215 protein-coding genes, 2 tRNA genes and 1 pseudogene (2 of these 218 running past the window's edge) are annotated in these 227,035 nt (G+C 71.2%); 95 read left to right on the plus strand and 123 right to left on the minus strand.

What is annotated here, in order from left to right; translation table 11 throughout:
* The 3 genes from CLT68_RS01605 to CLT68_RS01615 all read right to left on the minus strand — a co-directional run.
* Positions 1–379 carry the 5' portion of an alpha/beta hydrolase family protein gene (locus tag CLT68_RS01605; protein ID WP_099848368.1) on the minus strand. It extends 239 nt beyond the left edge of the window, so the window shows 379 of its 618 coding nt (coding positions 1–379); its start codon is at positions 377–379; its stop codon lies off the left edge, out of view.
* Between the two features lie 52 nt (positions 380–431).
* Positions 432–824, minus strand: coding sequence for a WhiB family transcriptional regulator (locus tag CLT68_RS01610; protein ID WP_088951995.1), 393 nt, complete (start codon positions 822–824; stop codon positions 432–434).
* 197 nt (positions 825–1,021) lie between these two features.
* Positions 1,022–1,732: an SOS response-associated peptidase gene (locus tag CLT68_RS01615; protein ID WP_099848370.1), complete on the minus strand. Its 711-nt coding sequence runs from the start codon at positions 1,730–1,732 to the stop codon at positions 1,022–1,024.
* A 104-nt stretch (positions 1,733–1,836) separates the two neighbouring features.
* On the opposite strand from CLT68_RS01615, the gene aroA reads away from it, so the two are divergent.
* The 4 genes from aroA to CLT68_RS01635 all read left to right on the plus strand — a co-directional run bounded on the left by aroA (position 1,837) and on the right by CLT68_RS01635 (position 6,031).
* Positions 1,837–3,138 (plus strand): 3-phosphoshikimate 1-carboxyvinyltransferase, encoded by a 1,302-nt coding sequence (gene aroA / locus CLT68_RS01620; protein ID WP_099848372.1) that lies wholly within the window; start codon positions 1,837–1,839, stop codon positions 3,136–3,138.
* A gap of 121 nt (positions 3,139–3,259) precedes the next feature.
* Positions 3,260–4,270, plus strand: coding sequence for a ribosome small subunit-dependent GTPase A (gene rsgA / locus CLT68_RS01625; RefSeq protein WP_099848374.1), 1,011 nt, complete (start codon positions 3,260–3,262; stop codon positions 4,268–4,270).
* A gap of 28 nt (positions 4,271–4,298) precedes the next feature.
* Positions 4,299–5,117: a histidinol-phosphatase gene (gene hisN / locus CLT68_RS01630; protein ID WP_099848376.1), complete on the plus strand. Its 819-nt coding sequence runs from the start codon at positions 4,299–4,301 to the stop codon at positions 5,115–5,117.
* Positions 5,118–5,176: 59 nt separating this feature from the next.
* A complete protein-coding gene (locus CLT68_RS01635; RefSeq protein ID WP_374223678.1) occupies positions 5,177–6,031 on the plus strand; it encodes a hypothetical protein in 855 nt (284 codons plus the stop codon).
* Between the two features lie 25 nt (positions 6,032–6,056).
* On the opposite strand, the gene CLT68_RS01640 is transcribed toward CLT68_RS01635, so the two are convergent.
* Complete coding sequence (locus CLT68_RS01640; protein WP_099848378.1) at positions 6,057–7,256, minus strand: glycosyltransferase; 1,200 nt, start codon at positions 7,254–7,256, stop codon at positions 6,057–6,059.
* Between the two features lie 223 nt (positions 7,257–7,479).
* On the opposite strand from CLT68_RS01640, the gene CLT68_RS01645 reads away from it, so the two are divergent.
* The 3 genes from CLT68_RS01645 to CLT68_RS01655 all read left to right on the plus strand — a co-directional run bounded on the left by CLT68_RS01645 (position 7,480) and on the right by CLT68_RS01655 (position 9,940).
* Positions 7,480–8,478, plus strand: a complete 999-nt coding sequence (locus CLT68_RS01645; RefSeq protein ID WP_099848380.1) for an SDR family oxidoreductase — start codon at positions 7,480–7,482, stop codon at positions 8,476–8,478.
* Positions 8,479–8,537: 59 nt separating this feature from the next.
* Positions 8,538–9,278 (plus strand): ATP-binding protein, encoded by a 741-nt coding sequence (locus CLT68_RS01650; protein WP_486482052.1) that lies wholly within the window; start codon positions 8,538–8,540, stop codon positions 9,276–9,278.
* Positions 9,279–9,367: 89 nt separating this feature from the next.
* Positions 9,368–9,940, plus strand: coding sequence for a DUF5709 domain-containing protein (locus CLT68_RS01655; RefSeq protein WP_099848385.1), 573 nt, complete (start codon positions 9,368–9,370; stop codon positions 9,938–9,940).
* Positions 9,941–9,946: 6 nt separating this feature from the next.
* Here CLT68_RS01655 and CLT68_RS01660 read toward each other — a convergent pair whose 3' ends face one another.
* Together CLT68_RS01660 and macS are read right to left on the minus strand one after the other, a co-directional pair.
* Positions 9,947–10,600 carry a response regulator transcription factor gene (locus CLT68_RS01660; RefSeq protein WP_099856684.1) on the minus strand — a complete coding sequence of 218 codons (654 nt, stop codon included), beginning with the start codon at positions 10,598–10,600 and terminating at the stop codon, positions 9,947–9,949.
* Between the two features lie 14 nt (positions 10,601–10,614).
* Positions 10,615–11,757, minus strand: a complete 1,143-nt coding sequence (gene macS / locus CLT68_RS01665; RefSeq protein ID WP_099848387.1) for a MacS family sensor histidine kinase — start codon at positions 11,755–11,757, stop codon at positions 10,615–10,617.
* 119 nt (positions 11,758–11,876) lie between these two features.
* Between macS and CLT68_RS01670 the strand changes: the two genes are divergently transcribed.
* Entirely contained in the window at positions 11,877–12,332 is a 456-nt protein-coding gene (locus tag CLT68_RS01670; RefSeq protein WP_099848389.1) for an ATP-binding protein, read from the plus strand.
* A 94-nt stretch (positions 12,333–12,426) separates the two neighbouring features.
* On the opposite strand, the gene CLT68_RS01675 is transcribed toward CLT68_RS01670, so the two are convergent.
* Positions 12,427–13,365, minus strand: a complete 939-nt coding sequence (locus CLT68_RS01675; RefSeq protein WP_099848391.1) for a ribose-phosphate diphosphokinase — start codon at positions 13,363–13,365, stop codon at positions 12,427–12,429.
* A gap of 101 nt (positions 13,366–13,466) precedes the next feature.
* On the opposite strand from CLT68_RS01675, the gene glpK reads away from it, so the two are divergent.
* A complete protein-coding gene (gene glpK / locus CLT68_RS01680; RefSeq protein WP_099848393.1) occupies positions 13,467–14,951 on the plus strand; it encodes a glycerol kinase GlpK in 1,485 nt (494 codons plus the stop codon).
* A 15-nt stretch (positions 14,952–14,966) separates the two neighbouring features.
* Here glpK and CLT68_RS01685 read toward each other — a convergent pair whose 3' ends face one another.
* On the minus strand, positions 14,967–15,800 hold the full coding sequence (locus tag CLT68_RS01685) for a phosphoribosylaminoimidazolesuccinocarboxamide synthase (protein ID WP_099848396.1): 834 nt from the start codon (positions 15,798–15,800) through the stop codon (positions 14,967–14,969).
* Between the two features lie 138 nt (positions 15,801–15,938).
* Here CLT68_RS01685 and CLT68_RS01690 point away from each other — a divergent pair, with 138 nt between their 5' ends.
* Positions 15,939–17,270, plus strand: coding sequence for an ABC transporter substrate-binding protein (locus CLT68_RS01690; protein WP_486482053.1), 1,332 nt, complete (start codon positions 15,939–15,941; stop codon positions 17,268–17,270).
* 56 nt (positions 17,271–17,326) lie between these two features.
* Here the strand turns inward: CLT68_RS01690 and CLT68_RS01695 are convergent, their stop codons facing one another.
* The 7 genes from CLT68_RS01695 to CLT68_RS01725 all read right to left on the minus strand — a co-directional run bounded on the left by CLT68_RS01695 (position 17,327) and on the right by CLT68_RS01725 (position 23,868).
* Positions 17,327–17,575 carry a hypothetical protein gene (locus CLT68_RS01695; protein ID WP_088950039.1) on the minus strand — a complete coding sequence of 83 codons (249 nt, stop codon included), beginning with the start codon at positions 17,573–17,575 and terminating at the stop codon, positions 17,327–17,329.
* Positions 17,576–17,779: 204 nt separating this feature from the next.
* A tRNA-Met gene (locus tag CLT68_RS01700) sits at positions 17,780–17,853 on the minus strand.
* A gap of 123 nt (positions 17,854–17,976) precedes the next feature.
* Positions 17,977–18,050: transfer RNA gene (locus tag CLT68_RS01705), tRNA-Met, on the minus strand.
* 83 nt (positions 18,051–18,133) lie between these two features.
* Positions 18,134–19,081, minus strand: a complete 948-nt coding sequence (locus tag CLT68_RS01710; RefSeq protein ID WP_099848399.1) for a hypothetical protein — start codon at positions 19,079–19,081, stop codon at positions 18,134–18,136.
* The gene (locus CLT68_RS01715; RefSeq protein WP_099848402.1) at positions 19,071–19,580 is read right to left on the minus strand and encodes a SigE family RNA polymerase sigma factor; all 510 of its coding nucleotides are present in this window, start codon (positions 19,578–19,580) and stop codon (positions 19,071–19,073) included. Before CLT68_RS01715 ends, CLT68_RS01710 begins: the two co-directional genes overlap by 11 nt.
* Positions 19,581–19,767: 187 nt before the next feature.
* Positions 19,768–22,758, minus strand: a complete 2,991-nt coding sequence (locus CLT68_RS01720) for a UPF0182 family protein (RefSeq protein ID WP_099848404.1) — start codon at positions 22,756–22,758, stop codon at positions 19,768–19,770.
* A 96-nt stretch (positions 22,759–22,854) separates the two neighbouring features.
* Complete coding sequence (locus CLT68_RS01725) at positions 22,855–23,868, minus strand: YlbL family protein (protein WP_199176965.1); 1,014 nt, start codon at positions 23,866–23,868, stop codon at positions 22,855–22,857.
* Positions 23,869–23,982: 114 nt separating this feature from the next.
* Between CLT68_RS01725 and CLT68_RS01730 the strand changes: the two genes are divergently transcribed.
* Complete coding sequence (locus CLT68_RS01730; RefSeq protein WP_199176966.1) at positions 23,983–25,272, plus strand: zinc-dependent metalloprotease; 1,290 nt, start codon at positions 23,983–23,985, stop codon at positions 25,270–25,272.
* 116 nt (positions 25,273–25,388) lie between these two features.
* Here CLT68_RS01730 and CLT68_RS01735 read toward each other — a convergent pair whose 3' ends face one another.
* Together CLT68_RS01735 and CLT68_RS01740 are read right to left on the minus strand one after the other, a co-directional pair.
* The gene (locus CLT68_RS01735; protein ID WP_099848408.1) at positions 25,389–25,997 is read right to left on the minus strand and encodes a hypothetical protein; all 609 of its coding nucleotides are present in this window, start codon (positions 25,995–25,997) and stop codon (positions 25,389–25,391) included.
* Between the two features lie 302 nt (positions 25,998–26,299).
* Complete coding sequence (locus CLT68_RS01740) at positions 26,300–26,830, minus strand: M48 metallopeptidase family protein (RefSeq protein ID WP_099848410.1); 531 nt, start codon at positions 26,828–26,830, stop codon at positions 26,300–26,302.
* Between the two features lie 512 nt (positions 26,831–27,342).
* On the opposite strand from CLT68_RS01740, the gene CLT68_RS01745 reads away from it, so the two are divergent.
* The 3 genes from CLT68_RS01745 to CLT68_RS01755 all read left to right on the plus strand — a co-directional run bounded on the left by CLT68_RS01745 (position 27,343) and on the right by CLT68_RS01755 (position 30,184).
* Complete coding sequence (locus CLT68_RS01745; RefSeq protein WP_167457767.1) at positions 27,343–27,513, plus strand: DUF5679 domain-containing protein; 171 nt, start codon at positions 27,343–27,345, stop codon at positions 27,511–27,513.
* 215 nt (positions 27,514–27,728) lie between these two features.
* Entirely contained in the window at positions 27,729–28,841 is a 1,113-nt protein-coding gene (locus CLT68_RS01750) for a TOMM precursor leader peptide-binding protein (RefSeq protein ID WP_099856687.1), read from the plus strand.
* A complete protein-coding gene (locus tag CLT68_RS01755; protein WP_099848412.1) occupies positions 28,838–30,184 on the plus strand; it encodes an ABC1 kinase family protein in 1,347 nt (448 codons plus the stop codon). The genes CLT68_RS01750 and CLT68_RS01755 overlap by 4 nt, the downstream gene beginning before the upstream one ends.
* Before the next feature lie 293 nt (positions 30,185–30,477).
* Here the strand turns inward: CLT68_RS01755 and CLT68_RS01765 are convergent, their stop codons facing one another.
* The 3 genes from CLT68_RS01765 to CLT68_RS01775 all read right to left on the minus strand — a co-directional run bounded on the left by CLT68_RS01765 (position 30,478) and on the right by CLT68_RS01775 (position 33,517).
* The gene (locus CLT68_RS01765; RefSeq protein ID WP_088950048.1) at positions 30,478–30,843 is read right to left on the minus strand and encodes a WhiB family transcriptional regulator; all 366 of its coding nucleotides are present in this window, start codon (positions 30,841–30,843) and stop codon (positions 30,478–30,480) included.
* A gap of 131 nt (positions 30,844–30,974) precedes the next feature.
* Entirely contained in the window at positions 30,975–31,190 is a 216-nt protein-coding gene (locus tag CLT68_RS01770) for a hypothetical protein (protein ID WP_199177197.1), read from the minus strand.
* Positions 31,191–31,345: 155 nt separating this feature from the next.
* Positions 31,346–33,517 carry an ATP-dependent DNA helicase UvrD2 gene (locus CLT68_RS01775; RefSeq protein ID WP_099848416.1) on the minus strand — a complete coding sequence of 724 codons (2,172 nt, stop codon included), beginning with the start codon at positions 33,515–33,517 and terminating at the stop codon, positions 31,346–31,348.
* Positions 33,518–33,609: 92 nt separating this feature from the next.
* Between CLT68_RS01775 and CLT68_RS01780 the strand changes: the two genes are divergently transcribed.
* Positions 33,610–33,852 carry a mycoredoxin gene (locus tag CLT68_RS01780; protein ID WP_088952000.1) on the plus strand — a complete coding sequence of 81 codons (243 nt, stop codon included), beginning with the start codon at positions 33,610–33,612 and terminating at the stop codon, positions 33,850–33,852.
* A 68-nt stretch (positions 33,853–33,920) separates the two neighbouring features.
* On the opposite strand, the gene CLT68_RS01785 is transcribed toward CLT68_RS01780, so the two are convergent.
* Positions 33,921–35,213, minus strand: coding sequence for an MFS transporter (locus tag CLT68_RS01785; RefSeq protein WP_099848418.1), 1,293 nt, complete (start codon positions 35,211–35,213; stop codon positions 33,921–33,923).
* A 216-nt stretch (positions 35,214–35,429) separates the two neighbouring features.
* Here CLT68_RS01785 and CLT68_RS01790 point away from each other — a divergent pair, with 216 nt between their 5' ends.
* From CLT68_RS01790 to CLT68_RS01800, 3 genes are all read left to right on the plus strand, one after another.
* Entirely contained in the window at positions 35,430–36,410 is a 981-nt protein-coding gene (locus CLT68_RS01790) for a helix-turn-helix domain-containing protein (protein WP_088950052.1), read from the plus strand.
* A 78-nt stretch (positions 36,411–36,488) separates the two neighbouring features.
* Positions 36,489–36,728 carry a DUF397 domain-containing protein gene (locus CLT68_RS01795; RefSeq protein WP_088950053.1) on the plus strand — a complete coding sequence of 80 codons (240 nt, stop codon included), beginning with the start codon at positions 36,489–36,491 and terminating at the stop codon, positions 36,726–36,728.
* A 212-nt stretch (positions 36,729–36,940) separates the two neighbouring features.
* Positions 36,941–37,216, plus strand: coding sequence for a hypothetical protein (locus tag CLT68_RS01800; protein ID WP_088950054.1), 276 nt, complete (start codon positions 36,941–36,943; stop codon positions 37,214–37,216).
* A 128-nt stretch (positions 37,217–37,344) separates the two neighbouring features.
* Here CLT68_RS01800 and nudC read toward each other — a convergent pair whose 3' ends face one another.
* The 3 genes from nudC to CLT68_RS01815 all read right to left on the minus strand — a co-directional run bounded on the left by nudC (position 37,345) and on the right by CLT68_RS01815 (position 41,090).
* Positions 37,345–38,304 carry an NAD(+) diphosphatase gene (nudC, locus tag CLT68_RS01805; protein WP_099848420.1) on the minus strand — a complete coding sequence of 320 codons (960 nt, stop codon included), beginning with the start codon at positions 38,302–38,304 and terminating at the stop codon, positions 37,345–37,347.
* 76 nt (positions 38,305–38,380) lie between these two features.
* Positions 38,381–39,724 carry a M16 family metallopeptidase gene (locus CLT68_RS01810; protein WP_099848422.1) on the minus strand — a complete coding sequence of 448 codons (1,344 nt, stop codon included), beginning with the start codon at positions 39,722–39,724 and terminating at the stop codon, positions 38,381–38,383.
* A gap of 55 nt (positions 39,725–39,779) precedes the next feature.
* Positions 39,780–41,090 carry a M16 family metallopeptidase gene (locus CLT68_RS01815; protein WP_099848424.1) on the minus strand — a complete coding sequence of 437 codons (1,311 nt, stop codon included), beginning with the start codon at positions 41,088–41,090 and terminating at the stop codon, positions 39,780–39,782.
* A 152-nt stretch (positions 41,091–41,242) separates the two neighbouring features.
* Between CLT68_RS01815 and CLT68_RS01820 the strand changes: the two genes are divergently transcribed.
* Positions 41,243–41,542 (plus strand): hypothetical protein, encoded by a 300-nt coding sequence (locus CLT68_RS01820; RefSeq protein WP_197699566.1) that lies wholly within the window; start codon positions 41,243–41,245, stop codon positions 41,540–41,542.
* Between the two features lie 32 nt (positions 41,543–41,574).
* On the opposite strand, the gene CLT68_RS01825 is transcribed toward CLT68_RS01820, so the two are convergent.
* A complete protein-coding gene (locus tag CLT68_RS01825) occupies positions 41,575–42,690 on the minus strand; it encodes an LLM class flavin-dependent oxidoreductase (protein ID WP_099848426.1) in 1,116 nt (371 codons plus the stop codon).
* Between the two features lie 173 nt (positions 42,691–42,863).
* Between CLT68_RS01825 and CLT68_RS01830 the strand changes: the two genes are divergently transcribed.
* Genes CLT68_RS01830 through CLT68_RS01845 form a run of 4 tightly spaced genes read left to right on the plus strand, consistent with a single transcriptional unit; the run spans position 42,864 to position 46,034 of the window.
* Positions 42,864–43,928 carry an ABC transporter substrate-binding protein gene (locus CLT68_RS01830; protein WP_099848428.1) on the plus strand — a complete coding sequence of 355 codons (1,065 nt, stop codon included), beginning with the start codon at positions 42,864–42,866 and terminating at the stop codon, positions 43,926–43,928.
* Complete coding sequence (locus CLT68_RS01835; protein WP_088950061.1) at positions 43,925–44,704, plus strand: ABC transporter ATP-binding protein; 780 nt, start codon at positions 43,925–43,927, stop codon at positions 44,702–44,704. Before CLT68_RS01830 ends, CLT68_RS01835 begins: the two co-directional genes overlap by 4 nt.
* The gene (locus CLT68_RS01840; RefSeq protein WP_088950062.1) at positions 44,694–45,578 is read left to right on the plus strand and encodes an ABC transporter permease; all 885 of its coding nucleotides are present in this window, start codon (positions 44,694–44,696) and stop codon (positions 45,576–45,578) included. Before CLT68_RS01835 ends, CLT68_RS01840 begins: the two co-directional genes overlap by 11 nt.
* Before the next feature lie 3 nt (positions 45,579–45,581).
* The gene (locus CLT68_RS01845; RefSeq protein WP_099848430.1) at positions 45,582–46,034 is read left to right on the plus strand and encodes an RrF2 family transcriptional regulator; all 453 of its coding nucleotides are present in this window, start codon (positions 45,582–45,584) and stop codon (positions 46,032–46,034) included.
* 108 nt (positions 46,035–46,142) lie between these two features.
* Here CLT68_RS01845 and CLT68_RS01850 read toward each other — a convergent pair whose 3' ends face one another.
* The 7 genes from CLT68_RS01850 to CLT68_RS01880 all read right to left on the minus strand — a co-directional run bounded on the left by CLT68_RS01850 (position 46,143) and on the right by CLT68_RS01880 (position 57,115).
* The gene (locus CLT68_RS01850) at positions 46,143–46,343 is read right to left on the minus strand and encodes a hypothetical protein (protein ID WP_099856689.1); all 201 of its coding nucleotides are present in this window, start codon (positions 46,341–46,343) and stop codon (positions 46,143–46,145) included.
* A gap of 197 nt (positions 46,344–46,540) precedes the next feature.
* On the minus strand, positions 46,541–47,857 hold the full coding sequence (locus CLT68_RS01855) for a DEAD/DEAH box helicase (RefSeq protein ID WP_088950065.1): 1,317 nt from the start codon (positions 47,855–47,857) through the stop codon (positions 46,541–46,543).
* A 223-nt stretch (positions 47,858–48,080) separates the two neighbouring features.
* A complete protein-coding gene (gene cspE / locus CLT68_RS01860; RefSeq protein WP_007464836.1) occupies positions 48,081–48,284 on the minus strand; it encodes a transcription antiterminator/RNA stability regulator CspE in 204 nt (67 codons plus the stop codon).
* 226 nt (positions 48,285–48,510) lie between these two features.
* Positions 48,511–51,915 carry an ATP-dependent DNA helicase gene (locus tag CLT68_RS01865; RefSeq protein ID WP_099856691.1) on the minus strand — a complete coding sequence of 1,135 codons (3,405 nt, stop codon included), beginning with the start codon at positions 51,913–51,915 and terminating at the stop codon, positions 48,511–48,513.
* Positions 51,912–55,523 carry an ATP-dependent DNA helicase gene (locus CLT68_RS01870; RefSeq protein WP_099848432.1) on the minus strand — a complete coding sequence of 1,204 codons (3,612 nt, stop codon included), beginning with the start codon at positions 55,521–55,523 and terminating at the stop codon, positions 51,912–51,914. Before CLT68_RS01870 ends, CLT68_RS01865 begins: the two co-directional genes overlap by 4 nt.
* 183 nt (positions 55,524–55,706) lie before the next feature.
* Positions 55,707–56,252 (minus strand): TIGR00730 family Rossman fold protein, encoded by a 546-nt coding sequence (locus CLT68_RS01875; RefSeq protein ID WP_099848434.1) that lies wholly within the window; start codon positions 56,250–56,252, stop codon positions 55,707–55,709.
* Positions 56,252–57,115 carry an LOG family protein gene (locus tag CLT68_RS01880; RefSeq protein WP_099848436.1) on the minus strand — a complete coding sequence of 288 codons (864 nt, stop codon included), beginning with the start codon at positions 57,113–57,115 and terminating at the stop codon, positions 56,252–56,254. The genes CLT68_RS01875 and CLT68_RS01880 overlap by 1 nt, the downstream gene beginning before the upstream one ends.
* A gap of 154 nt (positions 57,116–57,269) precedes the next feature.
* Between CLT68_RS01880 and CLT68_RS32770 the strand changes: the two genes are divergently transcribed.
* The gene (locus CLT68_RS32770; RefSeq protein WP_158240853.1) at positions 57,270–57,446 is read left to right on the plus strand and encodes a hypothetical protein; all 177 of its coding nucleotides are present in this window, start codon (positions 57,270–57,272) and stop codon (positions 57,444–57,446) included.
* Between the two features lie 57 nt (positions 57,447–57,503).
* Here the strand turns inward: CLT68_RS32770 and dapE are convergent, their stop codons facing one another.
* Entirely contained in the window at positions 57,504–58,577 is a 1,074-nt protein-coding gene (gene dapE / locus CLT68_RS01885) for a succinyl-diaminopimelate desuccinylase (protein ID WP_099848438.1), read from the minus strand.
* A 78-nt stretch (positions 58,578–58,655) separates the two neighbouring features.
* Here dapE and dapD point away from each other — a divergent pair, with 78 nt between their 5' ends.
* Positions 58,656–59,615 (plus strand): 2,3,4,5-tetrahydropyridine-2,6-dicarboxylate N-succinyltransferase, encoded by a 960-nt coding sequence (gene dapD / locus CLT68_RS01890; protein ID WP_088950070.1) that lies wholly within the window; start codon positions 58,656–58,658, stop codon positions 59,613–59,615.
* Between the two features lie 51 nt (positions 59,616–59,666).
* Here the strand turns inward: dapD and CLT68_RS01895 are convergent, their stop codons facing one another.
* On the minus strand, positions 59,667–63,026 hold the full coding sequence (locus CLT68_RS01895; protein WP_486482054.1) for a S8 family serine peptidase: 3,360 nt from the start codon (positions 63,024–63,026) through the stop codon (positions 59,667–59,669).
* A gap of 137 nt (positions 63,027–63,163) precedes the next feature.
* On the opposite strand from CLT68_RS01895, the gene CLT68_RS01900 reads away from it, so the two are divergent.
* Positions 63,164–63,721 (plus strand): sugar O-acetyltransferase, encoded by a 558-nt coding sequence (locus CLT68_RS01900; protein ID WP_099856695.1) that lies wholly within the window; start codon positions 63,164–63,166, stop codon positions 63,719–63,721.
* Positions 63,722–63,787: 66 nt separating this feature from the next.
* Here the strand turns inward: CLT68_RS01900 and CLT68_RS01905 are convergent, their stop codons facing one another.
* Genes CLT68_RS01905 through fdxA form a run of 5 tightly spaced genes read right to left on the minus strand, consistent with a single transcriptional unit; the run spans position 63,788 to position 67,570 of the window.
* Complete coding sequence (locus CLT68_RS01905) at positions 63,788–64,435, minus strand: nucleoside/nucleotide kinase family protein (RefSeq protein WP_099848440.1); 648 nt, start codon at positions 64,433–64,435, stop codon at positions 63,788–63,790.
* On the minus strand, positions 64,435–65,085 hold the full coding sequence (locus tag CLT68_RS01910; protein WP_088950072.1) for an SIMPL domain-containing protein: 651 nt from the start codon (positions 65,083–65,085) through the stop codon (positions 64,435–64,437). The genes CLT68_RS01905 and CLT68_RS01910 overlap by 1 nt, the downstream gene beginning before the upstream one ends.
* A 10-nt stretch (positions 65,086–65,095) precedes the next feature.
* Positions 65,096–66,124, minus strand: a complete 1,029-nt coding sequence (locus CLT68_RS01915) for a prephenate dehydrogenase/arogenate dehydrogenase family protein (RefSeq protein WP_099848442.1) — start codon at positions 66,122–66,124, stop codon at positions 65,096–65,098.
* A 16-nt stretch (positions 66,125–66,140) separates the two neighbouring features.
* A complete protein-coding gene (gene dapC / locus CLT68_RS01920; RefSeq protein WP_486482409.1) occupies positions 66,141–67,247 on the minus strand; it encodes a pyridoxal phosphate-dependent aminotransferase in 1,107 nt (368 codons plus the stop codon).
* Positions 67,244–67,570, minus strand: coding sequence for a ferredoxin (gene fdxA / locus CLT68_RS01925; RefSeq protein ID WP_091422126.1), 327 nt, complete (start codon positions 67,568–67,570; stop codon positions 67,244–67,246). The genes dapC and fdxA overlap by 4 nt, the downstream gene beginning before the upstream one ends.
* A gap of 79 nt (positions 67,571–67,649) precedes the next feature.
* On the opposite strand from fdxA, the gene CLT68_RS01930 reads away from it, so the two are divergent.
* Positions 67,650–68,756, plus strand: coding sequence for a GNAT family N-acetyltransferase (locus tag CLT68_RS01930; protein WP_099848446.1), 1,107 nt, complete (start codon positions 67,650–67,652; stop codon positions 68,754–68,756).
* Positions 68,757–69,058: 302 nt separating this feature from the next.
* On the opposite strand, the gene CLT68_RS01935 is transcribed toward CLT68_RS01930, so the two are convergent.
* The 3 genes from CLT68_RS01935 to mshB form a co-directional block, all read right to left on the minus strand.
* The gene (locus CLT68_RS01935; protein ID WP_099848448.1) at positions 69,059–69,523 is read right to left on the minus strand and encodes a hypothetical protein; all 465 of its coding nucleotides are present in this window, start codon (positions 69,521–69,523) and stop codon (positions 69,059–69,061) included.
* An 82-nt stretch (positions 69,524–69,605) separates the two neighbouring features.
* Positions 69,606–70,040, minus strand: coding sequence for a hypothetical protein (locus CLT68_RS01940; protein ID WP_099856697.1), 435 nt, complete (start codon positions 70,038–70,040; stop codon positions 69,606–69,608).
* 17 nt (positions 70,041–70,057) lie between these two features.
* Positions 70,058–70,984 (minus strand): N-acetyl-1-D-myo-inositol-2-amino-2-deoxy-alpha-D-glucopyranoside deacetylase, encoded by a 927-nt coding sequence (mshB, locus tag CLT68_RS01945; protein ID WP_099848451.1) that lies wholly within the window; start codon positions 70,982–70,984, stop codon positions 70,058–70,060.
* 86 nt (positions 70,985–71,070) lie between these two features.
* Here mshB and CLT68_RS01950 point away from each other — a divergent pair, with 86 nt between their 5' ends.
* A complete protein-coding gene (locus CLT68_RS01950; RefSeq protein WP_099848453.1) occupies positions 71,071–73,215 on the plus strand; it encodes a prolyl oligopeptidase family serine peptidase in 2,145 nt (714 codons plus the stop codon).
* Positions 73,216–73,809: 594 nt separating this feature from the next.
* Here CLT68_RS01950 and CLT68_RS01955 read toward each other — a convergent pair.
* Together CLT68_RS01955 and CLT68_RS01960 are read right to left on the minus strand one after the other, a co-directional pair.
* Positions 73,810–74,181, minus strand: a complete 372-nt coding sequence (locus CLT68_RS01955; protein WP_099848455.1) for a DUF805 domain-containing protein — start codon at positions 74,179–74,181, stop codon at positions 73,810–73,812.
* A 463-nt stretch (positions 74,182–74,644) separates the two neighbouring features.
* The gene (locus tag CLT68_RS01960; protein ID WP_099848457.1) at positions 74,645–75,043 is read right to left on the minus strand and encodes a winged helix-turn-helix transcriptional regulator; all 399 of its coding nucleotides are present in this window, start codon (positions 75,041–75,043) and stop codon (positions 74,645–74,647) included.
* Positions 75,044–75,149: 106 nt separating this feature from the next.
* On the opposite strand from CLT68_RS01960, the gene CLT68_RS01965 reads away from it, so the two are divergent.
* The gene (locus tag CLT68_RS01965) at positions 75,150–76,052 is read left to right on the plus strand and encodes an NADP-dependent oxidoreductase (protein ID WP_099848459.1); all 903 of its coding nucleotides are present in this window, start codon (positions 75,150–75,152) and stop codon (positions 76,050–76,052) included.
* A gap of 208 nt (positions 76,053–76,260) precedes the next feature.
* Here CLT68_RS01965 and CLT68_RS01970 read toward each other — a convergent pair whose 3' ends face one another.
* The 3 genes from CLT68_RS01970 to CLT68_RS01975 form a co-directional block, all read right to left on the minus strand.
* Positions 76,261–77,433, minus strand: coding sequence for a helix-turn-helix domain-containing protein (locus tag CLT68_RS01970; protein WP_486482055.1), 1,173 nt, complete (start codon positions 77,431–77,433; stop codon positions 76,261–76,263).
* Entirely contained in the window at positions 77,423–77,590 is a 168-nt protein-coding gene (locus CLT68_RS33045; RefSeq protein WP_199176967.1) for a hypothetical protein, read from the minus strand. The genes CLT68_RS01970 and CLT68_RS33045 overlap by 11 nt, the downstream gene beginning before the upstream one ends.
* 136 nt (positions 77,591–77,726) lie before the next feature.
* Positions 77,727–78,950: a helix-turn-helix domain-containing protein gene (locus CLT68_RS01975; RefSeq protein WP_486482056.1), complete on the minus strand. Its 1,224-nt coding sequence runs from the start codon at positions 78,948–78,950 to the stop codon at positions 77,727–77,729.
* 339 nt (positions 78,951–79,289) lie between these two features.
* Between CLT68_RS01975 and CLT68_RS01980 the strand changes: the two genes are divergently transcribed.
* A complete protein-coding gene (locus CLT68_RS01980; RefSeq protein ID WP_099848463.1) occupies positions 79,290–79,757 on the plus strand; it encodes a nuclear transport factor 2 family protein in 468 nt (155 codons plus the stop codon).
* Positions 79,758–79,768: 11 nt separating this feature from the next.
* Here the strand turns inward: CLT68_RS01980 and CLT68_RS01985 are convergent, their stop codons facing one another.
* On the minus strand, positions 79,769–80,308 hold the full coding sequence (locus tag CLT68_RS01985) for a GNAT family N-acetyltransferase (RefSeq protein WP_099848465.1): 540 nt from the start codon (positions 80,306–80,308) through the stop codon (positions 79,769–79,771).
* 9 nt (positions 80,309–80,317) lie between these two features.
* Positions 80,318–80,581 carry a hypothetical protein gene (locus tag CLT68_RS01990; RefSeq protein ID WP_099848467.1) on the minus strand — a complete coding sequence of 88 codons (264 nt, stop codon included), beginning with the start codon at positions 80,579–80,581 and terminating at the stop codon, positions 80,318–80,320.
* 19 nt (positions 80,582–80,600) lie between these two features.
* Between CLT68_RS01990 and CLT68_RS01995 the strand changes: the two genes are divergently transcribed.
* Together CLT68_RS01995 and CLT68_RS02000 are read left to right on the plus strand one after the other, a co-directional pair.
* On the plus strand, positions 80,601–80,849 hold the full coding sequence (locus CLT68_RS01995; RefSeq protein ID WP_099848469.1) for a type II toxin-antitoxin system prevent-host-death family antitoxin: 249 nt from the start codon (positions 80,601–80,603) through the stop codon (positions 80,847–80,849).
* Complete coding sequence (locus tag CLT68_RS02000; protein ID WP_099848472.1) at positions 80,846–81,229, plus strand: PIN domain-containing protein; 384 nt, start codon at positions 80,846–80,848, stop codon at positions 81,227–81,229. The genes CLT68_RS01995 and CLT68_RS02000 overlap by 4 nt, the downstream gene beginning before the upstream one ends.
* 125 nt (positions 81,230–81,354) lie before the next feature.
* Here CLT68_RS02000 and CLT68_RS02005 read toward each other — a convergent pair whose 3' ends face one another.
* The 5 genes from CLT68_RS02005 to CLT68_RS02025 form a co-directional block, all read right to left on the minus strand.
* Complete coding sequence (locus CLT68_RS02005; protein WP_099848474.1) at positions 81,355–83,097, minus strand: ABC transporter substrate-binding protein; 1,743 nt, start codon at positions 83,095–83,097, stop codon at positions 81,355–81,357.
* 146 nt (positions 83,098–83,243) lie between these two features.
* Complete coding sequence (locus CLT68_RS02010; RefSeq protein ID WP_088950090.1) at positions 83,244–84,230, minus strand: ABC transporter permease; 987 nt, start codon at positions 84,228–84,230, stop codon at positions 83,244–83,246.
* An 11-nt stretch (positions 84,231–84,241) separates the two neighbouring features.
* The gene (locus tag CLT68_RS02015) at positions 84,242–85,249 is read right to left on the minus strand and encodes an ABC transporter permease (protein ID WP_099848476.1); all 1,008 of its coding nucleotides are present in this window, start codon (positions 85,247–85,249) and stop codon (positions 84,242–84,244) included.
* Positions 85,246–86,247, minus strand: coding sequence for an ABC transporter ATP-binding protein (locus tag CLT68_RS02020; protein WP_099848478.1), 1,002 nt, complete (start codon positions 86,245–86,247; stop codon positions 85,246–85,248). The genes CLT68_RS02015 and CLT68_RS02020 overlap by 4 nt, the downstream gene beginning before the upstream one ends.
* Positions 86,244–87,299 (minus strand): ABC transporter ATP-binding protein, encoded by a 1,056-nt coding sequence (locus tag CLT68_RS02025; RefSeq protein ID WP_199177200.1) that lies wholly within the window; start codon positions 87,297–87,299, stop codon positions 86,244–86,246. The genes CLT68_RS02020 and CLT68_RS02025 overlap by 4 nt, the downstream gene beginning before the upstream one ends.
* Before the next feature lie 277 nt (positions 87,300–87,576).
* Between CLT68_RS02025 and CLT68_RS02030 the strand changes: the two genes are divergently transcribed.
* The 6 genes from CLT68_RS02030 to CLT68_RS02055 all read left to right on the plus strand — a co-directional run bounded on the left by CLT68_RS02030 (position 87,577) and on the right by CLT68_RS02055 (position 95,051).
* Positions 87,577–88,125, plus strand: coding sequence for a Uma2 family endonuclease (locus tag CLT68_RS02030; RefSeq protein WP_099856703.1), 549 nt, complete (start codon positions 87,577–87,579; stop codon positions 88,123–88,125).
* A 33-nt stretch (positions 88,126–88,158) separates the two neighbouring features.
* Positions 88,159–89,595 carry a TldD/PmbA family protein gene (locus CLT68_RS02035; RefSeq protein WP_099848480.1) on the plus strand — a complete coding sequence of 479 codons (1,437 nt, stop codon included), beginning with the start codon at positions 88,159–88,161 and terminating at the stop codon, positions 89,593–89,595.
* Positions 89,592–90,989 (plus strand): metallopeptidase TldD-related protein, encoded by a 1,398-nt coding sequence (locus CLT68_RS02040; RefSeq protein WP_099848482.1) that lies wholly within the window; start codon positions 89,592–89,594, stop codon positions 90,987–90,989. Before CLT68_RS02035 ends, CLT68_RS02040 begins: the two co-directional genes overlap by 4 nt.
* Positions 90,990–91,242: 253 nt before the next feature.
* Positions 91,243–92,049 (plus strand): hypothetical protein, encoded by an 807-nt coding sequence (locus tag CLT68_RS02045; RefSeq protein WP_088950095.1) that lies wholly within the window; start codon positions 91,243–91,245, stop codon positions 92,047–92,049.
* A gap of 12 nt (positions 92,050–92,061) precedes the next feature.
* Entirely contained in the window at positions 92,062–93,990 is a 1,929-nt protein-coding gene (locus CLT68_RS02050; RefSeq protein ID WP_099848484.1) for a fumarate reductase/succinate dehydrogenase flavoprotein subunit, read from the plus strand.
* Positions 93,987–95,051 (plus strand): succinate dehydrogenase/fumarate reductase iron-sulfur subunit, encoded by a 1,065-nt coding sequence (locus CLT68_RS02055; protein WP_088950097.1) that lies wholly within the window; start codon positions 93,987–93,989, stop codon positions 95,049–95,051. The genes CLT68_RS02050 and CLT68_RS02055 overlap by 4 nt, the downstream gene beginning before the upstream one ends.
* A 169-nt stretch (positions 95,052–95,220) precedes the next feature.
* Here the strand turns inward: CLT68_RS02055 and CLT68_RS02060 are convergent, their stop codons facing one another.
* A complete protein-coding gene (locus CLT68_RS02060) occupies positions 95,221–95,670 on the minus strand; it encodes a (deoxy)nucleoside triphosphate pyrophosphohydrolase (RefSeq protein WP_099848486.1) in 450 nt (149 codons plus the stop codon).
* Between the two features lie 183 nt (positions 95,671–95,853).
* Between CLT68_RS02060 and CLT68_RS02065 the strand changes: the two genes are divergently transcribed.
* Both CLT68_RS02065 and CLT68_RS02070 read left to right on the plus strand, forming a co-directional pair.
* Positions 95,854–96,162 carry a 4a-hydroxytetrahydrobiopterin dehydratase gene (locus CLT68_RS02065; protein ID WP_088952008.1) on the plus strand — a complete coding sequence of 103 codons (309 nt, stop codon included), beginning with the start codon at positions 95,854–95,856 and terminating at the stop codon, positions 96,160–96,162.
* A gap of 121 nt (positions 96,163–96,283) precedes the next feature.
* Positions 96,284–96,607: a hypothetical protein gene (locus tag CLT68_RS02070; RefSeq protein ID WP_088950099.1), complete on the plus strand. Its 324-nt coding sequence runs from the start codon at positions 96,284–96,286 to the stop codon at positions 96,605–96,607.
* Positions 96,608–96,686: 79 nt separating this feature from the next.
* Here the strand turns inward: CLT68_RS02070 and CLT68_RS02075 are convergent, their stop codons facing one another.
* On the minus strand, positions 96,687–97,115 hold the full coding sequence (locus tag CLT68_RS02075) for a VOC family protein (RefSeq protein WP_099848488.1): 429 nt from the start codon (positions 97,113–97,115) through the stop codon (positions 96,687–96,689).
* 116 nt (positions 97,116–97,231) lie between these two features.
* On the opposite strand from CLT68_RS02075, the gene CLT68_RS02080 reads away from it, so the two are divergent.
* From CLT68_RS02080 to CLT68_RS02100, 5 genes are all read left to right on the plus strand, one after another.
* On the plus strand, positions 97,232–98,116 hold the full coding sequence (locus CLT68_RS02080) for a LysR family transcriptional regulator (RefSeq protein WP_099856705.1): 885 nt from the start codon (positions 97,232–97,234) through the stop codon (positions 98,114–98,116).
* The gene (locus tag CLT68_RS02085) at positions 98,113–98,868 is read left to right on the plus strand and encodes a class I SAM-dependent methyltransferase (RefSeq protein ID WP_099848490.1); all 756 of its coding nucleotides are present in this window, start codon (positions 98,113–98,115) and stop codon (positions 98,866–98,868) included. The genes CLT68_RS02080 and CLT68_RS02085 overlap by 4 nt, the downstream gene beginning before the upstream one ends.
* Before the next feature lie 10 nt (positions 98,869–98,878).
* Complete coding sequence (locus CLT68_RS02090) at positions 98,879–99,241, plus strand: PH domain-containing protein (protein WP_030337500.1); 363 nt, start codon at positions 98,879–98,881, stop codon at positions 99,239–99,241.
* Positions 99,242–99,461: 220 nt separating this feature from the next.
* Complete coding sequence (locus CLT68_RS02095; RefSeq protein ID WP_099848492.1) at positions 99,462–100,193, plus strand: class I SAM-dependent methyltransferase; 732 nt, start codon at positions 99,462–99,464, stop codon at positions 100,191–100,193.
* Positions 100,194–100,355: 162 nt separating this feature from the next.
* On the plus strand, positions 100,356–101,636 hold the full coding sequence (locus CLT68_RS02100) for an MFS transporter (RefSeq protein ID WP_099848494.1): 1,281 nt from the start codon (positions 100,356–100,358) through the stop codon (positions 101,634–101,636).
* Here CLT68_RS02100 and CLT68_RS02105 read toward each other — a convergent pair.
* The 3 genes from CLT68_RS02105 to CLT68_RS02115 are packed head-to-tail and all read right to left on the minus strand — an operon-like array spanning position 101,620 to position 102,871.
* Positions 101,620–102,063, minus strand: a complete 444-nt coding sequence (locus tag CLT68_RS02105; protein WP_088950105.1) for an SRPBCC family protein — start codon at positions 102,061–102,063, stop codon at positions 101,620–101,622. The genes CLT68_RS02100 and CLT68_RS02105 overlap by 17 nt on opposite strands.
* A gap of 2 nt (positions 102,064–102,065) precedes the next feature.
* Positions 102,066–102,416, minus strand: coding sequence for a metalloregulator ArsR/SmtB family transcription factor (locus tag CLT68_RS02110; RefSeq protein WP_099848496.1), 351 nt, complete (start codon positions 102,414–102,416; stop codon positions 102,066–102,068).
* A complete protein-coding gene (locus CLT68_RS02115) occupies positions 102,413–102,871 on the minus strand; it encodes an SRPBCC domain-containing protein (RefSeq protein ID WP_099848498.1) in 459 nt (152 codons plus the stop codon). The genes CLT68_RS02110 and CLT68_RS02115 overlap by 4 nt, the downstream gene beginning before the upstream one ends.
* A 116-nt stretch (positions 102,872–102,987) precedes the next feature.
* Here CLT68_RS02115 and CLT68_RS02120 point away from each other — a divergent pair, with 116 nt between their 5' ends.
* Positions 102,988–103,362, plus strand: coding sequence for a VOC family protein (locus CLT68_RS02120; protein ID WP_099848500.1), 375 nt, complete (start codon positions 102,988–102,990; stop codon positions 103,360–103,362).
* A 12-nt stretch (positions 103,363–103,374) separates the two neighbouring features.
* Entirely contained in the window at positions 103,375–103,977 is a 603-nt protein-coding gene (locus CLT68_RS02125) for an NAD(P)H-dependent oxidoreductase (protein ID WP_099848502.1), read from the plus strand.
* 5 nt (positions 103,978–103,982) lie between these two features.
* Here CLT68_RS02125 and CLT68_RS33050 read toward each other — a convergent pair whose 3' ends face one another.
* Entirely contained in the window at positions 103,983–104,177 is a 195-nt protein-coding gene (locus CLT68_RS33050) for a hypothetical protein (RefSeq protein ID WP_199176968.1), read from the minus strand.
* 234 nt (positions 104,178–104,411) lie between these two features.
* On the opposite strand from CLT68_RS33050, the gene CLT68_RS33055 reads away from it, so the two are divergent.
* Positions 104,412–104,630 carry a hypothetical protein gene (locus CLT68_RS33055; RefSeq protein ID WP_199176969.1) on the plus strand — a complete coding sequence of 73 codons (219 nt, stop codon included), beginning with the start codon at positions 104,412–104,414 and terminating at the stop codon, positions 104,628–104,630.
* Between the two features lie 321 nt (positions 104,631–104,951).
* Here CLT68_RS33055 and CLT68_RS02135 read toward each other — a convergent pair whose 3' ends face one another.
* The 7 genes from CLT68_RS02135 to CLT68_RS02160 form a co-directional block, all read right to left on the minus strand.
* Positions 104,952–105,182 carry a hypothetical protein gene (locus tag CLT68_RS02135; RefSeq protein ID WP_099848504.1) on the minus strand — a complete coding sequence of 77 codons (231 nt, stop codon included), beginning with the start codon at positions 105,180–105,182 and terminating at the stop codon, positions 104,952–104,954.
* Between the two features lie 132 nt (positions 105,183–105,314).
* Positions 105,315–105,491, minus strand: coding sequence for a DUF6188 family protein (locus CLT68_RS32775; protein ID WP_158240854.1), 177 nt, complete (start codon positions 105,489–105,491; stop codon positions 105,315–105,317).
* An 11-nt stretch (positions 105,492–105,502) separates the two neighbouring features.
* Positions 105,503–106,510 carry a hypothetical protein gene (locus CLT68_RS02140; RefSeq protein ID WP_099848506.1) on the minus strand — a complete coding sequence of 336 codons (1,008 nt, stop codon included), beginning with the start codon at positions 106,508–106,510 and terminating at the stop codon, positions 105,503–105,505.
* Entirely contained in the window at positions 106,507–107,004 is a 498-nt protein-coding gene (locus CLT68_RS02145) for a SigE family RNA polymerase sigma factor (protein WP_099848508.1), read from the minus strand. The genes CLT68_RS02140 and CLT68_RS02145 overlap by 4 nt, the downstream gene beginning before the upstream one ends.
* A gap of 521 nt (positions 107,005–107,525) precedes the next feature.
* Entirely contained in the window at positions 107,526–108,611 is a 1,086-nt protein-coding gene (gene ychF / locus CLT68_RS02150; RefSeq protein ID WP_088950113.1) for a redox-regulated ATPase YchF, read from the minus strand.
* Positions 108,612–108,705: 94 nt separating this feature from the next.
* Entirely contained in the window at positions 108,706–109,440 is a 735-nt protein-coding gene (locus tag CLT68_RS02155) for a Type 1 glutamine amidotransferase-like domain-containing protein (protein WP_099848510.1), read from the minus strand.
* A 60-nt stretch (positions 109,441–109,500) separates the two neighbouring features.
* Positions 109,501–110,007, minus strand: coding sequence for a hypothetical protein (locus tag CLT68_RS02160; RefSeq protein WP_486482057.1), 507 nt, complete (start codon positions 110,005–110,007; stop codon positions 109,501–109,503).
* Between the two features lie 139 nt (positions 110,008–110,146).
* On the opposite strand from CLT68_RS02160, the gene CLT68_RS02165 reads away from it, so the two are divergent.
* The 8 genes from CLT68_RS02165 (at position 110,147) to valS (ending at position 121,357) form a co-directional block, all read left to right on the plus strand.
* The gene (locus CLT68_RS02165) at positions 110,147–110,656 is read left to right on the plus strand and encodes a SigE family RNA polymerase sigma factor (protein WP_099848512.1); all 510 of its coding nucleotides are present in this window, start codon (positions 110,147–110,149) and stop codon (positions 110,654–110,656) included.
* Complete coding sequence (locus tag CLT68_RS02170) at positions 110,653–111,072, plus strand: hypothetical protein (RefSeq protein WP_099848514.1); 420 nt, start codon at positions 110,653–110,655, stop codon at positions 111,070–111,072. The genes CLT68_RS02165 and CLT68_RS02170 overlap by 4 nt, the downstream gene beginning before the upstream one ends.
* 282 nt (positions 111,073–111,354) lie before the next feature.
* Complete coding sequence (locus CLT68_RS02175; protein WP_099848516.1) at positions 111,355–112,779, plus strand: FAD-binding oxidoreductase; 1,425 nt, start codon at positions 111,355–111,357, stop codon at positions 112,777–112,779.
* Between the two features lie 71 nt (positions 112,780–112,850).
* Positions 112,851–114,341: an AlkA N-terminal domain-containing protein gene (locus tag CLT68_RS02180; protein ID WP_099848518.1), complete on the plus strand. Its 1,491-nt coding sequence runs from the start codon at positions 112,851–112,853 to the stop codon at positions 114,339–114,341.
* Positions 114,338–114,847, plus strand: a complete 510-nt coding sequence (locus CLT68_RS02185; RefSeq protein WP_088950119.1) for a methylated-DNA--[protein]-cysteine S-methyltransferase — start codon at positions 114,338–114,340, stop codon at positions 114,845–114,847. Before CLT68_RS02180 ends, CLT68_RS02185 begins: the two co-directional genes overlap by 4 nt.
* 38 nt (positions 114,848–114,885) lie before the next feature.
* Positions 114,886–116,763, plus strand: a complete 1,878-nt coding sequence (locus CLT68_RS02190; RefSeq protein WP_099848520.1) for an ABC transporter ATP-binding protein — start codon at positions 114,886–114,888, stop codon at positions 116,761–116,763.
* Positions 116,760–118,640: an ABC transporter ATP-binding protein gene (locus tag CLT68_RS02195; protein WP_099848522.1), complete on the plus strand. Its 1,881-nt coding sequence runs from the start codon at positions 116,760–116,762 to the stop codon at positions 118,638–118,640. The genes CLT68_RS02190 and CLT68_RS02195 overlap by 4 nt, the downstream gene beginning before the upstream one ends.
* Positions 118,641–118,735: 95 nt before the next feature.
* Positions 118,736–121,357: a valine--tRNA ligase gene (gene valS, locus CLT68_RS02200; RefSeq protein WP_099856710.1), complete on the plus strand. Its 2,622-nt coding sequence runs from the start codon at positions 118,736–118,738 to the stop codon at positions 121,355–121,357.
* 46 nt (positions 121,358–121,403) lie between these two features.
* Here the strand turns inward: valS and CLT68_RS02205 are convergent, their stop codons facing one another.
* The 5 genes from CLT68_RS02205 to CLT68_RS02225 all read right to left on the minus strand — a co-directional run bounded on the left by CLT68_RS02205 (position 121,404) and on the right by CLT68_RS02225 (position 125,643).
* Positions 121,404–122,054: a hypothetical protein gene (locus CLT68_RS02205; RefSeq protein WP_247671908.1), complete on the minus strand. Its 651-nt coding sequence runs from the start codon at positions 122,052–122,054 to the stop codon at positions 121,404–121,406.
* A gap of 87 nt (positions 122,055–122,141) precedes the next feature.
* The gene (locus CLT68_RS02210) at positions 122,142–122,852 is read right to left on the minus strand and encodes an ABC transporter permease (RefSeq protein ID WP_099848524.1); all 711 of its coding nucleotides are present in this window, start codon (positions 122,850–122,852) and stop codon (positions 122,142–122,144) included.
* Positions 122,853–122,919: 67 nt separating this feature from the next.
* A complete protein-coding gene (locus CLT68_RS02215) occupies positions 122,920–123,831 on the minus strand; it encodes an ABC transporter ATP-binding protein (protein WP_088950124.1) in 912 nt (303 codons plus the stop codon).
* The gene (locus CLT68_RS02220; protein ID WP_099848526.1) at positions 123,831–124,736 is read right to left on the minus strand and encodes an ABC transporter permease; all 906 of its coding nucleotides are present in this window, start codon (positions 124,734–124,736) and stop codon (positions 123,831–123,833) included. The genes CLT68_RS02215 and CLT68_RS02220 overlap by 1 nt, the downstream gene beginning before the upstream one ends.
* Complete coding sequence (locus CLT68_RS02225; RefSeq protein WP_099848528.1) at positions 124,729–125,643, minus strand: ABC transporter ATP-binding protein; 915 nt, start codon at positions 125,641–125,643, stop codon at positions 124,729–124,731. Before CLT68_RS02225 ends, CLT68_RS02220 begins: the two co-directional genes overlap by 8 nt.
* A 336-nt stretch (positions 125,644–125,979) precedes the next feature.
* Here CLT68_RS02225 and cysC point away from each other — a divergent pair, with 336 nt between their 5' ends.
* The 3 genes from cysC to galT all read left to right on the plus strand — a co-directional run bounded on the left by cysC (position 125,980) and on the right by galT (position 129,518).
* Positions 125,980–127,509, plus strand: a complete 1,530-nt coding sequence (gene cysC, locus CLT68_RS02230; RefSeq protein ID WP_099856712.1) for an adenylyl-sulfate kinase — start codon at positions 125,980–125,982, stop codon at positions 127,507–127,509.
* A 111-nt stretch (positions 127,510–127,620) separates the two neighbouring features.
* Positions 127,621–128,445 (plus strand): DeoR/GlpR family DNA-binding transcription regulator, encoded by an 825-nt coding sequence (locus CLT68_RS02235; RefSeq protein WP_099848530.1) that lies wholly within the window; start codon positions 127,621–127,623, stop codon positions 128,443–128,445.
* Positions 128,442–129,518 carry a galactose-1-phosphate uridylyltransferase gene (gene galT / locus CLT68_RS02240; RefSeq protein WP_099848532.1) on the plus strand — a complete coding sequence of 359 codons (1,077 nt, stop codon included), beginning with the start codon at positions 128,442–128,444 and terminating at the stop codon, positions 129,516–129,518. Before CLT68_RS02235 ends, galT begins: the two co-directional genes overlap by 4 nt.
* Positions 129,519–129,843: 325 nt before the next feature.
* Here galT and CLT68_RS02245 read toward each other — a convergent pair whose 3' ends face one another.
* The gene (locus CLT68_RS02245) at positions 129,844–131,061 is read right to left on the minus strand and encodes an NADP-dependent isocitrate dehydrogenase (protein ID WP_091406326.1); all 1,218 of its coding nucleotides are present in this window, start codon (positions 131,059–131,061) and stop codon (positions 129,844–129,846) included.
* A gap of 138 nt (positions 131,062–131,199) precedes the next feature.
* Between CLT68_RS02245 and CLT68_RS02250 the strand changes: the two genes are divergently transcribed.
* Positions 131,200–132,036, plus strand: a complete 837-nt coding sequence (locus CLT68_RS02250; RefSeq protein ID WP_099848533.1) for an MBL fold metallo-hydrolase — start codon at positions 131,200–131,202, stop codon at positions 132,034–132,036.
* A 134-nt stretch (positions 132,037–132,170) separates the two neighbouring features.
* On the opposite strand, the gene CLT68_RS02255 is transcribed toward CLT68_RS02250, so the two are convergent.
* Both CLT68_RS02255 and CLT68_RS02260 read right to left on the minus strand, forming a co-directional pair.
* The gene (locus CLT68_RS02255; protein WP_088950131.1) at positions 132,171–133,121 is read right to left on the minus strand and encodes a malate dehydrogenase; all 951 of its coding nucleotides are present in this window, start codon (positions 133,119–133,121) and stop codon (positions 132,171–132,173) included.
* Between the two features lie 140 nt (positions 133,122–133,261).
* Complete coding sequence (locus CLT68_RS02260) at positions 133,262–134,122, minus strand: bifunctional methylenetetrahydrofolate dehydrogenase/methenyltetrahydrofolate cyclohydrolase (RefSeq protein ID WP_088950132.1); 861 nt, start codon at positions 134,120–134,122, stop codon at positions 133,262–133,264.
* Positions 134,123–134,570: 448 nt separating this feature from the next.
* Between CLT68_RS02260 and CLT68_RS02265 the strand changes: the two genes are divergently transcribed.
* From CLT68_RS02265 to CLT68_RS02285, 5 genes are all read left to right on the plus strand, one after another.
* Positions 134,571–136,172, plus strand: a complete 1,602-nt coding sequence (locus tag CLT68_RS02265; protein ID WP_099848535.1) for an ABC transporter substrate-binding protein — start codon at positions 134,571–134,573, stop codon at positions 136,170–136,172.
* A gap of 197 nt (positions 136,173–136,369) precedes the next feature.
* On the plus strand, positions 136,370–137,308 hold the full coding sequence (locus CLT68_RS02270) for an ABC transporter permease (protein ID WP_088950134.1): 939 nt from the start codon (positions 136,370–136,372) through the stop codon (positions 137,306–137,308).
* The gene (locus CLT68_RS02275) at positions 137,301–138,257 is read left to right on the plus strand and encodes an ABC transporter permease (RefSeq protein WP_088950135.1); all 957 of its coding nucleotides are present in this window, start codon (positions 137,301–137,303) and stop codon (positions 138,255–138,257) included. The genes CLT68_RS02270 and CLT68_RS02275 overlap by 8 nt, the downstream gene beginning before the upstream one ends.
* Positions 138,258–138,322: 65 nt before the next feature.
* Positions 138,323–139,354, plus strand: a complete 1,032-nt coding sequence (locus CLT68_RS02280) for an ABC transporter ATP-binding protein (RefSeq protein WP_099848537.1) — start codon at positions 138,323–138,325, stop codon at positions 139,352–139,354.
* Positions 139,335–140,375, plus strand: coding sequence for an ABC transporter ATP-binding protein (locus CLT68_RS02285; RefSeq protein ID WP_099848539.1), 1,041 nt, complete (start codon positions 139,335–139,337; stop codon positions 140,373–140,375). Before CLT68_RS02280 ends, CLT68_RS02285 begins: the two co-directional genes overlap by 20 nt.
* Before the next feature lie 99 nt (positions 140,376–140,474).
* Here the strand turns inward: CLT68_RS02285 and purH are convergent, their stop codons facing one another.
* Positions 140,475–142,046 carry a bifunctional phosphoribosylaminoimidazolecarboxamide formyltransferase/IMP cyclohydrolase gene (purH, locus tag CLT68_RS02290; RefSeq protein ID WP_099848541.1) on the minus strand — a complete coding sequence of 524 codons (1,572 nt, stop codon included), beginning with the start codon at positions 142,044–142,046 and terminating at the stop codon, positions 140,475–140,477.
* Positions 142,043–142,663 carry a phosphoribosylglycinamide formyltransferase gene (purN, locus tag CLT68_RS02295; RefSeq protein WP_088950139.1) on the minus strand — a complete coding sequence of 207 codons (621 nt, stop codon included), beginning with the start codon at positions 142,661–142,663 and terminating at the stop codon, positions 142,043–142,045. Before purN ends, purH begins: the two co-directional genes overlap by 4 nt.
* Before the next feature lie 329 nt (positions 142,664–142,992).
* Here purN and CLT68_RS02300 point away from each other — a divergent pair, with 329 nt between their 5' ends.
* The gene (locus CLT68_RS02300; protein ID WP_099848543.1) at positions 142,993–143,511 is read left to right on the plus strand and encodes a DUF4190 domain-containing protein; all 519 of its coding nucleotides are present in this window, start codon (positions 142,993–142,995) and stop codon (positions 143,509–143,511) included.
* Between the two features lie 54 nt (positions 143,512–143,565).
* Here CLT68_RS02300 and CLT68_RS02305 read toward each other — a convergent pair whose 3' ends face one another.
* Positions 143,566–144,855 (minus strand): cell division protein PerM, encoded by a 1,290-nt coding sequence (locus CLT68_RS02305; protein WP_099848545.1) that lies wholly within the window; start codon positions 144,853–144,855, stop codon positions 143,566–143,568.
* Between the two features lie 198 nt (positions 144,856–145,053).
* Here CLT68_RS02305 and CLT68_RS02310 point away from each other — a divergent pair, with 198 nt between their 5' ends.
* Positions 145,054–145,320, plus strand: a complete 267-nt coding sequence (locus CLT68_RS02310; protein WP_099848547.1) for a hypothetical protein — start codon at positions 145,054–145,056, stop codon at positions 145,318–145,320.
* A gap of 99 nt (positions 145,321–145,419) precedes the next feature.
* On the opposite strand, the gene sucD is transcribed toward CLT68_RS02310, so the two are convergent.
* From sucD to icmB, 3 genes are all read right to left on the minus strand, one after another.
* Positions 145,420–146,307: a succinate--CoA ligase subunit alpha gene (sucD, locus tag CLT68_RS02315; protein WP_088950143.1), complete on the minus strand. Its 888-nt coding sequence runs from the start codon at positions 146,305–146,307 to the stop codon at positions 145,420–145,422.
* A gap of 2 nt (positions 146,308–146,309) precedes the next feature.
* Complete coding sequence (gene sucC, locus CLT68_RS02320) at positions 146,310–147,488, minus strand: ADP-forming succinate--CoA ligase subunit beta (RefSeq protein WP_088950144.1); 1,179 nt, start codon at positions 147,486–147,488, stop codon at positions 146,310–146,312.
* A 425-nt stretch (positions 147,489–147,913) separates the two neighbouring features.
* The gene (gene icmB / locus CLT68_RS02325) at positions 147,914–148,318 is read right to left on the minus strand and encodes a coenzyme B12-dependent isobutyryl CoA mutase small subunit (protein ID WP_088950145.1); all 405 of its coding nucleotides are present in this window, start codon (positions 148,316–148,318) and stop codon (positions 147,914–147,916) included.
* Between the two features lie 503 nt (positions 148,319–148,821).
* On the opposite strand from icmB, the gene CLT68_RS02330 reads away from it, so the two are divergent.
* Positions 148,822–149,529: a M23 family metallopeptidase gene (locus tag CLT68_RS02330; RefSeq protein ID WP_099848549.1), complete on the plus strand. Its 708-nt coding sequence runs from the start codon at positions 148,822–148,824 to the stop codon at positions 149,527–149,529.
* Positions 149,530–149,802: 273 nt separating this feature from the next.
* The gene (locus tag CLT68_RS02335) at positions 149,803–150,579 is read left to right on the plus strand and encodes a M23 family metallopeptidase (protein WP_099848551.1); all 777 of its coding nucleotides are present in this window, start codon (positions 149,803–149,805) and stop codon (positions 150,577–150,579) included.
* A 15-nt stretch (positions 150,580–150,594) separates the two neighbouring features.
* Here CLT68_RS02335 and CLT68_RS02340 read toward each other — a convergent pair whose 3' ends face one another.
* Both CLT68_RS02340 and pcrA read right to left on the minus strand, forming a co-directional pair.
* The gene (locus tag CLT68_RS02340; RefSeq protein WP_199176970.1) at positions 150,595–151,536 is read right to left on the minus strand and encodes a glycoside hydrolase family 113 protein; all 942 of its coding nucleotides are present in this window, start codon (positions 151,534–151,536) and stop codon (positions 150,595–150,597) included.
* Positions 151,537–151,710: 174 nt separating this feature from the next.
* The gene (pcrA, locus tag CLT68_RS02345) at positions 151,711–154,116 is read right to left on the minus strand and encodes a DNA helicase PcrA (protein ID WP_088950148.1); all 2,406 of its coding nucleotides are present in this window, start codon (positions 154,114–154,116) and stop codon (positions 151,711–151,713) included.
* Between the two features lie 326 nt (positions 154,117–154,442).
* On the opposite strand from pcrA, the gene CLT68_RS02350 reads away from it, so the two are divergent.
* Positions 154,443–154,838 carry a chorismate mutase gene (locus tag CLT68_RS02350; protein WP_199176971.1) on the plus strand — a complete coding sequence of 132 codons (396 nt, stop codon included), beginning with the start codon at positions 154,443–154,445 and terminating at the stop codon, positions 154,836–154,838.
* A 140-nt stretch (positions 154,839–154,978) separates the two neighbouring features.
* Here the strand turns inward: CLT68_RS02350 and CLT68_RS02355 are convergent, their stop codons facing one another.
* The 7 genes from CLT68_RS02355 to CLT68_RS02385 all read right to left on the minus strand — a co-directional run bounded on the left by CLT68_RS02355 (position 154,979) and on the right by CLT68_RS02385 (position 163,224).
* Complete coding sequence (locus CLT68_RS02355) at positions 154,979–155,992, minus strand: dipeptide ABC transporter ATP-binding protein (RefSeq protein WP_099848557.1); 1,014 nt, start codon at positions 155,990–155,992, stop codon at positions 154,979–154,981.
* The gene (locus CLT68_RS02360) at positions 155,985–157,028 is read right to left on the minus strand and encodes an ABC transporter ATP-binding protein (protein ID WP_370453048.1); all 1,044 of its coding nucleotides are present in this window, start codon (positions 157,026–157,028) and stop codon (positions 155,985–155,987) included. The genes CLT68_RS02355 and CLT68_RS02360 overlap by 8 nt, the downstream gene beginning before the upstream one ends.
* 10 nt (positions 157,029–157,038) lie before the next feature.
* On the minus strand, positions 157,039–158,007 hold the full coding sequence (locus CLT68_RS02365) for an ABC transporter permease (protein WP_088950151.1): 969 nt from the start codon (positions 158,005–158,007) through the stop codon (positions 157,039–157,041).
* On the minus strand, positions 158,000–158,926 hold the full coding sequence (locus CLT68_RS02370; RefSeq protein ID WP_088950152.1) for an ABC transporter permease: 927 nt from the start codon (positions 158,924–158,926) through the stop codon (positions 158,000–158,002). Before CLT68_RS02370 ends, CLT68_RS02365 begins: the two co-directional genes overlap by 8 nt.
* A gap of 148 nt (positions 158,927–159,074) precedes the next feature.
* Positions 159,075–160,715, minus strand: a complete 1,641-nt coding sequence (locus CLT68_RS02375) for an ABC transporter substrate-binding protein (protein WP_099848559.1) — start codon at positions 160,713–160,715, stop codon at positions 159,075–159,077.
* Between the two features lie 581 nt (positions 160,716–161,296).
* On the minus strand, positions 161,297–161,983 hold the full coding sequence (locus CLT68_RS02380; protein WP_088950154.1) for a response regulator: 687 nt from the start codon (positions 161,981–161,983) through the stop codon (positions 161,297–161,299).
* 2 nt (positions 161,984–161,985) lie between these two features.
* Positions 161,986–163,224, minus strand: a complete 1,239-nt coding sequence (locus CLT68_RS02385) for a PspC domain-containing protein (protein ID WP_099848561.1) — start codon at positions 163,222–163,224, stop codon at positions 161,986–161,988.
* Between the two features lie 181 nt (positions 163,225–163,405).
* Between CLT68_RS02385 and CLT68_RS02390 the strand changes: the two genes are divergently transcribed.
* The 3 genes and pseudogenes from CLT68_RS02390 to CLT68_RS02400 all read left to right on the plus strand — a co-directional run bounded on the left by CLT68_RS02390 (position 163,406) and on the right by CLT68_RS02400 (position 167,306).
* On the plus strand, positions 163,406–165,229 hold the full coding sequence (locus tag CLT68_RS02390; protein WP_099848563.1) for a PspC domain-containing protein: 1,824 nt from the start codon (positions 163,406–163,408) through the stop codon (positions 165,227–165,229).
* Positions 165,226–165,471: pseudogene (locus CLT68_RS02395) on the plus strand (hypothetical protein); the annotation flags it as partial. The gene CLT68_RS02390 and the pseudogene CLT68_RS02395, both read left to right, overlap by 4 nt.
* 581 nt (positions 165,472–166,052) lie before the next feature.
* Positions 166,053–167,306: a phosphatidylserine decarboxylase gene (locus CLT68_RS02400; protein WP_099848565.1), complete on the plus strand. Its 1,254-nt coding sequence runs from the start codon at positions 166,053–166,055 to the stop codon at positions 167,304–167,306.
* 127 nt (positions 167,307–167,433) lie between these two features.
* On the opposite strand, the gene CLT68_RS02405 is transcribed toward CLT68_RS02400, so the two are convergent.
* The 3 genes from CLT68_RS02405 to CLT68_RS02415 form a co-directional block, all read right to left on the minus strand.
* Positions 167,434–168,372: a CDP-alcohol phosphatidyltransferase family protein gene (locus CLT68_RS02405; protein ID WP_099848567.1), complete on the minus strand. Its 939-nt coding sequence runs from the start codon at positions 168,370–168,372 to the stop codon at positions 167,434–167,436.
* Positions 168,373–168,718: 346 nt separating this feature from the next.
* Positions 168,719–169,621, minus strand: a complete 903-nt coding sequence (locus tag CLT68_RS02410) for an NUDIX domain-containing protein (RefSeq protein ID WP_099856716.1) — start codon at positions 169,619–169,621, stop codon at positions 168,719–168,721.
* Between the two features lie 710 nt (positions 169,622–170,331).
* Entirely contained in the window at positions 170,332–171,282 is a 951-nt protein-coding gene (locus CLT68_RS02415; protein WP_099848569.1) for an NUDIX hydrolase, read from the minus strand.
* Between the two features lie 143 nt (positions 171,283–171,425).
* Here CLT68_RS02415 and CLT68_RS02420 point away from each other — a divergent pair, with 143 nt between their 5' ends.
* On the plus strand, positions 171,426–171,746 hold the full coding sequence (locus CLT68_RS02420) for a PspC domain-containing protein (protein WP_099848571.1): 321 nt from the start codon (positions 171,426–171,428) through the stop codon (positions 171,744–171,746).
* A 7-nt stretch (positions 171,747–171,753) separates the two neighbouring features.
* On the opposite strand, the gene guaA is transcribed toward CLT68_RS02420, so the two are convergent.
* Both guaA and CLT68_RS02430 read right to left on the minus strand, forming a co-directional pair.
* Complete coding sequence (gene guaA / locus CLT68_RS02425) at positions 171,754–173,310, minus strand: glutamine-hydrolyzing GMP synthase (RefSeq protein WP_099848573.1); 1,557 nt, start codon at positions 173,308–173,310, stop codon at positions 171,754–171,756.
* 65 nt (positions 173,311–173,375) lie between these two features.
* On the minus strand, positions 173,376–175,073 hold the full coding sequence (locus CLT68_RS02430) for an FAD-dependent oxidoreductase (RefSeq protein WP_099848575.1): 1,698 nt from the start codon (positions 175,071–175,073) through the stop codon (positions 173,376–173,378).
* A gap of 161 nt (positions 175,074–175,234) precedes the next feature.
* On the opposite strand from CLT68_RS02430, the gene CLT68_RS02435 reads away from it, so the two are divergent.
* A complete protein-coding gene (locus CLT68_RS02435) occupies positions 175,235–176,338 on the plus strand; it encodes an LCP family protein (protein WP_486482058.1) in 1,104 nt (367 codons plus the stop codon).
* 6 nt (positions 176,339–176,344) lie between these two features.
* Here CLT68_RS02435 and CLT68_RS02440 read toward each other — a convergent pair whose 3' ends face one another.
* The gene (locus tag CLT68_RS02440; RefSeq protein ID WP_099848579.1) at positions 176,345–177,802 is read right to left on the minus strand and encodes a M1 family metallopeptidase; all 1,458 of its coding nucleotides are present in this window, start codon (positions 177,800–177,802) and stop codon (positions 176,345–176,347) included.
* A gap of 110 nt (positions 177,803–177,912) precedes the next feature.
* Positions 177,913–179,334 carry a M1 family metallopeptidase gene (locus tag CLT68_RS02445; RefSeq protein WP_099848581.1) on the minus strand — a complete coding sequence of 474 codons (1,422 nt, stop codon included), beginning with the start codon at positions 179,332–179,334 and terminating at the stop codon, positions 177,913–177,915.
* Between the two features lie 184 nt (positions 179,335–179,518).
* On the opposite strand from CLT68_RS02445, the gene CLT68_RS02450 reads away from it, so the two are divergent.
* Positions 179,519–180,628 (plus strand): sugar phosphate isomerase/epimerase family protein, encoded by a 1,110-nt coding sequence (locus CLT68_RS02450; protein WP_099848583.1) that lies wholly within the window; start codon positions 179,519–179,521, stop codon positions 180,626–180,628.
* A gap of 72 nt (positions 180,629–180,700) precedes the next feature.
* Here CLT68_RS02450 and CLT68_RS02455 read toward each other — a convergent pair whose 3' ends face one another.
* Complete coding sequence (locus tag CLT68_RS02455) at positions 180,701–181,819, minus strand: GuaB3 family IMP dehydrogenase-related protein (protein ID WP_099848585.1); 1,119 nt, start codon at positions 181,817–181,819, stop codon at positions 180,701–180,703.
* A gap of 30 nt (positions 181,820–181,849) precedes the next feature.
* Positions 181,850–183,412 carry an IMP dehydrogenase gene (gene guaB, locus CLT68_RS02460; protein ID WP_088950167.1) on the minus strand — a complete coding sequence of 521 codons (1,563 nt, stop codon included), beginning with the start codon at positions 183,410–183,412 and terminating at the stop codon, positions 181,850–181,852.
* Between the two features lie 186 nt (positions 183,413–183,598).
* Between guaB and CLT68_RS02465 the strand changes: the two genes are divergently transcribed.
* Entirely contained in the window at positions 183,599–184,018 is a 420-nt protein-coding gene (locus CLT68_RS02465; RefSeq protein ID WP_099848587.1) for a DUF5319 domain-containing protein, read from the plus strand.
* Between the two features lie 147 nt (positions 184,019–184,165).
* Here CLT68_RS02465 and CLT68_RS02470 read toward each other — a convergent pair whose 3' ends face one another.
* A complete protein-coding gene (locus tag CLT68_RS02470; protein WP_099848589.1) occupies positions 184,166–184,984 on the minus strand; it encodes a helix-turn-helix transcriptional regulator in 819 nt (272 codons plus the stop codon).
* A gap of 253 nt (positions 184,985–185,237) precedes the next feature.
* Here CLT68_RS02470 and CLT68_RS02475 point away from each other — a divergent pair, with 253 nt between their 5' ends.
* Both CLT68_RS02475 and CLT68_RS02480 read left to right on the plus strand, forming a co-directional pair.
* Entirely contained in the window at positions 185,238–185,621 is a 384-nt protein-coding gene (locus CLT68_RS02475; protein ID WP_088952018.1) for a WhiB family transcriptional regulator, read from the plus strand.
* Between the two features lie 934 nt (positions 185,622–186,555).
* Positions 186,556–187,119, plus strand: a complete 564-nt coding sequence (locus CLT68_RS02480) for a hypothetical protein (protein ID WP_099848591.1) — start codon at positions 186,556–186,558, stop codon at positions 187,117–187,119.
* Positions 187,120–187,395: 276 nt separating this feature from the next.
* On the opposite strand, the gene CLT68_RS02485 is transcribed toward CLT68_RS02480, so the two are convergent.
* From CLT68_RS02485 to groES, 3 genes are all read right to left on the minus strand, one after another.
* Positions 187,396–189,012, minus strand: coding sequence for a molybdopterin-dependent oxidoreductase (locus CLT68_RS02485; protein WP_099856718.1), 1,617 nt, complete (start codon positions 189,010–189,012; stop codon positions 187,396–187,398).
* Positions 189,013–189,137: 125 nt separating this feature from the next.
* Positions 189,138–190,778 (minus strand): chaperonin GroEL, encoded by a 1,641-nt coding sequence (gene groL / locus CLT68_RS02490; RefSeq protein ID WP_099848593.1) that lies wholly within the window; start codon positions 190,776–190,778, stop codon positions 189,138–189,140.
* 70 nt (positions 190,779–190,848) lie between these two features.
* Positions 190,849–191,163, minus strand: a complete 315-nt coding sequence (gene groES / locus CLT68_RS02495; RefSeq protein ID WP_030330046.1) for a co-chaperone GroES — start codon at positions 191,161–191,163, stop codon at positions 190,849–190,851.
* Between the two features lie 259 nt (positions 191,164–191,422).
* On the opposite strand from groES, the gene CLT68_RS02500 reads away from it, so the two are divergent.
* From CLT68_RS02500 to CLT68_RS02535, 8 genes are all read left to right on the plus strand, one after another.
* Positions 191,423–192,619: a THUMP-like domain-containing protein gene (locus tag CLT68_RS02500; RefSeq protein WP_099848595.1), complete on the plus strand. Its 1,197-nt coding sequence runs from the start codon at positions 191,423–191,425 to the stop codon at positions 192,617–192,619.
* 10 nt (positions 192,620–192,629) lie between these two features.
* Complete coding sequence (gene ybaK / locus CLT68_RS02505; protein ID WP_099848597.1) at positions 192,630–193,109, plus strand: Cys-tRNA(Pro) deacylase; 480 nt, start codon at positions 192,630–192,632, stop codon at positions 193,107–193,109.
* Between the two features lie 179 nt (positions 193,110–193,288).
* On the plus strand, positions 193,289–194,374 hold the full coding sequence (locus CLT68_RS02510) for a substrate-binding domain-containing protein (RefSeq protein ID WP_099848599.1): 1,086 nt from the start codon (positions 193,289–193,291) through the stop codon (positions 194,372–194,374).
* Between the two features lie 116 nt (positions 194,375–194,490).
* Positions 194,491–195,309, plus strand: coding sequence for an ATP-binding cassette domain-containing protein (locus tag CLT68_RS02515; protein WP_099848601.1), 819 nt, complete (start codon positions 194,491–194,493; stop codon positions 195,307–195,309).
* The gene (locus CLT68_RS02520; protein ID WP_099848603.1) at positions 195,306–196,568 is read left to right on the plus strand and encodes a sugar ABC transporter permease; all 1,263 of its coding nucleotides are present in this window, start codon (positions 195,306–195,308) and stop codon (positions 196,566–196,568) included. Before CLT68_RS02515 ends, CLT68_RS02520 begins: the two co-directional genes overlap by 4 nt.
* 20 nt (positions 196,569–196,588) lie before the next feature.
* Positions 196,589–197,770 (plus strand): ROK family protein, encoded by a 1,182-nt coding sequence (locus tag CLT68_RS02525; protein WP_088950177.1) that lies wholly within the window; start codon positions 196,589–196,591, stop codon positions 197,768–197,770.
* Positions 197,771–197,789: 19 nt separating this feature from the next.
* A complete protein-coding gene (locus tag CLT68_RS02530) occupies positions 197,790–198,086 on the plus strand; it encodes a DUF1707 SHOCT-like domain-containing protein (protein ID WP_088950178.1) in 297 nt (98 codons plus the stop codon).
* Positions 198,087–198,211: 125 nt separating this feature from the next.
* Positions 198,212–198,955 (plus strand): DUF4142 domain-containing protein, encoded by a 744-nt coding sequence (locus CLT68_RS02535; protein WP_088950179.1) that lies wholly within the window; start codon positions 198,212–198,214, stop codon positions 198,953–198,955.
* A 31-nt stretch (positions 198,956–198,986) separates the two neighbouring features.
* Here the strand turns inward: CLT68_RS02535 and CLT68_RS02540 are convergent, their stop codons facing one another.
* From CLT68_RS02540 to tsaB, 4 genes are read right to left on the minus strand one after another with little or no spacing between them, the layout of a single operon-like run.
* Complete coding sequence (locus tag CLT68_RS02540) at positions 198,987–199,241, minus strand: hypothetical protein (RefSeq protein WP_053660576.1); 255 nt, start codon at positions 199,239–199,241, stop codon at positions 198,987–198,989.
* 14 nt (positions 199,242–199,255) lie between these two features.
* Positions 199,256–200,302 (minus strand): tRNA (adenosine(37)-N6)-threonylcarbamoyltransferase complex transferase subunit TsaD, encoded by a 1,047-nt coding sequence (tsaD, locus tag CLT68_RS02545; protein ID WP_099848605.1) that lies wholly within the window; start codon positions 200,300–200,302, stop codon positions 199,256–199,258.
* On the minus strand, positions 200,295–200,777 hold the full coding sequence (gene rimI / locus CLT68_RS02550; RefSeq protein ID WP_099848607.1) for a ribosomal protein S18-alanine N-acetyltransferase: 483 nt from the start codon (positions 200,775–200,777) through the stop codon (positions 200,295–200,297). Before rimI ends, tsaD begins: the two co-directional genes overlap by 8 nt.
* Positions 200,774–201,451: a tRNA (adenosine(37)-N6)-threonylcarbamoyltransferase complex dimerization subunit type 1 TsaB gene (gene tsaB, locus CLT68_RS02555; RefSeq protein ID WP_099848609.1), complete on the minus strand. Its 678-nt coding sequence runs from the start codon at positions 201,449–201,451 to the stop codon at positions 200,774–200,776. The genes rimI and tsaB overlap by 4 nt, the downstream gene beginning before the upstream one ends.
* Positions 201,452–201,814: 363 nt before the next feature.
* On the opposite strand from tsaB, the gene CLT68_RS02560 reads away from it, so the two are divergent.
* The gene (locus tag CLT68_RS02560) at positions 201,815–202,519 is read left to right on the plus strand and encodes a helix-turn-helix domain-containing protein (protein ID WP_099848611.1); all 705 of its coding nucleotides are present in this window, start codon (positions 201,815–201,817) and stop codon (positions 202,517–202,519) included.
* A 58-nt stretch (positions 202,520–202,577) separates the two neighbouring features.
* On the opposite strand, the gene ung is transcribed toward CLT68_RS02560, so the two are convergent.
* From ung to CLT68_RS02590, 6 genes are all read right to left on the minus strand, one after another.
* Complete coding sequence (gene ung, locus CLT68_RS02565) at positions 202,578–203,279, minus strand: uracil-DNA glycosylase (RefSeq protein ID WP_099848613.1); 702 nt, start codon at positions 203,277–203,279, stop codon at positions 202,578–202,580.
* A 67-nt stretch (positions 203,280–203,346) separates the two neighbouring features.
* A complete protein-coding gene (gene tsaE / locus CLT68_RS02570; protein WP_088950186.1) occupies positions 203,347–203,829 on the minus strand; it encodes a tRNA (adenosine(37)-N6)-threonylcarbamoyltransferase complex ATPase subunit type 1 TsaE in 483 nt (160 codons plus the stop codon).
* Complete coding sequence (locus tag CLT68_RS02575) at positions 203,826–204,929, minus strand: alpha/beta fold hydrolase (protein WP_099848614.1); 1,104 nt, start codon at positions 204,927–204,929, stop codon at positions 203,826–203,828. Before CLT68_RS02575 ends, tsaE begins: the two co-directional genes overlap by 4 nt.
* Positions 204,926–206,044, minus strand: coding sequence for an alanine racemase (gene alr / locus CLT68_RS02580; RefSeq protein WP_099848616.1), 1,119 nt, complete (start codon positions 206,042–206,044; stop codon positions 204,926–204,928). The genes CLT68_RS02575 and alr overlap by 4 nt, the downstream gene beginning before the upstream one ends.
* Before the next feature lie 80 nt (positions 206,045–206,124).
* A complete protein-coding gene (locus tag CLT68_RS02585; protein ID WP_099848618.1) occupies positions 206,125–207,594 on the minus strand; it encodes an NAD(P)H-hydrate dehydratase in 1,470 nt (489 codons plus the stop codon).
* 54 nt (positions 207,595–207,648) lie between these two features.
* A complete protein-coding gene (locus tag CLT68_RS02590; protein ID WP_099856720.1) occupies positions 207,649–208,017 on the minus strand; it encodes a holo-ACP synthase in 369 nt (122 codons plus the stop codon).
* A 174-nt stretch (positions 208,018–208,191) separates the two neighbouring features.
* Between CLT68_RS02590 and CLT68_RS02595 the strand changes: the two genes are divergently transcribed.
* Positions 208,192–208,488, plus strand: coding sequence for a hypothetical protein (locus CLT68_RS02595; protein WP_099848620.1), 297 nt, complete (start codon positions 208,192–208,194; stop codon positions 208,486–208,488).
* Positions 208,485–210,101, plus strand: coding sequence for an alpha/beta hydrolase (locus CLT68_RS02600; RefSeq protein WP_099848622.1), 1,617 nt, complete (start codon positions 208,485–208,487; stop codon positions 210,099–210,101). The genes CLT68_RS02595 and CLT68_RS02600 overlap by 4 nt, the downstream gene beginning before the upstream one ends.
* On the opposite strand, the gene glmS is transcribed toward CLT68_RS02600, so the two are convergent.
* Positions 210,088–212,001 carry a glutamine--fructose-6-phosphate transaminase (isomerizing) gene (gene glmS / locus CLT68_RS02605; RefSeq protein WP_088950192.1) on the minus strand — a complete coding sequence of 638 codons (1,914 nt, stop codon included), beginning with the start codon at positions 211,999–212,001 and terminating at the stop codon, positions 210,088–210,090. The two genes, CLT68_RS02600 and glmS, sit on opposite strands and share 14 nt — an antisense overlap.
* A 785-nt stretch (positions 212,002–212,786) precedes the next feature.
* On the opposite strand from glmS, the gene CLT68_RS32780 reads away from it, so the two are divergent.
* Both CLT68_RS32780 and CLT68_RS02615 read left to right on the plus strand, forming a co-directional pair.
* Positions 212,787–213,272: an MmpS family transport accessory protein gene (locus CLT68_RS32780; RefSeq protein ID WP_158240855.1), complete on the plus strand. Its 486-nt coding sequence runs from the start codon at positions 212,787–212,789 to the stop codon at positions 213,270–213,272.
* 40 nt (positions 213,273–213,312) lie between these two features.
* On the plus strand, positions 213,313–214,500 hold the full coding sequence (locus CLT68_RS02615; protein WP_099848626.1) for a pyridoxal phosphate-dependent aminotransferase: 1,188 nt from the start codon (positions 213,313–213,315) through the stop codon (positions 214,498–214,500).
* An 87-nt stretch (positions 214,501–214,587) separates the two neighbouring features.
* Here the strand turns inward: CLT68_RS02615 and glmM are convergent, their stop codons facing one another.
* From glmM to CLT68_RS02660, 9 genes are all read right to left on the minus strand, one after another.
* The gene (gene glmM / locus CLT68_RS02620) at positions 214,588–215,946 is read right to left on the minus strand and encodes a phosphoglucosamine mutase (protein WP_088950195.1); all 1,359 of its coding nucleotides are present in this window, start codon (positions 215,944–215,946) and stop codon (positions 214,588–214,590) included.
* A 116-nt stretch (positions 215,947–216,062) separates the two neighbouring features.
* Entirely contained in the window at positions 216,063–216,536 is a 474-nt protein-coding gene (rpsI, locus tag CLT68_RS02625; RefSeq protein ID WP_088950196.1) for a 30S ribosomal protein S9, read from the minus strand.
* 20 nt (positions 216,537–216,556) lie between these two features.
* Entirely contained in the window at positions 216,557–217,000 is a 444-nt protein-coding gene (gene rplM, locus CLT68_RS02630; protein ID WP_030489638.1) for a 50S ribosomal protein L13, read from the minus strand.
* A gap of 209 nt (positions 217,001–217,209) precedes the next feature.
* Positions 217,210–218,592, minus strand: a complete 1,383-nt coding sequence (locus tag CLT68_RS02635; RefSeq protein ID WP_099848628.1) for a nitrate/nitrite transporter — start codon at positions 218,590–218,592, stop codon at positions 217,210–217,212.
* A gap of 129 nt (positions 218,593–218,721) precedes the next feature.
* The gene (locus tag CLT68_RS02640) at positions 218,722–219,015 is read right to left on the minus strand and encodes a hypothetical protein (RefSeq protein ID WP_088950198.1); all 294 of its coding nucleotides are present in this window, start codon (positions 219,013–219,015) and stop codon (positions 218,722–218,724) included.
* Complete coding sequence (locus tag CLT68_RS02645) at positions 219,005–219,262, minus strand: DUF6364 family protein (protein WP_088950199.1); 258 nt, start codon at positions 219,260–219,262, stop codon at positions 219,005–219,007. Before CLT68_RS02645 ends, CLT68_RS02640 begins: the two co-directional genes overlap by 11 nt.
* Positions 219,263–219,352: 90 nt before the next feature.
* Positions 219,353–220,048, minus strand: coding sequence for a class I SAM-dependent methyltransferase (locus tag CLT68_RS02650; RefSeq protein ID WP_099848630.1), 696 nt, complete (start codon positions 220,046–220,048; stop codon positions 219,353–219,355).
* 251 nt (positions 220,049–220,299) lie between these two features.
* Positions 220,300–220,497 carry a DUF397 domain-containing protein gene (locus tag CLT68_RS02655; RefSeq protein WP_099848632.1) on the minus strand — a complete coding sequence of 66 codons (198 nt, stop codon included), beginning with the start codon at positions 220,495–220,497 and terminating at the stop codon, positions 220,300–220,302.
* On the minus strand, positions 220,488–221,255 hold the full coding sequence (locus CLT68_RS02660) for a helix-turn-helix domain-containing protein (RefSeq protein WP_099848634.1): 768 nt from the start codon (positions 221,253–221,255) through the stop codon (positions 220,488–220,490). The genes CLT68_RS02655 and CLT68_RS02660 overlap by 10 nt, the downstream gene beginning before the upstream one ends.
* A gap of 678 nt (positions 221,256–221,933) precedes the next feature.
* Between CLT68_RS02660 and CLT68_RS02670 the strand changes: the two genes are divergently transcribed.
* The 3 genes in view from CLT68_RS02670 to nirB are tightly spaced (each overlapping or abutting the next) and all read left to right on the plus strand, a layout consistent with a single transcriptional unit that may run on beyond the window.
* On the plus strand, positions 221,934–224,066 hold the full coding sequence (locus CLT68_RS02670) for a molybdopterin oxidoreductase family protein (protein ID WP_099848638.1): 2,133 nt from the start codon (positions 221,934–221,936) through the stop codon (positions 224,064–224,066).
* Positions 224,063–225,502 carry an FAD-dependent oxidoreductase gene (locus CLT68_RS02675; protein ID WP_099848640.1) on the plus strand — a complete coding sequence of 480 codons (1,440 nt, stop codon included), beginning with the start codon at positions 224,063–224,065 and terminating at the stop codon, positions 225,500–225,502. The genes CLT68_RS02670 and CLT68_RS02675 overlap by 4 nt, the downstream gene beginning before the upstream one ends.
* Positions 225,499–227,035, plus strand: the 5' portion of a protein-coding gene (nirB, locus tag CLT68_RS02680; RefSeq protein ID WP_099848642.1) for a nitrite reductase large subunit NirB. The gene runs 989 nt beyond the window's last position; the window shows 1,537 of its 2,526 coding nt (coding positions 1–1,537); its start codon is at positions 225,499–225,501; its stop codon lies off the right edge, out of view. The genes CLT68_RS02675 and nirB overlap by 4 nt, the downstream gene beginning before the upstream one ends.

A 227,035-nucleotide genomic window follows, 5' to 3' on the forward strand; every position in this document is an offset into this window, starting at 1 on the left:
ACGCGACCACACCGACCGCCCCCACCGCGCCCGCCGTCCGGCAGGCGACCCGCGCGCCGCTGGAACGACCGCCGACCAGCACCGACGGCACGTCGGCGTGCCGGTCGCGCAGCACGGCGAGCACCGCCGTCCACGCCTCGTCGAGATGACCCGCCGGTGCCGGGGCACGTCGACCCGCGACCCGGTAGGGCTGGGTCACCCGGACCACCGCCAGGCCGGCCGCGACCGACGCGTCGCGTACCGCGAGCAGGTCGGGCGCGTCGATGCTGCCGCCCGCTCCGTGCCCGAGCACGAGCAGAGCGGTGGCAGGGCGGTCCGGCAGGTCGGTGGTGATCCCCGCCGGACCGCGCGGAGTGTCGATCTCGTCGCTGGTTGGCACCGACCCATTCTGCGCCGCCTGGCAGACGACGCGTGACGGACCGGGCCGTTGGTCAGCTCAGCGGAACCAGGGTGAGCAGCCGGTCGCGTACCGGCGGGCCGGGATCGTCGACGGCGTCCGGGTCCGGCTCGACCTCGCCACGCCAGGCGACCAGCATCGCCCGCCGCTCGCGGGGCGTGGTCGCACCCCACACACCGTGGCAGTCACCGACGTCGAGGGCCCAGGCCAGACAGGACCCCTGCACGTCGCAGCCGCGGCACAGCGCGACAGCGGCGTCCGCCGGCTCGTTCGGTGCCGGAAAGAATGTCTCCGGATCGACGCTCTGACAGGTGCCTCTGGTGCGCCATGCATCGTCCTGTTGCCGTTCCCGCACCGCTCGCAGCAGTCGCGGATCTCGCCGCGCCGCAGCCACCTCGTGCGGGCGGGGCATACGCGCTCGTGTCAATCCACCCACCTCCCCCGTGGGACCGGCAAAAACGGTGGACGTCGTCCGCCCCGTGCGAATCGACAGCCACTACCGGCGCTGTGTTCTATCGCACTTCGCAACATCGGGACAAGGGTCTGCCGGGAACATGACTGAACAGCCAGGAGACGAATCGCGCGCAACCCTGTCAAATCGGTGCCTGACAATGCGCGGCGGCGTCAGAACAGGGTCAGCTCCTGCGGTGTCACCGTCGGCGGCACCGACACGCGGGCGATCAGCTGTGGCCCGTCGTTGCGAACGTCGCCCACCGCCGCCCCCACCGGTCGGATCTCCAACCCCGCCAGCCGCTCCGCCGACGCCGGAACAAGCAACCGCTCCGGCTCGTCGGTCGGCGCCAGCCACGACGACCAACGCTCGGGCGGCAACAGCACCGGCATCCGGTCGTGCACCTCGGCCAGATCGCCGAGCGCCGCGGTGGTCAGCACGCTGAAGGTGAGCCGGGAGTCGGCACCGGACTCCCAGACCGACCAGATGCCGGCCAGGGCGAGAACCGAGCCGTCGGTGGGGGTCATGTAGTAGGCCTGCCGCCGGCCGTCGGGCTGACGGACCCACTCGTACCAGCCATCGGCCGGGACCAGGCAGCGGCGGCGGGCGAACGACCCGGCGTACGCCCGGCTGGTGGCCACCGTCTCCGCCCGCGCGTTGATCATGCGGGCGGCCCCGGCGGCGGAACGGGACCAGTGCGGCAACAGACCCCAGCGACCAACACAGAGACTGCGATGCCCCTCCGGGCTCATCCGAACCAGGGGCACCCGGTCGGTCGGCGCGACGTTGTGGTCCGGACGGACCACGCCCTCGGTGTCGTCGGACGACTCGAACAGCGCGCTGAGCTCGCCGGAGCTCCGGGTCGTCGCGTACCTGCCGCACATGGGCCACACGCTAACGCGTCGGAGGCCCCGTCGGCTGTCCCGCCAACCGGGAGTACGACCCGCCGGGCCACACCGTCCACCAGCCGGCACGGCAGAATGTAACCGTGGGGAACCTGACAGCGACCCGGCCGCCGCAGCCGTGGACCGCACCGACCGCGTCCGACCCGGTGGCGGCGACGCTGCGCCTGCCCGGTTCCAAGTCGATGACCGCACGCGCCCTGGTGCTCAGCGCACTGGCCGCCGGCCCGTCGACGCTGGCCGGGCCGCTCCGCGCCCGCGACACCGAGTTGATGGCCGCCGGCCTGCGCGCGATGGGCGCGCACGTGTCGATCAGCGACGACGAGCAGTGGCTGGTCCGACCGCACCCGCTGGTCGGCCCCGCGCACGTGGACGTGGGCCTGGCCGGCACCGTGATGCGGTTCGTGCCGCCGGTGGCCGGGCTGGCCGACGGGCAGGTCACCTTCGACGGCGACCCCTACGTCCGCACCCGACCGCTCGGTCCGCTGATCGAGGCACTGCGGTCGCTGGGTGTCCGCATCGACGTCACCGGCTCGGGCAGCCTGCCGCTGACAGTGCTCGGCACCGGCCGGGTCACCGGCGGTGACGTGGTGATCGACGCGTCCGCCTCCAGCCAGCTCGTCTCCGGGTTGCTGCTGGCCGCCCCGCGCTTCGACCGGGGCGTCGTGGTGCGCCACGTCGGCCCGCCGGTGCCGTCCGCGCCGCATCTCCGGATGACGGTGCAGATGCTGCGGGCAGCCGGCGCGGCCGTCGACGACAGCACGCCCGACGTCTGGACCGTCGAGCCCGGCCCCCTCACCGGGCGCGGCTGGGAGATCGAGCCAGACCTCTCCGGAGCGGTGCCGTTCTTCGCCGCGGCCCTGGTCACCGGCGGCGAGGTGACCCTGCAGGGCTGGCCGCGCAGCAGCTCGCAGCCGGTCGAGCAGCTCCGCTCGCTGCTCCAGCGGATGGGCGGCGAGGTCACCCTCTCCACCAGCGGGCTGACCGTCCGGGGCACCGGCGTGGTGCACGGCCTGACCGCCGACCTCTCCGACGTCAGCGAGCTGACCCCGGCGCTGACCGCGCTCGCCATGCTGGCCGACTCGCCGTCGGTGTTCACCGGCGTCGGGCACATCCGTGGCCACGAGACCGACCGGCTGACCGCGCTCGCGCGCGAGTTCACCGCACTCGGGGCGGACGTCACCGAGTCGCCGGACGGGCTGGAAATCCGGCCCCGGCCACTGCGCGGCGGGGTGTTCCGCACCTACCACGACCACCGGATGGCGCACGCCGCAGCGGTGACCGGTCTCGCCGTGCCCGGCATCGAGGTCGACGACGTGGGGTGTACCTCCAAGACCATGCCCGAGTTCCCGGCACTATGGTCAGCGATGGTGACCGGCAAGAGCTGACGCGAGAAGAGGACAGGTCCTGGCGACCAAACGGCGCGAGTACGACGAGGACGACGTACGGGTACGGCCCGGAAAGTCGTCGCGCCCGCGTACGCGCACCCGACCCCAGCACTCCGACGCCGTGGACGGCTTCGTCATCGCCGTCGACCGCGGGCGCTACACCTGTGTGCTGTCCGGAGCCGAGCGCGGCGTGGTCGGGGCCGAGCTGCCCACGGTCACCGCGATGCGGGCCCGCGAGCTGGGCCGCAAGTCGGTGGTGGTCGGTGACCGGGTCAGCCTGGTCGGGGACACGTCCGGCGCGGAGGGCGCCCTGGCCCGCATCGTCCGGATCGCCGAGCGACGCTCGGTGCTGCGCCGCACCGCCGACGACGACGAGACCACCGCCGAGGGTCGACTGGAACGGGTCGTGGTGGCCAACGCCGACCAGTTGGTGATTGTCAGCGCGCTGGCCGACCCACCGCCGCGCACCGGGTTCATCGACCGCTGCCTGGTGGCCGCGTACGACGCGGACGTTGAGCCGCTGCTCTGCCTCACCAAGGCCGACCTGGCCGGGCCGGAGGAGGTGCTGGGCTACTACACCGAGCTGGAGCTGCCGTACGTGCTCAACCGCCCCGACTCCGACCTGTCCGCGCTGCGCGCGCTGCTGAGCGGCAAGGTGTCGGTGCTGGTCGGGCACTCCGGGGTGGGCAAGTCGACGCTGGTCAATCGCCTCGTCCCGGACGCGCTGCGCGCGGTCGGTGTGGTCAGCGCGATCGGCCGGGGGCGGCACACCTCCACCAGCGCGGTGGCGCTGCGGCTGCCACCGGTGCCCGGCGTCGACACCGACCCCGGCTGGATCATCGACACCCCCGGCATCCGCAGCTTCGGTCTGGCCCACGTCTCGGCCGACAGCCTGCTGCACGGCTTCCCGGATCTGGTCGAGGGCACCGTCGACTGCCCGCCCAACTGTCAGCACACGACCGACGAGGCCGCCTGTGGGCTGGACGCCTGGGTGGCCGCCGGCAAGGCCGACCCGCGCCGGTTGGCGTCGTACCGCCGGTTGCTCGCCTCCCGCGCCGGCGAGGGTGACTCGCGCGGCGAGAGCGACCAGCGCGGGCCCGGCGAGGGTGACCGGCGCGGCCCCGACGAGTGAGTCGGCGGGCGTCGGCTAGGTTGCCGGGATGACCGGGTACGCCGACGACCTCGCCCTCGCCCACCTGCTCGCCGACCGGGCCGACGCCATCTCCACAGCCCGGTTCCGCGCGCTCGACCTGCGGGTCGAGGCGAAGCCCGACCTCACCCCCGTCTCCGACGCGGACACCGCCGTGGAGCGGGAGATCCGTGGCCTGCTGGCCGAGCACCGGCCGGCGGACGGGCTGCTCGGTGAGGAGTACGGCGCAGGGCCGTCCACCGACCCGGACGGCCGCCGGTGGATCATCGACCCGATCGACGGCACCAAGAACTTCGTCCGGGGCGTGCCGGTCTGGGCCACCCTGATCGCGCTCTACGACGGCGACCGGCCAGCGGTCGGCGTGGTGTCCGCCCCGGCGCTGGGGCGGCGCTGGTGGGCCAGCGCGGGCGCGGGCGCGTACGCCGGTCACGGCCCGGCCGCAGGCGAGCGGATCGGGGTTTCCGCGGTCCGGGACATCGCGGACGCCAGCTTCTGCTACTCGTCACTCGACGGCTGGGAGCGCGCCGGTCGGCTCGACGCGATGCTGGATCTGATGCGGGCCACCTGGCGCAGTCGGGCGTACGGCGACTTCTACGGCTACATGCTGCTGGCCGAGGGCGCACTGGACGTGATGGTCGAGCCGGAACTGTCCCTGTGGGACGTGGCGGCGCTGGTCCCGATCATCACCGAGGCGGGTGGCACGGTCACGGATCTGTTCGGTCGACCGGCCCCGGCCGGCGCGCCAGGCACCGACAGCAGTGTGGTGGCCACCAACGGTGTGCTGCACCGCGACATCCTCACCAGGCTCGATCGCCCAGCCGAGCGCTGACCCCCGGCAACCTCTATCCTCGCCAGGTGGTCTCCTCCGGCTGGTGTTTTCTCGCGACGATGATCGTCGCGTACGGCTTCGCCAACCTTCTCCAGTCGGTGGCGGCGGCCCGCACCACGGTTCACCACACCTTCGATCCGGGCCTGCTGCTGCGCCTCGCCGGGCACCGGACGTACCTGATCGGCCTGGGCTGCCAGATCGGCGGTTTCGTGTTCGCCTTCCTGGCCCGACGGGACCTTCCGCTGTTCCTCGTGCAGGCCAGCGTCGCGGCCGGGCTCGGGGTGACAGCCATCCTCGGTGTGCTGGTGCTGAAGTGGCGACTACCGGCGGCGGAGGTGGTGCTGCTGGCGCTGCTCTTCGCCGGGATCACCGCCCTGGTGCTGTCCGCGCGCCCGGCGCCGTCGAAGCAGCTCGGCACCGCCGGCTCGATCGCCCTGCTGGTGGCGCTCGGTGTCATCGCGGTGCTCGGGGTCTTCGCCGTCCGGCTGCACGGGGCGCAAGGTTCGGTGGCCCTCGGCTCGCTGGCCGGGTTGGCGTTCAGCTCGGCCGCGGTCGCGGCCCGGCCACTGGCATCCGCGTCGTCCGCCGAGGCGTTCCTCGCCCACCCGCTGTTCTACCTGCTGATCGCCCACTCGATCGTCGGTCAGCTGCTGCTCGGCCTGGCCATGCAGCGCGGCTCGACGACCGCCGCGGTCGCCGCGATGGACGCCGCCGGTGCGGTGCCGGCCGCGATCGTCGGCCTGCTGCTGCTCAACGACAAGATCTGGCCGGGCCGGGAGTGGCTGGCGGCGGTCGGTTTCCTGGTCACCCTGGCCTCGGTGATCGGGCTGACCCGGTACGCGCAGCCGCAGCAGCAGCGCCCGGCGACGCGCCGTCGTGACCGGGCCATGGTCGCGGCGACCCGTCCCGGCTGACCGACCGGGTCGCCCGACCTGCCGCTCAGGCCTCGACCGGCTTGCGGCGGCTCACCACCCGCTCGTAGAGGCGCTCCAGCGCACCGGCGGTCCGCTCCCAGGTGTAGCTGCTGCGGACCCGGTCCACCGCGGCGTGCCCGTACGCGAACCGACCGGCGTTGTCGGCGAGCAGCCGACGTATCGAGACCGCGAGTGCCCGCACGTCGCCGGGGGGGACGAGCTTGCCGGTGACCTCGTCGACGACGGCGTCGGCCAGACCACCCATCGCGTAGCCGATCACCGGCACGCCGCAGGCCATCGCCTCCAGCGAGACCCGCCCGGCCGAGGAGTAGTGCGGGGTGCAGGCGACCACGTCCGCCGACCGGTACCAGGTGGCCATCTGGTCGTGCGGCACCGCCCCGACGAGCCGCACCTGGTCGACGACGCCGGCCTGCTCGGCCAGCTCGCGCAGCCGTCGTGCCTCGGCGTGGTTGGCCAGTTGGTCCGCCGGTGGCCCACCGGCGATCACCAGCTCGGCGTTGCCGACCAGCCGCATCGCCCGGATCAGGTCCTCCTGGCCGTGGCCCGCGGAGAGCGAGCCGACCGAGAGGATGCGGGACCGCTGCTCGCGTGGTGCCGCCTCGCCGTCGGGGTGGAACTGCTCGATGTCGACCCCCGGGGGCACCAGGGCCACCGAGCTGCGTTGCAGACCCATCCGGGTCAGCTCGTCGACCTCGTCGTTCGACTGCGCCACAGCGATGTCCACAGCGCGGGTCAACGCGCGTTCCAGCGTGATCCGCTCCCCCGGCCCGTCGTAGCGGCCGCCCAGGTGGCGCAACTGCTCGATGCCGAGTGAGTGGAACGTCTGCACCACCGGGATGTCGGTCTCGCGTACGGCGTGCGCGGCGGCCAGGCCCCCGACCCAGTAGTGCCCGTGCACCACTTCGGGCCGCCAGGCGCCGGCCCACTCGTCGGTCAACCAGCGGCCGAACTCCGTCACGTACCGGATCAGCTCGGCGGTGGGCAGTGGGGTGGGCGGGCCAGCGGGCACCTGGTGCACCTGGTAGCCGTCGACGGTGACCGTCGCCGGCAGGCCGGGATCGTCCCGGCGCTCGTAGAGCCGTACGTCGTGGCCTCGTTCGGCCAACTCGGCGGCAACCCGCGCGACGTGCTGTCGGGTGCCGACCGGTGGGCCGTCGGCGTGGCGGTACGAACTGGCGTGCGCGCAGACGAGGCCGACGCGCATGGGTCACCTCCCTGCGATCTTTCCTCGGCAGTGGTCCTCCCGGTCAGAGCGTCCCATTAACCCCGCGACCCGGAGTCGAAACCTGGCAGATCAGGAAGAGTCCCCCCGAGTGCCACTGACACTTGCGGCACAGCAATCACAAGCGGCACAGGCAGCCAAGTTCGACGATGATCGACAAGCTCTGAGTGGTATGACCTGGCCCGGGCGGGGGTACCGCTCAGGAATGCCGCTGACCCGCACCCTCGACGATTCGACCGTGGTGATCACCGGCGCTTCCAGCGGGATCGGCACGGCGACCGCGTACGCCCTGGCCCGCCGGGGTGCCGCCGTCGTGCTGGCCGCCCGCAGCGAGCCGGCCCTACGACAGGTCGCGCAGCGCTGCCGGGAGTTGGGCGGCCAGGCGCTGGTCGTACCGACCGATGTGACCGATCTGGAGTCGGTGCAACGACTGGCCGAGCGGGCGGCGGCCGAGTTCGGTCGGATCGACGCCTGGGTGAACAACGCCGCGGTGAGCGCGGTGGGCCTGTTCGACGAGATCCCGGTCGCCGAGTTCCGGCGGGTGCTGGAGGTCAACCTGCTCGGAGCGGTGCACGGCATCAAGGCCGCCCTGCCCCACCTGGGGGCGGCCGGTGGCGGTGTCCTGGTCAACAACGCCTCGGTGCTGGCCGAGGTGGCCATGCCGTACCAGTCGGCGTACAACGCCAGCAAGCACGGCATCCGAGGGCTCGCCGACACGGTCCGGCAGGAGTTGCGGGTCACCGGCCGGGGTCAGATCTCGGTCTGCACCGTGCTGCCGGCCACCATCGACACCCCGTTCTTCCGGCACACGGCCAACCACACCGGCCGGGAGTTGCTGCCACCGCCGCCGATCTACCCGCCGGAGGTGGTCGCCGAGACCATCGTCCGGCTGCTGCGCCGGCCCCGCCGGGAGGCGTACGCCGGTGGCGCGGCCCGGCTGATCGGCCTGCAGTGGCGGCTGGCGCCCGCGTTGGTGGAACGCACCCTCGGCTGGTACCTCCAGCGGACCCAGTTCGGTCCGGGCGCTCGGGTGGACAGCAGCGGCAACGTGTTCCACGCCGACGCCCAGGCCCGCCGGGACGGCGGCTGGAACGGCCGGCGGCGTCAGTTGGTGCGGATGACCGCCGCGTTCGGTCTCGCCGCGGCCGGCACCGCTGTCGGCACCATGGCCGCGATCAACCGTCGATCCCGGTCGGTCCGCTGATGACCGGCCTCGACCGCCCGAATGCGCGAACGGTGACCGGCGCGCACAATGAGGCGATCATGTCGAACTGTCTCGTGGAGATCGACGAGTCGTCGGCGGTGGTCCGGTTGACCGGTGTGCTCGACGCCGCCGGAGCCGAGGCGGTACGCGGCGCGCTGCTCGCCAGACTCGCGGACCGGCCGGGCCCGGTGGTGGCCGACGTGACCGGGCTGCGCGTCCTCGATGAGGTCGGTCGGGGCGTCTTCGCAGAGGTTCGCCGGGAGGTGGCCGACTGGCCCGCCGCGGATCTGCTGCTGTGTGACCCGGCGGTCGACGGGCCCGCCCACCCGGACCCCGCGCTCGCTGGCGTGCCCGCCTTTCCGACCCTCGACGGCGCACTGGCCGCGGTCGCTTCAACGCCGCTGGCGGCGGTGCTCACCGCCGACCTGGCCCCGACGGTGGGAGCCGCCCGGCAGGCCCGCGAGCTGGTCACCACCGGCTGCCAACGCTGGGGCATGCCAATGCTGGTCGACCCGGCCTGCATCGCGATCACCGAGATGGTGAACAACGTGGTGGCGCACGCCCGGACCCCGATGACCGTCCGGCTCGCTCCGCAGGACAGCACCCTGCACCTTGCGGTCCGCGACCACTCCTCGCGTCTGCCGACGTTCGCCGGGCTGTCCCCGCCGAACCGGGCCGGCGGCCGCGGCCTGCTGCTGATCGACACGGTGGCCCGCCGCTGGGGCAGCAGCGCGATACCGGACGGCAAGGTCGTCTGGTGCGTCCTGCACCCGGACGACGAGGTCGCCCACCTCGGCTGACGGGGCGTTTCGCCGCCGGTGCCGGTTTCGCCACCACACAGCCTGCGGTGCTCCGGTTATGGCGGGAAGGCAGCGGGTAGTGATCAGACATGCGCGACAACGAGTACCCGACCCCCGTGTCCGACACCGAGGCGCAAGGCCTGCCCGACACCGCCGATGACGACTCGACCGCCAACGACGACGTCCTCACCGGGCGCGAGGCGGACGGCCCGGACCCGGCCCAACTGCCCGGCGACCGTACGCCGGTGGCGGTGGACCGGTTCGGGACGACCGCCGAGGAGCAGCTCGACGGTGAGTCGTTGGACTACAAGCTCGACCGGGAGGTCTACGAGCGCCCGGCCGATGACCCGCTGGCCGGGACGATCGACCCGAAGATCGCCTTCGAGGCGGACAATCTGGAAGCCGCGGCGGAGGCCCAGCTGGACGCCGACGTGATGGATCCGGGGCCCACCTCGGACCCGAACTCACCGGTCTCCCTCTACGACCACGGTCAGCTCGGCACCGTGGCCGACGCCACAGTCGGCCGGCTGGTGGAGCCGGACGAGGGGGCGCACACCGACCAGGAGACCGACTCGGTGGCGTACGACGCGGGTTCGGCTGGCGGCGGGGCGACCGCCGAGGAGTTGGCCATCCACGAGACGGAGCCGCCGCGCTCGGTCTGAGGAGGGTCAGTCGTCCAGACCACGTTCGATGGCGTACCGGGTCAGCTCGACCCGGTTGTGCAGTTGCAGCTTGCCCAGGGTGTTCTGCACGTGGTTCTGCACCGTGCGGTGCGACAGCCCGAGCCGCTGCGCGATCTGCTTGTACGACAGCCCTCTCGCCACCTGCCGCAGCACCTCCGTCTCCCGCTCGGTGAGCCGGGGCGCTGCGGACTGTGCACTGCCGGCAGGGCCGGTCGGCTGCCCCGGCCGGGCGGCCAGCCGGCGGTACTCGCCGAGGACGAGCCCGGCCAGGCCGGGGGTGAAGACCGCCTCGCCGGCCGCGGTGCGGCGGACCGCCTCAAGGAACTCGGCGGGCGCTGTGGACTTCACCAGGTAACCGGTGGCACCTGCCTTGACCGCGTCCAGCACGCTCTGCTGTTCGCCGCTGGCGCTGAGCATCAGCACCCGCACGTCGGGCAACGCCGCACGCAGACCCAGGATCACCTCGACGCCGGAGATGTCCGGTAGTTGCAGGTCGAGGACGACCACGTCGGGCCGGGCGGCGGCGGCCACCCGGACGGCCTGCCGGCCCTCGCCGCTGGTCGCCACCACCAGGAAGCCCGCCTCCGTGAGGTCGCGGGCCACCCCCTCCCGCCACATCGGATGGTCGTCGACCACCATCACCCGGGTCGGGGTCACCGCTGTGCCCTCGGCACTGTCAGCTCGATCTCGGTGCCGGCGTCGGGGGCGGACACGATCCGAACCGTTCCGCCCACGTCGGCCACCCGACCCCGGATCGACTGGCTCACGCCGAGCCGACCCTGCGCGGCCGCCTCGGTCAACCGGCCTTCCGGGATGCCCGGCCCCTCGTCGCGGATCGACACGGTCACCGTCGCCCCCTCATCCTCGATCAACACCCAGGCCCGCCCGCTGGCGTGCCGCCCCACGTTGTCCAGGGCCGCGCCGGTCGCGGCGGCCAACTCCCCCGCCACCCGCCGAGGCAGCGGCACCGGGGTGGCCGGGGCGGAGAGCACCACCGCCGCCGAGGCGTACCGGCCGAGCAGGGTCCGCAGGTCCACCGCCGCAGCCTCGGTGCCGTCGGGGAGCACGGCAGCGCTCGCCGGGCTGGTGCCGGCGATCAGTGCCCGCAACGCGGCCTCCTGCTCGCCGGCCAACCGGGCCAGCTCGCCCGCCTCACCGGGCAGGTCGGCACCCCGCCGCTGCACCATCGCCAGCACCTGGAGCACCGAGTCGTGGATGCCCCGGGCCAGCCGCTCCCGCTCCCGGGTGGCGGCCTCCAGCTCCACAGCGCGTTGCAGCCGTTCCTCGGCGCTCGCCGCGAGCCGGGCCACGTGCCCGACCACCACCCCGGCGAGCAGCATCAGGATGACCCCGGTGAACGAGGACTGGCCGATCCGCTCCCGGGTGGTCAGGTCCGCGCCGGCGACCAGCAGCGCGGCGACAGTGCCCCGCCGCCGACCACCGGAGACGGCCCAGGCCAGCACCGGGCCGGCCATCCAGGCGACCCCCATGGTGGGTACGCCGGTGGCGAGCGCCGCCCGACCGACCACCCACGGGGTGGCCAGCACGATGGCGAGCACCACCCCGAGGTCGGCCAGCAGCAGCGGCCAGCGCCGCCAGGCCGGCCGGGCGTACCCGACCGCGGTCGCCGCGGTCCAGGCCGCCATCACCAGGATCAGGGCGCCGACGGCGTACGGGTGGTCGTACCGGTCGGCGTCGCGCACCGCGAGCACGCAGACGTACGCCAGGGACGCGAGCCGGAACACCGCCAGCGCACGCCACAGCGGCACCTCGAATCCACCCGGCGGCGACGGCATGGCGGTCAGGATGCCATAACCCGTCCACCGCACGGCGAGCAGCGAGTGCGGTTCGGGAAACCCTGACGTACGGTGGAAAAGCCGCGAAATACTCCGAGATCCGCCGCCGGGACGGGCCCATGACGAACGCAGATCCGCACGCACCGCGTACGGTTGTGCCCATCGAACCTGCCCTCCTGATCGCCGAGGCCTTCGACCAGGCCCAGGTGACCGAGATTCGACACTCGGTCACCTCATGCGCGCATGCCTGCGGACTCACCGGCCAGCGGCTGGACGACTTCGTGCTCGCGATCAACGAGTTGATCACCAATGCGGTCCGGCACGGCGGCGGGCGTGGATGGTTGCGCCTCTGGAACGAGTCCAGCCTGCTGGTCTGCGAGGTGGCCGACCACGGGCACGGGATCAGCCCGCAGCGGCTGGGCGACCGCAGTCGGCCGGCCCCGGACACCGCCGGCGGGTGGGGCCTCTGGCTGGCCCGCGAGCTGACCGACGCCATGGAGGTCGTCTCCAGCTCCGCCGGCACCACCGTCCGGATCACCGCCGGCCTCGTCAGCCACGACCGCACCACCCGCTGATCCTCCGCAGCCGCTCCCCGCGGCTGCAATCTGCGGCTGCGGGGAGCGGCTGCGGGAACGGCTTGCGGCAGCGGGGACGGCTTGCGGCTGCGGCTCAGGCGAACAGCGCCGAGACGGACTCCCCGTTGTGGATCCGGCGCATCGCCTCGGACAGGGCGGGCGCCACCGACAGGACCTGCAACTTCGGCACCCGCTTGGCGTCCGCGATGGGCACCGTGTTGGTGCAGACGATCTCCAGGACGCCCTCCTGGTCGCTGAGCCGCTGGAGGGCGTCGCCGGAGAACAGCCCGTGCGTGCAGGCCAGCCGGATCGACCGGACCTTCAGGCCCCGCAGATGCTCCATCAACTCGACAACAGTGCTGCCCTTGGCGATCTCGTCGTCCAGCACGATGACGTCCCGGTCGGCCACCTCGCCGATCACCGCGCTGATCTTGACCAGGTCGTCACTGAACCGCTGCTTCGCGCCGGCCGCGACCGGCGTGCCGAGCAACCGGGCGAAGGCCGCCGCCTCCTTGGCGTTGCCAAGGTCGGGTGAGACCACCACGGTGTTGCTCAGGTCGTAGCGCCGGAAGTGGGTGGCCAGCTCCCGCAGCGCGTGCAGGTGATCCACCGGGACGCTGAAGAAGCCGTGCACCTGCGGCGAGTGCAGGGTCATCGCGAGCACCCGGTCCGCGCCGGCCGACACGAGCAGATCGGCGACGAGCCGGGCGCCGATCGAGATCCGCGGGGCGTCCTTCTTGTCGGAGCGGGCGTACGCGTAGTGCGGCAGCACCACCGTGATCCGGCCGGCCGAGGCGCCCCGCGCCGCGTCGATCATCAGCAGCAGCTCGACCAGATTCTCCTGCACGGGCGGCACCAGCGGCTGGATCAGGAAGACGTCCCGCTCCCGGCAGTTGGCCTGCAACTGCACTTCCAGACAGTCGTTCGCGAATCGGGAGACCCGCACCGGGTGCAGCGGCACCCCGAGGTGGGCACAGATCTCGGCGGCCAGGTCGGGATGGGCAGTTCCACTGAAAACGGCGATGTCGCGCACGTTCGCACATCGTAGGCGACCCGGGCGGCGGCCTTCGGCGGCGGGCCGCAACCGGCCGTGACGCCTGTCGCACCGAACGCCGGTCCGGGTACGGTGCTGCGGTGACCCCCCAGTACGTCGCCGCCATCGACCAGGGCACCACCTCCTCGCGGTGCCTCGTCTTCGACTCCGCCGGGGACATCGTCGCCGTTGCCCAGCGCGAACACCGGCAGATCTTCCCCCAACCAGGCTGGGTGGAACACGACGCCGAGGAGATCTGGGACAACGTCCAGCAGGTGGTCTCCGAGGCGCTGCGGGCCGCCGGCACCGACCCGGCCGGCCTGGCCGCCGTCGGCATCACCAACCAGCGGGAGACCACCCTCGTCTGGGACCGGGCCACCGGTCGCCCGGTGGCCAACGCCATCGTCTGGCAGGACACCCGGACCGGGCCGCTGCTGCGCGAGCTGGCCTCGGCGTACGGCGAGGAGCGGTTCCGGGCCCGCACCGGCCTGCCGCTGGCCACCTACTTCGCCGGCCCGAAGCTGCGCTGGCTGCTGGACGAGGTCGACGGCCTGCGCGAGCGCGCGGAGCGCGGCGAGGTGCTCTTCGGCACCATGGACAGCTGGCTGATCTGGAAGCTGACCGGAGAGCACGTCACCGACGTGACCAACGCCAGCCGGACCATGCTCATGGACCTCACCACCCTCGACTGGGCTCCGGACCTGCTGGACGCGATGGGCGTCCCGGCGGCGATGCTGCCGGAGATCCGCTGCTCCGCCGAGGTGTACGGCACCGCCACCGGCGTGCTCGCCGGGGTGCCGGTGGCCAGCGCTCTCGGCGACCAGCAGGCCGCCCTGTTCGGGCAGACCTGCTTCCAGCCGGGCGAGGCGAAGTGCACCTACGGCACCGGGAGCTTCCTGCTGCTCAACACCGGCGCCACCCCGGTCCCGTCGACGCACGGCCTGCTCACCACGGTCGCCTACCAGATCAAGGGGCAACCGCCGGCGTACGCCCTGGAGGGCGCGATCGCGGTCACCGGCTCGTTGGTGCAGTGGCTGCGCGACAACCTCGGGCTGATCTCCACGGCCGCGGAGGTGGAGGATTTGGCCCGCACCGTGGACGACAACGGCGGCTGCTACGTGGTGCCCGCGTTCTCCGGGCTGTTCGCCCCGCACTGGCGCACCGACGCCCGTGGGGTGATCGCCGGTCTGACCGGTTACATCACCAAGGGGCACCTGGCGCGGGCCGCGCTGGAGGCGTCGGCCTGGCAGACCCGCGAGGTGGTCGACGCGATGGATGCCGACTCCGACGTGGCACTGCGCCGGCTCCGGGTGGACGGCGGGATGACCGCCAACGGTCTGCTCATGCAGTTCCTCGCCGATGTGCTCGACGTGCCGGTGGTTCGGTCCCGGATCACCGAGACCACCTGTCTGGGTGCCGCGTACGCGGCCGGCCTGGCGGTCGGCTTCTGGCCGGATCTGGCCACCCTGCGGGCGAAGTGGCGCTCCGATGCCCAGTGGGAGTCCACCATGGCCCCGGAGCTGCGCGACCGGGAGCTGCACAACTGGCGCAAGGCCGTGCAGCGCACCCTCGACTGGGTGGAGTGACCGCCGACGCGGCTGTCACTCCCAGCGGTTGCCGGTGAGCTTCTCGTACACCTCGACGTACCGGGCGCGGGTCGCCTCGACGACCTCGTCGGGCACGTCCGGCGCGGGGGCCTGCTTGTTCCAGCCGCTGCCGGTGGCCCAGTCCCGCACGTACTGCTTGTCGTAGGAGAACTGCACACGGCCCGGCTGGTACGACTCGGCGGGCCAGAACCGCGACGAGTCGGAGGTGAGCAGTTCGTCGGCGAGGACCAGGGTGCCGTCCGGTGCCCAACCCAGCTCGAGCTTGGTGTCGGCGATCAGGATGCCCCGGTCGGCGGCCAGCTCGGCACCGCGCCGGTAGACGTCGATGGTGATCTGCCGCAGCCGCTCGGCGGTGGCCTCGCCCACCTTGTCCACCACGTCGTCGTACGTGATCGGCTCATCGTGCTCACCCATCGGCGCCTTGCTCGACGGTGTGAAGATCGGCTCGGGCAGGATCGACGCCTCGCCGAGCCCTCGGGGCAGGGTTATGCCGGACACCGCGCCGGTCTGCTCGTACTCCCGCAGGCCGCCGCCGGTGAGGTAACCCCGGGCCACGCACTCGACCGGGACCATGTCCAGCCGCTGGCAGCGGATCGCCCGCCCGGCGAACTCGGCGGGCACGTCGGTTGCCGAGATGACGTGGTTCGGCACCAGGTCGGCGAGCTGCTCGAACCACCAGAGCGAGAGCGCGGTGAGTAGGCGACCCTTGTCCGGGATCGGCGTCGGCAGCGCCACGTCGTAGATCGAGATGCGGTCCGAGGCGACCAGGATCAGGTCATCACCGTCGGCGTAGACGTCCCGAACCTTGCCCGAGTGCAGAAGTTCCACGCGCCCTAGTACACCATGCGACATCGGAAGGCCTGATTCGACCACCCACGCCGGGGGTGACCGGACGGACGTTGACACCTTCGTGCGCTGCCTGCGTGAATGGTCCGACCGCCGCCCTCGCAGGTCCAGGAGACCCCCGTGCCCGTTGTTCGACCCCCGTTCGACCGCCTCGGCGCCGACCCGGGCCGGCGCCGACTGCTGACCGCGGTGCTCGGCGCACCTCTGCTCGCCTCCGGCGGGCTGGCCGGGTGCAGCGACGACGCCGCCACCTCGACCCAGGACGGGCCGGTCGAGCTGTCGGTCTTCTGGTGGGGCGGTCCCAGGCGGGCGGCGCTCACCGAGAAGGTCCTGCGGCTCTACTCGGAGCGCAACCCCCAGGTCACCTTCCGGGTCACCTGGCAGGGCGCCGACGGCTACTACGAGCGCCTGGCCACCCAGGCGGCCGGCGGCAACGTACCGGACCTGGTCCAGATCGACGACGCCATGCTGACCGAGTACGCCCAACGCCAGATCATCCTCGACCTCACCGACCGGGTCGCCGACCACAGTCTGGATCTGCGGGGCCTTCCGGAGGGGCTGATCCGCTACGGCACGGTGGAGGGGCGGACGATGGCGGTGGCCGGCGGGCAGACCCACGCGGGTGTGGTCTTCAACCGGGAGTTGTTGCGGGAGCTGCAGGTGCCGGAACCGCGCGCCGGGATGAGCTGGGCCGAGTACATCTCCTGGGCGGAAGAGGTCACCGAGGCCAGCGACGGCCAGGTGGCCGGCACCATGGACCCCTCCGGTGACTACCGGGCACTCTGGCTCTGGTTGCGGTCACAGGGCGGCGAGCTCTACCGGGGTAAGCAGCTCGGTTTCGGCGTGGAACAGCTGATCACCTGGTTCGAGCTGTGGCAGCGGGCCCGCAGGGCGCGGGCCACGCCGGGTGCGGCGCTGGTCGAGCAGGCCGACAGCGGCGAGCCGTCCCGGCAACTGGTGGTGACCGGGTTGACCGCCGCGTCGTTCGCGTGGTCCCACCAACTGCCCGAGTTGCAGCGGCTCACCGGGGCCGAGCTGGGCATGGTCGGCTTGCCGGGGCCGACCGGTGCGCAGTGGGCGCGCGCCTCGATGTTCTGGGCCGCGTTCCGGGGCACCCGCCACCCGGACACCGTCACCGACGTGATCAATTTCCTGACCACGAATGGCGAGGCCGGCACCGTCCTCGGCCACGAACGCGGCCTGAACGCCAGTCTCGCCGTCCGCCGCTACGCCGAGGGCAGCATCACCGATCCGGCCCAGCAGCGGGCCGCCGCGTTCGGCGCGGCCATCGCCGACCAGCTCGGGCCGGCCCCGGCGCCACCCCCGAAGGGGCACGCGAAGGTGCGGACCCTGCTGGTCGCCACTGCGGAGAGCATCCGCGTCAAGCGGACCGGCACCCGGGCGGCCGCCTCACGTTTCATCGCGCAGGCCAACGCCGCCCTGGCGGCGTGACGACCGGAGGTCGGCCCACGGCCCGCCGCCGTGGACCGACCTGACCGGCTGCCGGGTCAGCGCGGCGGGCCGCCGCGACGGTTGCGCATCAGACGCAGCACGAGGAACACGACGATCGCGACCACCACCAGGCAGCAGAGCAGCGGAAGGATCCCGAAGCCGCTGCGACCCCGACGCCGGGCGGCTTCCACCACCAGCTCGCCGGTGCCCGTGGACGCCCAGGCCGCGACGGGCACGAAGACCGCCAGAACGGCCCCACCGAGGACCGCGCTGAGTCGGCCCCACCACTTACCGAATGAAGACATACGCCCATCCTCGCCGAAGGACGCAACACCGGCACGTCGGTCCACGCCGAATCACGGAACTGAGATCTTTCCGGCCTGAGGTAGGACCCGCGAGGGGCCGGTGCCTGCGAGGTGCCGGCCCTCCGGGAGTCGCTCCTCCCCGCTGAGGCGCCAAACAAGTCCGGCCCCCACAATGTGGGGGCCGGACTCATGTCATTTCATTTGTAGCGGGGACAGGATTTGAACCTGCGACCTCTGGGTTATGAGCCCAGCGAGCTACCGAGCTGCTCCACCCCGCGTCGACTGGTTAAGACTAACCCATGCGTCCCGGCGATGATCAGCGGGGGTCACCAACCGCTGCGGCCGACACCGCAGAATGTCGAAAGCCCGCCTCCGGCGAACCGGAGACGGGCTTTCTGTCGTAGCGGGGACAGGATTTGAACCTGCGACCTCTGGGTTATGAGCCCAGCGAGCTACCGAGCTGCTCCACCCCGCGTCGGCTCGCTAACCGTAGCGCACCACCCCCGGCCCCCGCAAAACGACATCCGAATCCGCCGGATCGCGACCCGGCCGCCGCGGTCAGCCGAGCCAGACCTTCACGGCGGCGACCGCCCGGGCGCTGTCCGCGTCGACCTGCGCCCGTTGGCTGGAGGTGTTCTCCCAGCCCTGCTCCCAGAGGATGGTCACCACGTCGCCGACCCGGATCGCCCGGATCAGCCGTACGTCCTCCACGCCGGTCGGGTCGCCGTTGACGTCCAGTTCCGGGCGGCGCATCTCGAACAGCACCGACTCGTCGCCATAGCGGGTGTCGGTGAGCAGCCGCTGCCTGCTCAGCACCGGCGCGCTGTCACCTGGCCGTTCCTGCTGCGGGCAGTCGCGCACCGCCCGCCGCAGCTCGTCCAGCAGGTCGTCGGCGCGCCCGGCCCGGTAGATGGTGATGGAGTGCGTGTACGTGCCGTCCGGGACGTGCCCCGCACCGGGATTCTGCGGCAGCTTGTAGACCACGTTCCGGGTCCGACGCTGCACGATCGCCCCCTCACTCGAGTAGCGGGCGCCGCACAGGTCCGGCAGCACCTCAACGTCCCGAAACTCCGGCGCGATGCCGATCTGGTTGGCCGCCGCGAGCCGGAAGAACGCCCCATCCGGGATGCCGGTCGGCGTCCTGGGCTGCGCCGCACCTGTGACACCGGGAGACGTCGCCGTCGTACCCGGGGAGCGTCCGGGCGGGGTCGGCGAGACGGGCGGTGATGCCGAACCGCCGGTCACGCTCGGCGACGGCGACGCGGATGGCGGCGCCGGCGGCGTGGGCGTGCCGGCCGGCGACGGTACGGTCGCCGACTGCGGAGCGACCACCTGGGTCCCGACAGCCACGCCCACCACCACCAGGGCCACGGCAAGGGTGCTCCCGCCGACACGCAGCCTGGCCCGACGGTCCGCCTCCTGCCGCAGCACCTCGGGGACGCCCAGATCGCGAGCGTCGGCGTCGGCGGCGAGGGACCGGTACAGCTCAGACAGTTCACGCGACATCGGTGGCCTCCAGTTCCACGACGGCCAGATCGGGCAGCAACGCGGCGAGTCGGGCCCGGCCGCGGGAAAGCCACGACTTCACAGTGCCAACCGGCACGTCGACCTCTCGGGCGATCTCCTCGACGGGCATGTCGAACAGGTAGTGCAGCGCCAACACCCGCCGGTGGGTTGTCGGCACCTGACGCAGGGCCTGGACCAGCAGCACGCTGTCCTCGTTGGGCGGAGGGACCGGCGGTGGAGGCCCGGCCAGCCGCAGCGCGCCACGCAGGCCGCCCAGCCGCCGCCAGCGGTCGGTCGCCAGGCGGGACACCACCAGCCGCAGCCACGCCTCCGGCGCCGGATGCGCCGACAACCTCCCCCACTGCCGCCAGGCCCGGGCGTACGCCTCCTGCACCAGGTCCTGTGCCTCGTTGTGGTCGCCGGTGACCGCATAGCCGTACCGCACCATCCGCCGCGCCGTGCCGCGGTAGAAGTCATCGAAGCTCTGCGCGTCCCTCACGACTGCTCCCCCTCATCCCACCCCGTTGCAAATGAGGACGGCGAACCGGTGCCGCAGGTTGCGGCCCGACCGAACCTGTCGGTGAGGTGACACACGGGCACACCACCGGACACGGCGGAGCCCCCGCCGTCCGGACCGGTGCGGTCCGACGACGAGGGCTCCGAGACGTGCTCCCCGCTGTGGTGGATCAGCCGCCGGGGCTCGGCGACGCGCCACCACTGGCAGTGCCGGCGGCCTGCTGCGCCTGCTGGAACGCGGTGAGCGCCTCGTCCAGGGCCTTCAGCGCACGCCCGTACCGCTCGAAGTCACCGGACGTCTGCGCGGCCCGGACCTCGGTGATCGCGGTCTGCACCCGGCCCGCGGCGACGGCCAGGTCACCGGTCGGCGGCGGGATGCTGGCGCTCGGCGTCGGCGCCGGCGTGGCGGTCCCGCTGGGCGTCGGCGTCGGCGTCGGGGTCGTGGGGTTGCCCCCGGTGGTCGGCGGCGGCGACGTGCCCTGCCCGGCCTTCTTCCCCTGCTCGACCAGCTGCTTGATGCCGTCGTTGATGTTGTCGGCCAGCGCCACGAAGGAGCCACCGTCACCGTAGGAGAGCAGCACCTTCTGCAACAGCGGGTACGCGTCCTGCTGGTTGCTCTTCACGTAGACCGGCTCGACGTAGAGCATGCCGTCGGCGAAGGGCAACGACAGCAGGTTGCCGTACTGCACCTGAGCCTGGTTGCTGGAGAGAAGGTTGAGCTGCTGACGGATGTTCGCGTTGTTGGTCATCTGCTGGTGCACCTGCACCGGGCCCGAGATCCGGGTCTGGTCCGGCAACTCCAGCACCTCCAGGCGGGGCTTCCCCTCGACGTACGACCCGGAGATCAGCGCGGCGAGGTTCTGCCGGCCGTTCGGGGTAACCGCCGAGGTGAGCTGGAACCGCGGGCTCTCCTGCCCCGGGAACTGCGTGAACAGGTAGTACGGAGGCTGCTTCTGGCCGCTGTCCGGGGCGTCCGGCACGTTGGGCACCTGCCAGAAGTCCTGAGCCGAGTAGAAGTCACCCGGGTTGGTCACGTGGAACTTGGTGAGCAGGTTGCGCTGCACCTTGAACATGTCCGCCGGGTAGCGCAGGTGCTCGGTCAGCTCGACCGGGATATCCGCCTTCGGCAGCACCAGGTCACCACCGAACGCCTTGTTCCACGCCTTGAGCACCGGGTCGGTGTCGTCGTACTCGTAGAGCTTCACGGTGCCGTCATACGCGTCGACGGTGGCCTTCACCGAGTTGCGCATGTAGTTGACGTCCTCCCGGGCCAGCTGGAAGGTGCCCCGGTTGGTCAACTCGTCGGTGGTCTCGGTCTGGAGGTTGACCTTCTCGGCGTACGGGTAGGTGGCCGCCGTGGTGTAGCCGTCGACGATCCACTGCACCCGGCCGTCGACAACCGCCGGGTACGGGTCGCCGTCCAGCGTGAGGAACGGCGCGACCTTCTCCACCCGGTCGCGCGGGTTACGCACGTAGAGCAGCTTGGAGTCCTTGTTGACCGCCTCGGACAGCAGGAAGTTCGACTCCTGCTCCTTGATGGCGTACAGCAGCCGCCGGGCGAAGGAGCCGATCTCCACGCCGCCCTCACCGGTGTAGGTGTAGGACTCGCCGCCACCCTCACCGACCGGCCGGTCGAACTCGGCCTTTTTGTTCGGGTCGGACTGCCCGACGATCGCGTAGTCGTCGGCCGCCATCCGCTCGCCGTAGTAGATCCGCGGCTGCTTGGCCGTGATCTGCTCGGTCTGCGAGGAGCACGCCTCCTGGGTCTTCTCGCCCAGGAAGCCGGAGACGAAGAACGGCTGCCCGCCGCAGACCACCTGGTTCGCCGGGGCGGCCACCAGCCCGTACCCGTGGGTGTAGACGGTGTGCCGGTTGATCCAGGTGTTCTGCTGGTCGGTCAGCTCACCGTAGTTGATCTCCCGGACGCCGACCACGTAGTCGGAGACGTTCCCGTTCACCCCGTACCGGTCGATGTCCAGCTTGGGGCCGAAGTCGTAGAAACCACGCACCTGCTGGAGCTGGGTGTACGTCTCGCTGACCAGCTGCGGGTCGAGCAGACGCACGTTCGACACCACCGAGGTGTCGGTTGCCAGGTTCGCCGGTGGGGTGAGGTTGTTCGCCGCGTACGGTGTCGTCTCGGTGGCCGCCAACCCGAACGCCGCTCGTGTCGCGTCGATGCTGCGCTGGATGTACGGCGCTTCCTTGTCCTTGGCGCTCGGCTTGACCTCGAAGGTCTGCACGGCCCAGGGGTAGATGCCGCCGATGGCCACCGCGGACACGCCGAGCAGCGCCAGCGAGATCCCCGGCCAGACCAGGTTCCGCATCCAGGCGTTGGAGAACACGATGATCGCGATCGCCACCACGATCGAGATGTAGGCCAGGATCTCCTTCGCCGGCAGCAGCGCGTTGACGTCGGCGTAGCCGGCGCCGTACAACTTGGCGCCCTCGTTGTACTCCAGCAGCATCGCCCGCCGGTCCAGCACGTACGCGACGGCCTTCAACAGCACGAAAACCGCGACCAGGCTGCTCAGGTGCGCGCGGGCGGCGTTGCTCATCCGGTCACCGACGCCCTGCAGGCGGACCCCGCCGAAGAGGTAGTGCACCGCCAGCGCGCCGATCACCGCCAGCACCACAGCGGTGAAGGCGACGCCGAGCAGGTAACGCCAGAACGGCAGCTGGAAGACGTAGAAGCCGATGTCCACCCCGAACTCCGGGTCCTTGATCCCGAAGTCACCGCCGTTGCGGAAGAGCAGCCACTGGTTCCACCGGTTCTGCGCGGAGAGGCCGGCGAAGAGCCCGACCACAGCGGCGGTCAACGCGATCCAGGTGCCCAACCGCGGGCTGAGCACCATCCGGTAGCGCTCCAGCGTCGCCTGCTCCACCGAGTGCGGACGCAGCCGCGGACGCAACCGGTAGGCCAGCCACAGGTTGCCACCGACGATCACCGCCATGCCGAGACCGACGGCCAGGAAGAGCACCAGCCGGGTGAGCAGGACACCGGTGAAGACCTCGGTGTAGCGCACCTCGTCGAACCAGAGCCAGTCGGTCCACGCCTGGACACCCCACCCGAGCAGGGTGAAGAGCACGAACACCCCAACCAGGACAGCGATGGTGACGCGCCCGCGCCGGCTCATCCTCGGAAGGGGGCTGCTGCTACGCATTACCACTGTTGGCTCCGCACGCTCGATGTGATCGGCTCCGACCAGGCACCCAGAGTACGGGGTGTTCCTGAGCGTGTCGGGGCACGGTCACACCGGTCAGCAACGCGTCGGCTGACCACCCGCGCGCAACGCCTCCAGAGCGGTCATCGCCTCGTCCAACGAACCCACCCGCAGCAGGGGCAGACCCGGCTGCGGATTGCGGACCGCCTCGGCGCAGTTGTCCGCCGGCACGAGGAACACCTTGGCCCCGGCGCGCTTGGCGCCGACCAGCTTCTGGGCGATCCCGCCGATCGGGCCGACGTTGCCCTCGTCGTCGATGGTGCCGGTGCCGGCGATGATCTGACCGCCGGTGAGATCGGCCGGGGTCAGCTTGTCCACGATCCCCAGGGCGAACATCAGACCGGCGCTCGGCCCACCGATGTCCTCCAGGTCGATGCCGAGGGTGAACGGGTGCGGCTGCTGCTGGTCGATCTCGACGCCGATCCGCGGCCGACCGTCCTGCTCCTGGCTGGTCACCTTCACCGTGGCGGGCACGCCGTCCCGGGTGTAGCCGATGGTCAACGCCGTCCCGGCCGGCTTGGCCCGGACCAGTTCGGTGACCTTCGCGGCCACCGGCACCGGCTGACCGTCGACGGAGGTGATCACGTCGCCGGCCTTCAACTCGCCGGCGGCCGGCCCGTCACCGGACACCGTCTTGATCACCACCTGCACCGGAAAGCCCAACTCCCGCAGCGCGGAGGTCTCCGCGCTGGTCTGGGACGCCTTGAAGTCCTCGGCGTTGCGCTGCTCGACCTGCTCCGTCGACTCCCCCGGCGGGTAGACCAGCTCGCGTGGCACCACCGCCTCGTCGTCGGAGAACCAGCCCGCGATCGCCCCGCGCAACCGCACCGTGGGCTGCACACCCACCGTGGTCAACCGCAACTGACCGGCGGAGGTCGAGGTCTCCCGCCCGGTGACCTGGATGACCTCCTTGCCGTCGGCCGTACCCAGGGTGTTGACCGTCGGGCCCGGGCCCAGCACCACGTACGGGATCGGAACCCGGAGCACCCCGATGCTCAGCAGGGCGGTGAACAGGGCACCGAGCAGGACCGTCAGGCCACGACGTCTCATGCCGCAGAGCGTACCGACCGACCGGACGGCTCCTGCCGGATGCGCACGCGACTTCGCCCTCAGCGCAACGCCAGCGGCGGCGACCTGGGGCGCGGCCCGCGTACCGTAGACGTCGTGCCTGATATTCCGTTCGGTTTCGCGCTCCCGGGTGGTCAACCACCAGACCCCAACGATCCCGCGCAGATGCAGCAGTTCATGTCGCAGTTGCAGCACCTGCTCTCCGCGCCGGGCAGCGGGCCGGTCAACTGGGACCTGGCCCGGCAGGTAGCAGCCAGCCAGCTCGCGGCCGCCGGCGACCCGGCGGTGTCACCGTATGAGCGCAACGCCGTCGAGGAGGCGCTGCGCCTGGCCGACCTGTGGTTGGAGCCGGCCTCGGCGTGGCCGTCCGGCATCCAGTCCCCGGTCGCCTGGAACCGCAATGAGTGGATCTTCAAGACGCTGGACGTGTGGCGCAAGCTCTGCGACCCGGTGGCCAGCCGCATGGTCGGCGCGATGGGCGACCTGGTGCCACCGGAGGCCCGCGCCCAACTCGGCCCGATGCAGTCGATGGTGGCCTCCCTCGGCGGCGCGCTCTTCGGCGGTCAGCTGGGCCAGGCCCTCGGTTCGCTCGCCGCGGAGGTGCTCTCCGCCGGCGACATCGGGCTGCCGCTCGGCCCGGCCGGCACGGCCGCGCTGATCCCGGCCAACATCCGGGCGTACGGCGAGGGCCTGGAGCTTCCCGAGGACGAGGTCCGCCTCTACGTGGCACTGCGTGAGGCCGCCCACCAGCGGCTGTTCCAGCACGTCCCGTGGCTGCGCGGTCACGTGCTCAGCGCGGTCGAGATGTACGCCTCGGGCATCCGGGTCAACCGGGAGGCGATCGAGGAGGCGATGGGCCGGGTCGACCCGACCGACCCGGAGTCGATGCAGGCGATCGCCCTGGAGGGCATCTTCACACCGGAGGACACTCCGGCGCAGAAGGCATCCCTGGCCCGGCTGGAGACCGCACTCGCCCTGGTCGAGGGCTGGGTCTGCCACGTCGTGGACAGCGCCGCCAGCGACCGGCTGCCCAACGTCGTCCGGCTCGGTGAGGCGTTCCGCCGTCGCCGTGCCGCCGGTGGCCCCGCCGAGCAGACCTTCGCCGCACTCGTCGGCCTGGAGCTGCGCCCACGGCGCCTTCGCGAGGCCGCGGCACTCTGGGCGGCGCTCACCCAGCACCGTGGCATCGAGGGCCGCGACGCCGTGTGGGGCCACCCGGACCTGCTCCCGTCGGACGACGACTTCGCCGACCCGGTCGCCTTCGCGATGAACGACATGGACCTCAGCGAGCTGGACAGCTTCGACTTCACCGCTCCCGGTGGGGTGGAGGAGAAGTCCCCGGGCCAGCCCGACGAGACCGACGGCGAGAACGACACCAAGTCCTGAAACCTGGGCCGTGATGCTTGAAGCCGGGTGCCCGCGCTGCTCGACGGCGGGCGCCCAGCGTGCAGGTGGCCCTGGATGGGCAGCAGGTGACGGCCCCCGGTCGGGAAGCGTGCCGGTCAGGCGGGGCGGCCCGAGCCGGAGAGCAGGGCGCGGGTCGCCTCCCAACCCTCGAAGGCCGGGTCCAGCGTGGCCAGGTCGGCCGGGCCGCGCAGTCGCCGCCAGCCGGCGGTGACCGCCACGTCCCCCGGTCGAGGGGCACCGGAACGAACGTCCGTCGGCGTTGCCGTGTCCAGGTTCAGCGGGGGTAGCCAACCCGGCACGGGCAGCCGCACAGCCACCCCGAGCAGGCCCGGACCGCCGCCGTCGACCGGAGCCACCGCGACGGGTCGGGTGGTGAGCGGGCGCAGCAGCTTGCCGACAGTCAGTGCGGGCAGGTCAGGCACGTCCCCGACCAGCACCGCCGCCTGGTCGTAGCCCTCCAGCGCGGCGAACACGGCATTCGGCGTCGGCTCGGCGACCTCGTAGACCGCGGTGCCGGGCCAGACCAACGCGTCGGCGAGGGATCGGTCGGCCGGGGTGACCGCGACGGCGATCTCCACCTCGTTGAGCGTGGCGAGCAGGTCGATGACGTCTTCCGCGAGCGCCGCTCGCCATTCGGCCCGGTCGACGCCCGGGGGCGACCAGGAAACCGGTCCGAGCAACGCCACTACCACCCGTCGTGCCACCCCCCGACCCTAGCGCCCATCCTGGCCGCCCCGACCACCCGCTCACCCGCACGGCCGCGCCGCGCCGAACAGCGACCCCGCACGCCCGACCACCCCGCAGGCCCCAGCACGCCGAACGGCCGTCTCGCACGGCGCGCGTGGGCATGATCGAACCGGGTTCATGGAAGTCGCGGTGTCCGCAGGGCATCGATAGCGCGGTTTTCAGGAAGGCGAGTGGATCTAGGCCGACCGCGCTCTCAAACGAGGCGCGGGCTTTCCGAAGGGCTCGGCGCGCGGCAGCCCGGAGACTCGAGGTCTGTGGATCAGGTGGGGAGCGGTGCGCAGGAGGCAGCGGCCACGCCTTCGAGGTAGCCGCGGGCGCGTTCCGCCTTCGGGTAACGGCCGACCAACGCCCAGAACCGGGCGTTGTGGCTGGGCACGATGAGGTGCGCCAACTCGTGCAGCAGCACGTAGTCGATCACCCAGTCGGGCATTTCCTGAACGCGGTGCGAGATTCGGATGCTGCGGTCGGCCGGCGTGCAGGAGCCCCACCGGCCGTTCTGGTTGGTGACCCATCGGACGCTGGCCGGAACGGCCTTCGTGGGGTATTCGGCCAGGTAGAGGTCGATGAGCCGGCGCGCCCGGGCCAGCAGCTCGGCATCGGAGCGGGCCAGGCGCCCCTCCCGGGCGGCGAGCCGGGCGAGCATGCGGTCGACCCACTCGCTCTCCTCGGCTCGGGAGAACTGGTCCGGGATGAGGACGACGACCCGCTCACCGTCACGGTACGCAGACACCGTGCGTCGTCGGCGCTGGCTGCGCCGCACCTCGACGACCGGCTTGCGCGTCCCCGCCATCACTGGCCCGCGCAGCCTCGGCTACGTGTCACGAAGGAAAGCTAATGCGTACTGACCAGGGGTCCGCAAGGGTCAACCACGCGACACGCGCCCAGAAAATGGTGATTGGTCGTCAGGCGTCCGGAAAATTTCTTGACGACGGCCCCGCCACGCCATCTCGTCACCCTTCGTGAACGCCGATGGCGGTGTCGCACGACGCCTCTCCACCGTAGGTGATCACCGGCCGGAGGCCGCGCCGGGGGCACTCGCACGGGTGGCTGTGAGGGTTTGGTCGGCGTGTCCCCGCCAAACTGACTTATCCGACCTATTTCGCCATGCACACTCTCGACGTCGACTTGCTCACAGTGTCGATGCACAGCTGACATGGAACTGCCCAGACCTGGGTAGGGTCCGCGAACCAGCGGTCACGAAGGTGGCCGCGGAGTGAGACCCAGCGCCGGCGCCCCGTGTGGCCCGCCGCCGGGCACCCCGCCGGGACGGCATTGACCGGCGGACGAGACGAGGAGGGCACCGTGGCCGACCAGGCCCAGACGACCTACAACGGTTACTGCGTCAAGTGCAAGGAGAAGCGGGACTTCGAGGGGCACGTCGAGGTCTCGAAGACCGGAATGAACATGGCCAAGGGCAAGTGTCCGGTTTGCGGGACAACAGTGAACCGCATCCTGGGCAAGGCCAAGGTCTGACCGTACGGGTGACGGGGGCGGGGTGGCCGGTGGTCACCCCGCCCCGTTGCCGTCCTGGGCGGTCGTCGGGTCGTCGACCGCCTGTCGGGTGACCGACAGTCTCGCCGGCAGCCTGTGGAAAACCCGGCAAAGCCTGTGGACAACGCTGGACAGCGGCCTGGGCGCCTGTGGACAACGATCGACCGAACGCGAAGTCACGGTCACGATTGGTGACCATGAGTCGCACCGTACTGCCCCGTCCCACGCTGCTGCCCGGCCTCAACCGGCTCTGGCGGGACCGGCACACCCTCCAGCTCGGCGTCGGCCCGGGGCCCGCCGTGCTGCTGGAGCTGGCCAATCCCCGAGCCGCCCATCTGCTCGACCTGCTCGACGGCACCCGCAGCGAACGCTCCGTCCTGACGCAGGCGGCCACCGTCCGGGTCACCGCCGACGAGGCACGTACGCTGCTCGACGCCCTGCGTACGGCCGGCCTGCTGGTGCCCGCGCACAGCCTGCTCCCCCGTGACCTGGCCGGCCCGGTCCGCGCCCGGCTGGCGGCGGAGGCCGGCGCGTTGGCCCTGGCCGCCGCTCGACTGCCCGGCACCCCCGCACAGGTCCTGCGCCGTCGGCGGACCACCCGGGTCGTGCTCACCGGTGCCGGGGCGCTCGGCGGGCCGCTGACGGTGGCGTTGGCCCAGGCCGGCGTAGGGCAGGTGATCCCCCACCTCACCGGCCCGGTCCGACCCGTCGACCTGGTCGGCACGGGCATCCCCGCCACCGAGCTGGGTCACCCGCTGGCACCGGCCGTGCGGGCGGCGGTCAACCGCGTCGCGCCAGGCACCGGCACCCAGCGGGGCCGGTCCACCCGGGTGGACCTGGTGATCCAGCTCGGCACGGACCGGCCACCCGCGCTGGTGGCCGCCGGTCTGGCCCAACGCCGGCAGCCACACCTGCTGGTCACGCTGCGCGAGGGCGTACCGGTCGTCGGGCCGCTGGTCCGCCCACCGGCCGGGCCCTGCCTGCACTGCGTCGAGCTGCACCGGGCCGACCGCGACCCGGACTGGCCGCGGCTCGCCGCCCAGCTCGCCGCCACCGACCCGGTCGCCGCCGGAGCGACCAGCACCCTGCTGGCAGCCATCGGGTACGCGCTGGCCGAGGCGCTGACGCAGCTCGACGGCGGTCAGCCGGAGACCCTCGGTGGGGCCATGGAGATCACCGGCGCGGGCCGCTTCCGCCGTCGGGGCTGGCCGCCACACCCGGCGTGCGGGTGCTCGCGAGGTCGAGTGTCCGCACCAGCCCGGCCGCAGAGCAGCAGCGGAGCCCTCCGGTCGGTAACAATGACCGTGTGACCGACATACCGCGCCGCGCCGTGTCCCGCACCGCCAAGCTCGCCGCCCTGCCGCTCGGCTTCGCCGGCCGGACCGTTCTCGGCATGGGAAAGCGCGTCACCGGGCTCGCCTCCGACGTGATCTCCGCGGAGATCCAGCAGCGCACCGCCGAGCAGCTGTTCAGCGTGTTGGGCCAGCTCAAGGGTGGGGCGATGAAGTTCGGCCAGGCGCTGTCGGTCTTCGAGGCGGCACTGCCGGAGGAGATCGCCGCGCCCTACCGCCAGGCGCTCACGAAGCTCCAGGAGGCGGCGCCGCCGCTGCCGATCGCCAGCGTGCACAAGGTGCTGGCCGAGCAGCTCGGCCCCGACTGGCGGGACCTGTTCGTCGAGTTCAACGACACCCCGGCCGCCGCCGCCAGCATCGGCCAGGTGCACCGGGCACGGTGGCGGGAGCCGGGGTTCGACGAGTCCGGCGCACCGAACAGCCGCGACGTGGCGGTCAAGATCCAATATCCGGGCGCCGGTGAAGCGCTCCTCTCCGACCTCAAGCAGCTCTCCCGGCTGGGCGGAATGTTCCGGGCCATCCAACCCGGTCTGGACGTCAAGCCGCTCCTGGTCGAGCTGCGCGAGCGGATCACCGAGGAACTGGACTACGAGCTGGAGGCCGAGTCGCAGCGCGCCTTCGCGGCCGCGTACGCCGACGACCCGGAGATCTACATCCCGCAGGTGATCAACGCGGCACCCCGGGTGCTGGTCACCGAGTGGGTGACGGGCACCCCGTTGGCCGACATCATCCGCGAGGGCACCGAGGAGGAGCGGGACGAGGCGGGCCGGCTGATGGCCACCCTGCACCTCTCCGCTCCGCAACGGGCCGGGTTGCTGCACGCCGACCCGCACCCGGGAAACTTCCGGCTGCTGCCCGACGGCCGACTCGGGGTGATCGACTTCGGCGCGGTGGCCCGGATGCCGGAGGGAACGCCGGAGCCGATCGGTCGGATCGCCGCGATGGCGCTGCGCGGCGACGCCGACGAGGTGGTGGCGGGGCTGCGCTCGGAGGGCTTCATCGGCGCCACCGAGCAGATCGACGCCGAGGGGGTGCTCGACTTCATCCGTCCGATGCTGGAGCCCATCGCGGCGGACGGGTTCCGGTTCACCCGGGCCTGGCTGCGGGCCGAGGCGGGTCGACTCGCCAGCCCGCGCTCCCCCACGTACCAGCTGAGCAGGCAGCTCAACCTACCGCCGTCGTACCTGCTGATCCACCGGGTGACGCTCGGCTCGATCGGAATTCTCTGCCAGTTGGAGGCGAAGGCTCCGTACCGCAGCATCCTGGAGCGTTGGCTGCCCGGCTTCGCCCCGGTCGCCTGAGGACGTCCAGAAGGGCGGGTGCCGGTCGGCACCCGCCCTTCTGTGTGCGGTGGTACTAGAGAACGCCCAGGTCGCGTGCCGTCTGGTTGCGGCTGTTCATGGCGACGGTACGGGCGGATCGGGTTGCCTCAGTGCTCGTGGTGGTACGACCGGCCTGAGGCCGGCGCATTCGAGCCCGGGACAACGCTTCGTGGAGTAGTTGCATCTCGAAGGCTCCACTCGGGACGTTGAACATCGTCTTCTCACTCACTGCCGGTGCGACACCGGCGTAGTTGGTACGGATCGGGAACACGTCAGGCTGCCAGCCGGACCGCGCCACGCACCTCGGACAGCCCACTGGCCGCCAGGCGCGCCTCGGCCTCGACCCGAAGCTCGGCGTCACGAGCGACGTCCTCCTTACGTGGACGGCCACGGGGCCGCTTACGCGGGACGACCGCGCCACGCTCGAAGATCTCGCCGCCCCAGACGCCCCACGGCTCCGCTCGCTCAACAGCTCCGGCCAGGCATTCGACACGCAGCGGGCAGTCCCCGCAGAGCGACTTGGCCAGCTCGAGCTCGGTGGGCGAGTCGGAGAACCACAGGTCAGGGTCGAACTTCCGGCAGGGCAGGTTCGCCTCCATCTCGATGCTCATGTCGAGTGGGGCCAACGCCAGACTCATCTCCCGGTCACCTCTCTCTCACATTCGATCTCGTGGATCGCATTCCGACGTACTTACGGCGGGCAAAAAACTGAGGCCGCGGATCCCGGTAAGCGGGTTCCGCGGCCTCGAGGTGAGCCGGTGTCTGATGGTCAGACCGGTTTACCTCGAGGTGGAACGCCGCGGACATCCATGCGCTTCTTGGCGACCTGGATGCCATTGCCCGTGAAGCCACTGGTCCCCTCGACTCCGACTGGTGCGAGGGTCAGGCTCAGCTCGGTCTGAACCTGGTGCACCTGCGGAACCGACGGTCGTGCAGCCGTGAGGGCCACCCGGACAGCCGACAGCGGAGCGCAGACAGACGGCATCGCCGCCAGACGCTCATAGGTGAAGATCTTCACGGGACCCACCTCCCTCACGTTCCTCGGATCGACTGGACCAACCCCCGTGAGCAGCCGGAATGGCGCCGCTCGCGTGGTGTGTCCTGAGGCTATTCCTCGCGCCGGGGCGAGGGCAAACGAATTTACGACGAGATTTCGAAAGTTTTCTCAGGGCAGACATCGTCCACACCCGCGCCCCCCACCAGCGCCAGCACCGACTCCCCGTAGAGGCCCAGCTTGCGGGGGCCGATACCGGCGATGGCGATCAGTTCCTCCGACCGCTCGGGCCGCCGCTCGGCCAGCGCGATCAGCGTCGCGTCGGTGAACACCACGTAGGCGGGGACCTTCTGCGCCCCGGCCACCCGCTGCCGCCACTCGCGCAGCCGTTCGTGCAGCTCATCGTCGATGTCGGACGGGCAGGTGGGGCACCGACCCAGCTTGCGGTCCGGGCCGGCGAGCAGGGTGGCGCCGCAGATCCGACAGGAGACGATCTGGGTTCGACGCCGCTCGGTGCGTTTGGCCGCCGGACCGGTGCCGCCGCCGGACGCCCGTTCGGTGCCGCCGGAGCGGTCCAGCTGGGGCAGGAACCGCGACGGCCGCCGGGCCCGTCCGCCCGGCGAGCGTGCTGCGGCGTACGACAACCAGAGCCACTGCCGCGCTCGGGTGATCCCGACGTAGAGCAGCCGACGCTCCTCCTCGACCTGCTCGACGGTCTTGGCGTACGTGGTGGGCATGGTGCCCTCGGCGAGGCCGACCAGGAAGACCGCGTCCCACTCCAGCCCCTTGGCGGAGTGCAGCGAGGCGAGGGTCACCCCGTCCACAGTCGGTACGTGCTGCTGGGCGGCCCGGCGGGCGAGTTCCTCGGTGAAGTCGGTGAGCGTAACGGGACGTTCCACCGACGCGGCCTCGCCGATCGGCACCACCTCGGGGCTGGCCGCGTACTCCTCGGAGAGCTGGACCAGCGCGGACAGCGCCTCCCAGCGCTCGCGGGCGGCGCCACCGGCCGGGGGTGCGTCCGGGGCCCAGCCGACCGCGGTGAGCGCCTCGACGACGGCGGCCGGCAACGGCGTCTCCCCGGGGATCGAGCGGGTGGCGGCGCGAAGCGCGACCATCGCCTGGCGTACCTCGGTCCGCTCGAAGAACCGCTCGGCGCCCTGCACGACGTACGGCACCGCGGCCTCGGTGAGCGCCTTCTCGTACGCCTCGGACTGCGCGTTGACCCGGAACAGCACGGCGATCTCCTTCGCCGGCGTGCCCGCGTCGATCAGGGCGCGGCAGCGCGCGGCGACCGCGTTCGCCTCGGCCGGCTCGTCGGTGAAGATCCGCAGGTCCGGCTCGGGGCCGGGTGGGCGCTGCCCGCTCAGCTCCAGCCGCAACCGCGCCTCGGTGCCCCGGGCCTGGGAGATCACCGCGTTGGCCAGCCCGACCACCTGCGGGGTGGAGCGGTAGTCGCGGACCAGCCGGACCACCGTGGCGTTGCGGTGCCGGCGGGGGAAGTCGACCAGGTACGCCGAGGTGGCCCCGGTGAACGAGTAGATCGTCTGGCTGGCGTCGCCGACCACGGTCAGGTCGTTGCGGCCGGCCAGCCAGGCGTCCAGCAACCGCTGCTGGAGTGGGTTGACGTCCTGGTACTCGTCGACCACGAAGTGCCGGTACTGGGTGCGGATCTGCTCGCCGACGTCCGGGTGCTCCTCGATGCCCCACACCGCGGCACGCAGCATGTCCTCGAAGTCGATCACGCCGTTCGAGCGTTTGAGTTGCTCGTACGCGGTGAACACCTCGGCCACCTTCGCCGGCTCGTGCGGTGTGTCGCGCAGCGCCCGGGCGGCGGCCACCACGTAGTCCGTCGGCTCGACCAGCGACGACTTGGCCCACTCGATCTCGCCGGCCAGGTCGCGCGCGGCGGCCCGGTCGGTGCGCAGGCCGACCCGGGCAGAAGCGAGGGTGACCAGCCGCACCTTGCTGTCCAGCAACTCGGGCATGGCCCGGCCGGACAGCAGGCGGGGCGCGAAGTACCGCACCTGCCGCAGCGCAGCGGCGTGGAAGGTCCGCGCCTGGACACCGTGCGCCCCGAGCAGAGTGAGACGGTGTCGCATCTCGGCGGCGGCACGGGCGGTGAAGGTGACCGCGAGCACGTGCCGGGGGGATATCTCACCGGAGAGTGCCCGGTGGGCGATCCGGGAGGTGATCGCCCGGGTCTTGCCGGTGCCGGCGCCGGCAAGGATGCAGACCGGGCCGGCGGGCGCGGTCACCGCGGAGCGCTGCTCAGGGTCCAGCCCGGCGAGCACGTGTTCCGACGCTGAGTGAACCGCCACAACCAGGAATCATCTCAGCTCCCCTCAGCGTTGCAGCGAACAGCCTCGGCTTGATCCGCAAGCCGCGGCCGGAGGAGTTGGAGGATCCGACCATGTTGACGATGTATTCCACCCCCTGGTGCGGCTACTGCCACCGGCTGAAGTCGCAGCTCGACCGGGAGGGCATCGGTTACGAGGTGGTCGACATCGAGCAGGACCCGAAGGCCGCGGAGTTCGTGATGAGCGTCAACGGCGGCAACCAGACGGTGCCGACCCTGCGCTTCGACGACGGCAGCGCCCTGACGAATCCCTCGATCACCCAGGTCAAGCAGCACCTGGAGACCCTCACCGCCTGACCGGCCAGATGACCGTCGACGAGCGGCCGCCCCACTCGGGGCGGCCGCTCGTCGTGTTCCGAGGTCGGTCATCGTGGAGGCGGAAGGTGGGTGCCGGTCGCCAGCGGCCGGTCGGCGTCCTCTGCCGGTCGCCGGGGTGCCGGGAGCACCGGAAGGGCCGGCGTGGGCGGGCGGGTGCCGGGGGGCGCGCTCAGGTGCCGGCCCCGCCAGAGGTAGCCACCGGCGATCAGGGTGGCCACCCCGACCAGCGCGAAGAGCAGCCGGTAGTCCAGGAACCCGACCAGCAGGGCGCCCGCCCCGATGGAGAACGCCTGCGGGCCACTGACCACCGCCTGCGTGGCCGCGGCGACCCGGCCGACCAGCGTGGGCGGGGTCCGACGCTGGATCAGCGTGTGCAGCCCGACCATCGTCAGCGGGAGCGAAACGCCGGCCAGCAGCACCGCCGCAAACCCGAGCCGGATGTCGGGGTACGCGAGCGCGAGCGCGGCCGGGGAGAAGAACGCGACACCGGCGGCCAGTGTGCCGACCTCACCGAGCCTGCGGACCAGCGCCGGTGAGCAGAGCCCGCCGAGCAACCCGCCCACGCCCTGCACGGTGACCAGCACGCCCACGAACGCGGCGTCCCGGTTCAACCCCTGGTCGACGTACGCGAAGATGAGCGACTCGCTGAAGCCCATCACCAGTGATCCCAGGCCGTAGCCGAGCAGTGCCCGGCGCAGGGCCGGCTCGCCGGCCAGGTGCCGCAGGCCCGCGCCCAGCTCGGCTGGCCAGCGCAGCCGCACGGGCGGTAGCGCCTGCTGCGGAGTGGGTAGAGCGGTGACCACCGCCGCGGCGGTCAGAAATCCGACGATCCCGATCCCGGCCAGCGCCCACCCACCGAGCGCCGCGTAGAGCGCCGCGCCGGCCAGCGGGCCGATCAGCCGCATCCCCTGCCGTACGGTCTGGAGCAGGCCGTTCGCCTCGGCCAGCAGCTCGACCGGCACCATCTCCCGGATCAGCCCGCTGAGCGCCGCGCCGAGCGTGATGGACGACAGCCCGTAGAGGGCGGCCACCAGGTAGACGATCCAGACGTCGCCCGCGTGCCGGACGGCGAACAACGGGGTGAGCAGGGCGGCGGTGAGCACGTTCGCGGCCAGAAAGAACGGCCGACGCGGGTACCGGTCGACGAACCAGCCGACCAGCGGTGCCAGCATCATCGGCGCGATGACGGCGAAGATCGTGGCACCGGCCAGCCCGTTCGAGCCGGTCAGATCCTTGACCCAGATGGCGAGCGCGAGCAGCAGGATCGACTCGGCGGTCATGCTGGCCAGCAGACCGCCGAAGAGCAGGCGGAAGTCGGGTCGGCGCAGGATCGTGCGCATGGGTCCCTCCGGCGGGATGGCCTGCCCGGCTGGGCGAGGTCGACGTGGGCCGCGACCGCGGGTCCGTCATCGTCCGGCATTCCCGTGGTCCGATTTTTGCAGGACACGCCCCCGCCGGAACCTCCGACACCGGTCGCGCCGTCCATACTGACCGTGGGGGGCGAATTTCATACAGTTACCGTCGCGCCAGCGGCGGTCGACGGGAAAGAGGACACTGTGCCTCCTGCCGCACCCAGCCCGATCCTGCGTCGTCGCCGATTGGGCGTCGAGCTGCGCCGCCTGCGTGAGGCCGCGGGCCTCACCGGCGACCAGGTGATCGAGCGTATCGGTTGGGCCTCCGCGTCCAAACTGTCCCGCCTGGAGAACGGCCGCAGCCGACCGGACCCGCAGGACGTCGGCGACCTGTTGGATCTCTACGGCGTCGACCAGGCGGTGCACGACGAGTTGCTCGGCATCACCAGCGAGGCCGGCGACATGCGCGGCTGGTTGAAGAACTTCCCGGTGATGACGCAGCAGCAGCGCAGTTGGGCCGAGTTGGAGGCGGGCTGCGCCGAGATCTCCGAATACAACCCGGTGCTGGTGCCCGGCCTGTTGCAGACCCCGGGTTACGCCCAGGTCCGGATCGTCTCCGCCCGGCAGGTGGGCGCGGGCGCGGGCGAGCCCGAGCCCGACGACGAGCCGGAGACCGAGGTGCAGGCGCGGATGGCCCGTCAGTCGTTGCTGACCCGTGAGCCGCACGCGCCCCGCTACACCGCCGTGCTGGAGGAGGCCGCTCTCGGCCGCCGCGCCGGGCCGCCCGAAGTGCTGCACGAACAACTGCTCCAGCTCTGTGAGCTGGCCCTGCTGCCGAACGTGACGCTGCACGTGCTGCTTCGCGACACCCAGATCGGCAATTGGTACCTCCCGCCGACCGCGTTCTCGGTCTACCGGTTCGCCGATCCCCTCGATCCGGAGACATTGGCCATCGAAGGTGGCTTCACCGACGTCATGTCGACCGAGGCAATCGCGCTAAATCGCTATAAAGTGGTGTTCGAGTGGCTATGCACGTCGGCACTGAACGCCGAGGACACCCTCTCCTGGCTGATCGAGTCAACGGGACGGCTGACCGAGGCGGCGCCCCCATCCACAGTGGCGTTCGGGCCGGCAACGGCGCCGACCCAGCGCCGCCGGGCCTCGGGGCGGCTGACGGATCGGTGATCCACGGGGGACCGACCCTCCGTCGGGGCGTGCGGCACCACTCGTCCCATCGGATCGCTTCACATCAGGAGCAGAACCATGAACGACATCCGTAACACGCCGTCCGTCTCCGCTCACTCGCTGGCGGATGCCCCGTGGCGTACCAGCACACGCAGCCAGACCTCCAACTGCGTGGAGGTCGCCCCACTCAACGCCGGCCCGTCGGCGGTCGCCCTGCGCGACAGCAAGGACCGAGGCGGCCCGGTGCTGCTGTTCAACCGCGCAGGGTGGCTCGGTTTCATCACCGGAGCCAAGAAGGGCCAGTTCGATCTGAACTGAGCCGGTGACAGGTACGGGGCCGTCGGCGCACTGCCGGCGGCCCCGTCGCTGTACGCGCCCGCCGACCCCCTGAGCTGCATCGGCTGATCGGACGACGCTCCGAACTGATAGGCGCGTTTCAGTTGCTGGGACGAACACGGGGCGTAACATGGCCCTCGGATACGTGGAACTTCCACACTGGCTTATCCATCGCGGCTCATCCGGAGACCCTCATGCGGTTCCTGATCGTTCGCACCGACATCCGCGCCGTCGCCGACGGGGACATCGCCGCTGCCTGGGCAGACGGCCACCGACTCCGCGACGAGACGACCACCCCCGAGCCACGACGGCAGACCGTGCACGCCGAGGACCGGGACGCCGCACTGCTGCTGGCCCGCGCTCTGGCCACGGTCGGCGCGGTCCGCGCCGGCAAGCAACGGGTCAAGGTCGTGCCGCTGATCGAGCCCCGCGCGGCCTTCCGACACAGACCGGGCCGCAACGGCACCTGACTCGACAAGACGTCCGTCGTGGTCGGATCGGCTCCCCCGCCGCGTTTATCGCACCCACCGACCACGACGGCCCGTGTTCCCGGCCCGTGACCGCCGCGGCAACGGCGGCCACGGGTCGGGACCGTGCTTCACCGGTCGGCGTCCACCCAGCCGTCCAGCCACCGGTGGATGAGGAACAGCGCGATCGACGACGGCGGTGGCAGGATCAGCTGGGCACCGTCACCCACGTCCACCGTCCGCCCGGCCAGCGCCGCCCCGATCTCCCGGCGCGAGAACCACCGGGCGTACGCGATCTCGGACGGATCGACCCGCACCGGATCGTTCGGGTTCGCGGTGGCCAGGAAACCCAGCATCAGCGAGCCGGGGAACGGCCACGCCTGGCTGCCCACGTACCCGATGCGCTCGACCCCGATGCCCACCTCCTCGCGGACCTCGCGCAGCACGGCGGCCTCCGCCGACTCGCCGGGCTCGACATAGCCGGCCAGGCAGGAATAGCGCCGGCCGCCCGGGGTGCCCGGCCAACCGGCGTTGTTGCCAAGCAGGCAGCGACCGTCCGGGCCGTCCACACCGTCGTGCACCAGCACGATCATTGCCGGGTCGGTACGCGGCCAGATCCGCCCACCGTTACGGTCCACCCGGGACCAGCCCGCCTCGTCCATCGCGGTCGGCGCCCCGGTGCTCGTCGAGTAGCCGTGCCGGGTGTGCCAGTTGAGCAGCGCCAACGCCGTGGTGAAGATGCCGGCCTCCCGGTCGGCCAGCAGGTGGCCCACCTCGCGCAGGTTGACCGCCCGGGTCCCCGGCAACGCCGGCAGCGGCGCGTCGACCGCGAAGACCGGCACCCCGTCCGGTTCGACACCGAGGAACATCGCCGTCGACTCGGACCCGGCCGGCACGTCGGCCGCACCGAACAGCACCAACGCCGGTGGCGACGTGTCGGTGCGGGCCAACGTCCGACCCTCGTCGGTCGAATCGAGCAGCAGCACGCGGCCACGCAGCCACGCCTCGGTCAGCCACTGCGAGTCGCCCCGCCGGTGCGCGGCTCGATCCAGCGTGGACCGGGCCAACGGCGGCGCCGCCTCCCCACTCACGCCAGCGCTCCGCTTCGCTCCACGCCGCCGTGAGACGGCCCACTGCTGAGCCCCATGGCTCGCTCGCTGCGCTCGCTCACAGCTTGGGCTCGGTGTGGACCGGAGTCAGCGCGGCGAGGCCCGGGGTGACCCGCTCGGCGTCACCGAGCACCACGATCGCCGCCCGAGCCGGTGCCAGGTACCGGGCGCCGGCACGCGCGACATCGTCGATGCTCGCCTTCGCCAACCTCGCCGCATACTCGGCGAGGAAGTCGAGGCGCAGCCCGTTGCCCGCGTACGCGCTGGTCAACGCCGCCAACCCGGCCTGGGTGGACATGCCGAGCTGGAGAGTGCCTAGGGCGTACTGACGGGCCTGCTCCAACTCCTCGGGCTTCGGTGGCAGCGACGCCAACCGGCCCAACTCATAAGTCGTCTCCAGCAGCGCCGGCCCGGTGACCTCGGTGGCCACCTCGGCGGAGGCCACCAGCACCGACCCGGCCACGGAGTGCTCGATCCCCGAGTGCGGGCCGTACGTGTAGCCCTTGTCCTCGCGGATGTTCTCCACCCAACGGGAGGAGAAGTAACCGCCGAAGATCAGATTGGCCAGTTGCAGCGGGGCGTGGTCGGGGTCGGTGCGGGACACGGCCGGAAGCGCGATCCGCAGCGAGGACTGCACCGAGCCCGGCCGGTCGACCAGCAGCAGTGGGCCCGGCTCCAGCGGCGGCGTCGCCGGCAGCTCGGCCACACGCCCGGCGCCGGCCCAGCCGCCGAGCGCCCGCTCGGCGGCGTCCAGGGCCTTCTCCGGCTGCACGTCACCGACCAGCACCAACTGCGCGCCGGCCGGGTGGACCCGCTCCGCGTGCAGGGTGCGCAACGCCGCCGGGCGGACGGCGCGGATCTGGCCCGGCTCCGGGGTCTGCGTCGCGTACGGGTGCCGGCCGTAGATCCGCTTCAGCAGCGCCTCCCGGGCCAGGTGCGCCGGCTGACTCTGCGCCACCTGGATCCGGTCGACCAGTCGGTCCCGTTCGGTGGCCACCTCGTCGCTCGGGTAGCTGGCGCTGGTCAGCACCTCGGCCAGCAGCTCCAGCATCCGGTCCAGGCCGGTGACCAGCCCGGCGCCCGAGAGCATCAGCCGGTCCGGGTCGACGCCCGCGGAGAGCCCGCCACCCACCTTCTGCAACTCGGCGGCGAGCTGCACGCTCGTCATCGACTCGGTGCCGGAGAGCATCGTCTGCGAAAGCATCGCGCCGCGAGCCAGGTGCACCCGACCGAACGGAACCCAGAGCCGCAACTCGACCAGCGGCACGGCGGGCCGGCGTACGGCGATCACGGTGAGACCGTTTTGCAGCGTACGTTCGGCCTGCTTGGGCACCTTGAGCTTGCGGGTCGGCCCCAGCGGCGGCAGCGTACGCGGCCCGACGGGAGCAGTGGTCGTAGTCACTGTGCCACCTTCGTTCGCGACTGCGGGGCTCGCAAAACCGGCTCACTCCTCGCGCTCACCGAACGCCTCCGGCAATGACCTCGATGGCGGCCCGGCGCTCCGGCCGCAGAGTGGCCGCGGCGGCCCGGACCTGGTCCTCGGTGACGTCGCCGACCAGCCGGGGCAACTCGTTGAGCAGGCCCGGTTCGCCGCGTTGCTGCTCCAGCACGGCCATCCGCAGCGCCCGGCCGAGCACCGCGTCGGTGTCCCGCAGCAGATGGGTCGCCATCCGGGCCTGGGTGCGGGCCAGCTCACCGTCGGTCAGCCCGTCGGTGGCCAGCCGGTCCAACTCCTCGTCGATGGTGCGCAGCACCTTGTCCACGTCGCCCCCGGGCGGCAGATGCGCCTGCAACAGCAGCGCTGTGGGGTCGCGGACGTCGAACGGGTCACCCATGAAACCGAGGTATCCGCCGAGGCTGGTCACCGTGCGGTCGCGCTGCACCAGCCGCTCGACCAGCCGCGACGCGTCGCCGTCGGTGAGCACCTCGGCCAGCACCACGTACGGCAGGTAGCCGGCGAAGTCGGTGACCGGGTCGGGCACACGCCAGGCGCCGGCCACCGCCGGCAGCGGCGCCAGGGCATCGGTGTACGAGGTGCGCCGCTCGGCGGTCAGCTCGGGCTCGGTGAAGTCGGGCCGTTTCGGCGCCGGTCGGGCTGGCACGTCACCGAAGTGCCGGGTGACCAGCTCGGTCGCCTCGGCCACGTCGATGTCGCCGCTGACGGCGAGGACCGCGTTACCGCTGGCGTAGTAGCGGCGGAAGAAGTCCGCCGCGTCGGCGACGGTCGCCGACTCCAGGTCGTCAAAGGAGCCGTAGCCGTCGTGCGCGTTCGGGAAGGTGTCGAACATGACCGGCGGCAGGGTCAGCCAGGGGAAGCCGCCGTACGGCCGGTTGAGGACGTTGACCCGGATCTCCTCCTTGACCACGTCGACCTGGTTGCGCAGGTTCTCCTCGGTCAGTCGGGGGCCACGCATCCGGTCCGCCTCCAGGAACAGCGCGCGTTCCAGCGCGTTGCTCGGCAGCGTCTCGAAGTAGTCGGTGTAGTCCAGGTGGGTGGAGCCGTTGAAGGTGCCACCAGCGCCCTGCACGTGCCGGAAGTGGGCCAGCTTCTCCAGGTTTTCCGAACCCTGGAACATCAGGTGCTCGAAGAGATGGGCGAAGCCCGTGCGCCCCTCCGGCTCCGAGCGGATGCCGACGTCGTAGACCACCGCCACCCCAATCACCGGGGCACTGCGATCAGGGGTGAGCACCACCCGCAGGCCGTTGTCGAGGGTGAACCGCTCGACCGGATACTTCGTCGCTGGAATTCTGGATCTCCGCGCCGCCACGGGATCGACCCTAGCGCGTCGACACCCCCGCCACCCGCGACCTCCCGGAGCCGCCGCCACCGCGAGGGTGAGACGGCGGGTGCGTCGGGCGGCGGGGTGACATCCGGGACCGGTGGGAAGCGGGCGACCGGCCGTGCGGGGACAATGGGGAGATGAAACGAGAGACACGCCTGATGCGGTTGACCGGGGCGCGCGCGAGCGGCGCGGCGGCGACGGGCGCGGCGGCGACCGGCGCGCGGGCTACCGGCGCGGCGGCGACCGGCGCGCGGGCTGTGGGAGCGGCGTCGCTCGGTGCCCTCGCCGTGGGGGCGGTGGCCGTCGGGGCCGTGGCCGTCGGAGCGCTGGTCATCGGGCGGCTGGCGATCCGCCGGGCGGTCGTGCGGGAGCTGCGCGTCGGCCGGTTGGAGATCGACGAGTTGGTGGTGCACAACCGACCCACCGCCGAGGGATAACCCGCGCCGGCGCGGACCGCGTCGAGCGAGGCTTACCGCGCCCCCACGCGCCGTTCATCACCCGCCGCGTGATGCCGCTCGGGTGTCGGGCGGACACGGGGCAGCACCTCGGCGCCGACCCGCTCGGCCTCCTCCCGGTGCGGCCAGCCGGAGAGGACGAACTCGTCGACGCCGAGTGCCGCGTACTCGTCGATGCGGGCCGCCACCTCGGCGTAGCTGCCGACCAGCGCGGTGCCGGCACCCTCGCGGACCAGGCCGACGCCGGCCCAGAGGTTCGGCGCGACGGTGAGCCCGTCGGTGCGACCGGCGTTGAGCGCGGCCATCCGGGCCTGACCCACCGAGTCCATCCGGCGGAACCTGGCCTGTGCGGCGGCGATCCGCTCGGGGCTCATCCCGGCCAGCAGCCGGTCGGCCTCCGCCCACGCCTCGGCGCCGGTGGGTCGGGCGATGACGTGCAGCCGCAGACCGGTGCGCAGGGTGCGGCCCTGCTCGGCGGCGAGCGCCCGGACCCGGGCGACCCGGGCGGCGATCGACGTCGGCGGTTCGCCCCACATCAGGTACACGTCGGCCTGTCGGGCAGCCACCGTCTCGGCGGCCGGGGACGCGCCGCCGAAGTAGACCGGCGGTGGCTCGGCGAGCGGGGTGGCCAGGCCGCCCTGGTCGACCCGGTAGTGCCTCCCGGCGTAGTCGAAGGGCCGGCCGGCCCAGGCGCGGCGGAGCACCTCGATGAACTCGCCGGTGCGCGCGTAGCGGTCGTCGTGCCCGAGGAAGTCGCCGTACGCCCGCTGCTCGGCCGGGTCGCCGCCGGTGACGATGTTGAGCGACAGCCGGCCACCGGAGATGGCCTGGAACGCCTCGGCCTGTTGGGCGATCAGGGTGGGCAGCGCGAAGCCGGCCCGAACGGCGACCAGCATGCCGAGCCGCTCGGTGTGCTGGGCGACCGCCGCGCAGACGATCCACGGGTCGGGGCAGCCGGCGCCCACGGGCGTGAGAACGGCGGTGAAGCCGTGCGTCTCGGCGGCCCGGCCGACCTCGGCCAGGTAGGCCACGGTGGCGGCCCGGTCGTGGCGGGCGGCGCCCGCGGTGACGGTGGCGGCACCGACCTGGTCACCGTCGCCGGAGGTGGGCAGGAACCAGTGGAAGCTCATCGCGAATTCGCCTCTCTGCCGATCACCGAGTCCGGTTTAACCTAGCAAGCTGGTAGGAAATACCGACATGACTGAGACGCGCCATCCCGCCATGTGGATGGGTCTTGACGCTGATCGCGGCCTGGCCCAGTCTTCCTACCAACTAAGTAGGAATACTGCGGATTGGATGGACGATGAGACGGCTTCCCATGCGCCGGCTGGTCACCCTGGCCACTCTCGCCGCCCTCGGTGCGGCGACCCTGGGCAGCACCGCCGCGTGCGGCGACGACAGCGAGGGCACGGGCGGCAGCTCCGGCCCGGTGACGCTGCGCCTCGGCTACTTCCCCAACATCACGCACGCGCCGGCCGTCGTCGGCGTGGAGAAGGGCATCTTCGCCGAGAAGCTCGGCGCCGACGTCAAGCTGGACCCGAAGACCTTCAACGCCGGCCCGGCCGCCATCGAGGCCGTCTTCTCCGGTGCGCTGGACGCCACCTACATCGGTCCGAACCCGACAGTGAACGCCTTCTCCAAGTCCAAGGGTGAGGCCGTCCGGGTCATCTCCGGCGCGGCCTCCGGCGGCGTGGCGCTGGTGGTAAAGCCCGGCATCGCCGGCGCGCAGGACCTGAAGGGCAAGAAGATCGCCACCCCGCAGCTGGGCAACACCCAGGACGTGGCGATCCGCTACTGGCTCAAGCAGCAGGGTCTGACCACCACCAAGGAGGGTGGCGGCGACGTCAAGATCGTCCCGCAGGAGAACGCCCAGACGGTCGAGACGTTCAACAGCGGCGCGATCGACGGTGCCTGGGTGCCCGAGCCGTTCGTCTCCCGCCTGGTCAACGCCGGCGGCAAGGTGCTCGTCGACGAGCGCGACCTGTGGCCGGACAAGAAGTTCGTCATCACCAACCTGCTGGTCAGCACGAAGTTCCTCAAGGCACACCCGGACGTGGTGCAGAAGCTGGTCGACGGTCAGGTGGCCGCTAACGAGTTCGTCAACACCAAGCCCGAGGAAGCTCAGCAGGCCATCTCCGAGGCGATCGGCAAGATCACCGGAAAGCCGCTGGACCTGAAGCTCATCAAGCAGGCGTGGCCGACGTTGGAATTCACCAACGACCCGATCGCGACCTCGCTCAAGGCCGGCCTCGACCACGCCGTCGAGGTCAAGCTGACCGAACCGGTCGACCTCAAGGGCCTGTACGACCTCAAGTACCTCAACAACGCGCTCAAGTCGCAGGGCAAGCCCGAGGTCGTCCAGCCATGACGTCGACCACGACGACGCCGCAGAGCGCGACCACCGCGGTCGCGCTCTCCGGCGTGACCAAGGTGTACGGGCGCGGGCCGAACGCCGTCCTGGCCCTCGACGGTGTGTCGCTGGACGTCGCACCCGGCGAGTTCGTCTGCCTGGTCGGTGCCTCCGGCTGCGGCAAGAGCACCCTGCTGAACCTGGTCGCGGGGCTGGACCGGCCCAGCGGCGGGCAGATCACGTTGGCCGGCGACGCCAACCCGGGGCTGATGTTCCAGGAACCGGCGCTGTTTCCCTGGCTGACCGTCGACGGCAACGTCGAGGTGCCGCTGAAGCTGCGTCGGCTGCCCCGGGCCGAGCGGCGCGAGCGGGTCGCCGAGTTGCTGCGTACGGTGCACCTGGCCGACTTCGGCCGCAAGCGCCCCCACGAGCTCTCCGGGGGCATGCGGCAACGGGTCGCGTTGGCCCGCACGCTGGCCCTGGACACGCCGGTGCTGCTGATGGACGAGCCGTTCGGCGCACTGGACGCGATGACCCGGGACATCCTGCACGACGAGCTGGAACGCATCTGGTCCGAGCGGAACCTCTCGGTGCTCTTCGTGACGCACAACGTCCGCGAGGCCGCCCGACTGGCCGACCGGATCATCCTGCTCTCCAGCCGTCCCGGCCGGATCATCTACTCCACCGAGGTGGACATCCCGCGCCCCCGACGGATCGACTCCCCCGAGGTCGCCGCCATCGCCGCCGAGGTCACCGAGCGGCTCCGTACGGAGGTGGGCCGCCATGGCCAGTGACACCCTGACCAACACGGCGCGTACCGACGCGCAGATCTCCGGCCTGGACGCGCTGGAGATCGCCGGCCGGGACCCGGAGGTTTCCCGGGGTTCCCGGTTCTGGGCCGCCACCTGGCCCAAGCTCGCCGCGCTGGCCATCGCCATCCTGGCCTGGCAGCTGGTGGTCTGGTCGGGTTGGAAGCCGCCGTACTCGCTGCCGGGGCCGCTGGAGGTCGGCCGCGAGCTGGTCAACCAGGCACAGGGCCCGCAGCTCTGGGAGGGCCTGGTCACGACGTTGCGGCGGGCCGCCGTCGGCTATGTCTTCTCGGTCGCGGTCGGTCTGCTGCTGGGCCTGGCGGTGGCCCGGTCCAAGGTGCTCCGGGCCGCCATCGGCTCGATGATCACGGCGTTGCAGACCATGCCGTCGATCGCCTGGTTCCCGTTGGCCATCCTGCTGTTCGAGCTGAGCGAGAAGGCGATCTTCTTCGTGGTGGTGCTCGGCGCGGCGCCGTCCATCGCCAACGGGGTGATCTCCGGCGTGGACTACGTGCCACCGCTGCTGCTGCGCGCCGGTCGCAACCTGGGCGCTCGGGGGCTCAATCTCTACCGGTACGTCATCGCGCCGGCCGCCCTGCCGGCGATCGTCGCCGGGCTCAAGCAGGGCTGGGCGTTCTCCTGGCGCAGCCTGATGGCCGGTGAGCTGATCGTGGTCGGCATCTCGCAGACGTCGCTCGGCGCGCAGCTGACCTACTCCCGCGAACTGTCCGACGCACCCTGGCTGCTCTCCACCATGATCGTCATCCTGGTGCTCGGCCTCGGCGTGGATGCCGCCTTCGGCGCGGCGGACAAGGCGATCCGGCGGCGCTGGGGCGTGCTCGACCAGGCGGGCAACTGACCCGTGTACGTCTCCGCGCGCAGCGACTACGCGCTCCGGGCGATGCTCGCCGTCGCCGCCGCCAGTCGCGGCGGCGGCGGGAGCGGAGACGGTGAGTTGGTGAAGGCGGCCAGCCTGGCCGAGGTGCAGGACATCCCGCTCAGCTTCCTGCAGGGCATCCTGCTCGACCTGCGCCGAGCCGGTCTGCTGCACAGCCATCGGGGCGCCGACGGCGGGTACGCGCTGACCCGCGCAGCCGACGGGATCACCGTCGGGGACGTGTTACGGGCGGTCGGCGGTTCGCTCACCACGGTGCGCGGCCTGCCGGCCGAGCGCGCCGGCTACCACGGTGTGGCCGCCGGGCTGGCCGACGTCTGGCTGGCGGTGCACGGGGCGATCGCCACGGTGGTCGACAGCACCACCCTGGCCGACCTGCTCACCCGCAACTCGACCGACCACGCCCCCACCACCTCGTGAAACGGCGGCGGTGATGTGGTCGGGTCGGTGCCCCGCCGACCCGACCACATCTCGTACCGATCCTGACCGGGCCTGCCCCTCCGCCGGCACCGGTCGGCCGGTCGCTGCTCAACCCACGTGGGCGACCGCCGGGCCGGAGCCCTGGTCGCCAGGGCCGTGCAGCTCCACCAGACCGGCGGGAGCGTTACCCGCCGGGGTGGCGTGCCAGGGTGCGAAGGCCGCAACCATGGCGAGCAACAGCCCGGTGAGCGCGACCGCGACCACCAGGATCAGTTCGCGTAGTGCACCCGAGCCGGCTTCGCCCGCCATGGTCACCCCTCCCGTGCCGGGCCCCCCGCCCGGCTTTCCCCCGGTGGTCAGCCTTGACCACGGTCAGCCATGACGCAGTCGGCCAGCCGACCGAGCAGAGGCTGATTACCGACTCAGAAGTCTGGCCGGCCAGGGCCGAAGACAGACCGACCCGCCTCGCCGAAGCGGGGCGGGTCGGGCGGTCGAGGCGCGGAAGATCAGACGGTACGGGGGCGGCGCGGACGGCGGGACCGACCCGACGCCCGGTGTGTCGGGCGGGCGCCGCCATCGGTGGCAGTGCCACCGACACCGCGTCCCCCACGAGCGGCGGGAGCCGGCGGCGCGACGATGGTCACCGGCACCCCGGACGGCTCACGCGCACCGGTGACCCGGGCCAACGCCTCGCCATCGGAGCGCACCTGGACCGACTCGGGCCGGATGCCGGCGGTGGCCATCAGTCGGGACATGTCCCGACGCTGCTCGGGCAGGACCAGGGTGACCACAGAGCCGGACTCGCCGGCCCGGGCGGTACGGCCGCCCCGGTGCAGGTAGTCCTTCGCCTCGGTCGGCGGGTCCACGTTGACGACCATGTCCAGACCGTCCACGTGAATGCCCCGAGCCGCGACGTCGGTGGCGACCAGAGCGGTCACCTGGCCGTTGCGGAACTGCTCCAGGATCCGGGTGCGCTGCGGCTGGGACTTTCCGCCGTGCAGTGCGGCCGCGCGTACGCCCTTGGACAGCAACTGACGGGCAAGGCGGTCGGCGCGGTGCTTGGTGCCCATGAACAGGATGGTGCGGCCCTCACGGGCGGCGATCCGGGTCAACGCGTCGGGCTTGTCCAGGGCGTCGACGTGCAGCACGTGGTGGGTCATCGCCGTCACGGTGGCGGTGCCCGGGTCGACCGAGTGGGTGACCGGGTTGCTCAGGAAGCGGCGGACCAGCCGGTCCACACCACCGTCCAGAGTGGCGGAGAAGAGCATCCGCTGGCCCTGCGGCGCGACCTGCTCAAGCAGCTTGGTGACCTGCGGCAGGAAGCCCATGTCGGCCATCTGGTCGGCCTCGTCCAGCACGGTGATCTCGACCTGGTCGAGCCGGGCGTCGCCGCGGTTGATCAGGTCGTGCAGCCGGCCGGGGGTGGCGACAACCACCTCGGCGCCGGCGCGCAGAGCGTCGGCCTGCCGCTGCAACGACAGCCCGCCGACGACGGTGGTGCAGCGCAGCCCGACAGCGCGGGCGTACGGGGCGAGCGCGGTGGTGACCTGCTGGGCCAGCTCACGGGTCGGCACCAGCACCAGGGCGAGCGGGCGACCCGGCCGGGCCTTACGGCCGGCGGTGCGGGACAGCAGCGCAAGCCCGAAGGCGAGGGTCTTGCCGGAGCCGGTACGACCTCGGCCCAGCACGTCGCGGCCGGCGAGCGAGTCGGGCAGCGTCGCCGACTGGATCGGGAACGGCTCGTTGATGCCCTGCGCGGTCAACGCGGTGAGCAGCGCCGGTGCCAGCCCGGTATGAGCGAAAGAAGGAATAACTGTGGTCATGCGGGAGCCTTCCTCGACGCGGCACGTGTCGAGGGAGGGCGCCGAAGTCGGCGCTGTCACCGGCGGCAAAAAGGCAGCCAGGACTCACAAGCACGAACCGATTGGAGTACGGGCCGGCCCGCCACCGGGCCGTCACCTGCGGAGGCAGGCGACGGCGGGGCGGGCCGGTCCCGTCACCGTCACACCCGGAGGGCGCGACAGGTAATGCTGACCGATCCGAAGATCAGAGCGGGCGGATGTTCTCCGCCTGCGGGCCCTTCTGGCCCTGGGTCACCTCGAACTCGACCCGCTGGTTCTCGTCCAGGCTCCGGTAGCCGGAGGACTGGATCGCCGAGAAGTGGGCGAAGACGTCAGCGCCGCCGCCGTCGGGGGTGATGAAGCCGAAGCCCTTGTCAGCGTTGAACCACTTCACGGTGCCAATAGCCATGTGTTTCGTCTCCTTGACGGAACGTCGGACTCGCACTTGTTGCGTGCCCGAAGAGGAGCGCTCCGCGCGGGGATGCGCGAATCGCCTGTCGCTTCTGGTCGCCCCGCCCGGAGAACTCCGGACACAACAAAGAGCGCCTGGGGCCACAATCCCGCCAGGCGCACACAGAGTCTCTGGTAACCAAAACTGCAACCCGGCCAACGTATCATGGTTTTCCCACCAGCGGTCAAGCTTGGGCGGAATCTTCGGGCAACTGGGCGATCATGGCCGTGAGCCCCGTCACATCCAGCAGATCGGCGGGCCGAACCGTCACGCCGTGCCGGACGTAGTGGAAGGCCGCGCCCACCCGGTCAACCGGCACACCAGCCAGCTCCGCCCAGGCCAACCGGTACACGGCCAACTGCACGGCGGCCACGTCAGCCGCCGGCCCGGTCGGCTGCGCGCCGGTCTTCCAGTCGACCACGTCGAACCGCCCACCCGGCCGGGCGAAGACAGCGTCCATCCGCCCCCGCACCACCACGCCGGCGATCACCGTGGCGAACGGCACCTCCACCTCCACCGGTGACCGGTCGGCCCACTCGCTGGCCAGGAACCGCTCCTGCAACTCGACCAGCGCCTCGTCGGGCGCGGCATCCGCGTCGGCCGCACCGGGCAACTCGTCCAGGTCCAGCAGGCGGTCGGCGCCGAAGCGCTGCTCCAACCAGGCATGGAACGCGGTGCCGCGACGGGCGTACGGATTGGGCTCGGTCGGCACCGGACGGCGCAGCGTACGGGCCAGCCCGGCCGGGTCACGCCGCAACGCCACCAGCTGGGTGACGCTCAACTGCCCGGGCAGGGCCACCTCGACCGCACCGGAGAGCCTGGTCAGCTCGGCCCGTTCGGCCAGCAGCAGATCCGCCTCGCGCTGCCAGCGCGCCACCTCCGGGTCCACCTCCGGCTCGACGGTCACCAGCGGCCCGTCCACCACCGAGCCGACCGGCCCGGCGACCACCGACGCCGGGCCGTCGGTCATCAGGCGGCGCACCAACCCGGCCGCCTCGGCCAGTGCCGGCCGGCGACCACCCAACGGGTCGGCCGGCCACTCCGCGCGGAGCACCACCTCGGCCGTCGGGTTCGTCGCATCCGGGGTCGGCTCCGGCACCCACGCGTCGATCAGGTGCCCCGGCCCGCCGTCGAGGCAGGCGTCGTACACCTCACGCAGGAAGACCGACGGACCTCGTGGCCGCTTCGTGCCCTCCCCCCACCAGTAGCCCGAGCAGAGCAGCAGCCGGCGCGGCCGGGTGACCGCCACGTACGTCAGCCGGCGTTCCTCCCGCTCGTCATGGGCCCGCCAGGCGTCGGTGAAGTCGGTCGCCGCCCGGGCTACCGCCCGCTGGTCGGCCGCCTCGTCGAGCGCCAGCTCGGGCAACCCGTCGGCGTCGCCGCGCAGCGGGAACGGCAGCACCCCGAGCCCACCCAACCAGTGGTCGGAGTTGCGGACCGGACCCGGCCACAGCCCACGGCTCAGCCCGGCCACGGCCACCACGTCCCACTCCAGGCCCTTGGCGGCGTGCGCGGTGACCACCTGCACCGCGCCCTCCACCACCTCGACCTCGCCCGGCGCCAGACCGCGCTCCTCGTCCTCGGCTGCGGCCAGGTAGGACAGGAAGCCGGAGAGCGTCGCCCCCGGGGTCTCCCCGCTGAAGCGGGCCGCCACATCCCCCAGGGCGTCCAGGTGACCCCGGGCCAGGCCCGCGTCGCCGGCGCCGTCCCGGCCGGCCCGGACCGCGACCTCCACGTCCAGGCCGATGGTCCGCTCGATGTCCGCGATCAGGTCCGGCAGGGCCTGGTCCAGCCGGTAGCGCAGCAGCGCCAACTCCAGCCCGTACGCGCGCAGCCGCGCGAAGCCCTCCGCCGAGTACGCCTGCGCCGGGCCGAGATCGGCCAGCGCCTCCACCAGGGTCGCCTCGTCCAGCAGGTCGGGGCTGATCTCCGAGGTGTCGTCGGCGGCAACCTGTCGCCGGGCGTTGGCGATGGCCCGGGCCCGCTTGTGCAACGCCACCAGGTCACGCGGCCCGATCCGCCAACGGGCGCCGGTGAGCAACCGCAGCAGCGCGGCACCGTCGGTCGGGTCGGCCAGCACCCGCAGCGTGCAGACCACGTCGCGTACCTCGGGGGTGTCCAGCAGGCCACCCAGCCCGACCACCTCGACCGGGAGACCGCGCTCCCGCAGTGCAGACTCGATCGCCGGAATCTGGCTGCGGACGCGCACCAGCACTGCCGTCGTCGGGCGTTGCGCCACCGGGATGTGCTCGGGTGCCGCGCCCGGCATCCGGGCCGCCCCACGCCAGGCCGCGAGCACGCTGTCGGCGATCCAGTCGGCCTCGTCGGCGTACGTGGACAGCATCGCGCAGTGCACAGTGCCGCCGGCCGCGCCACCGGGGCTGCGGTGTGGGATCGGGTCCCGGACGGTCAGCGCGGAGCGCAGCTCCGGCACCTGGGCACCCGCCGCACGCAGTGGTCTGGACAGCGCGTTCGCCACCCGGAGGATCTCGGGGCGGTTGCGCCAGCTCGTGGTGAGCCCGAGCGCCCGGGCGGGCTGACCGTCGGCGCGGGCGAACTCGGTGGGGAACCGGTCCAGTGTGCCCGCGCTGGCCCCCCGCCAGCCGTAGATGGACTGGCACGGGTCCCCCACCGCCGTCACCGGGTGCCCGCCACCGAACAACGCGTTGAGCAGCACCACCTGGGCGTGGCTGGTGTCCTGGTACTCGTCGAGCAGCACCACCCGGAAACGGTCCCGCTCGATCTGACCGACCCCCGGGTGGTCCCGGGCCACCCGGGCCGCCCGGGCGAGCTGGTCGGCGAAGTCCATCGCCTCGAAGTCCTCCTTGCGTCGGGCGTACGCCCGCACCAGCGGCAGCAGGCGCAGCCGGGTCTGCTGGAGGGTGAGCGCCTTGCGCACGTCGGCGTACACCCGGCCCGGCCGGGACTGCACCTCGGCGAAGAACCGGCCGGTCCAGGCCGCCAGCTGGTCCGGCGCGACCAGGTGCTCGTCCAGCTCACCGGCGAGTGCCAGCACCGCGTCGGTGATGGTGCTCGGCATCCGGTCCACCTCGGACATGTCACCGTCGTAGTTGCGCACCAGCAGGTCGACCAACTGCCAGCGGGAGGCCTCGGTGAGCAGCCGGGTGGACGGCTCGTAACCGGCCCGCAGCCCGTGCTCGGTGACGATCCGCCCCGCGTAGGAGTGGTACGTGGAGACGGTGGGTTCACCGGCGAGCGGGTCGTCCAGCGGGTCCCGACCCTGTCGGCCGACGCGGCGGATGAGCTGGTCGAGCCGGGTCCGTACCCGGTGGGCCAGCTCGCCGGCCGCCTTCCGGGTGAAGGTCAGCCCGAGGATCTGCTCGGGGCGCACGTACGAGTTGGCCACCAACCAGACCACCCGCGCGGCCATCGTCTCGGTCTTGCCGGACCCGGCGCCCGCGACCACCAGCAACGGCTCCACCGGGGCGGCGATGATCGCGGCCTGCTCCCGGGTGGGCGCCGGCAACCGCAGCAGCTTGGCCAGCTCGACGGGCGTGTAGCGGGGGCCGGAGTCCGCCAGCCGGGGCGTCGGCGCGGGGCCCGCGCCGAACAGGGTGGGCTGGGTCATGGGGTCTCCGGACGTCGGACGGTCGGCGGCTCGACCACCTGGCGCCCCTGCCCGGAGACCGGGCAGCTGGTCCGCACCGGGCAGACCCGGCACTTCGAGTTGGCCACCGCGGCGAACGTGGCGGCTGCCATCGTATCGGCGGTCCGCCGGACCAGCGCGGTCGCCCAGCCGGCCGCCGGCCCTTCACCGGGCGCCGGCTGATTCTGCTCCCGGGCGTCCTTGGCGGAGGTGCCGAGCTGCACCAGCGCAGCACCTCCCGACTCGTCGCCGAACTCGGCGAACGCCCCCGCCTCCACCGCCGCCTGGTAGGCGCCGAGCTGCGGATGCTCGGCAAGCTCGGCGCCGGTGACAGCTGTCGACTTGCCGGTCTTCAGGTCGATCACCACGAGCCGCCCGGCCTCGTCGACCTCCAGCCGGTCCACCCGACCGGTCAGGTCGACCGGCCGGTTCGGGTCGTCCAGGCGGACGGCGAACTCGTGCTCGATCGCGAGCAGCCGACGCGGGTTGGTGGCCAGCCAGCGCAGCAGCTTGTCGACCATCGCCTCGGCGCGTTCACGCTCCGGCCCGGCCATCCACCGGGCCGCCAGCTCGATCGCGTCGAACCGCGCGGCCACGTAGTCGAGCAGCGCGCCCCGGTCGGCGCTGGCGTCCTCGGCGAGCATCGCGGCGGCGTGGACCAGGTTGCCCACCCCCTGCGCGGTGCTGGTCGGGCCGCTGCCACCGTGCCGTTCCAGCAGCCACCGCAGGCTGCACCGCAGGGCGCTCTCCATCGCCGACGGGGTGACCCGCACCGGCTTGCCCTCGTCGACCAGCGGCCGGTCGTCGGAAAGGCCGCGCAACCCCCACCAGTCGTCGGGGTGCGCGCCGGGGACACCGGCGGCGGCGAGCCGCGCCAGCTCGACCGCCGCGGCGCGCCGCCGGGCCGCCGGGGCAGCCGGGTCGGTGATGGCGGTACGCAGCTCGGCGACCAGCGCCGGCAGGGTGAGCGCCCGGGGTGGACGGGTGACCGGCAGCGCCCCGGGGCGGTCCGGCTCGCCGTCCCCGTCCTCTCCCGTCGCGCCACCGGGGTCGGCGGGCGGCGGGCCGGTGCGCGGCCCGGGTGGCGGGGTGGGTGGGGTGGGTGGACCGGGTGGCGGGGTGGGTGGGGTGGGTGGACCGGGTGGCGGGGTGGGTGGTGCGGTCGGGCCCAGCTCGTGCAGGAACCGGCTCGGCTGTTCCTCGTGGTCGTCACCGCCGACTGCGGCCGATGCCACGGCACTGACCAGCAGTCGGTGCCGGGCCCGGCTGATGGCCACATGGAAGAGCCGGCGTTCCTCGTCCAGCAACGCCGAGGTCTGACCCACCACGTTCGCCACGGCTGCGCCGCCGGCCGATCGACCCGCCAACACGTCGACGAGGCGCTCGGAGCCGAGCAGGCTGCCGCGCAGTCGCAGGTCCGGCCAGATGCCCTCCTGCACGCCGGCCACCGCGACCAGGTCCCATTCCAGGCCCTTCGCGGCGTGCGCGGTGAGCAGGCGCACCGCCGCGCCCCGGTCGGCGGTCGGGGCGATGGTGTCGGCCGGCAGGTCCTGGGCGAGCACGTGGTCGAGGAAGACCTCGGTGCGGGCACCGGGCAGTCGGTCGGTGAACCGTGCCGCCGCGTCGAAGAGCACCAGCACCGCGTCCAGGTCACGGTCGGCCGCCTCGGCCCGCCGCCGCCGGGCCAGGTCTCCCTCGCCGGCCGCCGGCCGCCCCTGGATGATCGCGCCCGCCCAACGCTCGGCGAGACCACTGGCGTCCCAGACCGCCCAGAGCACGTCCTCGGCGGTCGCCCCTGGTTGGGCGGCGGCATCCCGTGCGGTGGCCAGCAGCCCGGCCACCGCCTGCGCCGGCTCCGCCCAGCGCCGGTCGATGTCGGCCAGCTCCGTCGGATCGCGCAACGCCTCGACGATCAGCTCCCCGGAGGGGCGTCGGTCACCGCCGGCCAGCGCGAGCGCGCGCAGGCCCTGCCGCAGCCGCCGCTCGGCCAGCGGGTCGGCTCCGCCCAGCGGCGAGTGCAGCAGCGCGACCGCCGCCTCCTCGTCCAGACGGGCCGGTTCGAGCGCGCAGCGCAGCAGGAGCAGCAGTGGCGCGACCGCCGGTTGCAGGTGCAGGGGCAGGTCCTCGCCGTGCACCACGGTGGGTACGCCGGCAGCGTGCAGTGCCCGCCGCAGGGTGGGCAACTGCAGCGCGGTGGACCGCACCAGCACCGCCATCCGCGACCACGGCACGCCGTCGAGCAGGTGGGCCGAGCGCAGCGCGTGGGCCAGCCAGGCCGCCTCGCTGGTCGCCGAGCGGAACGTGTGCACCTCGACCACCCCGGGCGGCGCGTCCGGCAGCGGGTGCAGGCGGCGGTGCGCCGCCGGGCCGCGCAGCCGGCGACCCAGCCGGGCGATCGCCGCGAGCAGACCCGGCCCGGCCCGGTACGACGTGGTCAGCAGCACCTGTGCGGCCGGCGCCCCGGAGGCGGTCCGGAAGCGGTGCGGGAAGGTGGCCACCCCGGCCGGGTCGGCGCCCCGGAAGGCGTACGTGGAGGAATCCGGGTCGGCGAACGCGACAAGTGACTTGCCTCCGCCCGCGATGACCGAGAGCAGCTCCACCTGGGCGGGGTCGGTGTCCGCCAGCTCGTCGAGGTAGACGTGGGTGAGGCGGCGACGCTCGGCGGCCAGCAGCTCCTCGTCGTCGCGCAGCAGCCCGGTGGCCGCCCGGACCAGCTCGGCCGGGTCGTACGCGATGGAGCCCCGGTTGCTGACGTCCCGCAGCGCGAGCACTGCCACGTACTCCCGGAGGAAGCGGGCGGCGGCCGGCCAGTCCTCGCGGCCGAGCTTCTCGCCCAGCCGGGCCAGGTCGACAGGGCCCACGCCCCGCTCGGCGGCACGCATGAGCAGGTCGCGCAGCTGACCGGCGAAGGCCCGGGTGCGCAGGGCGGGACGCAGGTCGGTCGGCCAACCGACCGGGTCGTCCTCGGGCTCCTCACCCACCACGTTCAGCAGCTCGCGGATGATCATATCCTGCTCGGGGCCGGTGAGCAGCCGGGGTGAGGGCTCACCCCGTTCTGCGGCGGCTCGGCGGAGCAACCCGAAGGCGTACGCCGGGAAGGTGCGCACCAGCGGCTCGCGCAGCACCCGGTGGCCATCCTGGGCGATCCGGGCCTCGATGCGCTGGCGTAGCGCGGTCGCGCCTCGGCGGCCGAAGGTCAGCACCAGGATGTGTTCGGGGTCGACCCCCTCGGCCACCCGGGCGGCGACCGCCTCGACGAGCGTGCTGGTCTTGCCGGTGCCCGGGCCGCCGAGCACGAGCATCGGCCCGTCGGTGTGCCCGACCACCTCGGCCTGCACCGGATCGACCCGCCAACCGCCGCCGCCGGCCAGCTCACGCCCGGCCGCCAGCTCAGACCCGGCCACGCCTGCGGACCCGGCGACCGACTCAGGCCGCGCCCCGCGCTCAGGCCCACCCCTGCGTTCAGGCCCACCCGACTCGCCGACACCGCCCCTGGGCGCGCTGTCGGCGGGCACGGAAGCGCCGGAAGGCGCTGCCCCGTCCCCCCGCGCCGGCCCTCCGGACCGCCGCACCAACCGGTACGCCTGCATCAGCTCATCCCATCAGACCCGTACGACACCCACCCCAACCCACCCAACCCCCACCCTCCCACCCAACCCCACCCCATCCACCTCCGTCGATCATGAAGTTAGCGGCGCGACACGCCGACGGCGGTGACGCTAACTTCATGATCAACAGGGCGAGGACGCCCGGGGCAGGGGGCAGGGCAGGGGTCAGGTTAGGCGGGACTCTAGGGCGTTCAGGGCTTCGGGGACGGTGGTGGCCACTGTCAGGAGGTTGCGGCCGGCGGGTTTGAGGAAGTTCTGGTCGGCCAGGGCGTCGAGCCAGTCCAGCAGGGGGCGGTAGAACCCGTCGGTGTCGATCAGCACCATCGGCTTGGCGTGCAGGGCGAGGGTCGCGGTGGTCCAGACCTCGAACAGCTCGTCCAGGGTGCCCAGCCCGCCGGGCAGGGTGAGGAACGCGTCCGACTTCTCGATCATCAGGGTCTTGCGGCTGTCCATCGAGTCGGTCACCAGCAGCTCGTCCGAGGCCAGGTCGGCGACCTCCAGATCGACCAGCGACTGTGGGATCACCCCGACGGTGCGCCCCCCGGCGGATCGGGCACCGTCGGCCAGCGCGCCCATCATGCCGACGCAGCCGCCACCACTGACCAGCGTGTGCCCGCGCCGGGCCAGCTCCGCGCCGGTCTCGGCGGCCAGGTCCAACCAGCGCTGGTCGAGGGTGCGGGACGAGGCGCAGAAGACGCAGATCGCCGCCATCAGTTGTCCCGTGGCTGGTCGGCGGCCTGCTCGGCGGCGGCCTGCTGGTCGGCGCCGGTGCGGGCGACGGCCTCGTCACGGACCGCTTCCTGCTCGACGGAGAGCGCGGCCTCCGCCTCGACGATGTGCCGGACCGCGGCGTTGACGTCGTCGGTGAGACAGATCAGTTCCAGGTCGACCGGGCCGATCTTGCCGTCGGCGGCCATCGTGTCGCGCATCCAGTCGAGCAGCCCCTGCCAGTACGCGACCCCCATCAGCACGACCGGGAACCGGGTCACCTTGCCGGTCTGCACCAGCGTGAGCGACTCGAACAGCTCGTCCATGGTGCCGAAGCCACCGGGCAGCACGACGAACGCCTGCGCGTACTTGACGAACATCGTCTTGCGGGCGAAGAAGTAGCGGAAATCGATGGCGAGGTCGACCCACTCGTTGATGCCCTGCTCGAACGGAAGCTCGATGCCGAGGCCGACGGAGAGCCCACCGGCCTCGCTGGCACCGCGGTTGGCGGCCTCCATCACCCCCGGCCCACCCCCGGTGATCACCGCGTAGCCGGCCCGAGCCAGCGCGCCGCCCAACTGCTCGGCCAGCTGGCACTCCGCGCTGTCCGGTCCGCTGCGGGCGGAGCCGAACACACTGACCGCCGGTGGCAGGTCGGCGAGGGTGTCGAAGCCTTCGACGAACTCGGAGAGGATGCGCAGCGCACGCCAGGCGTCCTTGGTCTTCCAGTCGCCCCGCCCACGTGAATCCAGCAACCGCTGGTCGGCGGTGCTGCTCGGAATCGACCCTCTGCGCAGTGTGACAGCGCCCCGGTGCCGCTCCTGTCCCGGACCGCGACCGGCCTCCCGCCCGTTGTTCTGGCTCATGGGGCAACCGTAGTGGAGCGACACCGGCCGGGTGTGCGGGGCGGGGACGCCGAGAAATAGTTCGGGATCATGGGCAACTATTCGGCTCCCCCGTACGTCTTACTATTCACATACCGGGTATGCCCGGGCGCGCGCCTTCGGGGGAGGAGACAGCGTGATCAGCAACAACGAGATGATCCGGATCCGTCGTCAGATGCAGCGACGGATCCGAGACGTGGTGGCTGAGCGTCGCCGCATCCGTGAACAGGACCCAACCAACGTCTCCCCCACAACCCCCGCACCACCCGGAGCTGATCAAGAGGTTTGCGTCGCCGACAACGGGCCAGGCTGACGCAAACCTCTTGATCACCGGCAGAGCGCCAGCAGGCGCGAGAGGGGGCGGCCCGGGTCAGGCTGGTGCCAGCCAGCGGTGCAGGGTTGCCGCGCCGTCGCGGATCTTGCTGATCTCGACGTGCTCGTCGGGGTGGTGGGCGAGGTTCGGGTCGCCGGGGCCGAAGTTCAGCGCGGGGATGCCCATGGCCGCGAACCGGGCCACGTCCGTCCAGCCCAGCTTGCCGATCGGCGCGGCACCGACCGCCGCCAGGAACTCCTTCGCCGGGGCCGCCTCCAGCCCGGGGGCAGCGCCTGGCGCGGTGTCGGTCACCACCACCTCGAAGCCGGCGAACACCTCCCGCAGGTGCGCCTCCGCCTCGGCCGGGCTGCGGTCCGGGGCGAACCGGTAGTTGACCTCGACCTCACAGTGGTCGGGGACCACGTTGCCGGCGACCCCACCGTTGATGCGCACCGCGTTCATGCCCTCGCGGTAGTCGCAGCCGTCGATGGTGACCCGGCGCGCCTCGTACGTCTGGAGCCGCCGCAGCACCTCACCGGCGGCGTGGATGGCGTTCACCCCGTGCCAGGAGCGCGCCGAGTGGGCGCGTACCCCGGTCGTGGTGACCACCGAGCGCATGGTGCCCTGACAGCCCGCCTCGACGATGCCGTACGTCGGCTCCAGCAGCACCGCGAAGTCCGCCTCCAGCCACTGCGGGAACGCCTGGGCGACGAGGTTGAGCCCGTTGTACCGCGACTCGATCTCCTCGGCCTCGTAGAAGAAGTACGTCACGTCGTAGCGCGGGTTGGGCAGCGTCACCGCCAGGTGCAGCGCGTACGCGGTGCCGGACTTCATGTCGGAGGTGCCGCAGCCGTACATCAGGTCGCCACGCATGGTCGACGGGAAGTTGTTGTTCAGGGGCACCGTGTCGAGGTGCCCGGCCAACACGACACGCTGCGACCGACCGAGGTCGGTGCGCGCCATCACCGTGTTGCCGTGTCGGTGGGTGGTCAGGTGCGGTACGCCCCGCAGCACCTCTTCGACACAGTCGGCGATCGCCTTCTCGTTGAGGGACACGGACTCTATGTCGACCAGAGCGCGGGTCAGCTGCACCGGATCGGCGAGGACCTCGGGGGTCAGCGGGTTCTCCATGAATCGCACGGTACCTTCAGGTCTGTCAGCGCGAGGAGCGAGCCGAGGTCAGCTCGGCCGTGACCGAGAGGTGTAACAGTGACGTCCGCAGATTCCGCCTGGGGCATCGGCCTGGCCACGGTCACCGCCGACGAGCAGGTGCTCGACACCTGGTACCCGACCGGCAAGCTGGGCCTGGGTGAGCTGCCGCTGGTCTCCGGCGAGGACAAGGCGGACGTGCTCGACCTGCCGCCGGCCGCGCTCGGTGACCGGTCGCTGCCTGGTCTGCGTACCGTCCAGGTGGTCACCGTGATCGGCTCGCTGGACGACCCGATCAAGGACGCCTCCGACGCGTACCTCCGGTTGCACCTGCTCTCGCACCGCCTGGTGCGACCCAACCAGCTCAACCTCGACGGCATCTTCGGCAAGCTGGCCAACGTGGCCTGGACGTCCGCCGGGCCGTGCCCGCCGGAGCGGGTGGACGAGCTGCGGGTGATCGAGCGCGCGGCCGGCCGGCACCTGTCCGTGTACGGGGTGGACAAGTTCCCCCGGATGACGGACTACGTGGTGCCCTCCGGTGTGCGGATCGCCGACGCCGACCGGGTCCGTCTCGGCGCGCACCTGGCCGCCGGCACCACGGTGATGCACGAGGGCTTCGTCAACTTCAACGCAGGCACCGTGGGCACCTCGATGGTGGAGGGGCGCATCGTGCAGGGCGTGCTGGTCGGCGACGGTTCCGACGTCGGCGGCGGCGCCTCGATCATGGGCACGCTCTCCGGTGGTGGCACCGAGAAGGTGAGCATCGGCGAGCGCAGCCTGATCGGCGCGAACGCCGGTGTCGGCATCTCCCTCGGCGACGACTGCGTGGTCGAGGCGGGCTGCTACATCACCGCCGCGTCGAAGATCACTCTGCCGGACGGCCGGGTGGTCAAGGCCCGGGAGCTGTCCGGCGTCGACGGCCTGCTGTTCTGGCGCAACTCGGTCACCGGCGCATTGGAGGCCCGGCCGCGCACCGGCCGGGGCATCGAGCTGAACGCCGCCCTGCACGCCAACGACTGACGGACCCGCCGGGTCCGCGGCGCTCGGCCGCGGACCCGAACGGGGTACGCCTCAGCGCAACCGGTACGCCTGGATGATCCGTTGGGTCACCGTGTTGCCGGCGGTGTCCCGTGCGGTGGCCCGCAGCGACACGTGGCCGGCACCGGCCGGATGCCGCAACACTGCCGACCAGCCGTCGGCCGAGGTGCGGACCAGCTTCGCCTTGCCCCAGGTCTTCCCACCGTCGTACGAGACGTCGACGGTGAGCTTCTCCACCCGGCTGGCCGGTGCGCCGGGCTGGCGCTGCACCCGTACCGGTACGACGAAGCCCTGACCGGCCGGAGCGCTGTTGTCGACCCGCAGCTGCGGCGCGAAGCGCACCGCCGACAGGGGCAGTCGGGCCGGCGTCTCACCGGCGACGTGCCTCGACCGGAAGGTCCAGCTGGACTCCACCTCGGTACTCAGGTCGGTGAAGCTCCGCTTCGCCGACGTGACGAGGCGGTAGTCGGCCCTACCCGGCGGCACGGCGAACTCTCCGTAGCCGGCGTACTCGGTCTCACCGACCAGCTTGCCGTTGCGCCACAGCGTGGTGTGCTCGCTGTCGGTCAGCGAGGCGCCCGGGTGCCCGGCCGCGTCGCTGAACATCGGCACGCCGACCAGGATGGTGTCGCCGACCCGGCTGACGCTCTGTTCCGGCCAGCGCGGTTTCGGGAAGGACGGCGAGTACGGCGCCTGGTTCCAGATCTCCTGCACCGTCCGCCCGGCCCGGTAGGCGGTGGGGACGGAGAAGAGCGCCGCCTGCGCGTTCAACCAGCCTTCCTCGTCCCGCTTTCCGAAGTCGATCTCGGACTCCCACTGCACACCCTTGGTGTTGTAGTACTCGACCCGCTGGCCCGGCACGGCGGTGGGGAGGATCAGGGCGGAGCCGCCGACGTTGTACTCCAGCACGGGGAACACGATCCGCTCGGCCTCGATGCCCGGGTCGCCACCACGGAACCGGTGCACGACGGTGGCCAGGTCCCGTCGGGTGTAGTCGCGGACGAACCCCGTGGGCATCTTGCCGGGGACCGCTTCGGCCAGCGCGTACAGGTACGGGCTGTTGGCCGTTTCCGCCGGGGTCCACTGGCTGCTGACGGTGGCGACGAACTTGTCGGCGGGGACCGGCTTGCCGATCTGACCGCTGGTCAGGCCGGTGAACGTCTCCGCCCAGAGCCCGACGCCGTACCCACTGCCGTCGTCGGCGGTGAAATTGGCGCTGAGGTCGATCAGTTGCGGAACGGCGCTCCGGTCCGGAACGGTCGTCCGCACCGGCTTGGCACGGCGAGCGTCCACGACGATCCGGGTGTCCTGATCGACAGTCAGTTCGGGCTGCGCCAACAGCGACATCCCGCGCTGCTCATCTTCTGGCCCGGGCTCGAAGACGAGGCCGGTCAGGCCGTATTGCCCCTTGGGCACCCGCACGGTGGCCACCCCGTCGGAACTGAGGAGGTCCCAGGTGCCAAAGGTGTCCATCCCGACCAGCGCGGTCCAGTGGTCAGCGGTGCGCGCGCCAGCGCGGTTCAGGTGTTCCACGGTGAGCGTGTAGCTCTCCACCTCCCGGTTCACCGCCAGCGGAGTGACAGCGACCGCCGCACCGGCCCGGGCCACGATCCGCGCGGTCCAGTAACCGTCGGCGTCGCCGAGCCGGGTGTCCGTGGTGACGGTCGTGGCGGCCGTGCCGCCCGCCGGCACTGTGAGTTGGCTGGCGCCCAGGACGAACAGGCCGGCCGGCAGCGCCCGGCCGCCGGGGCCGGAGCCCTCGATGCTGAGGTCCACGGTGACCGGGGCCGGACCGTCGTTGCGCCAGGTCACCGTACGGGTGATCGGGGCATCGTCGCCGTGCGGCCAGAGGGTACGACCGAACGAGACGCTCACCGGGTCGGAAGTGAGCTGCTGGGTGATCGCGTGTGCGACGTCGACCCGCCCGGCTCCCTGCTGGTAGGCGGTCTGGTCCGGGTGTGGCTTGGCGGCGGCCATCAGAGTGGCCTTGAGCCGGTCGGCCCGCCATCCCGGGTGCTGCTGGGCCAACAGCGCGGCCGACCCGGCCACGTGCGGGGTGGCCATCGAGGTGCCGGAGAGCGTGACGTAGCGGTCCCCCACCGGCTCGCCGATGACGCCGTTGGCGGACCGTGCGGCGACGATGTCGACGCCGGGCGCGGTGATGTCCGGCTTCAGCGCGTCGTCGCCGACTCGCGGTCCCCGGCTGGAGAAGTCGGCCAGTTCGTCGTCGCGGTCCACCGCGCCCACGGCGAGCCCGGCGTCGGCGCTGGCCGGGGAGCCGACCGAGCCGTCCGAGCCGTCGTTGCCGGCGGCGAGGACGAACAGCGTGCCGGTCTGCGCGGTCAGAGTCTGCACGGCCTCCTCGACCGGGTCGAGCTCCGGGGTGTCCCAGCCGCTGAGGCTCATGTTGACCACGGCGGCCTTCTTCTCCACCGCGGCCCACTGCATGCCGGCGAGGATCGCCGAGTCGGTGCAGCCGGCGTCCTCACAGACCTTGCCGTCCAGCAGCGTCGCGTCCGGCGCCACACCCCGGTACTTGCCGCCGGAGGCCGCGCCGGTGCCCGCGATGGTCGAGGCCACGTGCGTGCCGTGGCCGACCGTGTCCCGAGCGTCGGCGACCTCGGTGAAGTTGCGCGCCTCGGCCACCTTGCCGGCCAGGTCCGGGTGGGTCGCGTCGACGCCGGTGTCCAGCACCGCGACGGACACTCCTGCCCCGGTGAAACCGGCCGCCCAGGCCGCGGGCGCGCCGATCTGCGGCACGCTGTGGTCGAGGGTCACCCGTCGATGGCCGTCCAGCCAGATCCGCTCGACGCCCCCCGCCGCGTCGAGCCGGGCCCCAGCGGGACCGGTGGCGACCGTCTCCCAGACGGCGTCGAGGGAGGACTTGTCGCTGCTCAGGGCGGCGCCGCCAATCACCGGCAGGTCGCGGGTCACCCTCGTGCCGGGCAGAGCGGCCGTGGCACGCCGGGCGGCGCCCGTCGAGCCGTACGCCACCAGCAGCGGCAGGGTCTTGCGGTGGGCGTCGTCGTAACCCGCCTCGACCAGGCCGGTGACGTCGAAGAGTCGCCGGTCCACCCGGCCCGAGCGCAGCAACGGCAGCGCGTCCGTCGGTGTCACAGTGAGTCGACCGCGCTCGCGCTGAACCAGGAACTGCACGTCCTCGCGGCCGGCACCGCGCCGAACCGAGGCGCCTGAGGCGGTGACGGTGACCCGGTCGCCGGTGATCAGCGTGACGGTGACCGAGCGGTTGGCGGTGGGTCCACCCGGAGTGGACTGTTGGTCGGTACCACCCGGTGGGGCGGGCACGGCGGCTGCGGCTGAGACGGGAGCCGGCGCGGAGAGCGCAAGCGTGAACACGAGGCCGAGGGCGGCCAATCTTCTTCCCTGGTGCAACGGATCCTCCTCGTCAAGCGTCTTGATGGATGAGAGTCACATTGACAACCCAGAATTGCATACTGGGTATGCAGAATGAAGTCCTAAAAATGACGGACCCGCCACGAGCCGACGAACCGGGCCGGCATGATCGGGCGGTGACCTCCATGAAGGACAAGATGCTCGCCGGCGAGCCATACATCGCCGACGATCCCGAGATCATCGCCGACCTGGACCGCGCCGCCCGACTGATGGAGCGCTTCAACACCAGTCCCGCGGCCGACCCACAGGCCCGGATCGCGGCACTGCGTGAACTCCTCGGCGAACTGGGCGAGGACACCTGGATCCGCCCGCCGTTCTACTGCGACTACGGCTGGCAGATCCGGATCGGGCCCCGCAGCTTCGTCAACTACCAGTGCGTCTTCCTCGACGTCGCACCGATCACCCTCGGTGCCGACGTCCAGATCGGACCGAACGTCCAACTGCTCACCCCGACGCATCCGGTCGAGCCCGGTCCGCGACGGGACAAGTGGGAGGCCGCCAAGCCGATCACCATCGGCGACAACGTCTGGCTCGGCGGTGGCGCGATCGTGCTGGCCGGCGTGACGATCGGCGCGAACACCGTCGTCGGCGCGGGCGCGGTGGTCACCCGGGACCTACCGGCCAACGTGGTCGCGGTCGGCAACCCGGCCCGGCCGGTCCGCGAACTGGACTGACTGCGGTGGCCCTCGACGGGCCGGTCAAGCCGAGTCCGGCCCGGACGCCCCGGCCGCGCCGACCGGTCAGGCCGCCGGGGGCTCCGACAGGCGGACCACGAGATCGGCACGGTCGGCGGTGGGGGTGATGAGAGCCGCGTTCGACTCGTCGCTGCCCAACGCCCAGGCCCGCGCCTGCTCCGGTGACCGACCGTACGCCTCGTGCCGGGCCGTCAACCGGCGCTGGCGCAGCTCGGCGTCCAGGTCCAGGAACCACGCCTCGTGCAGCAGCGGCCGGATCTCCTGCCACGGGTAGTCCCGCAGCAGCAGGTAGTTGCCCTCGGTCACCACCAGCCGCACCGACGGCAGCACCTCGATCGCCCCGGCCACCGGCTCCTCCAGCTCACGCCGGAACTCCGGCGCATAGACCGAGGTCGGCTCCAGACGGCGTAACCGGCGCAGCATCGAGACGTACCCATTGGCGTCGAAGGTGTCCACCGCGCCCTTACGGTCGGCGCGGCCCAGCCGGACCAACTGCGACTGCGCCAGGTGGAAGCCGTCCATCGGCACCAGGCAGGCGGTCGGCCCGACCTCGCGCACGATCAACTCGGCCAGCGTGGACTTCCCGGCACCCGGTGCCCCGGCAATGCCGAGCAGCTGCCGTGGGCCAGCCTCGGCCAGCACCAACGCCCGTCCCACCAGCTCGTCGACGGACAGCACCTCGGCCGGCGGCATCAGTCGAGAACCGGATCGCTGATGGTGAACCGCGCCTGCACCGCCGCCTGCACGGTCTGCGGCTGCGGGTCCAGCTCAAGCTCCGGCGGGCCACCACCCGCGCCGCCACCCCCGGCGAACGCCGCCCGGGCGAACATCGGCCGGTCGGCCGGGCCGGTGTCGGCCAGCTCGATCAGAGCGGTGACCCGGGCGCCGAGCGCCTCCGCGTACTCCCGGGCCCGCAGCAGTGCGTCGCGGATCGCGGCGTGTCGCGCCTCGCGGTGCACGGGGCTGTCCGGACGAAGCTCCCACCACGGACCGCTCACCGAGACCTGGTCCTGGTCGGCCAGCCGGAGCATCAGCTCACCGAGGGCGGTGAAGTCGGTGACCGTGACCGTCGTGGTGACGCTGCCGAGCCATCCCACCACACGCTCGCCCGAGCGCTTGGTCTGCGGCCGGACCCACAGGTCGCCGGTCTCCCGGCGGGCCACCGCCGGCTCGGAACCGTCCAACAGCACCCGGACGGCGGCGGCCCGCTCGGCGAGCTGAGTCAACGTCGCCTCCCGATCCCGACCACGGGCCGTCACCGTGACCGCGAACCGGGCCAGCTCGGGCGGCACCTCCCGGGTCACCTCGCCGCGCACCTGCACCACCGGGCCGTCCATCGCCATGCCTGTCAGCCTAGTCAGCCACGGGGAGCCACGCGGTGTAGGAAACCGTCCCGGAGCCGACCTGACACCCGGTCAGGTGCCCACCGACGTCACCCAACCCGCGCAACCAGGTCACCTCGACGTCGTGGTCGCCGTCGACAGCGAACTCCCGGGTCTGACCGGCCAACCGCCGACCCGACAGCGCCGATCGGGCCGCTCTCGCCTCCGCGTACCGGGCGATGAGCGCTGGCGCGTCGCCGGCCCGAAGGGCGGCGGCCAGCCCGTCCAGGAAGGCGCGGACCTCGTCCAACTCGTGCAGGACCCGGTCGCGGTTGCCGAGCAGCATGTTCGCGGTCCGCTCCGCCGGTGTGCCGGCGACCCGTGTGCCGTCGGAGAAACTGCCCGCCGCCAGCGTCAGCACCGCGTCGCGCAGCGGCGCCCGCTGCGTCGCCCCGGCCAGTGCACCGGCCAGCAGGTGCGGCACGTGCGAGGCGAGCGCGGCCGCCGAGTCGTGTGCCGTCGCGGACATCGGCACGACCCGGGCTGCGAACAGCTCCACCAGGAGCCCGCTCAGCCAGCGGAAGGCGTCGGTCGCGGTGCCCGGCGCCGGGCAGAGCACCCAGGCGGCACCCGCCAGCAGGGTCGGCGAGGCGGCGGTGAGACCGGCGGACTCCGAACCGGCCATCGGGTGCCCGGGGACGAACCGGTCGGTGAGCCCGAGTCGGTCGGCCGCCTCGGCCACCTCGACCTTGGTGCTGCCGACGTCGGTGAGCACACAGCCGGGCGCGGTCAGCTCGGCCACCAGGGCCAGGGTGCCCGCAAGAGTGGGCAGCGGGCCGCAGAGGAACACCACGTCCCGCCCGGCAACGGCCTGCTCGATCGTGGCCGGGGCGACCACTCCCCGGTGCTGGGCCCGCTCCCGGGTCGCCGGGTCGGGATCCCATCCGACGACGTCCAGGCCGGCCTCGGCCAGGCGCAGCAGCGCCGAGCCGCCGATCAGGCCCGTACCGATCACAGCCGCCCGTACCCCGGCGTACCGCCCGGTCGTGCCGTCGGTCATCGCCGGCCGCCCGGGGTCAGGCCCGCAGCCGGCCGGCGACCGCCGCGACGTGCTCGTCGGACTCGGTCAGCGCAACCCGGACGTGCTGCCCGGCAGTGGGGCCGTAGAAAATGCCGGCGGCGACCAGGATGCCCCGCCGAGCCAGCCAGTCGACCGTGTCCCAGCAGTCCTCACCTCGGGTGAGCCAGAGGTAGAGACCCGCCTCGGAGTGCTCGACGGTGAACCCGGCACCGGTGAACGCGGCCCTGAGCACCTCTCGCCGGGCGCGGTAGCGCTCCCGCTGCTCCGCGGCGTGTCGCTCGTCCTCCAGTGCGGCGACCATGGCCGCCTGCACGGGCGCGGGCACGATCATGCCAGCGTGCTTGCGGACCTTCAGCAGCTCGGCGACGAGCGCCGGGTCACCGGCGACGAAGCCGGCCCGGTAGCCGGCCAGGTTGGAACGCTTGGAGAGGGAGTGCACAGCGAGCACCCCGGCGTAACTGCCGCCGCTGACCTGCGGGGACAGCACCGAGACCGGCTCGGCCGACCAGCCCAGCGGCAGGTAGCACTCATCGCTGGCGACCACCGCGCCGCGTTCCCGCGCCCAGTCGACCACCTTCTTGAGGTGCGCCGCGGGCAGCACCCGGCCGGTCGGGTTGCCGGGCGAGTTGACCCAGACCAACCGGACCCGCGAGGTCGGCCCGACCGAGGTGAGCGAGTCGGTACGAACGACGGTGGCACCGGCCAGCCGGGCCCCGTCCTCGTAGGTGGGGTACGCGATCGACGGCACCACCACCACGTCACCCGGGCCGATGCCGAGCAGGGTGGGCAGCCAGGCGACCAGCTCCTTCGAGCCGATGGTCGGCAGCACACCGAGACGGTCGACGCCGGCACCACAGGCCCGGGACACCCACGCCGCGATCGCGCCCCGCAGCGCCGGCGTGCCGGCGGTCAGCGGGTAACCGGGAGCATCGGACGCGTCAGCCAACGCCCGGCGGATCACCTCCGGCACCGGGTCGACCGGCGTGCCCATGGAGAGGTTGATCAGGCCATCCGGATGCGCCGCGGCCAGGGTGGCCGCGGCGTCCAGGGTGTCCCAGGTGAACTCGGGCAGCCGCGACGAGACCGGCGCGGGCCGGTTCAGTGGCCCTCGCCGCGCGGCGGCTGCGCGGCGACGAAGGTGGCGTCCTTCTCCACCTTGCCGATCTTCGAGGCGCCACCGGGCGAGCCCAGCTCCTCGAAGAACTCGTAGTTGGCGCCTGTGTAGTCCTTCCACTGCTCCGGGACGTCGTCCTCGTAGAAGATCGCCTCCACGGGGCAGACGGGCTCACAGGCACCACAGTCGACGCACTCGTCGGGGTGGATGTAGAGCATCCGATTGCCCTCGTAAATGCAGTCGACCGGGCACTCCTCGATGCATGCCTTGTCGAGCACATCCACGCACGGCTCGGCGATGATGTAGGTCACCGGTCTTCTCCTCCGCAAGACACGTCGCGATCTCCCGCGACGGTAAGAGCCTAGTATCTCGCCGGGGAGGGGGTCGATCGTGCTCCGACAGCAGGATGTGGGACACCGGATCGTGGTTCGCCGGATTGTGGGGATTCGCGAAGGTCGGCCGCTATTCTCCGATGCTCTCGGCGAGCTGGTGGAGCTGAGCGAGACTCATCTCACGCTGGCCACGGCGCACGGCCCGCTGCGAGTCCCGGTGACACAGGTCCACCGCGCCAAGCGGGTGCCGCCGACCCGTCGGCCGACCGCGGCAGCAGTGGTGGCGCTGGAACGCGCCGCCGACGAGGCCTGGCCGGCACCAACGCGGGGCCGCATCGGTGACTGGCTGCTCCGCTCGGCGGACGGCTGGACCGGACGAGCCAACTCCGCGCTGCCGATCGGCGACCCGGACCGCCCGTTGGCCGCCGCCGTGGACGAGGTCGAGCGCTGGTACGCCGAGCAGGGCCAACCCGCGATGATCAACACGCCGCTCCCACTCGCCGCGCCGGTCGGCACCGAGCTGGACGCCCGTGGCTGGACCGCCCGCCCGCCGACACTGGTGCAGACCGCGCCACTCCCCCTGCCTGCGCCGTCGTCCGTCGACACCCCGCCCGCTGCCGGGCGCGTCGACCTGGCTGGCGGGCAGGCCGGCGCTGGTGGGCAGGCCGGTGTCGCTGATGGGCAGCCTGGCCTGGCTGGTGGGCAGGCCGGTGACGCTGGGCAGGCCGGCGCCGCTGGTGGGCAGGCTGACCGGTGGGAAAGTGTGGTCGTTGAGCTGGCCACCGCGCCGAGCGAGGGGTGGTTGGCCGTCGCCGCGGGCCGCAAGGGCGGCCTGCCAGACGCCGCCCGGCACGTGCTCACCGCCGTGGACCAGGTCCGCTTCGCCCACGGATACGTCGACGGCACGCTGGTGGCGGTCGGCCGGGGCACGGTGACCGGCCAGGGGCGCTGGTTGGGCCTCAGCCTGATCGAGGTGTCACCCGAGGCCCGCCGGCAGGGGCTGGCCCGCCAGGTGATCGACGAGCTGGCTGCCTGGGGCGTGTCCGCCGGTGCGACGCGCGCGTTCCTCCAGGTCGAGCAGCACAACACCGCGGCGGTCGCGCTCTACCAGCGGCTCGGCTTCGTCACTCACCACACCTACCTGACCCGGGTCGCCCCGCACTGACCGCAACCACCCCTGGCGGCTCGACAGACGCGCCGACCCACTCGGCGTTCGCTGATCCACTCGGCTTTCAGGGAATCGCGGCATCCTTACGCCTCAGACACCGCAGATTCCTGGAACGCGAGTCGATCACGGCCGAGACACCGCGACTTCACGAAACGCGAGTCGATCACGGCCCGGACACCGCGATTTCACGGAACCCGAGTCGATCAAGGCGCGCACACCGGACCGGCCCGGCAGGCGGACACCTGCCCGGCCGTACGCCTGACTGGTCGACCGGCTGCCTGGCGGCGCGTGGCGGCAGGTCAGCGGCGTACGACGCGGCGGGGCTTCGCGGCCTTGACCTCGGCGTACCGCTTGAGCTGTTGCGAGCGGTAGTCACGTCCGAGTGCGGTGAGCAGCAGGTAACCGACCAGCACCCCGGCGCCCGCAGCGAGCAGGTAGAGCCAGATCTGGGCGAAGAACGTCGCCGCACCGCCCGCGAACGGGTTGTGACCGACCAGCAGGGGCCCGACCAGCACGGTCAACAGCATCGCGACCAGTACGACGAGGGCCATGTCGGCTCCCCAGCCCGCCAGTGGCCGACGACGAGCCCAGCGGAAGGCGACCACGGCCAGGATCAGCCCGATCACCGCGAACATCGCCAGTGACACCCGGTCGGCTGCGGTGTCGTCACCCTCGAAACCGAACCGGATGATCAGTCGGGCGACCACGTTGACCGCGAACAGTGCTGCAACGAGCACCCCGACGTCACGCCACCGTCTGTCCATCGCAGGACCTCCTGCCGTACGCCCCGTCGCGGGGCCCGCATCTCTGGCAGGAATATTTACCACCCCTACCTGGGTGGCGTCATCAGCCGCCGAGCGTGTGTGGCGGGGCGAGGATCTGCCGGAAGCCCATCACCGCGAAGGTCATGGCACCGGCGACGATCATCGCCAGGCCGACCCAGTTGTCGCCGGACAGCAGGAGGTCGCCTTCGGTGGTCCGGATGGCGGCCACCGCCATCAGCGCGAACCACGGCACCGCCGGCAGTGCGACAGCCCACCTGCGGCCCACCGCCTCGTATGCGAACCAGCTCAGCGCGATGTTGGCGCCGACCGCGAGAACGGCCGACACGCCGATCAGCTGCCCACCGACGCGGACCGTGGCGAGCAGCAGCTCCAGCACCCCGGTCACCACTCCGGCGATCACCACGACGATCGCGCCGACCAGCCGCAGGCCCAGGTCCAGCAGTCGCGACGGCGGCCCCGCCGGAGGCGGGGTGTCCTGGTCGTCCACGACCGTCATCGACGCGGCGGGCAGGGTCACCGGAGACCAGCCGCCGCGACCGGGGACCGGTCCGGGGCGGTCTCCTCGGGCAGCCCGGCGAAGAGGTCGTCCTCCCAGCCGTACGGCCCGGCGCCCGGGCCCTTCTCGCCGACGGCGAGGGTGAAGAACTCCACGCCCATGAACTCGCCGCCGAAGTTGCCGGCGATCGAGTAGAGCCACGAGTTGGCCGGGATCTGGGTGGCGTGCGCCCGCATCGCGGTTTCCTTGACCAGGTGCTGGTCGGTGCCGTCGATGCGGGCGGCGATCTGGGCGTCCGGGGTGCCGAAGGGCAGGTCGGCGATGTCCTCGATGCCACCGAACGGGTTGTCGGCGGACTCGGCGAAGTGGGCCATGCCGGCCTCCAGCACGCTGAGCGGCATGGCCGTCCAGTAGACCTTCAGCGGGGCGCAGCCCTCGTCGGCGGCCAGCTCGACGGCACGCATCGCCACCCGGTGCGCCTGGATGTGGTCGGGGTGGCCGTAGAAGCCGTTCGGGTCGTACGTGACCAGCACCTGCGGGCGTACCTCTCGCATGATCTCCACGAGATGCCCGGCGGCCTCGTCGAGGTCTGCCTGCCAGAAGGCGCGGGGGTGGTCGTTGGTCGCGAGCCCCATCATCCCGGAGTCGCGGTAGCGGCCGGCGCCGCCGAGGAAGCGGTGGTCGCTGACGCCGAGCGTGGCGCACGCGGCGGCCAGCTCGGCGATCCGGTAGCCGCCGAGCTGGTCGGCCTCGGCGGCGGCGAGCTGGGCCAGCGCGGGCACGTGGATCTCGCCCTCCTCGCCGAGGGTGCAGGTCACCAGCGTGACGTGCGCGCCGTTCGCGGCGTAGTGGGCCATCGTCGAGCCGGTGCCGATCGACTCGTCGTCGGGGTGCGCGTGGACCAGCAGCAGGCGGCGGTCGGGCAGCATCGTCACGACGGTCACTCTAACCGGCGTTCTGCTCCGGCCGACGCGGACGCGTCCGCCCAGGTCGGCCACATCACCTCCGGTCCGGCTCTACGATTTGGTCTGTGGACTTTCCGGAGCTGGCCGCCCGCACACGCCGGTTCAGCCACGGCGCGCCACGCGCTGTCTCCGTGGCTGACGACGGCTCCCGAGTGATCTTTCTGCGCTCCGCGGGGCCGGAGGACCCGGCGGACGCGCTCTGGCTGCTGGACGTGGCCACCGCCGAGGAGCGCCTGGTCGCCGACCCGGCAACGCTGCTCGGTGAGGGCGGGGACGTCCGGTCACTCTCCCCCGGTGAGCGCGCGCTGCGGGAGCGGCTGCGGCTGAGCGCCGCGGGCATCGGCTCGTACGCGTTGGACGCCCCCGGTCGGGTCGCGGTCTTCGCGCTGGCGGGGCGGTTGTTCCGGGCCGATCTGGTGCACGGCGACGTGGTGGAGGTGGCCACCGTCGGCCCGGTGCTCGACCCCCGTCCGGACCCGACCGGGCAACGGCTGGCGTACGTGACCGACGCGGCTGAGGGTGTCCGCCGGGGCGAGCTGCGGGTGATCGAGGCCGACGGCACCGACACCCTGCTGGCCGGTGAGGACGCCGGGGTGAGCTGGGGCCTGGCCGAGCACATCGCGGCGGAGGAGTTCGGCCGGTACCGGGGCTACTGGTGGGCGCCGGACGGGCGCATGGTGCTCGCCGCCCGGGTCGACGAGTCCCGCCTGGAACGCTGGCACCTGCACGACCCGGCCCAGCCGGCCAGTCCGCCGACCGCCGTCGCGTACCCCCGGGCTGGTGGGCCGAACGCCGAGGTCAGCCTCCACCTGCTGGACCTGGACGACGGCTGGGTCGACGTGCACTGGGACCGGGAGACCTACCCGTACCTGACCGCTGTCAGCTGGGTCGAGGGCAGCCCGTTGATCACGGTGCTGCGCCGCTCGCAGCAGCACGGGCTGGTGCTGGCGGTGGACCCGCGCACCGGGGAGACGCAGGTGCACGCCGAGCTGGCCGACCCGCGCTGGGTGGAGCCGATCGCCGGCACCCCGGCGCACCTCCCGGACGGCCGGGTGCTGGTCGGCGGGGAGTTGGCACACGACGGGTACGACGCACGGTGCCTGTTCGCCGACGGCACCCTGCTCACCCCGCCGTCGCTGTACGTACGGCGCGTGGTGGGTCGGCTGGCGGCGGCCAGCGGCCCCGCGGACCTGCTGGTGGAGGCGAGCGACGGCGAGCCGAGCGAGCGGCACCTGTTCCGGGTCCGCACCACCATCGGCGGTGGGGTGGACGCGCGTCGGCTCACCACCGACTCGGGCTGGTACACGGCCGCCGTCGGCGGGGACGTGCTGGCGATCGGTGTCGCGTCGCTGGACCATGCCGGGGTGCGCTGGTCGGTGCGTCGCGGCGGTCAGGAGATCGCCGAGCTGCGGTCGTTCGCCGCGACTCCGCCGTACTCTCCGCTGCCGTTGCTGGAACGGGTGACCGACCGGCGGCTGCCGGCGGCGGTCCTCTACCCGGACAACCACGTGACGGGCCGGCGGCTGCCGGTGCTGCTGGACATCTACGGCGGCCCGGGGCACCAGGAGGTCGTGGCGGCGCGGGCCGCGTGGTTGGAGCGGCAGTGGTGGGCCGACGCCGGGTTCGCGGTGGTCACCATCGACAACCGGGGTACGCCGGGAGTGGCCCCGTCGTTCGAGAAGGCGATCCACCGTCGGGTGGCCGACGTGATCCTGACCGACCAGATCGACGCGCTGACCGCACTCGCCGGCAAGCACCCCGACCTGGACCTGGATCGGGTGGGGGTGCGGGGCTGGTCGTTCGGCGGGTGGCTGGCCGGGTTGGCGGTGCTGCGCCACCCGGAGCTGTTCAAGTGCGGCATCGCGGGCGCCCCGGTGACCGACTGGGCGCTGTACGACACCGCGTACACCGAGCGTTATCTGGGGTTGCCGGAGGACGGCACGGACGTCTACGCGCACCATTCGCTGGTCGAGATGGCCGCCGAACCGCTCACCGGCCCGGACCAGGCCCGCCCGTTGCTCCTGGTGCACGGTCTGGCCGATGACAACGTGGTGGCGGCGCACACGCTGCGGCTCTCCGCAGCCCTGCTGAGCGCCGGCCGCCCGCACGCCGTGCTGCCGTTGACCGGTGCCACGCACATGGCCGCGAACGGCACCGCCGAGCGTCTGCTGCCTCTGGAGCTGGACTTCCTCCGTACCCATCTGCTGTGAACGCCTTGATCACCAACGCTCCATAAAGGCAGGAATCGGGAGGGTGCGGCGTCGAAACTCCCTGTCCAGGCGGCTCAGCACTCGGCGCATCTCCACGCGTGCCGACGACGGCAGGCGACGGGCGACAGCCTCCAACCCGTCTCGCACGAGCGCCAGATCCTCGTACTTGCAGCCGGGGCAGGAGGGGCAGAGCGAGGCCCCACGGGGAAGTTTTCGTCCACTCTGGCGCAGAAACTTCTGATATCTCAACAGGAAATCGGCAGTACGGCCGGGTCGGACGTGCTCATCGAACGGGTCCGGGTCGAAGCACTCCCCGCCGGGTGAGGTTCGACTGAAATAGCCACCGTGTTCGACAGCTCGAACGGCGGCCGTCGCAGCAGGAGAGAACTGGTCGAGAAGGCCGCCGCCCTCGCAGGTCCATTAGCGCAGGGCACGACCATTGGAGACGCCTGCCGGTTCTTGGCTGCCGGGTGTAGGGAATTTAGGCCTACGCCCAGCGGCGGAGAACGGAAGCAGTCCCCTTCCGACAACGCTGCCGGAAGGGGACCGACCTACCCGATCTTGAATCCGCGGACGTTACAACGCGTACAGCGGTCAGCTCTTGGGGCTGGGACCGAAACGGTTCGCGCCATGCGTGCTGTCCGAAACAAAGAACACGATGAGGACGATGGCGCCCAAGAGCGGTACCAGGCCGATCAGCACCCACCATCCCGCCCGGCCGGTGTCGTGCAGACGTCGCACCGCGACCGCCAGCGTCGGCAGCAGCAGCGCCAGGTTGACAACCAGACCGATGAAACCGGTGGAGCCGTTCTCGAAGGTCAGTCCCAACGCGCTGTCCAGGATGGCCGCGACGATGCCGACAATGACTGCGAACAAGGCGAACCACCAGTACTCAGACCGGCGGGCGCGGCCCGTGAAGCCGACGTACTGACTAAAGACGGACTTGACTGCGGCAATGAAGGACACAACTATCTCCGGTCGATCGAGGGGTTATCAAGGTCATCGCGAAGGCAGCCAAACAGGTCGATGAGGCGGGGTCAATGACCAAGCAGCCAAAGCGCAGTGGCCGCAGCGCCCACAATCGGTCCAACCAATGAGGCAAGCGCTACCAGCAAGCGAGGCCACCACCGGTACGGCGACGAAAACCGCCGCTGGGCGCCCGACACGCCAGAGAATTCGGTCTCGATGCGGATCTCGATCCGCGAGTCGATCACAAGCGTGAACGCACAGTCGATTCGCAGCTGCGTCACAACACCGTCGCCGACCGGCAGCAGCCACTTGCCACTGCGCCCGGTCAGCCCAGAAAGTCGACGTGGGCGTGGGCCGTCTGGCGGGCCATCGAGGTGTCATCCACGGCCCGGCCCCTAGCCGTCGCCAGCGACAACCTGACGGGCCCTGCGCCAGCTGCGACAGCGCCCTACCCGCGCGTTCAGGGGCGTGCGTCGAATTCAACCCGGGCGTCGAAGACGCGGTCCATGTGCGTCTCCGCCCAGTTCTTGATCGCGATCATGACCGGGAACAGCTCATGGCCGAGCGGGGTGAGCTCGTAGTCGACGCGGACCGGCACCGAGGCGGTGACCGTGCGGGTGACGAGGCCGTCGCGTTCCAGGGTGCGCAGGGTCTGGGTGAGCATCTTCTGGCTGACGCCGGCGATGCGGCGGGCAAGCTCGCCGTGCCGCTGCGGACCGTCGACGAGCGCTGGGATCACCAACGCGACCCACTTGTCGGTGAGCCTGCTCAGCAGCTCACGGGTGGGGCACTGTTCCAGGAACGCGTCGTAGTCGCGTTTGGCCTGCTCACGACGTTGCTCCGCACTCGTCGTCGCCATGCAGCCTCCTCTGGGTGCCCTAGGCACTTCACGGTACCTACTTACTGACAGTCCCGATGATTCGTACGGTCGTGGTGATCAAAGAGGTCCCACGAAGGAGACGACGATGCGCGCAGTCAGCTATGCGGAGTTCGGAGGGCCGGAGGTCCTGCACGTGGCCGAGGTGCCGGTGCCCGAGCCCGGGCCGGGGCAGGTCCGGGTGCGGGTCGCGGCGTCGGTCGTCCATCCGGTCGATCTGATCGTCCGCTCCGGTCGGTTCCCAGCCCCGTTGCCGACCGGCCTGCCGTACACGCCCGGCTGGGACGTTGCCGGCAGCGTCGACGCGGTCGGCCCGTCGGTCGAGGAGTTCAGGATCGGCGACGAGGTCATCGGCTTCTCCCCGTGGCTGCAAACCACTGTCGGCGCCCACGCGGAGTACGTACTCCTCGACCCCGCCTGGCTGACCTCCGCGCCCGCCGGCGTCCCCGCGACCGAATCGGCGACCCTGCCGACCAATGGCCTCGCCGCCGCCCAGGCCCTCGACCTGCTCGCGCTCCCCGCGGGTTCGACAGTGCTCGTCACCGGTGCCGCCGGGCAGGTCGGTGGGTTCGTCCTGGCGCTGGCCCGGGCGACCGGTCTGCACGCCACGGGACTCGCCGGACCCGACGACCGCGAGTTCGTCGAGTCGCTGGGCGCGGCGTTCCTGTCGCGCGACGACGATCCGACGGGGACGTTCGACGCGGTCGTCGACCTGGCGGTGATCGGCTCATCGCTGCTGGACCTCGTCCGGGACGGCGGCGGCTACGTGGCCGCGTCACCCCCACTTCGCCCGGAGCCGGTGCGGGAAATCCGGACCTTCGCGCTGGAGGTGGTACCGGACGGATCCCGGCTGGGCGAGTTGGTCAAACTCGTCGCCAGCGGCGACATCCCGCTCCGGGTCGCTGGCGTGTACCCCTTCGCCGACGCGGCGGCCGCCCATGACCGGCTGGCCAGGGGCGGCGTACGCGGCGGCGTGGTGCTCGTCCCCTGATCCGCAGCGAAAGCCTGGCCGTCGCGCATGCCGCTCGCGCCACGTGCTTGCATCTCAAGCCGGTTGAGATCGCATAGTGGGCTTCGATACGCGGCCAACTCCCCAAGATCGCGCTCGATCCAGTATGGAGTGGCATCCCGGCGGCAGATAGCCACTCGATACAGGATCGAGCGCGACCTTGGACGTCATTTGGGGTGAACCGCCACGCTCACAGCACCCCGAGGCCGATGGCGAGCTGGGTGATCGTCGGTGGGGCGCCAGGGTCGCGGGCGGCCTGGGCAACCACGTCCCGGACGGCTGGCCGCTCGCGGATCTCGGCGGGTGCGAGGCGTTCGGCACGCAACAGGACCCGGGCCGCATTGGCGGGGTCGTCCGTCTGGAGGTAGGCGCGCGCCGCGTCGATCAGGTGCGCGGCGCGGTGCTCGACCGGCAGCCCTCGCCACCCGTCCCACCCGATCGCCTTCTCGTGTCGGGCGACCGCCTGCGGTCCGTCACCCACCTCCACCGCGGCGGCGACCCGCGCCAGCTCGACGGCCGTCGGACCGAACGCCGTCCGGTGATGGTCGTGGCCGTCGCCCACCTGAGCGGCCAGCTCGGCGGCCTGGTCCAGCAGCTCACCGACCACCCTGTCGTCACCGGTCCTGGCCGCGATCAGAGCGGCCTGCACGCGCAGCGATCCACGCAGCGACAATTCCTCCGGTTTGCCAGGAGCAATCTGGGAAGCGGCGGCCAGCAGCACCGGCCCTGCCCGCGCCGACGCGCGCAGCACCTGACCCAACTGCACCGCCGCGCAGGCCAGCAGCACCGGGTCACCGGCAGCGGCGGACATCGCCCGATCAGCAGCCAACCAGGCGAGGCTCCCCTCGTCCAGCTTGACCAGCAGGCCAGCCGTCACCCGATATGCCTCCACCACCGCTGCCCGAGCAGCCACCGGGTCCTGTGTGTGGGCGCGGTGTACCTCGGTCACCAACGTGGGCAGCAGCTCGACCAGACGCGGGTACCGCGCGTGCTGGTAGGTCATCCACGCGTGCCGCACCTCCCGAGCCAACCGATCGGGCGACATCACCTCCCGGTCCGTCGGGCGACCAAAAGCCATTTCGTACGCCGACAGCGCCGCCCGAATCCGGCCGACGCCCTCGCGATGCTCGGCCACTCCATGGGGCTGGACATCACGACCGAGCAGCGCAGAGGCGTCGACCCTCAGCACCGCCGCGATGTCCCGAATGGTCGACATCCGTTCCAGGGAACGGACCCCGCGCTCAACCTTGTCCACCCAGCTCTTCGACTTGCCCAACCGATCTGCGAACGACTGCTGCGACAACCTTCGCCGCACCCGTAGGTAGGCCACGCGTCGACCGATCGGCACCGGGTCACCGCCCATCGCGCCACCGCCGATCCGGCAGCGCCCGAGTCGTCTCCTGCGCCGGTATCCGCTCCGCCTCGGCCTGCGCGAGCAACCGGCGCTTGGCTTCTTCCCGTTCGGCGGCGTCGATCTGCTCGCCCGTGTTCGGCGTACCGGTGTCGTCGTTGCCGCTCATTCCCACCTCCGCTGGCAGGGGCAGGTGGTCTCGCTTTGGCGACCTGTTCGTACTGATCCCGCCCTCACTCACAGCATCGGGTGAACATGCGGTGACGGAAAGCTAGCGGGTGTCCGCTGGTCGCGCGTGCCGTCCGCTATCGAGTCGCGGGCCGGTACGCCTCGTACACCTCGCGGAACGCCGCTGCTTCCGCTGTCCCGGTGTGCTCGACCTTCCGGAGCACTTCCCGCGCCCGCCACCAGTTCGAGGACACCACTCGTCCCGACCGGACCGCGTCGGCGGCGACGACACTGGCCTCGTCCGGCTGGTCGGCGGCCAACAGTGCCACCGCGAGATCCAGACGGGCGGAAGCCGAGCGCCGTGGCCGCTCACCACCATCGCCGCGCGGGTCCAATTCCGCCAAGGCGATCCGGGCCATCTGCTCGGCGCCCGGGTCACCAGCCCACGACAGCGTGGTCGCCGTGTACGCCAACGCCTTCGTCGGGTCGTACCGGTAGTGGTGCTCGGCCCGTTCCGGCACCGGCAAGTTGACTGTCAACCGATCCAGACGATCCAGCGCATCACGCGTCCGCCGCACGTCAGCCAATCGCGCCCACACCCGCGCCTCCTGGGCAGTGGCTTGGATGTACGCCGAACTTCCCCGAGGTGCCACCCGCTGCGCTTGAAGCGACAGGTCCATCGCCCGCCGGCAGTCGCCCTGGGTGAGCCAGTCCCACGCCTGCGTCTCCAGACACCATGCCTGGATCTCCGGATGCTCAGCATGCTCGGCAAGAGCCATGGCCGTGCGCAGATGAGCGCCCGCGGCGGGCTGTTGCAGCAGATCGATGTGGACCGTTGCCCGCAGCACGGTCAGCCAACCACCGGCAACGACGAGCCGTCGACGCTGCGCCAACGTCCCGCGACCATCGAGCAGGCGCCCCACGTAGGCCAACTGGCGACGCACCAGCGGCAGCAGATCAACCGGCCGCACAAGCGCGTACGCGCTCGCCAGGTCGTCCACACCCGCCTCGATCCGAGCGAGCGTCTCGGCGCTGACATCGCTGACCCGCACCCGAGCCAGCAGCTCCCCGGCCTCGGTGTCGTGGTCGACGGGCTCATTCACCAGGCGGACGAGGGTCCCGTCGGCTCGCAGCACCTCGTCGAGGTGGCTCGCCGTTTCGGGGGTGGGGGCCTTTGCGCCGGTCTCCAGATCGTGCAGGTGACTCTTACCCCGGTGAGCGAGCTGACCCAGTGCCCGCAACGACAGTCCGCGTTCGCTCCGAAGCGCACGCAGTTGGGCACCGAAGCGCGGATCGACATGCGACACGACATCGCCCCCAGATAGCGGCCAGGACGAATCTCTCGTTCGCCCGCCTTTCACAATGGGCGCGACATTCCAGCCGCACCGAGTGTGACACGACGGTGACACGACGCCAGCGTAGCGAACATGGACGCCCCGAACACCGTCCCGCGCACGGCTGCTCGCGCACAGTCGCCCCGCCGACCGAGGTGCCATCCCACCGGTAGCGCGCCTGCTGGAACCTCGTTACACACGCTCAAGGCCCGATGACAACGCATTCGATACGGCCGACGAACGCGTTTCGGGGCAGTCAGATGAGGGCTGGGGTCGCTAGGGTGCCGTCGATGGCGTGCCGGCTATTCCCGGACGCGGTCCTCGGCACGCCCCACGTGACATCCACCGATTCGAAGGAAGCCCGGCATGAGTAGCCCACGCGAAACCTTCCTCCGGCTGGTGAACGGTGTCTGCGCCGGTCCGCACGAAGACCTGGCTGACCTGTATGCCGAACAGACCCATGTCACGCATCCGTTCCACCCGCTCAACCCGCCTCCGCTGCGCAGCCGCGCTGAGCTGCACGAGCACTTCACCGCGCCGCCTCCGGTCGCCCGGACGCTGAACCGTAAGCCGGTAGACGTGACGATTCATGAAACGGCCGACCCGGAGGTGATTGTCGCCGAGTTCGCCTATCAGGGACGGGTCAACGAGACAGGCGAGGCGTTCACGGTGCCGTGTGTCTTCGTGATGCGCATCCGCGACGGGCTCATCATCGAGTCGCGCGACTACATCGACCACATCTCCAGTGCGCGGGCCTGGGGTCAACTCGACAGTCTGCTGACCGCGCTTCGTCCGCGGCAAAGCACCACAATCGAAGGCGCAGCCCAGCCCTGATCCCCGGCCGACTACGGCGTCCAGTCGCGCCGCAGCAGACCGCAGATCACCATGTCTTTGAAGCCGTCGCCGTCGTACTCGCGCTCCCGCTGGGTGCCTTCGTGCGTGAAGCCGCAGGTCTCCGCGGTCCGCCGCATGGCGGTGTTGCTGGCCAGCGTCTCCAGTTCCAGACGGCGGAGGTTGCGGTTGCGGAAGCCGTACCGGCAGAGCAGTTGGATTACTTCGGTCCCGTACCCCTGGCCACGCGCCTCGGGTAGCAGCGAGACGCCGAGGTGGGCGTACTGGTTGAACGTGTTGATCCCCCACAGCGAGCCGCCACCGAGGAACGTGCCGTCGGCCGTGGTTTCGGCCAACAGCGACACCGCGGTCTGGCCGTCGGGCGGCTCGGTAACCTGTTTCTCCAGCCTGGCCCGGACCTGGCCGACGTGGCGCGGCAGGAACGGCTCGCCGTCTGTGATCAGGTGCAACTCGGGATCGCCGTAGAGGCGGAGCATGTTCGGCGCGTCGTCTGGCATGGGTGGGCGCAGTCGGATCCGGTCGGTGGCGAACATGCCGCGACGCTAACAGCCGGCCTGGAGATCCACGACCGGATAAGCGTCGTCGCGCAGGTCGCTGAGGGTGGCGGCGAGCCGGGCCGCGAGAGCCGCGTCGGCCAGCGTGAGTTCCGCGATCAGCGCGGCCGTGGCCGCGGTGAGGGCACGCGTCAGCTCGGCTTCGTCGAGCGCGCGTAGCAGTACAACTGATCTTGCTTGAGCCGCGAGGCCCTCGGCGGCCCCCGGCGCGAGGCCAGAGCGAGAGCAGACGACCTCCGACAGTGGTAGCACAAGTGCTACAGTAGGGCGTATGCATGAAGTCGGGTTGCGGGAGATGCGGCAGAACGCCAGCGATCTGGTGCGCAGGGCGCAAGCGGGTGAACGCGTGACGATCACTGTCGCTGGCCGACCGGCAGCCGTACTCGGCCCGGTCAGTCCTCGAACCTGGCGCGAATGGGACGATCTCGCCGGCGTGTTTGACCAACCCACCGACCCAGGATGGGCAGCCGATCGGGACCTCCTCGAGGATGCCGTCACCGATCCGTGGGTTGAGCGGTGAGCCGCGGGATCCTCGACACCAGCGTCCTCATCGCTACCGACGTGACCCCGATTCCGGGTGAATTGGCCATCAGCGTCGTCAGCCTCGCCGAACTTCAGTTCGGTGTCCTGGTCGCGAAGACCGCCGAGGCGAGAGCGCTCCGTCTGGCGCGGTTGAGCGCGATCCAACGCCGATTTGATCCGCTTCCCATCGACGAAGCCATCACCGACAGCTACGCGCGACTGGCTGCCCGCGTCGTCGAGATCGGCCGTCAGCCACGAGCCAGGGTGATGGACCTGCTCATCGCCGCAACCGCGCACGCTCATGACGCCGCCGTCTACACCCGCAATGCCGACGACCTCGCCGGTCTCGAAGACCTCATCACGATCCATTCAATCTGACAGCGTCCCGCCGAGCTGGCCAGATGAAACGGCAGGGCCGCACCAAGTGACCCGTCCGGCACAAACAGAAAGGTCCCCTCCCGACGGCGCTGTTGAGAGGGGACCCTTCTTGCCTAGGGTGTGACTTACGGCTTGACGTGCGCGTTCACGAACGACGGGTAGCCGAAGACGCTGGAGATGAAGATCCCGCCCGCCTTGGACCCGTGCACGTTGTAGGCCACGTCGACGTAGAACGGCACCACCGGCGCGTGCTCCTTCATGATCCGCTCATCGAGCTTGGCCCACTCCGGTCCCTGGTCGGACGGGGGCAGGGCCAGGATGCGGTCCATCTCGGTGTTGATCGCCGGGTCGTTGAAGTAGGACTGGTTGCTGTTGCCCTCGGCCTTGATGGTGCGGCCGTCGTAGAGCACCGGCAGGATCGACGCCCCGCTGGGCCAGTCCGCCGCCCAGTTACCGATGTACAGGTCCCAGGGGTTGTTCTTCTTCTTGATCTCGTCGAGCTTCGCGTCGTCCGAGATGTTCCGGACGGTGATCTTGAAGCCGGCCCGCTCCAGGTTGGCCTTGAGCTGGGCACCCTGCTGCTGCTCGGTCGAGTTGTCGGCGACACCGAGAACCAGCTCCGGCGTCTTGCCGCCGAGCAGTTCCTTGACCTTGTCCACGTTGCCGTTGGCGCCCGCCGGGTACGCGTCGTACGCCTTGTAGCCGATGGTGGCCGGCGGCATCAGCGTGGTCAGCGGCGCGGCGACGGTCTGACCGCCGAGCGCCTTGATCATGCCTTCGCGATCGATGGCGTAGTTGAGCGCCTGACGCACCTTCAGGTCGGTGACCCGCTGGTTGTTGATGACGAGCTGGTTGGCGCTCGGAGTCGGCGAGAGCAGCGTCCGCGACTTGAGCGACGCGTCCCCGGCGACCTTGGCGACCAGCGAGGCGGGCACGGCGTTGAAGGCGAGCGCGCTCTGGTCGGCGCCGTTGTCGGCGATCACCCGGTTGTTGGCGGCGTCCGCGGTCGGGCCGAAGCTCCAGACGAACTGGTCCGGATACTGGTGGCGGACCGGGTCGGTGTTCGGGTCCCAGTTGGGGTTGCGGTCCAGGGTGATCTGCACGCCGACCTGGTTCTTGGCGACCTTGTACGGCCCGGACGAGAACGGCTGCTTGTCCAGGTCGACGCCGGTGTCCTTGTCGGCGGGCAGCGGCGCGGTGGTCGGCAGCGAGACCGCGAACGGCAGGTCACAGCGGGGCTTGGCGAACTCGAAGCGCAGCGTCTTCGCGTCCGGCGTGCTCAGGCCCGGCGGCAGCGACGTCTTGTTTTTCTTGAAGTCCCACTTGGTGTCGAACTGCGGGGTGTCGGCCAACCACTCCTGGATGTAGGTCGGGCCGCCGGACAGGTCCGGGTCGAAGGAGCGGGCGATGCCGTACGCGATCTCCTTGGAGGTGATCGGCCGGCCGTCCTCGAACTTCACCCCGTCCTTGACGGTGAATTCCCAGACCTTGCAGTCGTTGTTGACGTTCTTGCCCGGCGTCTCGGCCAGGTCACCGACGAGGACCAGGCCGCCCTTGCCGTCGTCCTTCCAGGTGGTCAGGTAGCGCGCGAAGAGGGGGTTGGCCATCAGACCGGCGAACGAGTACGTCCGCTGCGGGTCCAGGTGGGAAATCGGCGTCTCCCGGATGATGCTGAAGACGCCGCCCTTCGCAGCGCCGCTCACCTCGGCCGCCGGCCCCTGCGAGTCCTTGGGGTCGGTCGCGATGACCCCGGTCTGCTTCCGGTCGGTGTTCACCGTGGTGCCCTCGCCCGTGTTCTCCGAGCACGCACCCAATGCCACAACCAGAGCGATCGCGCCGCCTGCGGCAGCCACCACGCGTGGTCTCATGAAGTACCCCCTTCACCCATGTGCCGTGCGGTTTCGTCGGGGCGAGAACCGCCGACGTCCCGAGGATCGTAAGGAAGAAAACCTACGAGTTGTGTAACAGTTGTCGATAAATTTCGCCATCGGTGGGCGTGGCGGACACCCGGCCGTCAGCGCAGCCGCACCCGTGGGTCGATGGCCGCGTAGAGCAGGTCCACCAGCACGTTCGCCAGCACCACGAAGACGGCTGCGATCAGCACCGTTGCCATGATCGTGGGCAGGTCACCCGAGCGCACCGCGTCCACCGCCGTACGCCCCAACCCCTGGATGCCGAAGGTCGTCTCGGTGATCACCGTGCCGCCCAGCGCCCCGCCCACGTCCAGCCCGGCGATGGTCACCACGGGGGTGATCGCCGCGCGCAGCGCGTGTCTCCCGTACACCTTGGGTTTGGCCAGGCCCTTGGCCCGCGCGGTCCGGACGAAGTCCTCGGACAGCGTCTCCAACATCTGCGCGCGGGACAGCCGGGCGTAGATCGCCGAGAAGAGGAAGGCCAGCGCCACCCAGGCGAGCACCAGCCCACTGGCCCACTTCGCCGGATTGTCGAAGAGGGACGTGTAGCTCGGCACCGGCAGCAGCCGCAGGTTGTAGACGAAGACCAGCAACAGCACCGCGCCCACGAAGTAGAGCTGCAACGAGGCCCCGGTCAGCGAGAAGCCGATGGCCAGGCGGTCCAGCCAGGTGCCCCGCCGCAACGCGGAGACCATGCCGAGGCCGACCCCGAGCAGCAACCACAGGATCGCCGCCGGGATCACGATGCTCAGCGTCACCGGCAGCACCCGGGCGATGGTGTCCGAGACGGCCTCGTTGGTGACGTACGACCAGCCCAGGCAGGGCGCGTCACACCGGCCACCCTGAGCGCTGCCCAGGTCGCGACCGGTGACGATGCCTTTCATGTAGCCGGCGTACTGGCTGACCAGGGGGTCGTTCAGGCCCAGGTCGTCGCGGACCCGCTCCAACCGCTCCGGGTTGCAGTTCTTCGAGCAGATGCTGCTGACCGGGTCGCGCGGCAGGGCGAAGAACATCAGGAAGGTCAGCACGCTCACCGCGAAGAGGGTCAGCGTGGCGGAGAAGAGTCGCTTGAGCAGAAATCGCGCCATGATTTTGACCCCTACCGGGACGACTTCGGGTCGAGCGCGTCACGCAACGCGTCGCCGAAGAGGTTGAAGGCGAACACCAGCGCGAAGATCATGATGCCCGGGAAGAACACGTACGCCGGGTCGGTCTGGAGGAAGTCCAGACTGTCGTAGATCATCCGCCCGAAGCTCGGGGTCTCGTCGCTGAGACCGACACCGATGAACGACAGCGCGGCCTCGCTGGTGATGAACTGCGGCACCGCCAGGGAGAACGACACCAGGATCGGCGCCCAGATGTTGGGCAGCAGCTGCCGGAAGAGCATGTGCCCCAGCCCGGCCCCGCTGGCCCTGGCCGCCTCCACGAACTCCCGCTCGCGCAGCGCGATCACCTGCCCGCGAACCAGCCGGGCCGTGCTGGTCCAGCCGAAGATGGCGAAGACGGCGATCAGCACGCCCACCCCGAAGGCGGACGACACCTGCCCCCGCTCGCCGTAGAAGCGCAGCGTGACGGTGGGGGTGAGCGCCAGCGCGATGATCAGGAAGGGCATGGCCAGGGTCAGGTCGGTGATCCAGTTGATCACGGCGTCGAGCCAGCCGCCGAGGTAGCCGGCGAGCGCGCCCAGCACGACCCCGATCGTCGCGGTGATCAGCGCCGCCGCGAACGCGATGAACAGCGACGTCCGCAACCCGTAGATCAACCGGATGAAGATGTCCCGACCCAGGTTCGGCTCCAGGCCGAACCAGTGGTCCCCGGTGACACCGCCGGCGTAGCCCAGTGGCATGCCGAAACCGTCCAGCAGGTTCTGGAACTGCTCCCGCGGCCCGATCCCGTAGGCCATCTCGATCAGCGGGGCGGCCAACCCCAACACCATGAAGAAGACCAGGAGTACGCCGCTGACCACGGCCGTCCGGTCGCGTCGCAGTCGCATCCAGGCGAGCTGACCGGGTGAGCGGCCGACGACGCCCTTCGCGGCGGGCGTGGTCGCGTCCGGGTCGGACTCGATCTCGGCCAGCGCCAGACCCTCCACCGGGGACAGGCTCACGACGGCACCTCCTCGAAGATCGGAGCCGCCACCTCGGGGAAGTGGCACGCGGTGGCCTGCCGACCACCGTCGCGCGGCACCAGCGCCGGCTCCTCGGCGGCGCAGACGTCCTGCGCCTTCCAGCAGCGGGTGCGGAACCGGCAGCCCGACGGCGGGTCGAGCGGGGTCGGCACGTCACCGGTCAGCCGGATCCGGCCCGCCGGGCCGAGCTGGGTGACGTCCGGGATCGCCGAGAGCAGCGCCCGGGTGTACGGGTGCTGGGGGCGTTCGTAGATGTCCGCCCGGTCGCCGATCTCCACGATCCGACCCAGGTACATGACCGCGACCCGCTGGCTGAAGTGCCGGATCACCGCCAGGTCGTGCGCGATGAACACGAACGCCAGGCCCAGCTCCCGTTGCAGGTTGCGCAGCAGGTTGACCACCTGCGCCTGGATCGAGACGTCCAGCGCGGAGACCGGCTCGTCGGCGACGATCAGCTTGGGCCGCAGGGCCAGCGCGCGGGCGATGCCGATGCGCTGACGTTGACCGCCGGAGAACTCGTGCGGGTACCGGTTGTAGTGCTCCGGGTTCAACCCGACCAGCTCCAGCAACTCCTGCACCCGGGCCTTCACGCCGCCCGGCGGCTTGATCCCGTTGACCTGCAACGGCATCGCCACGATCCGGCCCACGGTGTGCCGCGGGTTCAACGAGGCGTACGGGTCCTGGAAGATGATCTGGAGTTCCTGACGCAGCGGACGCAGCTCCCGCCGGCCGGCGTGCGTGATGTCCCGCCCGTCGAACTCGATGCTGCCGCTCGTCGGCTCCAGCAGCCGCACCAGCATCCGACCGGTGGTCGTCTTGCCGCAGCCCGACTCCCCCACCAACCCGAGCGTCTCGCCGGGTCGCACGTCGAAGTCGAGGCCGTCCACCGCCCGCACCAGGCCGGTGCCGCGCAGCCCCTGGCGTACCGGGAAGTGCTTGGTCAGCCCGCGCACCCGCAACAGTGGTTCGTCGGTCATCGGGCCACCCCCACGGATGCGACGTCCTCGGCGTAGAACGCGGCCCGCTCCTCCACGCTCAGGTGGCAGGCGACCAGGTGGCCGTCCGCCCCGGCCGCTCGCAGTTCGGGCACCTCGCTGCGGGAGCGGCTGCCGGCGCGGTCCGCGTACCGGCAGCGGGGGTGGAACGCGCAGCCGGACGGCAGGTTGATCAGGCTGGGCGGGTTGCCGGGGATCGGCACCAGGTCCGCATCCGCGTCGCCGTGCAGCGACGGCACACTGGAGAGCAACCCCCAGGTGTACGGGTGCTGCGGCGAGCGGAGCACCTGCTCGACCGTGCCCCGCTCGATGGCGCGCCCCCCGTACATGACCAGCACGTCGTCGGCGACCTGGCCGACCACGCCAAGGTCGTGGGTGATCAGGATGATCGCGGAGTGGAACTCGGCCTGGAGGTCGGCGAGCAGGTCCAGGATCTGCGCCTGCACGGTGACGTCCAGTGCGGTGGTCGGCTCGTCGGCGATCAGCAGCGCCGGGTCGTTGACCAGGGACATCGCGATCATCGCCCGCTGGCGCATGCCACCGGAGAACTCGTGCGGGTACTGGTCGAAGCGGCGCGCCGGCTGCGGGATGCCCACCCGGTCCAGCATGTCGACCGCCCGCTGGCGGGCCTCGCGCCGGTTGGCCTTGGGGTGGTGCACCCGGTACGCCTCGGCGATCTGCCGACCCACCGTGTAGTACGGATGCAGCGCCGACAGTGGATCCTGGAAGATCATCGCCATGTCCCGGCCGCGTAGCCGGCGTACCTCCTCGTCGCCGAGGCCGACCACCTGACGGCCACCGACGGAGATCTCCCCGGTGATGGTGGTCCGCTTGGGGTCGTGCAGGCCCAGGATGGCCAGCGAGGTGACGCTCTTGCCGGAACCGGACTCACCCACGATGCCGAGGGTGCGGCCCCGCTCGACGGCGAACGACACGCCGTCGACCGCGCGCACCACGCCGTCCTCGGTGTCGAACCGGACCCGCAGGTCACGCACCCGCAGGTAGGCATCCTCGTCGGAGCGCTGTGCCGGCACGGCGGGACGGTCGTCCGGATCGCCGGACGGCAACGGTTCCGAGCTGTCCACGGCCACCTCCCTCAGTGACGAAGGGAACTTACATGAAAGTCCCGAGGGTGAAAATAAGCTACAAAGTCGGCACGTGTCAGCGGGCCCGAGCGTAACGAGTCGGCATCGGCCGCGCACCCCCCTCACCTCGCCATCCACGCCCATTCATGCCGCGATCGCACCTTGGGTGCGACCATGGTGTCGGCAGCACCGGGAGGATTCCCGCCGGCACGAGGTGGAGGTGACGATGACCGCGGCGGTGTTCAACCACGAAGGCCCGTGGACCGAAGAGGAGTACCTCGCCCTCGGCGAGACGCAGCAACGCGTCGAACTCTTCGACGGGAGCCTCCACGTGACCCCAGCCCCCACCCCTCGACACCAGAACATCTCCGGCGAACTACGCGCAGTGCTACGAGCCCCGGTGCGCGAAGCCGGCCTGCACGTCTTGGAAGCGGTGAACGTCCGCCTCAGGCCCGGCCGGATCCCGATCCCCGATCTTGTTATCACCGGTCCGATCGACTTCGACGAACTCAACGTCGAGGCGGGTGACGTGCGGCTGGTTTGCGAGATCATCTCGCCGAGCAACGCCTCGACCGACAAAGTCCTCAAGATGCACTACTACGCGGCCGCCGGCATCGAGTGGTATCTCCTGGTGGAGCAGGACAGTGGAACCATGCATCTGTACCAGCGGCGGGGCGGTCACTACACCGAGCAGTCCGTAACCAGACCGGGCGATCTGCTGGTGCTTACCGAGCCGGTGAAGGCCACGATCCGGCCGGAGGACCTCGTCCCCTGACGGGTGTCGGTCGGCTGGCCTAGGGTCGGTCGCATGACCGAATTCGACGCGGCCACCGCCGCCGTCCAGGCCGCCCTCGACGCGGGCGCCCGGTACGCCGACGCGCGGGTGATGCACCGCCGCTACGAGTCGATGAGCGCGCGCAACGGCGACGTGGAGGAGCTGAGCCAGGACGAGAGCATCGGCATCGGTGTCCGGGCACTTGTCGGTGCGAGTTGGGGCTTCTACGCCGTACCCGATCTATCCGACGCCGCCGCCCGCGACGCCGGCCGGCGCGCGACGCGGACGGCCATGGCGAGCGCGCGGGTGCCGGGCCCACCGGTCGACCTGGTTCCGGCCGAGGCGGTCACCGCGAGCTGGTCCTCCGGCTGCCAGATCGACCCGCTCGGGGTGCCCCTGTCGGACAAGGGTGACCTGCTGGTCGGCGCGACCCGCACGATGGCCGAGCACGGCGCCGACCTGGCCGAGGGCCTCTACCAGATCTGGGACACCGCGAAGTGGTTCGTCTCCAGTGAGGGCCACCAGATCGACCAGCGGATCCGCGAGTGCGGCGGCGGCATCTCCGCCACCTCCATCGGTGACGGTGAGACGCAGCGCCGGTCCTGGCCGAGCTACCGGGGGCAGTACGGCACCACGGGATGGGAGCTGGTCGAGTCGCTCGACCTGGCCGCGCACGCCGCGCAGATCGCCGAGGAGTCCCGGGCGCTGCTGACCGCGCCGCTCTGCCCCGCGGGCGAGACCGATCTGATCCTCGGCGGTGAGCAGTTGGCCCTCCAGATCCACGAGTCGGTCGGGCACGCCATCGAGTTGGACCGGATCCTCGGCTGGGAGGCGGCGTTCGCCGGCACGTCCTGGCTGGACCTGGCGCAGCTCGGCTCGCTGCGCTACGGCTCCGAGCTGATGAACATCACCATCGATCCCACGATCCCCGGCGCGTTGGGCAGCTTCGGCTTCGACGACGAGGGCTCCCCGGCGATCAAGCGGGACGCGGTGCGCGACGGTCGCTGGGTGGGGGTGCTCGCCGGCCGGGACTCCGCCGCCATGGCCAACCTCGACTACGGCGGCAGCGTACGGGCCGACGGGTGGGCCCGACTGCCGATGGTGCGGATGACCAACGTCGGTCTGGAACCGGGCCCGCACACCCTGGAGGAGATCATCGCGGCCACCGACGACGGCGTGCTGATGGACCTCAACAGGTCCTGGTCGATCGACGACAAGCGGCTCAACTTCCAGTTCGGCTGCGAGGTCGGCTGGGAGATCAAGAAGGGGCGGCGGGGGCGGATGCTGCGCAATCCCACGTACACCGGGATCGGCCCGCTCTTCTGGCGCTCGATGGACATGCTGTCCAGTGAGACGGTCTCCTGGGGCACGCCCAACTGCGGCAAGGGCCAGCCCGGCCAGATCGGCCACACCGGTCACCCGGCCGCGCCGGCCCGGTTCCGCAACGTCCGGGTGGGGGTTTCAGCATGACGGATTTGGAGCTGGCCGGGCAGGTTGTCGAGCTGGTTCGCCGTCTCGGCGGTCCGGCCGCGCAGGCCGATGCGGTGGTGACCCGGGCGGACCTGGCGCTGACCCGGTTCGCCAATTCGGCCATCCACCAGAACGTCGCGGAGTCGACAGTCGGGGTCCGGCTGCGGCTGCACATCGACGGTCGGACCGCCGCCGGCAGCGGCAGCGTGGTCACCGCCGACGGGCTGCACGCGCTCGTGGAGCGCACCCTGGCGGCGGCGCGCCTCTGCCCGCCGGACCCGGGCTGGCCGGGGCTGGTCGCACCGACGCCCGTGCCGGCCGCGCCGCCCGTGGACGAGGCGACCGCGTACGCCGAACCGGACCAGCGGGCCGACCGGGTTGGCGCCTTCGTGGCCGCCGCCGGTGGCCTCAGCACCGCGGGCTACTGCCGCACCGCGCACCGCTCGTCGGCGTTCGCCAACTCGGCCGGGCACACGGCGTCCGGCCGATCGGCGGAGGCGGCGATGGACGGCATCGCGCGCAGCGACGGCGCGGACGGGGTGGCCCGGTTCGCCAGCGACCGGCTCTCCGACCTCGACGGTGCCGAGCTGGGCGCGCACGCCGCGGCGAAGGCGCAGGCGGCGGCCGACCCGGTGGAGCTGCCGCCGGGGCGTTACGAGGTGGTGTTCGAGCCGGCCGCCGTGGCGGACCTGTTGCAGAACCTGTCCTGGTATGGCTTCAACGGCAAGCGGTACGCCGAGCGGCAGTCCTTCGCCGAGCCGGGGGCGGCCCAGTTCGACCGGGCGGTGACCCTGGTGGACGACCCGCTGGGCGCGTCCGGCCTGCCGTTCGACGCGGAGGGCACCGCGCGAGGGGCGCTGACCCTGGTGGAGGCGGGCACCACCCGGGCGGTCGCCCACGATCGGCGGACGGCGGCCGAGGCGGGTGCGCGGTCCACCGGGCACGCGGTCGCGGGTGGCGCCACCTGGGGCCCGATGGCCCGCAACCTGCGGCTGTCCGGCGCGACGGCCGGCCCGGCCAGCGCGACCGGTCGGAGCACCACCGGCGCGGCGGCCGGGGCGGTCGTCGACGCGGACACCGCCGCGCTCGTCGCCGGCGTACGCCGTGGGCTGCTGGTCAGCGACCTCTGGTACACCCGGGTGCTGGACCCGAAGAGCCTCGTCGTCACCGGGTTGACCCGCAACGGTGTCTGGCTCATCGAGGACGGCACTGTGGTGCGGGCGGTCCGCGACCTGCGGTTCACCGAATCGTACCCGCGGGCGCTGGGGCCCGGGGCCGTGCTCGGGCTGGGAGCGCGGGCGGTGCGCCAACCGGACCGGGTGGACGGTGCATGGTGGTCGGCGCCCTCGGTGCGGCTGGCGTCGTGGCACTTCACCGGGGGCGCCTCGGGCTGAACGCGGCGATGTGCACGACGATCCGCCGCAGACCGCCGTGTCGGGGTATTTCCGCAGGCCAGACACTCGGGACACTCCCTTGCGCGGACGGCTCGCAGAGATCGGCGTAACGTGTGTCACTTAGCTGCGTCGGTCGATCCGGCGTGGTCGTTGGTGTGCGCATGACGTGGCAGCGGGTGCGGGTTCGCCGGTCCGCGTGCCGACCGGAGAAAGATCCGCCCGCCCGTACGGGCCCGTCGAGGAGACGACTCGAATGACTTCAACGGCAACGAGGCCGCGGGGAGCGCGGGCGCGCGCCGCGATCGCGGCGAAGACGTTGCGTACCGACCGCTGGTGGTTCGCCCCGCTGATCACCGTGATCGGGCTGAGCGCCTGGGTCGCGTACGCGACGGTCCGGGTCTTCATGCACGACTTCTACTGGGTCGCGGATTACCACTACCTGACCCCGTTCTACTCGCCCTGCGTCACCGAGCGGTGCATCGAGGGCGCCTCACACTTCGGCCGGTTCCTGCCCGGCTGGTGGATCATCCCGGACGCGGCGCTGACCCTGCCGTTCCTGCTGCTGTTCCGGCTGACCTGCTACTACTACCGCAAGGCCTACTACCGGTCGTTCTGGCTGTCGCCGCCGGCGTGCGCCGTCCCGGACGGCCACAAGGAGTACGGCGGTGAGACCCGCTTCCCGCTGCTCGGTCAGAACCTGCACCGCTACTTCTTCTACGCCGCCGCGATCATCTCCCTGATCAACACCTGGGACGCGATCCTCGCCTTCCACTCGCCCAAGGGCTTCGGCTTCGGGCTGGGCAACATCATCCTGCTGCTGAACGTGGTGATGCTCTGGGCGTACACGATCTCCTGCCACTCCTGCCGGCACATCATCGGCGGCCGGCTCAAGCACTTCTCCAAGCACCCGGTGCGCTACAAGGCCTGGACGTTCGTCTCGGCCCTGAACGTCCGCCACATGCAGCTCGCCTGGATCACCCTCGGCACCCTGGCGCTGGCCGACTTCTACATCATGGCGCTCGCGGCCGGCTGGTTCTCCGACCTGCGGTTCATCAACTAAAGGGCCCCTGACATGACCACAACCACTCGCATCGAACGACACCACTACGACGTCGTCGTCATCGGGGCCGGCGGCGCCGGTCTGCGCGCGGCGATCGAGGCCCGGCTGGCCGGCAAGAAGACCGCGATCATCTCCAAGTCGCTCTTCGGCAAGGCGCACACGGTGATGGCCGAGGGCGGCGCGGCCGCCGCGATGGGCAACGTGAACAGCCGGGACAACTGGCAGGTGCACTTCCGCGACACCATGCGCGGCGGCAAGTTCCTGAACAACTTCCGGATGGCCGAGCTGCACGCGAAGGAGTCGCCGCAGCGGATCTGGGAGCTGGAGACGTACGGTGCGCTCTTCGACCGCACCAAGGACGGCAAGATCTCGCAGCGCAACTTCGGTGGCCACGAGTACCCGCGCCTGGCGCACGTGGGCGACCGGACCGGCCTGGAGCTGATCCGCACCCTCCAGCAGAAGATCGTGTCGCTCCAGCAGGAGGACCAACGGGAGTTCGGCTCGTACGACGCCCGGATCAAGGTGTTCTCCGAGACCACCATCACCGAGCTGCTGCTCGACGGTGACCGGGTGGCCGGCGCGTTCGGCTACTACCGCGAGTCGGGCGAGTTCATCCTCTTCGAGGCGCCGGCCGTCGTGCTGGCCACCGGCGGCGTCGGACGCTCCTACAAGGTCACCTCGAACTCCTGGGAGTACACCGGGGACGGGCACGCGTTGGCGCTGCGCGCCGGGGCGACGCTGATCAACATGGAGTTCCTCCAGTTCCACCCGACCGGCATGGTCTGGCCGCCCTCGGTGAAGGGCATCCTGGTCACCGAGTCGGTGCGTGGTGACGGTGGCGTCCTGAAGAACTCCGACGGCAAGCGATTCATGTTCGACTACGTCCCCGATGTCTTCCGCAAGCAGTACGCGGAGACCGAGGAGGAGGCGGACCGCTGGTACACCGACCCGGACAACAACCGGCGTCCGCCGGAGCTGCTGCCCCGTGACGAGGTGGCCCGCGCGATCAACAGCGAGGTCAAGGCCGGTCGGGGCTCCCCCGCCGGTGGCGTCTTCCTGGACATCGCGAGCCGGCGTTCGGCCGAGGAGATCCGCCGGCGGCTGCCGTCGATGTACCACCAGTTCAAGGAGCTGGCCGACGTCGACATCACCGCGGAGGCGATGGAGGTCGGGCCGACCTGCCACTACGTGATGGGCGGCGTCGAGGTCGACCCTGATTCGGGTGCCGCCTTCGGCCACGTACGCGGGTTGTTCGCCGCCGGTGAGGTCTCCGGCGGCATGCACGGTTCCAACCGTCTGGGCGGCAACTCCCTGTCCGACCTGCTGGTCTTCGGCAAGCGGGCGGGCGGGCACGCGGCCAGCTACGCCGACGGGCTCGCCGCCCGGCCGAAGGTGGCCGTGGACGCGGTCGAGGCCGCCGTGGAGACCGCACTCGCCCCGCTCCAGCGCGACACCGGCGAGAACCCGTACACCCTTCAGCAGGACCTCCAGGCGGTCATGGGCGACCTGGTCGGAATCATCCGGCGCGAGGGCGAGCTGGCCGACGCGCTGGTGCGACTGGCCGAGCTGCGCGAGCGGGTCGCCAAGGTGAGCGCGTTCGGCGGCCGGCGCTACAACCCGGGCTGGCACCTGGCCCTGGACCTGCGCAACATGCTGGTGGTCTCGGAGTGCACCGCGAAGGCGGCGCTGGAGCGGCAGGAGTCGCGCGGCGGGCACACCCGGGAGGACTACCCGGCGATGGAGCCGAAGTGGCGGCAGGTCAACCTGGTCTGCTCGCTGGACGGCGACAGCGTACGGCTGACGCGTAAGCCGCTGCCGAAGATGCGGCCGGAGCTGATCGGCCTCTTCGACCGTGCGGAGCTTTCCAAGTACCTCACCGACGAGGAGCTGGCCGACTTCGACGCCCTCGTCGCCGACGCTGGAGAGGCGGACAACCGATGAGCGCGAAGCGTCAGTTCCGGATCTGGCGGGGCGACGAGACCGGCGGGGACCTGCAGGACTACATGGTGGAGGTGAACGAGGGCGAGGTGGTCCTCGACGTCATCCACCGCTTGCAGGCCACCGACGCTCCCGACCTGGCCTGCCGGTGGAACTGCAAGGCCGGCAAGTGCGGCTCCTGCTCCATGGAGATCAACGGCAAGCCGCGGCTGGGCTGCATGACCCGGATGTCGACCTTCGGCGACGAGGAGACGGTCACGGTCACCCCGCTGCGTACCTTCCCGGTCATCCGGGACCTGGTCACCGACGTCTCGTTCAACTACGAGAAGGCACGGGAGACGCCCGCGTTCGCGCCGCCGGCGGACGTCGCCCCGGGTGACTACCGGATGCAGCAGGTCGACGTCGAGCGCTCGCAGGAGTTCCGCAAGTGCATCGAGTGCTTCCTGTGCCAGACGGTCTGCCACGTGATCCGTGACCACGAGGAAAACAAGCAGGCGTTCTCCGGCCCGCGGTACTTCATTCGGGCGGCCGAGCTGGACATGCACCCGCTGGACGCCCGGACGGACCGCAAGGAGTACGCACAGGCCGAACAGGGCCTCGGTTTCTGCAACATCACCAAGTGCTGCACCGAGGTCTGCCCCGAGCACATCAAGATCACTGACAACGGGATCATCCCCATGAAGGAACGGGTCGTCGACCGCAGGTACGATCCCCTTGTGTGGCTTGGTAGCAAGATCTTCCGTCGGGGCGAGACGCCCCAGACCAGCGTGACCACCGCCCGTCAGGGCTCGCCGACGCCGGGCTCAGCCCGTGGTGGGCTCCACTCGCATGCGGGTGGCTCCCACGACTCGCAGGCTGAGGCGCAGGCGCAGAGCGGCGTCAACTGGCACCGGGAGGTGCCCCACCCGACCGCTCCGGCGGTGGACGACCGGGGCAAGCTTCCGCTGACCGAGCTCACCTTCGACCGGGCTGCCGCGCCGTCGCCGTTCGGTGACGACGTGACCTTCCCGCTGCCTCCGGAGCATCTGAACTTCGCGCACCCGGACCAGGACAACAAGCACTAGAAACCTCAACGAAGACGGGGGCCGCGGCGGCAGCCGCGGCCCCCGTCCGCATACCCCACCCCCACCCCCACCCACCCCCACCCACCCCGGCCCCGGCCCCCGCCCCACCCCCGGTCGATCATGAAGTTATTGCCAGCTCAACCGGCGTGTCGCGGCAATAACTTCATGATCAACGGGAGCTGGGGGGCCGCAGCAGGGGGCGGAGGGCGGCGACGATGGGGGCGTCGGCGGGGAGCCAGGTGACCGAGTCCAGTTCGTCGGCCGTGAGCCAGCGCAGCGCCTCGTGTTCCAACGCCTCGGGCTCCTCGCCGTCGAGCAGGCGGGCCGCGTACACCTTGAGCACCGAACGGCCGTGCGCCATCCGTACGTCACGGCCGACCCGGTCGCCGATCTCGACGCGTACGGCCAGCTCCTCGACGCACTCCCGGATCAGCGCGTCGATCTCCGCCTCGCCCGGCTCGACCTTTCCGCCCGGAAACTCCCACATTCCTGCCACTTCGGGTGGGGCGGAACGCGCGCAGGCGAGCACCCGCCCGTCCCGGATTATCGCCGCGCCGACGATCACCTTCAGGTCCCGTCGTTCGACCTGCCCGCCACCATTCGCCCGTTCGGTCCGCACGGGCGTCCAGGGTGCCAGATCAATCGGCGGTTTGGGTACCGTAGCCGTCCGCTAGGCCAACAGAACACGGAAGTGTGGGCGTGGACACCCCTTCCGCGCGGCGAGAGACTAGAGGACACCGACAAGACACGGGATGGCGACGATTTGGCCACAAGCCGGCAACGGCGCTTGGGGGGTGCGGTGATGCGCGTGCTGTTCAACAGCAGGGCCAAGCACGACTACCTTGCCGACGCGTTGACCTTGCTGTCTGGTTGGACACGCGAGGGGGAGCAGATCCGACGGACGCTCGCGATCGACGATACCCAACACGCGGCACTAACTGAACGGGTCAAGGTGGTCGCAGATGCGCTGCACCTTCGCCCGGAGATCAGCCGGCAGTCCGACAGCACCCAGATCCGGGTCGGGCACGGCAACGGTGAGCCGCTGACCGAGGGCGAGGTCCTGTTGGCCGCCCGCATCGAGGACGCGTACCGGGCGGTCACCGAGGCCTGAAATTCTACTGGTTGGTAAGTCTGAGGTTTTCCTGAGAAGCACTGGGGTACCAGTTCCACGCGGGAGTTGACAAAGCTCTCGCGACGGACCGAACTACTCAAAGTGCTTTTGAGGAGCTGACATGACCACCCCCACGCAGAACCGCGCCAACGACCACGTCGAGCACGCCGGCCAGCACGACGTCCGCCGCGTGAACCGCCGCGGCGACGAGACGAAGCCGTCCTGGAAGACCAGCGAGCTGGCGATCTACGTGCTCGCCGTCATCGGTGTGCTGATCGCCTCGAACGCCGTCGGCGACGGCGCCGCGAACGACGGCGGCGACTACTTCGCCGCCGACAAGGCCTGGTGGTACATCACCCTGCTCACCATCGGCTACCTGGTGAGCCGGGGTCTGGCCAAGGCCGGCAGCCGCAGCACGGACCACGACCCGCGCAGCGACCACTGACCTGTCGCCGAAGCCCCGCGCCCGCCCGTCTCTGACAGGCAGGCGCGGGGCTTCCGCATGTCCGTCAGGCAGCTGGGGCTCACCGGTCGGCTACGGCGTCCTGCGGGTACCAGCGCAACTCCACCGAGTTGCCGTCCGGGTCCTGCACGTAGATGGACGTCGCCGAACCGCGGGCGCCGAACCGCCCGACCGGCCCGGTCAGCACCGTGAAGGCTCCGGAGTCGACCACCCGGGCCCAGTCCAGCGGTGCCACCACCAGGCAGAAGTGGTCGACGTTCGTGCCCTGCCGCTCGCCACGGACCAGGTCGATGATGCTGTCGCGGCTGATCCGCACGGAGGGAAACGGGACGCTCCCCGCGCGCCACTCGTCGACCCGTACCGGCGCCAGGCCGAGTCGGCCGCAGTAGAAGTCCAGTGCCCGTTCCACGTCGGCGACGGTCAGCACCAGGTGGTCGAAGCCGGTTACCCGTACCGCGCTGACGTCCGCCCGCTGTTCGTGGATGCTCATGTCGCAGCCTTTCGCTCGGTGTCTCCCTGCCGCGTTCACGATCCCCGGGCGGGAGACGCCGACCAAGAGCCGATATCGCTACGATCGTTGCCCACAGGTCAACGATGGGGGCGGACGTGCTGGAGCGGTACGAGGTCGAGACGTTCCTGACCCTCGCCGAGGAGCTGCACTTCGGCCGCACCGCCGAGCGACTGACCGTCAGCACCGGCCGGGTCAGCCACGTGATCAAGAAGCTGGAGCGTCGGATCGGCGCACCGCTGTTCGCCCGCACCAGCCGGGTCGTCCGGCTCACCCCGATCGGCCGGCAACTCGCCGACGAGCTGGCCCCACTGGTTGCCGGGATGGACGAGGCCGTCCGCCGGGCCGTCGACGCCGGCCGGGGCGTCACCGGGACCCTACGGGTGGCGTTCCTCGGCGAGTGGACCGCGCCGGTGCTGCTGCGGGCCGTGGCCCTGTTCAGCGAGCGGCATCCCGACTGCCAGGTCGAGTTGCGGGAGGCGCAGCTGGCCAACACACGGTCCGGCCTCCTGGACGGCTCCACCGACGTACTCATCGCCTCGTTTCCCTTCGACGGGATGGCCACCGGCCCGGCGCTGCTCTCCGAGGACCGGGCGCTGGCGGTCGCGGCGGGTCACCCGCTCACCCGGGAACGCTCGGTGTCGCTGGAGGTCCTCGCCGACCACCCGGTGGTGCAGTACCCGGCAGTGACGTCGGTGGAGTTCAAACGGGACCGCACCCCGGAGCGCACCCCGGCCGGCCGGCCGGTGCCAAAGGGACCCGCCGGGAACACCTTCTCCGAGATGCTGTCCCTGGTCGCACTGGGCCGGGGCGTCCTGCCGGTGGGTGAGCACACGAGGCGCTACTACCCCCGCCCCGACGTGGCGTACGTGCCCATCCACGACGCGCCACCGATCGAGCGAGGGCCGGTCTGGCTGCCCAGCAACACCACCACCCGGGTACGCGAGTTCGTCCGCGCCGCGACCGACGCGAACGCCCGATGAGGCACGGCGAGTTCCGCCACCAACGGCTGGTGCAGGTCTATGACGCGGAGTGCCGGTGGGGGCCGGACGACGACTTCTTCCGGGCGGTGGTCGACGAGACTCCGGCTGCCCGGGTTCTCGACCTCGGCTGCGGCACCGGCCGGTTGACCGTCGCCCTCGCCGCCGCCGGCCACACGGTCACCGGTGTGGACCCCGCCGGCGCGTCCCTGGCCGCCGCCCGCGCCAGGCCGGGTGCCGAACGGGTGACCTGGATCGAGGGCACCTCGGCCCTGCTCCCGAGTCGGGCGTTCGACGTGGCGGTGCTGACCAGCCACGTCGCGCAGTTCTTCGTCGACGACGCCGAGTGGACCCGTACTCTCGCCGACCTGCGCCGGGCGCTCGTGCCCGACGGCCGGCTGGTGTTTGACGCCCGCGACCCCGCGGACCGCCGCTGGGAGCGGTGGAACCCGGTGGATTCGCAGCGTCGGGTCACGCTGCCGGACGGCGGCGAGGTCCGCGCGTGGACCACGGTCACCGGGGTACGCGACGGAGTGGTCGACTTCACCCACCACTACCACTTCGTCGACGGTGAGGAGCTGGCCAGCTCGGCGACCCTGCGCTTCCGCACCGAGGCCGAGCTGCGTAACTCCCTGACCAGGGCAGACTTCGTCGTGGACCACGTCTACGGCGGTTGGCGTCACGAACCTGTCGGTCACGGCGACGGCGAGTTCGTGGTCATCGCCCACGCTGGGTCGCTGGCACCGGTTTTCTAGCCTGGATCTCATGGCGAACATCGCGTACGACCGCAAAGAGCAGGTCCAGCAGATCGAGAGTGGCCTTCTCGAGGGTGAGCAGATCATCGCCGTCTACGACGCGGTCGGCACCGGCACCGGGTTCATCGGGCTGACCGACCGCCGGGTGATCATCCAGGACCGTTCCTTCGTCGGGAAGCGGTTCGCGATCACCAGCATCCCGTACTCGAAGATCACCAGCGTGAGTGTGGTCAGCAACAAGTCCTGGGGTGGCTCGTTCTTCTCCACCGGAGCGATCGCGATCCACGTCGGCACGCACACCTACGAGGTGGAGTTCCGTGGCGCACAGAAGAGCCACCACGTGCACAACGTGATCCTGCACCACATCTCCTGACCGCACTTCCCGTCCTGGGCCCGGCTGGCGTAATTGCCTTGCCGGGCCTGTGGCGTCTCTGGTGTCCTCGGTCGACAGCCGTGCGAAGGGAGCAGCCACCATGCCAGACACGACGAGGTCCCACGAACCCACCGTCATCCGACCTGAGGAATCGAGGCTTCGTGAGCACTACCGCTCCCCTGGCGCTGAGCGCCACTGAACCCAACCCCGGAGGCCGCTGATGTCGGTCTTCGACGATCCCGGCCTCTTCGGCCGGCTCTGGGCCGCCGACTACGACGGCCCCGGCAACCCCGACCCGGCGCCAGCGGTGGACTTCCTGGCCGATCTGGCCGACGGGGGGCCGGTTCTCGAACTGGCGATCGGCACCGGCCGGGTCGCACTTCCGCTGGCCGAGCGCGGTCTCACCGTGCACGGTGTCGAGGCGTCCGAGGAGATGGTGGCGAAGTTGCGGGCCAAGCCCGGCGGCGACCAGATCCCGGTCGTCGTCGCCGACATGGCGGACGTGCCGGTGAAGGGTGAGTTCCGGCTCGCGTACCTGGTCTTCAACACGCTGTTCAACCTGGTGGACGCCGAGCGGCAGGCGGACTGCTTCCGCAACGTCGCCCGCGTGCTGTCGCCCGGCGGCGCGTTCGTCATCGAGGCGTTCGTGCCCGACCCGCGCGACTTCGACTCGGACGAGCAGGTGCAGGTGCGGTCCGTGACCGAGGACTCCGCGACGATCCGGCTGCACAAGTACGACCGGCCGGCGCAGCGGTTCATCCGGCAGACCATCACCTTCGACGCCGAGGGTGTGCACCTGTTGCCGTTCGCCATGCGGTACGCCTGGCCACACCAGATCGACGAGATGGCGCAGCAGGCGGGGCTCCGGCTGACCGAACGGTACGCCGACTGGCAGCGGCGACCGTTCCACGCCGAGAGCCCGTCGCACATCTCCGTCTACCGGGCGGAGTAACGGTGTGATCAACTCGGGTTCCGGAAAGTCGGGGTGTCATCGCCACGACGAAACCCCGACTTCAAGGAACCCGAGCCGATCATCTGGTCTTCCGCTCAGCGCTGATTCTGCTGCCAGCAGCCTTTCTTGAATCGTCGGGCCCGCGCCGGGTGAGCTGGCAGCATGCCAACGGACGCCGCCCGTTTCCCACGCTCCTCGCCGTACTGGCCGGTGGTCAGTCACCCACACCTCCGGCGCGTCCTGCCCGGGCTCGCCGTGTCCGCGTTGGGCGACGGCATGGCGGTGGTCGCGGTGACGTGGCTCGCCATCCAACTCGCCCCGCACGATCAGCGCGGCACCTGGATCGCGGTGGCCATGGCGGCGTACACACTGCCCAGCGCGGCCGGGACGGTCGTCTTCGGGCGGTTGCTGCGTGGGCGCGGCGGCGCGCAGCTCGCCGGGTGGGACGCGATCCTGCGGGCCTCCGCCCTCGCGGCGATCCCCCTCGCCCACCTCGCCGGCGTGCTCACCATCGGGCTGTACGTGGTCCTGCTGGCCGCGTCGGCGCTGCTGCACTCGTGGGGCTCCGCCGGCCGGTTCACCCTGATCGTCGAACTGCTGCCGCAGCAACACCATCTGCCGGCCAATGCCGTGCTCAGCACCATCGGAGGGTTCGCCACCATCGTCGGCCCGCCACTGGCGGGCATCCTGATCGGCTGGGTGGGGCCGGTCTGGGTCATCGCCGTCGACGCCGCCACCTTCGCCGCGCTGGCCCTCACGTACCGTCTCGCCCTTCCCGCCAACGACGGACCCGCACGGTCCGAGAGCGGCGCTTCGCGAACGGCCGGCTTCGCTGTCATCCGCCAGAACCCGGCCCTGCTGGGCCTGCTCGTGCTGAGCCTCGGGTTCTTCTTCCTCTTCGGACCGGTGTACGTGGCGATGCCGATCCACATCACCGACGACCTACACGCCTCCGCGATGCTGCTCGGGGCCTACTACACCGCGTTCGGCGTCGGCGGCCTCACCGGAGGTCTGGTCGCCGGTTACCTCCGCGGCTGGCCACTGCGAGCCACCACCATCGGCATCGTCGTCGCGTTCGGCGTCGCCATGCTGCCGCTCGGCCTGGGCGCACCGGTCGGTGTGTCGTTGCCGGCGTTCGCCCTGGCGGGCTTCATCTGGGCGCCGTACATGTCCACGTCGATGGCGCTGTTCCAGCGCAGCACGTTGACCGCCCAGCTGCCCGCGGTGCTCGCCGCGAACGGTGCCATCCTGGTGCTGGCGGTGCCGCTGGGCACCATGCTGGGCGGGCTGCTGGTGGGTGCCCTCGGCCCCCGACCGACGCTGCTGCTCTGCGCCGTGGCGATCGTGGCCCTCGGCCTGATCGCCGGGGCAATCGCTATCCCCAGGCGGAGCTCGCGATTGCCCGGCGATGCAGCCGTCACCGAGGTCAGTGCCAGTCGCTGATCCGGACGTCGTCCGGGGCCGGTCGGCCGTGGCCGGTCTCGACCTGCTCCTTGAGGCTCATCAGGAACAGCGCCCACTTGGTGCTGCAGTGGTGCATGAACTCGACCGGCTCGCGCCAGCCCTGATGCGCGAACTGGACGATCGTGTACTCGCCGCGCTGGTCGAGACGCCAGTCGACCTCGGTGCCGACCCACTCCTCGGGGCCGTCGACGACGCGCCACCGCACCCGCCCGGCGGGGTTCAGCTCCAGGACCTCCATGTCGAAGCCGCCGGCATCGCCGAACCGGAAGGCCAGCTTTCCACCGACTTCGCTCTTGCCCACCGTGTCGGTGGTCCACCAGGCGGCGAGGCCCTCCGGCGTTGCCACCGCTCGGTAGACGTCGTCGAGCGGTGCGACGACGCCGACCCGGTGCAGGATGTCGACCATTCTCATTCTCCTTCGTCGTTGGTGCGGGTGCGTTCGATCGCCTCGGCGATCCGCTTGATCCGGCGGAGTCGGGCGTCCCAGGTGGAGCCCACCGCCGAAAGTTGCGCGACGGCGCGGGCGAGCTGCGCCTCGTCGACCTGGTAATGACGCTCCCGACCGGACGACTCGGCGTGTATCAGCCCGACCCGGTCCAGGACGGCCAGGTGTTTCGAGACGGCCTGGCGGGTGACGGGTAGCCGCCTGCTCAGCGACGTCGCGGTGCCCGGCCCGTCGGAGAGCAGAAGATCGATCATCGTACGACGGGTGGGGTCACCGATCGCCGACCACAGCTCGTCGTCGACCGCCGTACTCATGGGGTGGCGACCAGCCGCGCGACGTACGCGCCCAGCCGGGGCATGTAGTGGTCCCAACCGTTCTCGTGGTCCTGGTACTGCGCCTCCAGGACGGCGATCTCCCAGCCCATCTCGCGGAAGCCGGTCTCGGTCATCCGGATCTTCGTCCCCGTGCCGTCGGGGATCAGCTCGAAGGTGACGAGCAGCGCCTGCCCACTGCGGTCCGGCTCGGTGAAGCACCACCGGAAGGAGAATCGCTTCGGCGGGTCGACCTCGACGACGGCGAATGCGACGGTCGTCGTCTCGCCGGTGTCGGCGTTGCGCCACACCAGTTCGCCGGGCGCGCCCGCGACCGACTCGAACCGCGCGTCGTCGGGCCACCACTCCCGCATGTGCGCGGGCTGACTGACCACCTCGAAGACCGCCTCGGGTGACGCGTCGACGTGGATGTCGCGTTCGATGGTTCCCTGCTCCATGAGCCTCAACCTTTCGCAACCTTTGGTTGCACTCAACCTACGACAGCCCCACACTCTCGCGCAACCTTTAGTTGCATGTCGCGGTCGCGTCGTACCCAGGGAGCACAATGCCGTGCATGTCTGAGCCATCGCCGCACCGGCACCACGCCATCGACTACGTCGAGTTCACGGTGACCAACCTCGCCGAGGCCAAGCGCTTCTACGCCGACGCGTTCGGCTGGGAGTTCAACGACTACGGGCCGGCGTACGCCGGCATCCGCAGCCCGCACGGCGACTCCGCGGCCGAGGTCGGCGGTCTCCGCGAGGATCAGGATGTCCGGGCGGGCGGCCCGCTGGTGCTGCTCTACTCGGCTGACCTCGACCGCTCCGTCCAGGCCGTGAAGGAGGCCGGCGGGCAGGTGGTGAACGGGCCGTACGAGTTCCCCGGTGGCCGCCGGTTCCACTTCACCGACCCCAGCGGCAACGAGCTGGGCGTCTGGGCCGAGCGGTAGGGACGCGCACCCGTGCACACCCTGCTGGTAGCCGTACACCCGGAGCCCGGGTCCCTCACGCACCACACGGTTCGGCAGCTCGCGGCGGCGCTTCGCCCGGGTTCGGTCGAGATCGCCGACCTGGCGAACGAGGACTTCGACCCGAGGTTCGGTGTGGCCGACCGTCGGGCATACCAGCAGCGTGGCGAGCCCCCGCCCGACGTGCGCCGCGAGCAGCAGCGCCTCGACCGCGCCACCGACCTCGTGCTGGTCTTCCCGGTCTACTGGTGGTCGATGCCGGCCCTGCTCAAGGGTTGGATCGACCGTGTCTTCATCAACGGCTGGGCCTTCGACTACGCCCCCTCCACCGGCATCCAACCGAGGCTGCAACAGCTCACCACCCACCTGCTCCCCATCGCCGGTGACGACGCGGGCCTCTACGAGCGCCACGGGTACGGGCAGGCGCTGCGGACGCAGATCGAACACGGGATCGTGGACTACTGCGGCAGCCGCCGTGGCGTCACCGCATTCGTGCACGAGTCCGAACAGGACGACTCCTCCGCCACAGGGCGGGAGGTCGAGCGGGCCGTAGCCCTGATCCGGGACGCCATCTCCGTACCACTCGACGCCCGTTAACCGGTTCACGGAGATCGCGAGCTCGGCCCGGGATCTCCGATCTCGACCTGCTGCTCGCTCTGCACGCCGAACCGACCGAGGCCGACCGGCTGGATGCGGCGAGGATCGAGCAGGCCCTCGACCAGTCCTTCGACCAGATCGACGGCGTGGGGATCCTGCTGTTCAGCACACGCACCCTGCTCAGCGAGCTCGAACGTCATGACCTCGGCTTCTTCGTCGCCTGCCTGTGCACTCCGCTGCTCGGCGACGACCTCGCCGAGGAACTTCCCCGTTACCGGCCCACTGCTCTGCTCGCCCGGGAGACGAACGGCGACCTGTCATCGGCGCTGCCGGAATGGGGCAGGCAGGCGGCCAGGGCGACCACTGACTACCAACGTAGGGGCCTCAGCAGGCTCGTCGCTCGTCGCATCGTCAGGACCGGATTCACTCTGGTCATGCCTCGTTGGGGAGGCTGGACGAGCGACCTCACCGAGTCCGCCGAGGCGTTTGGCACCTACTACCCGGCACGTGCCGAGCAGATGCTCGGGGCTGCCAGGATCGGCCGTGCACCGACGGCGGATCCGACTGTCCTACGCCAGCTCATCGACGACCTGGGGCCGTGGCTCGCAGCGGAGTACACCGCCGTGCACGGCTTGAAGGCCGCCCGTCCCTGACGTCGCAGCATGCCCGGAGGAAGGCACTGACTCCACGGCGACACCAATGTCGTCCGCTAGCGCCTTTGCTGCCGCGTCGGTCGGGCCGACACGAAGGTGCGGGCGACAAGACTCTGTATCTCGACCGGGTCATCCGCTACGGCGAGCCTGATGCCTGTGAGTCATCAATATGACCCACAGGCATCAGGCTCAACAGAGCTGGGCCATCCAAACGGGTACGGAGATCTGCTGGACTCTGCCGCATGGGTTGGCGGCTTCTGGCGGGACGATCTCCGCCTCACGCACAGGGGCAACGCACCAGCGAGCCTGACACTCAGTTGGTCACTCCTCATCAGCTTGCGAACGCTGCCGTCGACGCAGCAGCAAGGCCGACACCAGGTAGGCAGCGCCGAGCAGTGCCGTCAGAAGCCCGATGATCAAAGACCAGCCGATCGGCTCACCGATGGCAGCTACAGCGCGCGCCGAGCCGAGGAAGATCCAGATGCCTCCCAGGATGAACCCGCTCTTTGGCGTCTTCGATGTCTGCCACCAAGGGTTCTCGCCCCGTCCCATCCGACGGAGTTTGCCACTGGCGCGGCGTTTCGGCACCGGCGAGCCGCTCGCCTACCGAGCGACTCTCAGGCTGGCCCGGCCGACACGGTCAGGGTCGAGACGCCCACACCGCCGGGTGCCCGCCCGGCAGACTCACGACCTGCATCCGGTTGGGGTCCACGCCTCGTAATCGTCATCCGCAGCGGCCTTGAGCAGGTGGCCGTCATCGAACACGATCCGCAGGGCACCAGACTTGAACGCGACCGCCGACAGTACGGTGCTGTTGAACAGCACCAGGCCAGCAGCGACATCTTGGCGTTCGGGGTGCAAGTTAATCTTGTTCAGGGTGCGAAGACGATCTGCCAGGCTCCGGTAGTTCCCTCGGGCACGACCTCGATGGTCACCGGGTCGCCGGCGCGGAGCGTGAGGCCAAACTCGCTTGTCCAACGGCCGTCCTTGTCGCCGTACATGCTGTCGGGGATCGTCGAGTAGTCCCACCACCGGCCGGTCGTGATCTCTTTGCCGTTGACGCGGAGGTGGAGGAGTCCCGGCGTCTGAGAGTCCATCTTGATGGTTTCGATCGTCTTCCAGATCACCGTCTGTCGAACGGCACGCGACGGGTCAGCGGGATCGGACCGGATGATGACGAAGTCCCCGCAAGGCACCTCGGTGCAGCCAGCTGGAAGCAACAGCGGGCCGAGTGCTCCTGACGACCGGGGTGGCACCGGGTACTGGTCAAGCGGGACTCCCTCGCCGATGGCAAGCCCGAACGTGCCGCTCGACGGGACCTGCGTCTGAATTACGCCCGACTGGTTCAACTGGCGCACCCCGGTGATCGTCAAGACAAAGGTGGAGGGCTTGCCGACCGCCACGCCGTAGTTGGCCCAACCGGGACCTAGGTTGCCAGCGCCGCAGTCGCCTTGGGCGAAATCGTGGCCGTTGATGCTCAGTTGCTCCTGAAGCAGGGCGTCGTCGCAGCGGGTGGACACGACGAGATCGAGGGTGGTCGGCACGATTGTCAGTTCGACGCGACGCTCGGGCAGCGTCGCGGACTTCACGGCCACGAGCCGGGCACCGTTGGCGTACTCGGGGAAACCGTCGATGGTGCGTACCGGCGAAGGGCTGTCCGCCGGAACGGGGGCGACGTCCGGGTGGAGCCCGGGCACGACAGCGGCCGTGGCGACGCCGCCCAGGGCGACCACCGCGCAGGTCGTCCAAGTCGCGATGCGGCGACGACGTCGCGCGACCACCTTCGCCCGCACGCCGCGCAATCGCACGTCGTGCAAGACGTGCCCCGCTGGATCGCCGGAACGCTCACCGAGCACCTGTGGGAGATCGGTCAGGTTCATCGCAGCATCCCTTCCGGCGCCAACGTCTCGTCGAGGCGGAGCTTGGCCACCGCCCGGCTGGCCTGGCTCTTCACCGTGCCGACGGAACAGCCGAGGACCTCGCCGATCTCGGCATCCGGCAGGTCCTCGAAGTACCGCAGCACGAGCACGGCGCGCTGCCGGCGAGGCAGCTGACCCAGTGCCCGCCAGAGGCGGTCCCGGTCGTCGAGACCCGAGTACCGATCCGCTTCGGCGGCCACCTCAGGAAGATCGGCCGTGGGCACCTCGCCCCGCCACCGGCGCCGCCAGGACGACGCGTACGCGTTGACGATGATCCGACGCACATACGGCTCCGGATCACCCTCGATACGCCGCCACGCCTCCCACGCCCGCGCCAAAGCCGTCTGCAGCAGATCCTCGGCCGACGCCCAGTCCCGTGTAAGCAGGAACGCAGTACGCAACAGCCGAGGTGAGCGGGTCGCGACGAACTCGTCAAAGCCCTCCGGTGTGATCACGTCCCCGCCCTTCTCCCCAGTCACAGGTAGTACCGGCTGTGGACGGAAAAGGTTGCATAGTCCGCGCCAACTCTGGCGGGGCTGTGCCCCCGACGTGCCCCACTGCACCGACTCAACCGCCTGACCGGTGGGAACCGGCCCGATTCAGGCGTTGAAACGGAGCTTCACCGCGTTGTGTCGTCGAGCAACGTCAGGAGGCCTGCGGCCGAGGACGCCGTAGCCAGTCCGGGCTCGGCGGTGGTGGGACCCGCAAAGGTCCCCGCCGATCACGGATGTACGTCGCGTAGTCCGCGAAATGTCGACGGCGGCTCAGGTAGTGCGGGTAGTGGTCGAAGTGCCACCGGCAGGCGTCGATGAAGTCCGAGTGGTCATCGAGCCCGAGGCGGGCGCACACGAGCGCGAACGGGCATCACGCACGGAGGCCTCGACCCATCCAGGAAAATCGTCCGAGTGCCAGCGCACGATCACCGCCCTCAGCTTCACCACGAGGCGAAGCTTAGGCGGCAGACGTTGGACCGGAACTAGACGTTGAAGCGGAACTCCACCACGTCGCCGTCCTGCATGACGTACTCCTTGCCCTCGATGCGGACCTTGCCCGCCGCCTTGGCCGCCGCCATCGAACCGTACTCAACCAGGTCGTTGTACGAGACGACCTCGGCCTTGATGAAGCCGCGCTGGAAGTCGCTGTGGATGACACCCGCGGCCTCCGGCGCGGTGGCGCCGACCGGGACGGTCCAGGCGCGCGCTTCCTTGGGGCCGGCCGTGAGGTACGTCTGGAGGCCGAGCGTGCGGAAGCCGACCCGGACGAGCTGGTTGAGGCCGGGCTCGTTCTGCCCGATCGACTCCAGCAGCTCGCGGGCCTCATCCTCGGGCAGGTCCACCAGCTCAGACTCGATCTTGGCGTCCATGAAGACCGCCTCGGCGGGGGCGACCAGGGCGCGCAGCTCGTCGAGGAACGACTCGTTGGCCAGTTCGGCCTCGTCGACGTTGAAGACGTACAGGAAGGGCTTGGTGGTGAGCAGGTGCAGCTCGCGCAGGTGCTCCAGCTCGATCTTGGCGGCGGCGGCCCCGGAGTAGAGGGTGGTGCCGCCGTCGAGCACCTCGATCGCGGCCTTCGCGGCGGCGACCGCGGCAGCCCTGTCCTTGCGGAGCTTGGCTTCCTTCTCCAACCGGGGCAGCGCCTTGTCCAGGGTCTGCAGGTCGGCGAGGATCAGCTCGGTGTTGATCGTCTCGATGTCGTCGGCCGGGGAGATCTTGCCGTCGACGTGCACCACGTTCGGGTCGGAGAAGGCCCGCACGACCTGGCAGATCGCCGAGGCGTCCCGGATGTTGGCCAGGAAGGCGTTGCCCCGGCCCTGCCCCTTGGAGGCGCCGCGGACCAGGCCGGCGATGTCGACGAACGACACCGGGGCCGGCAGCACCTTCTGCGAGGAGAAGATCTCGGCCAGCTTGCCCAGCCGCTCGTCGGGCAGCCCGACCACGCCGACGTTGGGCTCGATGGTGGCGAACGGGTAGTTCGCCGCCAGCACGTCGTTCTTGGTCAACGCGTTGAAAAGCGTGCTCTTGCCGACGTTGGGCAGGCCGACGATGCCGATGGAAAGACTCACGACCGGCCAGCTTACGCGGGTGTCGACCGGACCGGTCCAGGCGGCTCGGTTTCCGACGGCACGGCCCCCGGCGAGGGGCAGCGCTGACCGGTCGTCAGCCGAGCAGGCGTGGGGCGATGACCGCCTCGCGGACGCTGCCGTCCGCGCCACGGCTGACCTCGTACGCCGAGACGCCCTCGCGGTCCGCGATTGCCTCGACCAGGCGGATTCCCCGGTAGACCAGACCGACCCCGTCGTCCGTGCAGTGGCTGGTCGGGAGCGTCCCGCTGCCCACCAGCTCGTGCATCAGCGGGCGGCGCTGGCCCTCGCTGTCATAGTGCACCCCGTTGCCGTACGGCAACCAGGCCAACCCCTCGGTGAAGCCGCGCAGTCGGGGGCCGAAGCTGTCGGTGGCACCGCCGACGTGCCAGCAGATCGAGCCGGCGGAGACGCCGGCCAGCACCACACCGGCCTGCCAGCACTCGTGCAGGATGTCGTCGAGCCCGTGCACCCGCCAGACGGCGACCAGGTTGGCCACGCTGCCGCCACCGACCCAGATCACGTCCTGGGCGAGCAGGTGGGCGCGGACGTCCTCGACGTTCGGCATGGGGAAGAGGGCGAGGTGCGACAGCCGGAACCGGGTGTCGGCGAACGCGCCGTAGACCGCGGTCAGCGAGGTGGGCTGGTCACCGACGGCCTGCCCGAGGTAGCAGATGCGTGGCTGCGGACCAGCCTCGGCCAGCTCAGCCGCCAGCTCGAAGACCGGGCTGGGGCGCATGTCGTACGGCCCTCGGTCGCCCCGGGAGAAGCCCATGCTGGTGGCGATGATGGTCGGTTCGCTGGCGGGCATCGGGCGTCCTTACGTCGGGGCGGTGCGGCGTCCATCCTGCCGCAGCCACGAGGCGGCCGGTTACCCGCCCGCGTGCCGGCCGCGGCGCTGGCGGGGCACCTCGACCTCGGGCCAGTGTGCCTCGGACGGCCGGTCGGCCGGGGGCAGTTGCGCCGCAGCTGCGCGGGGCAGGGTGAACCGGTCGGCCGCGGCCGGGCCTGCCGAGAACGACTCGCGCAGCATCCAGCGCACCTCGTCGGCCGTCCAGCCCAAGCCGGCTCGCGCGGCGATCTCGCGCACCAACCGCCGGCCCACGCGGGTGTCGTCGTCGTAGAAGCGCATGCACCAGTGGTGGGTCCACATCCCGAGTGCCCGCAGGCCCGCGTCGTCGAGTGAGCCGACCAACCGGCCGCAGGCGGTGTCGGAGAAGGCCTGATCGGGGTCGGCCGCCCGGTCCCGTTCGATGGCGCCGACGGCGGCCGGTGCGACGGCCCGCATCCGCCGGTAGAAGGACTGCGCCACCGCGCGGGGCAGCGCCGGGAACGCGCCCGGTGTCGACGCCGCCGCCCAACCCGCCACGCTCGTCATGTCCCGCACCCCTTCTTCAGTTGGTTGCCGGACGGTACCCGTCACGACCGACACTTCCGGACCGAAAAACACCCCGGATCGCGGATAGCGACGATGACCTGGGGCGTCTGTATGGGTGACAACGAAACGGGGGTGGTGGGTGGACGAGGACGAACGCGCTCGGCTGGCCGAGTTCGTCGGCAGCCGGACACCGGCGCTGATGCGGGTCGCGTACCTGCTGACCGGGGACCGCAACGCCGCCGAGGACCTGTTCCAGTCGGCGTTGGCGCGAACCATCCCGAAGTGGGAGACCATCCGGCACGCCGATCCCGAGGGGTATCTCCGCGTGGTGATGTACCGCGAGCAGATCAGCTGGTGGCGGCGACTTCGCCGACGGCGGGAGACGCCGCTCAACCCGGCCGACGAGCCCGTTGGCGTCGACCCGAGCGGTGGCTCCGACGTACGGCTGGCGATGCGTGCCGCGCTGCGCCACCTGCCACCGGCGCAGCGGGCGGTGGTGGTCCTGCGCTACTACGAGGACCTGCCCGAAGCCCGGGTGGCCGAGCTGCTCGGCTGCTCGGTGGGCACCGTCCGCAGCCGTACGCACCGGGCGGTCAAGCGCCTGCGCGACCTGCTGCCGGAGATCGAGTTGCTGGAGGTACGGCGATGATCGATCCCTTCGAGAACCTCATCCGCTCCACCCTCACCGACCTGGCCGAGGAGGCACCGATCGTGCATGACCAGTTGAACCGAGCGGAACGGCGGGTTCGCAACAGACGCCGCGCCACGGTGACCATGGGGGCGGTGGGCACTCTCGCGGCGATCCTGATCGCGGCGCCGATCGCCCTGGCTGCCAGCGGATCGGACGGGCCTCCGCCAGCCGCGCCGAGCCCGGCGGGCCCGGCAGCCGTCCCCGTCCCGTCCGGGCCGCCGTCCGGCGTGCCGATCGTCACACCAATCCCCGCCGACCCCACAGCGGTGCCGAGCCCGCCCGGCGTGCCGGGCCGACCGACGGTCACCCCGGTTCCGGGAGGCGCACCCGGCGTACCGGGCCGGCCCACTGTCAGTCCGACTCCGTCCAGATGAGCAGGACCGGTCAGGCCGGCGGCGTCCCGGCACCGGCCTGACCGGCCGCCCCACGGTCATCTCCGGCCCCGGCGGCGCCACGACACAATTGACGTCCGCGAGCCGCAGGGCAGGGAGTCGGTCGGAGATCCCGGTCACCATCGCGCGGCGCTCCCCGTACCGGCGAGCGCCGCGCGTGCCCGCGAACACGACGCATCGGTCCACCGAGTTTGTCGAGGCCGGCATGCCCGCTCATCCTGGGGCCATGACCGACCACGACGGCCGAGCGGCTCAGGGGCAGCGATGACCACCGCCATGGCCCGGGTGCCCGACTCCCTCCGGGGGCAGATCGTCACACCCGGCGACCGCCGGTACGCGCAACTGCGCTCGACTTACACCACGTCGGCGTCGCCGGCCGCCGTCCTGCTGCCGAAGACCACCGCGCAGGTGGTCGACGCGCTCCGGTACGCGCGGGAACAGCGGCTGCCCATCGCCGTCCGCAGCGGCGGGCACGGCTTCTCCGGGGCGTCGTCCAACAACGGTGGCGTGGTCATCGACCTGTCCATGCTCAACCGGGTGCAGGTCCTCGACGAGCGGGCCGGGCTGGTTCGGATCGAGGCCGGTGCCCGCTGGGCGAACGTCGCGAAGGCGCTGGCCCCGTACGGCCTGGTGGTCAGCTCGGGTGACTACGGCGGCGTGGGCGTCGGCGGCCTGGCCACCGGCGGCGGTGTGGGGTGGCTGGCCCGTGCCCACGGCCTCACCATCGACCGCGTCCGCGCGGTCGAGGTGGTGCTCGCCGACGGGACGCTGGTACGCGCCGACGCCGCGCACGAGCCGGAGCTGTTCTGGCTGGTCCGGGGCGCCGGAGCAGGCGCGGGGATCGTGGTGGCCTTCGAGATCGAGGCGGCCGAGCAGCGCAACGTCGGCGTGGCGCAGCTGGTCGTCGAGGCGCACCCGGACGGTCGCACCATCCGGGAGTGGACGAGTTATCTCGCGCAGGCCCCACGGGAACTGTCCGCGGCCGCCGTGGTGTACGCCGAGGGTCGCTCGGTGCTCATGTCCATCACCGCCGTGGTGGCCGCCGAGAGCCTGCGCCGGGCCCGACCGGCGGTGGAGCCACTGCTCGCCATCGGCAAGGTGCTCGAACACCGGACCGACCTGCTGCCCTACCCGACGCTGGTGCCGACCGCGCACCTGCACCCGAACGTCGGGCAGCAGCGGGGCACGACCACCAACGGTCTGTTCACCGGGCTGGACGACGCCGGCGCGCGGGCCGTGACGCGCGCGGTGACCGGGCCGGGGCGGGCGGTGGTGCAACTCCGCTCGTTGGGTGGGGCGGTCAACGACGTCGCGCCCGACGCGACCGCGTACTCCCATCGCCACCAGAACACGATGGTGGTCGCGTCGGTGTTCCCGCCGCAGGGCGCCGGGGCGTTGGACGCGGCCTGGCGGGCCGTCGGCGCCCGCGCCGACGGCGCGTACGTCAACTTCGAGAGCCGACCGGACCCGGCCGCGTTCGCCCGGACCTACCCGGGCGAGACCGGGGCCCGGGTGCGGCGGCTGTGGAAGCGCTACGACCCGGACGGCGTGTTCCGGTCGGCCCTGCTGACCGGCCAACCCAACCGCTCCGGCCAGTCCACCCGCGCAGGCGGGTCGGCCCGCTCGGGCCAGCCCAGCCGCGCCGGTCAGTCCGCCCGGTCCGGCCAGCCTCACCGGCGTCGCCGCTGACCACGTCGGGCGCACGCCGAGGTCCGATTCCCGCCAGCCGACGACGCACCGAGCGGGGCATCATCGGTGACATGGAGATGGACTTCGAGCGGTGTTACCGGGCTGTGGACAGCCGTGACCAGCGGTTCGACGGCTGGTTCTACACCGGCGTGACGTCCACCGGCATCTACTGCCGACCGTCCTGTCCGGCGATCACGCCGAAGCGGAAGAACGTCCGGTTCTTCCCGTCCGCCGCCGCGGCGCAGGGTGCCGGGCTGCGCGCCTGTCGCCGCTGCCGGCCCGACGCCGCGCCCGGCTCGCCCCAGTGGGACATTCGCGCCGACGTGGTCGGCCGGGCGATGCGGTTGATCGCGGACGGGGTGATCGACCGGGATGGCGTACCGGGGTTGGCCTCCCGTCTGGGCTACACCGAACGGCACCTGCACCGGATGCTGAGCGCCGAGATGGGCGCCGGGCCGCTGGCGCTGGCCCGGGCCCAGCGGGCACAGACCGCCCGGATCCTGATCGAGACGACCGACCTCGGGATGGCCGAGATCGCGTTCGCCGCGGGCTTCGGCAGCGTGCGGCAGTTCAACGACACGCTCCGCGAGGTGTACGCGAGCGCCCCGTCCGACCTGCGCGCGGCCCGTGGGCGCCAGCAGGCGGCGGTCGGGGCGGGGACAATCGCGCTCCGACTGGCGTACCGCCCGCCGCTGCACGCCCGGGCGCTGCTGGACTTCCTCACGGTGCGGGCGTTGCCCGGGGTGGAGGAGGTTCGCGACGGGACGTACCACCGGGGTCTGCGGTTGCCACACGGCACCGGCGAGGTGGCGCTGACCCCGGCGGACGGGCACGTGGCGGCGACGCTGCGTCTGACCGACCTACGCGACCTGGCACCCGCTGTGGCCCGCTGTCGCCGGCTGCTCGACCTGGACGCGGACCCGGCGGCGATCGACGGCACGCTCGCGGCGGACCCGGCGCTGGCGCCAGCGGTCGCCGCCGAGCCCGGCATTCGGGTGCCCCGCGCGGTGGACGGCTTCGAAATGGCCGTCCGTGCCGTCATCGGCCAACAGATCTCGGTAACCGCAGCCCAGAAGACCCTGACCCGCCTCCTGGCCGCCCATGACCCCGTTGATCATGAGGTTGACGAGGCCGATGGAGATCAAACTCCAGGCCAACCTCATGATCAACGCGGCGAGGGCGGGCTGCGGGGGTTTTTGAGCGCGGACGAGCTGCTGCGCGTGCCGGACTACGGGTTCGGGATGCCGGTGGGGCGGCGGGAGACCTTGCGGGGGCTGGCGCGGGCCGTCACCGACGGGACGGTCGACCTGGCGCCGGGGGTGGATCGGGAGGAAGCCGTGCGGCGGCTCCTCGCCCTGCCCGGCATCGGCCCGTGGACCGCCAACTACCTGGCCATGCGCGCCTTCGGCGACCCCGACATCCTGCTCAGCACCGACCTCGCGGTCCGGCGCGGCGCCGCCGCACTCGGCCTGCCCGACACCCAACAAACCCTCGACGGGTACGCCGACCGTTGGCGTCCCTGGCGGTCCTACGCCACGATCAGACTCTGGAGAGCGGCATGAGCATCGACAGCACCGTCCTGAGCACACCGACCGGCCCGCTGAGCATCCTCATCGGCCCGGACGGCGACGTACGGGCGGCCGGCTTCACCCCGGACCCGGCGGCGCTGCTGCCCCTGGTCCACCCCACCCTGCGGGCGCCACTGCGACAGCTGGCCGACCTCGGGCCGGTGAGCACGGCAGTCCGGTCCTACCTGGACGGCGACCTCGCCGCCATCGACACGGTGCCGGTCCGTCAGCTCACCGGCGGAGAGTTCATGGCGCACGCCTGGCAGGTGCTGCGTGAGGTGCCGCCGGGCACCCCGGTCACCTACACCGGGTACGCGGCACTGGCCGGCCGGCCACCGGCGGTGCGGGCCGCCGCAGCCGCCTGCGCCCGGAACGCGGCGGCACTGTTCGTGCCCTGCCACCGGGTGCTCCGCACCGACGGGACGCTCGGCGGTTACCGCTGGGGGCTGGACGTGAAGAAGTGGCTTCTCGGTCATGAGCGGCGCTTGACAGCAAGCTGACAGAGGCATCGACACCTGTTAGACGCTACCGTCTGGTAGTGCCTGTGGAGAGCGACGGCGACCCGGCCGCCCGGGTCGCCGCGGGCAGCCACCCCGTGCACAACCTCTGGCGGCTGCGCCCCTACCTGCGCCCGTACGCGGCCGAGTTCGCCTGGTTGCTCCTCGCGGGGCTCGCCGGCACGGCGGCCGGGATCGCCGTACCGCTGGTCGTGCAGCGGGTGGTGGACGGGCCGGTGGCCCGCCACGAACCTGCCGGGCTGCTCCAGCTCGGCGGCCTGGCGCTGCTGCTCGGCGTGGCCGAGGCGGTGCTCATCTTCATCCGCCGGTGGGTGCAGTCCTCCTCGGCGGTGGGCATGGAGGCGGCGCTGCGCGCCGACGTCTACGCCCACCTGCAACGGTTGCCGACGAGTTTCCACGACCGCTGGCAGTCCGGGCAGTTGCTCTCCCGGATCACCAGCGACCTGTCGGTGATCCGCCGGTTCCTCTCCTTCGGCGTGTTCTTCCTGGTGCTCAACCTGACCACCTACGTGGTCGTGGTGGTGCTGCTGATCAACCTGCACGCGGCACTCGGGGTGCTGGTGGCGGCCAGCGCGGTGCCACTGCTGTTGATCAGTCGCCGGTTCGGGCGGCACTACCACGCCGCGTCCCGACGGATGCAGGACCAGCAGGGCGACGTGGCGACCCTGGTCGAGGAGACCGCGCAGGGCCTTCGCACCATGAAGGCGTACGGCCGGGGGCCCGAACTGGCCGCCCGCTTCGCCGGTGGGGCCCGAAGGCTGCACGACACGGGCGTCGGCAAGGGTCGGCTGCTGGCCAACACCTCGGCGTTGCTCGACCTGGTGCCGAACGTGACCCTGGGCGTGGTGCTGGTGGCCGGGGCGGCCGCCGCCGCGGGAGGCGCGCTCACCATCGGCGAGCTGGTCGCGTTCGTCAGCCTCCAACTGATGCTCATCTGGCCGGTGCAGTCGCTGGGTTGGATCATCGCCAACGGCCAGGAGGCAGCCACCGCCGCCGACCGGATCCAGGAGGTGCTGGACACCCCACCCCGGATCGTGGACTCTCCCGGCGCGCTCGCGCTCCCCCGCGACGCGGTCCACGGGCGGCTCCGCTTCGAGCGCGTCGCGTTCAGCTACCCGGGTGCCGCCGCGCCCGTGCTGCACGAGATCGACCTGACCATCGAGCCGGGTGAGACGCTGGCCCTGGTCGGGGCCACCGGCTCCGGCAAGAGCACCCTGCTGTCCCTGGTGCCCCGGCTGCACGACGTCACCGCCGGCCGGATCACCCTGGACGGGCACGACCTGCGCGAGCTGCGACTGGCCTCGCTGCGCCGGCTGGTCGGGGTGGCGTTCGAGGAACCCACGCTGTTCTCCATGTCGGTCCGCGAGAACCTCACCCTGGGTAACCCGGACGCCAGCGACGACGACGTACGCGCCGCTCTCGCGTTGGCTCAGGCCGACTTCGCGTACGACCTGCCGTGGGGGTTGGCCACCCGCGTGGGTGAGCAGGGGCTGTCCCTCTCCGGCGGGCAACGGCAGCGGCTCGCCTTGGCGCGCGCCGTGCTCGGCCGGCCGCCGGTGCTGGTGTTGGACGACCCGCTGTCCGCGCTCGACGTGCACACCGAGGCACTGGTCGAGGCGGCGCTGCGTCGGGTCCTGCGCGACAGCACCGCGCTGTTGGTCGTGCACCGGCCGTCGACGATCGCGCTGGCCGACCGGGTGGCGCTGCTCCAGGACGGCCGGATCACCGCGATCGGCCGGCACTCCGAGCTGCTCGCCACCGCGCCGGCCTACCGGGCGCTGCTCGCCGCCGAACCGCCACCCAGGACCGGCGAGCCGCCCGCCGGGCACCCACCGGCGTCCGGAGCCACCGGGTCGAGCCCGTCCGCTTCGGACGGCTGGGGGCTGGTGCACTCGTGACCGTCCCGAAGCAGGCCGACCCACCGCCCGAGGAGGAGCCCGAACTCACCCGCTGGCGCGGAACCGCCACCGACCCGGAGGCCGACCGGAGCAGGGCCGAGGACACCGCGCCCGAGGCGGTAACCCGGCTACGCCGGCTCAGCCGGGTCCTGCTGGCCGACCTGCTGCGCCCGCACCGGGGGCGACTCGCCGTCGCGGTCGGCCTCCTGCTGGCCCAGAACGCCGCGGCGATGGCCGGCCCGTACCTGGTCATGATCGGCATCGACCGGGCCATCCCGCCGCTGCGGGCCGGCGACCCCGGCCCGCTGGTCGCCGTCGCCGGGGCGTTCGCGGCGGCCTCGGTGACCGAGTACGCGGCCCGTCGCGGATTCCTCACCCTCTCCGCGCGCATCGGCCAGGCCGTCCTGCTGGACCTGCGGCAGCAGGTGTTCGGGCACTTCCTGCGGCTGTCGGTGGGCTTCCACGAGCGATACACCTCCGGCCGGATGGTCTCCCGGCTCACCAGTGACCTGGACTCGATCGCCGAGCTGGTCGACGGCGGGATCGACAGCCTGGTGCTGGCCGGGCTGTCCATCCTGTCGGTGGCCGCCATCCTGCTCTGGCTGGACCTGCCGCTGGCCGCCGTGACGCTGCTCGCCTTCCCGTTTCTGTTCTGGCTCTCCCGCTGGTTCGCCCGGTCCTCGGCCAGCGCGTACCGGCGGACCCGGGACGCGGTCGCGCTGGTCATCGTGCATTTCGTCGAGTCGATGCGGGGCATCCGGGCGGTGCAGGCGTTCCGCCGGGAGCCGCGCAACCAACGGATCTTCGTGGCGCTCGGCGACGACTACCGCCGCACCAGCCTGCACGCGTTCCGGCTGATCGCCACGTACTCGCCCGCGATCAAGCTGATCGGCAACGTCACAGTGGCGGTGGTGCTCTGCTACGGCGGCTGGCGGGTGCTCGGCGGGCAGACCGAGGTTGGAGTGCTCGCCGCGTTCCTGCTCTACCTGCGCCGCTTCTTCGAGCCGATGCAGGAGTTGAGCCAGTTCTACAACTCGCTCCAGTCGGCCACCGCGGCTCTGGAGAAGCTGGCCGGGGTGCTCGACGAACGTCCGGCCGTCGCCGAGCCGGCCCGGCCCACCCCGCTGCCGACCGGCCCCGGTCGCGGTGAGCTGACCTTCCGGGCGGTGTCCTTCGGCTACCGCCCGGACACCCCGATCCTCGCCGAGCTGGAGCTGACCGTGCCGGCCGGGCAGACCGTGGCGCTGATCGGGCCGACCGGCGCGGGCAAGTCGACCATCGCCAAGCTGGTCGCCCGGTTCCACGACCCGGACACCGGCACGGTACGGCTGGACGGGGTCGACCTGCGCGACGTGCGCGACGCCGACCTGCGCCGGGCGGTGGTGCTGGTGACGCAGGAGAACCACCTGTTCAGTGGGACCGTCGCGGACAACATCCGGTTCGGTCGCCCGGGCGCGGACGACGCCGAGGTTCAGGCCGCGGCGCGGGCGATCGGCGCGCACAGCTTCATCGCGGCGCTGCCCGACGGGTACGCCACCCAGGTGCACCGGCGCGGCGGCCGACTCTCCGCCGGGCAACGGCAGCTCGTCGCGTTCGCCCGGGCCTTCCTGGCCGACCCGGCAGTGCTGATCCTGGACGAGGCCACGTCGTCGCTGGACGTACCGACCGAGCGGCTGGTGCAGCGGGCCCTCGGCACCATCCTGCGCGACCGCACCGCCCTGGTGATCGCGCACCGGCTCTCCACTGTGGAAACCGCCGACCGGGTGCTGGTCCTCGACGACGGCAAGGTCGTCGAGGACGGCCCGCCCGCCGTGCTGGCCGAGGCCGACGGTCGGTACGCGGCCCTGCACCGGCAGTGGCGCGACTCGCTGATCTGACTGCCTGTCCCCGGTCGATGCCCGCCCGTCTGCCCGCCGGTGTGTTCGGCGGCAACTACGTGGCCGGGCACCCGGGAGGTGCCTACGATCGCAGGATGACCGAAACGGCGAGGACGGCCCGCGCCGGCGTTCCCGAGCGTCCGACCCTGGACGGGCTCGAGGAGAGCTGGGCACGCCGCTGGCAGGAGGAGGGCACGTACGCGTTCGACCGCTCGAAGAAAGAGCGTAAGGACGTGTACGCCATCGACACCCCACCGCCGACCGTATCGGGCGAGTTGCACATGGGGCACGTCTTCTCGTACACGCACACCGACACCGTCGCGCGCTACCAGCGGATGCGCGGCAAGGCCGTCTTCTACCCGATGGGCTGGGACGACAACGGCCTGCCCACCGAGCGGCGCGTGCAGAACGTGTACGGGGTGCGCTGCGATCCGGCGCTGGCGTACGACCCGGTGTGGCGGCCACCGGCGGCCCCGGTCGACGACGCGGCCCGCCGTGACCCCACCCCGATCTCCCGACGCAACTTCATCGAGCTGTGCGAACGCCTGACGGTCACCGACGAGCAGGTGTTCGAGGCGTTGTGGCGGCGGCTCGGGCTCTCGGTGGACTGGTCGTTGACCTACACGACGATCGGCCGGGTCGCCCGGGCCACCAGTCAGCGGGCTTTCGTGCGCAACCTGCTGCGGGGCGAGGCGTACCAGTCGGAGGCACCGACGCTCTGGGACGTCGGCTTCGCCACCGCGGTCGCCCAGGCGGAGTTGGAGGACCGGGAGCGTCCCGGCGCGTACCACCGGCTGCGGTTCGCCACGCCCGACGGGCGGGAGGTGCTCATCGACACCACCCGACCCGAGCTGCTGCCGGCCTGTGTGGCGCTGGTCTGTCACCCCGACGACGAGCGGTACGCCGACCTGGTGGGCGGCACGGTGCGCAGTCCGTTGTTCGCCGTCGAGGTGCCGGTGTATGCCCACCCACTCGCCGACCCCGCCAAGGGCACCGGCGTCGCGATGGTCTGCACGTTCGGTGACCTGACCGACGTGACCTGGTGGCGTGAGCTTCGACTGGACACCCGGGTGGTGATCGGCCGGGACGGCCGGCTGCTGCCCGAGCCGCCGGCCGGGGTGCCGGCCCAGCCGTACGCGGCGCTGGCCGGGCAGACCGTCAACGGCGCCCGCCGGGAGATCGTCGGGATGCTGGCCGACGCGGGTGACCTGATCGGTGAGCCGCGCCCGATCACCCACCCGGTCAAGTTCTACGAACGCGGCGACCGGCCACTGGAGATCGTTTCGACTCGACAGTGGTATCTGCGCAACGGCGGCCGGGATGCCGAGCTGCGGGCGACGCTGCTGGCCCGGGGCGAGGAGCTGCACTGGGTGCCGGGGCACATGAAGCACCGCTACGACAACTGGGTGGGTGGCCTGACCGGGGACTGGCTGGTCAGTCGCCAGCGCTTCTTCGGGGTGCCGGTGCCAGTCTGGTACCGGCTCGACGACACTGGCGAGCCGGACTGGTCCCACCCTCTCACGCCGGACGAGTCCGCGCTGCCAGTCGATCCATCCAGCGATCCGGCGCCCGGCTACGACGAGTCGCAGCGCGGCCGTCCGGGTGGCTTCATCGGCGACCCGGACGTGTTGGACACCTGGGCCACCTCGTCGTTGACCCCGCAGATCGTCGGCGGCTGGGAGACCGACCCGGACCTGTTCGCCACGGTCTTCCCGATGGACCTCCGCCCCCAGGGGCAGGAGATCATCCGGACCTGGCTCTTCGACACAGTGGTTCGCTCACACTTCGAGCACGGGGTGCTGCCCTGGCGGGACACCGTGCTCTCCGGCTGGATCCTCGACCCGGACCACAAGAAGATGGCCAAGTCCAAGGGCAACGTGGTCACCCCGCTGGCGCTGTTGGAGCAGCACGGCTCGGACGCGGTGCGCTACTGGGCGGCCAGCGGCAAGCCCGGCATGGACCTGGCCTACGACCCGGCACAGATCAAGATCGGCCGGCGGCTGGCAACCAAGCTGCTCAACGCATCCAAGTTCGCGCTCGGGCTGGGTGCGGCGGACGCGTTACGCGCACCGTACGACAACTCCAGCTCGGCGCGTCTGACGCCACGCCGCGACCTGGAGCTGTCGGCCACCGCTGCACTGGACCGGGCCATGCTCGCCGAACTGGCCACCGTGGTCACCGCCGCCAGCACCGCCTTCGACTCGTACGACCACACGGCGGCGTTGCAGGCCACCGAGGCGTTCTTCTGGCGGTTCTGCGACGACTACATCGAGCTGGTCAAGGAACGCGCCTATGGCACCGGTGCGGGGGCCGACTCGGCGCGGGCGGCGCTGGCCTCGGCGCTGTCGGTGCAGCTGCGACTGTTCGCCCCGTTCCTGCCGTACGTGACCGAGGAGGTCTGGTCGTGGTGGCGGTACGGCTCGGTGCACCGTGCGACGTGGCCCACCACCTACGAGGTGGCCCGGACGATCGAGGGGTCGGGTGACCCGGCGCTGCTGCGCCTCGCCGGCGACGCGTTGAGCCAGGTGCGGCGGGCCAAGTCGGAGCGGAAGCTGTCGATGAGGGCGGAGGTGCCGCTGGCCGAGGCACTCGGTCCGGCGGCGCTCCTGGAACAGCTCACCCTGGTCGCCGACGACCTGCGGGCAGCCGGCCGGATCGGCAAGCTCGACCTGCTCCCCGACCGCACCCCGGAGCTCGTGATCGCCTGCGCCTTCTGACCCGTGTCCGCCGCCGCCCACCCCCCGGGGCGGCGGCGGACCGGTGTCACCAACCGCGCAGGAAGCGCAGCCCGAGCAGGAACGCGACCACCGCGGGCCCCACCAGCAGGGTGATCGCCTGGAGGCGGTACGGCATCCGGTGCCGGGTCAGCTCGCCCGCGTTGCCCAGCACGATGGCCCCGGCCAGCATCAGGAACGCACCCCACCAGCCCGTCTCCAGGTCGATCAGGTCCACCCGGATCAGTTGCAGCGTCAGACCGAGCAGGGCGCCGGTCAGCGCGAGCAGGGCCACCGCCCGGTGCAGGCCACGGGCCAGCGGGTGGGCCGCCCGCCAGTAGTAGGTGCCGGCGACCGCCAGACAGGGCAGCACCACCAGCAGGGGCCAACCCCGCCCCATCACGCCGAACATCAGCAGCGCGCCCACCGCGAACACCAGGGTGCCGATGCAGGCGAGCATGTAACCGGCGAACGCCCGGCCACCACCCCGGGCCAGCAACGGCCCGCCGCTGGCCGCGATCAGGGCGGCCGGGATCAGGATGAACACGGCCCACCAGTGGAACTGGCCGGTGCCCTGAGCGGCCGTGGCGACCGTGGCGCAGGCCAGCCCGGCGACGGCCAGACTGGTCAGCCATGGCCGGCTGCTCCGGGAGTACGGCTCAGCCAACGACGTCTGCTCCGCTTCGACGCTCACGCCCATCAGCCTGGCCTGAGGTGGCCTGACCGGTCCATCCGGCCAGCCCTACCGCCAGGCGGGGGCTGGCCGGAACAGCGCTTCGCACCGGTGTCAGCTCGTCTCGCCGGCCACGCTGAACGAGCGCAGACGGTCGATGGCCAGCACTGTGAAACCGACGCTGACCAGAGCGGTCATCACCGACGCCACCGGCACCGACACGCTGGTCTCCAGCAGCCCGGTGGGGGCGAGCCGGTCGGCGAGGGCGATCACGTACTGCTGGATGGACAGCACCTTGGTGCCGCTGACGAAGTTGCCCAGCAGCCCCTCCCAGATCAGCACGTAGACCAGGCCGAGCAGCACCGGCCGCCTGGTGACCAGGCTGAGCGCGAGGAACAACGCCGAGTACGCCAGCGCGCCGAGCGCCGCAGCGACCGCCAGTGCCAGTCCGAGGCGTACCGAAGCGGCCAGCACGCCCGCGACGTAGAGCGGCACCACCACGGTGGCCGCGGTGACCCCGGCGGCCACCGCGAGCTTCGGCAGCACGATCTGCCAGCGCGGCAGCGGCTTGGTCAGGATGTGCACCACAGTGCCGTCGTCGATCTCGGCGCCCAGCACGCCGGTGCCGATGATCAGCGCAACCACCGGCAGCACCACGGCCAGCCCGAGGCCGACCAGCACCGGAGGCCCCCACTCGCCCGGGTCCACCCCCAGCGACCGGCAGAGCACTGCCAGCCCGAGCAGCACCAACGGCAACGGGAGCAGCAGCAGGAACCGACGCCGGCCGAACAGCCCGCGCGCGGTGATCCAGGTAATGGTCGACATGTCAGCTTCTTTCGTTCGTGACTGCGGGGCTCACTCGCTGCGCTCGTTCACTCCTCGCACTCACTGGTCAGGCCTCCACGAGGTAGGAGAAGACGCTCTCCAGAGACTCGTCGGACGGCACCAGCTGGCGCACCCGGATGCCTTGCTTGAGCGCGATCCGGGGTAGCGCCCGGGTGAAGGCGCCATAGTCACCGGCGCGCACGGTCAGGCCCGTCGGGTCCAGCTCGACTCCGCTCACCGACGGCTCGGCGATCAGCGCGACGGCCAGCGCCCTGTCGTTCGTCGACCGCACCGCGAACACGTGCGGGCGATTGGTCATCAACCGACGGATGGTCCGGAAGTCGCCGGAGGCCGCCAACCGCCCGGCCACCATCACCTGCACCGTCCCGGAGACCTGCTCGACCTCCTCCAGGATGTGCGAGCTGAACAGGATCGTCCGGCCGGCGTCGCCCAGGCTGTGCAGCAGCTCCATCATGTGCAGCCGCTGGCGCGGGTCCATCCCGTTGAACGGCTCGTCGAGCAACAGCACCTGCGGGTCGTGCACCATCGCGGCGGCCACCCGGGCCCGCTGTCGCATGCCCTTGGAGTACGTGCCGATCCGGCGGTCCTGCGCCGACTCCAGCTCCACCAGGTCGATCGCCCGCCGGGCCGCCGCCGCCGGGTCGGGCAGCCGGTGCAGCTTCGCGCTGGCATGCACGAACTCGTACGCGGTGAGGAAGCCCTGCACCGCCTCCCGCTCGCTGACCAGCCCCAGCCGCCGGTAGACGTCGGGGTTGCGCCAGGTCGGCTCGTCGTCGAGCGTGACCGTGCCGCGTGACGGGGACAGGAAACCGGCCATCATGTGCAGCAGGGTGGTCTTGCCGGCGCCGTTCGGGCCGAGCAGCCCGGTCACGCCCGGCCCCAGGGCCATGCTGATGTCGTTGACCGCGACCACGTTGCCGTACCACCGGGACACCCCGGTCAGGCTCAGCGTGCTCATCAGGAGGCGACCTTCCGGTAGCGACTCAGCAGGAGGGCGGTCGCGCCGGCGACCAACAGCACCGCGGCCAGGGCGTAGACCGGGCCGAACCCGCCGATCATCATCTCGCCCGGATCGCCCTCGACCAGCAGGTCACCCAGCGACCAGATGCCCACCCCCTGCACCAGCGTGGAGGGCGAGGCCAGCCCGGCCAGCTCGTTGGCGGCGCGCGACGGCAGGATGCTCAGCACCCCGACGATCGGGGTGGTCATCAGGAAGACCGCCACCACCCCACCGGCGGCGAAGGCGCGCTTGCCGGTCAGCGAGGCGACCAGCAGCCCGACCGAGGCGAAGACCACCGCCCACAGCCCGGCGTAGAGCAGCCCGGGCAGCAGGTCGAGCAGCTCGTTCCACACCCCGCGCATGCCCTGCTTGGTGGTGAAGGCGGCACCCAGGAACATCAGCAGCTGTGGCCCGCCGAGCAGCAGCCAGAGGGAGGTGACCAGCGCCAGCAGCTTCGCCAGCGCGTAGTCGCTGCGCGGCAGCGGCCGGGAGAAGTACAGCGGCAGCACACCGCTGCGCAGGTCCCGAGAGACCAGCTCCGGAGCGACGACCGCGACGAAGAAGATGACGAGCCAGCTCATCGCGTCGGCGAACTGGGCGTACGTGGCGACCGGCTCGCCGATCTGGCTGCGTACCGCGGCCAGGGCCACCGCGACCAGGGAGACGATGCCGACCACCAGCCACGGGAAGATCTTGGCCTTGGCGCTGCGCCCGAACCCGAACGCGGTGCGCAGCCCGTGCAGGTAGAGGGCGCCGAAGACCTGCCGGCGGCCCAGCCTCGGGCCCTCGTAGCGCTGGTAGCCGATGTCGTGGATGACGCCTGTCGACGCGGAGCGCACGGCGGCTGCGGTCGGCTCAGGCATGGGAGAGCTCCCTCGTGGCGAAGAGTTCGGCCACCCGGTGCCGGCGCTGGTCCAGTCGGTGCAGTGGCAGGTCCAGTTCGGCGACCGCGCCGAGGATCAGGTCGTAGGTGCCGTCGTCGGCGAGTGGCACGAGGAGCAGTCGCCCGTCCCGCGCCACCGGCAGTTTGAGCTCGGCGAGCCGGGCGGCGAGCTCCTCGGTGCCCTCGCTCACCTCGACGGCGAGCACGTCGGTGGCCGAGGTCATCGCGGAGATGTGGTCGGCGCGCAGCAGTTTGCCGCCGTCGATGGCGATCAACGTGTCGCAGATCCGCTCCACCTCCCCGAGCAGGTGCGAGCAGACCAGCACGGAGATGCCGAACTCGTTGCCGATCCGGTGCACCAGGGCCAGCATTGCGTCACGGCCGGCCGGGTCCAGGCCGTTGGTCGGCTCGTCGAGCAGCAGCAGGTCGGGGTCGTGCACCAGCGCCTGGGCCAGCTTGACCCGCTGCTTCATGCCGGTCGAGTAGCCACCGACCGGGCGGTAGCGCTCCTCATAGAGCCCCACGTGCCGCAGCGCCTCCGAGGCCCGCTCGCGAGCCGCGGTGCGGGGCAGGCCGCTCATCCGGCCAAGATGGGTGACCAGTTCGGCGGCGGACAGGTCCGGTGGGAGGCAGTCGTGCTCCGGCATGTAGCCGACCCGGTTGCGGACAGCCGCCGGGTCTGCGGTCGGGTCGATGCCGAGCACCGAGACCTGACCGCTGGTTGGTGCGATCAGGCCGAGCAGAATCTTGATCAAGGTGGATTTACCGGCGCCGTTCGCGCCCACCAGGCCGATGATCCCGGGCTCGACGGCGACGGTGAGGTCGGCGAGCGCGGTGACCCGACCTCCGTACGTCTTGGTGAGCGACTGGGTCGCGATCAGTGTCACGGTGCCCAGCGTAGGGAGTGCGGGCCTGCCTGAGACACCGGCGCGCCCCCGGCGCTTCCCTGATCCTTGGCGTAGCGGACCCCTAAGGTCCCCTGCCCTGCTGCTGGGGAGGTGTTTCCGCAGTCCGGCGCCCGGCGCCACCCCACCTCGGAAAAAGCCCATCGGGGGTGGGACGATTCACGTTCCGTTCAACGGGCAGTAATCGGGCAGTCGTCAGTGAGGGCTGGCGGATCCGATCCGGCGCTGCTGCCGCCCGTCGAGGTCGTGGAGTGGCGCCCTCGACCGATCGGCGGTCGGCTGCGAAACTGTGTGCCGGTCAGCGAGTGGGGGGTGTGGATGAGCAACGGCTGGGTGCTGCCCGACGAGGTGCTGCGGGACGCACCGGCGTACACGCCGCGTCCGGGTGAGCTCGCGGATCTGGAGCTGCTGCTGACTGGCGCGTACGCCCCTCTGAACGGCTTCATGACCCGCGCTGACCTGGTCTCGGTGAGCCGACGCGGCCGGCTGGCCGACGGCTCGCCGTGGCAGGTCGCGGTGACCCTCCAGGTGCCGGCCGCCCTGGCGCAGAGTTTCGATCCGCGCGACCCGGCCCGTCGGGCGCTGGTGCTCACCGACGGCGAGGGCGCCCCGACGGCTGCCCTGGACGTGGCGGACGTCTGGCCGGTCCGCGAGGGCGTGGCGGGGGTCGGCGGCCAGGTCCGGCGACTGGGCGACGGTGGTCACGGCCCGTTCCAACGGCTGCGCCGCAGCCCGGAAGAGGTCCGCGCGCTGCTGCCCCCGGGCCGGGTGCTCGGCGTCATCGCCGATCGGCCGCTGCATCGTCCGCAGCTCGCCCAGATCGCCCATGCCGCCCGCACCCTGGCCGCGCACCTGCTCGTGATGATCCCGGTCGGTGAGGGTGGCGTCGGCGGGCTCCCGCCGGAGGCGCTGGTACGCGCCGTCTTCGCCGCCCGCGACCGGATGCCGCCCGCCACCCTGGTCGCGGTGCCGTTGTCGCACCGACAGGAGGAGATCAGCGACGCGCTGCTGCGCGCCCGGGTCTCCGCCTCGTACGGGGTCACCCACCTGCTCTCCACCGGCGAGATGCTCTCCGGTGCCGGGCTGCGGGTGCTGGTGCCGCGCGAGCTGGCGTACGACAACAGGGACGGGCAGTGGCGCTGGCGGGAGGACATCCCACCGCGCAACCGCCGGCTCGCGTTGACCCAGCAGGAGATCGACGACCTGCTCGACCGGGGTTTCCCGTTGCCGGAGTGGCACACCCCGCCAGCCGTGGCGAGGGAGCTGGCCCGGGCCCGGCCGCCGCGCCGGCACCGGGGGCTGGTGGTCTTCATGACCGGCCTCTCCGGTTCCGGCAAGTCGACGATCGCCCGAGGGTTGGCGGACGCGTTGCGCGAGAGCGGCGACCGGACGGTGACACTGCTCGACGGGGACGTGGTGCGGCGGGAACTCTCCGCCGGGCTGAGCTTCAGCAAGGCCGACCGGGATCTCAACGTCCGACGGATCGGCTGGGTGGCCGCCGAGGTCGCCCGGCACCACGGGGTGGGCATCTGCTGCCCGATCGCCCCGTACGCGGCCGCCCGCGCCACTGCCCGTGAGATGGCCCTGGCCGCCGGTGCGGGTTTCGTGCTGGTGCACGTCGCCACCCCGCTGGAGGTGTGCGAGCGGCGGGACCGCAAGGGCCTGTACGCGCGGGCACGGGCGGGCCTGCTCACCGGGATGACCGGCATCGACGACCCGTACGAGGAGCCGACCGACGCCGACCTGGTGCTCGACACCACCGACCTGAGCGTCCCGGACGCGGTGCAGGCGGTGCTGCACCACCTGACCGAGACCGGCTGGGTGGAGCTGAAGATCGCCTCCGCCTGAGGCGTCGCCGTGCCCCGTTCCTTCCACAGCTGCCCGCTACGCGCTAGTGTTCATCTTTGTTGGAACACGTTTGACCGCGTGAGAGTACGGGGACCCCCGGGAGGCACGGCAATGCTCGCTCAGCAGCGGCAGGTGGCCATCCTGGAGCGGGTCCGGTCGACCGGCGGCGTCCGGGTGAGCGAGCTGGCCACCGAGTTCGGCGTCTCCGACATGACCATCCGCCGTGACCTGGAGGCGCTGCACGAGCGCGGCCTGCTGGCCAAGGTGCACGGCGGCGCCACCACAGCCGGGCCGGGGTCGACCGACGAGCCGGGCTTCCACGCCAAGTCGGTCCGCCAACTGCCCGAGAAGGCCGCCATCGCGGACCGGGCCGCCCAGCTCGTCCGGCCGGGCGCGGCGGTAGCCCTCTCCGCCGGCACCACCACCGCCGAGCTGGCCCGGAGGTTGGTGGACGTGCCCGGCCTGACAGTGGTGACCAACTCGCTGCCGGTGGCCGAGATCCTGCACGCCGGAGGTCGACCAGACCAGACGGTGGTGCTCACCGGGGGCGTACGCACACCGTCGGACGCGTTGGTCGGTCCACTCGCGGTCGGTGCGGTCCGGTCGCTGCACCTGGATCTGCTCTTCCTGGGCGTGCACGGCATCACCGAGCGGGCCGGCTTCACCACCCCGAACCTCATGGAGGCGGAGACCGACCGGGCGCTCGTGGCCGCGGCGGACCGGTTGGTGGTGCTCGCCGACCACACCAAGTGGGGCACGGTGGGCATCTCCTCGATCGTCGAGCTGACCGCCGCACACGTACTGGTCAGCGACGACCGGTTGCCTCCGCCCGCTCGACGGGTACTCGGCGAACACGTGGGCGAATTGATCATGGTGAAGGCAACAGGGGCGGGCCGCGCGACGCGCACGCCGACGAGTGAGGGGACGGCGCCGTGAAGCGCACCGCGATCGACCTGGCCGACGGCCGGGAGCTGATCTACTTCGACGAGCGCGACGACGCCGTCCGCGACCAGCCGGACCGCCGCGACCTGCCGCCGCCGCCTCCCGCGTCCCAACTGCGTTACGACCCGCTGACCGACGAGTGGGTGGCGGTCGCCGTGCACCGGCAGACCCGCATCTTCCTCCCGCCGGCGAACGAGTGCCCGCTCGACCCGTCGGTGGGCGACCGGCTGACCGAGATCCCCGCGCCCGACTACGACGTGGTGGTCTTCGAGAACCGGTTCCCGTCGCTGAGCGGCCGGGTCGCCGACGAGCCCGGGGAGATCACCCCGTTCACGTCGGTCCGGCCGGGCCTCGGGCGGTGCGAGGTGGTCTGCTTCACCTCGGACCACAACGCGTCCTTCGCCAGCCTGTCCCCGCGCCGGGTCCGCACGGTGCTGGACGCGCTCGCCGACCGCACCGAGGTGCTCGGTGATCTGCCCGGCGTGGAGCAGGTCTTCTGCTTCGAGAACCGGGGCGTCGAAATCGGCGTCACGCTGCACCACCCGCACGGGCAGATCTACGCGTACCCCTTCGTGACGCCGCGCACCCGCGCGCTGCTGGCCGCGGCCCGCCGGCACGCCGAGCGGACCGGCGGGGGCAACCTGTACGCGGACGTGCTGGCCGCCGAGCGCGCCACCGGCGACCGGGTGGTCACCGAGAACGAACACTGGACGGCGTTCGTCCCGGCGGCGGCCCGTTGGCCGTTCGAGGTGCACGTCGCGCCGCGCCGGGTGGTGCCGGACATCCCGGCGCTCAGCGACAGCGAGCGGGACGCCTTCGGGCCGCTCTACCTGGATCTGCTGCGCCGCTTCGACGGCCTGTTCGACATGCCGATGCCGTACATCTCGGCCTGGCACCAGGCGCCGGTGCGCATCGACCGGGAGCTCGGCCACCTGCACCTTCAGCTGTTCAGCATCCGGCGCGCCAAGGACAAGCTGAAGTATCTGGCGGGCTCCGAGTCCGGGATGGGTGTCTTCATCAACGACATCTCCCCGGAACGCGCCGCCGAGTTGCTGCGCGCCGCCTGAGCCGCGCTGCTTTCCCGCCCTGCGGTGAGCGCTGCGAACCCCCCTCGCTGAGCGCTGCGAAACAGGGCGCGGGGGGCCCGGGACAGGGCCCCCCGCAGGGAAGGGACGGCTGGCTGTGCACGGCACAGCCGGGAAGGCTGGCTGATCGGCGCACGGGTGCCGCGGGTCGACCGAGGTCAACCTTCCTGGACGCGACTGGCATCTCGTCCATCCTGGTCAACGAGGCGCGCCGACAGCGGTGACGACAATCGGCGCGTCAGCCCCGGACACGCCGAAGCCCGCCGGCTGAGACGCCGGCGGGCTCCGATGATGCGGTACGCCTGGATCAGGCGGCGATCTTGCGGGCCAGGTTCTCGTCGAGCGCGTTCATGAACTCGTCGGTGGTCAGCCACGGGGCGTCCCGCGAGATGAGCAGCGAGAGGTCCTTGGTCATCTGGCCGCCTTCGACGGTGTCGACGATGACCTGCTCCAGGGTGTTGGCGAACTCGGTGACCGCCGGGGTGCCGTCCAGCTTGCCCCGGTGGGCCAGGCCCCGGGTCCAGGCGTAGATCGACGCGATCGGGTTGGTCGACGTCTTCTCACCCTTCTGGTACTGCCGGTAGTGCCGGGTGACAGTGCCGTGGGCGGCCTCGGCCTCGACGGTACGACCGTCGGGGGAGAGCAGGACGGAGGTCATCAGACCCAGCGAGCCGAAGCCCTGCGCGACGGTGTCGGACTGCACGTCACCGTCGTAGTTCTTGCAGGCCCAGACGTAGCCGCCCTCCCACTTGAGCGCGGCGGCGACCATGTCGTCGATCAGCCGGTGCTCGTAGGTGATGCCGGCGGCGTCGAACTCGGCCTTGAACTCGGCCTCGAACACCTCGGCGAAGAGGTCCTTGAACCGACCGTCGTACGCCTTGAGGATGGTGTTCTTGGTGGACAGGTAGACCGGGTAGTTGCGGTCCAGCCCGTAGCGGAACGACGCCCGGGCGAAGTCCCGGATCGACTCGTCGTAGTTGTACATGCCCATGGCGATGCCGCCGCCGGGGAAGTTGGCGACCTCCATCTCCATCGGCGCGCCACCGTCGGCGGGGGTGTAGGTGATGGTCACCGTGCCCGGGCCGGGGACGACGAAGTCGGTGGCCTTGTACTGGTCACCGTGCGCGTGCCGGCCGATGATGATCGGCTTGGTCCAGCCGGGGACGAGCCGCGGCACGTTGGACATGATGATCGGCTCACGGAAGACGACGCCGCCGAGGATGTTGCGGATGGTGCCGTTGGGCGACCGCCACATCTTCTTCAGGCCGAACTCCTCAACCCGGGCCTCGTCCGGGGTGATGGTGGCGCACTTGACGCCGACGCCGTGCTCCTTGATGGCGTTGGCGGCGTCGATCGTGACCTGGTCGTCGGTCTCGTCGCGGTGCTGGATCGACAGGTCGTAGTAGTGCAGGTCGACGTCGAGGTAGGGCAGGATCAACTGCTCCCGGATCTGCTTCCAGATGATCCGGGTCATCTCGTCGCCGTCGAGTTCAACGACCGGGTTGTTTACCTTGATCTTCGCCATCGACCGGCGCTCCTCTCGGGGGACACGTGCTCAAGCAGTACGAGCGTACTGCAATTGGGCCGGCAGCCCCCAGCCGGCCTCGACCGACCGGCGGAAACCGGGCTGCGCGGAACAGGAATGCCCTGGAATCATCGCCCGATGCCACTGAACCGCACCCTTGGGTCTATCACGGTCACCGCACTCACCGACGGTGAGGGTGCCTTCTTCCAACCCCGCGCGGAGGCGTTCCCGCAGGCCACGGCGGCGCACTGGGCGGAGGCCGACCGGCGCGACCCCGGCTCGGTGACCGCCGACGGGCAGTGGTGGCTGCCGTTCCGCAGTTTCGCGATCCGCTCCGGCGACGGGCCGGTCACCCTGGTCGACGCCGGCATCGGGCCCGTCGACGCGCCGGCCGCGAGCTGGGCGCCCGTGCCCGGCCGGATGCCCGCCGAGCTGGACGCGGCGGGCATCGACCCGGCCGACGTCGACACTGTCGTGCTGACCCACCTGCACAGCGACCACATCGGTTGGGCCGTCACCGGCACGCCGGGCCGGCCGTATTTCCCCAACGCCAGCTATCTGGTGCAGCGCGCCGAGCTGGACGCGGCGGAGACGCTCAACCCCGGGCTGCCGGCCGGCCTGATCGCACCCCTGCGCGCCGCCGGCCAGCTCCGGGTGGTCGACGGCGAGACCACTCTCACCCCGGCGGTACGCCTGCTGCCCACCCCCGGCCACACCCCGGGCCACCAGTCGGTGCTCCTGACCTCGGCCGACGAACGGATGATGGTCACCGGCGACCTGCTGGTGCACGCCGTGCAACTCGTCGACCCCGACCTGGCGTACGCCCACGAGGTGGACCCGGACCTGGCCCGCACCTCCCGGCGGGCCGCGCTCCGCACCCACTCCCCCGCCGTCCTGGCCACCCCCCACCTGGGCGCCCCCTTCACCCAGTTCCCCGCCCCCACCCCACCCCGCCCCACCTTCCGAGCTGGTTGATCATGAGGTTGACGGGGTTTTCGATCTCCATCCCTCCCGTCAACCTCATGATCAACCGGGGATAGGGGACCTGGGGGACCTGGGGACGCAGAAGGGCCCGCCGGTTTCCGGCGGGCCCTTCTGGTTCGCGGGAACTACATGCTGGAGATGTCACCCTGCTTGGCGCGGACGGCTTCGGCCGCCTCCAGGAGGCTGGCGCGCTCGTCGGCGTCCAGGTCGGTCTCGACGACCCGCTTGACGCCCTCGGCGCCGATCTCGGCCTCGACACCGAGGTAGACACCGGAGATGCCGTACTCGCCGTCGACCCAGGCGCAGACCGGCATGACCTCGCCCGAGTCCTCGGCGACGGCCTTCGCCATCCGAGCCGCGGCGGCGGACGGGGCGTAGTATGCCGAACCGGTCTTGAGCAGCGCGACCACCTCGGCGCCACCGTTGCGGGTCTTGACGACCAGCTCCTCGATCTGCTCGGCCGGCATCGCGTCACGCAGCGGCTTGCCGTTGACGGTGCTCTTCGAGGGCACCGGGACCATGGTGTCGCCGTGCGAGCCCAGGGTCAGCGTGCGTACCGACGCCACCGGCACGTTCAGCGCCTCAGCGACGAAGTTGCTGAACCGGGCGGTGTCGAGCATGCCGGCCTGGCCGAGCACCCGGTTCTTCGGGAACTGGGTGGCGAGCTGCGCCAGCGCGGTCATCTCGTCCAGCGGGTTGGAGACCACGATGACGACGGCGTTCGGGGCGTACTTCGCGACGTTCTCGGCGACCTGGCGGACGATCTTGGCGTTGGTCTCCAGCAGGTCCATCCGGCTCATGCCGGGCTTGCGCGGCAGACCAGCGGTGATCACGACGACGTCGGAGCCCTCGATCTGCTCGTAGCCCTCACCGTTGGGGCCGGTGGTGACACCGACCACCTTGGTCTCGAAGCCCTCGATGGCCCGGGACTGGTTGAGGTCGAGCGCGAGGCCCGCAGGCTTGCCCTCCACGATGTCGGTGATCACTACGGTGTCGAAGACGTCGTACTCGGCCAGGCGCTGTGCGGTGGTGGAGCCGTAGAAGCCAGCCCCGACGACAGTGACCTTCTTACCCATGGTCGTCCCACTCCCTGATACCAGTCGGTTTTCCGGACCGTATCAGTCATCCTGGCACCGATCAGGCCAGGGGCGGCGGCCATCGCCGGGATGGGGCGAACGTCACCGCCGTCCTGGTTCGGCGCCACCGGCGCGCGGGCTCAGCCGCGCTCGGCGCGCTCGACGACGTTGGTGAGCAGCATGGCCCGGGTCATCGGCCCGACACCGCCGGGCATGGGGACCAGGGCTCCGGCCGTCTCGGCCACCTCCGGGTCGACGTCGCCTGTGTAGCGGCCCTTGCCGTCCGCGCCGATCACGCGCGTGATGCCGACGTCCACCACGACGGCGCCGGGGTTGATCATGTCTGCGGTGAGCAGGCCCGGCACGCCGGCCGCGACGATGACGATGTCGGCGGCCCGGGTGTGCGAGGCGAGGTCGAGGGTGCCGGTGTGGCAGAGGGTGACGGTGGCGTTCTCGGAGCGGCGGGTGAGCAGCAGGCCGAGCGGTCGGCCGACGGTGTTGCCCCGACCGACCACGGCGACGGTCGCGCCGCGCAGCGCCACGTCGTGCCGGCGCAGCAGCTCGACGATGCCGCGCGGGGTGCAGGGCAGCGGGCCGTCGTAGCCGAGGACGAGCCGACCCAGGTTGACCGGGTGCAGGCCGTCGGCGTCCTTGTCCGGGTCGATCAGCTCCAGCACCCGCTGGGTGTCGAGATGGGCCGGCAACGGCAGCTGGACGATGTAGCCGTGGCACGCCGGGTCGGCGTTCAGCTCGGCCAGCACGTCGTCGACCTGCTGCTGGGTGGCGTCGGCCGGCAACTCCCGGCGGATCGAGGCGATGCCCACCTCGGCGCAGTCGCGGTGTTTTCCGTTGACGTACGCCTGGCTGCCCGGGTCCGCCCCGACCAGCACCGTGCCCAGCCCGGGGGTGATGCCGCGTTCCGCAAGTGCCTTCACCCGGATTCGCAGCTCGTCCTTGATCTCCGCCGCGGTTGCCTTGCCGTCCAGAAGCGTCGCCGTCACGTCCAGATCGTCTCACGGCCACCGGCCGCAGTTCCGACGGACCTCGCTCGCGCGGCTCGTCGCCACCTCGGCCACCACCGTCAAACATGACCGTGCGTAACGTGTTGCACGTCACTCTCAGTCACTGTTTGTTCATTCGGTCACCGTCGAACCAGACAGGCGGGCCGAGCACGACGGAGATCGGATGGCCCGCCCGGAGAGCCCCATCCCGCCTCAGACCGGCACTGCCGCCCTCACGAACGACAAGACTTTTGCAGGCAGGCGAGGTTTACGGCGGTTTTCGCTAGCAGGCGGATCCGCCTTCGACAAGGGGACCACCCCCGGACCGTTACCCACCCGCAACCGCGTCGTTGTCGAAGGCCCGCCGCCGACCTACCGTTGCCGCTTGTTGCGCAGCGTAACCCAGCGTCGGGCCTGACTGCGCAGCGTGAGGAGATGAGGAGGCTCAATGCGAGTTCGTAGACTCGCCGCCTGGACCGCCCTCCCGCTCGCGGTGACGCTGGGCCTCGCGGCCTGCGGCAGCGGCGGAGACGGTGGATCCAGCGGCAACGGCAATTCGGCGGTCAGCATCCAGATCGGCGAGCCGAAGCACCTGGTTCCCACCAACACCACCGAGACGTCCGGCTCACAGGTGATCGCCGGCCTGTTCAGCCCGCTCGTCGACTACGACGCCCAGAACAAGCCTTACGAGGTCGCGGCCGAGTCGGTGACCTCGTCGGACAACAAGGTCTGGACGATCAAGCTCAAGGACGGCTTCACCTTCCACAACGGTGAGAAGGTCACGTCCGAGGACTACGTCAACGCCTGGAACTACGGCGCGTACGCCCCCAACGGTCAGGACAGCAACTACTTCTTCGAGAAGATCGCTGGCTACGACGACCTCCAGGGCAAGGCGCCGAAGGCCAAGGAGATGTCCGGTCTGAAGAAGGTCGACGACCTCACCTTCACCGTGACGCTCTCCGAGCCGTACATCGACTTCAAGACGGTGCTCGGCTACAACGCGTTCTACCCGATGCCGGACGCCGCGTTCTCGGCCCCGGGCGTGCTCAAGGACTCCTACGAGCAGGCGCCGATCGGGCAGGGCCCCTTCAAGATGAAGGGCACGTGGCAGCACGACAGCAAGATCGAGGTCGAGCGCTACGACGCGTACCCGGGCGAGAAGCCCAAGGTCAAGAACGTTGAGTTCCGGATCTACCAGCAGCTGACCGCGGCCTACGCGGACGTCCTGGCGGACAACCTGGACGTGCTGCCGACGATCCCGACCGAGAGCCTGAGCACCGCGCCGAGCGACCTGGGCGACCGGTACCAGACCAGCCCGATGTCGTCGTTCCAGTTCCTCGCGTTCCCGACGTTCGACAAGGACTACAGCAACCCGGACGTGCGTAAGGCCATCTCGATGGCGATCGACCGTGACGAGATCACCAAGTCGGTCTTCAAGGGCTCTCAGCAGTCGGCGCGCTCCTTCGTCTCGCCGGTCCTGCCGGGCTACCGGGAGAACACCGCGGGCACCGCCGGCGAGTTCAACCCGACCGAGGCCAAGAAGCTCTACCAGGCCGCGGGTGGTCCGTCGAAGATCGTCATCTCGTACAACGGCGACGGCGGCCACAAGGACTGGGTCGACGCCACTGTCAACCAGCTCAAGGCCAACCTGGGTGTCGACGCCGTCGGCTCGGCCGAGCCGAAGTTCGCCGACCTGCTGACCAAGGTCGAGAAGAAGACGCCGGTGGGTGCGTTCCGGATGGGTTGGGTCATGGACTACCCGACCATGGAGGACTACCTCGGCCCGCTGTACAGCACGAACGGCTCGTCGAACTACTACGGCTACAGCAACCCGGAGTTCGACAAGCTGGTCAAGGAGGGTTCCGCCGCCAAGACGCAGGACGAGGCGATCGCCAAGTACCAGCAGGCGGAGGACATCCTGGCCAAGGACATGCCGGTGATCCCGCTCCGCTTCGGCGAGAACGTGTTCGGCCACTCGTCCAAGGTCAAGAACGTGCAGATGGACCTGTTCCAGCGGGTCAACCTCGTCAAGATCGAAGCGGCCAGCTGAGCTGACCACGGTGCGGGCCACCCGGGCGACGACGCCCGGGTGGCCCAAATCGCGCCACCGGAGCCGGGCCGCAGCAGCGGACCCGGCGTCGGTGGTGCCGGCTCCCCCGGGCCTGACGGCACGTCTCGGATATTTCGGGTACGACCAGAGATGCCGTCCTGCGACCCTTTCGCACATTTCCGGAGAGACTGCTAAGCATGTTCCGCTACATCTTGCGGCGCCTACTGCAGATGGTCCTGGCGTTCTTCGGGACCACCCTGATCGTCTACGCGCTGACATTCGCCGGACAGGGCGACCCGATCCAGGCGCTCGCTGGTGAGCGGCCGGTGACGCCAGCCCAACGGGCCTACCTGACCGAGAAGTACAACCTGGATCAGACGGGCGTCGGCGGCTTCTTCTACCGCTACTTCGACTACGTGAAGGACCTGCTCCAGGGCAACCTGGGCGAGTCGCTCACCGGTCGGAGCATCGGTGACATCCTCCAGCAGGCCTGGCCGGTCACCGTGCGGCTCGCGCTCATCGCCCTCGCCGTGGCGATCATCTTCGGAGTCAGCGCGGGCGTGATCGCCGGTATCCGCCGAGCCAGCATCTTCGACAACTCGACCTTGGTGCTGACCCTGCTGGTGCTGGGCATCCCGACGATCGTGCTGGCGCCGCTGGCGCAGTATTTCCTGGGCGTCAAGTGGCAGCTGTTCCCGCCCACCGCCGGCTCGGACCCGACGTTCTACGCGCTCCTGCTGCCGGGCATCGTGCTCGGCTCGCTGTCGCTGGCCACCGCGCTGCGGCTCACCCGGGCCTCGGTGGCGGAGAACCTGCGCGCGGACTACGTCCGGACCGCCCGGTCCAAGGGCCTGGTCAAGCGCCGCATCGTCATCGTCCACGTGCTGCGCAACTCACTGATCCCGGTGGTCACCTTCCTCGGTGTGGAGCTGGGCAACCTGATGAGCGGCGCGATCATCACCGAGGGCGTCTTCAACATCCCCGGCGTCGGCTTCAACCTCTTCCGCGGCATCCGCACCGAGGACGGCCCCCTCGTGGTGGGCATCGTCAGCGTGCTCGTCGTGGTCTACCTGGTCTCGAACCTGGTGGTGGACGTCCTGTACGCCGTACTCGACCCGAGGATCCGCTATGAGTGATTTTGAGACTGTGGCGGCGACCGAGAACCAGGCCGCGCGGCGTGGCCCCTCGGGCGAGCCGGGCACACCCAATCAGGTCGGCGCCGCGAACAAGCCCCGCAGCCTGGCCGGAGACGCCTGGCGGGACCTGCGCCGCAACCCGATCTTCTGGATCTCGCTGACGCTGGTCGTCATCTTCACCCTGATGGCGCTGCTCCCCGGGGTGTTCACCGCCAACAACCCGAACGACTGCCTGCTCTCCCGGCAGCACGCCGGGCCGTCCGGTGGGGCCATCTTCGGGTACGACTTCCAGGGCTGCGACACGTACTCCCGTGCGGTCTACGGCACCCGCGCCTCGCTGCTGGTCGGCGCGCTCGCCGCTCTCGGCACCGGGATCATCGCGCTGGTGATCGGCATGCTGGCCGGTTACTTCGGCCGGTGGGTCGACGCGGTGCTCTCCCGGGTGATCGACGTGGTGCTCGGCATCCCGCTGCTGCTGGCCGCGATCGTGCTGCTCAAGCGGGTCTCCAGTGACAGCCAGTGGGCACGGATCGGCGCTGTCGTCTTCGTGCTCGCCCTGCTCGGCTGGACCACCGCCGCCCGCGTGGTCCGCTCCTCGGTGATCACCGCAAAGGAGCAGGACTACGTCGCGGCAGCCCGGATGCTCGGCGCCGGCAACAGCCGGATCATGTGGCGGCACATCCTGCCGAACTCGCTGGCCCCGGTCATCGTCGTGCTGACCATCGCGCTCGGCTCGTTCATCGCGGCCGAGGCGACGCTCTCCTTCCTGGGCATCGGCCTGAAGGCGCCCACCATCTCGTGGGGCCAGGACATCGACACCGGCCGCATCCACATGCGGGAGGCGGCCACGCCGCTGATCGTCCCGTCGGCATTCCTCGCGCTGACCGTGCTGGCGTTCATCATGCTCGGCGACGCGATCCGTGACGCCTTCGACCCGAAGCTGCGGTGACTCATGCGAGCGCGAGGAGTGAGCGAAGCGAGCCCCGCAGTCGCGAGCGAAAGGCAGGCACAGCCATGACCGTTCAACCGACGCCCGCCTCCGCCACGCCCGAGGGCGGCCACCTGCTGGAGTTGCGGGACCTGCACGTCGAGTTCCGCACCAACGAGGGCGTGGCCCGGGTGATCAACGGCGTGTCATACCACCTGGACGCCGGCGAGACACTGGCCGTGCTCGGCGAATCCGGCTCGGGCAAGTCGGTCACCGCCCAGGCGATCATGGGCATCCTGGACACCCCGCCCGCGTTCGTCCGCTCCGGCCAGATCCTCTACCAGGGTCAGGACCTGCTCACCCGCTCCGAGGAACAGCGCCGGCAGGTACGCGGCAAGGAGATCGCGATGATCTTCCAGGACGCGCTCTCGGCCCTGAACCCGGTGTTTCCGGTCGGCTGGCAGATCGGTGAGACGCTGCGTCAGCGCTCCGGCCTTTCCCGGTCCGACGCCCGACGCCGTGCCATCGAGCTGATGGACCTGGTCAAGATCCCCGGTGCCGCCAAGCGGATCGGCGACTACCCGCACCAGTTCTCCGGCGGCATGCGGCAGCGCGTCATGATCGCCATGGCGCTGGCGCTGGACCCGAAGGTGCTCATCGCCGACGAGCCCACCACGGCGCTCGACGTGACCGTCCAGGCCCAGATCATGGACCTGCTGGCGGACCTGCGCCAGGAACGCAACATGGCGATGATCCTGATCACCCACGACCTGGGCGTGGTAGCCGGTGTCGCGGACCGGATCGCCGTCATGTACGCCGGCCGGATCGTCGAGCACGCCGACGTCCGCTCGCTCTACAAGGCGCCCGCCCACCCGTACACCAAGGGTTTGTTGGAGTCGATCCCGCGCCTGGACGTCCGCGGCGAGGAACTGTCGACGATCAAGGGGTTGCCGCCGAACCTGATGCGCATCCCGTCCGGCTGCCCGTTCCACCCCCGGTGCCCGTACGTCCAGCAGGTCTGCGTGGACGTCGTGCCGCACGACCTGGTCCTCGGCGACGGCCGGACCAGCGCTTGCCACTTCGCGCAGGAGGTCCGTGATGACAGCGCCGCCCGCTAGCCCCAGCAAGGTCCGCGGCGAGACGATCCTCTCCGTCGACAACCTGGTGAAGCACTTCCCGATCACGCAGGGGGTGCTGTTCCAGCGGCAGGTCGGCGCGGTGAAGGCCGTCGACGGGGTGAGTTTCGAGCTGCGTCGGGGCGAGACGCTGGGTGTGGTCGGCGAGTCCGGCTGCGGCAAGTCCACCCTCGCCCGGCTGCTGATGCGCCTGGAGACGCCCACCTCCGGAGGCGCGACCCTGGAGGGCAAGGACCTGTTCAAGGCCTCCGGGGGTGAACTGCGCCGGGTGCGCCGCAACATGCAGATGGTCATGCAGGATCCGTACACGTCGCTGAACCCGCGGATGACCGTCGGCGACATCATCGGCGAACCGTTCGAGATCCACCCGGATGCCGCACCCAAGGGCAGCAAGCAGAAGCGGGTCCAGGAACTGCTCGACGTGGTCGGGCTCAACCCGGAGCACATCAACCGGTACCCGCACCAGTTCTCCGGCGGTCAGCGTCAGCGCATCGGCATCGCCCGCGCGCTCGCGCTGCGACCCGAGGTGATCGTCTGCGACGAGCCGGTGTCGGCGCTGGACGTCTCCATCCAGGCCCAGGTGATCAACCTGCTGAAGCAGTTGCAGAACGAGCTGGGGCTGTCGTACATCTTCATCGCCCACGACCTGTCCGTGGTGCGGCACATCGCCGACCGGGTGGCGGTGATGTACCTCGGCCGGATCGTCGAGATCGGCACCGAGGACGAGATCTACGAGCGGGCCACACACCCGTACACCCAGGCTCTGCTCTCGGCGGTGCCGGTGCCCGACCCGGAGGCCCGCGACCAGCGCAACATGATCCGGCTGGTCGGCGACGTGCCCAGCCCGGCCGACCCGCCGAGCGGCTGCCACTTCCGCACCCGCTGCTGGAAGGCCCAGGAGATCTGCGCCGTGGAGGACCCGAAAACGGTCCCGAGAGCGGCGGACCCCCACCCGTCCGCCTGCCACTTCGCCGAACTCCGCCCCACAACCCCAACGGCCTGACCCGCCCCAAGCCCCGTTGATCATGAAGTGATTGTCCCGACACGCCGACCGGCCGGGCAATAACTTCATGCTCAACGGGGTCGCGCGGGGTTTGGCGACCTAGTGGAAGAAGTGGCGGGTTTTCGTCAGGTACATCGTTACGTTGGCCTTTTTGGCCGCTGCGATGACTTCTTCGTCGCGGATCGAACCACCGGGCTGCACGATGGCGCGGACGCCGGCGTCGATGAGGATCTGCGGGCCGTCGGCGAACGGGAAGAACGCGTCCGAGGCGGCGACCGAACCCCGAGCCCGCTCGGCGCCGGCGCGGTTGACCGCGAGCTGCGCCGAGTCGACCCGGTTGACCTGACCCATACCGACCCCGACGGTGGCGCCGTCCTTAGCGAGCAGGATCGCGTTGCTCTTCACGGCACGGACCGCCCGCCACGCGAACGCCAGGTCCCGCAGCAGCTCCTCGTCGGCGGCCTCGCCGGTCGCCAACTGCCAGGTCGCCGGGTCGTCGCCGGGGGCGTCCACCCGGTCGGCGACCTGGGCCAGCACGCCACCGGTCACCGGCCGCAACTCCACCAGCGCCGGCGTCCAGGCCGGCGCCCGCAGCAGCCGGATGTTCTTCTTGGCCTGCAACACCTCGACCGCGCCCTCGTCGAAGCCGGGCGCGACCACCACCTCGGTGAAGATCTCGGCCACCTGCCGCGCCAGCTCGACCGAGACCGGCCGGTTGACCGCGATGACGCCGCCGAATGCCGACACGGGATCGCAGGCGTGCGCCCTGCGGTGTGCCTCGGCCACGTCCACGCCCACCGCGATGCCGCACGGGTTGGCGTGCTTGATGATCGCGACGGCCGGCTGGTCGGCGAAGTCGTTCGCCGCCCGCCAGGCGGCGTCCGCGTCGACGTAGTTGTTGTAGGACATCTCCTTGCCGTGCAGCTGCTCGGCCTGGGCCAGCCCCGCCGGGGCGTCCGGGTCGGTGTAGAGCGCAGCCGGCTGGTGCGGGTTCTCGCCGTAACGCAGCGCCGCCGACTTGCGCAGCGCCAGCCCCGCGAACTGCGGCCACCAGTCGTCGGCGGGTGCCAGCTCCTGCGCGCACCACCGGGCCACGGCCACGTCGTACTCGGCGATGTCGGCGAACGCCCGGGCGGCCAGCGCGCGCCGCTGGGCCAGGGTGAAGCCCCCCTCGCCGAGCGCGCCGATCAGTGCCGGGTAACCGGCCGGGTCGGTGAGCACGGCGACCGAGGCGTGGTTCTTGGCGGCGGCCCGCACCATGGCCGGGCCACCGATGTCGATCTGCTCCACGCACTCCTCGACGTCGGCGCCGGAGGCGACGGTCGCCTGGAAGGGGTAGAGGTTGGAGACCAGCAGGTCGAACGCCGCAACCCCCAGCTCGTCGAGCTGCGCGACATGCGTGTCCTTGCGCAGGTCCGCGAGGAGACCCGCGTGCACCTTCGGGTGCAGGGTCTTCACCCGGCCGTCGAGCACCTCGGGGAACCCGGTCACCGTCTCCACCGGCGTCACCGGCACACCGGCGGCGGCGATGGTGCCCGCCGTGCTTCCGGTGGACACGATCTCCACACCGGCGGCGTGCAGGGCCTGAGCCAGCTCGACCAGCCCGGTCTTGTCGTAGACGCTGACCAGCGCCCGCCTGATCGGGCGGCGCCCGTCCTGAGTGGGACTCACGGAACCGTGACCTTCCTTCCGGTGATGGTCCAGCCTTCGCGGACCAGGCGACCAACCTGCTCGACGAGCTGGCGCCGCTCGGCTTCCTTGATGCGCTCGGTGAGCGTGTCCACGTCGTCGTCGTCGAGCACCGGCACCGCGACCTGCGCGACGATCGGCCCGGTGTCCATGCCGGCGTCGACGAAGAAGAGGGTGGCCCCGGTGAGCTTCACGCCGTAGGCGAGGGCGTCACGCGGGCCGTGGATGCCGGGAAACGCCGGCAGCAGGGTGTTGTGGGTGTTCAGGTAGCGGTCGCCGAACGCGGCGAGGAAGTGGGGGCCGACCAGCTTGAGGAAACCGGCGGAGATGACCAGGTCCGGTTGGTGTTTCGCGACGTGCGCGGTGAGCGCCCGGTCCCAGTCCTCCCGGGTGTCGTGATCACGGACCCGCTCGACGAAGGTCGGCACCCCCGCGGCCTCGGCCCGGTCCAGGCCCGCGATGCCGTCACGGTCCGCGCCGACCGCGACGACCTGCGCACCGTACGCGGGGTCGACGGCGGCATCCAGCAGCGACTGGAGGTTGCTACCGGAGCCGGAGATGAGGACGACGATGCGGGCGACAGGCGCGGGCTCGGTCACCGGGCCACCCTATCGGGCAGGTCAGGAAGCCCTCCGGCTGGGCGGCGCGCCGATCTTTGACAGTGCCGACGTGCATCGACCCGGTACGCTGCCGCTCGCTCGGACTTGACACCTCGTCGGTCCGTGCCCCCGCACCGATCGGCACACCAGCGGTGTCGCTGCACTGAGGAGCACCGCGTGTCGCCCGGTCACCACCCCTACGGCAACCGTCGATCGGCAGCACCGTGACGATGTCGTGGTGCTGCCGCGCTGTGCATTCCGAGGACTGACAGCGATCATGGGTGGCAACAACAGCAGTAACTGACGGAACCAGTTCAAGGAGCTCTCGAATGCAACCCGGTAACCCCGGCCAGGACCCGTACGGCCAGCAGCCCAACCAGGACCCGAACGCACCCCAGCCGCCGCAGTACGGCCAGCCGCCGGCGGCCCCGTACGGCCAGCAGCCGACCTCGGGACAGCCGTACGGCCAGCAGCCGACCTCGGGACAGCCCTACGGCCAGGACCCCTACGCCCAGCAGCAGCCCCAGTACGGCGGCGGCGGTCCGACGTACCCGAACGCCGGCTACCCGCAGGGGGGCCAGGGGCAGAACAACACCCTCGGCCTGGTGTCGATGATCCTCGGTATCGCGTCGATCCCGCTGATCTGCTGCTTCTACCTGGGCATCCCGGTCGGCATCGCGGCCGTGGTGACCGGTTACCTCGCCCGGCAGAAGGTCGCCCAGGGCCAGGCGAACAACGCCGGGCAGGCCAAGGCCGGCCTGATCTGCGGCGCGGTCGGTGTCGGGTTGGGCATCATCCTGATCATCCTCAGCATCGTGGCGAACGTGGCCCTGCCCACCCAGCCCTGACAAGCTCGGATTCGACGGGGCGCTCCGGATTCGTCCGGGGCGCCCCGCGCGCGTCTACTGGGCGGGGGTGCGGGTGAGGGCCCGGGTGGCGGCGGCGCCGAGCAGTGCGCCGACCGCGATGACGACAGCGGCCACCGCACCGACCTGCCAGCCCACCGGCCCGACCTGTGCCAGCCGGCCGGCGCCCAGTGACCCGCCGGAGACCGCGGCGGCCACACCGAGCAGCACGCCGGCCACCAGCCCGGCCAGCACCGCTGGGGCCAGCACCTCGGCCCAGCGCTGCGGGGCCCGCTCCGGCCCGGCGAGTCGGGCCACCCGGCGGGCGAGCAGGCAGCCGGCCACCATTCCGGCCAGCACCGGCACCGCGAGCAGCAGGGCGCCCAAGCCGTCCACCGGGCCTCGTGGCAGACCGGCGAGCAGTGGCACGGCTGGCAGTGCGCCGACCGACACCTCGCTGGTGCGAACCGCGGTGTCGGTGCCGACCGCGAAGCCCGGCCCGAGCAGATAGCTGGCCGACCAGATCGCCGCGTTCGGCGCGTACGCGACGCTGACCAGGGTGATTCCGGCCTGCCCGGCGACCCCCGTCCGGTACGCCCCGATCATGTCCGCCGCGTCGCCGCCGCCGGTGGCCACCGCCAGGCCGGCCGCACCGGCACCCGCCCCGAGCAGCAGCAGCCCTGCCACCAGGCCGGTGCGAATGCCGTCCCGCAGCGGATTTGACAGCCGGGTGACGAGGAGCCGGGTCACGGCGGTGATGCGGGTGGCGCCAATCAGTGCGGCGAGTGTGCCGACCACCGCGAACGTGGCGCCCGCCCGGATCGGGGACACCGTCGGCCCACCGGCACCCACCAGCACCGCCGCGAGTGCGCCCAGCAGCGCGTACGCGATGCCGACAGCGCCTGCGGCGAGCAGCGCGCGGCGCGGTGAGCGGGTGTCCCGGGCGCCGATCGCGCGGCTGACGTGCACACCGGCCCGGCTGAGCCGCCAGAGCGCGAGCACGGTCAGCGCCAGCGGGGCGAGCCCGAGCGGGCCGGAGTCGGTGTGCAGCGGCACGCCGTGGCCGAGCAGCCAGCCGGCCAGCGCCGTGCGCAGGGTGCTGACCAGTGTCGTCGAATCCGTGCCGAGCTGGACCAGGCCGAGCACGATGGCGACCGGCAGGTAGGAGGTGAGGGCGGCCCAGCCGGCCGCCACCCCGGCGGCGACGGGCAACGGCGCGCGCCCGCGTGGCGCCCCGCCCGCGCGGGGCGCGGGCACCCGTCGGGCCCGGGCGGCACGATCGACCGGCCGGTCGTCGGCGTTCACACCGCCGGGACGGCTGGGACGGTCAGGGGTGACGGGGGACATCCGCTCTACTCTGGCACGTCGCGCGGGCGGTGGCAGTCCGTTAAGCCGCCCGAAGGGCGGCGAGTTGACCGAACCGGGGCCCAGGCCATCCGGCCCGGTCTAGCCTCGGCCAGAGGGGGCGCGAGTCGCCGCCACCCGGGTCGGGTCCGCCGGTCGCGGTCCGGCCGGCTCGCCGCCCACGACCGCCCGGAGGACGCCGTGACAACGCCATACGCGCCATCCCCGCCCCCACCGGCCCGGGGACGGGACCGGACCACGCTCTGGGGCGTGCTGGGCATCGTGCTGGGGCTGATCTGCTGCGGCATCCTGGGCATCATCTTCGGCTACCTGTCCATCCGCGACGCCCGTCGGTACGGGCAGTCACCGTTACTGGGCTACCTCGCCATCGTGTTCGGCGTGATCAACATCATCGGTGGCGCGATCCTGCGTGCCACCAACAACTACCCGTTCTGGAACAACGACTGAGCGGGCTGCGCCACCACCAGCGGGATACGCCGACGGCGCAGGTACGCCGAAGGGGGTCGACCGGTTGCGGTCGACCCCCTCCGGTGTTGCCTGACCGGCTCAGTTGCCGGACATGATCTCCCGCATCAGCTTCGCGGTCTCGGTCGGCGTCTTGCCGACCTTGACGCCGACAGCCTCCAGCGCCGCCTGCTTCGCCTCGGCGGTGCCGGCCGAGCCGGAGATGATCGCCCCGGCGTGACCCATGGTCTTGCCGGGAGGAGCGGTGAAGCCGGCGATGTAGCCGACCACCGGCTTGGTGACGTTGGTCTTGATGAACTCGGCGGCCCGCTCCTCGGCGTCGCCACCGATCTCACCGATCATGACGATGGCGTCGGTCTCCGGGTCGGCCTCGAACGCCGCCAGGGCGTCGATGTGGGTGGTCCCGATGATCGGGTCACCGCCGATGCCGACGCAGGTGGAGAAGCCGATGTCGCGCAGCTCGTACATCATCTGGTAGGTCAGCGTGCCGCTCTTGCTGACCAGGCCGATCCGGCCGGAGCCGGTGATGTCGGCCGGGATGATGCCGGCGTTGGACGCGCCCGGCGAGGCGATGCCGGGGCAGTTCGGCCCGATGATCCGGGTCTGCTCGCCCTTCGCCACGTTGTACGCCCAGAACGATGCGGTGTCGTGCACCGGCACGCCCTCGGTGATCACCACGGCCAGCGGGATCGCGGCGTCGATCGCCTCGACCACTGCGGCCTTGGTGAACTGCGGCGGCACGAAGATGACAGTGACGTCGGCCCCGGTCTCGGCCATCGCGTCCGCGACGGACGCGAAGACCGGCAGCTCGGTGCCGTCGAAGTCGACCTTCTGGCCCGCCTTGCGCGGGTTGACGCCGCCCACCACGTTCGTGCCGGCGGCCAGCATCCGCCGGGTGTGCTTCGAACCCTCGGAACCGGTCATCCCCTGGACGATGACCTTCGAGTCCTTGGTCAGCCAGATAGCCATGATCAGACCCCCGCAGCTGCCAGCTCGGCGGCCCGCTCGGCCGCACCGTCCATGGTGTCCACCCGCTGCACGAGCGGGTTGTTCGCGCTGTCCAGGATTGCCCGGCCAGCCTCGGCGTTGTTGCCGTCGAGACGGACGACGAGCGGCTTGCTGACCTGCTCGCCCCGCTGCTCCAGCAGCGCCAACGCCTGGATGATGCCGTTCGCGACCTCGTCACAGGCGGTGATGCCGCCGAAGACGTTGACGAAGACGCTCTTCACGGCCGGGTCGGAGAGCACGATCTCCAGCCCGTTCGCCATCACCGCGGCGCTCGCGCCACCGCCGATGTCGAGGAAGTTGGCCGGCTTGACGTTGCCGTGCCGCTCACCGGCGTACGCGACCACGTCGAGGGTCGACATGACCAGACCCGCGCCGTTGCCGATGATGCCGACCTCACCGTCGAGCTTGACGTAGTTGAGGTCCTTGGCCTTGGCGGCCTGCTCCAGCGGGTCCACCGCGGCCTGGTCGACCAGCGCCTCGTGGTCCGGGTGCCGGAACGCCGCGTTCTCGTCCAGGCTGATCTTGGCGTCGAGCAGGAGCATCCGGCCGTCGCCGTTCTTGGCGAGCGGGTTGACCTCGACCAGGGTGGCGTCCTCGGCGACGAACGCCTGCCACAGGCCGACGGCGATCTCGACCACCTGGTCGGCGACCTCGGCCGGGAAGCCGGCGGCGGTCACGATCTCGCGGGCCTTGGCCTCGTCCACGCCCTTCACGGCGTCGATCGGGGCCTTCACGACCTTGTCGGGGGTGTCGGCGGCGACCTGCTCGATGTCCATGCCGCCGGCGACGCTGGCGATGCAGAGGAAGGTGCGGTTCGCTCGGTCGAGCAGGTACGAGAAGTAGTACTCCTCGGCCACGTCCGCGGTCACCGTGATCATGACCTTGTGGACGGTGTGACCCTTGATGTCCATGCCGAGGATGTCGGTGGCGCGGGCCACCGTCTCCTCGGCGCCCTCGGCGAGCTTGACGCCGCCGGCCTTACCTCGGCCGCCGACCTTCACCTGCGCCTTGACGACCACGCGACCGCCGAGGCGTTCGGCGATCGCACGGGCCTCTTCCGGGGTAGTGGCGACGCCGCCGGCCAGCACGGGCAAGCCGTGCCGCTCGAACAGGTCCCGCCCCTGGTACTCGTACAGGTCCACGATTGCGCGTCCCGTCCCGTCTCCGCGGCGCGCCGTCGCGCCGCCACCAGCGTTCAAAAACAGTTTGACGCCTGTCATCAGTTGAAACAGGCCATTGGCCGCAGCCTAGCGAGGTCGGCACCACCGGCAACCGAGCGGGTGCGCGGTGTGCGGTAATGCACAACCGGACATCAGACGCGGCCGGTTTGCGGCCACGACACGGATGGCATCAACCATCCGGGCGATGTTGTCCGGCTTGCGTAACCCGGCCGTGGGGGCGTCGTTGAGTCAGATGTCGGAGCGCTGAGAAGCGTGACGACGGGAGACGGCCGATGCCCTGTCGGTCGAGGGGTGGCGGCGGGGCATCGTGCATAGAGGGGCCGGACGTGTGAGGGGTGCGTCCGGCCCCTCCCCCGTGCCCAAATCCGGTCGCTGAGCTACGAGCCTCAGGAAACCGGCTGCGCCACGTTCTGCCGGACCCACTCGACAATCGCCTGAGTGGTGGCACCCGGCGTGAAGATCTTGGCGACGCCCAGCTTCTCCAACTCGGGAATGTCGCCGTTCGGAATGATGCCGCCGCCGAACACGACGATGTCGCGAGCGTCCCGCTCACTGAGCAGTTCCAGCACCCGCCGGAAGAGCGTCATGTGCGCGCCGGAGAGGACGGACAGGCCGACCGCGTCGGCGTCCTCCTGGATGGCGGTCTCCACGATCTGCTCGGGAGTCTGGTGCAGGCCGGTGTAGACGACCTCCATGCCCGCGTCCCGCAGAGCGCGTGCGACGACCTTCGCGCCCCGGTCATGGCCGTCCAGGCCGGGCTTGGCGACGACGACCCGAATACGAGAGCTCATCAGCGCACACCTTTCACCGGCTTCACGGGCCTTCACCTGAACGAACGGTAACCCGGCGGGCCCGGCCCAGGAAATCGGGGCCGGGGAACCGGGCTCCGCCGCCGGCCCCTGCCCGGCATTGTCGTACGGGCGGACCCGAAGTGGCGGGCAGCGGACCGGGGGCCGGCCGGGGAGGCCGCCGAGCCAGATCGGGAGGCCCGCCAAGGAATTCCGGCGCTGCCCCGAGTCAAGTCGGACGACTCCGCCGGATCGGTCACGCTCGGCGACGAACGGGCAGCATCAGGGGCACCGTTTAGCGGCGCGATGCGTGACAATCATGGACGTAAACGGACAGATCGACACGCCAGTTTGGCGGTCTAGCTTGTGACTCGCCTGGTGGTTGGCTAACGTGTCCACGGTTGTCATCAGGTCCATGGACGGGTGACGACGCGGTCAGCGGACGTTCATTCGAGCTTCACGAACGCCCACCGGCCGCTTCGGAACCCCGACAACGGAGGGTGTGCGTGCGCCAGCGCCTGTCGTCTGAGCCCGATCGATATCGCGGTCGTCGCCGTGTGCCCACCCCACCGCGCAGCCGTTACGCCGCTGTCGTCACCACGGCGTTCGTCGGGGCCGGCATCGTCGCCCTCGGCGCGAGTGCTCTGCCCGACGCCAAGGACGTCAGCCCGTCGGTGCTCGACGAGCTCAAGCAGGCGTCGGTCACCAGCCAGGACGCTGCGGCCCGTGCTGAGAACGCCGACCGCGCCTCGCGGGACAGCCGCAGCAAGGACAGCGCCGAGCCCGAGGTCTGGCTGCTGCCGCTGCAGGGCTACGACTTCAACTCCCCCTACGGGCTCCGCTGGGGCAAGATGCACACCGGCGTCGACCTGGTTGCCGGCGAGGGCACGCCCTACGTGGCGATCCACGACGGGCTGGTCACCAAGGCCGGCTGGTTCGGCGGGTACGGCAACGCGGTGATCGTCCAGCACGCCGACGGCAGCGAGGCCATCTACGGCCACTCCTCCTCGGTGAGCGTGAAGGAAGGCCAGCAGATCAAGGCTGGCGACCAGCTTGGTCTGGTGGGCCAGACGGGCCACGCCTACGGCACGCACCTGCACCTGGAGATCCATGTCAAGGGCCAGCCGGTCGACCCGGTGCCGTTCCTCCAGGACCGCGGAGTGGACATCAAGCTGCAAGTCGAGGCAATCTACAACGAGGTAGCCGCCTCCTGACGTTGCGTAACGACCGTTGACCGCCCGGATCTGTCGATCCGGGCGGTTTTTCGTTGCCCCGGCCGGATGGATGTATCCCGGGCCACAGCTGCGATTGTGACCGGCGACACGACGGAGCATGATCACTTTTCCGGATAGAACGCCATAGGGCGGGTCATATCTGGGCAGCCATCACTTCACGCGCCGCGCGGTCACCCGGTCCCCGCGCCCACCCCGGCTCGGTCCGACACCAGTATTTCGAGGTCAAGTGCCCCTCGACTGTGAAGGTCCGCCGTGCAGGAAGACAGCCCCGTCCAGAACGAGAACACCCCCGACGCCCCCCACACCGGGCAACCGCAGCGCGCCGGCCGGCGGAACCGCCTCGTCGTGCTCAGCGCCGCCGCCCTGGTGGCTCTCGGCCTCGGTGGCGTCGCGGTCGCCACCACCGGCGGCGACCACCCGGCACCCGCAGCCGTCTCCCTCGACGCGCAGAGCCGGGCCGAAGCCGCCAGCCGAGCGGACCGCTCCGCCCGCGAGTCGAGCACACCGGTCACCCCCTCGGCCAGCCCGACACCGAGCACGTCCGCGGCCACCGCCAGCCCGACGCCCGCGAAGACGGCCACCGCCAAGGCCAAGCCGAGGCCGAAGCCGAAGAAGACCACCAAGCCCACGCCCGCCTGGGTCAACCCGATGCCGGGCGCGGCCGTCACCTCCTGCTACGGGCAGCGATGGGGCACCCTGCACGCAGGTATCGACCTGGCGCTGCCCTCCGGCACGCCACTCCGCGCCGCAGCCGCAGGCACCGTGACCCAGGCCGGCGACGCCTCCGACGGGTACGGCAACTCCGTCTTCATCGACCACGGCAACGGATACCTGACCCACTACGCCCACCAGAGCCGCATCGCGGTCACCGTCGGCCAGAAGGTGAAGGCCAGCCAGGTCATCGGCTACGAGGGCGCCACCGGCGACGCCACCGGCCCGCACCTGCACTTCGAGGTGCACCAGGGCATGTGGAACCAGATCGACCCGGCCCCGTTCATGCGGACACGCGGCGTGGACCTGGGCTGCTGAGCCAGAAACGTCGGTTCACCCCATCGGGCCGCCCGTCCCACTGGCAGCGACGCCGCGCTCGGCTGCCTTGTAACACCGCGCCACCTGGTGGAAGGCTTCCTTGGGCTCCCACTGTGACGGGTCCTCGGGCGGCACCCGCACCACGCCGAAGCCCGCCATGTCCAGGTCGTGACGCGGGTCCGCGCGGTGCGGGAAGTCCGGCATGGCAAAGGTGTAGACGAAGCAGCCGTGCACGCCATCTGCGGCGTAAAGGTCGATGAGTTCGGCCAGATACGCCGCCTGGGTGGGCTCGTCGCGTACGTGACCGTCCTTGACCTGGGGCGGTTGGGTGAACCAGTTCACGATACGAAACGCCCCGGGCCCCCGGCGCTCGGCCCCGAGATGGGCGCCGCACCCGAACTCGGTGATGACCACCGGCTTGTCCGCCTCCCGCAGCAGGGCACGCAGCCGTTGCTGGTAGGCGGCCGGGTCGGGGCCGAGACGGTAGAGGTTGACGCCGACGAGGTCGAAGCCGGACCAGTCGACCTTCTCCCAGAAGCCCGCGGCGTAGCTGACCGGCCCACCGAATGCGGCGCGGGCGACAGGCAGGGCGGCCCCGAGCAGGGCGTTGAGCTTGCGGGTGATCCGGCGGTCGAAGAAGCGTCGCCGCCGCACCAGCACCTGTAGCCGGATGAAGACACGCGGTCCCGGGAGCATCCCCGGGGAGGTGAGGGAGAACTCGCTGCCGAGCAACAGTGTGACTCGACCCGGATACTGGACGCGCAGTTCCTCGGCCGCGGCGGCCGTCGCCGAGAGATGGGCCAGGATCTCTCGGTGCGGGCGGTCGGCGACATACGGCCGGATGTAGACATCGAGCCCGACTTCCAGGGCGCGCCGCGCGGCTTCCATCTGCGTCCGGGTATCGGTGTCAATCACCATCACGGTCGTGCAATGCAGGTCCTCGCGGATGGCGCGCATGTCCCGGCGTACCGCCTCACCGGAGGTGTAGCCGGCGACGTACGAGATACCTCTGATCTCCAGGCTCACGCTCCCCACTATCCGGGCCGGATGCGGTGTCGGAAACGCCTGAGGAACTGAAATAGACCTTGGTTCACATCCCTATACCTTCGGCGCTGCTGCCCGCCGCGCCGGTCAGAGCTTGTCGACCGGGGCGTGCCGGAGCACCAGCCACATGGTCTGGTCACCGAAGTCGATCTGCGCGCGAGCACCCGGGCCGTGCCCCTCGACGGCGAGCACCCGCCCCAGCCCGTACCGCTGGTGGTTGACCCGGTCCCCGGCCGCCACCTTGGGCCCCTGCGGCAGCTCGCTGGCCGTGGTCAGCCGGCTGGCGTCCACGCCGAGCCGCTGCGCCAACTGGGCCGCCTTCGGCGTACCCCCGGTGAAGTTGCCACGCGCGCCGGGCGTGCGGTCCGCGCGGCCTCCGACGCCGCCGCCCCCGCCGGCCCACGAGGTGTACGACCCTTCGGTGCGCTCCCAGTGCACCAACTCCGTCGGCAGCTCCTCCAGGAACCGCGACGGCGGGTTGTAGGACGGCTGCCCCCAGGCCGAGCGGGTCACCGCCCGGGAGAGGTAGAGCCGCTGCCGGGCGCGGGTGATGCCGACGTACGCCAGCCGGCGCTCCTCCTCCAGCTCACGGGTGTCACCCAGCGAGCGCAGGTGCGGAAAGACGCCGTCCTCCAGCCCGGTCAGGAAGACCACCGGGAATTCCAGACCCTTGGCGGTGTGCAGCGTCATCAGGGTGACCACCCCCTGGTGGTCGGGGTCGTCGGAGGGGATCTGGTCGGCGTCGGCGACCAGCGCCACCTGCTCCAGGAAACCGGCCAGGGTGGCCCGCTCCCCTTCCTCGCCCAGCGCCTCGATCCGCTCGGTGTACTCCCGGGCGACGCTGACCAGCTCCTGGAGGTTGTCCACCCGGCCGGCGTCCTGCGGGTCCAGGCTCTCCTCCAGCTCGGTGAGGTAGCCCGAGCGGGTCAGCAGTGCCTCCAACACCTCTTCCGGGGTGCCGGTCTCGGACAGCTCCCGTGCCCCGTCGAGCAGCGCCACGAAGTCGGCGATGCCGTTGGCCGCCCGGCTGGAGATGCCCGGCGCCTCCCGGGCTCGCCGCAGCGCCGCGCCGAACGAGATCCGGTCCCGGCTGGAGAGCGCCTCGACGCACGCCTCGGCGCGGTCGCCGATCCCCCGGCGGGGGGTGTTCAGCACCCGCCGCAGGCTCACCGTGTCGTCGTCGTTGACCACCGAACGCAGGTACGCCAGTGCGTCGCGGACCTCCTTGCGCTCGTAGAAGCGCACCCCGCCGACCACCTTGTAGGGCAGGCCGACGCGGATGAACACCTCTTCGAACACACGGGACTGGGCGTTGGTGCGGTAGAAGACAGCGACATCGCCGGGGCGGGTCTCGTCGGCGTCGACCAGCCGGTCGATCTCCCGGGCCACCCAGTCGGCCTCGGCGTGCTCGGTGTCGGCCACGTAACCGACGATCCGCTCGCCCGCGCCGGCCTCGCTCCACAGCCGCTTCGGCTTGCGGGAGGTGTTGCGGTCGATCACCGCGTTGGCCGCGTTGAGGATGGTCTGGGTGGAGCGGTAGTTCTGCTCCAGCAGGATCGTCCGCGCGTCGGTGAAGTCGCGTTCGAACTCCAGGATGTTGCGGATCGTCGCACCGCGGAACGCGTAGATCGACTGGTCCGCGTCGCCGACCACGCACAGCTCGGCGGGCTCCAGCCCGTCGGTGCCGGAGACCAGCTCCTTGATCAGCGTGTACTGGGCATGGTTGGTGTCCTGGTATTCGTCCACGAGCACGTGCCGGAACCGCCGACGGTAGCTCTCCGCGACGTGCGGGTGCGACTGGAGCAGGTGCACCGTGGTCATGATCAGGTCGTCGAAGTCCAGTGCGTGCGCCTCACGCAGCCGGCGCTGGTAGAGCGTGTACGCCTCGGCCAGCGCCCGCTCGTTGGGCCCGGTGGCCCGTGCGGCGAACTGCTCCGGGTCGACCAGCTCGTTCTTGAGGTTGGAGACCTGGGCGGCCAACCCCCGCGCCGGGTAGCGCTTCGGGTCGAGATCCAGCTCGCGGGTGACCAGCTGCATCAGTCGCCGGGAGTCGTCCGCGTCGTAGATGGAGAAGGTCGACTTGAGGCCGGCGTGCTCGTGCTCGGCGCGCAGGATCCGGACACACGCGGAGTGGAACGTCGACACCCACATCAGGCGCGCCCGCGGACCAACGAGCGCGGCGACGCGCTCCTTCATCTCGCCGGCCGCCTTGTTGGTGAAGGTGATCGCGATGATCTCGCCGGGATGGACGTCCCGTGCGGCGAGCAGGTAGGCGATCCGGTGCGTGAGCACCCGGGTCTTGCCGGACCCGGCGCCGGCCACGATCAGCAGCGGCGAGCCGGCGTGGCTGACCGCGTCGCGCTGTGGCCCGTTGAGCCCGGCGAGCAGCTGCTGCGGATCGAGGCGGACGGCGGCGGGCCGGGGCCGGTCCGGGCGGGCCGGCGCGGACTCCGGCGCAGGCGGGGACGCGGGAATGTCGAAGAGAGGATGCATCGCCCGACAAGTCTATGCCGCCAGTCGGACACTACGGTCTCTGGCGCTCGGCAGCTCGTGCCCGACCGCGTGCTCCCACCGCACTGCCCGCCAGTCGGGCAAAGATCGGCGTCTCACCGCGGAATGCTTGCGCACCCGGCGTCGACGTGGGCATACTCGACGGCGTGATCGCTGCGCGCTACTACTTTTACTACGGCACCGGGAGTCCGGCTGCCGTAGGTCGCGCCTGATCGATTCAGACCTACGAAAGCCCCGGGCTCCTGGAGTCCGGGGCTTTTTCCGTCCCGGGTTCCGGGCACCGGGCACCACAGTGCGAGAGGTACCCGATGATGACAGACGTGATGGAGCAGAGCGGCGGCCCGACCCGACCGAAGGCCGAGCAGCCCGCGGTCAACGGGAGCGAGCCGGCGGCACCCCTGTCGCCGACGGCCGAGGCCGCTGGGCCGCCAGAGGCACGGACCGGCACCGAGGAGCCGTCCGCCTCCGCTCGGATCGTGCAGATCAGAGAACGGATCGACGAGATCGACCACGCCCTGATCACGCTCTGGCAGGAGCGGGCCGCGTTGTCCCAGGAGGTCGGGGTGACCCGGATGGCCTCCGGCGGGACGCGCCTGGTGCTCTCCCGCGAACGCGAGATCCTGGAGCGCTTCCGGGTCGCGCTCGGCGCCGACGGCACCCAGTTGGCCCTGCTGCTGCTCCGCGCGGGCCGCGGCCCGCTGTGAGCCGCACCGGCCCACGGCGACTCACCCGGCCCGTGCGCCCCTCGTGACCTTCGCTGCGCCACGCGGCGCCGGCCCCGGGCCACGGACAGACGAAACCGCCTGCCGTCGTCGTGGTGACGTCGGCAGGCGGTTCCGGTGACTCACGCCTCGTGGGTGGCGACGACCTGGCGCCGCTCCGCGAAGTGGCAGGCGCTCGGGTGGTCCGTGCCCTGTCGGATCTCCAGCAGCGGGACCTGCTCGGCGCAGACGTCCTGCGCCTTCCAGCAGCGGGTCCGGAACCGGCAGCCCGAGGGCGGGCTGATCGGCGACGGCACGTCACCCGTGAGCCGGATGATCGTCTTGTTGTTCCGCTGCGTCGGGTCCGGCACCGGCACCGCGGAGAGCAGTGCCTGGGTGTACGGGTGCGTCGGCCGCTCGTAGATCTCGTCCTCGGTGCCGATCTCGACGATCTTGCCGAGGTACATCACCGCGACCCGGTCCGAGAGGTGGCGAACCACCGACAGGTCGTGCGCGATGAAGACGTACGACAGCCCGAACTCGCCCTGGAGCTGCTCCAGCAGGTTCATCACCTGAGCCTGGATGGAGACGTCCAGCGCCGACACCGGCTCATCGCAGACGATGATCTCGGGTCGCAGCGCGAGCGCGCGGGCGATGCCGATGCGCTGACGCTGACCGCCGGAGAACTGGTGCGGGTACCGGTTGATGTGCTCCGGGTTGAGCCCCACCAGGTCGAGCAGTTCGCGGACCTTGGCCCGGCGGCTGCCCTTCGGTGCCACCTCCGGGTGGATCTCGAACGGCTCACCGAGCAGGTCGCCGACGGTCATCCGCGGGTTCAGCGAGGTGTACGGGTCCTGCATGACCAGCTGGATCTGCCGGCGGAGACGGCGCAGCGCGCCACCGGACAGCTTGGAGGTGTCCTGGCCCTTGTAGACCACGCTGCCGGCGGTCGGCTTCTCCAGGTTCATCAGCACCCGGGCGAGCGTCGATTTGCCGCAGCCGGACTCGCCGACCACACCGAGCGTCTCACCGGCGCGCAGACCGAACGAGACCCCGTCGACCGCCTTGACCTGGCCGACGGTCTTCTTGAACACCACACCCTGCGTGACGGGGTAGTGCTTGACCAGGTCACGGACCTCAAGGATGTTCTCAGACACGGTTCACCAGCTCCTCGGCGAAGTGGCAGGCGCTGGCCCGGTCGCGGCCGACCTGCAGCAGCGGCGGGACCTTCTCCCGGCACACCGGCTGAGCCATCGGGCAGCGCGGGTTGAACGGGCAGCCCGGCGGGATGTTCATCAGGTTCGGCGGGAGGCCCTTGATCGTCCGGAGCTGCTGCCCCTTCTCGTCCAGGCGCGGGATCGATTCGATCAGACCGATGGTGTACGGGTGCGCCGGCTTGGCGTACAGGTCGTACACGTTGGCTTCCTCGACGATCCGGCCCGCGTACATGACCGCGATCCGGTCCGCGACGTCGGCGACCACGCCGAGGTCGTGGGTGATCAGGATCATGCCCATCTGCCGCTCACGCTGAAGCTCGGCGAGCAGGTCCATGATCTGGGCCTGCACTGTCACGTCGAGGGCGGTGGTCGGCTCGTCCGCGATCAGCACCTCCGGGTCGAGCGCCAACGACATCGCGATCATCGCGCGCTGCCGCATACCGCCGGAGAACTGGTGCGGGTAGTTGTTGAACCGGCTCTTGGCGTTCGGGATCTTGACCTGGTCGAGCATGTCGATCGCGCGCTTCTTGGCCTCCGCGCGACCCATGCCCCGCCGGACCCGGAACTGCTCGGCGATCTGGAACCCGACGGTGAAGACGGGGTTCAGCGCGGAGAGCGCGTCCTGGAAGATCATCGCGATACCCTCGCCGCGGATGCGGCGGCGCTCCTCGTCGGACATGCGGAGCATGTCCTTGCCGTGGAAGCGGACCTGGCCACCGGTGACGAAGCCCGGCGGCGTGTCGAGGATGCCCATGATGGTCTGCGCCGTGACGCTCTTACCGGAGCCGGACTCGCCGAGCACGGCGAGGGTCTCCCCCGCGTCGACGTGGTACGTGACCCCGTTGATGACCTTTGCGACGCCGTCCCGGGTGCGGAACTCCACCCGCAGGTCGTCGACCTCGAGCAGCCGGCCGGAGGGACGTCCGGACCCGCCGGGTCCCGGCGCGGACTGCTCGGACACGAGAATGTCGGACACTGGATATCCCCTAGCGGAGTTTCGGATCGAGGGCCTCGCGGACCGCCTCACCGAGCATCACGAAGCTCAGCACTGCGGTGACGAGGAACGCGGCGGGGAAGAAGACCAGCCCTGGCGCGACTCGGAGGAAATCCTTACCGTCGCTGATCATGATGCCCCAGGACACCACCGGAGACTTCAGACCGACGCCCAGGAACGACAGGGTGGCCTCGGCGCCGATGAACGAGCCGACCATGATCGTGCCGTAGACCAGCAGCGGGGCCAGGCAGTTCGGCAGCAGGTGCTTGAGGATGATCCGGCCGGTGCCGGCGCCCAGGGCGCGGGCCGCGACGATGTAGTCGGCTTCCTTGGTGGCGAGCACCGAGGAACGCATGAGGCGCATCACGACCGGCCAGCTCAGCACGATCAGCGAGACGATCACCAGGCCCATGATCTGGGCCTTGCTGTTGCCGGAGCCCGAACCGTTGAACGTGGTCAGGATGACGATCGCGCCGAGCACGAAGGGCAGACCGAAGAAGACGTCGGCGATCCGGCTCAGCAGCCCGTCCACCCAGCCACCGCGGTAGCCGGAGATGATGCCCATGGCACCACCGACGAGCAGGGTGCCGACCACGGACAGCACGGCGACGATGACGGATGCCCGCGCGCCGTAGATGACCCGCGCGTAGACGTCGCGGCCCTGCACGTCGTAGCCGAACCAGCCATTGGCGGACGGCTTGTCGAGGCTGCGGGACAGCGATCCGTTGACCGCGTCACCCGGGGCGAACAGCGCCGGGAAGGCCGCCATCAGCAGGAAGATCAGAATCAGGACGCTGGCGATCCAGAACAACGGCTTGCGGCGGAGGTCCCGCCAGGCGTCACCGAGCAGGCCACGGGGCTTTTCGTTGCTCTGCGGCTGACCTGCGGTAGCAGGGGCGGCGGAGTCGGTCGGGTGCGCGCCAGGGGTGCTGACGATTGATGCGGTACTCGGGTCACTCATAACGGATCCTCGGGTCCAGGGCGGCGTAGAGCAGGTCAACCAGCAGGTTCATCACGAGATAGACCAGCACCAGGACGACCACAATGCCCACCACGGTGGCGCTCTCCTTGGTCACGATCGCGCGGTACACCGCACGGCCGATCCCGTTGATGCCGAAGATCCCCTCGGTGACGATCGCACCGCCCATCAGGGCACCGAGGTCGGTGCCGAGCAGGGTGACCACCGGGATGAGCGAGTTACGCAGCAGGTGTACGCCTACCACCCGGCGCATCGGCAGACCCTTGGCGATCGCGGTGCGCACGTAGTCGGCGCGGCGGTTCTCCGCGATGCTCGTACGTGCAACCCGGGCGATGTAGGCCACTGACGCACTGCCCAGCACGAAGCCCGGCACGATCAGCTCGGACCACCGCATCTCGGAGGAGACGGTCGGCTTGACGATGCCCCACTGCACGCCCAGGAGCCACTGGAGCACGAAGCCGACGACGAAGACCGGCAGCGCGATCAGGAAGAGCGTGGAGACCAGGACCAGGTTGTCCAGGAAGCCGTTGCGGCGCAGACCGGTCAGCACGCCGGCACCGAGGCCGATCACGGCCTCGATGGCGAGTGCCACCAGGGCCAGCTTCAGCGTGTTCGGGTAGGCCGTGGCGATGATGTCACCGATCTCGCGCTGCGAGAACGTCTGACCGAAGTCACCCTGGAGCAGGTTCTTCATGTAGTTGGCGTACTGCACGAAGACGTTCTGGTCGAGGTGGTACTTCTCAGTCATGAAGGCGATGTACTGGTCCGGGCAGCGTCGCTCGCCGCACTTGCCGGCGAACGGATCGCCCGGAACGGCCCAGACGAGCCAGTAGATCAGGAACGTCGTACCGATGAAGACCGGCACGAGTTGGAGCAGCCGTCTCAACAGATAACGGCCCATGGGGTGGTCCTCCAGACAGGGGGCGCGTCGGACGGCCGACACGGTGGTGACAACGTGCGAGTGGAGTGTTGTAACACCCAGTCGCGGAACGGCCCCGGGTCGGGCTCACCGGATGTGGCGAGCCCGACCCGGGGTCAGACCGTTCGGATCAGAGCTCGACCGAGGTGATGTCGAGTTCGCCGACGTTGTTCAGCTCGAGCTTCTTGATCTTCTCCGAGTGGCCGGACTGCTGACCGTAGAAGTAGATCGGGATGCTCGGGACGTCCTGGTCGACCAGCTCGACGGCCTTGGAGAACGCCTCGTGCGAGGCCTCCAGGGTCGGCGCGGCGCTGGCCTGCTTCGCCAGGGCGTCGACCTCCTTGTTGCTGTACAGACCGTCGTTCGAGGAACCACCGGTGACGTACAGCGGGTTGACCCAGTTCTCAACGTCCGGGTAGTCCTGCTGCCAGGCAGCGCGGTACGGGCCCTTCATCTGGTGGGCGTTGATGCTCTGGCGGAAGACCGCGAAGGTCGGCACGCCCTCGGCCCGAGCGTTGATGCCCAGGTTGGTCTTGATCTGCTGCGCAACGGCGTCCATCCAGTCCTTGTGGCTGGAGTCCGAGTTGTAGTAGAAGACCATCTCACCGGTGAAGCCGCCGGCCTCGGTCAGCAGCGTCTTGGCCGTGGCCGGGTCGAACTTGCAGGCGGTGCAGTTGCCCGGCTTGGCGCCCGGGGTCAGCGGGTTCGCCCAGCTGTCGGCCGGCTTACGGGTACCGAAGAAGATCTTGTCCGAGATCTCCTGCCGGTTGATCGACAGCGACACGGCACGACGCAGCTTCGGGTTCTGGAAGCGCTTGTCGTAGGTCGGGAACGCGATCAACGCGGTCGACGGCGTGACGGTCGACAGACCCCGGTCACCGAGGTCGGTCTTCCACTTGTCACCGGCGAGCGCCGAGGTGGGGACAACCTCCATGAAGTCGAGGTTGTTCGCCAGCAGGTCGGCGTAGGCGGCCGTCTCGTCCTGGTACAGCTTGACGTCGACGTCCTTGACCTTCATCTTGTCGCGAAGGTTGTAGTCGTCGAAGCGCGTCAGCTTGATGAGGACGTTGTCCTCCCACGACACGAACTTGACCGGGCCGTTGCCGACCGGCTTCTTGCCGAACTCTTCCGGCTTCTGGGTGAAGAAGACGTCCGGCAGCGGCATGAAGGCGCTGTAGCCGAGCTTGGTCGGGAAGACCGCGGTCGGCGCACCCAGGGTGACCTCGAAGGTCTGCTCGTCGACGACCTTCAGGCCGGACATCTTGTCGGCCTTCGGCGCCGGGGCCTTCTGCGGGCCCTCCGCGCCGTCCGGGTCCGTGGTGTAGGTGTCCTCGAAGCCCAGGATGTCGGAGAAGAAGGTGCCGTTCTGCGCGCCGTTCGGCGAGTAGGCGGCCCAGTTCCAGGCGTCAACGAAGTTCTTCGACTTCACCTCGGTGCCGTCGTGGAACTTCGTGCCCTTCTTGATCTTGATCGTGAAGACCTTGGAGTCCGTGGTGTTGATGGACTCGGCCAGCGCGTTGCGCGGGGCCCCACCGTCGTTCGGGTACTCGACCAGGCCGGTGAACAGCCAGTCGATCACCTTGCCGCCGCCAGTCTCCGTGGTGTTCGACGGGACCAGCGGGTTCTCCGGCTGGACGCCGTGGACGGTGATCGCGCCGTCCTTGCTGGCGGCAGCGTCGTCGTTGCTGTCACCGCTCGAGCAACCGCTCGCGACAAGCGCGGCAGCCGCGCTGAGCGCAATTGCGCTCGTCGCCCGCTTCGAGACTCTCATTCCGAGGGGCCTCCTCTTTCTAACCAGGTTCCGTCGTGGGTTTCACGCACGTTTGGGGGTGACACCGCCCGACCACCCCGAGGCGCGGGTCGCCGGGACCACAGGGAATTTGGGGACACCCTGATGTTCCGATCCGCCGGGCTCCCTCACCAACGAGGCGCGACACGACGCAGGAGGCACAGCCACGAATCGCCGCGAGCGGCGAGGACGTGGTCGTTGGCCGTACGGAGTGCCACACACCGATGGTGAGGTGCTGCCACTGTGACACCAACTGGCCTCTTCCGTGAAGGTGCCGTTATCAAGCCGTTAGTTGCCCGCCACGTTGCCGATACTTGAAAAATGATCATAAAACGGTCGGTCCGGGCAGCACTGAGCAGGAAATACGTTGCATCACCCGCGAACCTGGGTTCGGCCCACGCGTACACGGCGGGCCTCACCTCTGCCCGATAGGACGTACGTCACCATCCGTTTTTCGACCCGTCCGGATGAGGTCTACTACGGCTGCACGGGCACCATCACACGGCTGGGTGGCCGAGGGCGCAAAGATCGTCTGTCTGATCCTCCGGCCCGGTGACGTGCTGTCACACGAGCCGGCGGTCCGCCGCCCAACGGGAGAGCTCGTAACGGTTGGACATCTGGAGCTTGCGCAGCACGTTCGACACGTGCGTCTCCACCGTCTTGATGGAGATGAACAGCTCCTTCGCGATCTCCTTGTACGCGTACCCCCGGGCCAGCAGCCGCAGCACCTCCCGCTCACGGTTGGTGAGCTGGTCCAGCTCGGGGTCGGCCACCGGTGCGTCCGGTCGGGCCGCGAAGGCGTCCAGCACGAAGCCGGCCAGCCGCGGGCTGAACACCGCGTCCCCGTCCGCCACCCGGCGGATCGCCGCAGCCAGCTCGTCCGGGGAGATGGTCTTGGTGACATACCCCCGGGCACCGGCGCGGATCAGCCCGATCACGTCCTCCGCCGCGTCGGAGACACTCAACGCGAGGAACTTGACCTGCGGGTGGGTGCGGCGCATCGCCTCCAGCACCGCGCGTCCGCCGCCGTCGGGCATGTGCACGTCGAGCAGCACCACGTCCGGTCCGACGGCGGCGATCCGCGTGACCGCCTCGGCCACCGTGCTCGCCTCGCCCACCACCTCGACGTGGGCGCCCAGCTCCGCGCGCACCCCGGCCCGGAACATGGCGTGGTCGTCCACCAGGAACACCCGCAGCCGCTCGGGGCGGGCCTCCGCCGGGTCGAGGTGCTCGGTCGACTGCTCGGCCATGGTCATCTGTTCCTCTCCGCTGCGGACGAGTCCCGGGAGATCGGCAGGATCAACCGAACCTCGGTCCCCTCCCCCGGGCCGGACCGGATCTCGGCCCGTCCGCCGTGCCGCTTCATCCGCCCGATGATCGAGCCGCGTACGCCGTGCCGGTGGTCCTCCACGGTATCCGGATCGAAGCCCTTGCCCCGGTCCCGGACGAAGACGCTGACCTGATCCGGCTCCACCTCGGCGTAGAGCGACACGGTCTGCACGCCGGCGTGCCGGGCCGCGTTCACCAGCGCCTCCCGCGCGGCCGCGACCAGCGCCCCGACCTTCTCGTCGGTCTCCCGGTCACCCACCACCACGGTCTCCACGGTGATCGCGAAGGTGTCCTCGACCTCGGCGGCGGCCTGCTCCAGCGCGGCGGCGAAGCGCTCGCTGGGCGACGCGGTGGGCTTGTAGAGCCAGTTGCGCAGGGAACGCTCCTGCCCTCGGGCCAGCCGCTGCACCGTCTTGACGTCACCGGCGTTGCGCTGGATCAGCGCCAACGTGTGCAGCACCTGGTCGTGCACCATCGCGGCCAACTCGGCCCGCTCCTGCTCGCGGATGCGCCCCTCGCGCTCCGAGCGGAGTTGGCTGTACGTCCGCCAGAGCACCGGCGCGGCGACCACGCCGACCCCGGCCAGCCCGACCAGCGCGAAGATCACGCCATTGATCACCGCGTCGAAGTTCTGTGCCGGCGAGTAGACCGCCGCGACGCCGATGATGCCGACCGCGACCAGCACTCCCCCGCCGATGAACCGGAGCACGAAGGCCCGCCGGTCACTCTCCTCGACGACCGCGCCGAGCCACGGCACCGGCATCGTGTCGCCCCACTGCCGCCGCCGTTCGGGCGCGGACTGGTGCCAGATGACCCCGGCGCCGACCGCGATGATGGCCACCAGCCAGCCGGCGGTGCCCGCCGCGCCGACCGAGTCGAAGACCATCACCTGGATCAACAGGACACCGAGCCCGATCCCCACGAACGGCAGGAGCTGGGCCACGTCGCGCCGGGGCGGCACCGCGGTGTCACCGGGCCGCAGCGGCACCACGGCCCAGAAGGCCGCGTAGAGCAGCAGGCCGAGCCCACTCAGCCCGAGCAGCACCATGAACGCGACGCGCACCCGCAGCACCGAGATGCCGAGATGGTCGGCGATACCGGCGGCGACGCCGGCGGCCATCCGGTGCTCGGGTGCGCGGTAGAGGCGCGGAGGCGAAGTCACGGTGCTGATCGGAGGCTCCCTGTCACGGTGGCGGGACGGTCGAGGTCGGTGATTCGATCGTCACACGCTGCGGCGTCCACGACCACGGGGACGCCCCCGACATTCCGGCCGCCGGATCTCAGGGTGGGGTCAGGGTCGGGTCCTGAGGTCGAACGGGTGCACCGGGCAGCAGGATCGAAGCATGACCGAGGAAGCTGCCCCGCCACCCCGTCCCGGGTCGGCACAACCGGGAGGCACATCGCCGCCCACGCCGGCCGCGACGGCCGGCGGATGGACCGAGCCCGGCACGTCCGGTCCGCACCCCGGCGCCGCACCTACCGATCCGTACGGCGGCTACCCGCCGCCCACCGGCCCGGGCCCCAGCTTCGCGGCCGGCACCGGTTACGGAGCCGGCGGCGCCGCGGGCACACCACCCGGGCAGGGTGGCGGTCCCGGCCCGTCCGCGCCGCCACCGCCGCTGGGCGGCACCGGCTTCACCTCGCGGTACGGGCTGGTCCGGCCACGCGAGGGACGGTATCTGGCCGGCGTCTGCGCGGCGATCGGGCGAGCCACCAACACCGATCCGGTGCTGTGGCGGGTGCTGCTCGCGGTGCTCGGGTTCTTCGGGGGCATCGGCATCCTGGTGTACGTCGCCGCCTGGCTGATCATCCCGAACGAGGGCGACACCGCGTCCCCGGTCGAGTCGATGCTCGGGCGCGGGCGTTCCAGCATGTCGCCGGTGACCGTGATCGTCCTGGGCATCCTGGTCGCGGCCAGCTTCGGCTACATAGTCACCGACGCCTTCCGCGCGGTGCTGCTCGGCGCGGCCATCCTGGTCGCCGGCGCGCTGCTGCTCAACCGGGACAGCCGCAACTCGCAGCCCGGTGCTCCGAGCGGGCCGGCGCCGTCCGCGCCGACCGGCTCCCCGCCCGGTCCCGTTCCGCCGGTGACCTGGCCAGCGCCGTCGTACGGCGTCGCGCCGTCGACCGGCCCGCTGACGACGACACCGGGGGCCGGCGGCGATCCCGCGTACGTCACCGCGACGACGGGGGGAACACCCACCATGGCGTACGACGTGCAGCCGACCGCTGGTCCGCAGCTCTCCGCCCCCACGCAGCCGGTGTCCGGGGTTGGTCCCGTGTCCGGAGTTGGTCCCGTGTCGGGGCAACCGGCCGGCCCGACGGCTGTCCAGCCCGACTGGCCGACACCTTCCACCGGCTGGCCGAGCACCGCCGCCCCCAGCGTCGGCTGGCCGTCGGCACCCGTGACCGGCGCACCCGCTGCCCCGTCCGGCTATCCGACCGCCCCTCCACCGTCCGGATACCGGCCTCCGTTCGCGCCGCACGGCCCGTACGCCCCGCCGACTCCGGCCGCGCCCCCTCCGCCCAAGCCACCCAAGCCGCCGAAGCGCCCCAAGGAGCGTTCGCCGCTCGGCGCGGTGACCTTCTCGTTGATCTTCCTGGTCCTCGGTGTGGTCGCCCTGCTCGACCTGCTGGACGTCTTCGCCATCAGCGCCTCGTCATACTTCGCGGCCGCGTTGGCCACGATCGCGCTGGGGCTGCTGGTCGGCACGTGGTTCGGCCGGGCCCGCTGGCTCATCGCGCTCGGCCTGGTGACCGCGGCGGCGCTGGGCACGGCGACGGTCGCCGAGTCCTACGACCGGATCCGGGGAGTCGACGGTGCGGTGACCTGGGCGCCGACCGACTACCGCGACCTCGCCGACCGATACGAGAACAGCTTCGGTGACGCCGTGCTCGACCTGCGCGGCATCGACTTCACGAAACGGGACAGCCAGGTCACCGTCGCCATCAACTTCGGCCAGGCGACCGTTGTCGTACCGCCGAACGTCGACGTCACCACGGTGGCCGACGTCAACGCCGGCGACGCCAACATCTTCGGCAACCGGTCCGGCGGGTTGGACGGTCGCCTGCGGGAGACCACCGATGTCGGCGCGGACGGGCCCGGCGGCGGGACCCTGCGCCTCTACGTCCACGTCAATGCCGGCAATCTGGAGGTGACCCGGTGAAGGCTCACCGCACTGATCTGGTGTCTTTCGCCTTCGGGCTCGTGTTCCTGGCGCTGTCCGGCTGGTGGCTGCTCGCCCAGCTGCTCGGGCTCGCGCTCCCCGCGGTCGGCTGGTTCCTGGCCAGCGCACTCATCCTGATCGGGGTCTTCGGGCTGGTCGGAGCGCTGCGCTCAGGTCGGTCGCCGCAATCGGAGGCGACCACCGAGACCCCCGCCACCGAGGCCACCACCCCCGTCTCCGGCGCGAACGCACCCGTCTCCGGTGCGGCCGCGCCGACCGCTGGTGCCGCCGTACCAACCGCTGGTGCCGCCGTACCGACCTCCGGCGCTCCGCTGCCGGTCTGGGAGGCCGAACGGTCCACCTGGGACGTTCCCCCCTCGGGTCCGAAACCGTGGGACGTTCCCGCCTCGGGTCCCACACCGGAGGCGCCGACCGCCGAGGTGATCCACCCCGCCTGGCTGGCTCATCCGCCCTCCGAGGAGCAGACCGCACCGGTCTCCGGCCCGACCGACGACCGGAACGAGGAGCCGACCCTCGGGATCGACACCCGACCGGCCCCGGCGGAGGGGGACGAGCCGACCCGCCCCGACCACCCGGTCGAGGCCGTCGGCGACCAGTCGGCCGACCAGCGGGACGGCCGGCGCGGGCAGGGGTGACCTTGGGCGCCTGCCGACGTCGGCGTACTCCACCGCTACGGCGGTGCGACTGACGCGAACGGACGCATATGCTGGCCGGTGGAGATCTCGCCTCCGCCGGCCGGCCCGTCCCGCCATGCCGGTCCCGCCGCGATTCCCGTCTCTACCCCGTCAGGAGCCCGCCCGACATGACCCAGTCCCCCGCCGTGCGTACCACCGGCCGGTCCGGTCCGGTCCGCATCGGCGAGCGAGCCGCCCGTACCCTCGTCACCGAGCTGGCCCGGATCAACGATCCCAAGGCCGCCCTGCTGGTCGGGGCGAGCCCGGAGTCCGCGGTGCTGGCCGCGGCGATCGACGCGCTGCTCCCCGGTGACCGGCTCACCGTGGTGCCCGCCGAGCCATTCGGCGCTGCCGCGCTCCGCGAGCACATCACCGCCCAGGGTCGCTGGGTCGCCGACCGGGTGAGCGTCGTCGACTCGCTGGCCGAGGCCGAGCCCGCCGGGGTCGTCATCGCCGGCGAGGTGTTCGCCGGCACCGCCGAGGAGACCCGCAGCGGCATCGAGGGCCTGGCCAAATACCTCTCCGACGGCGCGGTGTTGAGCGTGGCGACCATCGCCATGCCGGGCCGGACCACCGGCGCGGCCACCGAGCTGGCTCGACAGGACGCCCTCTACGGCGTCGGCGCCGACCTGGTGCTGCGCAACTCGCCACCGGTGCGGGTCTACCGGCTGCGGTTCACCCCGGCCAGCCCGGCCACGGCCGACAGGTTGGCCCCCGCGCACCGCCCGTCGAGCGTGCCGCTGACCCGCGGCATGCACATCGACTCCAACGGCGTGGCCGCGGCGGGCATCGCGCTGGGCCTCGCGGCGCTGGCCCGGGTGGCGCGTCCGTCGTCCAAGCTCTGGCTGCTGCCGGCGCTGGCCGCCGGGCCTGTCGCCGCGTTCTTCCGCGACCCCGAGCGGGACGTGCCGGAAGACCCGGGCGCCGTGGTCGCCAGCGCGGACGGCAAGGTCCTGTCGGTGCAGCGGTTGCACGACGAGCGTTTCGGCGACGGCGAGTGGCTCCGGGTCGCGGTCTTCCTGTCGGTGCTGGACGTGCACGTCAACCGGTCCCCGGTCGCCGGCAAGGTGGTGGACTACTTCGTCGCTGACGGCGGCTTCGTCAACGCGATGAAGCCGGACGCCGAGCACAACGTGGCGGCGTACACCGTGTTGGACACCGCTCGCGGCACGGTGGTGGTCGCGCAGCGCACCGGGCTCATCGCCCGCCGGATCGTGCAGCGCGCGCCCATCGGCGCGCTGCTGGCCAGGGGCGAGCGCTTCGGGCTGATCCGGTTCGGCTCCCGGACCGACGTCTACCTGCCGGCCGATGCCGCTGACCCGTTGGTCGGGCCGGGCGACAAGGTCGTCGGCGGTTCCACGGTCATCGCCCGCTGGCGCTGACCCACGAACGAGGAAAGGGGCGCCGCTGTCCGCGGCGCCCCTTTCTCGTTGCTGCGATCAAGCGGTACGTGGTGCTGTGCTCAAGTGGTGCGGCGTGCTGTGCTCATTTGGCGCGATGTTGCTGGGCTCAGGCGGTGCGACGCTGCCGCAGCCAGAGCACCGGCCCGCTGACCAGGTAACCCACCACGATCAACGCGAACGTGATCCGGATGTCGACCAGCGCGCCGATCACCGGAGCCAGCCAGAGCCACGGGGGCAGCTTCACCAGGCGGGCGAGCTTGGCGTACGGGAAGCTCGAAACCATTGCGAAGGCCAGCAGCGCCACCCCGGCGACCAGCACGGCCCCGGGCACCGGCAGGCCGATCGCCACGGTCAGGGCGAGCACCGCCGCCGCCATCGTGGTCGGCACGCCGCAGAAGAAGCGGCCGTCCTTCGGCGAGACGTTGAAGCGGGCCAGTCGAATGGCGGCACAGGCCGCGACCAGGGCGCACGCCACCGCCGCCGCAGCGGTGGAGACGGAGCCGGCGAGCGAGGCGTAGACCACGACCGGCGCGGCGAGACCGAACGAGCACATGTCGGCGAGCGAGTCCATCTGCGCGCCGAACGGGCTGGCCACCCCGAGTCGGCGGGCCAGTGCGCCGTCCAGACCGTCGAAGGCGACGCAGGCGATCAGGCAGAGCGCGGCGATGCGCACCTCGCCCTGCATGGCCAGGAAGATGGCCAGCATGCCGAGCATCAGGCTGGCCAGCGTGCAGGCGTTGACCAGGCCGAACTTCATCCGACGGGCGATGGTGCGCTCGCCGGGAAGCAGCGGGATGGTCGCGGCGGACGCCTCGTCGGCGTACGCCATCGGCGGCATCGCCGGGCTGACCGGCATCACCGCCTCGATCTCCGCCCGACCGACGTTGACAGCCGGCCGGCTGAGCCGGTCCAGGCCGTAACGACGGCGCTGCCGGTCGGCGTACCGGTGCTCGGTAGGAACCAGGTCGGTCCCGCGCAGGTCGTCGTCACGACGACCGACCCGGACCAGGAGCACCTGGCGGGCGAACGTGCTGCTGCGGCGCAACCTGCCCGCCCAGCGACGCCCTGCGGGGCGCGGACTGTCAGTAGTACGACGCCGGCGCCATGGGGCTCTCGGCACGTTTCCTCCATCACCGGATCGGCTGACCGCCGTGGGGGCGGGTGTCCGGCTGTCTCGTGCCGGACCTTGCGTGGCCCGGCAGCCGTTTTGCGGAGTACACCATCGCATAGGGGAACATGGCTTGGCGATAGCTGCCGGCGGTACTTATATCTGGCTTAAACCGCTCGAACCGCTCGCTTGTTCCCATCCCGGGCTTCATCGCCCGTTTCCTCCACCATTCCCGCCTTTGACTGTACCGGAGGGTCACCAGTTCGGCTCACCGAGCGGCGTGCTATCGGCCAGTCTGTCCGATTGCCAGCGCAGCGATGTCGCTCAACGGCAGGTCAACAGCTTCGGCGCGGGTGAACCAGCCGGCCCTCGCCGTCGAGCCCCCTGCGGATTCGGTGACCACCGCATCGGTAGGTACGTCCACCAACACCCGATAGATCACCCGTACGCCGTGCCAGTCCAATGGCCGACCCTCCGGGCCGAGCGCGGCAGGGTTGTGCAGATTGTCCACCCCGAGAAGCTCGACCACCCGACCGAGCTGACCACCCTCCTCGACCAACTCCCGGAGCAACCCGGTGGTCGGCTGCTCACCGTGATCGGTACCCCCACCGGGCAGGTGCCACAAGCCAGCCCCCGGATAGCCGTCCGCGATCTGCGTGAGCAGGATCCGCCCGGCCGGATCGGTCACCAGCCCGTACGACCCGAAGCGCAGCCGGCGATCGGGGTGCGGCGGCGGAAACGACTGACCCGGCCGGTGCGACCCGGGCGGCAGCGGCGTGACCGGCAGGCCGAGCATTTCGGCGGTGAACGGTGTCAGTGACAACCCCGCCGCCTCGGCCAGGGTGAGCCAAGCAACGCGATCAACCAACCCACCACCAGCCTCAGCCGCCGGCCCGTCACGCTGGGCCAACTCGAAGAACAGCCGGTCGGTGTGCAGCGAGACGTCCTCCGGATAGCTGGTCACGTCTGCGACCACCGCCCGCAGTCGACCCGCCGCAACGGTCAGCCCGGTCTGCTCGGCGACGGCACGAACCACGGCACGCTCGGGATGCTCGGCGTGCGCGACAGCACCTCCCGGCAGCCGCCACACCCCGGGAAACTCACCGCCCACCCCGTCCCGAACCACCAGCACCCGATCGCCATCCCACAGAACGCCATAAACCCCAACCCGCCGCAAGAACCCCATCCCCGCCCACTCCCGCCCGCCCACCAAACCCACCAAACCCGTCGATCATGAAGTTATAGCCGTCCATCTCGGCGTGTCCTGACAATAACTTCATGATCAACGGGGCGAGGCGGGCAGGAGGGGTGCGACGGGGTCGGGCCAGCGCGGTGTGGACCGACAGGACCGGGCCAGGAGGACCGGACCGACAGGACCAGACCGACAGGACCGAGGTCGAGCAGGTCCGTGACGTGGACACCGACAGGACCGGACCGACAGGACCTCGACCTGTGGCGCCGACCCTCCGCACCGGGCGGCGTTCAAACCGGCCTCAGGTCCGAAGGACCGCCCCTTGCCGAAGCATGCCCTTTCTGCGGATATGTCCGTGCTGCGTCAGGTCACCGCGCGACTACGAGGCCGCTCAAGCAATGATCGACTCGGTTTTGCGGAAATCGGGGTGTCCTGGTGCTGGGATACCGCAACTTCAATGAAACCGAGTCGATCATTCGGCCGCAGCACTTCGCCGCGGGATTGCCGGGTATCCACACCCGCACGACCGCACGACCGCACAACCGCCGGCAGCAGGCAGCAGGCAGCACGCAGCACGCAGCAAGGACATCCCCGACGCCAGGCAGCGCGGCCGCGGTCACCTGCGCGCGCCTGACGCGAGATGCACCGAACCTGCATCACCGCAGGTCACACCGGCGCCAGAAAGAGGCCGGGATGACCACGGATCAGGTGAGCTGGGCGGCTTGGACTGCTTCGGCGGTCACCTCGGTGAGGTGGTGGGTGGGGAGAGCGCCCAGCTCCTCGCGCCCGAACCAGCGGGCCTCGCAGGTGGAGCCGCCCACGTCGGCCACGGTCAGCGGGTTGGGTTGGTCGACGACGACGCGGTAGAAGGCGCGCACTCCGTGCCAGTCGATCGGGTAGCCCTCGGGGCCGAGTGAGGCGGCGTCGCGGTGGCTGGCCACCCCGAGAAGCTCGACCAGGCGGCCGGTCTGCCCGGTCTCCTCGACCAGCTCGCGGATGAGGGCCGCTCCGGGCTGCTCGCCGTAGTCGGTGCCGCCGCCGGGCAGGTGCCAGCAGCCGGCGCCGGGGTAGCCGTCGGAGACCCGGGTGAGCAGCACCCGGCCGGCCGGGTCGGTGCAGACGGCGTACGCGGCGAAGCGCTGCGCCCGGTGCAGCCCGTCCGGGCCGGGCACCGCGTAGAACGAGGGGAACTCGGGTGCCTCGTCGGGCACCACGTCGGCCGAGGAGGCGGGCAGCCCGAGGGCGCGTGCGGTGAACGAGCGCAGGGGCAGCTCGCGCGCCTCGTCGAGCGTGTACCAGCGGGCCAGGTCGGTGGGACGCTCGCCGACCCGGTCGGCCAGTGTGCCGCCACGCACCGCCACCCGGTAGATCAACCGGTCGGTGTGAATGGTGATGCCGCGGTCCGGCAGTGCGCGCATGTCGGCGAGCACGTCGGCCAGGCCGGACACGGCGACCGAGAGGCCGGTCTCGGCGGCGGTTTCACGGACGACAGTGTGGTTCGGGTCCTCGCCGTGGTCGACCGCCCCGCCAGGCAGCGACCACGTGCCGGGGGTGCCGGAGCGCTCCGATGCGCGGACCAGCAAGACTCGGCCTCTTGAATCAGCACAAACTGCGTATGCCGCGATCCTGCGGAGCGGCTCCAGCAAGGTGGTCACGGGACCAAATTCTCCCCGCGCCTGGTTACCGGAACGGAAAAGAGTCGGATTCCTGACTGTCTGACACCGATCAGGGATCGGTCAGGGTAAGGATCCGGGCGGTCACCGAGGGCGGGCCGGTCGCCAGCGCGGACAGTGGGGTCATGACATCGACCACCGCTCCCCACGCCCCGTACAAGCAGCTTCGGCGACCCACCACCGACCGAATGGTCGCGGGGGTCGCCAGCGGCATCGGCCGCTACTTCGCCATCGATCCCACACTGGTCCGGGTGCTCTTCGCGGTCAGCGGCCTGCTCACCGGCGGGCTGGCGCTGTTCGCGTACCCGATCATGTGGTTCCTGATGCCGGAGGAGCCCACCGGCGCGCCGGCCTGGCCGCACCCGGCGGGCACCGCGCCGCAGCCCACCGCCCCGACGCCGCCCTACCCGCCGACGACCCCGTTCAACACGCCGCCGGCCGCCTGAGCAACGCCTACTCCCACTCGATGGTGCCCGGCGGCTTGCTGGTCACGTCCAGGACCACGCGGTTCACCTCAGCCACCTCGTTGGTGATCCGGGTGGAGATCCGGGCAACCACCTCGTAGGGCAGTCGTGACCAGTCAGCGGTCATGGCGTCCTCGCTGGAGACGGGGCGCAGCACCACGGGGTGCCCGTAACTGCGCCCGTCTCCCTGCACACCGACGCTGCGGACGTCGGCGAGCAGCACCACCGGGAACTGCCAGACGCCCCGGTCCAGGCCGGCGGCGGTCAGTTCCTCGCGGGCGATCAGGTCGGCCTCGCGGAGCAGGTCGAGGCGCTCCTGGTTGACCGCGCCGATGATCCGGATGGCCAGGCCGGGGCCGGGGAACGGGTGCCGCCAGACCATCGCCTCGGGCAGGCCCAACTGGAGGCCGAGCGCCCGGACCTCGTCCTTGAAGAGGGTGCGCAGCGGCTCGACCAGGGCGAACTTCAGGTCCTCGGGCAGACCGCCGACGTTGTGGTGACTCTTGATGTTGGCGGTGCCGGTGCCGCCGCCAGACTCCACCACGTCGGGGTAGAGGGTGCCCTGGACGAGGAACTCGACGTCGCCGTGCGAGGCGATCTCGCGGGCGGCGGCCTCGAAGACCCGGATGAACTCCCGGCCAATGATCTTGCGCTTCTGCTCCGGGTCGGTCACGTCGGCCAGCGCGCCGAGGAACCGGTCGGTGGCGTCGACCACCTTCAGCTTGATGCCGGTGGCGGCGACGTAGTCCTTCTCGACCTGTTCGGCCTCACCGGCGCGCAGCAGGCCGTGGTCGACGAAGACGCAGGTGAGCTGGTCACCGACCGCCTTGTGCACCAGCGCGGCGGCGACCGCGGAGTCCACCCCGCCGGACAGGCCGCAGATGACCTCCTTGTCGCCGACCTGGGCGCGGATCCGGGCAACCTGCTCGTCGATGATGTTCTCGGGCGTCCAGGTCGGCTCGATGCCGGCGATGTCGTACAGGAAGCGGGTCAGCATCTCCTGGCCGTGCGCGGTGTGCCCGACCTCCGGGTGGAACTGCACGCCGGCCCGCCGGCCGGCGAGGTCCTCGAAGGCGGCGACCGGCGCGCCCGCCGACTCGGCGGTCACCGTGAAGCCCGCGGGGGCCTCGGTGACGGCGTCACCGTGGCTCATCCAGACGGGCAGGTCCGCCGGGAGGTCGCGCAGCAGCACACCGGGTTCGAGCAGGCGGGGGCGCAGCGGCGTGCCGCCGTACTCGCGGTTGCCGGTCTTCGCGACAGTCCCGCCGAGCGCCTGGGCCATCGCCTGGAAGCCGTAGCAGATGCCGAAGACCGGCACGTCGGCGCTGAACACGCCCGCGTCGATCTGCGGTGCGTCGACTGCGTAGACGCTGGCGGGGCCACCGGAGAGGATGATCGCGGCGGGGTTCTTCGCCAGCATCTCGGCGATCGGCATCGAGTGCGGCACGATCTCGGAGTAGACCTTCGCCTCACGGACCCGGCGCGCGATGAGCTGGGCGTACTGGGCTCCGAAGTCCACCACGAGGACGGGGCGAGGCAGGCTCATGTGCGCAAATCCTACCGACAGTCACGGCCGCGCCCGGCACCGGCTCGCCCCCGCGCCCGCCGGCCTCAGGGCCGCAGCGCGCCCGGGGCGTCCGTCGGCACCGCCGGGTGGTGCGGGGGTACGGGTGCCAGCCGGCGGTACGGGGACCCGAGCGTCGGTCGGGGGTCCTCCTCGCCCCGGTTGGGCCAGAAGGACATCGCCCGTTCCGCCTGCGCGGTGATCGTCAGCGACGGGTTCACGCCGAGGTTGGCCGAGACCGCCGCGCCGTCGACGACGTGCAGCCCGGGGTGCCCGTACACCCGGTGCCAGGGGTCGACCACCCCGTCGGCCGGGGTGGCGCCGATGGGCGCCCCGCCGAGGATGTGCGCGGTCACCGGGATGTCGAACGGCTCGGTGAGTGAGCCGCCGGGGGTGCCGCCGATCTCGTCGGCGAGCAGTCGGGCCGCGGTGTTGCCGGCCGGGATCCAGGTCGGGCTCGGGGTGCCGTGGCCCGGGCCGGTGACCAGTCGACGACCGAACAGGCCGCGCCGCCACCGGGTGGTCAGTGAGTTGTCCACCGACTGCATCACCAGGGCGATCACCGTCCGCTCCGACCAGCCGCGCACGGACAGCATCCGGGCGGCCAGCCGTGGCTGGCGCACGATGCTGCCCAGCCAGCGGCGTACCCGGTGGGGACCGCCGTCGACCAGGAGCGACTGGAGCAGCCCCATCGCGTTGGAGCCGCGCCCGTAGCGGACCGGTTCGATGTGGGTCTGCGGGTCGGGGTGGAACGAGCTGGTGATCGCCACGCCGTCGGTGAAGTCCAGCCCTTCGGCCCGGGCCTGCTGGCGTGCCACCGAGGCACCCAGGATCGCCTCGGAGTTGGTCCGGGTCAGCTCGCCCAGGCGGGGCGAGAGCCCGGGCAGCACGCCGTCGTCCTTCATCGCGTGCAGCAGCCGTTGGGTGCCGAGCGCTCCGGCGGCGAACACCACCTGGTCGGCGTGGATCACCTGGCGTCGGTGACGCACCCAGGCGCCGGTGCGGACGGTGTGCACCTCGTACCCGCCCTCCGCGGCGGGCTTGACGGCGGTCACAGTGGTCAGCGGGTGCACGACGGCGCCCAGCCGCTCGGCGAGCCAGAGATAGTTCTTGACCAGGGTGTTCTTCGCCCCGTGCCGGCAGCCGGTCATGCACCCGCCGCAGTGCGAGCAGCCGGTGCGCTCCGGGCCGGCACCGCCGAAGTACGGGTCGGCGACCCGCTCGCCGGGGCGGCCGATGTGCACGCCCACCGGGGTGGCGTGGAAGGTGTGCCCCACCCCCATCCGCTCGGCCACCGCCCGCATGGCCCGGTCCGCGCCGGTGTTCACCGGGTACGTGGTGACGCCGAGCATCCGCTTCGCCTGGTCGTAGTGGCGGGCCAACTCGTCGCGCCAATCGGTGATGTCCCGCCACTGTGGGTCGGTGTAGAAGGGCGGCAGCGGCTCGTAGAGGGTGTTCGCGTAGACCAGTGAACCGCCGCCCACCCCGGCTCCGGAGAGCACCAGCACACCACCGCCGGAGCGCTTCGCGGCCGGGCGGAGCAGGGTGATCCGCTGGATGCCGTAGCAGCCCAGTTTCGGCGCCCACAGGAACCGGCGGGCGCGCCAGGACGTCTGCGGGAACTCGTCGTCGGCGAAGCGCCGACCGGCTTCCAGCACAGCGACGGAGTAGCCCTTTTCGGAGAGGCGGAGCGCGGTGACGCTGCCACCGAAGCCGGACCCGATGACGACCACGTCATACCGCATGGATGCATCATTACTCGCCAGTAGCGCTCGCGCTAGCGCCCGATTTCGCGCGATCATGCTCCGGCCGACCGACCCGGCGCCTTCCGGCCGCAACCCGGAGCACCCGTCGGAGCGTTGTTCACCAGACGGGTGGAGGGAATTTTCAGATGATCCTCGGGTCGATGGCACCGCGCCGACGGTGGTTGCTGCTGGGGTTGACGGCCCTCGCCGCCGTCGCGCTGATCGCGGCCGGGGCGGTGGTGATCACCCGGCTGACCAGCGACAACAAGCCGGGCGGTGCTCCGGTGGCCGGCTCGCCGACGCCGACGCCGATTCCGACGCCCACCCCGAGCCCCAGCGGCCCACCGCCGGGCGCGGACATCACCGGCCCGCTCAACCTGCTGCTGGTGGGTGTGGACACCCGGGTCAGCGTGCCCGGATGGGAACCGCACTCGGACGCCGTGCTGGTGCTGCACGTGCCGAAGGGGTTGGGCCAGGCGTACCTCTTCTCGCTCCCCCGCGACCTGCTGGTGGACATCCCGGCGTTCCCGAAGGCCGGCTACAAGGGCGGCAAGACCAAGCTCACCCACGCGATGAGCTTCGGCAGCCGGGTGCCGGGCAAACCCAAGGAGCCGAGCGCCGCCCAGGGGTACGAGCTGCTGCGCAGCACGGTCGCCGGGTACACCGGGCTGCGGATCGACGCCGGTGCGGTGCTCACGTTCAACGGGTTCGACAAGCTGGTCGACGCGCTGGGCGGGGTGGACATCTACGTCGACCAGCGGGTCGAGTCGATGCACCGCCGACCGGACGGCAAATACCGGGAGAGCGTGCCGGGCGGTTACACCGGGCCGCAGCAGGTCTACGAGAAGGGCGAGCAGCACCTCAACGGCTGGCAGGCACTGGACTACGCGCGGCAGCGCTACATCACCGGCGGCGACTACGCCCGGCAGCGTCACCAGCAGCAACTGATCAAGGCGATGACCAGCAAGATCCTGGACGAGGGCCTCGCCCGGCAACCGGAGCGGGTCGACCAGGTCGTCGCGGCGCTGGGTAACACGCTGATCTACGTGGGTGGGCGGCGGATCGTCGACATCGCGTACGCCCTCGGTGGGATGCCGGCGAACAAGTTCGTGCTCGTCGGCCTGCCCGGGTCCGGCGTCGGCAAGGGCAGCGCCTACCGCGGCGAACAGCTCACCGCCGTCGGCCGGAAGTTCATCACCGAACTCCGCGCCGGCCGCGCCGACGCCTACCTCGCCGCCAACCCCACCCTGGTCGTCAGGAACTGACCCCGCTCAGAGCCGCTTGGGCAGGGCCGGCTTCTTCGTGCCGTACAACCAGGCGTCGAAGAGCGCGTCGAGCTGCTTGCCGGAGACGCGCTCGGCGAGGGCGACGAACTCCGCAGTGGTGGCGGTGCCGTTGCGCTTCTCCGCCGCCCAGGTCTTGACGATCTCGAAGAACGCCTTGTCGCCCACAGCCACCCGCAGGGCGTGCAGGGTCATGCCGCCGCGCTGGTAGACCGACTCGCTGAACAACTCCTTGGCACCAGGCTTGCCCGGCGGCGTCTTCCACACCTGAGCGGACATCCGGGCGTACCGGTTGTCGAAGGCCTCCTTGGCCGTGTACGTCCTGGTGTGCTCGGCCCAGAGCCACTCGGCGTACGTCGCGAAGCCCTCGTTGAGCCAGATGTCCTCCCACCTGGCCAGCGCGACACTGTCACCGAACCACTGGTGCGCCAGCTCGTGCGCGACCACCTCGGTGTTCTCGCCCTGCCGGAAGAAGCCGGCGGAGTAGACCGGGCGGCTCTGCGTCTCCAGGGCGTACGAGATCCGGCTGTCGGTGACCACCACACCGCCGTACGCGTCGAACGGGTACGGCCCGAACACGCTCTCCAGGTAGTCGGCCACCTTGACGGTCTGGGCGATCGACGTGTCGGCCGCGCCCTTGGCCACGTTGGTGGCGACCGCGTTGTAGACCGGGCGGCCCTTGTGCTCACCGGTGGTGATCCGGAACTTGCCGATCACCAGCGTGCTCAGATAGCTCGCCATCGGCGACTTCTCCGACCACTTCCAGGTGGTCCAGCCGTCCTTGCTGGCCTTGCCGCCCGGCACGCCGTTGCTGACCGCGGTCAGACCGTCGGGCACTGTGACCTCGAAGTCGTACGCCGCCTTGTCGGACGGGTGGTCGTTGACCGGGTACCAGGTGCTGGCCGACTCGGGCTGACCCAGGGCGATGGCACCGTCCGTGGTGTGCAGGAACCCGCCCTCACCGAGCGTCTCGTTCTTCAGCGGCTTCGGCACACCCTCGTAGGTGACCTCGGCGACGAACCCGTTGCCGTTGATCAGGCCGGAGGCCGGCTTGACCACCAGCTCGTTCCGCTTCCGCTCATGGGTGGCCGGCGCGCCGTCCACGGTGACCGTGGTGACCGTCAGGCCGGCCAGGTCGAGGTTGAACGTCGACAGGTCGGTCGTCGCGGTGGCCTGCACCGTGGTCGTACCGGTCAACCGGTCCTTCGCCGGGTCGTAACGCACCTTGACCGTGTACCGCCCGACGTCGTAGCCGCCGTTGCCGTAGGTCGGGAAGTAGGCGTCCCCGACCCCCTCGGCACCGGCGGTGAACGTCCGTGCCGGGGTGGGCGACGCGCTCGGCGCCGACGCCGCCTCCGGGGCCGACGAGTCGCATCCGGACAATGTGAGCGCCCCGGCCACCAGCAGACCGACGCCCATCCGTAGGTCGTGCCGCGTCACCCGCATCTCGAACCCTCCCCGGTACGGTCGCGGTGACGGCGTCCACCGCTCCGCGCGCACGGACGGTCCCCCGCCGTCCGCAGGCGGGAGCATATCCACCGGCCATCACGGCTCCGTCACGGCAGTGTGGGCGCTGATCCACCCACCAACCAGGCGTCGAAGAGCGGTCGAAGCTGCCGACCCGCCACCCGCTCGGCCAGCGCGACGAGGTCCGAGGTGGTCGCGTTGCCCGCCGCCCGCTCGCTGGTCCAGGTCCGCAGGAGGCGGAAGAACGTGTCGTCACCGACGGTCCGGCGCAGCGCGTGCACCGCGAGTGCCCCCCGCTTGTAGACGGCCGTGCCGAACATCGACTCCCGGCCCGGCTCGACCGACGGCTGCGACCAGTCGGTCGCCGCGTACTGGAGCTCGAAGTTGCGTTGCGCGGTCCGGCCGCCGTCGTGCTCCTCCCACAGCCACTCCGCGTAGCTGGCGAAGCCCTCGTTGAGCCAGATGTCGCTCCACCTGGTCAGCGACACACTGTCGCCGAACCACTGGTGGGCCAGCTCGTGCGCCACCACGCTCGGGTTGGGTTGGTCGTCCGCGAAGAATGCGGGCCCGTAGACCGGGCGGGACTGGGTCTCCAGCGCGTACCCGATCCGGTCGTCGGCGACCACGATCCCGCCGTACGAGTCGAACGGGTACGGGCCGAACCGGCTGGCCAGGAAGTCGACGATCGCCCCGGTGCGGGCCAGTGAGCTGGCCGCGCCGCCGTTCGCGGGCAGGCTCGCCGCCACCGCCGTGACCATCGGTCGGCCGGCGTGCGTGCCCGTCACCACCCGGTAGTCGCCGATCACCAGGGTGCTCAGGTAACTGGCCATCGGGGCGCGCTCCGACCAGTGCCAGGTGGTCCAGCCGTCGGCGCTGCTCTTCGGGCCGGGCACACCGTTGCTCAGTGCGGCCAGGCCGTCCGGGACGGTCACCGCCAGGTCGTAGGTGGCCTTGTCCGACGGGTGGTCGTTGACCGGGAACCAGGTGGCGGCCGAGTCGGGTTGGCCGAGTGCGACAGCGCCGTCGGCGGTGTGCAGGAAACCCCCGCTGCCCAACGACCCGTCGACCACAGCCGTGGGCACACCCGCGTAGTCCACCGCCACGGTGAACTGCCGGCCGCGCGGGAGCCCGGCGCGCGGGGTCACCACCAGCTCGCCGTCGCCGCGCCGGTGGTCGGCTCGTGCGTCGGCAACGGTGACCGCGCTGACGGTCAGGCCGGCCAGGTCCAGGTTGAACCGGGACAGGTCCTGGGTGGCCGTGGCCGTGATGACGGCGCGACCGGTCAGCCGGTCCGTCGACGGGTCGTAGCGGACGTCGAGGTCGTAGTGCGAGACGTCGTAGCCGCCGTTGCCGCGCCCCGGCACGTACGGGTCGCCCGCGTCGGCCGCACCGGGGCGGAAACCGTCGCTGTCGCCCGTACAACCGGTCGTGGCCAGTCCGACGAGGCAGGTCAGCGTGGCGGCGATGGCGGCCAACCGACTGCCGGCCGATCTCCGTCCGGTCCGGACCATGCACACCCCCTGCGGTACCTCCGGTCAGGACGAGCGTAGTCAGCGCCGCAGGCGACGCGGCCCGTATTGACGATCATCAGTAACTTTCGTTGAATCAAACAAAAGGTGCCATCGATCGATACTTTCTTTCGACTTTGACCGACGTTAGTGTCGATCTCCGACCACCGTCGCGAAAGGTGGAACCATGCCAGACCACACCGCACCCGACGCCACCCCCACCGGCCGACTCAGCCGTCGGTCCCTGCTCGCCGCGTCCGCCGGCGCAGCCGCCGCGATCGGCGCGGCCGGCCTACCGGTCCTCGCCACCGGCACCCCCGCGCTCGCCAAACCCAAGAGCAAGCTGCGGGTCGAGCCGCTGATCCCGGCGAAGAACCGCGGCATCATCCTCTACAGCGTCCGTGACCGGATCACCGCCGCGCCCGACGACAGTGGAGTGCCCTACGGCTTCGAGCGCGTCCTCGCCCGGCTCGCCGAGATCGGCTACAAGGAGATCGAGTTCGCCGGCTACACGCAGAGCACCGAGATCCTCGGCCGGCAGATCACTCCCACCGAGATCCGCAAGATCCTCGACGACAACGGTCTGGTGGCCAACGGCACCCACGCCTCGATCCAGCCGGCCACCTTCCAGCAGCAGCTCGACATCGCCGAGGAACTCGGCATGAAGAACATCGGCACCGGCAGCGACCCGACCAGCAGCGCGTACAAGGCCGAGTGGGACGCCGCCGCCGACATCTGGAACGAGCTGGGTCGGCAGGCACGGGCCCGGGGCATGCGGCTGTACACGCACAACCACGACGCCGCGTACAGCTTCCTGATCGACCGTGGCCCGCGCGACGCGCAGGGCCGGCAGACCCGGTCGTCCGGCATCCGCCGGCTGGAGTACTTCTTCGAGATCACCGACCCGCGGTACGTCTTCTTCGAGCTCGACATCTACTGGGCCTACGTGGCCCGCTACAAGCACCAGAAGTACGTCAACCCGGCCGGCCAGGAAGTGACCGACCTGTTCGACCCGATCCTCACCGTGGCCGACCGGACCACCCGGTTCCCGCTCTTCCACGCCAAGGACGGCGACCGGGACACCAGCGTTCCCAACGGATACCAGATGACCCCGCTGGGCGAGGGTGACCTCAACTTCCAGCAGTTCTTCCAGACCATCGGCGAGCGCAACTTCCACCACGCCAACTGGGAGATGGACACCGCCCCCGGCGGTGCCGACAACAAGGGCCAGTCACTGGACTTCGCGGCGACCAGCTACCGCAACATGTCCGACCTGACCATCTACCTGGACAAGTGACTCCCGTCTGAACGCGACGAAGGCCGGCCCCGCAGCACCGCGGGGCCGGCCTCCCGGCGTCTGAGAGAAGGGTCAGCGGTCGAGGACCAGGCCGACCTTCTGGAACTCCTTCAGGTCGCGGTAACCGCACTTGGCCATCGCCCGACGCAGCCCACCGAACAGGTTGAGCTGGCCGTCGGCCTCGTCAGCCGGCCCGAAGAGCAGCTCCTCCATCGACCCGAGCGGCTCACCGGCAACCTCGAACGCGCCCCGAGGCAGCGACGGGTGACTCGCCGCCGAGTGCCACCAGGCACCACCGGCGGGGGCCTCCTCGCAGAGCGACAGCGGCTCACCGAGCATCACCGCGTCCGCACCGCAGCCGAGCGCCTTGGCGATGTCGCCCGAGGTCTGGACGTCACCGTCGGCGATGAGGTGCACGTACCGGCCGCCGGTCTCGTCCAGATAGTCGCGGCGGGCCGCCGCCGCATCCGCGATCGCGGTCGCCATCGGCACCCGGATCCCCAGCACCGACTCGGTGGTCGACCACTCGTCGCCACCGATGCCCACGATGACCCCGGCCGCACCGGTACGCATCAGGTGCAGAGCGGTCTTGTAGTCCGTGCAACCGCCGACGATCACCGGCAGGTCCAGGTCAGCGATGAACTCCTTGAGGTTCAACGGCTCATCGGTGGTCGACACGTGCTCGGCCGAGACGATGGTGCCCTGGATGACCAGGATGTCCACCCCGGCGTCCAGGATCACCGGGGCCAGCGCCAGGGTGTGCTGCGGGGAGACCCGCACCGCCACAGTGCCGCCACCGGCGCGCAGCTCACGAACCCGCTCGGCGATCAGGTCCGGGCGGATCGGCTCGGCGTACACCTCCTGGAGCTTCTTGGTGGCGCGGGCATCCTCATCGAGGCCGGCCAGTTCCTCCAGCACCTTGGTCGGGTTCTCGTAGCGGGTCCAGAGCCCCTCGACGTTGAGCACACCGAGGCCGCCGAGCTCACCGAGCCGCACCGCCGACGCCGGGCTCATGGTGGCGTCGGAGGGGTGGCCGACGCACGGGATACCGAACGGGTACGCGTCGAGCTGCCAGGAGGTGGAGACGTCGTCGACGTCCCTGGTCCGGCGGCTCGGCACGATGGCGATGTCGTCCAGGTGGTAGCCGCGCTGCGCGGTCTTACCCAGCCCGATCTCGACCACGTCACGCATGGGGGACTCCAGATGGTTGGGGGTGGTGGGTCAGCGGGTGTGGTAGTTGGGCGCCTCGACGGTCATCTGGATGTCGTGCGGGTGGCTCTCCTTCAGCCCGGCCGCGGTGATCCGGATGAGCTGGCCCCGGCGGTGCAGATCGGGGATGTTCTCCGCACCGGCGTATCCCATGGCCAGTCGCAAACCGCCGACCAGCTGGTGGGCGACCCGGGAGAGCGGCCCCCGGTAGGGCACCTGACCCTCGACGCCCTCCGGGACGAGCTTGTCGTCGCTGAGCACGTCCTGCTGGAAGTAGCGGTCCTTGCTGTACGACTTGGCCTGACCCCGGGACTGCATCGCGCCGAGCGACCCCATCCCGCGGTAGGTCTTGAACTGCTTGCCGTTGACGAAGATCAGCTCACCGGGGCTCTCCTCGCAGCCGGCCAGCAGGCTGCCGAGCATCACCGTGTCGGCACCGGCCACCAGGGCCTTGGCGATGTCGCCGGAGTATTGGATGCCACCGTCGCCGATCACCGGCACGCCGGCCGGCCGGGCGGCACGGGCTGCCTCCATGATCGCGGTCACCTGCGGCACACCGACACCGGCGACGATCCGGGTGGTGCAGATCGCGCCCGGACCCACGCCCACCTTGACGCCGTCGGCGCCGGCGTCAACCAGCGCCTTCGCGCCGGCGTACGTGGCCACGTTGCCGCCCATGATGTCGACAGTGACGTCGGCCTTGAGCCGGCGGACCATGTCCAGCACGGCCCGCTGGTGACCGTGCGCGGTGTCCACGATCAGCACGTCGACGCCCGCGTCGACCAGGGCACGGGCCCGCTTGTACGAGTCCTCGCCGACACCGATGGCGGCGGCGACCCGGAGGCGGCCGGCGTCGTCCTTGCTGGCGTCCGGGTACTGCTCGCTCTTGGTGAAGTCCTTCACGGTGATCAGGCCACGCAGCCGACCGGACTCGTCGACGATCGGCAGCTTCTCGACCTTGTGCTGGCGCAGCAGCGCGAGAGCGTCGTCCTTGCTCACGCCCACCCGGGCGGTGACCAGCGGGGTGTGGGTCATGATCTCGCGGACCGGGGTGTCCGGCTCGGAGACGAAACGCATGTCGCGGTTGGTGACGATGCCGACCAACTGGCCGTCGCCGTCCACCACGGGGACGCCGGAGATGCGGTAACGCCCGCACAGCTCGTCCACCTCGCGCAGCGTGTCGTCAGGGCTGGCGGTCACCGGGTTGGTGATCATGCCGGACTCGGAGCGCTTGACCAGGTCGACCTGGAGCGCCTGGTCCTCCATGGAGAGGTTGCGGTGCAACACGCCGATGCCGCCCTGGCGGGCCATGGCGATCGCCATCCGGGCCTCGGTCACCGTGTCCATCGCGCTGGAGAGCAGCGGAATGGACAACTCGACGTTGCGGGTGAGCTTCGTCCGGGTGTTGACCCGACTGGGCACCACGTCCGACTCGCCCGGCTGGAGCAGCACGTCGTCGAAGGTGAGGCCGAGCGGAACCACCCGGGCGGAGCCGGCCGGCAGCTCGGGCAGGTGGCCGCCCAGGTCGGCGTGCTCCACGCCGGCCGGAAGATCGGTGCTGGGCGAATTTTCCACGATTGCTCCCCTGAGCTGCTCGGATGGGCTTCAGCGAGGTGGCGCGGGCGGGCACCGGAGCGCGCCACGGTGCCGGCACGTCGCCTCATCGTACCCAGTGACCTGGGCGACCCGTCTGTGGCGGCCCGGCCCGGCGCACGGCCCGGGGGGCGGACGTCCGCGCCGCGTTGGGTCTACGGTGAAGGGGTGCACGACGAGCCCATCGACCCGTTCAATGGCGACCCGGCCGATCCCACAGCGGGTCTGGATGAGCCGGGCGATGACCCGACGCCGGATCCGCTGACCGACGTCGAGCGGCAGGACGTGCTGGAAGACCTCGCCGACCTGGAGATCTACCAGGCCCTGCTCGCCCCGATCGGGGTCCGTGGCCTGGTGATCGAATGCGAGGACTGCCGAGAGCCGCACTACTTCGACTGGGACCTGCTCCGGGGCAACCTGCGCCACCTGCTCAACTCCGGCCGCCCCCGCGTGCACGAGCCCGCGTACGACCCCGACCCGGACCACTACGTGACCTGGGACTACGCCCGGGGCTACGCCGACGGCGTGCACGACACCCTGACCGAGGGCACCGAGGACGAGCCGGGCACCTCGACCGCAACGCAGTGACGGTCGGGTGCGTGGACGCCGTTTGATGGTGGCGTGCGGCGCGTACCGGTGACCGTGGCGTGCGGCGTGGCGCGTGATCGTGGCGTGCGCGCGGCGTGTGCTGGTGACGGTGGCGTGCGGCACGTGCCGGTGACAGTGGCGTGGCCCTCAGGCGACCAGCCCGGCGCGGAAGCCGGCTGCCACCGCGTGCGCCCGGTCCCGGGCCCCAAGCTTGCGGAACAACCGGCGAGCGTGCGTCTTGACCGTGTCTTCCGAGACGAACAACTCCCGGCCGATCTCCGCGTTGCTCTTACCCTCGGCCATGCCGAGCAGCACCTGAAGCTCGCGCTCGGTGAGGCCGATCGACGCCCGGGTGGGCCGGGCGTTCGCAGCGGGCCGGGCCGGATCGGTCTGATCCGCCGACGATTCGCCGGTCGCCGACTCGGCCTCGTCGTCCCCCCGCTGCACCGGCACCGACGGCATCCCCGCCGACCCGTCGCCGGGCGTTGCCGGCCAGCCGGGCTCGCCGGAGCCACGCGGCGACGGCCCGGAGCGACCAGAACCGCCCACCGCCGCGGCATCCCGGGCCGGATCGGTGATCCTCTGCCGGGAGGCCCGGCCGGGCGCTGTGAGCAGCAGGAGGGCCTTGGCCACCGCACTGGTCAGGTCGTGGTCGACGTTCTGAATGAGACCGCGGGCACCGGCGCTGATGGTGGCCGCCGCCGCCTCGGACTCTTCGGTGCCGAGCAGCAGCACCGCGGCCTGCGGCGCGCGGGCCAGGACCCGACGAACGAAGCCGGCGCTGTCCGGCCGGGTGAGGGCCGTGTCGGCCAACACCACGTCGGCCGGTCGCTCGGCCAGCCGCAGCATCACCTCAGGATCGGAGACTGCGGTACGAACGATTGCTGACAACCCCAGCCGCGCGGCAGCAGAAGCAAGGTGCTGGGCCGCGAGTGGTGTCCGAACGCACACAAGGACGGTACGCACTGTGGTCTCCTCTCCGCCAACGAGCAGACCATGACGGGGTCGGCTCGGGAGGGGGTTCCCGGCAATCCTTCGAACTTTTCCGACAGATAGGGCAAAAGCCGCAATTTGTAGGACGTTTTCGATCACACACGTGTGAGTCGGCTGCGACCCGGGTACCGGGAGGTCCAGGCCGGGAACGGTGCGCCTGCGCGGCCCGCCGCACGGATGCCGGCCACAAGGATTCTCGCGGAGCCGCGCGGGAGGAGGGGTGCTGATGTCGAACGTACGTAGACTGCCCGGACCCATCGTCGATCTCTGGGACTGGCAACGGCTCGGTGCCTGCCGAGGGCGGGACAGCGCCCAGTTCTTCCACCCGGACGGCGAGCGTGGCTCCTCCCGACTGCGTCGCGAGTCCGCCGCCAAGTCGGTCTGTCGCGCCTGCCCGGTCCGGGCCGAGTGCGCCGCACACGCGCTGTCGGTCCGTGAGCCGTACGGCGTGTGGGGCGGCTTCAGCGAGTCGGAACGACTGCGACTGCTCGCCGTCGGCTGGGAGGACCTGGCAGACCGCCGGCACGCCCGGGTCGACGTCGCACGGCTGGAGGCCCGACTGGGTCACCCGCACAAGTCGACCGTCCCAGCCCAACGCAACGTCGCCTGACCCGACACATACCTGACGTCCGCGAAACCGCGTCCCTGGTTCGGGGGCGCGGTTTCGACGTCTCCGACCCCTCGACGGCCTCGACGTCCACGGGTCCTAGGCGGCTCGGCCTCCCCCGCCCGGTCTCGTGGAAAGCTCCAACATCCGCATGATCGACACGAGTTCAATGATGTCGGGGTGTCCCGCCGCCTCGGACACCCCGATATTGGCAAAGCCGAGTGGATCATGCCCGGAACGGAACGGGCTGAGGCCGGCAGCGCGCCGTATGGGAGGTTTGTCCGGTCTGAGGGGTTGAGCCAAGAGCGCCGATGATCGCGGTACGAGGGTTGCGGCCTTCGGGGCGTTTGGCCTGTGACCGGTCGCACCGGTGGGTCGGAATGATGGCCGGGGCGGGGTCGTTACACACTCTGACGATCGCAGGACCACCGCCTCACCGCCCCGCCCACGGGGTCGAAACCGCTGGTGGCGGGGTTGGAATGCGGCCCCGGGCCGCATCGTTGCAGCACCCGCGCTCCATCGGGTGCGACGGAATGGCCCGGCCCCCGGAATGACCCCGGGCCCCCGGTCGTTGCAGTCCCCACGAGCGACCACCCCGAGCACCGCTTCACACGAGCCGGTGTCGGTGGATGGGCCCACCGGGGAATGACCCCCGACCCCCGGTCGTTACACATGGACCCGGCGCCACAAGCCCCGCTCGTAGGCCGCCGACCCCGGCGCCACAAGCCCGCGCTTGTCACCGCCGACCCCGGCGCCCGAGCCCCGCTCGCAGGCCGCCAACCCGGCCCCCCACAAGCCCCCCGGCTCGACTGGTGCCGATCTCCCCGAAGACTTTTCCCCTTTGTTTGATGCAGCGCCGGACGAGGTGCTCACACCCTTGCGTCGCCGACCCCCATTGGCGGTGCGGGTGTTTCCTACCCCCGAAGGAGCTACCCCCATGAACACGATCTTCCGTAAGAGCATGTTGTCGGTTGCTGGTCTCGCGTTCGCCGGTGGTGTCTTCGCCGGCCCGATCGCCGCCCACGCTGCCAACCCGGTGGATGGCAAGCCGGTCGCGGTGGCGGTGCAGTCGGCCGCCCCGAAGCCGCAGGGCGAGCAGTCCCACATCACGTTGAATGACGAGCAGACCGCGAACGTGAAGGCGATCATCGCCGCCACGAAGAAGGCCGGCCTGCCCGAGCGCGCCGCGGTCATCTCCATCGCCACGAGCCTGCAGGAGTCCAAGCTGGAAAACCTGGGCCACCTCGGCGACGCCAATGACCATGACTCGCTGGGCCTGTTCCAGCAGCGCCCGTCCAGTGGTTGGGGCACGCCGGAGCAGATCACCGACCCGGCCTACTCCACCACCGCGTTCCTCAAGGGCCTCAAGCAGGTCGACGGGTGGCAGGACATGGCGCTGACCGACGCCGCGCAGACCGTCCAGGTCTCCGCCTACCCCGACGCCTACGCCCAGTGGGAGCAGCAGGCCACCGACCTCGTCGCCCAGCACTGGAACAGCTGACACTGATACCAACACGAACACTGAACGACCCGACCGCTGGCCGGCACCCCCACCCGGGGTGCTGGCCAGCGGCATATCCCGCACAACCACAAGGACACCAACAACCAGGCCCGGCAGACCTTGGACACTTTCCGTTAGCCGCTAACGGAAACTGTCCAAGATCTACACGGTCGGGCTCAGTCGGCCGGCGCGACACACCGCCCACCGGGCCGGGCCGGGCCGGCCGACAGCATTCCGACGGCTTCCGACCAGGGCGGACCGTCCGGCACTGCCGGATCAGCGGACGGTGACGGTGACCGTGTGCCAGCCGGTGGCACCGTCCGGGACGACATCCTGCGTCCGCTCGGTCTGGGTTTCGCCGGTGGCGTCCGTTGCCCGGACCTGGAGCCGGTGCTCGCCTGGCGTGGCGTCCCAGCGCCACGACCACTGCACCCAGGTGTCCACCGACACGGCTGGGGCCAGCTCGGCCTGCTGCCACTCGCCGTCGTCGACGCGGACCTCGACCTGGCGGATGCCCCGGTGCTGCGCCCACGCCACACCGGCGATGGTCACTGGCCCCGTGGTCAGCCGGTTACGTCCCCGGGGCGTGTCGATCCTCGACTGCGTCTTGATGGGCCCTTCGACCGACCAGCCGCGCGGCACCCAGTACGCGTCGAAGTCCGCGAACCGGGTCAGCTCCAGCTCCGTCACCCACTTGCACGCCGACACGTACCCGTAGAGGCCGGGCACCACCATCCGGACCGGGAAGCCGTGCTCGACGGGCAGAGGCTCGCCGTTCATGCCGACCGCCAGCAGCGCGTCCCGCCCGTCGCGCAGCGCAGCGGTGGGGGTGCCGCAGGTCCAGCCGTCGACCGACCGGCCGACGACCTGGTCGGCGTCCGCATCCGGCTCGACCTCGTCGAGCAGTTCCCGCAGGGGTACGCCGAGCCAGCGGGCGTTGCCGATCAGGTCACCGCCCACCTCATTGGAGACGCAGGCCAACGTCACGTACCGCTCGACCAGCGGCCGGGCCAGCAGGTCGGCGTAGGTGTAGGTGCGCTCGGTGCCGACCCGCCCGTGGATCCGCAGCCGCCAGCTGTCCGGGTCCACCTGGGGTACCACCAGCGCGGTGTCGATCCGGTAGAACCCGAGGTTCGAGGTGACGTACGGCGCGAGTTGCGCCAGCGAGAGGTCCGCGCCTGCTGGTACGGCCGCTGCGGGGGCGACCGGCGCGGGCAGCCGGATCGCGTCCCGAGCGGCGGACACCCCGCGTCGACCGGCCAGCCAGCGCCCACCGAGACCTGCCGCCACGGCGGTGCCGAGCAGAACCCCGCTGCTGGTGAGGAACCGCCGCCGCGACTCGGGGTCGACTTCCGCAGTCCCGGCCGCGGGTTGCCCGCCCGGAGCCACCGGCGCAGCGGGCGTCACCGGGCCAGCGGGCGGCACGATCGGCGTGGGCGGTGACCAGGGCCAGGGGTCCAGCTCGAACGGGCCGTCGATGAACAGCCAGAGCACCAGGCCGCCGAGGCCGGCGCCGACAAGCGACGGCAGCGCGTCGGCGGCGTCCGCACCGGAACGGGTCAGCGCGGCGGCCACACCGATGACGCCGAACGCGGCGATGCCGGCCAGGCCGAATGCCAGCCGTCGGACCGCCAGCACACCGAACAGCGCCGCGAACCCTCCCAGCAGCAGGCCCGTACCGACCAGCAGCGCGATCTTGTCGGCGGTGCCGAAGAGGTCGATGGCGAGTTGCTTCAGCGACTCGGGGACGGCGTCGACGACCACCCCGCCGACCGCGACCAGCGGTGCCGACCGGGGGCCGGTCAGGACCGCCACCGGTTCGGCGATTCCGATCGCGACGGCGGCGGCGGTGATCCCGGCCAGCGCGGCGTAGCGCCGCGACGTGGTGCTCATCGGCCCAGTGTGCGCGATCATCCGGTCCACTCGCCAACAACGACAGCGTCGGTAACAGACCCATAAGACGTTCCGGGACACACCGTCGTGCGACGGTGTGCCCCGGAACGGGTGTCGCTACCGGGTCAGAAGCCCGGGCCGTGCTGGTGGCCGTGACCGTGGCCGTGGCCGCCGCCGGCGGACTGCTCCGCCTGCTCCGGCTTCTCGACCACGAGGCTCTCCGTGGTGAGCAGCAGACCGGCGATCGAGGCGGCGTTGGTGACCGCGTTGCGGGTCACCTTCACCGGGTCGATGATGCCGGCCTTGACGAGGTCGACGTACTCGCCCTTGGCGGCGTCGAGGCCGTTGCCCCACTCCAGGTCGGCGACCTTCTGCGTCACGACGTAGCCGTCGTGACCGGCGTTCTGGGCGATCCAGCGCAGCGGCTCGACGAGCGCCTTGCGCACGACCGAGACACCGACCTTCTCGTCACCGGTGAAGCCCAGGTCGTCGTCGAGGACCGAGCGGATCTGCACCAGGGCGGCGCCGCCGCCGGGCACAGTGCCCTCCTCGACCGCAGCCTTGGTCGCCGCGATGGCGTCCTCGATGCGGTGCTTGCGCTCCTTCATCTCGACCTCGGTGGCCGCGCCAGCCTTGATGACGGCGATGCCACCGGAGAGCTTCGCCAGCCGCTCGGCCAGCTTCTCCCGGTCCCAGTCGGAGTCGGAGGCCTCGATCTCCTTGCGGATCTGGGAGACCCGGTCGGCGACGTCGGCCTTCTGGCCACCGCCGTCGACGATCGTGGTGTTCTCCTTGTCGACCACGACGCGCCGAGCGGTGCCGAGCACCTCCAGGCCGACCTGGTCGATCTTGTAGCCCAGCTCCGGGGCGACCAGTTCGGCGCCCGTGGAGATCGCGATGTCCTGGAGCATCGCCTTGCGCCGGTCACCGAAGCCCGGGGCCTTGACCGCGCAGACCTTGAGGGTCTTGCGCAGCGAGTTGACCACCAGGGTGGAGAGCGCCTGGCCGTCCACGTCCTCGGCGATGATCAGCAGGGGCTTGCTGTTCTGCAGGACCTTCTCCAGCAGCGGCAGCAGCTCTTCGATCGCCGAGATCTTCTGGGTGGTGACCAGGATGTACGCGTCCTCAAGGACGGACTCCTGGCTCTCCAGGTCGGTGACGAAGTTCGGCGAGATGAAGCCCTTGTCGAACTGGAGACCCTCGGTCACTTCCAGCTCGGTGGTGAGCATGGAGCCTTCCTCGACGGTGATGACACCGTCGCGACCGACCCGCTCCATCGCCTCGGCGATCAGGTCGCCGATCGTGGCGTCCTGCGCGGAGATCGTCGCCACGTTCGCGATCGACTCCTTGCTGGTGACTTCGGCGGCACGGCCGAGCAGCGCCTCGGAGACCTTGGCGGCCGCCGAGTCGATGCCCCGCTTGAGGCCGGCCGGGTTGGTCCCGGCGGTCACGTTGCGCAGACCCTCGCGAACCATCGCCTGGGCCAGCACCGTCGCGGTGGTGGTCCCGTCGCCGGCGACGTCGTTGGTCTTGGTCGCCACCTCCTTGACCAGCTGCGCGCCAAGGTTCTCGTACGGGTTGGTGAGCTCGATCTCCTTGGCGATGGTCACACCATCGTTGGTGATCGTCGGCGCACCGAATTTCTTGTCCAGGACGACGTTGCGCCCGCGCGGGCCGAGGGTGACCTTGACCGCGTCCGCGAGGGCGTTGACACCGTGCTCCAGCAGGTGCCGGGCGTCGTCCGAGAAGCTCAGGATCTTCGCCATTTATGTCCCTTCGAAGCGCCATTGCCCCGGCCCGGCGAGCCGGACCGGGGCAGTGGCACTGATCGGTTGCTTACTTCTCGATGACCGCGAGGACGTCGCGGGCGGAGAGCACCAGGTACTCCTCGCCGGCGTACTTGACCTCGGTGCCGCCGTACTTCGAGTAGAGGACGGTGTCGCCGACCTGCACGTCAACCGGAACCCGGTTGCCGTTGTCGTCGACGCGGCCCGGGCCGACAGCGAGGACAGTGCCCTCCTGCGGCTTCTCCTTGGCGGTGTCGGGGATCACGATGCCCGACGCCGTGGTGGTCTCAGCCTCGTTCGCCTGGACCACGATGCGGTCCTCGAGCGGCTTGATCGCAACCTTGGTCGCGGTAGTCACGGGCATACCCTCCTGGGGTACTGGTTTCGTTGCTGGCCGGCGGGGCCGACCAGCGTCAATCTGCCTCATGCCACCGGGCGGGGCCGTCGTCGCGGGTGCCGGTCCGCCTGGCGTGCGCCCCCGGGTCGCGAGACCCGGAAGCTGGCACCCTCAGGGTGAGAGTGCTAATCGCAGGTTATTCCGTGGCTAGCACTCCGTCAAGGAGAGTGCCAGCGAGTCGCGCCCCGCCAGCCCGGATTTCCCGGTCTACCCGGACAATGACCGGGTGGATCTCGATCAGCTGGCGGCGCTGCGTACCCCCGAGGGATCGGCCGCGCTCACGGCGGCGGCCGGGCTGGCCGGCGGTGATCCACTGGCTGCGGCGTCGGCCCTGCGCGCGGCCGGGGTGCCGCCGACGCTGGCCGCGACCGCGCTCACCCAGGCTGAGCTGCGCCACCGGGCGGTCGGCAAGTTCGGCCCGGCAGCCGCTGGGATGTTCCTCACCCGCCCGGGGCTGGAGCAGGCCACCCGCCGGGTGGTCGCCGACCGGCGGGCCGCCCGGCTCCACGCGGCCGGCGTGCGCACCCTGGCCGACCTCGGATGCGGCCTCGGCGCCGACGCGCTGGCCGCCGCCCGCGCCGGCATCCGGGTGTACGGGGTGGAGGCCGACCCGGTGACCGCCGCGATGGCAGCCGCCAACGCCGACGCGGCCGGGCTGGCCGACCTGTTCACTGTCGAGTGCGGCGATGCCACAGCGTTCGACGTCTCCCGGGTCGACGGGGTCTTCTGCGACCCGGCCCGCCGCACCACCGGCACCGGGCGACGGATCTTCGACCCGCGCGCCTACTCGCCACCGTGGGACTTCGTGACCGGGCTGGCCGAGCGGGTGCCACGCACCGTGGTGAAGGTGGCGCCGGGCCTGGACCACGCGCTCATCCCGGCCGGCGCGGAGGCCGAGTGGGTCGGCGTCGATGGCGACCTGGTCGAGGCCGCGCTCTGGTGTGGTGACCTGGCGGAGGTGCCCCGCCGCGCCACCCTCTACCGCCAGCGGGGCGTCGAGACACGCCGCCACCAGCTCAGCGGCTCGGGTGCCCACGAGGCGCCGGTCGGGCCGCCGCGTCGCTACCTGTACGACCCGGACCCGGCGGTGGTGCGCGCGCACCTCGTGGCCGAACTGGCCACCGAACTGGACGCCACCCTGGGCGACCCGAGCATCGCCTACCTCTACGCCGACCAGCCGATCCGCACCCCGTACGCACGCTGCCTGGAGATCACCGACGTGCTGCCGTTCTCGCTCAAGCGCCTGCGGGCGCTGCTGCGGGATCGTCGGGTGGGCCGGGTGGAGATCCTCAAGCGGGGTTCCGCGCTCACCCCGGAGCAGCTTCGACGGGACCTGCGGCTGGCCGGCGGCGACGCGGCGAGCCTGGTGCTCACCCGGGTCGCCGGCGCACCGACAGTGCTGATCGGTAGGCCGGTCGACTAGCGTCGCCGGTGTGGCAGGACAGGGCACTCCGGCGACGGCACTGGTGGTCAAGCGTGGGGTGGCGCACCGCACCCATCCGTACCGGGTGGCACCGGACGCCCCGAACTACGGCGCGTTGGTGGCGGTGGCGCTCGGCGTGCCACCGGAGCGCGTTTTCAAGTCGCTGGTGACCGAGGTCGACGGCGCACTGACCGTGGCGGTCGTTCCGGTCACCGGCGAGCTGGATCTGAAGGCGCTCGCCGCGGCCGTCGGTGGCAAGCGGGCGGCGCTGGCCGACCGGGCGGTCGCCGAGCGGGCAACCGGCTACGTACGCGGTGGGATCAGCCCGCTCGGGCAGCGCAAGCGACTGCTCACAGTGCTGGACGACTCCGCGCTGGCATTCCCGACGATCTACGTCTCGGCTGGTCGACGTGGTCTGCAACTCGAACTGGCTGCGGCGGATCTGGTGGCGCTGACCGACGCCCGCACCGCGCCGTTGCAGACCCACTGACGGCCTTCGTTACGTCGACTGCCACGTGGGATACCCGCGGAGTAACAGTCGCGTTGCTGAATTGTTATCGCTCCCAACAAACTGTGCACCTGCGCGGTCTTGTGGAGCCGGTGTGACGCGAAATACGTTGCCGGACACAACAAAACAACACCTCCCCCACCTCCGAAAGGACCCTGCACATGCGTAAGGGGATCCTCACCATCGCCGCCGTGGGCCTGCTCACGACCGGCGGCTTGACCGCCTGTGGCGACGACTCCGGCGACAACGCCGCCTCCGCCAAGACCCCCAAGATCGGCGTGATCCTCCCGGACAGCAAGTCCTCGGCCCGCTGGGAAACGGCGGACCGCCGGTTCCTGGAGGAGGCGTTCAAGGCCGCAGGCGTCCAGTACGACATCCAGAACGCCCAGAACGACAAGACCGCCTTCCAGACCATCGCCGACCAGATGATCACCGGCGGCGTGACCGCCCTGATGATCGTCAACCTGGACTCCGGCACCGGCAAGGCAGTGCTGGACAAGGCCAAGTCGCAGGGCGTCGCCACCATCGACTACGACCGGCTCACCCTCGGCGGCTCGGCCCAGTACTACGTCAGCTTCGACAACGAGACCGTCGGCAAGCTCCAGGGCGAGGGCCTGTCGAAGTGCCTGACCGAGAAGGGCGCCAAGAACCCGGTCGTGGCGTACCTGAACGGCTCCCCCACCGACAACAACGCCACCCTGTTCAAGGCCGGCTACGACTCGGTGCTCAAGCCGAAGTTCGACGCCAACGAGTACGTCAAGGGGCCTGAGGACGCGGTGCCGGCGTGGGACAACGCCCAGGCCGCGACGATCTTCGAGCAGCAGCTCACCAAGGCCAACGGCAAGATCGACGGTGTGCTGGCCGCCAACGACGGTCTCGGCAACGCCGCCATCTCGATCCTCAAGAAGAACAAGCTCAACGGCAAGGTGCCGGTGACCGGGCAGGACGCCAGCACCGAGGGCCTGCAGAACATCCTCGCCGGTGACCAGTGCATGACCGTCTACAAGGCGGTCCGGGAAGAGGCCAAGGCCGCCTCCGACCTGGCCATCGCGCTCGCCAAGGGTGAGAAGAAGGACACCGGCCAGACCGTGAAGGACGGTGACCGGGACGTCCCCTCGGTGCTGCTCACCCCGAAGGCCATCTACAAGGACAACGTCAAGGACGTCATCGCCGACGGCTACGTGACCAAGGAAGAGGTCTGCACCGGGGCGTACGCCAAGCTCTGCGCGGACGCCGGCATCAGCTGACCGACGCCGCATCACCCGCCGGGACGACCATCGCCGCCCGGCACGGGAGCACCCCTCCCGTGCCGGGCGGCGCCCGCCGGACGGGCCCCTACCCTCCCTTGAGAAGGAGACCCCCCGTGTCCGCGACCCCCTTGCTGGAACTCCGCGGGATCGACAAGAGCTTCGGTCCTGTCCAGGTGCTCCGCGACGTCGCCCTGACCGTCCACCCGGGCGAAGTGACCGCACTGGTCGGCGACAACGGCGCCGGCAAGTCGACCCTGGTGAAGTGCATCAGCGGCATCCACCCCACCGACGCTGGCGAGTTCCTGTTCAACGGTGAACCGGTACACATCAGCAGCCCCCGCGACGCCGCCGCACTCGGCATCGAGGTCGTCTACCAGGACCTCGCGCTCTGCGACAACCTGGACATCGTGCAGAACATGTTCCTGGGTCGGGAGAGGCGCAGCGGCATCGTCCTGGACGAGCCGACCATGGAACAGCTCGCCGCCGAGACGCTGGCAGGGCTCTCCATCCGCACCGTCACCTCGCTGCGTCAGCACGTGTCCAGCCTCTCCGGCGGCCAGCGCCAGACCGTGGCCATCGCCAAGGCGGTGCTGTGGAACAGCAAACTGGTCATCCTGGACGAGCCCACCGCGGCCCTCGGCGTGGCACAGACCGCGCAGGTGCTCGAACTGGTCCGCCGACTCGCCGACAACGGCCTGGCCGTGGTGCTCATCTCGCACAACATGAACGACGTCTTCGCCGTCTCCGACCGGATCGCCGCGCTCTACCTCGGCCAGATGGTCGCCCAGGTGAAGACCACCGACATCACCCACGCCCAGGTGGTCGAGCTGATCACCGCCGGGCGCTCGGGCGGGCTCGGCCTCGCCACCGACCCGGGCAGCAACGGCGACGGCGCGCAGCCGGCCGACTCGACCTCAGGAGGCCTCCGATGACCACCACCGCCGTGCGCAAGGACGGCCCGGCGGCCGTCACACCGGCGCCGACCGTCGGAGGTCATGTCCGCAACTACCTGAGTCGGGTACGCGGTGGCGACGTCGGCGCGCTGCCAGCCGTGCTCGGCCTGATCGTGCTCTGCACCGTCTTCGCGATCATGCGGCCGTCCTCATTCCTGTCGGCCGGCAACTTCGCCAACCTCTTCACCCAGGGTGCGGCGGTCACGCTGATCGCGATGGGCCTGGTCTTCGTGCTGCTGCTCGGCGAGATCGACCTGTCCGCCGGCTTCGCCAGCGGCGTCTGCGCGGCGGTGCTGGCCAATGTGGTCACCGTGCTCGGCTACCCCTGGTGGGTCGCCGTGCTCGCCGCGGTCGCCACGGGTGTGGTCATCGGAACCGCGCTCGGCATGCTCGTCGCGAAGATCGGCATCCCGTCCTTCGTGGTCACCCTCGCCGGTTTCCTCGCCTTCCAGGGCGTCGTGTTGCTGCTCGTCAAGGAGGGCACCAACATCTCCGTCCGCGACGAGGTGCTCGTCGCCATCGCCAACCGCAACCTCGCCCCCACCCTCGGCTGGGCACTGACCGCCCTCGCGGTCCTCGGCTACGCGGCGGTGCAACTGCTGCGCCACCGCAACCGGGCGGCCCGTGGTCTGATCACCGACCCGATCGCCGTGGTGGCGCTGCGGATCGGCGGGCTCGCCGTCATCCTCGGCACCGCTGTGTACGTGCTCAACCTGGAGCGCAGCCGCAACGTCCTGATCAGCTCACTCAAGGGTGTGCCGATCGTGGTGCCGATCATCGTGGTGCTGCTGGTCATCTGGACCTTCGTGCTGCAGCGCACCAGCTACGGCCGGCACATCTACGCAGTGGGCGGCAACCGGGAAGCGGCCCGCAGGGCCGGCATCGACGTCGACCGGATCCGGATCTCGGTCTTCGTGATCTGCTCGTCGATGGCCGCCATCGGTGGCATCGTGGCGGCCAGCCGGGCCAACTCCGTCGACCCGAACACCGGGGGCAGTAACGTACTGCTCTACGCCGTCGGCGCGGCGGTGATCGGCGGCACCAGCCTCTTCGGCGGCAAGGGCCGGGTCCTCGACGCCGTGCTCGGCGGCGCGGTGGTCGCGGTCATCGAAAACGGAATGGGCCTGATGGGTTACAGCGCGGGAGTCAAGTACGTGGTCACCGGCGTCGTGCTGCTGCTCGCCGCCAGCGTCGACGCGCTCTCCCGCCGCCGCGCGGCAGCCACCGGCACCCGCTGACCGCGGGAGGTAGCACCACGATGCGCCCAGGACCGAGCCAGGACGACGTCCGACGGCAGAACCTCGGGGCTCTGCTGAGGCATGTGCACGTCCACGGGGCGACCACACGCGCGGAACTGACCACCACGCTGGGCCTCAACCGCAGCACCATCGGCGCGCTCACCGCCGACCTGTCCGCGGTGGGGCTGGTCAGCGAAGGCGCGCCGAAGGAGACCGGCCGGGCCGGGCGACCGTCACTGGTCGTCCGGCCCGAGTCGGCCCGGGTCTACGCGTACGCGTACTCGGTGGAGGTGGACCGTCTGCGCGCGGCCCGGATCGGGTTGGGCGGGGCGGTCCTGGACCGCCGTGACCTGGACAGACCACGCGGGCTGCTGGCCGCGGAGGCCGCGCCGCTGCTGGCCGGCGCGGTCAAGGAGATGCAGCAGCTGGTGCCGGCCGACGCGATCTGCGTCGGCGCCGGCGTCGCGGTCTGCGGCATGGTCCGCCGGGACGACGGCCTGGTCCGGCTCGGCCCCACCACCGGCTGGGTGGACGAGCCGATCGGCTCGGCCCTCGCCGACGAGTTGGGCATCGACGTACCGGTCACGGTGGGCAACGTGGCCGACGTCGCCGCGTTCGCCGAGCACGCACGGGGTGTTGCGGCCGGTTGCGACAACGTCCTCTACCTGTACGGAGACGTCGGCGTGGGTGCCGGCATCATCGCCGGTGGACGTCGGCTGACCGGGCACGGTGGGTACGGCGGCGAGGTCGGCCACATGAAGGTGGTCCGCGACGGCCGGCCCTGTGAGTGCGGCTCCCGGGGTTGCTGGGAGACCGAGATCGGCGAGCACGGTCTGCTGCGCGCCGCCGGACGTTCCGACGCCCGGGGTCGCGACGCCCTGCTGGCGGTCTTCGACGCCGCCGACCGGGGCGACGCCCGGGCCCAGACGGCGGTCCGCCAGGCCGGCGACTGGCTCGGCTTCGGCGTCGCCAACCTGGTGAACATCTTCAACCCCGAAATGGTCATCTTCGGCGGCACCATGCGCGACCTCTACCTCGCGGCGGCGGCCCAGATCCGCAGCCGGCTCAACTCCAACGCGCTCGGAGCCTGCCTGGAGCACGTTCGGCTGCGCACGCCCAAGCTGGGCGCGGACGCCCCCCTGATCGGGGCCGCCGAGTTGGCCTTTGAACGACTCCTCGCGGACCCCCTCGACGTGGGCTGATCCGCGTACGCTGTCCGGCGTGGATGTCGAGCTGCGCGCCTCCGACGACGACCGCAACCGGGTGGTCGCCGAGCTGCACCGGCACACCGCAGCGGGCCGGCTGACCCTCGACGAGTTTTCCGATCGGGCGGGTGCAGTGTGGACGGCACGCACCCTCGGTGACCTGGCCGCGCTGACCCGCGATCTGCCGGCACTGTCCGATCCGCCCGGCGACCGCGACACCGTCGGGCACGGGCACCGCGAGCTGCTGATGCTCTTCGCCGCCGCGGCGCTCACCCTGCTGCTGCTCGGCGGCTTCCTCGCCATCACCCGCTGATCCACGTCGCCAAACGGTGAACTGATCGCGCGATCAGTCCGTATCAGTGGGCGGACGGGCAGCCGGGAGCGTATGGCTGTCCGGTCCAGACGCGTTTCGGTCCGGACCGAGGAGGCACCACAGACATGGCACCGCTCAGATCCGCCCATCGCCGGCTGGGCAACCGGACCCACCGAGCGGCGATGCTGCTCATCGCGATCGTCGCGGGGATCGGTGTCCTGCCCGGCGTGGCCATGGCCGCGCCCGCCGGCGGCGGGCAGCAGCTCAACGCCGCCGACATGACACTGCTCAACGGGGTACGGCTCGCCGGGCTGTGGGAGATGCCAGCCGGTCAGATGGCCGCCGAGAAGGGGCAGTCGGCCAAGGTGCGGGAGATCGGCGCCGGCATCGCCAGCGAGCACCAGAAGCTCGACGAGCTCGTGGTCGAGGCAGCCAACAAGTTGGGCGCGACAATCCCCAGCGAGCCGACCGCCGAGCAGAAGGGCTGGCTGGCGGAGATGCAGAAGGCGTCCGGCGCCCGGTTCGACCAGATCTTCGTCACCCGGCTCCGGGTCGCCCACGGCAAGATCTTCCCGGTGATCGGCGCGGTCCGCGCCAGCACCCGGGACGCCACCGTCCGCAAGCTCTGCGACGACTCCAACGGCTTCGTCATGCACCACATGCAGATGCTGGAGAGCACGGGCCTGGTCCGCTGGCCGGAGCTGCCCCCTGCGGCCCTGCCCGCCCCCGGTGACGACGGCCTGTTGGCCGCCGCGGCGGCCAACGCCGGCCCGCAGGTCGGGGTCAGCAGCACAGTCGTCTGGCTGGTCTTCCTCGCCGCCCTGGGCACCGGTGGAATCGCCACCTACCGGATGCTGCGCCGCAGCTGACCATCGGCGATGGCCTCGTTGGTGGCTCGCGTCAGCGGTCGACCTGGGTGAAATCCCAGGAGTGCGGAGCGCGGGCCACCAGCAGGGCAGGCGGATCGGGCAGCGGTCGCGGGTTGCTGCGCCACTTGGAGATGACCACCACGCGATGGTCGGTGGAGGAGAAGACCTCGCTGGAGACGTGCAGCGGGTCGTGCTCCAACTCGGGCAGGGCGGTGTCGCACACCCAGGTGATCAGGTCGGCGACGCCGTACGCCTCGGCGCGCGCCTCCCACATCCGCACGATCATGTCCGCCGCCCCCGTCACACGCTGACCGTGGTCAACGGCAGTGCCGAATCGGCAGGCAGGTCCAGTCGGCTCGGCGCGACCCCAGCCGCGACCAGGTGCGAACCGAGCGCGGCCACCATCGCACCGTTGTCCGTGCAGAGCTTCGGACGGGGCACCCGGACCCGGATGCCGTACTTCTCGGCCCGCTGCTCGGCCATCGCCCGCAGCCGCGAGTTCGCCGCCACTCCCCCGCCGATCACCAGGGTGTCGATGCCCTGAGCGCGGCAGGCGGCGAGCGCCTTGCTGGTCAGGACGTCACAGACCGCCTCCTGGAAGGACGCGGACACGTCGGCCACCGGCACCGGCTCACCGGCACGCTGACGCGCCTCGACCCACCGGGCCACCGCCGTCTTCAGGCCGGAGAACGAGAAGTCGTACCGGTGGGCGGCGAGATCCTTGGCGGCGGTCAGGCCGCGTGGGAAGGCGATCGCGGCGGCGTCGCCGGCCCGGGCCTCCCGGTCGATCGGCGGGCCGCCCGGGAACGGCAACCCGAGCAGCCGGGCGACCTTGTCGAACGCCTCACCGGCGGCGTCGTCGATGGTGGCGCCCAGCGGGGTGACGCCCCGGGCCAGGTCGTCGACGAGCAGCAGGGACGAGTGACCGCCGGACACCAGCAGCGCGATGGCGGGTTCGGGCAGTGGGCCGTGCTCAAGGGTGTCCACCGCGACGTGGGCGGCAAGATGGTTCACGCCGTACACGGGCTTCTCGGCGGCGAGCGCGTACCCCTTGGCGGCGGCGACACCGACCAGCAGCGCACCGGCCAGACCAGGCCCGGAGGTGACCGCGATCGCGTCGATGTCGGCCAGGGTGACGCCGGCCTCGGTCAGGGCCCGGTCCATGGTGGGCACGATGGCCTCCAGGTGTGCCCGGCTGGCCACCTCGGGCACCACACCCCCGAATCGGGCGTGCTCCTCGACACTGGAGGCGAGTGCGTCGGACAGCAGGGTGTGCCCCCGCACGATGCCGACGCCGGTCTCGTCGCAGGAGGTCTCGATACCCAGGATCAGCGGTTCGTCAGCCATGGTCGTGTGGTCCGTCCCCGGTCGGCTCGGCGTCGCGCCGCATGACCAGCGCGTCGGTGTTGCTCGGTTGGTAGTAGCCGCGCCGCACCCCGATCGGCTCGAACCCGTACGTCGCGTAGAGCCTCTGGGCGGCGGCGTTGTCCACGGCGACCTCCAGCAGGGTGCTGCGGGCATCCCGCCGGGCCGCCTCGGCGAGCAGTTCCTCCAGCAGGACGCGGCCCACGCCCCGCCGCTGGGCGTCCCGGCGCACGGCGATGTTCTGCACCCACACCTCGTCCGGAGGAGCCCCGGCGAGACCGGCGTAACCGAGCACCGCGCCATCCCCGTCGACGGCGACCCGGTAGTGGTGTCCGTTGGCCAGCTCGCTCCAGAACATGGCCGGCGACCACTGCTCGGCGCCGAAGAGGTCCGCCTCGATCGGCAGCACGTCGTCGATGTGCCACCAGCGGAACGGGACGAGCCGTACCGCTGTCATGGCAGGACCGGTTTGCGGCCGACAGCCGCCACCGCGTCGGGACGGCGCAGGTAGAGCGGGGTGAGCCGCTCGCTGGACGCTCCCGCCCGGATCCGCTCGGCCGCGAGCAGCGCCAGCACGGTGGCGTCCGGGTACCTGGGCTCGACCCGCACGGGCAGGTTCAGGATCTCGGCGTACCGGTGTGCCCCGTCCCCGACCGCGATCGTCGCGCCCAGCTCCCGGGCGCGCGCGGCGGCCACCGACGGCGTGGACACCTCAGGCCCGACGACCCGCTGGCCCGCACCGTCGTAGACGGCCCAGTAGAGCTCCTTGCGCCGGGCATCGCTGGCGGCCAGCACCGGCTCGCCGGACGCCGCCGGGTAGCCGATGGCGTCCAGCGAGCAGACGCCGTACGTGGGGATGCCGAGCACCTGACCCATCGTCGCGGCGGTGACCAGGCCGACCCGCAGCCCGGTGAACGGACCCGGGCCGAGCCCGGCGACGATGGCGCTCAGGTCACGTGGGCGCGCGTCGGCGTCGGCGAGGACCGCGTCCACCTGGGGAGCGAGCAGTTCGCCGTGCGCGCGGGCATCGACCGTGCACCGGTGCGCCCGGGACACGACACCGTCCGCCGAGACCTCCACCAGCGCTGCGGTCACCGCAGGGGTCGAGCTGTCCACCACGAGTACGAGCACGGTTAGCCAGCCTAGCCGCCCGGCCACCGCCCCCGGTCACGCCCCGCCCCGGTCACCGCCCCCAGGCCCGCCCCACCCCACCGCGGTCCTCCGGACGCCCCGCCCACCCGCACCCCGCCCGCAACCCAGCCGGGCGGCGAAGCGGCCGGGGAGCGAAGCGGCCGGATGCGACGACGCCACATTTCCTTTTGAGCGTGATGCCTGTGAGTCATCAAGATGACTCACAGGCATCACGCACACTGGGATAGGCCCGCCGCCAGCCGCCAGGCCATCGACCGGGGCGGTCCTCGGCCGGATCAGCGGCGAGTCGTCAATATGCCGCAGAGGTATCGCCGGCATCTGGCCCTGGTCCACCATGCGGGGATGCCATCCACTCGCCTTGTCACCCTTCTCGGCGCTACCGTGCGGCAGCAACGACACCTGCGCGAGCTGAGCCAGCGTCAGTTGGCCGCGCTGGCCGGGGTCAGCCAGGCTGCCGTGGCCAGGATCGAACGTGGCGAGCGTGCGCCGACCATCCCGGTGCTGGAACGGATGCTCGCTGCGATGGATGTGCAGCTGGCCGTCGGGGTGGAGCCGCTGGACGCGCACCTTGACGCCCGGATGGACGACCTGGCCGCTCGGCCGCTCGCCGAGCGGATCGACGATCTGGGCCTGGATCGGCTGCTGGACCGGCTCAGCGATCTCCCGCAGGTGCTCACCGGGAGCACGGCTGCCCTGTTGCAGGGTGCGCCGGTGCCGGTGGACGCGCTGGAGATCGCCGTGCGGTGGCAGGACTCGAAGGTGTTGACCCGTTGGCTGGAAAGGAACTACGGGCAGCGGTGGAACGCTCGCTGGGGCGAGTTCGGCGGTGTGTGGCTGGAGCCCGAGGAGCCGGGCGAGCACCGTTGGTCGACCCGGTACGGCGAGATCAGGGCCACGATGTGCGACGAGCTGCCCGAGACGATCGAGGTGCGCCACGGCGGTCGGGGTTACCAGGTGGTGCCGCTCGTCGAACTGGAGCTGACCGAGCCGCGCGCCGGCGAGCTGTTGCGCCGCTACCGTGACCGGCAGCTGGCCATCGGAAGCTGAGCCACCCGCCGGCCACGCCAACAGCAGGGCGGTGACCGGGAGCCGCGAGCCGCAGAGGTCAGCCGGCGGTGCGCTCCCAGTCGATGGTGGGCAGGCCGGCGTCGGCGAGCGCCTTGTTGGCCGCGCTGAACGGGCGGCTGCCGAGGAAGCCACGCGGGTTCATCGGGCTGGGGTGGCCGGCCTCCAGCACGACGTGCTGCGGGTTGGTGACCAGGGCCGCCTTCTTGCGGGCGTAGCCGCCCCAGAGCAGGAAGACCACCCGGTCCGGCGAGGCGTCCAGTGCCCGGATGGTGGCGTCGGTGAACTCCTCCCAGCCGGCGTTGGCGTGCGAGCCCGGGGTGGCCTGACGGACGGTCAGCACCGCGTTGAGCAGCAGCACGCCCTGGGCGGCCCACCCGTCGAGGTTGCCGCTGCGCGGCTTGGGAACGCCGACGTCCTCGCCCAACTCCTTGAAGACGTTGCGCAACGACGGCGGCACCGTCACACCGTCGCGGACGCTGAAGCTCAACCCGTGTGCCTGCCCGGCCCGGTGGTAGGGGTCCTGCCCGAGGATCAGCACCCGGGTGCCCTGCGGCGGGCAGAGCCGGTAGGCCGAAAACAGGTCCTCCAGGGGAGGGAAGACGGTCTGCGTCGCGTATTCCCGAGCGACGAACTCGGCCAGCGCGGCGGTGCGCACCGCATCCAGGTGTGGGGTGAGCACGGCACGCCACTGCTCCGGCAGCAGGGCCAGCAGATCCAGGGCGGGGGCGTCGTCGGGCATCAGGAACCTCTCACACAGCGCGGGTCGGTCCCCCGCACTCTAGGCATCGGATACGACAGCGGCCGCCCTAGCCCAGGTCGGCGAGCCGACGGGCCCAGTCGCCACCGATCGGGTCCAGCTCGACGATGCGGGTGTCGTCGTCGCGGCGGTCGATCCGGACCCGCAGGTGCGCGTCGACCAACTGCTCCACCAGGCCTTCACCCCACTCCACCACGGTCACCGAGTCCTCGACCGATGCGTCGAGGTCCAGGTCGTCGATCTCGGCGCGGGGGTCGGTGGCGGCGCCCAGCCGGTACGCGTCGGCGTGCACCAGGGCGACCCGGCCGCCCCGCGCCGGATCGGGGCGGTGCACCCGGGCGATCACGAACGTCGGCGAGGTGATGTCGCCGAGAACACCGAGCCCGGCGCCGACGCCCTGGGTGAGCGCGGTCTTGCCAGCGCCCAGCGGGCCGGTCAGCAGCACCAGGTCGCCGGCGCGCAGCAGCCCGGCCAGGCGTCGGCCGAACTCCCGGGTGTCCTCGACGGTCGGCAGCTTGACGACGTGACTCACCGTTCCTCCGGCTCTGCGAGTGATTCGAGGAACCGCGCGAGCGCGGCGTTGACCTCGTCGGCGTGCTCCAGCATCACCACGTGTCCACTGTCCTTGATCTTGACGAACTCGGCGTGCGGCAACCGCCGGACGATCTCCTCCGAGTGGGTCACCGGAGTGATCATGTCCTTGTCACCGACCACCACCAGCACCGGCGTCGCGGCCAACGCCGCGAGAGCCGGGAAGCGCGAGTGGGTGGCCAGGGTCCGCAGGTAGCGGGTCACCGTGTCGGCCGATGTCCGGGAGTTCATCGTCTCCACGTAGGACACCAGCGACGGGCTGGGCTTGCGGGTGCCGAAGCCGTACTTGCGGGTCAGCAGCCAGGCCACGTTCGACGTCGACTTGCGGGCCCTGTCGATCACCGGCCCGCCGTACCGGGTGGCGTTGCTGACCATGTACAGCACCGGGCCGCCGACCCGGCCGAGCAGCGCGGGCGCGACCAGCTTGGTCTCGGCGATGAGCCCGCCCGAGGTGGCCATCAGGACCGTGCCCACCACCCGGTCACCGAACAGCTCCGGGAACAACTCGGCGAACGCCATGATGGTCATGCCGCCCATCGAGTGACCGACCAGCACCAGCGGCCCGTCCGGGGCGGTGCGGTCGATCACCTGGCGCAGCGTCCGGCCGAGCACCGCGAGGTCGTACTCCCCGGTCTCCAACCGGCCGGACCGACCATGACCGGGCTGGTCGTACGCCACGACCCGGTAGTCACCTCGGGCCGCGAGCATCTGGCGCTGGAAGTGGAACGTCCCCATGTCCAGGCAGAAGCCGTGCACCAGTACCACCGTCGGATGCCCCGGCACCGGCCTGGTCGGCTCGACCACCTCGACGTGGATGTCCGTGCCGTCCGGCAGCTCCAGACGGAACGCCTCGTCGTACCGCTGCTCGCCGAACGCCTCGTGCGCGTAGCGGTCGGCCGGGTCTGCCTTGAGCCGGCGGACCAGGGTGCGTTCGGTCGCGACGCCGGCCGCCAGGCCCGCGGCCGCGACCCCGACCGCGGCCCCGAGGATCCCCGCGACCCGGCCCGCCGCGGTCCGCGGACGCGGAATGCGGTAGCTCATGGCCGCTCGCCGTCATAGATCCGAGGCACGCGTGTGCTGCCGAACCGGGTGACGATCTCGTAGTTGATCGTGCCGACCGCCTCGGCCCAGTCGTCGGCGGTCGGCTCACCATCGGCACCACTGCCGAACAGGGTCGCCACGTCACCGTCGGCCACCGGGTCGTCCCCGCAGTCGATCACGAACTGGTCCATGCAGACCCGTCCCGAGATCGTCCGCCGAGCGCCGGCGAGCTGGACCGGGCCGGTGTTGGACGCGTGCCGGGGAACCCCGTCGGCGTACCCGAGCGGCACCACGGCCAGGTTCGCGTCCGCCTCGGTGGTGTAGGCGTGCCCGTAGGAGACGCCGGTGCCGGCGGGCACCCGCTTCGTGAGCATCACCCGGGCGCGTGCGGTCATCGCCGGCCGCAGCCCGTACGTCTCGCCGGCCACCGGGGAGAGCCCGTAGATGGCCAGGCCGGGGCGGACCAGGTCGAAGTGGGTGTCCGGGCGGGTCAGGGTGGCGGCCGAGTTGGCGAGGTGCCGCCAGCGCGGGCGCAGCCCGGCCCGCTCGACCATGGCCAGCCCTTCGTGGAAGACGGCCAGTTGGCGATCGGTGGTGGGGTGGCCGGGGCTGTCCGCGTACACGAAGTGGCTCCACACGCCGACCACCTCGACCAGGCCGTCGGCCTGCGCCTTCGCGGCGGCGTCCAGCAGCGCCGGCCAGTCGGCGACGGTCGCCCCGCCCCGCGACAGCCCGGTGTCGATCTTCAGGTGCAGGCGGGCGGGGCGCCCGGCGAGCCGGCTCGCCTCGATCATCTCGTCCAGCTGCGGCAGACTGGCCGCGCCAAGGTCCACTCCGGCGGTGACCCCCTCGTGCAGCGGCAACCCCGGCGCGAGCAGCCAGGCCAGCACCGGCACTGTCACTCCGGCCCGCCGCAGGGTGAGCGCCTCGTCGAGGGTGCAGACACCGAGCCAGTCCGCGCCGGCGTCGAGCGCGGCGCGGGCGGCCGGAAGCATGCCATGGCCGTACCCGTCGCCCTTCACCACAGCCATCAGCTCGGCGCTGGTGCCGGAGCGGAGCCTGCTCACGTTCTCGCGGATCGCGTCAAGATCGACGCGTACCTCGGCCTGCCACATACGCCCAGCCTACTTTCCGCCGTGATCACCGGGGGCGGCGACGCACGCCCCCGGACGACGACCCGGCCGGAACGGGCCGATCAGCCCAGCCGGGCGACAACCGGGCGAAGTGCGGTGACCACGTCGGGCGCGGTCACCGGCCCACCCCGGGCCGCCTCCCGGCCGGCGAGCCCGTGCAGGTATGCGGCCGAGGCGGCGGCCCGATCGGCGGGCACCCCGGCCGCCAGCAGCGAGCCGAGCAGCCCGGCCAGCACGTCACCCGTGCCGCCGGTGGCCAGTGCCGGGGTGCCGGTCGGGTTGACGTACGCCCGGCCGTCCGGGGTGCCGATCACCGTGCGGTCCCCCTTGAGCAGCACCACCGCGTTCATCCAGGCGGCCAGCCGCAGCGCGGAGCCGACGCGGTCGGCGCCGGGCTCCTCCCCGCACAGCCGGGTGAACTCCCGGTCGTGCGGGGTGACAACGATCGGCGCGTCCCGCCCGCGCAGCCGGTCGGCGAGTGAGCCGTCCACCAGCAGGGTCAGCGCGTCGGCGTCGAGCACCACCGGCACCGGGGAGGCCAGCACGGCGCGCAGCTCGGCCGACGCGTCCTCTCCGGTGCCCAGGCCGGAGCCACAGACCCAGGCCTGCACCCGGCCCGCGTCGGCGACCCGCCCACTGGCGATCACCGAGGGGTGCTGGTGCAGCACCTCGGACCGGGCACCGCCGGCATAGCGGACCAGGCCGGTCGGCCCGGCCAGAGCGCCGCCGACGGAGAGCACCGCCGCGCCCGGGTAGGTCGCCGAGCCGGTCGACACGCCCACCACGCCCCGGCTGTACTTCTCCGACGCCGGGCCCAGCTCCGGCCACCAGTCCACCAGGTCGGACCACTCGGTTACCCGCAGCGCCGGGGAGCCTCGCAGCCACGGGCGCAGCCCGATGTCGACCAGCTCCACCTGCCCGGCCAGGGCGGCTGCCGGCCCGACCACCAGTGCGGGCTTGAGCGCGCCGAACGCCACCGTCACGTCGGCGCGGACCGCTGTCGGTCGGCCGGACGCGGACAGCGGCACGTGGCCGGTGTCCACCGCGACCCCGCTCGGCACGTCCACCGCCAGGATGGTGGCGCGCTCGCCGTCGCGCCCATGCAGCTCGCCGAGGCGTTGGACCACCTCGTCCGCGCTCGCCCGCAGCCCACCGGTGCCGCCGATGCCGACGATGCCGTCCAGGACCAGGTCGACCGGGCCGGCCGGCTGCGGCACCAGCCGGCCACCGGCCGCTCGCAGGGCGGCCAGCCCGGCGGCGTGCGCACGCCCGGGGGTGAGCAGCAGGGCGGACACCTGGACTCCCCGGCGGGCCAGCCGCTCCCCCGCGTACAGGGCGTCGCCACCGTTGTCACCGGAACCGACCAGCAGCAGCACCCGGGCGCCGTAGACCCCGCCGCGCTCGGCGAGCAGCAGCGCGGCCCGGCGGGCCAGCCCGGCGGCGGCCCGTTGCATCAGCGTCCCGTCCGGCAGCGTGCCCATCAGCCCTGCCTCGGCCGCCCGTACGTCGGCCACCCGCCACACCGATCTCATGCCACCGTGTCCCATTCGTTCGCGGGTGGACCGGGTCGGCCCGCCCAGCCGACGTCACCGTTCCGCGACCACCATCGCCGACGCGATCCCCCCGTCGTGCGACAACGAGAGATGCCAGCGGTTGACCCCACGCGCGTCGGCCGCCGCCGCGACCGTGCCGGAGACGGCGAGCCAGGGACGGCCGTCCGGATCGGGCACGATCTCGCAGTCGTGCCAGCTCAGCCCGGCCGGAGCGCCGAGCGCCTTGGCCACGGCCTCCTTGGCGGCGAAGCGGGCGGCAAGGGACTCCGACGATCGCGGGGCACCGGCGCGGGTGTGTCGCTCGGCAGTGGTGAAGAGCCGGTCGGCGAGCAGCGGCGTCCGTGCCAGGGCCCGGGCGAACCGGTCGACCAGGACGACGTCGATGCCGACAGCGACGATCACCACTTCACCCTACCGGCGGCCGGGGCCGCAGATTAGCCGTCGGGGCCGCGGTGGGCAACGCCTGTGGACAGGCCGGGGTACGCCTCAACGCCGGCTGTCCACAGGGCACTCGACGACCTCCGGTACGCGCCTAGCGTCAGCGCGTCGATCCCGATCGTCGGTGGGGGTGTGGTCATGACCGATAAGCCGTTCGTCGTCCGGCCGGAGGAGCTGCGCGCGGTCGCCGTCGTGCTCGACGACGGGGCACACCGGCTGGCGCTGGGCCTCGCGGGGGTGCCCGGGTTGCTGGTGACGGCACCCGAGTGGCGAGCCGGCGCGGCCCTGGCCGGGGTGGAGGCAGCCGTGCACTCCTGGTTGTGCCGGGTGGGTGCTGGGGTCACGGCGGCCTCCGCCGGAGTGCGGGCCGCGGCCGAGGCGTACGAGTCGGTCGACGACCGGGCGGCCGACCGGTTCGCCTCCCTGCACCGGTGAGCAGCGTCGCCTACCGACACCTGTGGGCAGCCGATCCGAGCGGGTGGCGGGCCGCCGGGACGGCCTGGGCGGGGTTGACCGGGCTGGTCGACCGACGCGTCGGTGAGCTGCGTACGGCGGACAGGCGCTTGCGGGGCGGTTGGTCGGGCGCGGCGGCCACGGCGGCGGACGCCCGGCTCGTCGGTCTGCGTGACGAGCTGACGTCGGTCGCACCCGTGTTGATCGAGGTCGACCAGGTGCTGGCCGAGCTGGCCGGCCGGCTGGCCGTGGCGAAGGCACGGCTCGCCGATGCGGTCGCCCTGGCGGACGCGGCCGGCCTGCTGGTGGACCGCTCGGGTGGGGTGCACGTCGATCCCGCCCGGGCCCGGCCGACCGAGCGGGCCGGCGTGGCAGCGGCCCGGGTGGCGGCAGACCTGCGGGACGCGCTCGACGAGGCCGGTGCCGCGGACCGGGCCGCCGCCGACCGGTTGGACGAGCTGGCCCGGGCCGCCGGCACCGGCTGGGCCTCCCCGCCACCGCCGGACCGGCCGGCCCCCGGTGCGGCGCCGACCCTGGTCCGCGCCTGGTGGGCGGGTCTGACACCGGCGCAGCGACGGTGGCTGATCGGGCACGAGCCGGCGCTGGTCGGCCGATTGGACGGGGTGCCGGTGGCCGCCCGCGACCAGGCCAACCGGCTGCGGCTCGGGATCTGGCGGGAGGAGCTGCTGGCCGAGCGGCGGCGGTTGCTGACCCGCCTGCCACCGGGGGCGCTCGCGTCGGTCCGGCTGCGCGGGCTGGCTGAGCGGTTGGCCGGTCTGGACACGCTGGGCGGACGACTGGCGGGCGGTGGGGAGCCGCGGGCATACCTGTTGGGGCTGGATACGGCCGGTGAGGGTCGGGTGGTGCTGGCGCTCGGCGACCCGGACCAGGCCGACCGGGTGCTCACCTACGTGCCGGGGATGGGTTCCGGGCTGGACGACGCCCCCGGTGAGCTGGGCAGGGCGGCGCGGGTGCTGGACCGGTGCACCACGCTCGCCCCGACTGAACGCAGCGCGGCGGTGCTCTGGTTGGACTACGACGCCCCGGATTTCGTGACCGACGCGGCTTTCGCAGGTCTGGCACGCGATGCCGGCCCGGCACTGCACCGCTTCCAGGAGGGGCTGCGAGCCACCCACGAGGGGCCACCGGCCCGGCAGACCGTGCTCGGGCACAGCTACGGGTCACTGGTGGTGGGCATGGCCGCCCGGGAGCACGGGCTGGCCGCCGACGCGCTGGTCTTTGTCGGTTCCCCCGGGGTCGGTGCGTCGCACGCCGCCGAGCTGGGCGTGCCCGCCCGGGAGGTCTGGGCGAGCAGCGCTCCCGACGACGTGATCCGCGGGGCCCTTCCGGTGGACGAGATGGGCCGACGTGCGCTGTCCGGCGCGGCTCCGCTGGCCGCCGCGCTGGCCTGGCCCGACCGGACCGGCCACGAGCTGTGGTTCGGTCACGACCCGTCGGATCCCGGGTTCGGCGGTCGGGTCTTCGGCAGTGGGCGAGGAGGCCACACCGGTTACTGGGACCCGGGCAATCCCGCGCTGGACGGGATGGCCCGGGTCGTGCTGGGCCAGGTCGTGGAGGGGCCTACTCGACGGTGACCGACTTGGCCAGGTTGCGGGGCTGGTCCACGTCGTGTCCACGGGCGGCGGCGATCTCGGCGGCGAGCACCTGCAACGGCACCGTGGTGACGAGCGGGGCCAGCAGCGTCGGCGTACGCGGCACGTAGATGAGGTGGTCGGCATACCGGACGACCGCCTCGTCGCCCTCCTCCGCGATCACGATGGTCCGCGCACCGCGCGCCCGGACCTCCTGGATGTTGGAGACGACCTTGTCGTGCAGCATGCCCCGGCCGACCGGCGAGGGCACCACGCAGATGACCGGGGTGCCCTTGTCGATCAGGGCGATCGGGCCGTGCTTCAGCTCGCCGGCGGCGAAGCCCTCGGCGTGCATGTACGCCAGTTCCTTGAGCTTCAGCGCGCCCTCCAGGGCCACCGGGTAGCCGACGTGCCGGCCGATGAACAGCACTGTCGGCTCGGACTTCAGCTCCCGGGCCAGCTCACGGACGGGCTCGATCCGGTCGAGCAGCTCGCGCAGCTTGCCGGGGATCTCCTGCAACTGCGCGACCACCGCGCCCACCTCGTCGGCGAACTTGATGCCGCGCACCTGGGCCAGGTGCAGGCCGATCAGATAGCAGGCGACGACCTGGGTGAGGAACGCCTTGGTGGAGGCGACGGCGATCTCCGGCCCGCCGTGGGTGTAGAGCACGGCGTCCGACTCACGGGGGATGGTCGAGCCGTTGGTGTTGCAGATCGCCAGCACCCGGGCCTTCTGCTCCTTGGCGTGGCGCAGCGCCATCAGGGTGTCCATCGTCTCGCCGGACTGCGAGATCACCACGATCAGCGTGGACCGGTCGAGGACCGGGTCGCGGTAGCGGAACTCGCTGGCCAGCTCCACCTCGCAGGGGATCCGGGTCCAGTGCTCGATGGCGTACTTGGCGACCATGCCGGCGTGGTACGCCGTGCCGCAGGCCACGATGAAGATCTTGTCGACGTCGCGCAGGTCCTGGTCGCTGAGGCGGACCTCGTCGAGGGCGATCTCGCCGGTCTCGGTGAGCCGGCCGAGCAGCGTGTCGGCGATGGCCTGCGGCTGCTCCTCGATCTCCTTGAGCATGAACCAGTCGTAGCCACCCTTCTCGGCGGCCGAGGAGTCCCAGTCGATGTGGAAGTCCTTGCCGGCGGCGGGCTGGCCGTCGAAGTCGGTGATCTCGATGCTGTCACCGGTGATCAGGACGATCTGGTCCTGGCCCAGCTCGACCGCTTCCCGGGTGTGCTCGATGAACGCGGCCACGTCGCTGGCCAGGTAGTTCTCACCGTCGCCGCGGCCGACGACCAGCGGCGAGTTGCGCCGGGCGCCGACGACCGCACCGGGCACGCCGGCGTCCACCGCGAGCAGGGTGAACGCGCCCTCCAGCCGCTGGCAGACCACCCGCATGCCGGCGGCGAGCAGCTGCGGGCTGTCCGGCTGGCCGGCGGCGCGCAGGTCGGCCAGCGCGGCGGCGAGCAGGTGGGCGGCGCACTCGGTGTCGGTGTCGCTGGTGAACTGGACGCCGTCGGCCTCCAGCTCGTTACGGAGCTTGGCGAAGTTTTCGATGATGCCGTTGTGGATCACCGCGACCCGGCCGTCGGGGGCGACGTGCGGGTGGGCGTTGCGGTCGGTCGGGCCGCCGTGGGTGGCCCACCGGGTGTGCCCGATGCCGGTGGTGCCGTCACCGATGCCGATCGGGCTGGCCGCGCAGGAGGTCGGGTCGTCGGCGGCCCGCTCGGACAGCACCTTCTCAAGGTTGGCCAGCTTGCCGGCCTTCTTCTCGGTCAGCAGCCGGTCGTCGCAGACGATCGCGACGCCCGCCGAGTCGTAGCCGCGGTATTCCAGCCGCCGCAGCCCGTCGAGCACGATGCTGAGTGCGGGGCGCGCGCCCGCGTATCCCACGATTCCACACATGGCCCGCAGCCTAACCCAGTTTCACTCATGATGGGTGCTCGAAAGTCGGGTTATCAATCACGGAATCTGAGCGATCGGGGGTTGGCGGGGCGCAACGGGACGAGCGTCGCAGGCCCGGGCGGGGCCGCCCGGAGGTGACGGGGGTTGCGGCGCGCCGTCGGGTACGACAGTCTCTCGGCGGGTTCGGCGCGCCCGCCCTCGGCCCGTTCGTCCCATACCCACTCCCGCCCGGAGCAGCCATGTCCGACGCGCCCCCGCCCGATCCGTCCCCCACCTCACCATCGGACCCGGCACCCGGCGGCACGTCGGGGTCGACACCCGAGCCGTCCCCGCTGCGCCCGGCCTCTCCGTTGCCACCGGACCCGACGGCACCGCCCTCCCCCGCTGGGCTCCCGGCGCCCGACCCACTGGCTCCGGCTCAGCCGTGGGCACCGCCGGCGCCGTGGGCGCCAGCCCCGTGGACCCCGGCCGCGCCGTGGACCCCGTCGCCGCCCCCGACCCAGTGGACGCCTCAACCGCCTCCGACCCCGTGGACGCCCGGGCCACCGGCGTCGCCGTGGTCGCCGTCCCCGCCCGACCCGTCGGATCCGACTGCCACCGGGCCGCCTCCGGCAGCAGGATGGCCCACGCCTGCCGGCGCGCCACCGCCCGCGCACTGGCCGCCGTCAGCCGGATGGCCGCCCCACGGCTATCCGCCGCCGTACACCTACCCCGGCCAGCCGCGTCCCAGCGGCAGCCCGACCACGAGCAGCGGCCGGATCGTCGGCATCGTCGTCGCGGTCTTCGTGGCGCTGGTCCTGGTCGTCTGCGGCTGCCTCTGCGCGGGTGGTTTCCTGTTGGACAGACCCGGCTCGGAGCCGGTCGCCGAGGAGCCGTGGGTTGTTCTCGACGACGGTTGGACCGCGCCCACCACACGTGCGCCCATTCCGGAGCGACCCAGCCCCGCGCCCCCGACCCCGAGCAAGCAGCCGCTCACCCGACCGACGTCGGGGCCGGCCCCGGTGACGGTGGTCTACGAGGTCACCGGATCGGGCGAGGCCGACATCGCGTACTTCGACGCCGAGAGCGACCTGATCCACGTCGACAGCGCGAAGCTCCCCTGGCGCACCACCATCCGGACCAACGGCCAGAACCGGGTCAGGTTGGAGGCCGACTGGGTCGATATGGAATACCACGGTCTCCTCGAATGCACCGTCGCGATCAGCGGCACCGGCACGCCGGTGGTCCTCAAGGAGCGGAGCTACGGCAGCATCTGGTGCGCGCCCGAGTGAGGCTGGGGTTCGGCCATGGTGTGGCCTTAGGCTGACGCAGGTGACGAGCACCGATGTCGACCCGCTGGTGGCCCGGATGCGGCCGTTCGGCACGACGATCTTCGCCGAGATGTCCGCCCTCGCCGTGCGCACCGGCGCGGTCAACCTCGGGCAGGGCTTTCCGGACACCGACGGTCCACCGGAGATGCTGGCCGCCGCCGCCGAGGCGCTGCGCGGCGGGCAGAACCAGTACCCGCCCGGCCCGGGGATTCCCGCCCTGCGCGCGGCGGTCGCGGCCCACCAGCAGCGGTTCCAGGACCTGTCGTACGACCCGGACGGCGAGATCGTCATCACCGCGGGTGCGACCGAGGCGGTCGCGGCCAGCATCCTCGCCCTCTGCGAACCGGGTGACGAGGTGGTGTGCTTCGAGCCGTACTACGACTCGTACGCTGCCTCGATCGCCCTGGCCGGCGCGGTCCGGCGACCGGTGACCCTGCGGCCCGCGGCCGACGGCCGGTACGCCTTCGACCCGGCGGCGCTGCGCGCGGCGTTCGGCCCGCGCACCCGACTGGTGCTGCTCAACTCACCGCACAACCCGACCGGCAAGGTCTTCACGCCGGCCGAGTTGGCGCTGATCGCCGAGCTGTGTCAGGAGTTCGGCGCGTACGCGGTCACCGACGAGGTGTACGAGCACCTGGTCTTCACCGACGCGTCGAGCCCGCACGTGTCGTTGGCCGGCCTGCCCGGGATGCGGGAGCGGACGCTGCGCATCTCCTCGGCCGGCAAGACGTTCTCCTGCACGGGTTGGAAGGTCGGCTGGGCGAGCGGCCCGGCGGCGCTGGTCTCGGCGGTGCTGCGGGTGAAGCAGTTCCTCACCTTCGTCAACGCGGCACCGCTGCAACCGGCGGTGGCAGTGGCGTTGGCGCTGCCGGACGACTACTACACCGGCTTCCGCGACGGGCTCCAGCAGCGCCGTGACCAGCTCGTCGGTGGTCTCACCGACGCCGGGTTCGAGGTGCTCGACTCGGAGGGGACATACTTCGTCACCGCCGACATCACCACACTCGGCGGCCGGGACGGGGTGGAGTTCTGCCGTTCGCTGCCGGAGCGCTGTGGCGTGGTGGCGGTGCCGACGCAGGTCTTCTACGACGATGTGGAGGCGGGCCGACGGCTGGTCCGGTTCGCGTTCTGCAAGCGCCCCGAGGTGCTGACCGAGGCGGTCAGCCGGCTGCGCGCTCTGAGCCGCTGATCCGACGGGCCGGCTGTCCGGGAGGCTGTGGAGCTGATGTCGTGAGCGACTCAGCTCCACAGCGTCCGAACTGACCGCGCCCGCCCGCTAGGACGTGGCGGGGCTGGCGGTGCGGACCAGCTCGGCGATCCGCTCGGCGACCTCACGGGCGGTCGCCTCGGTGGCCGCCTCGACCATCACCCGGACCAGCGGCTCGGTGCCCGACGGGCGCAGCAGCACCCGGCCGGTCTCACCCAGCTCCGCCTCGGCCCGCTCGACCTCGGCGCGCACGGCCGGCGCGGCGGCACCGACGGTCCGGTCGCCGACCGGCACGTTGATCAGCACCTGGGGCAGCTTGGTGACCACCGACGCCAGCTCGGCGAGGGACTTGCCGGTGGCCGCCATCCGGGCCATCAGGTGCAGGCCGGTGAGCACCCCGTCGCCGGTGGTGGCATGGGCGGGCATCACGATGTGACCGCTCTGCTCACCGCCGAGCGCCAGCCCGGAGGCGCGCAGCTCCTCCAGCACGTACCGGTCACCGACCTTGGTCTCGATCAGCCGGATGCCCTGCGCGGACATCGCGAGCCGCAGCCCGAGGTTGCTCATCACGGTGGCCACCAGGGTGTCCTGGGTGAGCGTGCCGGCATCCCGCATGGCCAGCGCGAGGATCGCCATCACCTCGTCGCCGTCCACCTCGTCGCCGTCGGCGGTGACCGCCAGACAACGGTCGGCGTCGCCGTCGTGGGCGATCCCCAGGTGGGCGCCGTGCTCGACCACGGCCTCGCGCAGCGCCTCGATGTGGTTGGAGCCGCACTCGTCGTTGATGTTCAGGCCGTTCGGCTCGGCATGGATCGCGATGACCTCCGCGCCGGCCTCCTGGTAGGCGACCGGGGCGACCTCGGCTGCGGCGCCGTTGGCGCAGTCGACCACGACCTTGATGCCTTCGAGGCGGTGCGGCACGGTGCTGACCAGGTGCTGGACGTAGTGGTCGGCGCCGTCGAGAAGGTCGTGCACGCGGCCGACGCCGGCACCCACCGGGCGGTCCCAGGCGGTGGTGGCGTTCGTCTCGACGGCCGCCTCGATCTGCATCTCGATCTCGTCGGGCAACTTGTGCCCGCCCGCAGCGAAGAGCTTGATGCCGTTGTCCGGCATCGGGTTGTGCGACGCGGAGAGCATCACCCCGAGGTCGGCCTTGGTCTCTGCCGTGAGGAACGCCACCGCGGGGGTCGGCAGCACGCCGACCCGCACCACGTCGGCGCCGGCGCTGGTCAGACCGGCGACCACGGCGGCCTCCAACATCTCGCCACTGGCCCGGGTGTCCCGGCCCACGACGGCCAGCGGCGGGTGGCTGCGGTCCGTCTCGGCGAGCGTGTGCGCGGCGGCCACAGCGAGCGCCAACGCCAGCTCCGGTGTGAGATCCGCGTTTGCCCGCCCGCGTACGCCGTCCGTGCCGAACAACCGACCCATACCCGCCAACCTCCGATGAGCACTGCCAATGAGGAGAAAGCGGAACGGCCGACCCACCTCCCCCTAGCGGGGAGGCGGACCGGCCGTCCGTCAGAAGTACAACGCGCTGTTGAAGATCAGCGCTTCGAGTACTGAGGAGCCTTACGGGCCTTCTTGAGGCCGTACTTCTTGCTCTCCTTGACCCGGGCGTCCCGGGTCAGGAAGCCGGCCTTCTTCAGGGCCGGACGGTCGTCCGGGTCGTTGATGATCAGCGCACGGGCGATGCCCAGCCGAAGCGCGCCGGCCTGCCCGGTGGTGCCGCCACCATGCAGGTTGGCGATGACGTCGAACTGCTCGGGCTTCTCGGCGGTGACCAGCGGGTCCTTGATGAGCTGCTGGTGCACCTTGCTCGGGAAGTACGCCTCGAGGTCCTGGCCGTTGCAGGTGATCTTGCCGGTGCCCGGGACGATACGGACCCGGACGATGGCCTGCTTACGGCGGCCCACGGTCTGGATCGGCCGGTCACCGCGAGGCGCGCGGGCGACGGGCGCCGGCGCCTCGGTGGCCTCAGGGGCTTCCGGGGCGACCTCGGTCTCGGTGATGTCGGTCATGCTGCTTCCTTCGCCCGCGCTCACTGCGCGATCTGCTTGATCTCGAACGGCACCGGCTGCTGCGCGAGGTGCGGGTGCTCGGCACCGGCGTAGACCTTCAGCTTCTTGATCAGCTGACGGCCGAGCTTGTTGTGCGGGAGCATCCCCTTCACGGCCAGCTCGATGGCCCGCTCGGGGCGCTTGGTCAGCAGCTCCTCGTAGCCAATCTGCTTCAGACCACCCGGGTAACCGGAGTGGCGGTAAGCAACCTTGGTCTGGCGCTTGTTGCCGGTCAACGCAACCTTGCCCGCGTTCACGATGACGACAAAGTCGCCCGTGTCGACGTGCGGCGCGAAAGTCGGCTTGTGCTTACCACGCAGCAACGTGGCGGCGTGGGTGGCCAGGCGGCCCAGCACGACATCAGAGGCGTCGATGACGTGCCACTGACGCTCGATCTCACCCGGCTTCGGGCTGTACGTACGCACAGGTCTACCTTGTCTCGTCGTCGGTCTGGGGTCGCGCGCCGAGGTGACCAGATCTTGCAGGCCGGACCAGCGCGCACGAACGACCAAGCGTACCTGATGGGGCACGCCTCTGGATGTCGTACAACAGCAGGCAACGATACCCGGCGCCCCATCCGCAGGTCAAAACGGGGGTGCGCTCGTGCGCGGCGACACGCCAGCCGTGGCCCAGCTCACACGTTGGCGAGCCGATCGGCCCTCGGCCGGAGGTAAAACACCCAGGTGACCGCGAAACACAACGCGTACCAGCCGATGAAGGCCAGGTAGGCGGCGTCGGCGTTGCCGGAGCTCAGGAACGACTGTCGGAACGAGATGTTGACCAGCACCCCACCGGACGCCCCGACGGCACCCGCGATGCCGATCAGCGCGCCGGTCATCCGCCGCGCCCACCGCGCGGCGGCCTCCGGATCGCGGCGACCTGACGTCACGGCGTCCGCCGCCCGGGCCCGGAAGATCGCCGGGATCATCTTGTAGGTGGAGCCGTTGCCGATGCCGGAGAAGACGAACAGGGCGAGGAACCCGGCCAGGTAGAGCCCGAACGACCGTTCCCGGGCGGCGTACAGCACGGTGCCCGCTCCGGCCGCCATCGCCACGAAGTTCCAGAAGGTCACCCGGGCACCGCCCAACCGGTCGGCCAGGTGCCCGCCCAGCGGGCGGATCAGCGAACCGACCAGCGGGCCGAGGAAGGTCAGCCAGGCGGCGTCGACCGGGGTGGGGAACCGCTCGGCGAACTGGAGCTGGAGCACCTGACCGAAGGCGAAACCGAACCCGATGAACGAGCCGAAGGTGCCGACGTAGAGCACCGACATGACCCAGGTGTGCGGGTCGCGGGCCGCCTCACGCAGCGCGCCCGGCTCGTTGCGCGCCCCGGGCACGGTGTCCAACCAGCGGGCCGCGGCCAGCGCGGCCAGCACGATCAGCGGCAGGTAGACCGCCGGCACCAGACGGGGGTACGCGGCTCCGGCGGTGGCGAGGACCGCCAACCCGACCAACTGCACCGCGGGTACGCCGAGGTTGCCGCCGCCGGCGTTGAGCCCGAGTGCCCGGCCCTTGAGCCGCTGCGGGTAGAACAGGTTGATGTTCGCCATCGAGGAGGCGAAGTTGCCGCCACCGACGCCGGTCAGGCAGGCGAGCACCATCAGCGTGGAGTAGGACACCCCGGGTTCCAGCAGCACCGTCATCGGCACCGTGGGCACCAGCAGCAGGAGCGCGCTGATGATCGTCCAGCGCCGCCCGCCGAAGCGGGCCACCGCCAGCGTGTACGGCAGGCGCAGTACCGCGCCCAGTGCGGCCGGCACGGCGGTGAGCAGGAACTTCCCGGCCGGGTCGATGCCGTACGCGGGGCCGAGGAAGAGCACGGTGACCGACCAGAGGCTCCACACCGAGAAGCCGACGTGCTCGGCGAAGATCGAGACCCAGAGGTTGCGCCGGGCGATGGGCGCGCCCGTCACCCGCCAGAAGTCGGGGTCCTCGGGGCGCCAGTCGTCGAGCCGGCGCGCGCGCCCGGTGGCAGCCGGCGGCCGGGTGGTGACTGCGGTGCTGGTGAGCGTGCTCACGGCGGCTCCTCCTCGTCGATGTGACGAGGAGGAACGCTAGGAACGCCCGGTTACCTGGCAGTGCCCGTCGCGGGTCGGCCCGGAAACGGGGACCGCACCACGGGCCGGCGGCGGTGGTGAGGTCGGTGCTCAGAGCTGTTGCAGGATGCGCAGCGCGCGGCCGACCCGGATCATGGTGTCGGTGTCGGCGACGTCCACGCAGTCGGTGAACCACTTCTTCATGGGCGAGGAGATGCGGTCGGGCATCACCACGTACCGGCCCATCGACACGGCGAGCGGCGAGTCGCGCAGCAGCGACTCCTCCACCACCTCGACCACGATCACGATGGGTACGTCGGTGGAGTTGTAGACGTCCGAGCTGACCACGAGGCCGAGGCGTTCCCGGGCGCCCTCGATGCGCCAGACCTCTCCCCTACGCAGCACGCGGTCGTCCGCCGGAGAGCAGGTCGTTGACCATGCCCACCTCGCGGGCGTCGGCGAGAGCGGCGGACTCCAGGTCCAGACCGGCACGGCCCACGGCTGCGGCGTGCGCGGTGAACACCTCGCGCAGCGCCTTCTCGCGGGCGGCCTGGTCCATCCATGCGGAGAGCGACAGCCCTTCGCGCTTGGCGAACCGCCGGGCCTCCTCGATCGTCTCGTCGGTAAACGACAGAGTCACCTTGGCAGTCATGCCGCTGAGACTACCCACCGGTGTGACCGACAGTCATCCACGCGATCGCCGGCTCGCCCCCCGACGTAGAAACGCACATACCGGCGATGTTCACCGGGCCCGGCCGCCGAACACCGCGAAGCGCCACTCCTTGAAGTAGCAGTCGACGTCGACCAGGCCCGCCTCGGCGAGCCACCGGCACTGGTCGGCGACCGTCGCCGGCCGGTCGTGCCGCATCCGCTCCCGGGATGCGGCGATCTCCTCACCGGACGCGCCCAGCTCGGTGATCCGCTGCATCCACACCTCGTCGTAGCGACGGTCCAACTCCGGAGTCGGGCCGGCGACCTGCTCGGCGTTGACGAACACCCCGCAGGGCGCGAGCGCGCCGGCAGCCCTCCGGTACAGCGCCCGCTTGCCCTCGTCGTCGAGGTGGTGGATCGCCAGCGCGCTGACCACCGCGTCGTACCGGCCGGCGGGCAGCGGATCGGCCAGGTCGGCCCGGACCGTCCGGTGCGGCACCGACCGGGCGTCCAACTGCTCGGTGGCGCGGGCGAGCATCGCCGGCGCCCCGTCGACCAGGGTCAGCCGGACACCGGGCACCGCGGCGGCCAGCAGCAGCGAGAGCAGGCCGGTGCCGGCGCCCAGGTCCAACACCTCCGGCGTACGACCGGCGGCGAGCGCGGCCCGCAGCGGTGGCGCGGTCACCTCCACCGCCGTGCCGTAGAAGGCGTCGAAGCAGGGTACGAGCCGCCTGCGCGCCTCGTCGTAGGTGCCGGCCACCGCGTCGAAGACGTCCGTCACGCTCATCGCGCTCTCCCAATTAGTGAGACAACTTTCCCACATTATAAGCGAATGAACGACGCTGATGTCGTCAGCGATTCAGCTCCAAAGGATCCGGCTCGCACCTCCCATCGCACGCGAAGTCACAGCGGACTCCGCCGCAACGGAGCCGGAACGGTCGGTGTGGTCAGTCCGGTCGCGCCTGCGTTTCCGGGCGGAGGGTTGACCCCGGACACACGAAGGCCCCCGGCGAACCGGGGGCCTCTGCGTGATGCTGATCAGGCCGGGTCGTGTGCCTTCGCCATGCCGACGAACGCCCGCCAGGCCGCTGACCCGAAGACCAACGCCGGCCCTGCCGAGTCCTTCGAGTCCCGCACGCCGACGATGCCAGGCAGGTTGTCCGCAACCTCGACACAGTCGCCGCCATTGCCGCTGCTGCGGGTGCTCTTACGCCACCGCGCGCCGGTCAGTTCCATGTCTTCGCCATCTCCGTAAGTAGATCGACGGATTGCCAGTGGGACAGCGCCTCGCCGCGCACGTTCTCCCACGCGGCCAGCATCGCCGCAATGTCCTCGGCACCGGTGACGACTTGCCCCTGAAGCTGATTGTCGAGGTAGCCGGCAATCCGATGCTCGGGCCCCACGGCGATCACGAAGGGACCGTTCAGGCCAGCGTACGCGCCGACGGTAGAGGGGACGATGTGCACACGGACGTGCGGGGCCTCGCAGGCGGTGATGAGGGCCTGCACCTGCTCACGCATGATGGCTCGTCCGCCGACTGGCCGCCGCAACACGCCCTCGTCAACAACGGCGGTGAAGTGTGGCGGGTCTTCACGGGCCAGGATGCTTTGCCGGGCGAGTCGTGAGGCCAGGTGCCGCTCGACGTCGCTGCGGGCGATGACGTCGGCTCCGGCGAGCACGGCGCGAGCGTATGCCTCGGTCTGGAGCAGGCCGGGGAGGACGGTCGACTGAAACGACCGCAGCGAGATCGCCTCGCGCTCGATCTCTTGCCATGGTCGGAACCAAATTGGCTCGCGGCGTCTTGAAGTGTCCGGCCAGATGTCTCCTATGGGCCGTCGGAGCGCACTCGCCGCCGCCTCCCGGTGTCGGGGGTGCGGAATGTGGTCGTGGTTCAGCCAGCGCGCGACCGTCTTTCGATCGACCCCGACCAGCCCTGCCAGGGACTCGATCGAGTGCCCCGTCTCGGTTAGCGCGGCGCGTAGCGCATCGTTCACGACTCCCCCATCGGATGCGCGGAATGTCTCGCGACCATATCGCTACGGCGGTTTTTGTCCCATCACTGGCCGCAAGGTGGGTTCAGGCGGCGCGGCCGGCAGGGATCACGGAACCCGGCGGACGCGTTCGTATCGGGGCCGCCCTCGGCCTGCCAGAGATCTTGGACAGTTTCCGTTACGTCAGAACGGAAACTGTCCAAGATCTCCACAGGCGAGCACGCACGGGGCGGCTCCTTCCCACAGCGACGACCAGGGGAGCGCACCGTGCCGGACTGGCCGGGAATGGTGACGCGGTCGCGCGCCGGTCCCTGTTCGTGATGCCCGCAGGCCTGATCTGGCCGGACCCGCCCGCCCGTCGCCCCACCACCCGCACGCCCGTCAAGCGCGGTCCGGTGAAAGTCGTCGGATGACCCGCCGCCCTCGCCCGCACCATCCGATGCGCCCGGCGTGGCTCTGCCGTAACTGCGCCGCTCCCTGGCCGTGCTTGCCGGCTCAGCTACACCTCGCGACCGAGTTCTACGGCCATTCGATCGCCCTGGCGTTCTATCTGGCAGTCCGGGGCGATCGCTGGCGACCATCCGTCCTCTGCCGTGCCCGCGTGCGGTGTGAGCCCCACTTGACAGGACCGAAACAGAAGAGACCCGGACCGGAAACCGCCCGGCGGCACGCTTTGCCGACATGACAGACGGTGCATGGTCGGCAACTCGACCGGGGCTGGCGCCCCGGGAGGTGGCGACGCACTGCCCGTACTGCGCGCTGCAGTGCGGCATGACGCTGCGCGAGGACGACACCGGGGTCTCGGTCCACCCCCGCCAGTTCCCCACCAACCGGGGCGGGCTCTGCCAGAAGGGTTGGACCGCCGCCGAGCTGCTCGACCACCCGGAGCGGCTGACCACTCCCCTGCTGCGTGACCCGGCCACCGGTGAGCTGCGCCCGGCGAGCTGGGACGCCGCGCTCGACCGGGTCGTCACCGGCATCCGCGCGGTTCAGCAGGACGCCGGCCGGGACGCGGTCGCCGTCTTCGGTGGCGGCGGCCTGACCAACGAGAAGGCGTACGCGCTGGGAAAGTTCGCCCGGATCGGGCTGCACACCCGGCACATCGACTACAACGGACGGTTCTGCATGTCCTCGGCGGCTGCCGCCGGGATGCGCGCCTTCGGCATCGACCGTGGGCTGCCGTTCCCGCTCGCCGACCTGGGGCGGGCCGACACCCTGCTGCTGGTCGGCGCGAACCCGGCGGAGACCATGCCGCCGCTGGTGCGCTGGCTCACCGAACAGCGCCGGGGCGGCGGCCGGCTGATCGTCGTCGACCCCCGGGTCACCGCCACAGCCCGCCAGGCCGACCTGCACCTGCAACCGCTGCCCGGCACCGATCTCGCGGTGGCCAACGCGTTGCTGCACATCGCCCTCACCGAGGGGTGGGTCGACCGGTCCTACGTGGCCGAACGCACCACCGGCTTCGAGGCGGTCCGCCGCAGCGTCGCCGCCTGGTGGCCGGCTCGGGCAGAGCAGCTTTCCGGTGTGCCGGTGGCCGACCTGGAAGAGACCGCCCGCGCGTTGGGCACCGGCGGTCGCGTGATCATCCTGACCGCGCGCGGCGCCGAGCAGCACGCCAAGGGCGTCGACACGGTCACCGCGTACGTCAATCTCGCCCTCGCCCTCGGTCTGCCCGGCCGCGACGGTTCGGGGTACGGCTGCCTCACCGGCCAGGGCAACGGCCAGGGCGGGCGGGAGCACGGGCAGAAGGCCGACCAGCTCCCCGGCTACCGGCGGATCGACGACCCGGCGGCCCGGGAGCACGTGGCCGGTGTCTGGGGGGTGCCGGCCGACGAGCTGCCCGGCCCGGGTGTGCCGGCCTACCAACTGCTCGACTCGCTCGGCACACCGGACGGCCCCCGCGCGTTGCTGGTGTTCGGCTCCAACCCGGTGGTCTCCGCACCCCGGGCGTCCCGGATCGAGGGCCGGTTGCGCGATCTCGACCTGCTGGTCGTCGCCGACCTGCTGCTCTCCGAGACGGCCGCGCTGGCCGACGTGGTGCTGCCCACCGCGCAGTGGGCGGAGGAGGACGGCACCATGACCAACCTGGAGGGTCGGGTGCTGCGTCGCCGGGCGCTGCGCCCACCCCCACCGGACGTCCGGACCGACCTGGACATCATCTCCGCCCTCGCGGCGAGACTGGCCCCCGACGAGGCCGCGGCCACCGAGGCGGCAGCCCGGTTCCCGGCCGACCCGGCCGCCGTCTTCGCCGAGCTGCGCCGCGCCTCCGCCGGCGGGATCGCCGACTATGCCGGAATCAGCTGGGCCCGGATCGACGGTGACGACGGCGTCTGGTGGCCCTGCCCGACCGAGGACGGGCCGGACACTCCCCGGCTGTTCGCCGAGCGGTTCGCGACCCCGGACGGCCGGGCCCGGTTCCACCCCGTCGACCACCGGCCGGCCGCCGAGGAGGTCTGCTCCGCGTACCCGTTGCACTTCACCACCGGCCGGGTGCTGGCCCAGTACCAGTCCGGCACCCAGACCCGCCGGGTGCCCGCGCTGCGGCGCGCCGCCCCGGAGGCGTTCGTCGAGCTGCACCCCGACCTGGCCGCCCGCCTGGGCATCGACGACGGCGACCCGGTGCGGGTGACCTCACGCCGGGGTGAGCTGTGCGCCCCGGCGCGCCTCAGCGCCGGGATCCGACCGGACACCGTGTTCGCGCCGTTCCACTACCCGGGTGCGGGACGGGCCAACTCGGTCACCAACGACGCGGTGGACCCGATCTCCGGAATGCCCGAGTTCAAGATCTGCGCGGTACGGGTGGAAAAGGCATGACGGCCCGGGTGGTGATCGTCGGCAACGGGATGGCGGGCGCCCGCCTCGCCGGCGAGCTGCACGCCCGCGAAGGGGACCGGAAGGTCACAGTGCTCGGGGCGGAGCCGCACCGCGCGTACAACCGGATCCTGCTCTCCACCCTGCTGGCCGGCCGCATCGACGAGCCGGACGTGGAGCTGACCGAGGCCGCCGGGCACGGCATCGACCTGCGCGCCGGCGTACCGGTGACCGCGGTGGACCGCTCCGCCCGGGAGGTACGCACCGACGACGGCGAACGCATCTCCTACGACCACCTGGTGCTGGCCACGGGCGCACGCGCGGTGGTGCCGCCACTGCCCGGCCTCGACCCGGCGGACCTGCCGGAGCGGGTCGTCCCGTTCCGGACCCTGGACGACTGCCGGCGGATCCTCGCCGCGGCTGACGGCGCACGCACCGCGCTGGTGCTCGGCGGGGGGCTGCTCGGCCTGGAGGCCGCCCGAGGGCTGGCCAGCCGAGGGCTCGCCACCACAGTGGTGCACCCGAGGGAACACCTGATGGAACGGCAGCTCGACCCGACGGCCGGTGCGGTGCTCGCCGGCACCCTCGCCGGATTCGGCGTCACCGTGCAGCTCGCGGTGCCGGCGACCGGTGTGGTCGCCGACGCCACCGGCGTACGCCTCGACCTGGCCGACGGCCGGACGTTGCGCGCCGACCTGCTGGTGCTCTCCTGCGGCGTACGCCCGGACACCGCCCTCGCGCGGGCCGCCGGGCTGAACGTCCGGCGCGGCGTGGTGGTGGACGACCGGCTCCGCACCGACGACCGGTCCATCTCGGCGATCGGCGACTGCGCCGAGCACGACGGTGTGCTCACCGGGCTGGTCGCACCCGCCTGGGCCCAGGCCCGGGTGCTCGCCGACGTGCTGACCGGGACGGACCCGCTCGCGCGGTACCGGCCTCAGCCGGTGGTGACCCGGCTCAAGGCCGCCGGGATCGACCTGGCCTCGATGGGTGACGCGGTCAGTGGCGGGCCGGGTGAGGAGCTGACCTTCACCGACCCGGCCCGGGGCACGTACGCCCGGCTGCGGATCCGCGACGAGCGGCTGATCGGCGCGATCCTGCTCGGCGACAACCCGGCCGTCGGCACGGTGATCCAGCTCTTCGACCGTGGTCACCCCGTGCCGGCCGACCGGCGGGCGCTCCTGCTGGGCCGGGCACTCGGCACGGTCGGCGCGACTCCGGCCGCCTCACCGGCGCTGATGCCGGACGCGGCCACTGTCTGTCAGTGCAACACGGTGAGCAAGGGCGCACTCGTACGGAGCTGGCGCTGCGGAGCCCGGACTGTCGACGCGGTGGTGGCGGCGACCCGCGCCGGCACCGGATGCGGCGGGTGCCGGGACGCGGTGGGCGGCATCGTCGACTGGCTGAGCCAGGCGGAATCGGTGGAGGTGACGCGATGAGCGGCGGCGATCTGGTCGTCATCGGCAACGGCATGGTCGGGCAGCGCTTCGTCGACGCGCTGCGCGCCCGTGACCCGGAGGGTCGCTGGCGGGTGACAGTGCTGGCCGAGGAGCGGCGCCCGGCGTACGACCGGGTGCGGCTCTCGGCGTACTTCGACGGGGTGGGTGAGAGCGAGCTCAACCTGTACACACCGCACGACGGGGTGCGGCTGCGTCTGGGCGAGCCGGCCACCGCCGTCGACCGGGCCCGGCAGGTGGTGACCACCGGCGTCGGCGAGTACCACTACGACGCGCTGGTGCTGGCCACCGGCTCGTACGCCTTCGTGCCACCGGTGCCTGGCGCGGAGCTGCCCGGGGTGTTCGTCTACCGGACCCTGGACGACCTGGCGGCGATCCGGGCGTACGCCTCCGGCCGGCGGGTCGGCGCGGTGATCGGTGGCGGGCTGCTCGGGTTGGAGGCGGCGAACGCGCTGCGGCTGCTCGGCCTGAGCACCGAGGTGGTCGAGTTCGCGCCCCGGCTGATGCCGGTTCAGGTGGACCAGGCCGGTGGCGCGATGCTGCGGCGCTACGTCGACGAGTTGGGCGTACGGACCCACCTCGGGGTGGCGACCAGCGCGATCCGACCCGGCCCGGACGGGGCGGTCGCCGCACTGGAGTTGTCCGACGGTGGCGTGCTCGACGCGGAGCTGGTGGTGGTGGCCGCCGGTATCCGGCCCCGGGACCAGCTGGCCCGGGACGCCGAGCTGCCGCTGGGCCCGCGCGGCGGGGTGCTGGTCGACGCGACCTGTCGCAGCGCCGACGAGCGGATCTGGGCGATCGGCGAGTGCGCGGCGGTCGACGGCACCTGCCACGGCCTGGTCGCACCCGGCTACGCGACGGCCGAGGTGGTGGCCGACCGGCTGGTCGGTGGCGCGGCCACCTTCCCGGGCGCGGACACCGCCACCAAGCTCAAGCTGCTCGGCGTCGACGTGGCCTCGTTCGGCGACGCCCACGGCACCACCCCGGGCTGTCTGGACGTCACGTTCACCGACCCGGCCACCCGGGTCTACGCGAAGCTGGTGCTCTCCGACGACGCGCACACACTGCTCGGCGGGGTGCTGATCGGTGATGCCAGCGCGTACCCGACGTTGCGGGCCAGCGTGGGCGGCCCGCTGCCGGCCGCGCCGCTGGCGTTGCTCGCCCCGGACGGCGGTGGGGCGGACGCCGGTGCGCTGCCCGCCGCCGCCCAGGTCTGCTCCTGCAACGCGGTGACCCGGGGCGACGTGGACGCCGCCATCGCCGACGGCTGCGCGGACGTGCCGGCGTTGAAGGCGTGCACCAGGGCCGGCACCAGCTGCGGTTCCTGCGTGCCGATGCTGAAGCAGCTCCTGGACGCGGCCGGTGTGGCGCAGTCCAGCGCCCTCTGCGAGCACTTCGACGTCAGCCGACGGGAGCTGTTCGAGATCGTCCGCGTACGCGGGATCCGCACCTTCTCCCGGCTGGTCGCCGAGCACGGCCGGGGGCGCGGCTGCGACATCTGCAAGCCGGTGGTGG

The sequence above is a fragment of the Micromonospora sp. CNZ299 genome (assembly GCF_002754415.1).

Excerpts from the sequence above, each read along its gene's own strand:
- CLT68_RS01615 (WP_099848370.1), bottom strand. The coding sequence starts at position 1,732 with ATGTGCGGCAGGTACGCGACGACCCGGAGCTCCGGCGAGCTCAGCGCG.
- hisN (WP_099848376.1), top strand. The coding sequence starts at position 4,299 with ATGACCGGGTACGCCGACGACCTCGCCCTCGCCCACCTGCTCGCCGAC.
- CLT68_RS01635 (WP_374223678.1), top strand. The coding sequence starts at position 5,177 with ATGATCGTCGCGTACGGCTTCGCCAACCTTCTCCAGTCGGTGGCGGCG.
- CLT68_RS01640 (WP_099848378.1), bottom strand. The coding sequence starts at position 7,256 with ATGCGCGTCGGCCTCGTCTGCGCGCACGCCAGTTCGTACCGCCACGCC.
- CLT68_RS01645 (WP_099848380.1), top strand. The coding sequence starts at position 7,480 with ATGCCGCTGACCCGCACCCTCGACGATTCGACCGTGGTGATCACCGGC.
- CLT68_RS01650 (WP_486482052.1), top strand. The coding sequence starts at position 8,538 with ATGTCGAACTGTCTCGTGGAGATCGACGAGTCGTCGGCGGTGGTCCGG.
- CLT68_RS01655 (WP_099848385.1), top strand. The coding sequence starts at position 9,368 with ATGCGCGACAACGAGTACCCGACCCCCGTGTCCGACACCGAGGCGCAA.
- CLT68_RS01660 (WP_099856684.1), bottom strand. The coding sequence starts at position 10,600 with ATGGTGGTCGACGACCATCCGATGTGGCGGGAGGGGGTGGCCCGCGAC.
- macS (WP_099848387.1), bottom strand. The coding sequence starts at position 11,757 with ATGCCGTCGCCGCCGGGTGGATTCGAGGTGCCGCTGTGGCGTGCGCTG.
- CLT68_RS01670 (WP_099848389.1), top strand. The coding sequence starts at position 11,877 with ATGACGAACGCAGATCCGCACGCACCGCGTACGGTTGTGCCCATCGAA.
- CLT68_RS01695 (WP_088950039.1), bottom strand. The coding sequence starts at position 17,575 with ATGTCTTCATTCGGTAAGTGGTGGGGCCGACTCAGCGCGGTCCTCGGT.
- CLT68_RS01710 (WP_099848399.1), bottom strand. The coding sequence starts at position 19,081 with ATGTCGCGTGAACTGTCTGAGCTGTACCGGTCCCTCGCCGCCGACGCC.
- CLT68_RS01720 (WP_099848404.1), bottom strand. The coding sequence starts at position 22,758 with ATGCGTAGCAGCAGCCCCCTTCCGAGGATGAGCCGGCGCGGGCGCGTC.
- CLT68_RS01725 (WP_199176965.1), bottom strand. The coding sequence starts at position 23,868 with ATGAGACGTCGTGGCCTGACGGTCCTGCTCGGTGCCCTGTTCACCGCC.
- CLT68_RS01740 (WP_099848410.1), bottom strand. The coding sequence starts at position 26,830 with ATGGCGGGGACGCGCAAGCCGGTCGTCGAGGTGCGGCGCAGCCAGCGC.
- CLT68_RS01750 (WP_099856687.1), top strand. The coding sequence starts at position 27,729 with ATGAGTCGCACCGTACTGCCCCGTCCCACGCTGCTGCCCGGCCTCAAC.
- CLT68_RS01765 (WP_088950048.1), bottom strand. The coding sequence starts at position 30,843 with ATGAGTCTGGCGTTGGCCCCACTCGACATGAGCATCGAGATGGAGGCG.
- CLT68_RS01770 (WP_199177197.1), bottom strand. The coding sequence starts at position 31,190 with ATGCCGTCTGTCTGCGCTCCGCTGTCGGCTGTCCGGGTGGCCCTCACG.
- CLT68_RS01780 (WP_088952000.1), top strand. The coding sequence starts at position 33,610 with ATGTTGACGATGTATTCCACCCCCTGGTGCGGCTACTGCCACCGGCTG.
- CLT68_RS01785 (WP_099848418.1), bottom strand. The coding sequence starts at position 35,213 with ATGCGCACGATCCTGCGCCGACCCGACTTCCGCCTGCTCTTCGGCGGT.
- CLT68_RS01795 (WP_088950053.1), top strand. The coding sequence starts at position 36,489 with ATGAACGACATCCGTAACACGCCGTCCGTCTCCGCTCACTCGCTGGCG.
- CLT68_RS01800 (WP_088950054.1), top strand. The coding sequence starts at position 36,941 with ATGCGGTTCCTGATCGTTCGCACCGACATCCGCGCCGTCGCCGACGGG.
- CLT68_RS01820 (WP_197699566.1), top strand. The coding sequence starts at position 41,243 with ATGAAACGAGAGACACGCCTGATGCGGTTGACCGGGGCGCGCGCGAGC.
- CLT68_RS01825 (WP_099848426.1), bottom strand. The coding sequence starts at position 42,690 with ATGAGCTTCCACTGGTTCCTGCCCACCTCCGGCGACGGTGACCAGGTC.
- CLT68_RS01830 (WP_099848428.1), top strand. The coding sequence starts at position 42,864 with ATGAGACGGCTTCCCATGCGCCGGCTGGTCACCCTGGCCACTCTCGCC.
- CLT68_RS01835 (WP_088950061.1), top strand. The coding sequence starts at position 43,925 with ATGACGTCGACCACGACGACGCCGCAGAGCGCGACCACCGCGGTCGCG.
- CLT68_RS01840 (WP_088950062.1), top strand. The coding sequence starts at position 44,694 with ATGGCCAGTGACACCCTGACCAACACGGCGCGTACCGACGCGCAGATC.
- CLT68_RS01850 (WP_099856689.1), bottom strand. The coding sequence starts at position 46,343 with ATGGCGGGCGAAGCCGGCTCGGGTGCACTACGCGAACTGATCCTGGTG.
- CLT68_RS01855 (WP_088950065.1), bottom strand. The coding sequence starts at position 47,857 with ATGACCACAGTTATTCCTTCTTTCGCTCATACCGGGCTGGCACCGGCG.
- cspE (WP_007464836.1), bottom strand. The coding sequence starts at position 48,284 with ATGGCTATTGGCACCGTGAAGTGGTTCAACGCTGACAAGGGCTTCGGC.
- CLT68_RS01865 (WP_099856691.1), bottom strand. The coding sequence starts at position 51,915 with ATGACCCAGCCCACCCTGTTCGGCGCGGGCCCCGCGCCGACGCCCCGG.
- CLT68_RS01870 (WP_099848432.1), bottom strand. The coding sequence starts at position 55,523 with ATGCAGGCGTACCGGTTGGTGCGGCGGTCCGGAGGGCCGGCGCGGGGG.
- CLT68_RS01875 (WP_099848434.1), bottom strand. The coding sequence starts at position 56,252 with ATGGCGGCGATCTGCGTCTTCTGCGCCTCGTCCCGCACCCTCGACCAG.
- CLT68_RS01880 (WP_099848436.1), bottom strand. The coding sequence starts at position 57,115 with ATGAGCCAGAACAACGGGCGGGAGGCCGGTCGCGGTCCGGGACAGGAG.
- dapE (WP_099848438.1), bottom strand. The coding sequence starts at position 58,577 with ATGGAGAACCCGCTGACCCCCGAGGTCCTCGCCGATCCGGTGCAGCTG.
- CLT68_RS01905 (WP_099848440.1), bottom strand. The coding sequence starts at position 64,435 with ATGCCGCCGGCCGAGGTGCTGTCCGTCGACGAGCTGGTGGGACGGGCG.
- CLT68_RS01910 (WP_088950072.1), bottom strand. The coding sequence starts at position 65,085 with ATGGCGATGGACGGCCCGGTGGTGCAGGTGCGCGGCGAGGTGACCCGG.
- CLT68_RS01915 (WP_099848442.1), bottom strand. The coding sequence starts at position 66,124 with ATGACCGACGGCACGACCGGGCGGTACGCCGGGGTACGGGCGGCTGTG.
- CLT68_RS01935 (WP_099848448.1), bottom strand. The coding sequence starts at position 69,523 with ATGGACAGACGGTGGCGTGACGTCGGGGTGCTCGTTGCAGCACTGTTC.
- CLT68_RS01940 (WP_099856697.1), bottom strand. The coding sequence starts at position 70,040 with ATGACGGTCGTGGACGACCAGGACACCCCGCCTCCGGCGGGGCCGCCG.
- CLT68_RS01960 (WP_099848457.1), bottom strand. The coding sequence starts at position 75,043 with ATGGCGACGACGAGTGCGGAGCAACGTCGTGAGCAGGCCAAACGCGAC.
- CLT68_RS01965 (WP_099848459.1), top strand. The coding sequence starts at position 75,150 with ATGCGCGCAGTCAGCTATGCGGAGTTCGGAGGGCCGGAGGTCCTGCAC.
- CLT68_RS01970 (WP_486482055.1), bottom strand. The coding sequence starts at position 77,433 with ATGGGCGGTGACCCGGTGCCGATCGGTCGACGCGTGGCCTACCTACGG.
- CLT68_RS33045 (WP_199176967.1), bottom strand. The coding sequence starts at position 77,590 with ATGAGCGGCAACGACGACACCGGTACGCCGAACACGGGCGAGCAGATC.
- CLT68_RS01980 (WP_099848463.1), top strand. The coding sequence starts at position 79,290 with ATGAGTAGCCCACGCGAAACCTTCCTCCGGCTGGTGAACGGTGTCTGC.
- CLT68_RS01985 (WP_099848465.1), bottom strand. The coding sequence starts at position 80,308 with ATGTTCGCCACCGACCGGATCCGACTGCGCCCACCCATGCCAGACGAC.
- CLT68_RS01995 (WP_099848469.1), top strand. The coding sequence starts at position 80,601 with ATGCATGAAGTCGGGTTGCGGGAGATGCGGCAGAACGCCAGCGATCTG.
- CLT68_RS02005 (WP_099848474.1), bottom strand. The coding sequence starts at position 83,097 with ATGAGACCACGCGTGGTGGCTGCCGCAGGCGGCGCGATCGCTCTGGTT.
- CLT68_RS02010 (WP_088950090.1), bottom strand. The coding sequence starts at position 84,230 with ATGGCGCGATTTCTGCTCAAGCGACTCTTCTCCGCCACGCTGACCCTC.
- CLT68_RS02020 (WP_099848478.1), bottom strand. The coding sequence starts at position 86,247 with ATGACCGACGAACCACTGTTGCGGGTGCGCGGGCTGACCAAGCACTTC.
- CLT68_RS02030 (WP_099856703.1), top strand. The coding sequence starts at position 87,577 with ATGACCGCGGCGGTGTTCAACCACGAAGGCCCGTGGACCGAAGAGGAG.
- CLT68_RS02035 (WP_099848480.1), top strand. The coding sequence starts at position 88,159 with ATGACCGAATTCGACGCGGCCACCGCCGCCGTCCAGGCCGCCCTCGAC.
- CLT68_RS02040 (WP_099848482.1), top strand. The coding sequence starts at position 89,592 with ATGACGGATTTGGAGCTGGCCGGGCAGGTTGTCGAGCTGGTTCGCCGT.
- CLT68_RS02045 (WP_088950095.1), top strand. The coding sequence starts at position 91,243 with ATGACTTCAACGGCAACGAGGCCGCGGGGAGCGCGGGCGCGCGCCGCG.
- CLT68_RS02050 (WP_099848484.1), top strand. The coding sequence starts at position 92,062 with ATGACCACAACCACTCGCATCGAACGACACCACTACGACGTCGTCGTC.
- CLT68_RS02055 (WP_088950097.1), top strand. The coding sequence starts at position 93,987 with ATGAGCGCGAAGCGTCAGTTCCGGATCTGGCGGGGCGACGAGACCGGC.
- CLT68_RS02065 (WP_088952008.1), top strand. The coding sequence starts at position 95,854 with ATGCGCGTGCTGTTCAACAGCAGGGCCAAGCACGACTACCTTGCCGAC.
- CLT68_RS02070 (WP_088950099.1), top strand. The coding sequence starts at position 96,284 with ATGACCACCCCCACGCAGAACCGCGCCAACGACCACGTCGAGCACGCC.
- CLT68_RS02075 (WP_099848488.1), bottom strand. The coding sequence starts at position 97,115 with ATGAGCATCCACGAACAGCGGGCGGACGTCAGCGCGGTACGGGTAACC.
- CLT68_RS02085 (WP_099848490.1), top strand. The coding sequence starts at position 98,113 with ATGAGGCACGGCGAGTTCCGCCACCAACGGCTGGTGCAGGTCTATGAC.
- CLT68_RS02090 (WP_030337500.1), top strand. The coding sequence starts at position 98,879 with ATGGCGAACATCGCGTACGACCGCAAAGAGCAGGTCCAGCAGATCGAG.
- CLT68_RS02095 (WP_099848492.1), top strand. The coding sequence starts at position 99,462 with ATGTCGGTCTTCGACGATCCCGGCCTCTTCGGCCGGCTCTGGGCCGCC.
- CLT68_RS02100 (WP_099848494.1), top strand. The coding sequence starts at position 100,356 with ATGCCAACGGACGCCGCCCGTTTCCCACGCTCCTCGCCGTACTGGCCG.
- CLT68_RS02105 (WP_088950105.1), bottom strand. The coding sequence starts at position 102,063 with ATGGTCGACATCCTGCACCGGGTCGGCGTCGTCGCACCGCTCGACGAC.
- CLT68_RS02110 (WP_099848496.1), bottom strand. The coding sequence starts at position 102,416 with ATGAGTACGGCGGTCGACGACGAGCTGTGGTCGGCGATCGGTGACCCC.
- CLT68_RS02115 (WP_099848498.1), bottom strand. The coding sequence starts at position 102,871 with ATGGAGCAGGGAACCATCGAACGCGACATCCACGTCGACGCGTCACCC.
- CLT68_RS02120 (WP_099848500.1), top strand. The coding sequence starts at position 102,988 with ATGTCTGAGCCATCGCCGCACCGGCACCACGCCATCGACTACGTCGAG.
- CLT68_RS33050 (WP_199176968.1), bottom strand. The coding sequence starts at position 104,177 with ATGACGTTCGAGCTCGCTGAGCAGGGTGCGTGTGCTGAACAGCAGGAT.
- CLT68_RS33055 (WP_199176969.1), top strand. The coding sequence starts at position 104,412 with ATGCCTCGTTGGGGAGGCTGGACGAGCGACCTCACCGAGTCCGCCGAG.
- CLT68_RS02135 (WP_099848504.1), bottom strand. The coding sequence starts at position 105,182 with ATGGGACGGGGCGAGAACCCTTGGTGGCAGACATCGAAGACGCCAAAG.
- CLT68_RS02140 (WP_099848506.1), bottom strand. The coding sequence starts at position 106,510 with ATGAACCTGACCGATCTCCCACAGGTGCTCGGTGAGCGTTCCGGCGAT.
- CLT68_RS02155 (WP_099848510.1), bottom strand. The coding sequence starts at position 109,440 with ATGCCCGCCAGCGAACCGACCATCATCGCCACCAGCATGGGCTTCTCC.
- CLT68_RS02160 (WP_486482057.1), bottom strand. The coding sequence starts at position 110,007 with ATGACGAGCGTGGCGGGTTGGGCGGCGGCGTCGACACCGGGCGCGTTC.
- CLT68_RS02170 (WP_099848514.1), top strand. The coding sequence starts at position 110,653 with ATGATCGATCCCTTCGAGAACCTCATCCGCTCCACCCTCACCGACCTG.
- CLT68_RS02175 (WP_099848516.1), top strand. The coding sequence starts at position 111,355 with ATGACCACCGCCATGGCCCGGGTGCCCGACTCCCTCCGGGGGCAGATC.
- CLT68_RS02180 (WP_099848518.1), top strand. The coding sequence starts at position 112,851 with ATGGAGATGGACTTCGAGCGGTGTTACCGGGCTGTGGACAGCCGTGAC.
- CLT68_RS02185 (WP_088950119.1), top strand. The coding sequence starts at position 114,338 with ATGAGCATCGACAGCACCGTCCTGAGCACACCGACCGGCCCGCTGAGC.
- valS (WP_099856710.1), top strand. The coding sequence starts at position 118,736 with ATGACCGAAACGGCGAGGACGGCCCGCGCCGGCGTTCCCGAGCGTCCG.
- CLT68_RS02205 (WP_247671908.1), bottom strand. The coding sequence starts at position 122,054 with ATGGGCGTGAGCGTCGAAGCGGAGCAGACGTCGTTGGCTGAGCCGTAC.
- CLT68_RS02210 (WP_099848524.1), bottom strand. The coding sequence starts at position 122,852 with ATGTCGACCATTACCTGGATCACCGCGCGCGGGCTGTTCGGCCGGCGT.
- CLT68_RS02215 (WP_088950124.1), bottom strand. The coding sequence starts at position 123,831 with ATGAGCACGCTGAGCCTGACCGGGGTGTCCCGGTGGTACGGCAACGTG.
- CLT68_RS02220 (WP_099848526.1), bottom strand. The coding sequence starts at position 124,736 with ATGCCTGAGCCGACCGCAGCCGCCGTGCGCTCCGCGTCGACAGGCGTC.
- cysC (WP_099856712.1), top strand. The coding sequence starts at position 125,980 with ATGAGCAACGGCTGGGTGCTGCCCGACGAGGTGCTGCGGGACGCACCG.
- CLT68_RS02235 (WP_099848530.1), top strand. The coding sequence starts at position 127,621 with ATGCTCGCTCAGCAGCGGCAGGTGGCCATCCTGGAGCGGGTCCGGTCG.
- CLT68_RS02245 (WP_091406326.1), bottom strand. The coding sequence starts at position 131,061 with ATGGCGAAGATCAAGGTAAACAACCCGGTCGTTGAACTCGACGGCGAC.
- CLT68_RS02250 (WP_099848533.1), top strand. The coding sequence starts at position 131,200 with ATGCCACTGAACCGCACCCTTGGGTCTATCACGGTCACCGCACTCACC.
- CLT68_RS02255 (WP_088950131.1), bottom strand. The coding sequence starts at position 133,121 with ATGGGTAAGAAGGTCACTGTCGTCGGGGCTGGCTTCTACGGCTCCACC.
- CLT68_RS02265 (WP_099848535.1), top strand. The coding sequence starts at position 134,571 with ATGCGAGTTCGTAGACTCGCCGCCTGGACCGCCCTCCCGCTCGCGGTG.
- CLT68_RS02270 (WP_088950134.1), top strand. The coding sequence starts at position 136,370 with ATGTTCCGCTACATCTTGCGGCGCCTACTGCAGATGGTCCTGGCGTTC.
- CLT68_RS02275 (WP_088950135.1), top strand. The coding sequence starts at position 137,301 with ATGAGTGATTTTGAGACTGTGGCGGCGACCGAGAACCAGGCCGCGCGG.
- CLT68_RS02280 (WP_099848537.1), top strand. The coding sequence starts at position 138,323 with ATGACCGTTCAACCGACGCCCGCCTCCGCCACGCCCGAGGGCGGCCAC.
- CLT68_RS02285 (WP_099848539.1), top strand. The coding sequence starts at position 139,335 with ATGACAGCGCCGCCCGCTAGCCCCAGCAAGGTCCGCGGCGAGACGATC.
- CLT68_RS02300 (WP_099848543.1), top strand. The coding sequence starts at position 142,993 with ATGCAACCCGGTAACCCCGGCCAGGACCCGTACGGCCAGCAGCCCAAC.
- CLT68_RS02305 (WP_099848545.1), bottom strand. The coding sequence starts at position 144,855 with ATGTCCCCCGTCACCCCTGACCGTCCCAGCCGTCCCGGCGGTGTGAAC.
- sucD (WP_088950143.1), bottom strand. The coding sequence starts at position 146,307 with ATGGCTATCTGGCTGACCAAGGACTCGAAGGTCATCGTCCAGGGGATG.
- icmB (WP_088950145.1), bottom strand. The coding sequence starts at position 148,318 with ATGAGCTCTCGTATTCGGGTCGTCGTCGCCAAGCCCGGCCTGGACGGC.
- CLT68_RS02340 (WP_199176970.1), bottom strand. The coding sequence starts at position 151,536 with ATGCGCGCCATCCGCGAGGACCTGCATTGCACGACCGTGATGGTGATT.
- pcrA (WP_088950148.1), bottom strand. The coding sequence starts at position 154,116 with ATGCATCCTCTCTTCGACATTCCCGCGTCCCCGCCTGCGCCGGAGTCC.
- CLT68_RS02350 (WP_199176971.1), top strand. The coding sequence starts at position 154,443 with ATGATGACAGACGTGATGGAGCAGAGCGGCGGCCCGACCCGACCGAAG.
- CLT68_RS02365 (WP_088950151.1), bottom strand. The coding sequence starts at position 158,007 with ATGAGTGACCCGAGTACCGCATCAATCGTCAGCACCCCTGGCGCGCAC.
- CLT68_RS02370 (WP_088950152.1), bottom strand. The coding sequence starts at position 158,926 with ATGGGCCGTTATCTGTTGAGACGGCTGCTCCAACTCGTGCCGGTCTTC.
- CLT68_RS02375 (WP_099848559.1), bottom strand. The coding sequence starts at position 160,715 with ATGAGAGTCTCGAAGCGGGCGACGAGCGCAATTGCGCTCAGCGCGGCT.
- CLT68_RS02380 (WP_088950154.1), bottom strand. The coding sequence starts at position 161,983 with ATGGCCGAGCAGTCGACCGAGCACCTCGACCCGGCGGAGGCCCGCCCC.
- CLT68_RS02390 (WP_099848563.1), top strand. The coding sequence starts at position 163,406 with ATGACCGAGGAAGCTGCCCCGCCACCCCGTCCCGGGTCGGCACAACCG.
- CLT68_RS02400 (WP_099848565.1), top strand. The coding sequence starts at position 166,053 with ATGACCCAGTCCCCCGCCGTGCGTACCACCGGCCGGTCCGGTCCGGTC.
- CLT68_RS02410 (WP_099856716.1), bottom strand. The coding sequence starts at position 169,621 with ATGGGGTTCTTGCGGCGGGTTGGGGTTTATGGCGTTCTGTGGGATGGC.
- CLT68_RS02420 (WP_099848571.1), top strand. The coding sequence starts at position 171,426 with ATGACATCGACCACCGCTCCCCACGCCCCGTACAAGCAGCTTCGGCGA.
- guaA (WP_099848573.1), bottom strand. The coding sequence starts at position 173,310 with ATGAGCCTGCCTCGCCCCGTCCTCGTGGTGGACTTCGGAGCCCAGTAC.
- CLT68_RS02430 (WP_099848575.1), bottom strand. The coding sequence starts at position 175,073 with ATGCGGTATGACGTGGTCGTCATCGGGTCCGGCTTCGGTGGCAGCGTC.
- CLT68_RS02435 (WP_486482058.1), top strand. The coding sequence starts at position 175,235 with ATGGCACCGCGCCGACGGTGGTTGCTGCTGGGGTTGACGGCCCTCGCC.
- CLT68_RS02440 (WP_099848579.1), bottom strand. The coding sequence starts at position 177,802 with ATGCGGGTGACGCGGCACGACCTACGGATGGGCGTCGGTCTGCTGGTG.
- CLT68_RS02445 (WP_099848581.1), bottom strand. The coding sequence starts at position 179,334 with ATGGTCCGGACCGGACGGAGATCGGCCGGCAGTCGGTTGGCCGCCATC.
- CLT68_RS02450 (WP_099848583.1), top strand. The coding sequence starts at position 179,519 with ATGCCAGACCACACCGCACCCGACGCCACCCCCACCGGCCGACTCAGC.
- CLT68_RS02455 (WP_099848585.1), bottom strand. The coding sequence starts at position 181,819 with ATGCGTGACGTGGTCGAGATCGGGCTGGGTAAGACCGCGCAGCGCGGC.
- CLT68_RS02475 (WP_088952018.1), top strand. The coding sequence starts at position 185,238 with ATGTCGAACGTACGTAGACTGCCCGGACCCATCGTCGATCTCTGGGAC.
- CLT68_RS02480 (WP_099848591.1), top strand. The coding sequence starts at position 186,556 with ATGAACACGATCTTCCGTAAGAGCATGTTGTCGGTTGCTGGTCTCGCG.
- CLT68_RS02485 (WP_099856718.1), bottom strand. The coding sequence starts at position 189,012 with ATGAGCACCACGTCGCGGCGCTACGCCGCGCTGGCCGGGATCACCGCC.
- groL (WP_099848593.1), bottom strand. The coding sequence starts at position 190,778 with ATGGCGAAGATCCTGAGCTTCTCGGACGACGCCCGGCACCTGCTGGAG.
- groES (WP_030330046.1), bottom strand. The coding sequence starts at position 191,163 with ATGCCCGTGACTACCGCGACCAAGGTTGCGATCAAGCCGCTCGAGGAC.
- CLT68_RS02510 (WP_099848599.1), top strand. The coding sequence starts at position 193,289 with ATGCGTAAGGGGATCCTCACCATCGCCGCCGTGGGCCTGCTCACGACC.
- CLT68_RS02520 (WP_099848603.1), top strand. The coding sequence starts at position 195,306 with ATGACCACCACCGCCGTGCGCAAGGACGGCCCGGCGGCCGTCACACCG.
- CLT68_RS02525 (WP_088950177.1), top strand. The coding sequence starts at position 196,589 with ATGCGCCCAGGACCGAGCCAGGACGACGTCCGACGGCAGAACCTCGGG.
- CLT68_RS02535 (WP_088950179.1), top strand. The coding sequence starts at position 198,212 with ATGGCACCGCTCAGATCCGCCCATCGCCGGCTGGGCAACCGGACCCAC.
- CLT68_RS02540 (WP_053660576.1), bottom strand. The coding sequence starts at position 199,241 with ATGATCGTGCGGATGTGGGAGGCGCGCGCCGAGGCGTACGGCGTCGCC.
- tsaD (WP_099848605.1), bottom strand. The coding sequence starts at position 200,302 with ATGGCTGACGAACCGCTGATCCTGGGTATCGAGACCTCCTGCGACGAG.
- rimI (WP_099848607.1), bottom strand. The coding sequence starts at position 200,777 with ATGACAGCGGTACGGCTCGTCCCGTTCCGCTGGTGGCACATCGACGAC.
- CLT68_RS02560 (WP_099848611.1), top strand. The coding sequence starts at position 201,815 with ATGCCATCCACTCGCCTTGTCACCCTTCTCGGCGCTACCGTGCGGCAG.
- ung (WP_099848613.1), bottom strand. The coding sequence starts at position 203,279 with ATGCCCGACGACGCCCCCGCCCTGGATCTGCTGGCCCTGCTGCCGGAG.
- CLT68_RS02575 (WP_099848614.1), bottom strand. The coding sequence starts at position 204,929 with ATGAGCTACCGCATTCCGCGTCCGCGGACCGCGGCGGGCCGGGTCGCG.
- alr (WP_099848616.1), bottom strand. The coding sequence starts at position 206,044 with ATGTGGCAGGCCGAGGTACGCGTCGATCTTGACGCGATCCGCGAGAAC.
- CLT68_RS02585 (WP_099848618.1), bottom strand. The coding sequence starts at position 207,594 with ATGAGATCGGTGTGGCGGGTGGCCGACGTACGGGCGGCCGAGGCAGGG.
- CLT68_RS02595 (WP_099848620.1), top strand. The coding sequence starts at position 208,192 with ATGACCGATAAGCCGTTCGTCGTCCGGCCGGAGGAGCTGCGCGCGGTC.
- glmS (WP_088950192.1), bottom strand. The coding sequence starts at position 212,001 with ATGTGTGGAATCGTGGGATACGCGGGCGCGCGCCCCGCACTCAGCATC.
- glmM (WP_088950195.1), bottom strand. The coding sequence starts at position 215,946 with ATGGGTCGGTTGTTCGGCACGGACGGCGTACGCGGGCGGGCAAACGCG.
- rpsI (WP_088950196.1), bottom strand. The coding sequence starts at position 216,536 with ATGACCGACATCACCGAGACCGAGGTCGCCCCGGAAGCCCCTGAGGCC.
- CLT68_RS02645 (WP_088950199.1), bottom strand. The coding sequence starts at position 219,262 with ATGACTGCCAAGGTGACTCTGTCGTTTACCGACGAGACGATCGAGGAG.
- CLT68_RS02650 (WP_099848630.1), bottom strand. The coding sequence starts at position 220,048 with ATGAGCGTGACGGACGTCTTCGACGCGGTGGCCGGCACCTACGACGAG.
- CLT68_RS02655 (WP_099848632.1), bottom strand. The coding sequence starts at position 220,497 with ATGGAACTGACCGGCGCGCGGTGGCGTAAGAGCACCCGCAGCAGCGGC.
- CLT68_RS02670 (WP_099848638.1), top strand. The coding sequence starts at position 221,934 with ATGACAGACGGTGCATGGTCGGCAACTCGACCGGGGCTGGCGCCCCGG.
- CLT68_RS02675 (WP_099848640.1), top strand. The coding sequence starts at position 224,063 with ATGACGGCCCGGGTGGTGATCGTCGGCAACGGGATGGCGGGCGCCCGC.